Below are 227,652 nucleotides of genomic sequence, written 5' to 3' on the forward strand. Positions count from 1 at the left end.
ATCCACTCGGCGTCCGGGTTGGCCGCCAGCCAGGCGCCGATCCGTGCGTGGATGTCGGCCAATGTGCGCGCCCCCGCGAGCTGTACGCAGGCGTCGTCCGAGCCGAGCCGGACGTGGTTGTGCGCGTCGATGAAGCCGGGCAATACCCGCCGCCCGGCGCCGTCGAGCACGGTGGTCTCCGGACCGATCCAGGCCGCCGCGCCGGAGTCCTCGCCCACCCACATGATCCGCCCGTCCCGGACGGCCATCGCCTCGGCCTCGGGCAGCTCGGGATCGACGGTGTGGATGAGCGCGTTGCGCAGGACCAGGTCGGCGGTGCGGGACACGGTGACAACTCCAGGGGGGTGGCGGTGCGATGGGGGTCGGGTGGGAGCGGATCAGTGCTTGGCGAACTGCGGTTCGCGGCGGGCGAGGGCCCAGTAGAGAAGTCCGGAGACGACCGCGCCCAGCAGCGTGAAGTCGCCGTCGAAGGTCTCCACGAGCGCGCCGGTCCACAGCGCGGACTCGGCGGTCAGCGCGGCGAAGACGATGCCGGCGCCGAGCGCGATCATCCCGGCGGGATGGAAGCCGCGGGTGTACCAGTAGGCGCCGCCGCGCATGTCGTGCAGGCCGTCGGCGTCGTAGCGGCAGCGGCGCATCAGCGTGTCGGCGATGAACACGCCGCCCCACGGCGCGAAGACCACCACGAGCACGGACAGGAAGCTGGTCAGGTTGTCGGTGAAGTCGCCGTTGAACAGCGCCCACAACGAGCCGACCAGGATGAACGCGGTGCTGACCAGGATGCCCTTGGAGCGCGACCACGGGATGCCGAGGACCTGGAGGTTCAGGCTGGAGGAGTACAGGGTCAGGATCGAGTTGGTGATCGAGCCGCCCACCACGAGCAGCAGGAACGGCGCCTCGAACCAGCCGGGCACCAGGTCGGCCACGCCCGTCACCGGGTCGCTCATATCGGCCTGGGTGGCGGCGGCCACGCCGAGTACGCCGAGCAGCACCGAGGAGAGCATCCCGCCGGCCGCGCCCCACAGGGTGATCGAGCGCAGCGAGGTGTCCCGGGGCAGGTAGCGGGTGTAGTCCGAGGGCATCGGCAGGTAGGAGATCGGGCCGGCGACCATGACGAGCACGGCGAGCGAGATCGCGTGGAACGTGTTCGAGGTCTCGGGCGCGTCGCCGGTCTTCAGGCCGGGGACCACAAACAGGATCAGCAGGCCGAAGCCGATGCCCAGGACGTAGGCCATCCAGCGCTCCGCGGCCTGCACGGTGGCATGCCCCCACATCGCCACCGCGAAGGTGAGCGAGAGGGTGATCGCCAGCGCGACCACCCGGGCGAGGTCGCCGCCGGCCCAGCCGAGCTTGGCGAACAGTCCTTCGAGGGCGAAGGTGCCGACCACGGTGTTGAGGATCGTGTATCCGATGCCGACGACCCAGTTGAGCAGGCCGGCCGGGAAGTTGCCGTGTACGCCGAACGCGGCGCGCGAGATGACCAGGGTCGCGGTGCCGGTGCGGACGCCGGCGAGGCCGAGGGCGCCGACCGCGAAGAAGGACAGGCCGGTGATCACGACGACGGCGATCGCCGCCCGGAACGACAACCCGAACATCACCGCGAGGGTGCCGTTGATCACGAAGGTGAAGGAGAGGTTCGAGCCGAACCAGAGCCAGAAGACGTCCCTGGCGCTGCCGTGGCGCTCGTGGTCCGGGATCGGGTCGATCCCGTGTGTCTCCACCTGGAACAGTTCGTCGGAGGCGACGCCGGTGCCGGGCGGGGTGGTGTGCGGAGCGTCGCGGGGGAGGGCGCTTCGGGCGGCGCTTCCGGCGGCGTTCGCGGAGTCCGTGTGGGGCAGGGACACCGGACCTCCTCCTCGTGGTGTGCGGCTCGGTCGTTCGTGCTGCGCGGCCCGGCCGAAAGCTTGAATGGCGTTCAAGGACTTTGAACGTCACTCAAGGTGCGCCGAGGTGGGGGAGGGTGTCAAGAGTTCGTGCCGAAGAGGGGGAGAATTTGACCGTCGTTCAAGGTTCACGGCGTCGGGGGAGTAGGGTCGAGCCCTTGCGCGGGCGGGGTGGTCGCGCGGTCGAGAGGCGGTATCGGTGGTGGCCACGAGGCGGCGCGACGGTCGGATCGCGCAGGACCGGATGCTGGAGGAGGCCGTCGCGGCGATCGCCGAGAACGGCCTGGCCGCGCTGACCATGTCCGGTCTGGCCGAGCGCCTGGGCACCAGCGGCGGACACATCCTGTACTACTTCGGCAGCAAGGATCAGCTGCTCCTGGCCGCGCTGCGCTGGAGCGAGGACCGGCTGGCCGAGGAGCGCGCCCGGCTGCTCGCCCGCCGGGTCGCCGCCGATCGTAAGTTGGACCTGTTCCTGGACCTGTACCTGCCGGTCGGCCCGCGCGATCCGCGCTGGATGCTCTGGGTGGAGCTGTGGGCCCGGACGGCGGGCAACGCGGAACTCCTGGCCGCGCAGGACGAGATCGACCTCGGGTGGCAGCGAGACTTGGCGACGGTGCTGGCCCGGGGGGCGGCCAAGGGGGTGCTCGCCGTCGACGATCCGGTGGTGGCGGCGTCCGAGTTGTTGGCGCTGCTCGAGGGGCTGAGTACGCGAACGGTCCTGGGGCTGGGTGGGACCACGCGCGAAGGGGCGCTGGTGTTGGCGCGGCGGGCGACGGGGCGATTGCTCGGCTGAGCCGGCGGGTGCCGATGGTTGGTTTCGGGGTGGTGTGGTGTGTTCCGAGTGCCGGCCGGACGGTTGGTCGCGGTCGATATGTGCCGGCCGGCCGCAGCTCGGGGCACTAACATGAGCCCTGGTCGGCCTCGGGGCATCGTCGCGAAGGCCGGTCGTACGCGGCCGTGGCGCAATTGGTTGACGCAGCAGGTTTAGGTCCTGCCGTCCGAGAGGATATGAGGGTTCGAGTCCCTTCGGCCGCACAACGGTGTTTTTCCTCGGCGTTCCGTCCCCGGTGATTGCCCCCGGCGTTGTTCCCGACGTTCTTGCCCGGCGTGTGCGCCCGATGTGTACCCGGCATTCGTTTCGGTGGGTTTTCGCTGGGTTTCGGCCGGTCTTGTGCTGGTGGCGTCGACCCCGCCCACGCTAGCTTTCGGCGTGTCGTCTTTGGGGAGGCGCCATGCACTGCGAGTACTGTCCGAAGGTTGCCGGCGGCCGCACGCAGATGCCGCCCGCGGACATGATCGTGCCGAAGATCGCCGGCGAGTGGGTCGGGTGGGTGCGGACCGCCGCCGAGCGAGTCGAGTCGTCCGGACGGGGACTGCCGGCGCGGGGCGAGGCCGACTGTGTGATGAGCTTCGGTCGGCGGATCTTCGAGGGCTCGGCCAAGCGTGGACTACACGCCGAGATGGACTGCCTGCATCAGGCCCGGATGCTCGGACTGCCGCTGGAGACGGGCGAGTTCAAGAACGCCGCCAACGCGTGTTGTCTGATCTGCGCATCGGCGCTCGCGGCCGTGGGCATCCGGCACGTGCCGGCCGTGGACCCCGATCCGGACGCGTGCATGAGCTGGCACGCCCCCGGGTTTTTGTTCGAGGATCCGCTGCTGTGCGTGGGGTTGATGGGCGATCGGGCGGCGCACCTGTGGCTGCGCCATCTGCCGCCGCCGGTGCGGCGGCAGTTGCGCGGGTCGTTGACGGGCGCGATGACGCGGTTGTTGGCGGGGCGTTGGGAGTGAGGATTTCCGGCGGGGACGGGGTGGGCGCCCCCGCCGGGTTCGCCGACCTCGGTCAGACCGCGTGTTCCGTGCGGTCGCGGGACCACTCGATGTGGAAGGAGCCGTCGCGGTCCACCCGGCGGTAGGTGTGCGCGCCGAAGAAGTCGCGCTGGGCCTGGATCAGCGCGGCGGGCAGACGCGGCGAGCGCAGGCCGTCGTAGTAGGCGAGGGCGGCGGCGAACCCCGGTGCGGGGATGCCCAGTTCGGCGGACGCGGCGACCACGCGGCGCCACGCGTCCTGGGCACCGGCGAGCGCGTCGCGGAAGTAGTCGGCGCTCAGCAGCGAATCGGGCCGCTGCGGGGAGTCGTACGCCTCGCGGATCCGGTCCAGGAAGCGGGCCCGGATGATGCAGCCGCCGCGCCAGATCTCGGCGACCTTGCCCGGGTCGATCGCCCAGTCGTACTCGGTGCTGCCCGCCTCGATCTGGTGGATGCCCTGGGCATACGCCACGATCTTGGACGCGTACAGCGCCTGCTCGACGTCGTCGGCGAAGCGCGCCGCGGCCTGCGCGTCGAGCGTGGTGGGCGTCGGTCCGGGCAGGCCCCGGCCCGCCGCGCGGATGTCGGTGTGGCCGGACAGCGAGCGGGCGAACACCGCCTCGGCGATGCCGCTGACCGGAACCCCCAGGTCCAGCGCGGTCTGTACGGTCCAGCGCCCGGTGCCCTTCTGCTCGGCGCGGTCCTGGACCACGTCGACGAACGGCAGGCCGGTGTCCGCGTCGGTATGGGCGAGTACGTCGGCGGTGATCTCGATCAGGTACGACTCCAGGCGGCCGGAGTTCCAGCCCTTGAACACCTCGGCGATCTCGGCCGGCCGCAACCCGGCGGCGCGGCCGAGCAGGTCGTATGCCTCGGCGATCAGCTGCATGTCGGCGTACTCGATGCCGTTGTGCACCATCTTGACGAAGTGACCGGCGCCGTCCGGGCCGATGTGCGTGCAACAGGGGACGCCGTCGACCTTCGCGGCGATGTCCTCCAGGATCGGGCCGAGCGCCGCGTACGACTCGGGGGAGCCGCCCGGCATGATGCTCGGGCCGAGCAGCGCGCCCTCCTCGCCGCCGGAGATGCCGGTGCCGACGAAGTGGATCCCGCGCTCGCGCAGCGCGGCCTCACGGCGGCGGGTGTCCGCGAAGTGCGCGTTGCCGCCGTCGACGATCATGTCGCCGGGTTCGAGGAGCGCGGCGAACTCCTCGATCACCGCGTCGGTGGGGGCACCGGCCTTGACCATGATCACCAGGCGGCGGGGCGGTTCGAGGAGGGCGACGAACTCCTCGGCGGTGTCGGCGGGTAGGAAGTCGCCCTCGTGGCCGAACTCGTCGACCAGGGCCCGGGTCTTGGCCGAGGTCCGGTTGTGCACGGCGACGGTGTGCCCGTGTCGGGCGAAGTTGCGGGCCAGGTTGCGGCCCATCACGGCCAGTCCGGTGACACCGATGTGTGCGCGCTCCGCCATGTCGTCAGCTCCTGTCGGCGATGGTGGTGATCATTCGTGATCACTCGGACAACATCGTGTGCGGGAAGGGTTAATCCCTTCCGGCCGCAACACGCCGGCGTGCGGGTGGGCGGTGGTGCGGGGCCGCGGCGCTGCGGGCATCGGGGGCCGCGGTGGCGGTTCGGACGGTGCGGGCGTCGGTGGCGGTGGGCAGGATCCGTGGATGAGCCGGAATCGCGAAGTCGTGCTGTCCGTGGTGGCGGCGGCCTACGGGGTGTCCGCGATGGGGGACCAGATGGCGATGGTCGTCCTGATTCTGCGATTACACGATCAGGGGCGGTCGGGCGCGGTGATCTCGGCCCTGGTGGTGGCGAGCGTGTTGCCGATCGTGGTGGTGGGACCGTTGGCCGCGCCGCTGGTGGACCGGGTGGAGAGCGGTCGTTTGGTGGTCGTTGTGACCGGGCTTCAGGCGGTGGTGGCGCTGGGGTTGGTGGTCACCACGAATGTGGTGGGCGTCATCGTGCTGCTGGCCTTGCTCGGGGCCGGGTTGGCGGTGGTGTCGCCGACGTTGCAACTGCTCGTGCCGGAGATCGTGGGGGACGAGGGCGCGGCGCGGGGCTATGCGCGGATGGAGACGTTTCGCTCGGTCGGCAATGTGGCGGGTCCGGCGGCGGCCGGGCTTGCGGTCGCCGGGGTCGGTGATCGGGTGGTCCTGCTCGGGAACGTCGTGTCCTACGCGGTCATGTCGGCGGCGTTTGTGGCGCTGCGGATCCGGCGCGAGCCGGTGTCGGGCGTGCGGGACCGGCCGGGGTGGCCGGCGCAGGTGCGTGAGGGGATCGGTGTGCTCGGCGGTGATCGGGTGTTGCGGGTGGCGATCCCGACCCTTGCGGTGGCGGTCGTGTTCACCGCCATCCTGAATGTGGCGCGGGTGTTCTTCGTGCGGGACGACCTGGGCGCCGACGACACGGGCTACGGCTGGTTGGTCAGCGCGCACATGGTCGGGATGTTGCTGGCTGCGGCGTTGTTGGCCGGGCGAATCCCGGTGGGGCGGCAGCCGGCGGTGCTGATCGGTGCCGGGATGTTGTCCGGCGGGTGCCTGCTGATCAGCGCCACGGCGGCGATGTTCGCGGTCGCCGTGGCCATGTTCGTCCTGATGGGCGTGGCCAACGTGCTGGCCAACCTGGCCATTCGCAACCTGATCCACGCCCGCGTCCCACCCGAGACCCGGGGCCGGGCCTTCGCCACGTCCAGTGCCGGCCTGAACGCCGCCAACCTGACGGGCGCCGCGTTGGGCGGTCCTGCGGCGACCGCCCTGGGCGGTACGGGAGCCCTGCAACTGGCGGGCGCCGGGACCCTGGCGGTGTCCCTGGCGGCGATCCCCCTTCTCTCCCACCACTTTGCGGCCGAGTCGGCGGCGGAGTGATCCGGCGGCGAAATCCGGTTGTCCGAGGGTCGGGGGCGGCGGTACCCATGGGGCCATGAAGCCATCGATCCGACGTACCCGACACGCCCTGCCGCGCGGTGAGGCCGAGGTCTGGGCACCGGCCTCCGCGCGCTACGGGATATCGCCCTACGCCTGCAAGTACCTCCACACCGCCGGCGTCCTGCGCGAATTCGTGTCGGCGGCCGGGTCGTTGGTGGCGCAGGCCCAGTACCTCGCCGCCGCGCACCTGGCCCTCAACGGCGCCGAACTCGTCGGCCGCTGCGTCTCGGAGCGCACGGAGCAGGGCGTCACCCAGCGGCTGCGCAACGGCCTGGCCTACCTGGAAGCCCTCGAACCCCCGGAGGAGGGCCGCTTCGTCCCGGAGCCCGACGCCCTGGTCAAACTCCGCGGCTTCACCGCCCATCCCACGCTGGAACCGCCGGCGGGCTCGGAACTCCAGTTCTCCCACGCGACGTTCGAGTACGTCCTCACCCGCCTGGCCCTGGCCACGGACCGCCTGTGGACCGCCGCCGACGCAAGCACGATCCGCAAATTCGCCGCCGCGAAGATCGCCCCGATGCGCACGGACGGCCAAAGCCACTACATCGAATCCGTCCTGACCCACCTCGAAGCCGGCCACACCCCCGGCACGGAAATCCCCCACGAGCAAGCCTGGCAAGCGGTTCCTTCCGTCATGGCCATTCGCTGAGTTCCGGTGCCCGCGTCAGCGCCGGATTCCGGCGACGAGCGCCGCCCAAGCGCCGTGGTCCGCGCGGACGATACCCGCTGCGCGGTCTTTGCTGTCTCTGACCGCCGCCCCACTCACCGTGGGAGCGACCTCGACGCACTCACCATTGCCCTGGCTGTGGCTGGAGGTTCGCCATGCATCCAGACCCTTTGCCGATGCTCTGTGGTGCCGCTGCGCGCTCATAGTTCCCTCGATAGTTTCCGGATCAGGTCCTGCGTCTTCGCAACGCTCAACGTGGCAGCCCTCAGATGGTCGAACATCACTCTGTAGTGCTCAACCTCGCCCGTACGGTCCGGATAGGGATCTCCGGTGTTCCCTTCGACGTAGACGATGTCGGGGTCGGAGGGGTGCGAGTAGCTCAAGATGACGAACGGCCCGACCAGTGTCCCAAAGTGGGCGCCCGCTGAGAACGGGATGACCTGCATGATGACGTTCTCCAGGTCTGCGACGTCAAGCAATCGCCGAAGCTGCTCCCGCATCACGTCACGGCCGCCCACCTCGCGGCGGATCGCGGCTTCGTCCAATACGGCACGAACCTCCAGCGGTGCCGGTCGCGTCAGGATTCGCTGGCGGGTCAGGCGCACTTCGAGCCGCTGTTCAAGCATCTCCTCGGTCAACCCGATCGTGGTGGCGCGGTTGATCGCCTCGGCATAGTGCTCGGTTTGGAAGAGGCCCGGGATTACGTGCTGATACGTATGCATCTGCGCGGCCTCGGCTTCCAAGCCGATGTAGGTCGAGTAGGGCACCTCGCTGTAGAGCTGCCACCACCCCTTCTTTCGGGCTTCGCGGGTGAGCACCGCCAACTCTTCGCGCCGGGCGGTGTCCGTGACGTCGTAGAGGTCGAGCAGCTTCGTCACATCTGCCGCCGTCGGCGTGGTCCGCCCCGTCTCGATGCGGGACAGCTTGGAGTTCGACCAGGTCAGACGCTTCGCTGCTTCCTCGCCCTTGAGGCCGACGGACTCACGGATAGCGCGCAGTTCGAGTCCGAGGCGTCGGCGGCGGACCACAGGGCTTGATGTCTTCACGGCGCAAGTGTGGCGACAGGGTCACTGTCTGTCGAGCAGAGATGCAATTGCATTCTGTGAGTAGATTGCATCTGACCGTGACGAAGGTGCACACTCGTGCAACCGGGGTGTATCTGGTGCGGAAGGGATGTAGACAGGCATGTCCGAAACGCGATTCACCACTGTCAAAGCCGGCTGTCGGCCGGTGCGGGACCAGGGGAGTGGCCTGATCACGGTGCCGCTGGTGCTGCGGGAGGGGGCTCGGGGCGAGGCCGTCGGGGAGACCGCGTTGCGGCTCGACGGCGTGGGGGCGGAGCTGTTGCACGCCTATCTGACCCGGGCCTTGGACGGCGTCGACGGCTCGGCGGAGCGGCGGCGATGAGCGAGATCGCCATTGCCAAGCCCGTACCCGTCGCGCCGGAATCGGCTCGCGAGGTGCGGGCGACCGTCGGGCGGGTGAGCGACGAGCTTCGACTGCTCGACGAATCACGCGAGAGCCTGGTGCTGATGGCCTCCGAGCTGGTCGCGGACGCTGCGCTGCGCTCGGAGGCGGAGTGGCTGATCGTCGGGATCAAAGCCCAGTTGGTGCAAATCGACGGCGGCGAGTGGGAGTTCGCCCCCGTCGTCTACATCGGGATCCGCGAGGTGGTCCCGCGCCCGACTTGGACGCCATATGGCTACGGGCCTCAACTCGCCCCACCTCGCCGCTTCGACCACGGCCGGGGCCTCGGCCTGGTCGCCGAACTGGTCCACCACGACTGGGCATCCGGCTGCTGCGGCTGGTCCCCGGGCACCGCCGGCCCCACCTCGTGGTTCCTGGCCACCGACCTGGACCCCCAACATGTCACCGGCTCGATCGGCAGCACGATGGTGGTCGCCCGAGGCATCCGCGACGAATGCGTCCTGACCCCGGAGATGCTGCTCCCCCAGCCGGACGAACCGGCCCCCGCCCCCGCGCCGCCCTCGACGACAGCGGGCGAGTCCCCATGACCGGAGCTTCCCGGAGGCAGGCGCCGGGCTACCGCCGGTTGTTCTCTTTGTGGCTCGTCTCCGGCCTATGGGGTGGTCGAACCCGGGGTTCCTCCGGGGAAGGGTTCGACTCCGACCACGCGGCGGACTTTGGTGGGTTCGATCAGGATGAGCACCCGTTCTTCGCCGGGGACTCGCCATTCGTAGTGGTCGGTGCCCACGTAGGCGTGAGCCAGCCTGTCCATGTTTTGGTCTGCCTTGGGGCCCTGGATGAAGTGCGCGGCGTGGCCGCGGATTTGTACGCGGTCGTAAGGGTTCGCCGGGTCTGCCAGGGAAAGGCATATGCGCGGGTCGCGGCGCAGGTTTTGTTCCTTGATGCGGCCGATCGCGGTGTTGATCAGGGGCAGGTCGCCGTCGAGGCCCAGCCACATCGGGCTGACGTGGGGGGATCCGTCCTTGTTGATCGTTGCCACATACCAGATGTGTGGCGTTTCGATCATTCGGCGGGTGTCCGCGGGTAGTTCCACCATGAGGCGATTCCTTCCCGGGGGCGGGTCTTCGGACACTCAGCGGGTCGGGGTTCGGGTTGTTGATTCGGCCAGGTGGAGGACGCCCTCGCGGACGCGGGTCGGGCCGAGTTCCGGGAGTAGGGCCGTTACGTGTTCGGCGGACAGTGGGGCCAATAGGGCGTGGGACGTGTAGTCCGGGTCGGGGGTTTTCGGGGGAAGCAGGATTGCCACGTGGCGGTGCCAGAAGCGGTAGGCGCCGATTCGGTAGCGGGCGCCCGGGGTCGAGGTCTCCGACATGCGGATCAGGTCGAGGTGTTCCAGGAGGTAGTCCAGATAGGCGTTGAGGAATGCCGTGAGGCGTTGCTCCGCCGGGGCTCCTGGGCCCAGTGGGGGTGGGCCGCTGAGGATGGCCTCCTGTAGAGCGCGTTCCCTTGCGTCCAGGAGGGCTGTGGCCAGGCCCGACTTGTCGCCGAAGCGGCGGAACAGGGTGCCCTTGCCTACGCCGGCTTCCGTGGCGATCTGGTCCATCGAGACCGCGGCCACGCCGTGTTCGGCGAAGAGCTTCGCGGCGGCTTCCAGGATGGCGGCGCGGTTGCGGGCCGCGTCGGCGCGTTCCTTGGGGGGTGGAGTGCGGAGCAGGTCCAGGTCCACCGTGATTGCAGAAGCGGACTGCGGTCCGTTAATGTCTTCAGGCATAAGCGGACTCTAGTCCGATTCTCTGTGAGGTGGAGGCATCGCCATGACCGCACTCATCACCCGGGACGAACTGCGCGCCGAGATCGCCGGCGGCGGCGTGACCGTCGTCGACGCGCTCGGTGGGGAGTACTGGGCCAAGCAACACCTGCCGGGGGCCGTTGCCCTGGTTCGGGACGACGTGGATGCCCTTGCGCCGACGCTGCTGCCGGACCGCGACGCCGCGATCGTCACCTACTGCTCGAACCCGGCCTGCCCGAACAGCGGCCAGGTGGCCGATCGGCTGACGCACCTCGGGTACACGAACGTGCGCAAGTACGCCGAGGGCATCGAGGACTGGGTCGGCGCCGGGCTGCCCACCGAGTCCGCCTGAGCGGTAAAGGGGGAGGGAGGGCCGAGACACCGCCTCGGCCCTCCCCGCGTGTTGTGAATCGGCTCTCGCCTACTGCGGTGCATCCTTCAGGTCCGAGATGCGGCTGCCGTCGAGCGGGACCTGGTACCAGACGTCGATGGTCGAGCCGTCGCCGAAGTGCTCGGTGACGATGACCGTCGCGTGGCCGGCGCCGCTGCCCTCGTAGCGCACGTCGCGGCTCTCCGGGGTGTTCTGGGCGCGGAAGACCGGGTCGGCCATGTTCTGCTCGGCCCAGGCGTCCAGGCGGGCGTTGAGTTCGGGGGTGAGGAATTCGTTGCGGACCTCGGTCGGGTCCATGTTGGGGTTGGTGCCGTTGATCGCGTCCAGATACTGGTCGTAGAAGGCTGTCACCTTCTCCACGACGCCGATTTGACGGGCCGCCTGATGGCTGCCGGGCGGCGATGCCTCCGCGGCGAGTGCCGGGGCCGCGAGGCCGCCGGTGAGCAGGAGTCCTGCGGTTACCGCGACGACGGCAGTACGGCGAATGCTGGTGGTCATCTCGACCTCCACGTGCTGGGGGATGTGCCCTTGCATCGGCTGAGACGTCCAACCGGTGGGGCGGGTTGCAGGACTTTGCCCTGCTTTACCCTCCGGAAATCGATTCGTTTCCGTCGGCCCGCCGGGCTCAGCCGCCGTCGGTGCTGCTCGCCAGGGTCTCCTCCGCGTCGTCCAGGACGGACTGCGGCAGGCGGGTGTACGAGAGCAATCGGCCGCCCGAATCGCGGATCCGGGTTGCCACCTCGCGGGCCCAGATGTTCTCCACGAACAGCACCACGACCAGCGAATCCGGCGGCATCACCTGCCCGATCTGCTCGGCGTCCTCGGCGCCGGCCAAGCCCAGCAGCTCGCGCGCGGCCAGCTCCGCCGCCATGTCGCGCAGCCCCTCGAACTCGCTGACCTCGTGGCTGCTCACCACCCCCGCGACGTCCTTGACCACGATCAGCGCGTCGATCAACCGGACATCGCCGCGCTCCTCGACCGACTCGAACGCGTCGAGTACGGCCGACGTCAGCCGCTGACCCGGAAAACCCAACACGATCGCGTCGACGGGTCCCAACTCGGCCATGCTTCCTCGTCTCGGGGAGTAGGGGTGTTTGTCGCGAAACCCCGGGCACCCGATACGGAGCAGCCGACGCCCACGACCCGCGGCCACCGGAAGCCGGGGACCGGAGGCGGGAGTCGGCGGCCGAACGGCCGACCGGATACCGCAACCGGCCTTCCCGTTCCCGCTGCGCGCCCAATCATGTGTCCACGCGCACGCGCCTGCCGGCGACGGGGGATTCGCTCGCGGGCCGCCTGCGGCGGACGGGGTGTGTTGCGCTGGGTCGTGCGTTTGCCGACCGGGGTGCCGATCCGGGGCCGGCTCGGTGCTACTGCTCGTACGCGATTACCGAGGCGTTCGGGTTGCCCTCGTCCGGTCGGAGCCACTGGGCGATGTATACGTTGCCCTTTGCTGCCACCGGGCGGGATGAGACCGGGGAGGGGAGGGGGGCCTTCCAGGCGATCTTGCCTGATTTCGTGTGCAGGGCCAGCAACTGGGCCGCGTCGTTGCCTGGGGCGTCCCGCTTGGCGGCGTCCATCGCCACGTAGACCTTGTCGCCCGCGACGACGGGGGCCTCCAGCGCACCGTACGAGGGCATCTCGGCCGACCACCGCACCACGCCCGTACTCGCCTCCACCGCGTAGACCATGCCCTTGTACACCGACGTGGCCGGCGGGTTCGTGGGCGTCGGGCCTGCGGTCGTGGTCGCGCTCGGCGTCACGCCCGCCTGCGGCTTGGACGGGTGACACGCGACGTAGACCACGTCGCCCACCCGGGTGATCTCGCTCGCGTTCCGGGCCTCCATCTCGAACTTCCACACCTGCGAACCCGTGAGTGGGTCCACCGCCACCACACCCGACTTGGCCTCGTCGGTGGCTCCGTCGTAGACCAGGAAGACGTGGTCGCCGGCCACGGTGAGCGAACAGGACTGACCACCGCCGACCGGGATGGGCCCCCACAACACCGCCCCGGTGCCCGCGTCGAGCGCGTATCGCTGCCAGGTGTACACGCCCGCGCTGGAACTGTCGGTCACCACCGTGATCACCCGGTCGCCGACGATCACCGGATCGCGCCCCCACGGCCGGCTCTTGAACGGGACCTCCCACTTCGGCTTGCCGGACCGGTCGAAGGCGCGGACCGCCGAGGGGTTGTAGGACGCCTTGGGCTGGGCGAAGGCGACCACCATGTCGCTCCCGAACGTCGGCGTCCCCGGCAAGCCGGAATCCGCCGTCAGCCCCGCCCTCCACACCTCACGGTGGGTGGCCGCGTCGATCGCGACGATCATCCCGGGTCCGCTGCTGTAGGAGTTCTCCTCGGCGACACCCAGGTACAGCAGGCCCCGGTCCAGGGCGGCCGGCAGGTTCACCCAGCGGGCCTTGTACTCCAGGCTCCACCGCGGTTCGCCCTTGACCGGGTCGAACGCGTGCACCGTGCACAGGGCCGGCTGGGACTGCTCCACCACCGAGGCCGCGCGGTCCACCGTCCAGGAGACGACGAACAGGTGGTCCTTGGTCGCCAGCGGCGCGGACACCGAGTTGCCCGCGGTGGCCCTGCGCCAGACCTTTTGCCCGGATTCCGCGTCGATCGCGGTGACCTGGCCCTTGCCACCGCCCGCGCCATCGGCGACGTGGTACACCAGATCGCCCTGCACGCACAGCGACGAACCGCCGCCGGCGCCCGCCGGATACGACCACACCCGCCGGCCCGGATCCGCGTCGTCGCCCATCAACAACCAGCCCGCGCCGCCGCCCACCGCGGTCACGGCCACCGCGCCGCCGCCGATCAGGAACGCACGCCGGACCAACCCCCGCTTGCCGGGCGCCGGTTCGGGTACGCCGACGGTCGGCGGCAGGTCCGGTGGCGGCGGCGCGACGGGCCGTTCGCCCGGCAGCTCGGACACCGCCACGGCGACCGTCGTCGGCGTACCCGCGTCCATGCCCAACCCCACCGCGCGGGTGGGAGGTTCGCCCGTGGAGACGCCCACCACCGGACCCGGCACCCCCGGATCGCCCAGATGCCGCCGCTCCAACTCGGCCGCGAGCGCCGCCGGCAACCACGAAGTGCCCATCGGCGGTTCGGAGTCGCCCATGAAGCGGGCCAGGATCTCGGCCGGCGCCGGTCGCGCCTCGGGTTCCTTGTCCAGGCAGTGCCGGATCAAGTCCCGCAGTCCGTCAGGCACTTCCGCCAGCGCGGGCGCGTCGCGCAACACCCGCATCATCATCTGCAGTTGCGCCACCGGAGGTTCCACGTGAAACGGACCCCGCCCGGTGGCCGCGAAGACCAGCACCGAACCCAGCGAGAACACGTCGCTCTCCGGCCCGAGCCGCCGCCCGCCCGCCTGTTCCGGCGACATGAACGACGGCGACCCGACCACCCGACCCGTCCCGGTCAGCCCCTGGCCGCCCTCGTCCGCCGCCCGGGATATGCCGAAGTCGATCACCCGCAGCCGATCCCGCCCGAGGATCACGTTGGACGGCTTGAGATCGCGATGGATCAGGCCCGCGCGGTGGATCGCCATCAGCGCCTCGGCCAACTGCGCGCCCATGATGCGCAACGCGCCCTCGGGCAGCGGGCCGTACGTCTTGATCGCCTCGGACAACGAGAGCCCGGTCAGGTATTCGGTGGCCAACCACGGCGGTTGCGCGTCCGGATCGGCCTCGGCGATCGGCGCGGTCCAGGCGCTGTCCACCCGCCGCGCCAGGTCTATCTCGCGCCGGAACCGATCCCGGAAACCGTGGTCCATCGCGAACTCCGGACGCACGGTCTTGACCGCCACCCGGACGCCGCTCGGAGACGTGCCGAGGAAGACCTCGCCCATCCCGCCCTCGCCCAGCCGGCCGCGCAGCCGATACGGCCCCAGCCGCGTCGGATCCCCGTCGCGCAGTGCTTCCATGACTACCGTGTCCCCGTTCCGGTCGTGTCGGCCGGCCACTTTAGTCGACGGCCCCCCACCGGATTCAGCCGTTTCCCCCTCGGAAATATCGCTGCCAGGTCTGGGTCTGGCGGGTTTCCGGATGGTCCGGGCCCAACACCCGGGCGAAGTCGGCGACCAGTGGGTCGTACAGGGCCAGTGCCTCGCCGCGGTGGCCGGCCAGGCCGCGGTTGACGGCGTGGCCCGCCCGGGCGACCAGCGACTCCAGGCAGTCGGCGCCCAGGATTCGGATCGAGTCGATCGCGAGCGCGCCGTACATCTCCGCCGCGCGGAGCGGAGCCCCGCACTCCCCGGTGAAGCGGGCCAGGTAGCTGCGCGCGGTCAGCGTGCTCTCCGCCTCGGCGCCCAGCGCGCGGGTCATGTCCGCGACCAACTGGGTGAACAACGTCGTCGCGCGTGGCGGCTCGCCGCCCTCGCCGATGAACCGGGCGTGGCACAGCCGCATGTCGAGGGTGACCCAGTCGCCGGGACCGAGCGCCTGTCCCGCCACCGGGATCAGCCCGGCCAACAAATGGGCGGCGCGCCGCGGATCGCCGTCGATCCCGACGAAGTGCGCGTATGCGCGGCGCACGTTGAGCGTGTCCCGGTCGGTGCCGCCGAGCACCCGGGCGGCGACGTCGCCGAGTTGGTGGTAGAGCCGGACGGCCGCGGCGGGATCCTCGCGCATCCCCCATTCCCAGACGGCGCCGACCTGTTCGTTGATCCGGGCACGGGAGGGATACGGCTCTTCGAGCGGACGAGGGGGCCGCACGATGCGGAAAGGCGAATCCATGCTCACCTCCGAAGATGTCGCATCCGAGTCTGCGACCTGCCCCCGGTCCACCGGTAGAGGTATGCACCTGTGGACCATTCGGGTTCATTCGGCGGGCATATTCCGCTGTTCGCACACCAGTTCGAGATATCGTGTTCGAACGGATCGGGTGCACTTTCGATGCGGTTCGCTTCGGAATACGCGGATAAAGATCTCAAATAGCGTCAGAAGCCGCACTGGGTACGCCCGTTCGAGGTCGGTTGGATGATCTGTCCGTTTATAGGCGCGTCGTTCGACGCGCCGGACCCGGCACTCGCATACAGTTCGGTCGAGTGGAGGATGACGAGATAACCCGGACGGGGCCGGGACGACCGGACGCGGAGGTGCCCATGGGCGCATTGCGCAAGGCCGGCTCGTGGCTCGGGATCGGTTCGGGGGACGTGGACGACGACCTTTACCGCACCGGCGCGGGTGCCTACGAGACCGGGACATACGACGCGGACGACGACGACACGGGGTCGCGCTGGGTCTACGACGACGAGCCCGAGGAGTCGCGTTCGCGCGCCCTGGAGGGCAGCGTGGTGCCGGCGTCCGAAGTGTTCGCCGCGCGCGCGGCCGCTTCGGAGGCGCCGGCGCAGCCGAGCACCCGGATCGCCGTCGTGCACCCGAAGAGCTACCACGAGGCAAGAGCGATAGGCGAGTACTTCCGGCAGGACATCCCGGTCGTGATCGACCTGACCGCGATGGACGAGTCCGACGCCAAGCGTGTCGTCGACTTCGCGTCGGGGCTGACCTTCGGCCGCCGCGGGGCGATCGAGCGGTTGGCGAAGCGGGTCTTCCTGCTGATGCCGGCCGACGCGCGGCTGCTCACGGGCGACCCGACGCAGCAGAACCAGGACGGGTTCTTCAACCAGGCGTAACCGGCGTGGTCGGGAGCGATCCCGGCGGTCGGTGGTACGGGAATCCCGCCGGCGGCATGGACCGAGGCCCGCGCGTGCGGTCGGACGCGCGTCGCGGGCGCGCGGGTATCAAGAGCACGCGAGGACCCGAGCCCCCGGCGGCTCGGGTCCTTCGTCGATCAGGGTCAGGGGTCCAGCCGGGCCAGGTCGGCGGGCGTGTCGATGTCGAACGGGTCGGCGATGTCGGCGCACTCGATCAGCCGAACCCGATCCCGCTGCTCGGCGAGCAGCGCCCGGGCACCGGCGTCCCCCTCGGCCCCGGCCGCCAACTCGGCCCACCAGGCGCGCCCGAACAGGACGGGATGGCCGCGCCGACCCGCGTAGGCCGCCGCGATCAGGTCCTCCGGCGCGGCGTGCGCGGCGATCAACCGGGCCACCGCCGCCGCGCCCACGCCGGGCATGTCCACGAGGGTGACCACGACGGCGTCGGCGTCGCCGGGCAGCGCGGCGACCCCGGCGGCGAGCGAGGAGCCCATCCCGCTCGCCCAGTCGTCGTTGCGCACCACGACACAGCCGGTCAACTCGGCCTCGGCGAGCACCGCGTCGGCCTCCGCGCCGAGTACCACCACGACCCGGTCGCACCCGCCGCGGCGCGACTCGGCGACCGCGAACTCCACCAGCGGTCGCCCCCGATGCACCAACCGGGCCTTGGCCCGCCCCCCGAGCCGCCGCCCACCCCCGGCCGCCAACACCAATCCGACCACATCACCCACGAGGCACCCCTTTCTTCATCGACCGGGCCGGACCGGAACCCGTCACTCACCCCGCCGCCGACGCCCCCGAAGGCAGCGTGAGTTCGGCCATCGCGCCGCCCGCCTCCGGATTGCTCAGCGTCAGGGACGCCCCCAGCACCGCCGCCTGGCCCATCGCGATGGTCAGGCCCAGACCGTGCCCGCCGGCCGCCCGGTCGTCGGTGCCCTTCCGAAAGCGGCTGGGCCCCTCCCGCAACAGCGTCGCCGGAAAGCCCGGCCCCGCGTCCACGACCCGGATCCGCGGCCCGTCCACCTCCACCACCACCGGCGCGAGCCCGTGCTTGGTCGCGTTGGTCAGCAGGTTGGCCAGGATCCGCTCCAGCCGCCTCGGGTCGGTGACCACCACCTCGTCCCCGATCACCCGCAACTCGGCGGCGGGCGCGAGCGCGGCCACCCGCCGGGCGGCGAACGCGCCCAGCGGTACCTCGGTCAGGTCGGCCCGCTGGGTCGCGGTGTCCAGCCGGGCCACCTCCAGCACGTCCTCCACCAGCGACCGCAGCGCCCGGACCCGATCGCGGACCAGCTCGCCCGGCCGATCCGCGGGCAACAGATCGGCCGCGGCGCTCAGTCCGGTCAGCGGCGTGCGCAACTCGTGCGCGATGTCGGCGGTGACCCGGCGCTCCGCGTCGAGCCGCGCCTGCAACGCATCGGCCATCGCGTCCACCGCCGTGGCCAACTCCGCCGCCTCGTCCCGACCGCTGCCGCCGATCGCCGCCCGCACCCGGATCGACCGCTCGCCCGCGGTGACCCGCCGAGCCGCGTCGGCGGCCCGCCGCAGCCGACGCGACAGCCGCGCCCCGATCAGCACGCCCACTCCGGACCCGCACACCACCACACCGGCCGCGCCGATGATCAGCACCCGGTCGAGCGAGGCCAGGTCGCTGGTCCGGTCCCGATAGCTGGAGCGCAGCGACAGGATGTGCCCGTCCACCCCGACCGCCGCCCAGATCCGGCCCTCGGACAACTCGGTGGCCCGGTCGCCGTCGCGCACCGCCTGGCGCAGCGCCGCCGGTACCCGCGGGTCGTCCAACCGGCTGCCGAAGGTCGGCTGTCCGGTCCGGACGTACTCGCGCAGGGCCAGGTCGATCCGGTCGATCTGCAGTTTGCGCGCCTCGTCCGCCTGCTTGTAGGCGAAGGCGAAGTGCACGGTCAGACTCAGCGCGACGGCGACCGCCACGCTGACCACCGTGACCACCGCCGAGATCCGCCAGCGCAGACTCACCCGACGGGTCCCGGACGCAGCTTGTAGCCGAAGCCGCGAACCGTCTCGATCCGGCCCGGGCCCACCTTGTTGCGCAGCCGCTGGACGTGCACGTCCACGACCCGGGTATCCCCACCCCAGGCGTACTCCCAGACCCCTTCGAGCAGGGTGTCCCGACTGAGCACCGTGCCCGGCGACTCGGCGAAGCGCAGCAGCAGCTTCATCTCGGTCGGGGTCAGCGCGAGCAACTCGCCGGACCGGCGCACCTGCACGCCGTCCGGGTCGATCTCCAGGTCGCCGAAGCGCAGCGGCCCCGGCTCCTCGCCCGGACCGGCGGTGCGCTGCGCGCGGCGCAGCAGCGCCCGGATCCGGGCGAGCAGCACCACGGTGTCGAACGGCTTGGTCACGTAGTCGTCGGCGCCCGCCTCCAGACCGACCACGATGTCGATCGGGTCGTCGCGCGCGGACACCATGATCACCGGGATCAGGCTCTCCGCCCGGATCCGCCGGCACAGGCTGATCCCGTTCATCAGCGGCAACATCACGTCGAGCAGCGCCACGTCCGGCCGCTCGGCGCGAAACGCGGCGAGCCCGGCCTCGCCGTCGGCGGCGGTGCTCACCCGGAACCCGTCCCGTTCCAGGTTGAGTTGCGTCGCCTCGCGGATGACCTCGTCGTCCTCCACGACGAGCACGTGCGGTTTGCTCACGACACACCCTTTCCGACCTCGTTCTCGACGAACTGCGCACCATCCCACCGCAATCCGACCCCGTGCTCGCCGAAGGGGCAGATCGCCGGCTCGTTGGCCCGGTACGCCGGCAGTTGGAGGATCAACATCTGCTTTGCGACCTCGATCCGACTCCCCGGCTCCTCCGAGGCGAACACCCGTTCGGTGTGCCCGTCCTCGAAGAGCCGGTACACGTACGCGGCGACGTCCCGGCGCATCGTGCAGGTCTCGGGCCCGCAGTGGAACACCGACACCACCGCGATGGGCAGAGGTGTCCCGGGCACTCCCGGCGCGTTCAGATACTGCGCGTTCACCGGGTAGGACGTGCCACAGGACGGGGTGAGCACCGCCTTGATCTTGACGCCGATCCCCGCGTCCTCCCGCAGCACCCGGACCGGATCGATGCTCAGGCCCGCCCCGGAGGGCGGCGGTGCGAGCGGGATCCCCACCGGTTCCGGCTTGCCCGCGACGCGCACACCGGAGTCCACCGCGCACCCCGTGATCAGGGCAAACAGCAACAGAATCAGTGGAAAGCCACGTTTCACCGACATCCGACCGATCCTACCCGTCGAGGGTTGTTACATGATCTACGGACGACCGACGGTCGGCCGCAACGACGACGCGATCAACCGGATGGGCGCCGCCGCATACCGTCCCTGACATGACCTTCGCCAACGATCCCGGCACTCCGGGTACTCCGGGCACTTCGGACAACCGCGATGCCTTCGGCCCGTTCGGACCCCTCGACACCCCCGAGAGCCGGCGCGACCGCACCCTGCGGCGGAGCGCGTTCCTGGCCGTGCCGCTGCTCGTCGCGATGGCCGTGACCACCTTCGTCGCCACCGAGGCGGACCCGCTGACGCAGAAGTCGCCGCAGGCCGCCAAGGTCGCGCCGCCGACCGCGCAGATCGCCGCCAAGCCGATCCCCGCGCACGAGTCGGCGCCGATCAAGCCGCTGTACCGGGTCCCGACACAGGACAGGGTTGCCTTCCTGACCATCGACGACGGCGCGTACAAGGACCCGGAGATGATCCGGCTGCTGCGCGAGGCGGGCATCAAACCGACGTTGTTCCTGACCGACGAGTATGTGAAGCAGGACCCGGGCTTCTTCCGGAAACTGCGCGACGAGACGGGCGGCGTGATCGAGAACCACACCCTCGACCACCCCGACCTGAAGGGCAAGCCGTACGACGTGCAGAAGAATCAGATCTGCGCGACGTCCGACGACTACGCCCGCGAATTCGGCCGCCGGCCCACGCTGTTGCGTCCGCCGTACGGAAACCACGACGAGAACACCATGCGGGCGGCGGGGGATTGCGGCATCGGGCGGGTCGTGCACTGGAGCGCGGAAATCCGCAACGGCGACATGCGATTCGCCGTCGGCGACGAACTCCGTCCGGGCGACATCGTGTTGATGCACTTCCGCAAGGAATTCCGGGCCGACATCCGGTCGTTCGTCGACGAGACGCGTGCGGCGGGGCTGACCCCGGCGCTGCTGGAGGACTACCTGGGGCGGTGATGGGTCGAGCGCCGACGCGGGCGGCCGGCTCGGGGCGTCGAGCCGAGTTGCCGGGTGTTGTACCGAGCCGGGGATCCGAGCCGGGGCGCCGGGCTCGGCACACGCGAGAAGGACCCGCCGGAAACCGGTGGGTCCTTCTCGGTGTTGCCGCTGTGCGCCGCCAGGGACTCGAACCCCGGACCCGCTGATTAAGAGTCAGCTGCTCTAACCAACTGAGCTAGCGGCGCTTGCTGCGAGAGAAATACTACCCGATGTTCGGGGTCGCTCTCACCCGGGTTTGGCTGGGCCGTGGTCTCACCATCGGTGACGATCACGTTACGAGGACGGGTTCGCCCGGTGTCCTCCCTGGGCCGGTGCGGCCGGGTACCGTGCTGCTTGTACGTCGGCTGCTTGTACGTCGTCACGACCGGCGCAGTCGGGTGGTCGTGTTCGCGGGGGAGACGCCATGTCGGATGCCGGGGCGGTGCGGGCGTTCCGGATGGCCACGCATCGGGAGGGCGAGGTGGAGCCTCGACTCGTCGCGATGCGGGACTTCCTGGCCAACGCCTCCGACGCCGAGGTGGTCCGCAACCGGGGACTGATCGAGAGCCAGATCCAGGCCGTGGCCACCCAGCAGCCGGAGACCGCCGCGCGCATGCTCGCCGACGTGCTCGGGCGCGACCCCCGGGGCCACTACGCCCGCGCGATCGACGCGGTGCTGCGCTGGTGGGTGGTCCAGCCCGGCAGCGACTTCGCGGAGACCTGGACCACGCTGGAGAAGGCGCTGGAGGCCGGACCGCGCCCGCTGGAGCGCGCGCTGCTCGACGTGCTCGGCGGTCTGGACCCGCGCGCGCCCGTCCGGCGCTGGCGGGTCGCCGCCACCAACCGGGTCCTGGACTGTCTGGAGGAGCGCTTCGAGCAGCCGGCCCGGCACCCCGACCACGACCTGTGGCGGCTGCTGCCGGTGGTCGCGCCGCCCGGTGCGCCGGGTACGCGGGCCGAATGGGTGTGCGTGATCGGCGACCGGGCCGCGGCGCGCGGTGCCGAGGCCGCGGCGCGCACGTGCTTCCGGCTCGCCTTCGAGCAGGGCTGTGCCGCCGCCGCGCCGCGCCTGGCCCATCGGCTCGCCGTCGAGGGGCATCGGGAGCTGACCGGCGGCGACCCGGAACGGGCGGTCCGGTATCTGTACGAGGCCGCGATGCTCGATCCGGACCACGCCGAGTATCGCGAGCTGCACCGGGCCGCCGTCGCGGCGCGGGACGGCGGGGCGGCGGCCGGGACGCGGCCCGGGACGGCGGCGGCCCTGGTGGTCGCGGCGGCGGATCTGCTGGAGCGCGGCGACGACGCGGGCGCGGTGCGGCTGCTGCGGCGGGGGCTGTCGGGCGCGGGCGGGGCCTCGGAGCCCGGTGGGACTTCGGGCGGCGACGCGACGGGCGGCGCCGGCCCCGACGACGCCGGGCACGGGCCGCACGTGGTCGACGAGCCCTACGCCGACACCTGGCCCGCGCGGCTGCTGCTCGGCACGCTGGAGGGCGACGACTCGATGGTGTGCGGCGCCGCGCGCGACCTGCTCCGGCGCTACGGCGCGGGCTGGGTGCGCCGTACGCCGCTGGGCCCGGGCCTGGTGCTGCACCGGGTCACCCGCGCCGACCCGGAACTGGCCGCCGCGCTGCTCGAGGCGTCGCCGGCGGAACTGCGCGAGGGACGACTCGGCCGGGCGATCGCGACGACCGCCGCGTACCGAATACTGGCCTTGGGCGTACGGGACCTGGGCGCGGGACGGCCCGAGGCGGCCCGGGCCCGGGCGGACCTGGCCGAGCGGCTGCTCGCCGGCGACGAGGCGTGATCCGACCGGGTGCGATCGAAACGGCGAGGCGGGGGAGAAGGCGACGTGGACACGGACATCCTCGGGGTGCCGGAGCAGGTGTTCGACAGCGGGCTGCTGGTGGCCACCCGCCGGTTCGAGACCGCCTCGGCGGTGGCCCGCGAGCTCGGCGCGCACACGATCGAGGTCGCCCACACGCTGATCGCCCTGGCCCGGATCGACGGCGGGCGCGCCTGCGGCCTGTTCGCCCGCCAGGGCATCCCGCCGGACGTGCTCGCGGCCGGCCTGCTCGGCGGCGGCGGACCGGCCGCCGGAGCGAGCGGCAACGGCCGGGGCGGCGCGGGCGCGCTCGGCGGCCTGCCGGTCACCGCCGACCTGCGGGCCGGCTTCGCCGCCGCGGCGGACACCGGCTACGTCGACGAACGTGCGCTGCTCGCGGAGTTGTTGCCGCGCCTGGAACCGGGCGCGGTGGACCTGCTCGTCGGCTACGGCCGGGTGGACCTCGACGCCTGGCGGGCCGAGGTGGCCGCGGCACGCCCGGCGGCGGAGGTGTGCCGGGCCGACGGGTCGATCGACGAGGCCGCGTTCGCCCCGGGCGCCCGGCGGGTGCTGGCGATGATGGTCGCCGAGGCGAGCGGGCTCGGCCGGCGACAGTGCGGCATCGCGATGCTGCTGCACGCGCTGGCCACCACCCCGGGCGGACTCCTGGAACAGGCCTTCCTGTTCCTGCGCCGGGACGTACGGGCGCTGCGCGAACAGACCATCGCGCTGACCGGCGCCCGGGTCCGCGGCCCGGCGGGCACCGGCCCGATCACCCCCGACGAGCCGCTGCGGCAGACCCTGCGCCGCGCGGCGACGTTCGCCGCGAGCGGCCCCGACCCCGACCCGGACACCGGCGCCCGGATCACCGAACGCGACCTGCTCGCCGCGCTCCTGGACACCCCCAGCGGCCTGGCGGCCGGATTCTTCCGCGACATCGGCCTGGACCTGGACCGGCTGCGCCGCTTCGCCGACACCTACTACCGCGAGCCCGCCGAGCCCGAACCGGACCGGGCCGGCACCCCGATGTCCCCCGAGGAGGCGGTACGCCGGCTGCGCGCGGGCCTGATCGGCCAGGAGAGCGTGGTCGAGCGGCTCGCCTTCCACGTCGAACTCATCAAACGTTCGCTCACCCGCGGCTTCCGCCCGGACGACCGGCCGCGCGCGGCACTGCTCCTGTGCGGCCCCAGCGGCTCCGGCAAGACGATGACCGCCCGGCTGCTCGCCGAGGTCGTCTACGGGTCCGAGGACGACGTCCTGGTCTTCGAGATGGGCCAGTTCAGCGCGCGCGAGTCGATCAACAACTTCATCGGCGCCCCGCCCGGCTACGTCGGCTTCGGCGAGGGCAAGCTCACCAACGGCCTGCGCGACAATCCGCGCCGGGTGTTCCTGTTCGACGAGGTGGAAAAGGCCGACGCGCGGGTGCTCGACGCGCTCCTTCGCCTGCTCGACGAGGGCCGGATCGGCGATCCGGCGGGCCCGGTGCGCGAGGCGCACGACGCGGTGGTGATCCTGACCACCAACCTCGGCGCGACCCACTCCGCCGCCGAAGCGGTCGAGGACGACGTGGACAGCGTGGACAACCTGATCGGCTCGATCCTGGCCGAGGGCGCCACCGGGCACACCGCCGCGAGCGCCCGGCTGCGCCGCACGATGGAGGGGTTCTTCCGGCCCGAATTCCTCAACCGGGTCGACGAGGTGATCCTCTACTCGCCGTTCGGCCCCACCGAACTGCGCGGGATCGCGGAGAACGGCCTGACCCGACTCGCCGCGCGGCTGCGCGAGCAACTCGGCGTCGCGCTGACCTGGACCGACGAGGCCGCCGACCACATCGCCACCGTCGCCTGGCGCGGCCGGCCGGAGGAGGCGGCACGCGGCGTCAACCGCTGCGTGACCGCCGTGGTGCCGGGCGTGCTGCGCCTGCTCGACGAAGCCGACGCGGCCGGCCGGCCGATCGGCGCGGTCCGGGTGCGGGTGGTGGCCGGTGCGCTCGTGGTGGGGGGCGCCGATGACTGACCGCGCGGAACTGCGCGCGTTCGCCGCCCGGCTGCGCGAACACGGCGCGGGCGACGGGCCGTTGGACGGCGAGGCGTACGCGAGCCTGGGCACCGGCGCCGACGCGCAGCCGTGGAGCGCGCGGGCCGAGCAGTTGTGGACCACCGGCGGCGGGCCGTGGCGCACCCACCACCTCGCGGTCGCGCTGCACGCGCGCGCCTACGACCTGGAGCTGGCGGGCGAGAGCGAGGCGGCCCACCCGTACTGGAAGAAGGCGTTGGCGCACTGGGCCGAGCTGTACCACGACAGCGCCTTCTGGGACCGGATGCACGAGCACCTGGAGGCGGTGGCCGGGAGTCAGGTGCCGGCGGCGACCGTCCAGGAGGTCCGAGAGCGGCTGCCGCGCGACCTGCTCGCCCCGCACCTGACCCTGGCCGCCGATCGGCGCCTGCGCGACCCGCTTTCCGCGCGCGAACACCTGGACCTGGTCCGCGAGTCCGGCTTCCCGCCGTCGGTGATCGCCAACGCCCGGGCCGACCTGGTCCGCGAGGCGCTGGCCCAGGCGTCGCGCGACGTCGAGGAGGGCCGCTACGACGACGTGGTCGAACTGCTCGCCTCCTGGCTCACGGTGGATCCCGGCAACGCGGGGGCGGCCCGGGCCCTGCTGTACGCGACCCGGCGCCACATCGAGATCGTGGTGGCCGCGCCCGGGTGGGCGCACAAGATCGAGCCGCTGGTCGAGCGGGTGGCTCGGCTCGTGCTGCCCGCCTGGGACGAAGTGGGCACACCGGAGGGCTCGTTCGCGGTCGAGCTGGCCCGGCACGAATACTGGCGCGGCATCGTGGTGCGCGAGTTGGAGTCCGGCCCGGCCACCGAACCCGCCGTACTGGAACAGGCCACGCTGCGCTCGGGCCGACACCTGCTGCGCGCCCTCGAACTCGACCGCGACCTGGCGCTCAAGAGCATGTACCGCGACGTCGAGCAACTGGCCGCCGAGGAATGGGCGTTGGCCGCCACCGCCCGACAACGCCAGGGGCTGCCGGACGGACACGTGCGGGACGCGCTGCGCCGGGCGCTGGCGATGTCCGCGCCCGGGCCGTGGGGACGGCTGTTCATGGCCCGCGTACTGATCAACCTGCACGCGCCGCAGCCGGAGGACCTGGCCACCGCCCGCCGGCTCGCCGACGAGGTGGCCGCCGACCCGGACGCGGACAAACCCGAGATCGTCAACGCGCTGCGCGGCGTCGTGTTGTCCCTGGCCACGGGGCACGGCCCCGCATGGAGTTGAGTGCCGATGGAACCCACCGCGAGCGAGGGCGCCCGGGAGAACCCCTGGGCCTGGCAGGCCGGCCGGAACCCCTACCGGGGCACCGCCTTCCAGATCCTGGATCTGGATCCGGATCTGACCGGCCGGGCGGCGATCAAGGCACAGGTGCGCAAGCGGCGACAGCGGATCACCCGCAGCGCCGACCGATTCCCGGTGCACGGGAGGGTGCTCGCGCCGGCCGAGGTGAACGCGGCCGAGGAGGCGCTGACCGACCCGGCCGGGCGGCTGGCGGCCGAACTGCTCACCCACCGACCCGAGCGGCCCGGGCCCGATCCGGCCGAGTTGGCGGAGGAGTTCGCCGAGACCGAACCCCCGGAGTCGGCCGGGCCGCCGAGGATCGGGATCGACCGACGTGTGCTCGCGGGCCTGGTGCCGCCGCCCGCGCCGCGCGAGTTCGTACCGTTGTGGACGGAAGAAGGGGCGCACTGATGGCAGCGACACCCGAGCGGGGCCCCCTCGGGGCGGACCCATCGGCGGATGCGACGGGTTCGTCCGATCGGGCCGGCTCGCCCGCGTCGAGGGCGTCGACATCGACCCCGTCGACCGGACCCGTCGATCCGGCCGAGTCGGCCGCTCTCGCCGCGGACCACGCCGACCCGATGGCGATCACCGAGAGCGAGCGCGCGGTGCCGGAGCACGCGCTCGACCCGCCGTTCGCGCTGGTCTACGACGTGGTGCGGCGAACCGCGCGCGAACGCGAGGCCGGGCGCGAGGAGATGCGCAAACGCCTGGAGTCCACCCACGAGCGGTACACCGGCCTGGCCGCCGACGCCGCGGTCGCGCTGCACGAGTTGCGCGGCTGCCTGGACGGTGAGCCCGCGCCGGCCGTACTGGCCTCGATTGCCCGGCGGTTCGCCACGGCGCTCGACCGCGCGGGCGTACGCTTCGACGATCCCGTGGGTGAGGCGTACGCCGCGGTCGGCCGCCGCGTGGACGTCGCGCACGCCCCCGACAGCGGCGACGAGGCGGCGATGATCGTGGCCAGGACGCTGCGGCCCGGAGTACTCCTCGACGACGGCGAGGTGATCCGCCGCGCACAGGTCGTGCTCGGCTTCGTACCCACCCCGGCCGAACGCGAGGCCGCCCCCGGGCGGACCGACGACCGGGAAAACCCCGCGGCACCGCGCCCCGAACCCTCGAACGAGCCGAACTCCGAAGGCGGTAGCACCAGATGAGCATCGTGGTCGGTATCGACCTCGGCACGACCAACTCGTGCATCGCGATTCCCGCCGACGCCGAGGTGCCCGACAAGGAGGCGCTGATCGCCGCCCGTCGGCTGCGCCCGGTCGGCGACTCGCTGATCGTGGCCAACCCCGACCGCTCGCCGACCACCCCGTCGGCGGTGTGGATCGATCCGATCGGCACCCCGATCGTCGGGCAACTGGCCAAGAACAAGGCCCGGTTGCCCGGCGCGCCGCCCGCGATGTTCTTCAAGCGCAACATGGGCACCGACCAGCTGGTCACCGCCGGACACGCGCGGCTGACCCCGCTGGAGGCGTCCACGCACATCCTGCGCCACCTCAAGCAGGTGGCCGAGGAGGTGCTGGGCGTGCCGGTGGAGCGGGCCGTGGTGACCGTCCCGGCGTTCTTCGAGACCCGGGCCAAGAACGAGACCACGCGCGCGGGCCAGGCGGCCGGCCTGGAGGTGGTCGAGACGCTGATCGAGCCGGTGGCCGCGGCGCTGGCGTACACGCACGAGCGGGCCCGCGAGCTGACCGAGCCGCAGACGTTCCTGGTCTACGACCTCGGCGGCGGCACCTTCGACACCTCCGTGGTCACCTGGGATCCCGAAGTCGGCTTCGAGAACCGCTCGTTCAGCGGCGACCGCTACCTGGGCGGATTCGACTTCGACCGGCGGATCGTGTCCTGGATCGCGGCCCAACTGCCCGAGTACGACCTGGCGATCGACTCGGAGAACCCCGCCGACGGCAAGGTGGAGGCGCAGTTGCTCTCGGTCGCCGAGGGCGCCAAGCACGACCTGTCGCGCTACCCCGAGACCGAGATCGTCAGCCAGTACTGCGAGGACCGGCGCGGCACCCCGATGAACATCGGACTGCCCATGCGCCGCGAGGAGTTCGAGGAGATGATCGCGGATCGGATCCGCGGCACCCTGGACGACTGCGATCGCGCGCTGGCCCGCGCCGGGATGACCGCCGCCGACCTGGACGAGATCGTCATGGTCGGCGGCTCGTCCCGGATCCCGCTGGTGGCCTCCATGCTCACCGAACACTTCGGGCGCGGTCCCCGGCTGCTCAACCCGGACCTGTGCGTCGCGCTGGGCGCCGCGCTCAAGGCGGCGAACGTACCGAGTCGCAGCGGCCATCTGGAACTGGACCGCCCCGAGGCGCTGCCGCCGGAGACGGACATCGGCGGCCGGGTCCTGGCCGGCCCCGACCTCGGCTCGCCGGCCGCCGCGCAGTTGGTGCTGACCTCGGACGACGGCCTGGTGTACCTGACCGAGACGGCCGACGGGGAGGGCCGATTCCTGTTCGCCGACGTGCCGTTGCGCGAGGGCGAGAACGGCTTCACCGTGCAGGTGTCGGTGCACGGCCGGGAGATCGAGAGCCGCCGTCTGGAGGTGACCACCGACGACAAGCCGCGCTCCGACGCGACCGGCGACGTGCTCGCGCACGACTTCTCGGTCGAGCTGGTGGACGGGCTGCACGCGGTGGTGCGGGCCGGGACGATGGTGCCGTACCGCACCGATTTCCGCCTGGAGACCGCGTCCCACGGGTCCAGCCTGCGGGTCGGCCTGGTCGAGGGCCTGGTGCCGATCGGCGAGGTCTCGATCCGGGACCTGCCGACCGACGTGCCGGTGGGCTCGACCGTCGAGGTGACGCTGGAGTTCGAGACCGGCTGGACGATCCGGGCCGAGGCGCGGCTGCCGCAGGTGGGCGCGGAGGGCAGCGCGATGATCGACATCCCGCAGCGGGCCGTGCCGGGGTGGCCGGAGCTGACCGAGCGGCACCGGCAGGTGGTGACCGGATGGGCGGAGAAGCGCGACGCGATCCCGCCGGCCGACGCCATCCGGGTTGGCCCGGCGCTGGATCGTCTCCTCGCCGAACTCGCGGAGCTGGTCCGGGAGCGGATCGACCCGAGCAAGACCCACCACAAGCTCCTGGAGGCGGAGACGCTGGTCCAGGGCCTGCGAGTGGCCACCACCGCGGGCAGCGCGCTGAACCCGGTGATCGGCGAGTTCGAGGACAACCTGGCCTTCCTGGCCCGGCTCGCCGACCGGCTGGTGGACCACGACCCGGTCGAGGCGGAGCGCTTCCGAAGCGCGATCCCCGGCCTGCGCGCCACCGGCCGGGCGGCCTACGCGGCGGGCAACAAGATGGACTGGCACCTGGCCAACGAGGCGGTACGGGACCGGATCAACGCGGCCGAGCGCATGCTGCACGGCGGCCGTGCCCCGCAGCAGTTCACCGCCGCCGAGTTCCAGGTCGCGGTGCTCCAGGAGGTGGAGTATCTGCGGCGCTCGATCCAGGAGATGGACCAGGCGTCCGGTGGCCTGCACCGGCTCGACGCGGACGCGTTCCTGCGCGAATTGGACACGATCGCCGAGGACGCGGCGGAGGTGGATGTCCGGGACGAGGCGGCGGGCAACCGACGGCTCGTGGAGATCTATCGGGGTCGGATCATGCCGCTGCGGGCCCGGGCGGACCGCTGGATGGAACAGATCCGGGAGGGCTCCCCGCACATCGGGTTGCGGCTCCCGAAGAACTCCCTGGAGAAGTGACATGGCGTTCGCGATCACCTGCCCCCTGTGCCGCCGCCGGATCGCCGACCTGACCGGACGCTGCCCGGCCTGCGGCGGCGACCTCGGCGCGCTCGCCGGCCTCGTCGAACTGGCCGACCGCCACTTCAACGACGCGGTACGGGCGGCCCGACGCGCCCGCTGGAACACCGCCGCCGAACACCTGGCGGTGACCCTCGCCCTCAACCCGGCCGACGCGGAGGCCCGCCAACTCCTCACCAAGGTCCGCTACCACCAGGACCCCAAAACCCTCCCCGACCGCCTGTGGCGCAAGGCCCGAACCCACCTCCCCTACGGCGACCGCCTCCCCCGAACCCTCCCGAAACAAGCCACGGTTCACCACCTCCTGGAGCAAGCAACCCGCCGCTGGTCGACAACCCGAAAGTCGCCCTGACCACCACGGCACACGGAGCCGGCGAGCCACATCCACCCGCGCGGGAGTCCGGAGCCACCTTCGCAACGCCGGATGAAAACCGGCGGGACAAATCCACCCGCCGGTGTCCGAACCTGTCTCCGCAACGTCGGACGAAACGCCCGCGACCCAAATCCACCCCGCCGGTACCCGGAGCCTCCGCAACGCCGAACGAACCCCCGGCGACCCAAATCCACCCCGCCGGTGCCCGAGGCCATTTCCGCAACGTCGGACGAAACGCCGGCGGGCCAAATCCACCCCGTCGGTATCCGAAGCCACCTCCGCAACGTCGGTCGAACGCCGGCCGGGCAAAACTCCAGCCCGGCCGGCGTTTGAGGCCATCTCGGCCGAAGGCCGGCCCATCAAGCCCGTCCGGCGTTTGAGGACGGCGAGCCGACGGGGCCGACCGAAGCCGACCGGGTCCCGCCGACCTCTCAGCCCGTCCGGCGTTTGAGGACGGCAAGCCGACCATGGCCAACCGTCGACCACCGCCCGCCGATCAAGCCACCGACTCGCCGACAGGCCGGCTGCGCCGACCGTCCACCCCCACCGGAACGTCCCCGTCGATCGTCACCCGGTGCAACAACCGCCGCGACCCGTCGAAGTCCGTGATCACCCGATGCTGGGTCGCCCGGTTGTCCCAGATCGCCACGTCACCCGCCCGCCACCGCCACCGCACGGTGTTCTCGGGCCGAGTGACGTGCTTGTGCAACAGCGCGATCAACGCCGCCGAGTCCTCGGCGTCGAAGCCCACCAGCCGCTGAGCGAACGCCCCCAGAAGCAGCGCGCGTTCACCGGTGACCGGATGCACCCGCACGACCGGATGCTCGGTCTCGTACACGGTCGACTCGAACAACTCCCGATAGTCCTTCCGCGCCTGGCTGAGCCCATCCGCGTCCGAAGCCACGTAGTCGTACCGATTGCTGTGCACCGCCCGCAGCGAATCGGCCAACGCCGCAAGCGGGCCGGGCAGTTCCGCATAGGCGCTCGCGGTATCGGCCCACAACGTGTCTCCGCCCACGTCCGGCAGGCGTACCGCGCGCAGGATGGAGGCGAGCGGATAGGCGGGCACGAACGTGACATCGGTGTGCCAACGGTCGGCGACCACCCCGTGATCGTTGTCGATCGGCACGATCAACTCGCCCTCGGCGGACGCGGTCGGGTGCCCGATCGGATCGCCGAGCAGCCGGGCGAAGGCGAGGTGGCCCGCGTCGTCCAGGTGGTGCTGGTCGCGGAAGAAGATCACCCGGTGCCGATGCAGTGCGTCCCGGACGGTGTCCACCGTGATCGAGTCCAGTTCGCCGCCCAGGCGAACTCCCTCGACCACGGCCCCGATTCGGGCGGCGACGGGTGATACGGAAACGGTTGCAGCGGTCATGAGCGTGGTGTCCCTTTCGGCCTTCGCATGGAGAAAACGTCATCCGAAGCGGGCGCACGCGGGCGCGGACCGCCGAATCCCGCGCATCCACGAGAGAGACATGACGACCCATCAACAAACCGAAGCCGGCGCGCGCCCTACCGACAGCGCATACCGGGCGGAACAGGAAGATGCGCGATCCGATGCCGCCGCATCACAGACGCGACAACACGCCCGCCGATACCGGCGGCCCGCGCAGTCCCCATGGTCCCCACTCCGGGATTCTCGCCGTGCCCCTCACGAGAGGTCAACCACATACGGTCATCCGGTCCAGCCGAGGTGAACAGACCCGGTCCCACCCCATTCGAGTGACACAGGGTCGTCAGCGATCGCATTCTGTCCTAGACTATGTACATGAGCATGCCCATAATTCTGCCCATCGCAGAAGTTCGCAGTCGTTTCTCCGAACTGGTCTCGCTGGTCGAAAGCAGTGGCCGACGTGTGGCCGTGACCCGCAATGGCAGGGGTGCCGTTGCATTGGTGTCGCTCGGCGAACTGGAGGCATTGGAGGATCGCATCGAGTCGCTCGAAGAGACCCTCGCCGTGTTGCGTGAGCCGGGCATCCTGGCGGAGTTGGCCGAGGAGGAAGCCGAGTTCGAGGCAGGCGGAGGCGTCACGGGCGAGGAACTGGACGCCATGTTGGCCGAACGCGCGCGTCGCGAACAGCCGGGTTCACAGGATGTGGCGTGACCTCGACGCCCACCCCTGAGCCCTACCGTCTCAAAGTAAGCCCGGGAGCCGCCCGAGCCCTGGCCGAGAGGATTCCCATGGCCGAGAGCTTGGCGATTCGTGGCATGTTGCACGGGGATCTGCTTCTGCACCCATTTCGGGTGGGCAAGCCTTTGGAGGAGCCGCTACGGGGCTACTACTCGGCGCGTGTTCACCCGTACCGCATCCTCTATCGCGTCGATCGTGAGCGACGAGTGGTGCACGTCCATCGCATCGTTCATCGCTCGGACGCGTATCGCACGCACTGACGCCGCAACATGTGGTCGGCAGCAGGGGCCGTCGGTGGACCAGCGGGGCGGGCGTGGCTAGGAGCCGCCCTCCTCCAGCAGGCGACGCAGCAGTGCCTCGTCGTCGGTGGACAGGTCGGAGACGAATCGGGCGAGCACCGCCTGCCGGTCGCCCTCCTTGTCCAGCACCTGGCGCATCCGCCGCGCGGCGAGCCCGGCCTCGTCGTACACCGGCGCGTACACGTAGGACCGGCCCGACCTGGTGCGCTGGAGCACACCCTTGTCGTGCAGGCGGGACAGGATCGTCACCACCGTCGTGTACGCCAGCTCGCCGGAGACCCGTGCCTGCACCGCGGCCGCGCCCATCGCCGTGGGCGACGTCCACAGCAGGGACAGGATCTCGGACTCCAACTCGCCGGGGCCACGTCGCGCGGGCGCTCCGCCTGCTCTGCTCTCGGTCACTTCGGCCTCCGGTCAATGGGCACAACGCCCCGGAAGCCTAGTCGCGCGCCGAATACGGTCAACAGGGTCGCCGAATTCGGCCAGGCGCTCGTCAGGCGGCGGTGACCAGCGGGTCGCGCACCGGCGGGGGAGGCGCGGGGGCCGCGGCCCGGGCCACGAGCACGGCGCAACCTTCCGCGCGCAGCGCCTCGACCAGGACGTCGTGCCGCCGGCCGTGCACCCGGGCCGGATCGGCGGCGGCCGGCACCAACACGGCCACCCGGCGCTCCGGCAGACCCCGGACGAACGTCGCCAGCGCCTCGACGAGCCGGTCCCGCTCGTCGAAGACCACGCTCAGCGGCGCATCCACCCCGGCCGCGTCCCACGCGTCCACCAGCGCGTCGCGAACGGCCCGTTCGCCGGGGCGCGTCACATGCACCGCGATCGCCCGTCCGCCCAGGTCCCGCGTGGCGCAGAGCGCGGCGAGCGCGGCGGCGTCGATGCGTACGATCGGCACCACCACGGCCCGCGGAGCGCCCTCGGCGCCCCGGCCACCGGTCCGGCGGAGCGCGACGGTACGACGAATTCCGGTGACCCGACGCAGCACGGTGAACATGACGGCCTCCTCTCGACCGTCTTCAGCCTCGCCCCGAATCGGCCCGCCGGCGCCCGCGTTGACGCGCTCTTGGCGTTGCCCACGCCGATCCGAGCGCGTTCCTTACCCTCGGCGTCACCGGATCGGGCGCGGACCTCACCCCAGGGGCAGCAGGTTGGCGCGGACGAAGCCAGCCAGCCGGGACTGGTCCAGACCGCCCTTGTCGGCGCGCACGACGAGGGTCGGATGATTGCGCGAACGCGGGTTGCCCAGGGTCACGATCGCGACCGGCTCGCGCCAACGCCGTACCGAGTTGGTCGCCTCGTAGTACTCCTGGGTGAACAACACCGCCTCGCCCAGCGGAGTCTGCACCGTCTGAGTCACCGCGCCGGGCGGGACGTCGGCCGCCGTGCGGTACAGGCCGTGCCACCCGTTGCCGGGCGGGCCGCCCGGCGCCTTGCAGGTCACCTCGTTGGACTCGATCGTGACGTCGTCGAGCGCGAGCAGGACCCGATCGCACGGGGTGGTCACGGTCTGCGCGCCCGCATCGGTGCCCCCGGCGGCGCGGACCTCGAAGGCGACCGTGCCGGTGTCCACCCTGGTCGCGTGCACCCGCACCGGCGGCGCCGTGGACGGGGCCGCCGTGGACGGGGGCGCCGTCGACGAGGGCGCCGACACCACGAACGGATCATCCCCGGATCCACCACACCCCGACACCCCGAGCATCACCCCGGCCGCGACCACCGCCCCCACACTCCACCGCCGCACCGTCATCGCCCTGCCCCCTCGTCGTCGGTCGCACGCACCCGCGCAGTCGTACGCGCCCGCAGAGTGGACGCGACAGCCCACCGAGGGGTTCCACCCGCGAAGCCGGCGGTACGTTCTCGGGATGAGCACTTCTTCCGCGATCGCATCGGCCGAGGAGTGGCCGCGGACCGCCGCCGAGGCGCTGGCCGTACAGGATCGGCTGCGGCCGACGGTGGACACGATCGGGCCCGGGCCGCAGCCGGGCGAGGTGCGGCGGGTGGCCGGCCTCGACGTGGCCTACGCCGAGGACTCGGACGAACTGGCCGCCGCCGTCGTGGTGTTGGACGCCCGCACGCACGCCGTCCTGGAACACTCCGTGGTGCACGGCGTGGCGACCTTCCCGTACGTCCCGGGCCTGTTCGCCTTCCGGGAGATCCCGGCGCTGCTGGCCGCGCTCGAACGCCTCGACGCCGCACCGGACCTGCTGCTCTGCGACGGCCAGGGACTGGCCCATCCGCGCCGCTTCGGCCTGGCCTGCCACCTCGGCGTGCTCACCGGCATCCCGGCCATCGGGGTCGGCAAGACGCAGTTCGTCGGGACGTACGAGCCGCTCGGGCAGGCTCGCGGCGAGGCCGCCGACCTGGTGGACGAGGGTGATGTGGTCGGGCGCGCGCTGCGCACCCGCGACGCGGTCAAGCCGGTCTTCGTGTCGATCGGCCACGGCGTCGACCTGGACACGGCCTGCGCGCACGTACTGGCCCTGACCCCGCGCTACCGCCTCCCGGAGACCACCCGCCAGGCCGACCAACTCTGCCGCCGGGCACTGAAGTCCCACCCCGAGGCCCGCTCCTGACCCCCGCCTCGCCGACGCGAAAAGAGCCCCCCGCACCGCCTGCGCAAGGCGGTGCGGGGGGCTCTTCGGTCACCGGCTCCCCAAGGGGGGAGGATGGGGAGCCGGCTGCCTGTCGGGAGGGTTGCCCCTCCGGGTCAGTCCGTCGCGATGGCGCGCAGGACGTTCATCCGTGCCGCCCGGAAGGCCGGCATCACCGCGGCCAGCAGGCCGACGATCGCCGCGGCGATCACGATCCCGACGACCGTGCCCCACGGGACCTTGAGCACGTCCAGGCCCTGGTTGGCCAGCAGGCGCTGGGCGCCGATGCCCCACGCCATGCCGAGCGCGAGCCCGACCAGGGCGCCGAACACCGCGATCACCATGGACTCCAGGCGGATCATCCGGCGGATCTGCCGACGCGAGGCGCCGATCGCCCGCATCAGACCGATCTCCCTGGTGCGCTCGACCACCGACAGCGCCAGCGTGTTGATCACACCCAGGATCGAGATGATGATCGCCAGGCCGAGCAGACCGTAGATCAGGTACAGGAACGTGTCGATCTGCTTGCCGATCAGTTCCTTGTAGTCGCTCTGGTCACGCGCCTTGACCTGCGGGAAGGGTTCGAGCGCGGTCTTGAGCGCGGCGCCGACCTTCGTCGCGTCCTGACCACTGGCCGCGTTGATGCTGACGCTCTGGTACTGCACGTTCGGGACGAACTTCTTCATGATCGTGTTCGGGATCACGATCGTCTCGCCCATGCCGATGACGTCGTCGGACTTCTTGCGGATCGCGCCGACCTCGACCGTGGTCTTCTGCCCGTTCGGGAAGGCGAGTTCGATTTTGCCGCCCAGGCCCAGGTGGTGGTCCTTGGCGAAGTCCTCGCCGATCGCCGCCTTGCCCGCCGACATGGCCGCGTCGCCGGTGCCCTGGAGATAGGTGGTCTTGATCGTGCCGTCGATGCCCGGGTCCGAGCCGAGGACGAAGTCCTTCTTGGACTTGCCGTCCGCGGTGATGACCGCGTTGGACAGGGTCGAGGCGACCACCTCGCCGACGCCGGGGGTCTTGCGGGCCGCGTCGACGATGTTCCCGGGGAAGGTCCCGGTCAGCGACTGGATGGTGTAGTCCGAGCCCAGCGACTTGTCGATCTGCTTGTCGAAGGAAGCCGACATCGACGAGGCCGCGACCGCCATACCGCTGACGAGGGCGACACCGATCATGATCGCCGACGCGGTGGCGCCGGTACGCCGCGGGTTGCGCAGCGCGTTCTCCCGGCTGAGCCGGCCCATCGAGCCGAACAGCTTCGGGTACCAGGCGGCCAGCGCCGGGACCACGGTGCGGGCCAGGAGCGGCGCCAGCACGATGAAGCCGAGCAGCGTGAACAGCACGCCCAGGCCCACGAATCCGCCACCCTGGCCACCGCTGGACGAGGTGGCTCCGGCGACCAGCGCGAGTGCGCCCAGACCGAACAGGACCGCGCCGATCACCGAGCGGGTCTTGATCGACTTCTGCGGCGGCGCGCCGGCCTCGCGCAGGGCCGCCATCGGGGCGACCTTGCCCGCGCGGCGGGCCGGGACGTACGCGGCGATCACGGTGACGATCACGCCGACCAGGTAGGCCACGATCGGGGTGGCGGTCTTGATCACCAGGGACGTGCCCTTGAGGTTGATCCCGACCGCGCTGATCAGCGCCTTGAGACCGACGGCCAGACCCAGGCCCGCCGCCAGGCCGAGCGTGGAGCCGACCACGCCGAGCAGGACCGCCTCCAGGAGTACCGAGCGGTTCACGTCCGCCCGACTCGCCCCGATCGCCCGCATCAGACCCAGCTCACGGGTGCGCTGGGCGACCAGCATGGAGAAGGTGTTGAAGATCAGGAAGACGCCGACGAGGACGGCGACACCGGCGAAGCCGAGCATCGCGTACTTCATCACGTTCAGGAAGCCGCCGAGCTGGTCGTTGGACTCCTTGGCCGTCTCCGCGGCCGTCTTGACCTCGAAGTTCTTCGGGTCGTTGAGCAGCTGCTCCACCCGCTGCTTGAGGTCCTTGTCGGCGACTCCGCCGACGGCCGAGACCGATACCGAGGTGACGGCGTTCGGGTCGCCGAGCAGGCGTTGCGAGGCGATGGCGTCGTCGAACGAGAGCAGCGCGGCGCCGGGGTTGGTGGCGGTGAAGGTCAGGATGCCGCTGACCTTGAACGTGAACTCGCCGTTGGCCCCGATCGCCCGCAGCTGGTCACCGATCTTGACGTGCTTCTTCTTCGCCGTGTCGGCGTCGATCAGCGCCTCGTCCGGACCCTTGGGCGCGGCACCGCTGGTGATCTTGACCGGCGTGCGGTCGGTCTCGAACCAGTTGGTGACGATGGTCGGCGCGCCGGAGGACGGCCCCACCGACTTGTTGTTCTTGTCGACGATCGTGAACGACTCGAGGCTGATGCTGCCGTGAGCCTCCTTGACGCCGTCGACCTTCTTGATCTTGTCGATCAGCGACCGCTGGACGACGGGCGTCTCACCGGTGAGCGCGAGGTCGTCCTTGCTGAACTCGGACTTGGGCTTGACCGAGACGTCCGACGCGGTGGACTTGAACAGCTCGTCGAAGGTCTTGGTGATCGTGTCGGTGAAGACCAGGGTGCCGGAGACGAACGCGACCGACAGCAGGACTGCCAGGGCGGACAGCACCATTCGGCCCTTGTGGGCCAGGAAGCTGCGGAACGTGGCTTTCAACATGGTGGGGGACTCTCCGCCTGTTTCAGCTGGTCCGGGCGCCGTCGAAGCGCTTCATGCGCTCCAACACGGCGTCGGACGTGGGACGCAGCATCTCGTCGACGATTCGACCGTCTGCCAGGAACAGGACCCGGTCCGCGTAGGACGCCGCGTTGGGGTCGTGGGTGACCATCACGATGGTCTGACCGAGCTCGTTGACGCTGCGCCGCAGGAAGCCCAGCACCTCGGCGCCGGAGCGCGAGTCCAGGTTGCCGGTCGGCTCGTCCCCGAAGATGATCTCGGGCCGGCTGGCCAGCGCCCGGGCACAGGCGACACGCTGCTGCTGACCGCCGGACAGCTCGGTCGGCCGGTGCTTGAGCCGGTCGCGCAGGCCGACGGTCTCGATCACGTTGTCCAGCCAGGCCCGGTCGGGCTTGCGGCCGGCGATGTCCATCGGCAGCGTGATGTTCTCCAGCGCGGTCAGCGTCGGAAGCAGGTTGAACGCCTGGAAGATGAAGCCGATGTTGTCGCGGCGGAGCTTGGTGAGCGCCTTGTCCTTCAGGCTCGTGATCTCCGTGTCGCCGATCCAGCTCTTGCCGCTGGTCGCGGTGTCGAGGCCGGCGAGGCAGTGCATCAGGGTCGACTTGCCGGAGCCCGAGGGGCCCATGATCGCGGTGAACTGGCCGCGACCGATCTGGACGTCCACGCTGTCGAGAGCGACGACTCGGGTCTCGCCTTCGCCGTACGCCTTGGTGAGCTGCTGCGCGCGGGCGGCGATGGTGCCCCTGGAGTCCGCGTCGGTCATGGCAGCCGTGGCCGTGGTCACGAGTCTGTCCCCCATGTTGAGGTGAAGGGTGGCGCGCTCCGCTCTTGCAGTGCACTCGATCACCGTAGGGGGGAGGGCGCCGCGGCGAATCCTCTCCAAGGACAGACCTGCTGGTCCTACGCAGGGAGGACCCGGGGTCCGCCAAGCGACCCTTGCCCCTAGGGGAGCCCCGTACCGGTGGGGTAGTTACCGTACGTGTGTACGCGCGTGATCACGTTGCGTTGATTCTTGCGGTACCAGCGATCCACATACGGCACGAAGTTCCCCGAATGTCCCATTCGCCACGACGCGCGCCCGAAGACGGGGCGCGTCAACCTTACGGGGGACCCGTGGGTAGGCCGTGGCGCGTGGCGATGCTCGCGCCCACGGCGGCCACCGCCCGGCGCAGACTCGGCGGCGACACCGCCTCCATCTCGACTCCCAGCATGACCAGTTGACCGGTCGCGACCTCCTCGGACTCGGCCCACAGGCGCAGCTCGCGCCACCCTTGCGGATCGGGCGGCCCGGCCGTGGCGAACGCGTCCGCGGCGACGGCCGGGCCGAACACCCGGGGCAACTGCGCGAAGCCGCACGGCGATACCCGGATCATGCAGGCGAACCGCATCAGCGAGCGGGCGAAGTCGTCGTTGTGGTGCGTCCACCACGTGCTCAGATCGAAGTCGTCGGGCCGCTCGAAGCGTTCCGGCCGGATGCTCGCGGCCACCACGCGCGAGATCCGATAGCTGCGGATGTCGACGCGATGGCGGGCGACCAGATACCAGACACCGGCCTTGAGCACGAGGCCGAGCGGGTCGAGCCGGCGGGCCACCTCGCGGTCGCGGCGGGCGTAGCGCACGTCGATCCGCCGGCCGGTCCACACCGCGCCGGCAACCGCGGCCAGGTGCGGGACGTCCTCGTCCCGGGCGAACCACCCCGGGGCATCCAGGTGGAACCGCTGCCGCACCCGGCCCGCCCGGGTGCGCAGGTCGGCGGGCAGGGTGGCCATCACCTTGGTCTGTGCCGCCACCAGGACCGTGTCCAGGCCCAGCGCGTCGGCGGCGTGCGGCGCGCCGGACAGGAACAGCGCGGCGGCCTCGTCGCCGGTGAGCCCGTCCAGCCGGGTCCGCCACCCCTCGACCAGCCGGATCCCGCCGTGCGGACCGGTCTCGGTCCACAGCGGCACGCCGGACGACTGGAGTGCGGCGACGTCGCGGTAGACGGTGCGTACCGACACTTCCAGCTCGGCGGCCAGCTCGGCGGCGGTCGCCCCGCCGGGTCGGTTCTGCAGGTGCAGCAGCAGTGCCACCAGTCGACCGGATCGCATGACACGAAAACTAACCCGGAATCCCTGCCAACGGTTGTCAGGGATGGGGCGCCACGATGGGTGTCATGACGAGTTGGGCGGAGTTCGAGAAGGCCGAACCGGAGTTCGCGGCGACGGTGCGTGAGCGGTTCGGGATGTACAAACACCACGTGCTGGGCACGCTGCGCCGGGACGGCTCGCCCCGGCTGACCGGTCTGGAGGCCGACTTCCGGTTCGAGCAGATGTGGCTCGGCATGATGCCGGGCTCGCTCAAGGCGCGCGACCTGCTGCGCGATTCGAGGTTCGCGCTGTTCGCCAACCCGGGGGAGGGGGCCGAGATGACGCACGGCGACGTCCGGGTGAGCGGGCGCGCGATCGAGGAGACCGACGAGGCGCTGAAGAAGCGCTACGTCGCGGAGACCAACGCGCCCACCCCGTTCCACCTGTTCCGGGTCGAACTCGGCGAGGTGAGCGCGGTCGGGCTCGACGGGCAGGAGATCGTGGTTCGGACCTGGCGCCCGGGCGCGCCGGTGCGTGGGGTGCGGCGGGGCAACGACCAGGAGTCGGCGCGCGCGGAGGGGTGAGTGGTGGGCCCCGGCCGCGCGCGCCGGCCGGGGCTATTGCATCGGCTCGTCCTCCGGGGTCTCGGCGTCGCCCTCCGGGGCGGGGACGGCGAAGCCCTCGCCGCGGCGCAGGGTCAGCTCCCGGGTGATCCCGATCCCGTCCAGGAACGGGCGGTCGTGGCTGACCACGACCAGTGCGCCGCGATAGGCGCCCAGGGCCTGTTCGAGTTGGCGCACCGATGCCAGGTCCAGGTTGTTCGTCGGCTCGTCGAGGATCAGCAGGTGCGGCGGCGGGTCGGCGGACAGCAGGGCGGCCAGGACGGCGCGAAACCGTTCGCCGCCGGACAGTGTGCCCACCCGCTGCTCCGGGCGGTTGCCCCGGAAGAGGAAGCGGGCCAGCCGGCCGCGCAGTTCCGCGTCGGTGGCCTCGGGCGCGAAGCGGCGCACGTTGGCCAGGACGGTGGCGTCCTCGTCGAGGATGTCCAGCCGCTGGGGCAGGTGGCGCACCCCCTCGACGTTGATCCGGACCGTGCCCGCGGCGGGTTGCTCCGCGCCGGTGAGCAGGCGGAGCAGGGTGGTCTTGCCCGAACCGTTGTCGCCGACCAGGGCGATGCGTTCCGGGCCGCGCACGATCAGGTCCACGCCGTGCGGGCCGTAGAGCGCGTCCGCGGTGTTCAGGCCCTCGGCGGTGAGCACCGTGCGGCCGGCCGGCACCTCGGTCTCGGGCAGTTCGATCCGGATCTCCTTGTCCTCGCGGACCGCGTCCCTGGCCTCGGACAACCGGCTCCTGGCGTCGTCGAGGCGGCCCTCGTGGGTGCCCCTGAGCTTGCCGGCGGAGACCTCCGCGCCGCGTTTGAGGTTGCCGGCCACGATCTTGGGGATGCCGCCCTCCAGTTGGGCCTTGCGGCCGGTGCGCTGTCGGCGGGCCAGCCGGATCTGGGCCTCGGCCAACTCGCGCTTTTGCTTGCGCACGTCGGTCTGGGCGACCCGGACCAGCCGCTCGGCGGTCTCCCGCTCCTGCTCCAGGATGTCCAGGTAGGAGCTGAGGTTGCCGCTGTGGGTACGGGCCCGGTCCGGCAACACCTCGACGATCCGGTCGACCAGATCGAGCAGCACCCGGTCGTGGCTGACCACGACGAGCACCCCCGGGTACCGGCTCACCGCGTCGTACAGCCGCTCGCGCGCGGACGCGTCGAGGTTGTTGGTCGGCTCGTCCAGGAGCAGGATCTCCGGTCGGCGCAGCAGCAGCGCGGCCAGCCCGAGCAGCACCGACTCGCCGCCGGACAGGGTGCCGACGGTGCGGTCGAGGTCGACGTGTGGCAGCCCGAGCCGGTCGAGTTGGGCCCGCGCGCGTTCCTCGACGTCCCAGTCGTCGCCGATGGTGTCGAAGTGCCGGATGTCGGCGTCGCCGGCCTCGATCGCGTGCAGCGCGGCCCGCGTGTCGGCGATGCCGAGCACGTCGTCGACGCGCCGGTCGGCGTCCAGCGGGAGGTGTTGCGGCAGGTAGCCGAGGTCGCCGGCGAGGGCGATCGATCCGGCGGTGGGGCGCAGTTCGCCCGCGATCAGCTTGAGCAGGGTGGATTTGCCCGCGCCGTTGACGCCGACCAGGCCGGTGCGCCCGCCGCCGATGGACAGATCCAGGTCGGTGCACACGGGGGTGCCGTCGGGCCAGGCGAAGGACAGGGCGGAGCAGACGATCGCGGGTGCGGTCGGAATGGACATGCGGATTCTCCCGGGACGCGGTGATGTACGGATCGCGTGGGACACCGCGCGGCGGGATCGGGAAGCACCGGGACGAGACGGTCGACAACGAAAGAGTCGACGAAAAAGTCGTCCGGGACGGCCACACCGAGGTCGAGAACGCGACCGCGAGCACGAAAGGGCTCAAGCGGCGCGATGTCCTGACCTCAGATGCGCAACGGACCATCCAGACGGACGACAATGTGACCCGGCAAGGCTACCTCGGGTGCGTCGCGGACCTCAAACGATTTCGTCGGCATTTCGGTCGCGCCGTTCCCGCAGGTCGAACCGGTAGGCGACGGCGGCGGTGCCGATCAGCAGGGCGAGCGGCGCGGCGAACGCGATCAGTACGTGCACGCGCAGGACGAGTATCGCGCCGGTGAACGCGCCCAGTGCCATCGCGATCGCGGAGAGCAGCCGGCGGCCGGCCCGGGATCCGGTGCCGCCGAGCCGGCGGATGTCGGCGGCCAGGCCGGTCAGTGTCTGGGACAACACGGTCGTGGTCAGGTCCGGGACGGCCAGCCGGCGGGCCACCGCGTTCTGTAGGCCCATGGCCAGGCCGAGCAGCAGGATCAGGGTGTAGCGCTCGCCGGTGCCCAGGCCGTGCACCGCGGCGGCGACGATCAGGGCCGCGGCGAGCAGGGCGGCCTGTACCGAGGCGCCCACCCACAGCAGGCGCACGCGGCGCGCGCCGAAGACCACGCCGAGTCGGCCGCCGCCGGCCGCACCGACCAGGAACGCGCCGAGCGCGGCGAGCGAGGCGGCCACCGACAGGCCGGGGGCGCCGGCCAGGGCGAAGCCGGTGAAGACCACGTTGCCGGTCATGTTCGCGACGAACACCCGACCCAGTTCGAGATAGCTGAGCGCGTCCACCAGGCCGGTGACCACGGTGAGCACGATCAGCAGCGGCGGCAGCGGGGCGTGTGGGTCGTCGTGCGGCGGCAGCAGCGTGTGTTTGGCGTCCCGAAGCGTCTCGCGCATCGATGTCCCCTCCGGGATGGGCCGGTTCTCGGTTCGGGCCCGGCGACCGGACCCCGGGCGGCCCCGCCCCATGCCGAGGCGAACCACCGGCCCGAGGCTATCCATTGCCGGTTCGGGACCCGTGACACCTTCGGCTGCCGTGCGGCCGCTCACACTGCGGCCGAGTGGCCGTACCCGTTCATTCCATGTGGTGGTGCCGGCCGGCCGCTCGGTGGGGCGAGTCGACGAACCGGTCGGCGGTCGATCTAGCCTGCTGTCGATTTCCCTATATTTCCAATCATTTGGGGCATTCGTGCGATCATCCCGCCACATGGCCGTCCTCGTCCTTGTCGTCGCGGTGGTCGCCGCCATCGGCTTCGTCGTCTTCGCCCGCGACCACGGGAGCGATCCCGAACAGAAGGCCGCCGCACCCGCCAAACCTCCCCAGGGATCGGCCGCCCAGGCCCCGGCGACCCTGATCGGCGACGGCTCGACCTCGAACACCGGCGAGCAGCCCAACCGGCCCAGGCCGGGGAAGCTGGCCCCCGGCGCGATCCCGCCGCAGTTCGTGGTCTTCTCCTGGGACGGCGCCGGCGAGGACGACAAGAAGTTGTTCTCCCGCTTCCGCCAGGTGGCCAAGGAGAGCAACGCCAGGATGACGCTGTTCCTGTCCGGGGTGTACGTGCTGCCCGAGGCGAAGAAGGCCAGGTATCAGCCGCCGCACAAGCCGATCGGCGCCTCCGACATCGGCTACCTCGACGACGCCCACCTGCGGATGACGCTGGAGCAACTCGGCGCCGCGTGGCGGGAGGGCCACGAGATCGGCACCCACTTCAACGGACACTTCTGTGGTCCCACCGGCGGCGGTTCGTGGTCGGCCGAGGACTGGCGCGCCGAAACGGAGCAGTCGCGCGCGTTCGTGAAGAACTGGAAGACCAACACCGGCTGGAACGACCTGCCGGCGCTGCCGTTCGACTACGACAAGGAACTCATCGGCGGCCGGGCGCCGTGCCTGGAGGGACAGAAGGCGCTGCTCGCGGCGGCGCCCTCGCTCGGCTTCCGCTACGACGCCAGTTCGCCCGGCGGGCGGCAGGTGTGGCCGGCCAAGGTGAACGGGGTGTGGGATCTGCCGCTCCAGCAGATCCCGCTGCCGGGGCGCAAGTTCGAGGTCCTGTCGATGGACTACAACGTGATGTTCAACCAGTCGCGCACGGTCAAGGGCGACCCGGCGAAGTTCGGCGAGTGGGAGGACCAGGCGTACGCGAGCTACATGGCGGGCTTCGACCGCGCGTACACCGGCAACCGGGCGCCGCTGCTGATCGGCAACCACTTCGAGGGCTGGAACGGCGGCATCTACATGAAGGCCGTCGAACGCGCGATGCGCACGGCCTGCGCCCGCCCCGAGACCAGGTGCGTGAGCTTCCACGACCTGGTGGACTGGCTCGACGCGCAGGATCCGGCGGTGCTGGCGAAGTTGCGCACCTTCGACGTCGGCGCCAAGCCGGACTGGGCGGCGCTCGGGGCGCCCCCGGTGCCCGCGGCCCCGGCCGCGCCGGGTGCGGCCGGCGCGCGAAAGGCCGCGGTGGTGCGCGACCGCTACTGACGACCGACCGACCGCCGGCCGGGCCTGGGTGTCACCCCGCCCGGTCGGCGTCAGCCGTGGGGGTGGCGCCGGTCCTCGCGCAGCAGCTCCGGCAGGGTCACCGCGCCGGAGCCGTAGCGGGCGGCCTGGTCGTCGGGGTTGGAGATCCGGCAGCGCTTCATCGACAGGCAACCGCAGCCGATGCACTGCTCCAGGCCGTCGCGCAGCCGTACCAGGGCCTCGATCTCCTCCTCCAGACGACCGCGCCAGGCTCGGCTGATCTTGGCCCAGTCGGCGGGGGTGGGGGTGCGGCCCTCCGGGAGATTGCTCAGCGCCGACCGGATCTCCTCCAGCGACAGGCCGATGTTCTGCGCCGCGCGAATGAACGCCAGCCGGCGCAGGATGTGCCGCTCGTACCGGCGTTGCCCGCCCGTCGTGCGGCTCGCGGTGATCAGGCCCTCGGCCTCGTAGTAGCGCAGCGCGGATGCCGCGAATCCGCTGCGCGCGGTCATCTGCCCGACCGTCAACAGGTCCGTTCCGGTGAGCACACCGTCTCCCAGGTCTCGTCCGAAGTTTCCGTGCGATGCGCCTCCCGGTCGCTTGACCTGAAGTGCACTTGAACTTGCAGTGTAGAGGCGCAGCCCATCACCGGGTGGGGTGTGGAATTCCCCTGGAGAACACCATGCCTGTCGCACTCGTCACCGGCGCCTCGCGCGGCCTCGGCCTGGCCCTGGCCCGCGCGCTCGCCATCCGCTCCTGGACGCTGATCCTGGACGCCCGCGGGCCCGCCGACCTGGATCGGGCCGCCCGCGAACTGCGCGCTCTGGGCGACGCCGACGTGATCGCCGTCGCCGGCGACGTGACCGATCCCGCGCACCGTCGCGAACTGCGCGACCTGGTCCGCGAGTCCGGTCGACTCGACCTGCTCGTCAACAACGCGAGCGTGCTCGGGCCCAGCCCGCTGCCGCCGCTCGCCGCCCATCCACCGGCCGACCTGGTCCGGGTGTACGAGGTGAACGTGTTCGCGCCGCTGGCGCTGACCCGACTCGCCCTTCCCTTCCTGCTCGACGGCGACCGCGGCGCGGTGGTGAACATCAGCTCGGACGCCGCCGTCAACGCCTACCCCGGCTGGGGCGGCTACGGCTCGGCCAAGGCTGCCCTCGACCACATCGGCGCGACGCTGGCCGCCGAGAACCCGGACCTGGACGTCTACGCGTTCGACCCCGGGGACATGAACACCGACCTGCATCAACAGGCGTTCCCCGGCGAGGACGTCTCGGATCGCCCGAACCCCGAGACCGTGGTGCCGGCCCTGCTGCGGTTGTTCGACGAACGTCCCGCGAGCGGGCGGTACACGGTCGCCGAGTTCGCCCCGGCGGTGATCTCGTGACCACCGCGACCGTGCATGAGGCCACCGAACCCGCCGAGGCACGGGGGCTCGCGCGGGACGGGGTCCGGCTGCTCGTGCACGCGGGGGAGCGGGTCGAGCACACCATCTTCCGTGACCTCGGACGGCACCTGGGACCCGGCGACCTGCTCGTGGTGAACACCTCCGCGACGCTGCCCGCCGCGGTGGACGGCTACCGCGCCGACGGCTCGCCGGTCACCGTGCACTTCGCCACCCGCCTCGACGAGGAGACCTGGATCGTCGAACTGCGGCACACCGACGGCACGCCCGGGCCGGTGGCGGGGGTGCGCCGCTTCGAGGCGGTGCGTTTCCCCGGCACCCGGTGCGGCATGGCGCTGCTCCTGGACCCGTATCCGCACGAGCACACCCCCCAGCGGTTGTGGAAGGCCCGGATCACCGTGCCGCACGCGCGGGTGGAGACCTTCCTGGCCGACCGCGGCCGGCCGATCAGCTACGCCCACGTGCGCGAGCGCTGGCCGCTGACGGCGTATCAGACGATCTTCGCCCGGGACGAGGGCAGCGCCGAGATGCCCAGCGCCGGGCGGCCGTTCACCCACGAGCTGGTGGTCGACCTGATCACCCGCGGGGTCACCGTCGCGCCGATCGTGCTGCACACCGGGGTGTCCTCCCAGGAGGTCGGCGAGCCGCCGCTGCGCGAGTGGTTCGCCGTGCCGGAGAGCACCGCGCACCTGGTGCGCCGGGCCCGCCGAGTGATCGCGGTGGGCACCACGGTGACCCGGGCCCTGGAGTCGGCGGTGGGCCCCGACGGCGAGATCGCCGCCGCGAGCGGCTGGACCGACCTGATGCTCGGCCCGGACCGGCCGGCCCGGGTGGTCGACGGCGTGATCAGCGGCCTGCACGCGCCCGAGGCCACCCACCTGCTGCTCCTGGAAGCGGTGGTGGGCCGGGCGGCGGTGCGCAGGGCCTACGACGCGGCGCTGGCCGAGGACTACCTGTGGCACGAGTTCGGGGACAGTTCGCTGCTGCTGCCCTGAGCCGCGGCGGCCCGGAGCCGCCTTCGGGCCGTCGGCTCACCGCACCAACTCGGACACGGGCCCGGGCGAGGAGCCCGCGCTCCCCGGTGGGGCCGGGCGCCGGGAGCGTACCCACCACAGCACGATCACGCTCGCCGCCGCCGCGACCGCACACCACGTCGACGCGAACGCGTGGAACCACAGACGCATGGTGACCGCCGCGCCGACGGCGCAGACCACGCCCAGGAACCGCAACAGTCGGTCCCGGGCCAACAACAACGAGCCCAGGGTGGCGACCAGATAGCCGGCGATCACCCACGGGGCGGCGGGAATGCCCACCGAATAGCGCACGGTGTTCCCGCAGATCTCGGCGTCGACCGGACGCGAGACGAGCGCGTGCCCGAGGGCGCCCGCGACCATCAGGCCGAGCACGATGAAGAACGTGGCCCGGACCCGCTCCCGACCCCTGGCGAGCGGCCACTGGGCGGCCAGCACCGCGAGCGGGACGAAGGCGGGCAACAGCGGGAAGGCGATCACCGCCCAGGCCTCGCGCGCGATCTCGGCGGTACCGGCCGACACGTCACCCGTCTCGCCCTGCCACACCAACGCCTCGACGAGTTGATGGGCGCCCAGGATGACCGGCAACAACGCCATCGGCAGATCGTTGATCCGTCGCACGGAGGCGACGCTCGCTATGCCGACCACCGTGATGGCACTGCCCATCACGAGGTCCGCACCGGCGCTCCAACACACGGCTGCCTCGATTCACCGGGAGGGGTGGGGTGGTCCCGTGGCAGGCGTACCCACATGGTTGGTGTGTTCAACAGTTCATACGCTCATTCGGCCCCGGGAATCGACGTGGGATGGGTCACGCCCGGGTGTAGGGCACACGTACCGCCGACCGCCCGGCACGGTTGGCGCGGACACGGTGGGCGCCGGCGGCGCCGGCGCGACGGGACCGGGTGCGGCCGGACCCGGTGTCGGGTCCGGCCACACCGTGCGTCAGTTGCCGGCCGTCCACTGCTCCCAGGTCAGGTTCCACGCGCCGTAGCCGTTGTCGGCCGCCACCGGCTTCTCCTCGTTGCCCTTGACCTGCACGATGTCCCCGCGGATCGAACGCTCGTACATCCACTTGGCGTTCTCCAGCGTCATCGAGACGCAGCCGTGGCTGGTGTTGGCGTTGCCGAACGGGTTGACCGTGGTCCACGTGTTGGCGTGCAGGAACGTGCCCGACTCGGTGATCCGCATCGCGTACGGCACGGCCTTTTGGTCGTACTCGTTGCCCAGGCCGACGGTCTGCGAGTTCATGTCGAGCGTGGGGTAGCGCTCCTCCATCACCATGATCCCGTTCCACGTCGTGTACTTGGGGTCCTCGCCCGCGGTGATCGGGATCGTCTTGACCACCTGGTCGTTCTCGGAGACGGTCATCGTGTGCGCGTTGGCGTCCACCACGGCGATGCGCTTGGTGTCCGCGATCTTGAAGCCGAAGCTCTTGAACTGCTTGGACATCACCCCGCCGCCGAGGTCCACGCCGCGCAGGTTCAGGTCCACCTTCACCTGGGTGCCGGTCGGCCAGTACTCCTTCGGCCGCCAGTCCACCCGCGAGTTGCCGAACCAGTGCCAGGCGCCCTCGACGGCGGGCGTGGCGGTGACCTTGATCGCCTCCTGGACCGCCTTGCGGTTCTTCACCGGCTGGTCGAAGGTGATCGACACCGGCTGGCCCACGCCGACCGTGGCGTCCGCGTCCGGCATGAAGGTGGCGGTGGCCGCCTGCGTCGGATTGAGCACGGTGAACGCCGCGTTGGCGGTGGTCGGCTTGTTCTCCGCGTTGACGGCGGTGGCGGTGACCGTGTACTTGCCGCCGTACATGAACGGCACCTTCGGCTTCCAGGAGTCGCCGTTCAGCGCGCCGTCGACCGCCTCGCCGCTCGCGTTGGTCACCTTGACCTCGGACACCTTGCCGCCGCCGACCGCGATCTTCACCGGGGTGCCCGGGTCGACGCCGGTGGCCTTGTCCACGGGGGTCAGGGTGACCACGGCGGGCTCGGCCGGGCCGGCGCGGTTCTCGCCGGCCGCCTTCGCCGGGTCCGCCGACTTCTTCGCGTCGTCCTTGCTACAGGCTCCGGTCAACAACAGGGTCGCCGCGACGAACGCCGCGACCCCGACACGCTGGGTGATACCGGTCATGAAAAGGGCCCCCCGGGCTAAGCCGTCCGATCAGGTGGATTCACCTGAGGGACGCCGCCGGCCGCGTGGCCGTTGCACGAGGGGCCCTGTGATCGAGGTCTCAATCGTCGTCGGGTGCGTCGCGCCCGGGGGTCACTCCTTGGTCGCGCTGCCGGCCAACCACTGGGACCAGCTCAGGTTCCACGCGCCGTAGCCGTTGTCGGCCGCGACCGCGCGCTCCTTGGAGTTGACCACCTTGACCACGTCGCCGCGATCGGCGTGGTCGTAGAACCACTTGGCGTCCTCGGGCGTCATGCTCACGCAGCCGTGGCTGGTGTTGGCCCGGCCGAACGGCGGATTGGCCTTGTCGTACCAGTAGTTGCCGTGTACGAACGTGCCCGAGGTGGTGATTCGGACCGCCCACGGGACGTCCGCGATGTCGTACTCCTTGCCCAGACCCACGGTCGCCGAGTTCATCCGGGTCTTCTCGTACTTCTCCATCACCACCATCACGCCGCCCCAGGTGTCGTACTTGGGGGACTCGCCGGTGGTGACCTTGGTGGTCTTGACCACCTTGCCGTTCTCGGTGGTGGTCATCGTCTTGCTCGCCACATCGACGGTGGAGATCCGCGCGACGTTGCTGATCGCGAAGTTGAAGCTCTTGTACTGCTTGGAGCCCGCGCCGCCGCCGAGGTCGGCGCCGCGCAGGTTGAGGTCGACCTTGACCTTGGTGCCGGCCTTCCAATAGTCCTTGGGCCGCCACTCCACCCGGGTGTTGCCGAACCAGTGCCACGCGCCGGACACCGCGGGCGTCGCGGTGACCTTCATCGCCTTCTCCGCCTCGGCCTTGTTGGTGATCGGCCGGTCGAAGCGCACCGAGACGGGCTGACCGACGCCGACGGTCCCGCCGTCGGGGAAGATCGAGGCGGTCACCTCCTTGCCCAGCGTCTGGGTGGTGAACCTGGTGGAGATCGTGGTCGGCTGGTTGTCCGTGTTGGTGGCGGTGGTGCTCACCGTGTACTGGCCGCCGGGGGTGAACGGGACCTTCGGCTTCCAGGACTTGCCGTCGGGCGACAGGGTGCCGTCGACCTGTTCGCCCCGGGCGTTGGTCACCTTGACCGCGGAGACCTTGCCGCCCTCGATCGCGAAGGTCAGCGGATCGGCGAGGTCGACGCCGGTGGCGCCGTCCTCGGGCGTCATGGTCACCTGCGGCGCGGCCCCCTTGGCCGGCTCGGGGGGTTTGCCGGACTCGGTACCCGGGGTGCCGCCGGACGCGCCGGGCGCGATCTTGGATTCGCTGCCCGCGTTGCTCGTCTTGTCGCCCTTGTCGTCGCCGCCCAGCAGCCCGCAGGCCCCCGTGAACAGGATCGCGCCGGCGATCAGAACGGCCGGAACGGTGCGCCGTCGCATCGCTTTACCTGCCACGTTTCGGGATTCCCTTCACAACGGGTCGAAAAGACGGAGGCCGCGCGATGCGAGTCTCCGCATCATTGACTTCCGGAGGGGGTCTCAGGTTGCTCTCCGAGGGATGTGATGTACGTCTCGTTTTGGCGAGCGGATAGTGAGTGAGTCCTCGATTCGACGGTCCGCGTGGCCCGGCGGTGGTCGTCGCCGACGACGGTGGTGCGTCGGTTGTGCGGTGGATTGCGGGTCGACGAGTCGGCGGATCGACCGACGTCGGAGTGCTCGCGGCGACCGTGCGTGCGGCGTGGCCGGCACGGAGCCCGCGTTCGTTGTACTTGCGTGGGCGTGGTCGGGGACGGTATAGGCGTCGCGCCGCGATCCGCTCCCTTGTTTCTCCCCTATATACGGGTGGCGCTCGCGGCCGGCCGCGAGCGCTCGTGGGTCTTCCGCGGGCCGGTCGCACGGCACCTTTTCGGGCGCTTGGTACGTGAGACTGATCACCGCCGCCGGGGCTTCGCGCGGTGTCGCGGCCCGTCGGGCGCGGGTGGGTGGGGGTCGGCGAGCGCGGGTGCCAAAACCGTTCGGACGTGGCCGGATTCGTTCTCGGCGAGGGTTTGCGCCGGCTCGATCGGCCGCTGGAGAGATGGGTAACTCACGGACAAATCAGCCCAGTTGACGACACGTCAGGCTACGCATGCGTCCGGAAGGTCGGTGTTGGGCACGTCCGGATCCGGCCCGGTAGGCTCACGCCCGACCAGCCCCCGGCAACGAGGATCCGCTTGATGTCAGCAGTAGACATGCCCCCTCGCGCCCGGTCCGAACGACCCCCGATGGGGCGGCCACTGCTCGCCTTCGCGGTCGTGTCGATCTGTACCGCAGGCGCGGTCGTGTGGGCGGTGTCGGCCGTCGGCTCGAAGCATCGCACCACCGTCGCGGTGGGCGGCGTGGCGGTCGCCTTGGCGTTGGCCATCGCGGTCGCGGCCACCGTCTACGCGATCGGCACCGCGGACCTGTTGCGCGCCCGAGTCGCCACGTTGGAGGGTGACGCGGCCCGCTGGAACGACGCCAACCGGGACCGGATGTCCGCGTTCCAGGCCGAGGCGACCCGGGTCGCCGACCAGACGTTGCCCGCGTTGGTGGCGCTGCTGCGCGACGGCGCGTCGGTGGAGACCGCCCTGGCCGGTGTACCCACGCCGCAACACGAGGCGCTGGCGCGGATGTTGACCACCGTCGCGCGCGAGGTGGGCCAGGGCGAACGGATGCGTGCCGCCGCGATGTCGGCGTGCGCGAACGCCGCCGGTCGGGTACAGGCGTTGTCCACCAGCATGCTCGCCGACCTGCGCGAGATGGAGGGCCGGCACGGCGAGGAGGTCTTCGGCGACCTGCTCCGGCTCGACCACAGCACCGCCCAGGCGGGCCGGCTCGCGGACAGCATCGCGGTGCTCACCGGCGCACGTTCGGGGCGGCGTTGGACCAAGCCGATCGTGATGGAGAGCATCCTGCGCGGCGCGGTCGGCCGGATCAGCGCCTACCAGCGGGTGCGGGTGCACTCCACCAGCGAGGCGGCGGTGGCCGGCTACGCGGCCGAGGGCGTGATGCACGCGCTGGCCGAACTGATGGACAACGCGACCAAGTTCTCGCCGCCGTCCGAGCAGGTGCACGTCTACGTCGAGGACGTGCCGGCGGGCGTCGTGGTCACGGTGGAGGACGGCGGCCTGGTGATGGGCGAGTTCGCCCTGCGGCGGGCCGAACAGGCGGTCTCGGCCGACGCGTTGGACCTGACCACGCTGTCCGGGACGCGGCTGGGGCTGGCCGTGGTGGGTTGTCTGGCCCGCAAGCACGGGCTGACCGTGTCCTTCCGGCCGTCCTCGCGCGGTGGTACGGGCGTCGTGGTGATGATTCCGCGGCAGCTGGTCGGCGAGATCCGGCCCGAGCCGCGCAAGCGGGCCGCGCCCGAGGTGCGTTCGGGGCGGGCGCATCCCGTGGAGACGGCGCCGGCGACCCGGGCGATCGCAGAGGCGCCCGCAGCGCCCGCAGTGCCCGCGGCACCCGTGACTCCTGCGGCCCCCTCCGCCGAGCCGGCGCCCGCACCCACGCTCTCCGGGTTGGCCAAGCGCCGCCCCGGACAGACCCTGGCCGCCGCGGCCAGGGCGGCCGAGCGGGCCGAGTCGCGCTCGGACGCCGGCTCCCGCGAGAGCAAACCGCGCCCCGCGCCCGGGGCCCGCTTCGGCGCGTTCCGCCAGGCGGTACAGGGCGAACGACCGGGTCGGGACGTGACGGCGTCCCCCGACGACAAGTCCTGATCGCCCCTTCGCCGGGTGGTACGCAACGAGAGAACGGAGGCGGGGGCGGGCATCCGCGCGATGTCCACCCCGGAAGCCCTATGAGCGCAACAGCACACGGCACCGAAGCGCAGCGGACCGACCCGCAACGGCGGTCCGAGCGTGATCTCGACTGGCTCCTGGAGAACCTGATCGAGCGCACCCCGGGCACGCGGCACTCGCTGGTGTTGTCCAAGGACGGCCTGAAGTTGTGCCGTACCGGCGGGCTGACGATCGACCAGGCCGACCAGCTCGCCGCCATCGCGTCCGGCATCCAGAGCCTGTCGCACGGCGCGTCGATCGAGTTCGGCGACGGCAGCGGCGGTGTGCGCCAGTCGATGACCGAGTTCCACGGCGGCATCCTGTTCATCGTCGAGGCGGGCGAGGGCGCCCACCTCGCGGTGATCGCGGACGACGACGCGGACGCCGGGGTGGTGGGACACAACATGAACGAATTGGTCGAGCAGATCGGCGAGTATCTGAGCACACCGGCTCGGAACTTCGACGAAGGCGGCCGATCGGCATGATCCGGCGGCCAGTCGACAGCGGCGATCCGGATCGGCTGTACACGGTCACCAACGGTCGAACGCGCGCCGACGAGGACGCGTTCGACCTGGTCACCCTGATCGTCAGCGAGTGCGAACCCACGCCGGGCATGCAGTCCGAGCACGTGCGGATCCTGCGGATGTGCGATCGACCGACCGCCGTGGTGGAGATCGCCGCCGAACTGGGCCTGCCCGTGGGCGTGGTGAAGATCCTGCTCTGCGACCTGCTCGACACGGGGCGAATCACCGCGCGGCACCCGCGCCTGTCCCCGCGCCGGGCGCAACTACCCGATACCGAGATCCTGAAGCAGGTGCTCGTTGGACTCCACAACCTCTGAGCTCGCCACGTCCGAGCCGGCCGTGCGTACCCCCCTGGCGAGCACCGCGAGCGACGGGCTCAAGATCGCCATCGTGGGCGGGTTCGGCGTCGGCAAGACGACGATGGTGCGCTCGGTGAGCGAGATACGTCCGCTCAACACCGAGGAGACGATGACCCGGGCGGGTGTGGGCATCGACGACGCGCGCGGCGCGGATGGCAAGACCACCACCACGGTCGCCTTCGACTTCGGTCGGATCTCGCTCAACGACGAGATGGTGCTGTACCTGTTCGGCGCTCCCGGGCAGGAGCGCTTCTGGTTCCTGTGGGACCGGTTGTTCTCGGGCACGCTCGGCGCGGTCGTGCTGGTCGACCCCAGGCGGCTCGAGGACTCGTGGTACGCAATCGACCGGCTGGAGCACCACGGCATGCCGTTCGTCCTGGCCCGCAACAACTTCGGGCCGCCCGAGCACACGCTGGAGGAGGTGCGCGACGCGCTGTCCCTGCCCGCGGAGATCCCGATGGTCGACTGCGACGCGCGCAGCCGGGAGTCCAGCAAGGCCGTGCTGATCGCGCTGGTGAACCACCTCTACACGTTGTCCTTCGCCCGGGAGCACGCCCTGTGACCACGCCTTCGGACCTCAACGACCCGAACGCCCCCGCGCCGCCGCAGGGTTGCCCCGCGCACGCGGGCGGCGGGCCGGCCCTCGACCCCTCGCACGAGGGCGCCGCGCGGTTGTCCGGCCCGGGGTTGTGGCAGGACCCGCACGGGATGTATCGCAAATTGCGCCAGGAACACGGCTCGGTGGCGCCGATCCTGCTCGACGGCGACATCCCCGCGTGGTTCGTGCTCGGCTACCGCGAGGTGCACCATGTCACGGCGAACGACCAGATGTTCGCCCGCGACTCGCGGCGCTGGCACGCGTGGGACCGGATCGCGCCGGACTGGCCGCTGATGCCGTTCGTCGGCTACCAGCCGTCGGTGATGTTCACCGAGGGGCCCGAACACCGGCGCCGGGCCGGGGCGATCAGCGACGCGCTCTCGGCGGTGGACCAGTTCGAACTGCGCGCCCAGGCCGAGCGGATCGCGGATCGGCTGGTCGACGAGTTCGCCGGGGTGGGCGAGGCCGAGTTGATGGCGGACTACGCGCACCGGCTGCCCTCGCTGGTGGTGGCGCGGCTGTTCGGGTTGCCCGAGGAGGAGACCCCGGATCTGGTCCGGGACCTGGCCGGTTCGTTGGACGGCGGCGAGGGCGCGGTGGACGCGCACCTGCGGGTACGGGCCACGATGGCCCGGTTGTTGGAGCGCAAGCGCGAACGCCCCGGCGCCGACGTGCCGTCGCGGCTGCTGGTGCACCCGGCCGAGTTGGCCGAGGAGGAACTGATCCAGGACATGCTCGTGGTGATGGCCGCCGCCCAGCAGCCCACCGCGAACTGGATCGGCAACACGCTGCGGCTGATGCTGACCGACGACCGTTTCGCGCTGACCCTGTCCGGCGGTCGGCGCAGCGTCGGGCAGGCGCTGAACGAGGTGTTGTGGGAGGACACCCCGACGCAGAACTTCATCGGCCGCTGGGCGGTGCGCTCGACGGTGCTCGGCGGGCAGAAGATCAAGGCGGGCGATCTGCTGGTGCTCGGGCTGTCCGCGGCCAACACCGACCCGCAGGTGCGGCCCGACTCGCACGCCGGCGCGGCGGGGAACAGCGCGCACATGTCGTTCAGCCACGGCGAGCACCGCTGCCCGTACCCGGCGCCGGAGTTGGCCGAGGTGATCGCGCGGGCGGCGATCGAGGTGTTGCTCGACCGGTTGCCCGACGTCAACCTGTCGGTGCCCACCCGGGAGCTGGTCTGGCGCGACTCGGTATGGATGCGCGGTCTGGAGAACCTTCCGGTCGAGTTCACCCCGGCGTACGTGGGGTGAATCCGGGTCGGCGCGGGGACGGGCGCGTGGCCCGTCCCCGGGCGTCTCTCGGCGTTTCTCGCGGGACGCGGGACGGCGCGGCTCAGGCCGTGGGGGTGAAGGTGACCGGCAGTGCGACCGGGCCGCGGGTGAACACGCCCTTCTCGACGGGTGCGAAGCCCGGCGCGAAGGCCAGGTCGGGCATCGCGTCCAGGAGTTGGTTGGTGCCCACCTCGACCTCGGCCACCGCGAGCAGCGCGCCGACGCAGAAGTGCCGGCCGAGCGCGAAGGAAAGATGGTCGGCCGCCGCGGAGAACGCGGTCTTGGCGGTCAGGTCCTCGCGGAAGATGTCGAACCGGTCGGGGTGCGCGTAGCGTCGGTCGTCCCGGTTCGCGGCGCCGATCAGGCAGGTGAGCGTGCTGCCTGCGGGCACCACGCCGCCGGCGAGTTCGACGTCCTCGGCGGGTTGGCGCATGATCATGTGCACCGGCGGCGAGTAGCGCAGCGTCTCGGCGAACGCGCGCGGGATCAGCGAGCGGTCGGCGCGCACCGCGGCGAGTTGGTCGGGGTGTTCGAGCAGGTTCTTGAACAGGCTCGCGATCGCCTTGTCCGTCGTCTCGCCACCGGCGGCGAGCAGCAGGCTGCAGAAGGCCTTGATGTCCTCGTCGCTCATCCGGGTGCCGTCGATCTCGGCCAGGCACAGTGTGGACAGCAGGTCCTCGCCCGGGTTCGCCCGCCGCTCGGCGATCAGCGGCAACATGTACGCGGCGAACTCGTCCCGGGTGCGCAGCCCGGCGGCGGCCACACCGGGGTCCTGGCTCAGGTTGCCCAGGAACGCGATGACCGCGGTGTACCAGCCCTGGAACCGCTCGTGGTCGGCCTGGTCCAGGCCGAGCATGTCGGCGATCACGTTGACCGGGAAGCGCTGGGCGAACTCCGGTACCAGGTCCACCGATCCGCGCGTGCGGAAGGTGTCCACCAGTTGCCGGGCGTTGCGCTCGATCACCGGCATGAACGTTTCCTGAAGGGTGTTTCCGCGAAACGCCGGTGCCACCAGCGCGCGCCGCACCGCGTGTTCGCGCCCGCTCATCTGCAGGATGGTCCGCCCGTGCACGGGCTCCAGCTGCCAGTCGTAGTTGTCGGTGGTGAACACCGGTTCCTTGAAGGCCCGTTCGAGGTCCGCGTAGCGCGAGATGACCCAACTCTGCATACCTTCGTGCCACAGCAGCGGGTGTTCGTCCCGCATGCTCCGGTAGAGGGGATACGGATCGGCCGCGAACTCGGGCGAAAGTATGTCGGGCACGTCCAGAGCGGTCATCGAATCGAATCCCCTTGTCCCGCAACGCGATCGAAGATCATCAACCAACCGCCCCAGGCTATGGACCCAACCACCTCGGGGTCCACCCCGCCCGCGGGGCCGACCTCACCCTCCCGCGGTCAGTCGCTCCGCGAGTTCGCGGGCGTCGGCCGGCATTCCCGGGATGGGTGCGCCGTACCGCGCCAGGGGCTGGTCCACCGCGAGGAGGTGGTTCGGGGCGCGTTGCGCGGGCGCACGCTCCAGGACCGTGGTGCCGGTCTCGGCCTCCAGGGCCGGTGCGTAACCCGCACCGCGCAGCGCGGTCAGCGTCTCCTCGGGCGGTGCGGTCGAGATCAGTACGGTCGGGGCGATGCGGCGCAGGCCCAGTTTGGCCGGCGCGCGGGCGCCGGCGACCTCGGCGATCAGTGCCGGGTCGTCGCAGCGGATGCAGCAGGCCGAGCGAACCACCCGCAGCCGCCCGTGGGTTCGCGCGGTGTCCTTGATGGTGTACGCCAGTGGCTGGGGCAGCGGAAGCCCGTTCGAGGAGGCCGCGGCCAGGCGTTCGGCGACTTCGTCCGCGCTGTGGCCCGCGTCGTAGGCGCGCCGCAGGGACGCCGGGGCGATCCGCCAGACCACGGCGTGGCCCTCGGATTCGATGTCGCCGACGGCGGAGAGCAGTTCGGCGAGTGCGGGGGCCGGCGCGCCGGTCACGGTGGCGGTCAGGTCGGATTGGAACCGGGCGGTGGTACTCGGCGCGGGCAGCGTCGTACGCAAGGTGTCGCGCAACGCGGCGACGGCGCGCGCGAGCGCGGGGCGTCGGGTGACGTCGATGCCGAGGCCGTCCAGTTCGGATGCCTCCGGATCGGCGTCGGCGCCGGGGACGGCGGGGAAGTGGTCGGCGGCGCGCGCGTCGAGGAACGCGCCGACCGCGCGGCCGATCCCGGTGAGCGCGCCGCCGGCCACCAGCCCGAGCAGTTCCGCCTCGGCCAGTGTCGCGGTCACCCGCCCGTCGAACTGCGCGTGCTCCTCGGATGTGGCGGAGACGTCGCCCAGGAGGGAGGTGCCGAGGAGGGGTTGGAACCACGCTGCACGCTCGAACAGTTCGGCCCTCGCCTCGGGGCCCGGCGCGAGACCACGCCCTTCCGGGAGGGTCGCGAGGGCGCGCAACACACCATGGCGCAGCGGTACCGCGAAACCGTCCTGCGGACTGACCAGGGCCACGGGTGTCTCGCCCGCGTCCTCGGGCCAACACGTGAACACCTCCGGCACCACAGCCCACGTGGCGATCAGCGGCAACAACTTGCCCGCGGGCGAGGCGGCCGCCCAGTCGTCGTAGCGCTCCGTGGGCAGCAGTCGCGCCGCCGCGGGTGGCGTCGAGGCCGCGCGCCTGCCTTGCCGTTTGCCCTGCTTGGACTCCGGCGCTTCCACGTGCGGTCCGGCCAGGCCGGCGTTCACCGCCAAGTCGAGCCACAGGCGGGTGTGTTCCTCGCTCGCGCCGGCGGCCTTGGCCAGCCGACGGGTGTCGCGCACCGCGATGCCGCCGGCCTTGCGCACGGCGACCGGGTGGGCGGCCAACTCCCGCAGGACCAGCTCCGCGCGCCAGGCGGCGGCCGCCGCCGCCCCGGCGCCGTGTTCGTCGGTGCCGCGGGGGAGCGGTGTGGTGCGGGTCAACGGCTCGGGAGTCAAGGCGATCGGCAGGGCCGCGTCGTCGACGCGCAGGGCGCGCGCCACCTCGTACGGCATCTCGACCAGGTCCTGATCGACGGGGACGACCATGCCCCGCGTGGCCAGCCAGTCGGTACCCGGATCGCCGGAACCACCTTCGCGGAACGTGTACTTGGTGCCGGCACCGTAGTAGCGGCCACCGATCGCCACGAAACAGTGCGTGCGCAACAGCGGCGGGCCCGGAACCAGGTGCTCCAACAGGTCCAAGGCGTCCCGCGGCGCGTCGGCGACCATGGCGCGTACCCGTTCGGGATCGGAGAGCACCGCCACGATCCCACGCTGCGCGTCCGCGCGGGTCCGCACGTCGCCGAGGCCGAGCCCCGAGGCGACGCGCTTGACCTCGGACGCGTTGAACGCGGTGGTCAACAGCCGTTCGGCGGGCGCCCCGAATCCGGCCAGGTCCGCCGCGAGCGTGTGCAACAGCGACGGCACCGCCAGCCGGCCGCTCGGCGCGGGCAACAACAGTGCCCGCTCACGCAATCCGGTGACGGTCTCGGCCACGCGCTCTTGGGGTATCCCGGCAGCGGCCAGTCGGTCCAGCAACTCGGGTTCGGACACCAGGCGGTCGTACGGCTCGACCGATGGGGGCACCGCCGCCGTCGACCACGCGGACACGGGCGGGCGAGCGTTCGGTACCGGGCCGTACTCCTCCGATGCCCGCGACGCCACCGCCGCCAACAGCGCGACTTCACCGGCGCTCACCCGCGACAGCCCCACCATCACGGACTCGTCCGCCACCAGGAACCGCGCCAACTCGCGGAAGCCGGCAACCCGCGTGTATCCGGCCGAGCGGGGCAACGCCCGCTCCTCCAACAGAGCCGTCAACCGCTCGACCGACAACCCGGCAAGCCACCGCTCCAACGAAGCAACACAATCCACACAACGAGGGTAGGCCACGCGAGGCCGGCCGCCGCCGGGGCTCAACGTCGGTCCGGCCGGCGCCCGCGCGCAAGCAGCCCGGCCGGCGTTTGAGGGCACTCGGCCCGGCGATATTCGAGGCCTCCCGGCCGGATGCCGGGTGAGGGAGGCGGCGAGCCTACCCCGGCTGCGTGCCGCCGCCCGGCTGCGATCCGCCGCCTGTGCGTAGGCGGTCGTCGACGTCGCGGACGAAGGGTTCGCGGGACCACGGGGCCAGGGATGCGCGTACCGTGCGGACGCGGTCCACCGCCGTTGCGTATCCCTGTACGCCGACCAGGTCGAGGGCCTCCTCCAGGAGCCGGCACGCGTCCTGTGGCTCGCGGGCGCCGACCGCCGTCGCGGCCAGTTCGGCCAGGGTCATCGCGCGCTGCTTGTGGCTGTGCGCCGGCAGCCCCGCCAGGGTGCGCTCCAGCGTTGCCCGCGCCTCCGCCGAGCGGCCGGCGGCCACCTCCGCCGCGCCCCGGAAACCCTCCAGGCGGGCCGCCGAGAACCAGTCCAGCCAGGCCGGCGGGCCGTCCGCCGTCCACGACCCGGGCGTGTCCGGCGGCGCGAACGTGTCGGCGGCCCGGTCCAGCAGCGGAAAGGCCGCGTCGGGCGTACCCAGCCGCACCTCCGCCTCCGCCGCGATCGCGTCCAACCAGGCCCGCAGCGTCGGACCCGCGTCGCCGCTCGTGGTCCGCTCCCGCGCCGCGGCCAGCGTGTCCCGGGCCTCGGTGCCGCGCCCGGTCCAGGCCGGGGCGAAGGCCATGTGCCCGAGCACGGCCGCGGCCAGCGAGCCGTCCCGGCCCCGGTCCGCCGCCTCCAACGCGAGGTCCTGCCAGCGCCGCACGTGCGGTCCGCGCAGGCTCAGGTCGAAGAAGGCGATCCGGGACGCGAGCAGCGCGGTCTCCGCGATCGCGGAGTAGTGCGCCCCCTCGGGCCCCTCGGCCAACAGCCGGGCGCCGTGGCGGGCGTGTTCGGCCACCACCGGGAGCAGCCGCCCCGGTTCCTCGATCCAGTAGCGGGACCGCAGGCGGGCGGTGGTGGCCACATAGGCGGCGGGGTCGGGGAGGGCGGGTGCCGGCGCCGAGGAGGCGTACGCGGCGGATGTCTTCGCCGTGAGGCCGGCGACGGCGGCGCCGGCCAGAAAGGTACGTCGTTGCACCGCGTCCTCCATACGCGTCGGTTGACGGACATGACTGGAGGACCCGCTCACGTAATACACCGGGTCCGGAAGATCCGTGCTGGATCTCGATCGTGACCCCGTCCCACCTGCGGCGTCATGCCTCTAGCCCGTTAGGGCGGCAAGAGTCCTCAGCGCGTCCTTCAGGAGTCCCACCGCGGGCCTCGTCACACCGTGTGCCGGCCTGGTTGCATCTAAGGGCAGGGCGGACGACGCACAACTCGGACGCCTCTGGCACGTGCAGGACACAGAGGACGCTTCGAGGACCTCCCGGCCCCCGGGGACGATTCCGTTTCCATGACTTCCATGACGAAACGAGAGGACCGCCTCACCGATGGACGCCGACGTGAACCGAACGACGCTGGCAGCGCTGCCGCAGGACGCGCTTCGGAACCCGTACGCACCTCGCCTGGTCGCCGCCGGCGAGACGTTCGACGTGATCGAGGTGGAGGACCGGCTCGGTCGGGCGGCCCTGGAGACCCTGCACGCACACCGCGTGCCGGTCGGACCGGTCATCTTCGACCGCCGCTACCGCCGGATCGGATTCCTCGTACCGCCGACCGCCGTGATGCCGATGCGCCCGCGCGAGCGCCGGCTCGGCCCACGCCACCACGGACGCGGCGCGTGGATCACCTTCCCGCCGCCGCCGGAGCAGAACGACGGCCCGCTGGTCTGGCTGGTGCCGCCCACGCCCGACAACCGCCTGACCACGCTGCGGCACGTGCGCGCGGCGATCGCGGAGGCGGCCCGCGCGCTCGCCGAGCGCCACCAGCAGGCGATCTGAGGTCGCCCAGGACGTACCGGTCGGAGACCTGACATCACGAGCGGCTCCCCCAATACCTGCTCGACCCGACCGGTATCGGCAAGACGCGACGCGCCCCTCGGCCTCTCGGCCGGGGGGCGCGTCCGTGCGTGGGCCCCGATCGGGGCGGTCCGACACGGGACCGAAGCCGGTCCGCAGCCGGACACAGGCCGGACCGAACCCCGGTCGAAGCCGAGCCAAGCCCCGAAATCGGCCCCCGGCCCCGCCCGATTCGGGGTTTATCCAGGCGGCGCCCGCACCGGCGTCCCTCTTTCGGGCAAGGGTCTTTCGCATGGCGCCCGGTTGGCGACAATGGCAAGGGCACGGGATCTTGCCGATCTTCTCGAATCGGCCGATTCCCGCTGCTTCCCCCCGTCCGTTTTCGTCGTCAGCACGTCTGCCCTGTCGGAAGGAATCCGCGCATGCCGTCCGAGTCGCGCAAGCCCCGCATGCGGCCTGTGCCGCTGTTGTTCGAGCCCTCGGTCCCCGAGCCGCCCGACGAACGCTTCTTCGACCTGGACGATCTGACCGATCCCCAGGAGGTGCTGACCCGCTCGACCGACCTGGCCGAGGCGTTCCGGGCGGCGGCCGACCGGGCGGTGGACTACCAGGCGATGGCCGCGGCGCGGATGGCGGACCCGAATCGGTTCGACCATCTGACGACGGCTCAGGTCGCGGCGCGCGCGGGGTGGGGCGAGGAATACACGGCGAAGATGATCGAGCACGGCCGACGGCTGCTGCTGGAGCGCGGCGAGTAGCGGACGATCGGGAACGCCGGCCGGAGGGGGCGGCCGGCGCTCGCGCGGGACGGCGCAGACCCGCACACCGCGGGTGTCGTACCCGTGCTCAGGGCGTCAGCGGCACCCGATGCCTGCCGAGTTCGGCCAGCACCGCCTGGTTCGCCTCCCAGCCGTCCGGGAACGACACCGGCACGCCGAGGTGCACCGGGTTCGCGGTCGGGTGCGCGTCGAGCAGTTCGGGGATCCCCGCCCGGGCCACCACCAGGCACGCGTGTCGATGCCGGGAGGCCAGTACGCACAGCCGGCCCGTCTCCAGGTGGAATTCGGTCGCGTCGCGCCGTCCGGACAGCGGATGCAGCACCACGGTCACGTCGAACTCGCGGCCCTGGAGCCGGTTCGCGGTGTCCACCACGATCTCCGTCGCGCCGAGGTCGCGCAGCGCCGACTCGACCCGGGCCCGCTGCTCGCGATGGCTGACCCCGATCGCGATCCGGGACGCGTCCAGCGGCACCCCGTCGGGAGTACGCTCGCCGACCGCCGTCCCGCCGCGCGCGAGCAGCCGCGCGGCCAGCGTGGCCACCGCCCGTACCGCCTCCTCGTCGGCCGCCCCGGTGAATCGCGCGGGCAACTCCAGCAGCCCCCACCCGGACCCGGCCGCGACATCGACCACCGTGTCGTACGCGTCGTGCTCCCGCGCCGCCTCGAAGCGCAACGAACGCTCGCCGGGGCCGGTCCCCGAGCGGAACGGGGTGAACGGATAGAACGCGTCCGACACCAGCGGCGCCGCGCTCGCGGGCAGCCGCCAGGACACCGGCAGCCGGTGCACCGGCAGGTCCGGGTTGTGCCGACGGAGCACCACCACCGCGCTCTGCGACGGGTCGTAGCTCAGGCTGTGCCAGCGCGAGGTGTCCACGGTGGCGAACGGGTCGAGTTGGCCGGGATCGCCCACGAACAGCGCCCGGTCGAACAGCCGCGCCACCAGGAGCAGCGCGTCGGAGCGCATCTGGTACGCCTCGTCCACGATCGCCCACGGCCAGCGCCGGTCCTGGACCAGCGCCCATTTGGCGGCCGTGGCCACCACCACCGCGCAGGCGTCCAGTGCCTCGGCCTTCTCCGCGTTCGACACCGAGGTGCCCACCAGGGCGGGCGGCAGCCGGTAGCCGGTGGCGGACAGCCGGCCCACGGCCAGCCGCGGGTGCTCCTCGACGAGCCGGACCAGCAGGTCGTCGACCTGGTTGTTGGTCTGCGCGACGATCATCAACCGCTCGCCGGACGCGGCCAGTTCGCCGGCGGCGCGCACCACCAGCGTGGACTTGCCCGCGCCGGGCGGCGAGTCGACCACGACGCCGCGATGCGCCCCCGAGCCGAGGTCGGCGAGCACTGCGGCGGTCGCGGCGGCGGCGAGCGCGGCCGGGTCGCCCTGCGGGGCGCGAGTGTGCGCGGTCGTCACGACCACTCCTCCAACGCGTCGTCGTCCGGCTCGGATCCGATCGCGGTCTCCGAGCCCGACTCCGATTCCGGCTCGGGCGGCGGGCCGCCGTGCGTCCAGGGGGTGTCCTCGACGGCGGGCCAGTCGGGGCTGCGCCGGAACTCGGCGATCAGCGAGGTCCAGCACAACACCTCGCCCCGCTCGGGCACGCTGCCCGGCTTGGGCGCCTTGCCGCCGCCCATCCCGCCGAACAACTCCAGCTCCATCCGGCCGGGTTCGTTGACCAGCACCCGGGCCTTCGCGTCGGGGCGCTCCACGCAGGCGAGTTCGGTACCGGGCCCGAACAGCGGCTCGTCCTCGGTGCGAAAGACGAGCAGCGGCCGGGGTCGGGCGGTTTTCTTGCCCGGTTCGGTGACCAGGCGCTCCGCGTCCACCGCGATCAGCTCGCCCCGGAAGGCCTCGCCGGCCAGCCGCACGGCGGCCATCAACAGCGGGTCGTCGCGCACCTGTTCGGCGTCGAGCCGGGCCTGGGCTCGTTCCCTGCTCGCGAGTTGCGCGGCGGCCGAGATCGCGCCGGGGATCCTGGGCTGCGGACGCGACTCGGGGTCGGCCAGGTCGGCGGCGAAAAAGCTGTACGAGGCCCGGTCGGCCTCCCAGCGCCCGGCCACCGAGGCGCCCGCCGGCAGGGCGGCGAGCAGGTCCACGCCGCGCCACATACGATCCCAGGTGGGCATCAACTCGGCGGCCAGCACGTCGCGGATCGCCTGTTCGGCCCGCCGCTCGCGCTCGCGACAGGCGGCGTCCTCGTCCGACTCCCGCTCGGCGGCAACCGCCTCGTCGAACGCGGTGATCAGCGGCACGAGCCGTTCGTCGAACGCCGGATCGGTCGCCGGGCCCGCCGTCGGACCACCCTCCGCCTCCCGCGCCGCCTCGTCCCCGCGTCGACCGGCGGGCGGGGCGATCCAGGCCAACAGCGAGGCCAGATCGCCGTCCTCCATCGCGCTCTGCCCGGTCGCCCACGCCTGGGTGAGCAGGTCGGTCATCGCGAGCAGCACACTCGACCCGGGTACACCGGCCCGATCCGCGAGCCAGGTACTCCACCGGCCGAGCAGCGGCACCCCGGCCGGCACCGCGAACTCGCCGTCGGTGCGCCGGAATCGGGTGGAGCGGCCGAGCAGTCGCAGATACTCGATCCCGCCCGTGGTGGGCACCAGCACCTGCGGCGCGTCCAGGCTGCGCTCGTAGGGATCGTCGCCGCGACGCTCGATGGTCTCGGTCTCGGCGGCGAACGCGCCCAGGTAGGGCAGCAGTTGCCCGGCCAGCTCGGCCGCGTGCGCGAACCGGCGGTCGCGGTCGCGCGGTTGCGGTACGGCGAGCAGGCGCGGCCGGTCGCGGTCGGTGCCGACCAGCGCGGCGAGCGGCGCGAACGCCTCGCCCGCGAGCACATACGGCACCAGCACCACCGGACGCGCGGACAGGTGCCGATGGCGCACCGTCGCCGCCGGCTGCGCGTGTCCGGTCGCGGCGGCGCGCAACCGGCCCAGCGCGGCGATCGTGCTCACCCGACACCGCCCAGCGCCTCGTGCCGCAGCGCCTGGGCGCGGCGGAGCAGCCGGGCCACGTCCTCCTGGCCGGGCTCGGGGGCGCGGGTGCCGTCGGCGAGCGCCAGCGCGGTGCCGATGTCGTCGATGCCGCCGAGCGCGCCGCGTACCGAGGTGCCCAGCGTGCCCACGCCGCCGCCGGTGCCGCAGCCGCGGGCCTCGTCCCGGCAGAACAAGGCGAGTTCGCAGGCGGACAGGCAGTCGGGCAGGTAGGCGGCGGGTACCCGGGCGACGGCCGCGCCGACCCGCTCCTCGGCGACGTCGAAGGTCAGCCCCTCAGGAAGCTCGGCGAACAGTTCCTCGACCCCGGACAGCCGGGCCAACCGCCGCCGGGTGGTGGCCAGTTCGCGGCGTACGTCGAGCACCACGGCGATCGGGCGGTTGGCGAAGTCCTGGGCGCACACCAGCACGATGTCGGTGGACACCGACTCGGGGTCCAGGCCCAGTTCCTGGGCGAGCCCGCGCAGGGCGTGTACGTATACCGCCGCCTGTCGGGTGGCGGAGGCCAGCTTGCCCGGGTCGGCGGAGCCGTCGATGATTGCGAAGGACTTGATCTCCACCACGTGCAGTCGACCGGCCACCCGGCAGGCCATCGCGTCGGGTTCCAGGTAGGCGCGCCGGCCGGCCACGTCGAGTGGGAGCAGCGGGTGGTCCAGGATCGCGCAGGCGTCCGGGTCGCCGCTCGCCGCGCGCAGGAGCGCCTCGCGGGTGCGGGCGACCCGCTCCTCGCGGCCGGGTCGGTCGGGTCGGCCGGTGGGGTCGGCGGGACCCGTGGGAACCGTGGGACCGTCCACGTCCACCAGCGCGCCGTCGTCGGGATCGGCGCCCAGGACCTCGGCGAGGAGGCGGCGCAACTCCCGCCCGTCGTCCGCCTTGACCCGGGCCTCGAACACATTGCCGCGCCCGATGGCGAACGGGGAGCGGCCGTAGCGGGCGGGGAAGCCGAGGCGTTCGGCCAGTACGGTCTTCTCGATGCCGGCCGCGTCCAACACGCCGCGGCGGGCGCAGCCCGGGTTGGCCGCGAGGGCGGCCACCGTGCGGGCGTTGTGATTGCGGGTGGGCAGTTCGCCGCGCAACTGCTCCAGCCTGCCGGCGATCGCGCCGGTCGTACCCGTCGTGCGCATGTCTCGTGTACGGCTTTCGTCGTCGAACCGTCCGGTCCCGGGTCAGTGTGGACCATGTGACCGACAGGCGGAACTCAGCGCAGATCGCCGCGCCGATCACCGCGCCGCTCGTCGCGCTGTTCCTCGGCCGAGGGTAGGGCCACGAAGCCGGTCTCGTCGGTGGGCGCGAGTTCGGAGAACGACGCCAGCGCCTCGTCGAGTTGCCGCACCGCGACCGAACTCTTGTACGGCTCCAGCTGTTTGCGGGTTTCCCTGACCCGGTCCATGCCCATCGAATACCAGTGCATCCGCAACATGTCGATGGACTGGAACAGCCGGCCGCACGCCTCGTCCACCTCGCCCGCCTGGAAGGCCGCCTCGGCGAGGTCGGCGTACATCACCGCGCGCTGCTTGTCGCCGTTGGGGGGCAGGTTCTGCAAAGCGTCGTTGAGCGAGCCCTGGGCCTGGTCCATCCGGCGCGCGGTGAGTTCGGCCTTGCCGCGAAAGCCCCACAGCCGGGAGGCGTCGAAGAAGTCGAGCCAGGGCGGGGTGGGGGTGTTGTCGGGGTGGCACAGCAGGTCCTCGGCCCGGTCGAGCAGGTGCAGCCCGCGCTCGGGGGTGCCGCGCAGCGACTCGAACTCGGACTGCACCGCGTCGAACCAGGCGCGCATCACCGTCGGCGCACCGCGCGTAGCCGTCTTGCGGGCGAAGTCGAGGATGTCCGCCGCGGCCGTGGGCGCGGCGTCGAAGGCGGGGATGAAGGCGGTGTGCGCGAGTACGGCGGCGGCGAGCAGGGAGTCGTCCGCCTCGTTGGCGGCCCGGTAGGCGACCAGGTAGTGGTCCTGCGCGTCGTGCGGGCGGTTCAGGTCGAAGAAGGCCATCCGGCCGGCCAACATCGCGGTCTCGGCGAGCGATGCGCCCAGGATCCGCCGGGCCCGGGCCGGGCCGGGGGCGGCGAGCAGCTGGGTGCCCAGGCGCACGTGGGCGATCACCGAGGGGTAGGCGATGGCGGCGGGGGCGACCCAGTACATCTGCCGGTAGGTCCGGGTGAGCATCGCGTACTGGTCGGCGCCGACCACGGTCAGCTGGCCGGCCCGCGAGTGCATCGGCACGGCCAGCGGGCCCGGGTCGGGGGTGTCGCGCAGGAGCTGGCGCAGTACGGCGGGAGTGGCGATCTCCAGGGACCGGGTCGGCGGCTCGACGGAGCGGGGGCCGATCACCCGCAGCGGTGGCCGAACCGGCAGGTCGCGGGGCCGGTCGCCCTCCAGCCGCCGACCGTCGACCACGGTGGGGCCGTCCTCGAACGGCGGCGCCTGGGCCGGGACGGGCGGCGGCGCGAGACCGGGCGGGGGCACCGGGCCGGGTGGGGGCGCGAGTCCGGGGGGCGGTACGGGCCCCGGCGGCGGCACCGGGCCGGATCGCGGCGGCGGCACGTGGCGGCCGGGCGGGAGCGGCGGCGTGCGGCCGGGCGGCGACGGGGGCGCGGTGCGGGCAGGCAGCGCCATCGCCCCCCCGAGCGGGCTGCCGCCGGGTGGTGGCGGTTGTCGGCGCACCCGGGCCTCGCCGTAGCCGGTCGGCTCCGAAAGCTCCGACGCCCACCCGGCTTCGCGGGCGGGCGCGGACAGGCTCGGCGGCGCCGATTGCTCGAGCACGGGCTGCGACTCGGGGTAGCCGTCGGCATAGCCCTCGCCGTACTCCGCCGTCAGCTCCGCCTGCCACGGCGGCGTGAACCCGAGATCGGTCAGCGGCCGCTCGAACAAAGCCTGCAGGACCTGCTGATAATCGGGGGTCGGCCAAGGCGGCTCGGCGCTTTCCCACCGGCGCACCTGCCGCACACTGACCCCGAGGCGGAGGCCGCATTCGAGCGCCTTCTTCTCGAACGCGTCGGCCAATTGTTGCTGGGAAACCCAGCCATGCGAGTGCCGCAGGGCCTTGAGCCGGACATTCCCGGACGAAGGACCGGCCCCCTGCCGCATGGCCATCGGCCCTCCCGGTTCACGCGTGCGGTGTGCTGTGCAGGCTGTGATGCCGACGGTACCCGCCGTGAGTGGGGCCGGGGGACCTCTTTGCGGATGTCCGGAAAGCGGCGTCCTCCCCGTGTCCTCAAAGAAGTCCTTCGAGGGACCTTGCGCGCCCTCGATACGCTCCCCGCGCGCCCCCGGACACGGTCGAGCCCGGTCCCCGGGTGTCGATTTTCGATCACCGCCGACCCCTGCTAATGTTTCCCACGCAACGCAAGCGCCGCTAGCTCAGTTGGTTAGAGCAGCTGACTCTTAATCAGCGGGTCCGGGGTTCGAGTCCCTGGCGGCGCACCACAGAAACACCCTTGACTTGGGCGTTCTCGATTCGTCGAGAACGCCTTCGTCGTTGTCCGGAGTAGCGGTTTCCACATAGATGGTCGCCGCAGCGGTGAGATCGCGGGACCGGTACAAGCCTGCGCCGTTGGCACCGAGAATGACTCGGATGCTGTGGCCTGCCAACTGCGCGTGTTGTCGCCCGTGATTGTGATCCGCCGACGCCCGGGTCCGTAGTGTCCGAGGTCGACGTTGCCGATGCCGTCGAACGGTCCACGTCCCTCACGGAGCTTGCCGCCTTGGCGCTGTTCGGAGACTCGACGCGCGCCGGCGAAGTTTACGGCGAACTGCGTCGCCGCCGGCGGGCCCAATGCCATCGACGACCTGAAGCGCTTCCAGGAGGGGGCGCATGGACATGTCGCGGCCGTGTCGCTCCTGCAGCAGTTCGTCACGGCGATCGCCCGCATGGTCGAGATCGTTCGCAAGCCCAAGGATCGCTGTGAACCCCGTAGTGAAGCAGTGGCTCGCGACCGTAGAGCAGTTCATCCACGACGATGCTTCGAGCACGCCGGCCACCCTCCGCTTCTGCGGGGCGTCTTCGGGCTCCGAGCGGCACTCGAAGCCGCGGTCGCGGCAACCCTGTCCGCCGCGGCGGTCGAGGTGACGGTGGTGGGTCCCCGGCGCGATTCCCGTGCCTTGGTGGCTCCGCTGAGTTGCTTGAACACATAGCCCACAGCGTCAGGCGCACCTATAGTTCCGTTGCCTGCGAGTAGTCGACATCGTATCTGTGGGGAACGATGAATCGTCGCACTTTCGGCAGCTTTGACAACCGCAAGGTCCAAACTGCCGTCATCGGCAGCGGGGGATCGGACAAGCCCGCGCTGCTGCCTCAAGAACGTGACTCTGCCCTGCAGTTCCGGCGAAGGCACGGACACCACACCTTCTGGTGCGGGGAACTTCTCGGTGGGTGCGGCGCACAGTTGTCGGCCCGAATACCTGGGGACAGGGTCGCGCACTTCATGCACCATCCGGATGCGAACGGGCGCCGGCGCCCGTGCTCGCGTACCCACATCGACGAGCACAGTGCGGACCACCTCTATGTGCGTCATGCGTTGGTGCGCTGGCTCTCCGACTTGGGCTTGGCCAGCGACACGCGCTATGGCGACCCGGCCGCAACGGGTGCCGACATCTTCATTCCCGTGCTGCGAGTTGTCCTCGCCGTCCGTCTCAGCGGCCACGATCCCGCAGAGTGGGAGCTACAGAACGCCCGTCTCCGCCAAGGCGGGTGGCATGCGGACTGGATTCTGGGTCCGCACTGCGGGCTGGCATCGGCCGTACGTGGACACAGTGAGACGGTCTGGAGGTCACGCTGCTCGGGCACAGGCATCGATCGTGTGACCGAGATCGGCACGGCTGACTCCACCGGAACGGTCCGATGGTCTCCGTTCTCAGAGTTGTCGGTGGGATCCGAGGGGATCTGCCGAGAGGGGACTGCGGGCCCGCACGCGGGACGCCGCGAAGTGTCGGGCGCGGCGACGACGGTCTCGCTGCGTTACCGCGACCCTGTGCTTGACGCATTGGAGGCCGCATACCAACTCGACGACATCGCCGAGATGCGCCGCCACTACATGGCCGCCGTCTGGCGAATGTTCCGCGGCGACCTTCACGAAGCCGTGCAACTGCGCACCAAGCTCGCCCGATACGACGACCGGCTGAGCCGAGCCTGGCGTGTCGAGATCGGCTACATAGTGGCGTGAATGCGGGGCCTGGGCGCATCGAAACTCCCAGCCGGTTGGAGAACAGACCGAAGCCGACCACACAGACGTATTCGTGCTGTGCCTTCTCAGTTCCGCCGCTGCGCGCGCAGTACCCGTGCCACCGAACGGTTGTACCGCTCCCTCAACCCCGCCGACCGAGCACCGCGTCCCCACTGAACACAGTCGAACCGGAGATCACCCATGAGCACATACGCCACCCCGATAGTCGAGGGTACGACTCCGATGAGCGCCTACGAGGGGCAGGTATGGGAAGTGCTCAACGAGCATTGGCAGCACCGCAACAACCGCCGAGGCCTGCCGAATTGGGCGAACACAGCGCTCAGCCGCACCGGCGAGGTCACCGGCAACGCCGTCGGCCGGGTCAGAGGCGCAGTGCCTCGAGCAGTCAAGGAACCGATCCGGCGGGCGGGCGATGCGGTGGCGGCGAAGGCAGCGCGTCCGACCATCGAAGCCGCGATAGGACTGCTCGACCTGGTCAACGACTGGGCCTTGGACCTGAATGACCCGACGAGCGTCGAGACTCTCGCCCGAAGGCGCGGTGTCGAACTCGACAGCTTCACCGAACTTCGGCAACACGACCTCAAGGTCTGCGACAGGCTGCTGACCCGCAACACACTCAAGTGGCGGACGGCCGGCATGCTCGAAGGCGCCACCATGGGCGCCCTTGCCCTGGTTCCCGTTGCGGGGATCCCGATTGCGCTCACCGCGGATATCGCAATCATCCAGGTCCTGAGCGCGTCGATCGCCGCGCGGATCGCCTACTCATACGGCTACGACGCCAAAGACCCCGCCGAGCAGGAGTTCATCCAACGGCTGGTCCGCCGCTCGTTTATGGCCCAAGCCGCGAAAGCCGAGCCGCTGCGCGAGACCTCACTGGCCTACAACGCGATCAAGGGACGGGTCAGGTGGTCGGAGAAACTCCGCACCGACCACGGTCTCCTAGCCGCCCTTGAGAAGCTACTCCAGCAACTCGGCCCAGCCGGCACCAGAGTGCCCGTCAAAGACGTCGCCAAAGTCGTACCGGTCGTGGGCGTCGTGATCGGAGCCGGTGTGAACGCCACAGTGCTCGGTCGCGTGGCCGCGGACACTCAGCGGTACTGCCAGACCCGATTCTTGTGTGACAAGTATGGGCTCCCGCTGCCGGAAGCACTGGCTCCCGACCGAGATGAGGACCCGCTGTTCGACGCCTCGTAGGCCATCGACACACGTGTAGTTGCCGCAGAGTTCGCCGCGAGGCCACGACGAACAACGGCCTCGAATGTGGTGGGAGCCGCTAAAGGAGTTGGGTCAGTGAGCAGCGACGGCACGATAGACGTGCAGTGGCGCAAGAGCAGCCGCAGCAATGGTCAGGGCAACTGCGTCGAGACCGCCGTCACGAACGACGGAGGGCGCGCGGTTCGGGACAGCAAGAACCGGAGCGGCCCCACCCTGCGCTTTACCGGCGATGACTGGCGCGCGTTCATCGAGGGTGCCAAGCGCGGCGGGTTCGAGGCGCCCTGACAGCGGGGGTGGCCTGCGGATCGAACAGCCCCGATCGTGTGCCGGGTCGGGGCTGCTCGCCGTCTACGAGCGCTCGATGGTCGGCCTTTGGCCGGGTGGCCTCGGGCGCCGGCCGGGCTGACTGGTGTGTGCTCGGCCAGTGTTCGGCCCTCAAACCCGGCTATCGCTCCGTTGTGTTGTTGATTCGGGCTATGGCTGTGGGGAGTTCGTTGAGGGATTGCAGGCGTAGGTCGGTTACCGCGATCAGTTCCGGGTCGTCGGCGATCAGGTAGCCCCAGGGGCCTCGGCGGATGTGGGCGGTGCGCAGGCCCGCCTGGTGGGCCGGGCGGACGTCGTTGTCGAGGCGGTCGCCGACGTACAGGATTTCCTCGGCCGGGCACGGGCACTCGGCGACCAGGCGTTCGAAGAAGGCCGGCTCGGGTTTGCTGATGCCCCAGTCGTCGGAGGTGGCGAGCAGGTCCACGCCCAGTTCCAGGTCGCGCAGGATGATGCCCGCGTTCACCGTCTGGTTGCCGACCACGCCCAGCCACAGGCGCTGGTCGCGCAGCGCCTTGAGGCAGGGGCGGGTGTCGTTGTAGAGGTCTTCCTCGCCGAACCATTCGGGGAAGCCCGCCTCGGCGCGCGCGGCGCGCTCGACGGTCAGGTCGAAGCCGGGCCGAAAGCGCTGGAACACCTCGCGATAGTCGAGGCCCCGCGCGATCACCGCCCCGAAGGTGGCCGCGAAGGTGTGTCGGGGTACCCCGAGCCAGTCGGCCCACGTGCCGTATTCGCGCGATTCGTCGACCAGGGTCTCGCCCACGTCGAACACCACGGCGCTGATCCGCATTACCGCTCCCGCTGTTGTCGCCTGCCGGCCCCGTGTCCTGTGCCCGTGCGTCGAACCCCTTCGTCCGCCAGGCGAGAAATGGGCCTGTCAGGCCGAGCCCGATCGGATTCGTCCGCCGTTGTGGCGACTTGTCCGATCGGCGTGCGCCCGATGGCGGAATCCTTGCCGTGTGCTCGGGCGTGGGGCCATCCAGAAGGTACCGCCTGCCCGCAGGCCCGGCGTCGTTCCGAGGTTGGATCCGGTAGATCTCGACCGAAATCGTTTTGTCCGTTACCTGACGATGGCGTCAGGCAGCGTCTTTGTGGCCGGAATCGATCGCCGGGACAGCGGAATCCGACCCGGGCCGGCGCATCGCCACCCCACCCCGCAACCCGTCGAGCCCGCGCACCACCCACGGCGAGGCCAGCGCGCCCAGACCCATCACGGCCAGGCCCGCGACCACGTCGGCGAGGTAGTGGTTCCCGGTGCCGAGCACCACCACGATCACGAACAAGGGGTAGAGCACCGCCAGCCCGCGCACCACCCGGCCGCGCCCGTGCCGCCACACCTGCCACCCGCACCACGCGGCCCAGCCCACGTGCAGCGACGGCATCGCCGCGTACTCGTTGGTCATGTGCTCCATCCCGCGCGGCGCACTGGCCCCGCCGCCCCACCAGCCCCAGGACGCGAAGTGCGCCATGGTGTCGGTGAAGCCCTCGATCATCCGGGGCGGCGCGGTCGGGAAGAGCATGAAACCGGCCAGCGAGACCACCGTCGCCACGGCCAGCGTGGTGCGCGCGCCCCGGTACCGCTCGGGGCGACTGCGCCACAGCCAGACCAGGACCAGCGGCGTCACCACGTAGTGCAGCGTGGCGTACGCGTAGTCGCAGACCACGCCGATGAACACATGGTTCGAGACGACCTGGTTGAGCATGCGCTCGGGGTCCAGGTGGCTCAGCGACTCCACGTGCAGTATTCGCTCGGCGTTGCGCACCGCGGCGTCGGCGTCGCCGCGGACCACGAGCCGGCTCAGCGAGTACACCTCGTACAGCACCGCGATCAGCAGCAACTCGGTCCACCAGCGCGGACGCAGGCGGACCTTGGCGGGGATTGACGACATCCACCCAGTTTGCAACACGCTCCGGTGCGCTACGGCACCGCGTCGGCGGAGCCCGGCCGGCGCCCACGGACGGGGGCCGACGCCCGCCGCGCCACGGGCTCGGGACCGCCCTCTCACGCGCCGGATCGGCGCGCGCGGCCATTGATGACACGTGTCACACATGATAGAACGTGTTTCACTTTTCTGTCGGGCGGACGCCGCCGACAGGGCGGGGACCGGGCGTCGGCAGGGACGTCCGGCGCCGCCGGTCGCAGCTCGCGACGTGGATACCGGAGGTTGTCGTGGCCGACTCCGACGAGGTCACCCGTCCGCAGACCAGCACGCGGGACCTGGCGACGGTGCACGATCAACTGCTGGTCTGGTTGGCCGGCCGCCTGCCGGAGGGGGCCGAACCGGAGGTCTCCGAGCTGCGCGCCCCGTCGGGCAACGGGATGTCGAGCGAGACGCTGCTGTTCGACGCGACGTGGACCGAGGACGGCGAGCGCCGCACCGAACGCTGCGTGGTGCGGATGCGGCCGGCGATGGACGCCAAGCCGGTCTTCCCCAGCTACGACATGGACAAGCAGTTCGCGGTGATGACGCTGGTCGCCGAGCGCTGCTCGATCCCGGTGCCCGCGCTGCTGTGGAACGAGCCGGACGAGGGGCCGCTCGGCGCCCCGTTCTTCGTGATGCGCCGGGCCGAGGGCGCCGCGCCGCCCGACGTGATGCCGTACACGATCGACGGCTGGATGCTCGCGGCCACGCCCGAGCAGCGCCGCCGGCTCCAAGAGGAGTCGGTGGCCGTGGTGGCCGCGATCCACGGGATCGAGACCACACCCGAGGAGATCGCGTTCCTCCAGTACGACGGCGCCGGCGAGATCGCGCTGCGCCGGCACCTGGACGACCTGCGCGCGTTCTACGAGTGGGGCATCGAGGGGCAGCGGGTGCCGCTCCTGGATCGGGCCTTCCAATGGCTGGAGGACAACTTCCCGGCCGAGGTGGGCCCGGACGTGATCAGCTGGGGCGACGCCCGGATCGGCAACATCCTGTACGTGGACTTCGTGCCGACCGCGGTCCTGGACTGGGAGATGGCCGCGGTCGGTCCGCGCGAGCTGGACCTGGCCTGGATGATCTTCATCCACGCGTTCTTCCAGGACATCGCCACCCGCTACGGCCTGCCCGGCCTGCCCGACTTCATGCGCACCGAGGACGTGTGCGCGCAGTACGAGAAGCTGACCGGCCACACGCCGCGTGACATGCGCTACTTCGAGATGTACGCGGCGGTGCGGCACGGCGCGGTGATGGCCCGCATCGCGCACCGCCAGTGGCACTTCGGCGAGCGCGAGCAGCCGGCCGACCTCGACGAGACGGTGCTGCACCGGGGGTTGATCGAGGCGATGCTGGCCGGCACGTACTGGGAGCGTGCGGAAGATAACTGACGCCCCGTCATCACCACCCGCGCGCCCGTCCCGCGGCGGGCGCGCTCCCCGGGCCCGGCGGGTGTGCGCTCGGACAAGATCCCGAGGGGTTAGGCTGGACTCTTCACATCATCCGCGGCGGGCACATCTGACCCGTGCGGGTGATCGTGTGTGACGGGCGACATCACGCGGACACCGTCCGTGTTGTTGTCGGTAGCATGAATCACCGGGGGCGACTCCGGGGGTAGCTGCCGGAGGTGCCGCATGACGATCGGGGGACTCGACCCGCCGGCCGGGGCCGGTGTGCCCAAGGGTGCGCCGCGGGCCGAGGGTGACGTTCCGAGCCGGAGCATGTCCGACCGCGTCGGACGACTGTCCCGCCGGCCTGTCCAACAACCGATCCAGCGACTGGGTCTGGCCGCGGTCACGTTCCTCACCGGAAGCCGTCGACGCACTCCGGACGCGGTCGAACCGCTGCTCCAAGTGCATCGTGTGCACCACCCGAAGGCCGATGTGACGGCCATTCAGGAGGCGTATGCGGTCGCCGAGTTGTCCCATCGCGGGCAGATGCGCAAGAGCGGCGAGCCGTACATCACGCACCCCCTCGCGGTGGCCACGATCCTGGCCGAGCTGGGCGCCGACACCACCACGCTGGTGGCCGCGCTGCTGCACGACACGGTCGAGGACACCGACCTGACCCTCGAAGAGGTGCGCGCGGCGTTCGGCGACGACGTCACCCACCTGGTCGACGGGGTGACCAAGCTGGAGCGGGTCGACCTGGGCGACCGGGCCGAGGCCGAGACGATGCGCAAGATCATCGTGGCCACCGGTCGGGACCTGCGGGTGACCGTGATCAAGCTGGCCGACCGGCTGCACAACATGCGCACGATCCGATATCGCCGCCGGGCCAGCCAGATCCGCACCGCCGAGGCCACGCAGGAGGTGTTCATCCCGCTCGCCGAGCGGTTGGGCATCCACGTGCTCAAGTCGGAGCTGGAGGACATCGTCTTCGCCACGCTCCGACCCGAGGAGCACGCCGCCACGGCCCGCACGGTCAGCGCCAGCCAGGCGGTCACCGACGAGGCCGTGTCGAAGCTGTGTACGACGGTCAAACGCGCGCTGCGCGAGGCCGGGATCGAGGCGGAGGTATCGCCGCGTGCGCGGCACCACGTATCCGTGCGCCGCGTACAAAAGCGGCGCGGACGCGAGGATCTGAGCCCGTTCGACCTCTCCCGGCTGATGATCGTGGTCGACGCCGACACCGACTGTTACGGCGCGCTCGGCGTACTGCACACCTGCTGGTCGCCGATCGCGGGCGAGTTCAAGGACTACATCGCGACCCCCAAGTTCAACCTGTACCAATCGCTGCACACCGCGATCACGCTGCCCGAGGGCGACAAGGTCGAGGTATTGATCCGCACCCGTCGTATGCATCGCCTGGCCGAGTTCGGCGTCGTGGCGCACACCGGCAAAGCGGACGCCGGACCGGACGCCCCCGAGCAGCTCGCGTGGCTGCACCGGTTGCTCGCCTGGCAGGGCGGCATCCCCGACGCGCACGTCTTCTGGAGCTCGCTGACCGCCGACCTGTCGGCGGACCGCGAGCTCCTGGTCTTCACCCCCGGGGGACGTCCGCTCACCCTGCCGGCGGGCTCCACGTGTGTGGACGCGGCCTACGCGATCGACGAGCAGACCGGCCACCGATGTATCGGCGCGCAGATCAACGGCCGCCTGGTGGCGCTGAGTTCGGTCCTGGCGGACGGCGAGACGGTGTCCATCATCACCGCTCCGCCCGGTGCGGCGGCACCATCGAAGGAATGGCTCTCGTTCGTCCGCAGCCCGCTGGCCCGGGTGGCGATCGAGGCCTGGCTGGCCAAGTATCCGAACGGCATCGAGGGCCGGATGGATCCGCTGCTCGCCCCGCCGCTCGGCAATCTGGCCGCCGCGGGCGAGGCCGCGCCGACCCTCCCGGCGAGCCGCACGGCGCCGGTCGGCGCGCCCGACGAGGCCGCCGCCCAGGCCCCCGCCCGGACCCGACGGGCCCCCTCCGACCCCGGCGAGGCCGTGGTCAGCGTGCCGGGCTCGCCCGGAGCACCGGTCCGCCTGGCCCGCTGTTGCACCCCGGTCCCGCCGGACGAGCTGGCGGGCTTCGTGATCCGCGGCGGCACGGTCGCGGTACACCGGGCCGACTGCACCAACGTCCAGCAGATGCGCCGCGCCGGCCGCGACGTGGTCGCCGCGTCCTGGCTGCCGCACCAGGCCGACCAGGGTTACCGGGTCACCCTGCAACTGGAGGCCCTGGACCGCCCCCGCCTCCTCGCCGACGTCACCGCCGCGATCGACGCGGAGGGCGCCGACATCACCTCGGCCTCGATCGCGCCGCCGCAGCAGATGCGCGTTCGGCAGACCTACACGATCCGCCTGGCCGACCTGGCCACCCTCCCGAAGCTGCTCCGGGCACTGCGCCGGGTGCAGGGCGTCTACGACGTCTACCGAGCGAGGCCGCGCGTACACCCGAGGGTGGCGGACCGACCCTAGGGTCGGTCCGATCCGCCGGACGGGTCCTGGGACCGGTCCGATCCGCCGGACAGGCCCTGGCTCGGCCGGTTGCGTTCGGGCTCGGCGCCGGCCTCCGCCACGTCGCCGCGCAGGACGTCGTTGAAGCGGGCCAAGTGGTCCGCGAGTGCGCCCAGTTCCTCCTTGGGCCAGGAGGCGAACCGTTCCGCCATCACCGCGAGGCTGCGCCGGCGCGCGTCGGCGAGCCGCACCCGGCCGGCCTCGGTGACGGTGATCAGGTGCGATCGGCGATTGGTCGGATCGGTGGCCCTGGCGATCAGCAGGGCCTCCTCCAGGGAGGTCAACTGCCGACTGATCGTGGTCTTGTCCAGGCTCAGCAGGCAGGCGAGTTCCTTGCCGGTCGAGGTGCCGCGCTCCTCCAGGAGGGCGAGCAGATGGAACTCCGCCTGGGTGATCCCCGCGGCCTGGAGCGGAGGAGCCATCAACAGCCGAATCAACCGGGTGGCGGCACCGACCTCACGGACCACTCGCCGCTCAACGCTGTCCGACATCGCCTTGCTCCTCATCACCGCGCACCCTGAATGTGCGCCAAGCGTGCCGGAAACGGTTGCAAAACACAACAAGCTGCGCCGGTCGGGGGAACCGCCGCCGGTCCGGGCGTCGGCTCACCGCGGTGAGCCGGTCGCGTCGGGCCCGGCTCACCGCGTCGAGCCGGGCCCGACGCGACCGACCTCACCCGAGCGCCGGCAACTCGGGAAGGTCCTCACCGACCCGCATCGCAAACTTCGGGGGCCGCTTCTCCAGGAAGGCGGCGACGGCCTCGCGGGCGTCGGGGGAGCCGCCGGTCCAGTGCAGGGCCCGGGACTCGTGCCGGTGGGCGGTCTCCGGGTCGGGGGCGGACTGCATCGTCCACAGGAGATGCCGAGTCAGCGCGATCGCGACCGGCGGGGTGTGGTCGGCGATCGAGCGGGCCAGATCGCGGGCGCGGGGGAGCAGCTCGTCCGGGGCCACGAGTTCGCGGACCAGGCCGGACTCCCGGGCCTCCGCCGCATCGAAGACGCGGCCCGTGAAGCACCATTCGAGGGCCCGGTCCAGGCCCACGACCCGGGGCAGGAACCACGTGGAGCAGCCGTCGGGGGTGATCCCGCGCCGGGCGAAGACGAAGCCGAAGCGCGCCTCGGTGGAGGCGATCCGGATGTCCATCGGCAGCGTCATGGTCGCCCCCACGCCCACCGCCGGACCGTTGATCGCCGCGATCAGCGGCTTCTTCGAGCGGTACAGGCGCAACACCAGCCGACCGCCGTCGTCCCGGAACGCCTCGGGGTCGCCGGCCCCCGGATCGAACGTGTCGCCGCCCGCCGCCAGATCGGCCCCCGCGCAAAACGCCCGCCCGCTCCCGGTGAACACCACGACCCGGACCCGGTCGTCCGCGTCCGCGACGTCCAACGCGTGTTCGATCTCCTCCCGCATCCGGAAGGTGTACGCGTTCAGCCGCTCCGGCCGATCCAGCGTCACGGTCAGCACGTCGTGTTCCAGCGAGGTCGAGATCTGTCGATATTCCACACAAGCTCCCCGGTCGGATGAACACGCGCCCGCCACGACACCGGTACCCGTCGCGGCCACCCTGCCCGGTGATCATGTCGATTGCCAGGGTTCCCGCGATGCGATCTCCGCATTAGCGTTGATGCGCTCCCAACCCCCGGTACCAGTCGCTCGCAGTGTGCAGGAGGTGGACCCACCGGATGCTGGATCGGACACAGGCCCTGGCCGAACTGACCGGACCCGAATCGGCCTACGCGATCGAGGAGGTCGTCCACGACGGCATTCCCTGGCGGGTGCTGAGCAAGGCCCCGCCGACGCTGCGCGCGGTCTTCGAGGGTCTGATCGGCCACGGCGACCGGGACGCGCTGGTTTACCAGGGCGAGCGGATCTCCTACGCCGAACAACACCGACTCGTCGCCCACCTGGCCCGACATCTGGCCGACGAGTACGGCGTGCGGCGCGGCGACCGGGTGGCCGTCGCGATGCGCAACCGGATCGAATGGCCGCTCGCGTTCTGGGCGATCCAGGTGCTCGGCGCGATCGCGGTACCGCTGAACGCGTGGTGGACCGTCGACGAACTCCGCTTCGCCCTGGAGGACTCCGGCACCACGGTATTGATCTGCGACGACGAGCGGGCCGAGTTGATCCGGGGGAGGACGAACGGCGCGCTGCCCACCCTGGTGGCCGGCCTCGACGAGCCGCCGGCGGTCGGCGAGGCGGACCTGACGGCACTGTTGCGCGGGTTCACCGGCGAGTGCGCGCTGCCGGACGGCGGTCCGGAGCCGTTCGACGACGCGACCGTCATCTACACCTCCGGCACCACCGGGCGCCCCAAGGGCGCGGTCGCCACCCACCACAACCACACCACCAACCTGCACACGATGGAGCTGACCAGGGCCGTCGCACTGGCCCGCGCCGGCCTGCCCACGGCCGAGCTGGCCAAGGGCCCGGCCGTGCCCGACGGGTCCCCGACCGGCCCGCCCGCGCCGGGCAGCCTGCAGGTCTACCCGTTCTTCCACATCGCCGGCCTGTCCGGCCTGTACATCGGCGCCGCCCAGGGCGCCAAGTTGTGCCTGATGCACCACTGGGACACCGCCACCGCGCTCGAACTGATCGAGACCGAGCGGCTGTCCACCGCCAACATGGTGCCCACGCTGCTGCGCCGGCTGGTCGAGTCGCCGCTGCGCGCCGGGCGTGACCTGTCCAGCCTGACCAGCCTGGGCATGGGCGGCTCGCCGGTGCCGCCGGACCTGGTCGCCCTGGTGGGCGGCATGTCCGGCAATACGATCGTGCCGCTGAACGCTTATGGGATGACCGAGACGACCTGCGTGGTGGTGGTCAACTCGGGCGACGACTACTACGAACACCCGGACAGCGTCGGGCATCCGGTGCCGGTCGCGGATCTGCGGGTGGCCGACCCGCTGACCGGGGAGGAGTTGCCGATCGGCCGCACGGGCGAGATCCGGGTGCGCGGCCCGCACGTGGTCCGGGGTTATTGGAATCGGCCCGGGGAGAGCGAGGAGGCATTCCCCGACGGGTGGTTCCGTACCGGCGACCTCGGCTACGTCGACACCGACGGGCGGCTGTACGTGGTCGACCGGCTCAAGGACGTGATCATCCGAGGCGGCGAGAACGTGTACTCGGCCGAGGTCGAGGCGATCCTGTTCGAGCACCCGGCGATCTCCGAGGTGGCCGTGGTCGGGGTGCCGCACCACGACCTGGGCGAGGAGGTCGCGGCGGTGGTGAGGCTGCACGTGCCCGGCGCGGCGAGCGCGGCCGAACTGCGCGGGCACGTGGCGCGTCGGCTCGCCGCGTTCAAGGTGCCCACGCTGGTCCGTTTCACCGAACGGGCACTGCCGCGCAACGCGGTCGGGAAGGTGCTGAAGCGCGAACTGCGGGACATGCTGGCGCTGTGACGGACGACGGCCGCGGGCGACCAGGGAAGGCCCGCGCCGGGTCACCGGCGGCGGGGGAGAAGCCGCGCCCCGGCCTCCGCCGGCCGGTCAGGACCCGTCGCGGGCCAGGGCCGCGCCCTGGTCGCCGTGGCCGTCGAGGCGGTGCTCCCAGAAGGTGAGTTCGTCCCACAGCTCGATCACCAGCTGGTGCTCGGCGCCCAGCACCCGGATCACGTCGGAGATCAGCGTGCGCAGCTGATGCACCGCGGTCATGAAGTTGCCCGCCTCGCCCTCGCGGCGGGCCCGTTCGTGCCGGATCTGCAGGGTCTCGATGTGGTCGGTGCCCATCACCCGCACCTGGTCCGGCAGCAGGTTCCGAAGCAGCTTGGCCGCCTCCGCCGGCCGCCCAGCCGCCGCGGTCCAGTGCGCCCGCCGCCGCCGCGCCCGCAGCGTGCGCGGGTCGAGCGCGCCGCGCAGCGGGCCGCTGTCCGAGATCACCTCGCGCAGCAGCCGCATCGCCGCCGTCGGATCGCCGTCCCGGCCGAGCCGGTCCGCCAACTGCTCGCGCATCCGCAGGGTCTCCGGGTGGTCGTGGCCGAACGCCCGGACCTGCCGCCCGATCTCGTCCCGCAGCGCCTGGATCGAATCGTTCGCCCGCACCGGCCGCGGCCCGGTCGGCGGCGGCGGCACCAGTCGTACCGGCTGGTCCACGGTCGGCTGCGGGTCGATCGTCGCGACCGACTCCGGCGCCGGCACCCCCCACGGCTGCGGTGCGAGGTTGCGCGGCGGCTTGACGGACAGGTCGTCCAGTCGATCCCGCACCTCCGCCGCGTTCGCCGGCCGATTCTCCGGCCGCTTGCTGAGCAGCGCCAGGACCAGGGTGGCCAGGTCCTCGGGCACCTCCAACCGGGAGTTGCGCACCGACTCGGGCGGCTTCTCCAGGTGGGCGTGCATCGTCGAGTGCGGGTGGTCCAGACCGAACGGCGGCGCGCCGGTGAGCATTTCGTGCAGCACACAGCCCACGCCGTACAGGTCGGTGCGGCCGTCGACCGTCTCGCCGCGGATCTGCTCGGGCGCCATGTACGCCGGGGTGCCGATCATGCTGCCGGGCAGCGTGATGCCCGCGCGCGAGGACTCCTTCTGCATGTAGCGCGCTATGCCGAAGTCGAGCACCTTGACCACCCCGCGCGAGGTGACCATGACGTTCGCGGGCTTGATGTCGCGGTGCAGTACGTCGCCCGAGTGGGCGACGTCGAGCGCGTCGCACAGCTGGATCGCCCAGCCGATCACGTGGCCGATCGGCAACCACGCGCCGTCCGCGACGAGTTGGGCCAGGGTGCGGCCGGTGATCAGCTCCATCGCCAGGTACATGACCTTGCCGTCGGTCTCCCGCATGTCGGCGGATCCGGCGCCGAGCGCGGAGGTCACCTGCGCGTCGTGCAGCGTCTCGGCGTCGTGGTCGAACACTCGCGTCGCGATGTCGCCCGGCCGCTGCGCGATCGTCGGCGCGGCGTTCTCCGGGCCGGCGGGGGGTGGCTTCCTCGGGTGGGCGCGGTTCGGTTCGCCGGGGTGCCGGATCACCTGCTTGAGGCCGCGGTCGTGCACCACGATGATGTTGGGCGAGGAGAGCCGGCCGAGGATCAGCGCCTCCTGGCCGAAGCGGTCCATGCTGTTGGATCCGCCGAAGGACTCCTTGAGCACCTTGACCGCGACGAAGCGCTGCATCTTGCGATCCCAGGCCCGCCATACGGTTGCGTTGCCGCCCGAGCCGAGCTTTTCGTCCAGCCGATACCGGCTGCCGAGCCACAACCGAGCCACCGCAAACGCCTCCCCGTACGCGCCCTGTGGATGTGATTGTTTCGTAGCAGCGTCCGTGGGGGGAACCGTATGCGACATCGCCTCGGGGACGGGGCCCGGGGCCCGCCGGGTTCCGCGTGGTCGTCGCCGGTCGGGGTGGGGCGCGGGCGGGCCCGCGTTCGATCGTACGGGCCCACTACCGTCGGTGGCATGACCGAGATCGTTGTCGTGAACTCGCCCGACGAGGCGCCACGGGAGTGGGACGCGAGCGTCTTTTTGGCCGGACCCACGCCGCGTGCCGCGCACGTCGCCTCCTGGCGCCCGGCCGCGTTGAAGCTGATCCGCGAGCGGTGGCGCGGGCCGGGCCGGCTGGTGGTGTTCGTGCCCGAACCCGCGGACGGGCACTCGTGGCCCTCGCACCGGGTGCAGCGGGACTGGGAGTTGCGCAACCTCGACCGCAGCGACCGGGTGCTGTTCTGGATCCCGCGCGATCTGCGCGACCTGCCGGGGCTGACCACCAACGACGAGTGGGGCTGGCTCAAGGACTCGGGCCGCGCGGTCCTGGGCACTCCGCCCGACGCGCCGCAGGTGCGCTATCAGCGGGCCTACGCGCTCGGCCACGACGTGCCGCTACGGGACACCCTGGCCGCGACGATCGACACCGTGCTCGACGCGCTCGGCACCGGTGCGGCGCGGGCGGACGGCGAACGGGACATCCCGTTGAACGTGTGGCGGACCCGGGCCTTCGCCGACTGGTACGCGGCCCAGCGGGCGGCCGGCAACACGCTGCTCGGTGGCCGGATCGTGTGGGTGTGGCGGCACGGCGGACAGACGTGGTTGTGGGCGGCGCACGTGCGGGTCGCGATCGCCGCCGAGGCGGGCCGGGTCAAGGACAACGAGGTCGTGCTGGGTCGCCCGGACGTGGCGGCGGTGGTGCTGTACCGGCGGGCCGAGCCGGTCACGGCGAGCACCGTGGTGCTGGTGCGCGAGTTCCGCTCGGCGGCGCGCACTGAGGACGGCTTCGTCCACGAGGTGCCCGGCGGCGGCGGATACACGGCCGAGGACGGCTGCGCCGAGGTCGGCCAGGAAACCGGTCTGGTACTGGCGCCCGAGCGGTTGCGCGCGCACGGCTCGCGGCAGCTCGCCGCGACACTGGCCGCGCATCACGCGCACGTGTGGTCGGCCGAGCTGACCGAGGCGGAACTGGCCCGGCTGCGCGACGTCCCCGGTCCACATGGTGTGGCCGGGGACGGGGAGCGCACCGAGGTCGAGATCACGACGTACGGCGAACTGCTGCGTGACGGGCGCGTCGACTGGTCGACGCTGGGGATGTTGGCGGCCGTGCTGGCAGCAGTGCCGGCCGCCGCCGAGGATCAGCGGTAGTTGCCGAGACCCGTGCAGGGGGCGTGTCGCTCGACGAGGCAGACGGTGTCGTCGATCGTCATCAACCGGCCGCCGACGATCTCCGGGGTGCGGAACACCGGAGTCTGCAGGGTGACGAGCGAGCGCGGGCTGAGCGCCGCGACATACGGCTCGCCACAACGGGTGCACATGGCGGGGGCGGTGAGGGTCTTCAGCATGGTGCTTCCTCCGTGACTGGTGACGTTAACCTTCCGTTCACCTTCGGTTCGGTCTCCAGTTTCCTTCCTGGATCCGTAAATGTCAACTGTGTTGGCCTACGGGGGTGGCCGCACATATGGCATCCTGACGGTGTGGATCACAAGGATGTCGACGGCGCGGACCCCGAAGCCGCCGAAGAGGGCCTGGTCAGGGCCGCGAAGGCCTACCGAAGGACCGAGAAGGCGCACGAAGAGGCGCGTCAAGAACTCAAGCGGGCGGCGATCCGGGCGATAGGCGCGGGCGTCAAGCAGTCCGAGGTGGCCAAGGTCACCGGCTGGACACGTGAATACCTGCGACGGTTGAAGAAGGACCGCTAGGACCGCTGGGACCGCGACGACGAGTGAGGCCGGGCCCCGGACGGGGAACCGGCCTCTTCGGTGTGCGCCGGCGTCGGGCGTGCCGTGCGATCAGGCGTTGTCGAGGTCGGCCGGGTTCTCGAAGCCGGGCAGGCCGGCCGGGTCGGTCGCGCCCCCGAACGCGCACAACACGTGGCGCTCGACGATGTACGTGGTGCCCGACGCGTTGAACACCTGCCCCGACACGGGGGCGTCGATCCGGGAGAGGTAGCGCCGCTGGGTGGGGATCAGCTGGGCGATGTACGGCTCGTTGCAGCGGGTGCAGGTGGCCGGCGTCGCGGTCGGCGAGGCCGAGGCGTAGCGGTCCAGGGCGATGACGAGCCGGTCGGCCAGGTGCGCGGCGGTGCGCTGGGTGGTGGCGACCCGCTCCGGATCGCCCGCCTCGCGGGACTCGGCGCAGGCCCGGAGCGCGTCGCCGATCCGGCGCAGCGCCACCTTGTGGAACGGCGGTGCCTGCACGGACAGCGCGTCCGCGCGGTCGGCGATCGAACCGGCGGAACCGGCGAACGCGGGGTGCCGCTGGGCACCCTCGGCGCCGAGGGCCGAGACATCGGCGGCGAGGCCGCGCAGCGCGGCCACGTGCTCGGGCGTCAGGCTCATGGTGTGCCGTTCCTTTCTGCCGTCCGACGGGGAGGCAACTCCGTTCGATGGGAGGCAACCCGTCCATAGTGGACAGACTCGACCGATAAACGCCATGGAATGTGACGATCGGCACGTTGATGACCGGTTTGTCAGAGTTTGCCGAGCGGTAAACCCGGCCGGCGCCGACGTGCGCTGTGGCGATCCGAAGACGAAACCGTTATGCAATGGCCGAAAAGAACCCCTTGTTGGCGGCCGAGCGAGGGGAGGAGAGTCACGATCACACGTTTTTTGGGGGAATGTATGCGCACTGTGAAAGTCGGGTTGCTCGTGGTGATGCTGACGTGCGCCGTCGGCGCCTGCGGGAGCGGGGACGACGGTTTCGGCGGCCTGGGGGTGAACAAGACGCAGAGCGCGAGCGGCCCGAGCCCGTCGGGGGAGGAGAGCTCCACCGCGCGCGCCACGGACGACACCTCGCCGACGCCCACCGCCGGCCGACCCACCACGACGCGTCCGCGCACCACCGCGCCGGGCACCCCGACGTCCGCGGGCACCTCCGCGGGCAGCGGCGGTGACTGGTCGTCGTCGTATTCGACGAGTTTCCTCAACGGTTGCCTCAGCACCTCGAACAACAACACCCGCTACTGCCAGTGCACGCTGACCGAGCTGCGGGGCAAGTACAGCCAGGCGCAGATGAACGCGTTCGACCAGGAGTACGCGCGCACCAACAAGCTGCCCGACGAGTTGCAGAGCACCGTGCAGAAGTGCCTGAGCACCGGGTGAGCCCGGCCCGTCACCGCCGCCCGACGGGCGGCGGTGACGCTCTCGTCAGTGCGGGATCTCGTCGATGAGGGTGCGGGCGCCCATGGCGAGCAGCTCGCCGGCGACCGCGCCGCCGAGCTTGTCCGGCTCCGAGCCGTGGTCGGTGGCCTCCAGGAGGTGCGTACCGTCCGTGGAATACACCGCGGCGTGCAGGGTCAGGCCGGTGTCGGAGTCGGTGCAGTGGGCCGCGATCGGGCTGTGGCAGTGGCCGCGCAGCTCGCGCAGCAGGGCTCGCTCGGCGGTGACGCAGGCCCGGGTGCCCGCGTCGTCCAGGGCCCGCGCGGCGGCCACGGTCGCCGCGTCGTCGACCCGGCACTGCAGCGCCAGCACCCCCGCGCCGATCGCCGGCAACATCTGAGTGGTGGTCAGGATCTGGGCCACACGCCGCTGTTCGCCGATCCGCTCCAGGCCCGCGACGGCCAGGATCAGCGCGTCGAACTCGCCCGCGTCCAGCTTGGCCAGCCGACCGTTGGCCGAGCCGCGGATCGGTACCGGGGTCAGCCCCGGGTGCCGGCGCCGCAGTTGCGCCGCGCGGCGCACCGAGCTGGTGCCCACCCGGGCGCCGGACGGCAGGTCGGCCAAGCGCGCGCCGACGACACAGTCGTGTACGTCGTCGCGGGGCAGGTAGGCGGCGATGGTGAGCCCGTCGGGCAGCGGCACGTCGCCCGGGATGTCCTTGAGGCAGTGCACGACCAGGTCCACCTCGCCGTCGAGCTGTGCGCGGTCGAGTTCCTTGACGAACGCGCCCTTGCCGCCGAGTCGGGCCAGGCTGCCGCCCCAGCGGTCGCCGCTGGTGGACAGCGGGACGATCGTGGGTTCGCGCGGTTGTCCGGACAGCAGGGCGGCGACGAGCCGGGCCTGCGCGAGGGCCATGGGGGAGGACCGGGTTCCGATGCGGAGCTGCATACGCGACACGCTAGAGCCGTAGCGGCCGCGCGGCCGAATTTCGGCGAAGTCCGGTACCTCACAGGGGGGATGTGCGACTGCGGGGTCGGCCCGCCAGTCGTTCGGCCCAGTCGCCGTGTCCTTCGGGCGGGGTGCGGCGTTGGGCAGGCACGGCTCGTCGGCGTTCGACGGACACCGGCCCTGGAGACAAGGAAACCGCCCCATGCAGCGCATCGTTCGCGGCCTTCTGGTCAGTACGGCCGTCATCGCGGCCCCCGTCGTCGGCGCGACCGTGGCGGTGGCCGTGCCGGCCGGTGCCGAGACACACACCGTCCGGGCCGACACGATCGAAACGGTGAGCGGGCTCTGTGGCAACGAGGCCGGCGCGCTCGCGTTCATCAACCCGACCTTCGGCCAGCGCTGCTGAGGCGGGCCCCGGCCCCGACCGCGCGGCGCCGGCGGTGTCCCGGTCCGATCCGGTGGTCGGATCGGGACACCGCCGTGCGCCGGGTCAGAGGCTGATGTCGGTGCTCAGGCGCAGGTCGCCGAGGGAGCGGCCGACGCGCAGGGTGTAGGTGCCGGGGGCGGTGGCCCAGGCCGCCTCCGCCTCGTTCCAGCGGGCCAGGGTGCGGGCGTCGATGTCGATGGTGGTGGTCACTCGCGCGCCGGGCTCGACGTCCAGGGCGGCGAAGCCGACCAGGCGGATCGGCTCCGGGCGCCCCCACAGCGTGCCGTCGGCGGTCTCCAGGTACACCTGCACCACCTCGCGGCCGGCGCGCTCGCCGATGTTGGCGACGGTGACCTCGACGGTGACGCCGGCCGCGTCGCCCTTGGCCGCGACCGCCTCGTAGGCCCAGCTCGTGTAGCCCAGGCCGTGGCCGAACGGGTAGGCGGGGGCGGCCTCGCCCAGCGCCCAGGCGCGGTAGCCGATGTTGCTGGACCGCTGCGCGTAGTGGTGCTCGCCGTCGATCCGGGCGGTGGAGTACACCGGGACGTCGGTGTCGGCGGCCGGGTAGGTCGTGGGCAGCCGCCCGCCCGGCTCGGCCGCGCCGGTCAGCACGTCGCCGAGGGCCGCGCCGCCCTCCTGGCCGGGCAGCCAGGCCCACACCACGGCGGCGACCTCGTCGCGCCAGGGCATCAGCACCGGGGAGCCCGCGTTGACCACCACGACGGTCCTCGGGTTGGCCGCGGCGACCCGGCGCACCAGTTCGTCGGAGCGCCCCGGGAGAGCCAGGTCCGCCCGGTCGAAGCCCTCCGACTCGATGTCGTCGGTGGTGCCGACCACGACCACGGCCACGTCCGCCGCCCGGGCGGCCTCGACCGCGGCGGTCAGTTCGTCCTCCTCGGAGCGGCGCGGGTTCGCCCAGCCCAGACCGAGCGCGGCCATGAAGAACCGCTCGCCCTGGCTGAAGTCGACCCGGATCGCCACCTCCGTGCCGGCCGTCGCCTCGATGTCGATGCGAGTGGCCTCCGGGCGCATGATCGTCTCGATCACGTCGGTGCCCTCGGGGGCGGTCATGTCGATCGTGCGGGTCGTGCCGTCGATGTCCACCTCGAACCGGCCCGCGCCGCGGACGTCCAGGATGTTCGTGCCGGACACGGTCGGGGTCACGGTCACCCGCAGTCGGATCACGACCGCTCCGGCCGGGATGTTGTCCGGCCAGAACATCAGGCTGGAGCCCAGGCGGTGTTCGGAGGAGAGCAGGTTGCCGTCAACGTCCAGGAACTCCGCGCGCAGGCCCGGTTCGCCGGTCTGAGGGTCGACGGCCGTGTCCAGGGCCAGGTCGGCCAGCGCGCGGTGGGTGAACGCGCCCTCGGTGAGCGTCAGTTCGACGCCGTCGCCGAGCGCGGCGCGCAGGCCCTCGGGGATCGAGACCACGTGCGAGGGGTTCACATGCGCGCTGCCGCCGCCCTGGGCGGACAGGCGCAGGGCGTTCGGGCCGATCAGCGCGACGCGCGAGAGCGCGCTCGGGTCGAGCGGGAGGGTGCCGTCGTTGGCGAGCAGCACCATGGCCCGGGCGGCGATCTCGCGCAGCGTGGCGGTCGCATCGTCGGGGGTGGTGGTCGCGGCCGGGGTGCGGTCGCCGAGCACACCGACGCGGGCGGCCAGGCGCAGGACCCGGATCACCCGCTCGTCGATCAGCGACTCGGCGACCCGGCCCTCGCGCACGGCGGCGAGCAGCGGTTCGCCCCACACCTCGGACGGGCCGGGCATCGCGACATCGGTGCCGCCCGCGGCCGCGGCCTCGGTGGAGCGCACCGCCATCCAGTCCGAGACCACCACGCCGTCGAAGCCCCACTCGTCCTTGAGGACGTCGTTCACCAGGCGCGAGTTCTCGGTCATCGTCTCGCCGTTGACCCGGTTGTACGCGCTCATCACCAACCACACCCGGCCGGTGCGCACGGCCTCCTCGAACGGCAGCAGGTAGACCTCGCGCAGCGAGCGCTCGTCGATCCGCGAGTCGTAGGACATGCGCTCGTCCTCGGTCTCGTTGCCGACGAAGTGCTTGATCGTGGCCCCGACCCCGGCGGACTGCACCCCCTCGATGAAGGCGGTCGCGATCCGCGCGGTGAGCAGCGGGTCCTCGGAGTAGCACTCGAAGTGCCGGCCGCCGAGCGGGCTGCGGTGCAGGTTCACGGTCGGCGCGAGCAGGACGTGGATGTCCTTGTCGCGGGTCTGCGCGCCCATCACGAAACCGGCCCGGCGGGTGACCTCCGGGTCCCACGCGGCGGCGAGCGCGGTGGGGCTGGGGAACAGCAGCGAGGTGTCGCGCTCGTCCCAGGTGACGCCGCGGACGCCGACCGGGCCGTCGGAGACGCGCAGCTTGCGCAGGCCGATGCGCGGGATCTCGGGGAGGGACCAGAAGTCCTCGCCGACGATCAGGGACAACTTCTCCTCGAGGGTGAGGCGGGTCACCAGCTCGTGCAGCTCGTCGTCCGTGGCTTCGGTGGGGGTGGGGTCGGACATCGTCGTCTGCCTTCCGCTCGCGTTCCCGATCGATCCGGATCGCGCCGGACGGGTCGGTGGGGGACCTCCTCGTACCGTAATCGGAAAACTTTGTGGTCGGTAGTTTTGTTACCTCGACGTGATCTACACCTCGACGGCCCTCCGTCGGGACACGGCAGGATGGGGCCATGGACGTACGATCCGACGATCTCTCCGACGCCCCGCCGACCCGGGCCGGGCGGGCCAGACCGCGTGGGCGGGGGTATGCGTCGGGGGACGCGCGGCGTACGCGCATCCTCAACATCGCGCTTCAGGAATTCGCCGAGAACGGCTACCGGGGCACCTCGCTCGCGCGCATCGCCGAGCGCGCCGAACTCACCCAGGCCGGACTGCTGCACCACTTCCGCAGCAAGCAGGAATTGCTCGTCGCGGTGCTCGACCTGCGCGACCGCATGGACATGGCACACCTGGACCTGGCCGAACTCCCGCCCGGTGGCGCGGCGGTGCTGGCCAAGTTCACCGAACTCGCCGGGCACAACCAGGCCATCCCCGGCCTGGTCCAGCTCTTCACCGTGCTCACCGGCGAGGCGGTCACCACCGACCACCCCGCGCACGGGTGGGCCCGGGACCGCTACGCGCTCCTGCGGGCGAGCGTCACCGCGTCCCTGGAGGCCGGTGTGGCGTCGGGCGAACTGCGCGCGGACGTGGACCCGGCCGCGGTCGCCGCGCAGGTCTTCGCGATGATGGACGGGCTCCAGCTGCAATGGCTGCTCGACCCCGAACACGTGGACATGGCGGCGCTGTTCCGCGACTACGTGGAGCACCTGCTGCGCCGCATCCGGGCCGCCTGACCCGGACCGCCCCTATGCCTTGTCCGGCGCGTCCTCGCCCGCGGTCAGCTCGCGCAATACCGCGCCCAGGTCCCAGTTGGACAACCCCGCCAGCGCCTCGCGGAAGACGGTGAGTCCGAACAGGTCGCCCCGGGCGGTCATCCGGCCGGCGGCCAGCGCCTCCCGCGGTGCGTGCCGGTCGTTGAGCAGGATCACCCGGCGGGCGGTGTCGTAGTCCATGTGCACGATCAGGTCCGGCCCCGGCAGCAGGCCCGGGCGGACCAGGACGCGGCCCTGGAAGACGTCCAGATGCAGTTCGGCCGGGTCCTCGCGGCCCGGGACGTCGCTGACCACGATGTCCACGATCGCCGGATGCGGCGTGCGCTTCTCCGGATCCGGGGTGATCAACCTGCTCAGCCGGGACACCGCCGCAATCCACGCGTCGGACATGAACGCGTGCCGATCCAGGGCCGGCTCCGCGGCGTCGGCCGGCACCGGCTCGGTCCGGGTGCGCTCGGGCTCCTCGCGCAGCACCTTCCCCAGCTCCTCGCCGAGCCGGCGGGCGGCCGTACGGCGCATCGCCCGGGCGAGTTCGGCCTCCACTGCGCGCAGCGCCAGCGGACGCATCCGACGGATCATCTCCGCCGTCTCGTCCGCGTCGCCGTCGGCGGGCAGCAGGTGCGTCTCCATCAACCGCCCGAAGCCCTCGGCCACGTGCTCCATCGCCGCGCGCAACATCCGCAGCTGCTCGGTGACCGCGCCCACCGGGACGCCGGCCGCGTGCAGCTCGGCGCCGACCGCCAGCTCGCGCGGACTGGGCACCCGAAACACGGTCAGCGAGTCGTCCTCGGGTTCGAGCAGACCCAGGCGCACCGCCCCTGCGAGCGCGACCGGATCGGACAGTCCGCCGAACATCGCGATCAACTCGGCGCGGGTCATCCGCTCCGGGGTCTCCTCGCTCCACGGACCGCTCGCCTCGGCGACCAGGCCGAGCACGCCGCCGAGGCTGCGTCCGCCGTCCCAGGCGTCGAGCAGCTCCTTGATGCTGACCAGGCTGTAGCCGCGCTCCAGGAGTTGGCCGATCAGGCGCAGCCGGCCCAGATGGGCGTCCTCGTACAGCGACACCCGGCCCTGGCGCCTGGGCCGCGGCAACAGTCCGCGATCCTGGTATGCCCGTACGTTGCGTACGGTGGTGCCCCCCTCGCGGGCGAGGTCTTCGATCCGATAATCCGCCAACCTCGTGCCTCGCGATCCTCGTGCCCCGTGTCCGCGGCCAACGTAATGCAGATACGTTCGAGGTTCGATCACGCGGTGATCGCAATGGGCGCGGGAACGCTCCCGAAGCAGGTCCCGGAACACCGGCCCGGCGGATCCCGGAACCGGGAAAGCGCGGGCGCGGGACTCAGGGAATGACCACGACCGGGCGTTTGGCGTGTTTGACCAGACGGCACGCGACCGATCCGAAGATCCGACTGGCCAGCCCGGTGGATCCGCCGACCACGATCGCGTCGGCGGTGAATTCGCGTGCGACGTCCTCGATCTCGTGGCAGATGTCACCCCCGCGCTCGACCAGGATCCACGGCACGTCGCTGAGGTGGTCCGCGCAGGCCAGTTCCAGGCCCAGGGCCTCGGAACGACTGTCCGGCACATCGATGAAGACCGGCGGCTCGCAGCCGGCCCACACGGTGGCCGGAATCCGGTTGGCCACGTGCACGATCACCAGCCCGCCGCCGAGTCTGCGCGCCATGCCCGACGCGTACGCGAGGGCTCGCTCGCTGGACTCGGACCCGTCGAAACCGACCACGACGGGATGCTGGAACGCGGGATCGCGCTGATGGGGGGAATCGGGACGGAGCAACGGAGTGCCGTCCGGGAAGTCACTGAACTCGAAAGCAGCCATGGGAATCGGGCGTCTTTGCTGTGGAGGGGCGCCTCGGGGCTTTCTGTACCAGATTACTGCGCCGACCCGCACATTCGACAGTGTCGGTCGGGGTTCTCCCGGACAAAAAAGACACTGGGCCGTGTACCGGTCTGGGCATGGTGCGGTCCGCCGGACCACGCGCGGGGATGGATCCCCCGGGCAAAGCCTCGGCGAGACACGCACATTAGCCGGACAAGGCCGTGAATGGGGAGACCCGGGCGGCCGTGTGGGTGATTGCGTTCCGGGCGCGGCCGTCTCGGGCCCGGTCGCCGGGGCGCCGCACGGGCCGGTTCGAGCCGGCCCCGGGGAGGACCGTTCGGGGGTGCGGACCGACGCCGCCGGGGGAACGGGCGTTACCCCGGACCCCGCCCGAGCGTTGGTCAGGGCGACACCGTGCGTCCGGGCGACCGCGTAGTCACGGGCGGCGATCCGCTGGTCGGACGCCGACCCACCCGCGCGCCCACCCGCGCCGCGGCGCCGACGTCGAACCTGTCCGACGGCCCGACACGCGCCGGGCCGTCGGCGGGTTCGACGCTTTTCCGGACCCGGCCGGCGTCGGTCTCGCGCGGGCTCACATCGTGAGCAGCACCCCGCCGTAGGCCGCGCCGGCGATCAACACCCAGGAGGCGAAGCCGAGCAACAGCGCGCGCCACCCGGTGCGGATCAGCCGACCGAGCCGGACCATGCTTCCCAGCCCGAACAGCGCGGCGGCGAGCAACAGATCCTGCACGGTGCCGGCCACCTCCAGCCCGCCGGCGGTCACCAGGCCGGTGCTGCGGACGGCGACCATGGCCAGGAAGCCGAGCACGAACAGCGGGATCAGCGGCGGCCGCCGGGACCCGGCCCGCCCGGTGTCGCCGGCCCGCGCGGCCCGACGGCGCAGCGTGTACGCGGTGCCCGCCACGATCGGCGCGAGCAGCAGCACCCGCATCAGCTTGACCACGACCGCGGTGTGCAGCGCGACCGGCCCGGCCACCCCGCCCGCCGCGACCACCTGGCCGACGTCGTGCACGCTCGCGCCGACCCAGCCGCCGTAGTGGGTCGGGTCGAGGCCGAGTGGCGCCCGCAGCAGCGGCAGCACACCGATCGCCAGGCTCCCGCACAGGGTGACCAGCGCGACCGAGGTGACCACGTCCTCCTCGTCGCTGTCGCTGACCCCGTTCATCGCCGCGACGGCGGAGGCGCCGCAGATGGAGAAGCCGGTCGCGATCAGCAGCGGCTGATCGCCGGGCAGCCCCATGCGCCGACCGAGCCACCGGGTGGCGAAGAAGGTGAACATCACCACCACGATCACCATCGCCACGGTCGGCAGCCCGAGTCCGACGATGTCGCCGAGTGCGAGCTTGAGCCCGAGCAGCACCACGCCGGCGCGCATCAGCCGCCGCCCCGCGAAGCCGAGCCCCGGCGCGGTGGCGACGGGCAGCACCCGCACGTTGGCGGCGAGCACGCCCAGCGCCACCGCGACCGTGAGCATCGGTACGTGCGGCCAGATCCGGTGCGCGCCCCAACTCGCGGCCACCGCGAGCGTCGCCGCGAGCAGCCCCGGCCACAGTCGGGCCCTCGCCGTCCCGGCGGGAGCCGTGGACTGCCGGTGGTGGGCGCTCCGCGCGATCGTCAGGGTCATGATCACCACCCTCGGGCCGCCGTCCCCGCGCGGGTAGCGGTCGATTGCCTGGTAGGTCATAGGGTTTGGCTATGACCTCGAACGCGCGCCCGGCGGACCGGTTGCCGGATCTGTACACGCTGGAACTGCTCGTGGCGGTGACCGAGAACGGCAGCCTGGGCGCCGCCGCCCGCCGGTTCGGGATCAGCCAGCCGTCGGCCAGCGCACGGATGCGCACCCTGGAGCGGCGGCTCGGCGTACGGCTCCTGGAGCGCAGCACCACCGGCTCGGTGCCCACCGCGGCGGGCCTGGTGATCACCGACTGGGCGCGCGGGGTGCTCGACCAGGCGCACGCGCTGGTGGAGGGCGCCGCCGCGCTCAAGGCCCGACAGGAGGACCGGCTGCGGGTGGCGGCGAGCCTGACCGTGGCCGAGCACCTGGTGCCCGGCTGGCTGACCGCGCTGCGCGAGGCGGTGCCCGGGCTGCACGTCGGCCTCCAGGTGACCAACAGCCTGCACGTGATCGAGGCGCTGCGGGCGGGCGAGGCCGACATCGGCTTCGTCGAGGGGCCCTGGGTCCCGCGCGACATGCAGTCGGCGGCGGTGGGCCGGGACCGGCTGGTGGTGGTGGTCGCGCCGACCCACCCGTGGGCCCGGCGGCGACGCCCGATCGCGGCGGCCGAGTTGGCGAACACGCCGCTGCTGCTGCGCGAGGCGGGCTCGGGCACCCGGGAGACGCTGGAGCGGGCGCTGGCGGCCTACGACGGAGTCGCCGTGCCCGCCCTGGAGTTGGGCGCGACGGCGCCGCTGCGCTCGGCCGCGATCGCCGGATCCGCGCCCGCCGTGTTGTCCGATCTGGCGGTGCGCGAGGACCTGGCCGAGGGGCGTCTGGTGGCCGTCCCGGTGGCCGATCTGCCCGCCCTGGATCGCGTCCTGCGCGCGGTGTGGCCGCGCGGTCGGGAGCTGCCGGAAGGTGCCCTGCACCTGCTGCACGCGGCCCGACGGCGCCCCGGGGCCTGACAGCCCGCGCAATTGTCGATAAGTTCCGCGATGTGACCACCGTCACAAACACGCATATCTACATAACGTCACGTAGAGAACACCATGCATAGACAAGGTAAGAGAGAGTAAGTTCCGATCTTGGGTTACGCGAGTGACGCCTGTGAACTACTGGGGCGGGACAGCCTGCGCGATCCGGACCGCCGGCACGACCGGGGCCGTGCAGGTCACAGAGGGGTGAAGGGGGCGATCGGGGCCATGAGCAGGATCGACAGCCGCAAGGACCGGCGACGGGGCCGAGCACGCGTGGTCGATGCCGATCACCCGGCCGAGTCCGGCGCGATCGACGCGACGGGCGCGACGGGCGCGATCGACGTCGGTTCGGGCGGCGACGAGGACGCGGCGGTGATCGTCGCGGCGTCCACCGTGCTCTCCGAGGCCCCGCCCGAACACGACTCGGTCGACGACGACGGCGAGTACGCCGACGACATCGACCTCGACGGTGAGTACGACCCCGACGGCGAGGGTGTCCTGGCCCCGGGGCGGGAGCGCCCGCTGCTCGGCCGGCGGCGGCCGGACACCATCGCGGTGCTGCTGTTCGCCAACTCGCCGATCCTGGAGAGTTCGATCCCGATATCGGTGTTCGGGGTCGATCGACGCGACGCCGGCGTGCCGAACTACCGATTACTGGTATGTGCGGCCGAACCCGGACCGCTCCGCACCACCGGCGGCGTCGAGCTGATAGCGCCGTACGGCCTCGACGCGCTGGCCCGGGCCGGCACGGTGATCGTGCCCGCGTGGCACTCGCCGTCGCGGATGCCGCCGCCGCCCGTCCTGGAGGCGCTGCGTCGGGCGCACCGTGAGGGGGCCCGGATCGTCGGCCTGTGCGGCGGCGCCTTCGTGCTGGCCGCGGCCGGTCTGCTCGACGACCGTCCGGCGACCACGCACTGGATGTACGCGCCCGCCCTGGCCAAGCGCTATCCGAAGGTCCGGGTGGACCCGCGCGAGTTGTACGTGGACGACGGCGACATCCTCACCAGCGCCGGCACCGCGGCCGGGATCGACCTGTGCCTGCACCTGGTCCGGCTCGACCACGGTCCGGACGCGGCCAACGCGCTCGCCCGGCGCCTGGTCGTACCCGCGCATCGGATCGGCGGCCAGGCCCAGTACATGGACCTGACCCTGCCCGAGGAGATCAGTGGCGACCCGCTGGCCACGGTGATCTCGTGGGCGCTGGAGAACCTCGCCGAGCGCTTCGACATCGAGCAGTTGGCGACCCGCGCGTACATGAGTCGGCGCACCTTCGACCGGCGCTTTCGCACGCTCACCGGCAGCGCCCCGCTGCAGTGGCTGCTGACCCAGCGGGTGCTTCAGGCGCAGCGGCTCCTGGAGACCACCGATCTCCAGGTCGAGGAGATCGCCCGGCGCTGTGGATTCCGCTCGCCGGTGGCGCTGCGGGGGCACTTCCGCAAACAACTGGGCGTGCCGCCGGCCTCGTACCGCGAGACGTTCCGCACCCGCGGCCCGGAGGAGACCGGGGACGAGGAGGTATGTGCACGGGCCGTAGGGTGACCCCATGAACGACCGCTTGGTCTGGATCGACTGTGAGATGACGGGACTCGACCTGTCCCGGGACGCGTTGGTGGAGGTGGCGGCTCTCGTCACCGACTCCGAGCTCAACATTCTGGGCGACGGGGTCGATGTCGTGATCCGCCCGCCCGCCGAGGCGCTCGCCGGCATGCCCGATGTGGTGCGCAAAATGCACACCGCTTCAGGTCTGCTGGACGAGCTGGAGGCGGGCGTGAGCCTGGCCGAGGCCGAGGCAGAGGTGCTGCGCTACATCAAGGCGCACGTGCCCGACGGCCGCAAGGCACCACTGTGCGGGAACTCGATCGGCACCGACCGGGGCTTTTTGGCGCGGGACATGCTCGATCTCGACGCCTACCTGCACTACCGGGTGATCGACGTCTCCTCGATCAAGGAGCTGGCCCGCCGCTGGTATCCGCGGGTCTACTTCCAGAGCCCGCCGAAGGCCGGCAACCACCGCGCGCTGGCCGACATCCACGAGAGCATCGAGGAACTGCGCTACTACCGCGAGGCGATCTTCGTCCCGGAGCCGGGACCGGACAGCGACACCGCCAAGGCGATCGCCGCCCGGTACGGCCACAAGCCGGCCGAACGCGCCTGAGATCGAGCTCGCACCCGCTCGCGCGCGCTTCGCGTCAGGCTCGCGCGTCCCGTGAAACCACCGCGGGCACCCCTTGAAATCACCACGCGGAAACCCTGCGGCGAGCAGCCTCCGGGAGCCTGTACACTTTTCCTCGCCGGGACGGAAACGCCACGGCGATGGTGGGTGTAGCTCAGCTGGTAGAGCACCTGGTTGTGGTCCAGGAAGTCGCGGGTTCAAGTCCCGTCACTCACCCCGAGAAGGCCCCGAGACATGCAAGTGTCTCGGGGCCTTGTGCGTTTTCGGGTGATTGCCGCCGGATCGCGCCCGATGTCGGCGTTCGCGTTGTGTGCGGCGGCGCGCGCGGCGTAGCGTGCCGTCACCTGAGGGTTACGTACGTGTCATCGGGAGGGTTTCGATCATGAGCATCGGCGAGTCGGGGCAGCCTTCGCGGCAACAGCTCGACGACGAGAAGGCCGCGCTGTACGCCATGGACATCAGTGGTGTCACGTGGATCGGCTACGGCGAGGACACCACCGGCGAGGGGATCGTGGAGACCGCCGAACTGCCCGGCGGGGGCATGGCGATGCGCAACTCGATCCACCCGGAGGGGCCGATCCTGCGGTTCACCGAGGGCGAGTGGACCGCCTTCGTACTGGGCGTGCGCGACGGCGAGTTCGACCTGGACCGGCTGGCCGAGCCGCTGCCGGAGCAGCACGGCTGACACCGCGTCGGATGGACCGGTCGGCTCGACCCGACGGGTCAATCATCCATTTCGCCCGTTTGGTGAATCGTGTACCGGTTACTCCTCGGTGGACGTGCCACCGACGGAGGGAAATCCGTGTCCACAGCCACCTCCGGGGTGGAGATCAGTGCGGTCGGCCTGGCGGCGGAGGGCCCGGACGGCGTCATTTTTCGCGACGTGCGCGTGACCGCGCCCGCGGCCGGCCTGACCGTGCTCGCCGGACCCGCCGGCGCCGGCCGGACGTCGTTGCTCCTCGCGCTCGGCGGCCGATTCCGGACCGTCGCCGGCACCGTGACCGTGGCCGGCAGCGGTCGAGCCGCCGACGCCCGCGCCCACACCGCGCTGGCCCGGGCCCGCCCGGGCCTGGACCTGGAACCGCACCTGTTCGTCGCCGAGACCGTCGCCGAACGACAGGCCGTCGACGGCGGCCGGCCCAGCGGGACCGCGCTCGCGCGGATGTACGACCTGCTGCGCATCGACCCGCCGGGCCACGTCCTGGTCGAGCACCTGTCCGCGGTCGAACACCTGCTCTTCGCGGTCGCGCTGGCCGCCGCCGACCGACCCGGCGCGGTCCTGGTCGACGACGTGGACAGCGGCATCGCGGGCGCCGACCTCTCCCGCGCCTGGCGGGCGTTGCGCGACCTGGCCGACACCGGCACCACCGTGGTGGCCACCGCGACCGCCGCGCCGCGCGGCGCCGACGTGGTGGTCGATCTGCCCGGACACCATCTGTACCCGAGAGGCGGTACCGCCTGATGGGTGTGCTGCGCCTGGCCTGGTTCGAACTGCGGCGCTTCCGGGGCCCGTTGCCCCGGCTGGTCCCGGTCATGCTGATGCTGGTGCCGACCCTGTACGGGGCTCTGTACCTGTGGTCCAACTGGGATCCGTACGGCCGACTGCACCAGGTGCCGGTCGCGTTCGTGAACGAGGACCGGCCGGTGGACGCGCGCGGGCAGCACATCGACGCGGGTGGTCGGCTGACCGAGGTGATCCGCCACGACCGGAACTTCAAGTGGACGGTCACCGACGCCAAGGCCGCCCGCGACGGTCTGGACGACGGCGACTACCACTTCGTGGTCACCGTGCCGCCCGACTTCAGCGCCACGCTGGCCACCACCGCCTCCGCCGAGCCGCGTCAGGCCAAGCTGCTGATGACGCTCGACGACGCCAACGGCTTCATCATCGGCAAGATGGCCGAGATCGCCAAGACGCAGCTCCAGCAGCAGATTTCGGCGACCACGCAGAGCACGCTGGTGCAGCAGTTGTACGGGGAGACCGGCACGCTCAAGGCGCAATTGGCCCAGTCGGCCGACGGCGCGCGGCAACTCGCGGCGAACGCGGGCGGCGTGCCCCCGGAGCAGACCCGTCAGGGTGCCGCACAACTGGCCGACGGGCTGGCGAAACTGGACGCGGCGGTACCGGCGCCGCCGCCGGCGCAGGCCGCCGGAGCGGACGCGCGGGTGCTCGGCGCGCCGGTGGTGATCGAGGTGCACAACCTGCATCCGGCGGTGCTGTACGGGCGCGGGCTCGCGCCGTTCTTCTTCGGGATCGCGCTGTGGGTGTTCGGCTTGGTCGGCTACCTGCTGCTGCGGCCGTACAACCCGCGCGCGCTCGCCGGGCGGGCCGGCGCGGTCAAGGTGGCGATCGCGGGGTGGTTGCCCGCCGCCGCGCTCGGCGTGCTGGGCGCGTTCGTCCTGTACGCGGTGGTCCAGCTGGGACTGGGCCTGGACGCCGACGATCCGGATCTGAGTCTGCTGCTGATCGCGCTGGCGGCGGTGACCTTCGTGGCCATCGCGCAGTTCCTGCGGGCCGCGCTCGGCGCGGTGGGCGACGTGCTGATCCTGGTCCTGCTGATGCTCCAGCTCACCTCGTGCGGCGGGCTGTATCCGGTCACCACCACCCCCGAGCCGTTCCAGGCGCTGCATCCGGTGTTACCGATGACCTACCTGGTGAACGGGTTGCGCATCACCCTCACAGGTGGTCAGGGCGAGCGTTTGGGGGTCGCCTTCGCGGTGCTCGGCGCGTACCTCGTGGTGGCGCTGATCGCGACCGTTTTCGTGGTCCGGCACAAGCGGATGTGGACCATGGCCGGGCTGAAACCGTCCGTGGAGTTGTGATCACCCGGATTTCCATGGGGCCGACCCGCTCCCCCGTACGGTTGTACTCGGGGGAGCGCAACCACGTCCGCTCCGGACACGTCGCCCACAATCAGGGGGTACCGCGGGTTTGCCACCTGTGGTGGAGGAGGGAGAATCAGCGGCGATGAACGAGCAGGAGATACAGAAACTGAGGGCCGAGGCCGAGACCCGGATGCGGGAACTCGGGCCCGATCACCCCGGTTCGCTCGACGCGCGCGCCGCGTGGGCCCGGGTCGTCGGCGACGAGGGCCGACCCGCGGAGGCCGCCCGGATGTTCGGGGAGCTGGCGGGCGACTACGCGCGCGTGCTCGGCCCGCAACATCCCGACACGCTCCTGGCCCGGCACAACCACGCCTACTGCCTGGGTCTGTCCGGCAACGCGGTCACCGCCGAGTCGCTGGCGCGCGACGTCGCCGCCGACTGTGTCCTGGTGCTCGGTCAGGACGACCCCGAGACGTTGAACGTGCGTGCCGGGTGGGCTCGTTGGATCGGCGAGGCGGGTGATGCCGCGGGCGCGGCCCGGATGTTGCGACCGATCGTCGAGGAGGCGACCGACGCGCTGGGGCCGGTACACCCCGACACGCTGACCATCCGACACCAGCACGCGCACTGGGTGGGCCGCTCGGGCGAGACGATCCAGGCGGCCCGCTTGATGGCGGCCATCGCGGACGAGCGCGCCGAGGTGCACGAGCCGGACGACCCGGCGGCGCTGACCGCCCGGCACGACCGCGCGATGTGGGCGGGCGAGGCCGGTGACGTCTCGGTGGCCCGGGACGCGATGATGCGGCTGGTGGAGGACGCCACGCGCGTGCTCGGCCCGGACCACCACGACACGCTGGTGATCCGGCACAACCACGCGCACTGGACCGGCGAGTCCGGCGATCCGCTGGGCGCGCGCACGCTGCTCACCCAGTTGGTCGCGGACTGCTCGCGGGTGCTCGGCGAACAGCACCCGGACACCGAGAACGCCCGACGCGGGCTGATGTGGTGGACGTACGGGCCCAAGGCCACCGGCCCGGCGCCGGTGTTCGCCACCCCGGTGGGGAACAGCTCGGTCGAGGCGGGGAAGCCGGCGAAGGAGCCGAAGCCGGCCAAGCCCGCGCGGGTGAAGCAGCCGAAGCAGCCGAAGCCGCCGAAGCCGTCCCGGGAGTCGCGGAAGGCGGCGGCCCGGCCGGCGGCGGCCGACGTGGCGTCGGCGGTCGCGGCGGAGGCGGCGGGTGCTCCGGTGGGTGCCTCGCCGGCTGCCTCGGCCGTCGCTGCGGCGGCGCCCACGGAGGTGGTGTCGGTCGGCGCCGCGGACCCGGTGTCGCGGTCGGTCGGGCCGGACGAGGAGGTCACCGCGTTCGCCCCGGTCGCCGGGCTCACCCCCGACACCGAGCAGAACGCGGCGGTGTCGGCCGCGCCGACCGCGCGGGTCGGTTTGGACAAGGAGCCGGAGCCGGCCGCCGAGCCCGAGGCCGCCGCCGTACCCGACCGGGACGAGGCGCCGGAGGACCTGGCGACCCGGGTGACGAGCGTGGCGCCCGACGACGAGCCGACCCACGTGAGCGTGCCGCCGCGCCCGGCCGTACCGCCGGCGACGGGCAAGCCGAAGGGGAAGGCGAAGGACGTCGAGCCGGCCGACGACGTTGACCCGGTCGATGTCGCCGAAGCGCCGGATGCGCCGGATACCTCCGATACATCCGACGCGAAGAAGTAGGCACACCACGAGCGGGGCGTCGTCGGGCATCCGATGGCGCCCCGCTCGTGCGTTCGGGGGCCGACGGTGCCTGATCATGTGGTGTCGTCATATGTACGCAACATGCTCGAAACGGGAAAGGTTCAGGATTCAAGACAGGTCGATGGAGGAGGTGTCGCGTGTTGTACCGACTGAGGGTGTCGCTGCCCGATCGACCGGGATCGCTCGCGCGGGTCACGCAGCTGCTCGGCGCGGCGGGGGCCGATGTGATGCAGATGACCGTGCTCGAACAGCTCGGCGGCCGGGCGGTGGACGAGTTCACCGTCTCCTGGGCGGGCGAGCGGGACGTCGCCGGCTTGGTCGCCGCCCTGGAGCGGTCGGCCGGCGTCCGGATCGAGGGGTGCTGGGCGGCCGGTGAGGTGCCCGGTTCCGCGCCCGAGCTGGACGTGCTGGGCCAGGTGGCGCGCGACCCCGGCCGGGCGGTGGCCACATTGATCGACGCGGCGCCGACGCTCTTCCACGCCGACTGGGCGGTGGCCACGCGCGGCGGGCGTGGTCGACAGCGGGTGTACGCGAGCTGGCGGGCCCCGCAGACTCCGGTGTTCCCCGCGCTCACCCCGATGCGGCCGCTGGGCTTCGCCTACGAGGGCGAGGCCACCGGCCACGGGGCGGCGGCGCCGATCGGGGCGTCCTGGCTGACGATGTACGTGGTCCGGCACGAGGGCCCCGCGTTCCACCGCACCGAACTGGACCGCCTGGGCCGCATCGTCGACGTGGCGCTCGGCGTCCTGGGCGAGCGCGGCGCGGCCAAGGCGACGGGCGCCGGCGCGGGCCCGGGGCCGGCCTGATCGGGGCTTCGGCGCCGGCCGAATGTACCGATTTGCTCGATATGCGATTCGGTTTCGACCGGGACGGGAACCATTTACCGCTATTCGGCGTGTAACGATCGGAACAACGTATGATTGCGTAATTGTGCGCGCACTTCGGGCCGTGAGCCGGGCGCACATCGAGCGCGGGGGCCCGACGAAGGCGACGACGACGTGCAGGACAGGGATGAGACGTCCCCGGGGGCCGCGGCCGTTCCGGGGGCGTCGGCCGAGGAGCCGGGGTCGGAGAACCCCAGCCGCATAGAACGGCGCGCCCACGACCGCCGGCGCCGCCGGCGGCGCATCCTCACGTGGATCGGCGGCGGCCTCGTTGCCGTCCTGCTCGCCGCGGGCGGTTTCGGCTGGTGGTTGTACGACCGCCTGAACGGCAACATCCGCACCCAGGACTTCGCCGACCAGCTGACCGATCGCCCGGCGCCCACGGGCGCGCTGAACGTGCTGTTGGTGGGGTCCGACTCGCGGGCCGGCGACAACTCCGAGTACGGCCGCGACGACGGCGGCAGCCAGCGCTCGGACACCACGATCCTGCTGCACGTACCCCAGGGGCGAAAGAGCGCGACCGCGGTCAGCTTCCCGCGTGACCTGATGGTCGACGTGCCGTCGTGCCGGACCACCTCCGGCGGCACCCAGCGGGCCTACTTCGGCCAGTTCAACAGCGCGATGGAGGTCGGCGGGGTGCCGTGCGTGGCGGCCACCGTGGAGCGGCTGACCGGCGCCCGGATCGACCACCAGATCACCATCGACTTCGTCGGCTTCAAGAAGGTCGTGGACGCGCTCGGCGGAGTGCCGATGCACATCGCCCAACCGATCGACGACAGGGCCGCGCACCTGCAACTGCCCGCCGGCGACATCACCCTGAACGGCGAGCAGGCGCTCGGCTTCGTCCGGGTGCGCAAGAGCCTGGGCGACGGCAGCGACATACAGCGCATCGAACGGCAGCAGGAATTCCTCAAGGCGCTGATCAAAAAGGTGCAGGGGGAGAACCTGCTGACCAACCCGGCGAAGGCGTACAACGTGATGGACGCCGCGACCAAGGCGATCACCACCGACTCCGGGATCAACACCCTGGCCGGCCTGTACGACTTCGCCAACGGCCTGCGCGGGATCCCGCTGGAGAAGATCGACTTCGTCACCACGCCGCTGATCGACTACGCCCCCGACCCGAACCGGGTGGCGCTCAAGCAGCCCGACGCGGCGCAACTGTTCACCGCGCTGCGCGACGGGGCGCCGGCGCCCACGCCGACCGGGACGGCCCGCCCGACCGACGGCACGGGGGGCGCCGACGCCTTCGGCGGGAACGGCACGGGATCCGGGACGAGCGGCGCGGGGTCGACCGGAACCGGTCGCTCCGGCGCGGGTTCGACCGGATCCGGCCGAAGCGGGTCGACCGGCGGTACGGGCGCGGGCACGAATCAGGGCACTGCGGGACGTTAACCGTCGCCGGTCCGTGACCCCTGGTCGTTGAACTGTACGGTGCAGGGGTTCGCCGACGACGCGGCCGATCGCCCCCGGGGGCAGACCCGGTCATGGGGCCGCCCGCGACGCCTTACGGTGGACTCGCGAGGGTGCTGGGTGCGGACCGAGGGGCTGGTGGCAGGGGCGCCATGACGGGTCGGGTTCTTCAGGTGGTGCAGGGCACTCGTTGGCGACGCCGCGCGGGCGAATACGCCTCGATCGGGGCCGCGGTGGGCGCGGCGGCGGCGGGCGACTCGATCCTGGTCGCGGCGGGGACGTACCGCGAGGATGTGGCGATCTCCGTGCCGGTGACGGTGGTCGGCTCGGACGGGCCGGGGACGGTGATCCTGACCGCGGCCGACGGGGTCGCGCTCACCATCACCGCCGACGCGGCGGTACACGGCCTGGTCGTCGACGGCGGCGCGGGCGTGTTGTCGCCGGCCATCGTGATCGAGGGCTGCGCGCCGATACTGGAGGAGTGTGTGGTCCGGGCCGCCTCGGTGGTCGCGGTCGAACTGCGCGCGGGCGCCGACCCGATGGTGCGCCGCTGCCGGGTGGGCAACCCGAAGGGCGTGGGCATCGGGGTGACCGGACGCTCGCGCGGCACGTTCGAGGACTGCGAGATCGGCGACACCGGGCGCGAGGGCTTCGACGTGCGCGAGGGCAGCGCACCGATCCTGCGCCGGGGCCGGGTGCGCGACGCCTCCGGGCACGGACTGCGCTTCACCGGACCCGGCACCACCGGCAGCGTCCAGGAGTGCGAGATCCAGGACGGCTCGGACGCGGAACCCGCGGTGTTCGTCGGCGACCAGGCCTCGCCGCATCTGACCGGTCTGCACATCCACGACGTGGGCGGCGGCGGGATCTGCGTCGCGGGCGGCGCCGCGCCGATCATCGCCGACTCGCGGATCGAACGGGTCGGCTGGGCGGGCATCTCCGTCGGCGGTCAGGGCAGCGCCGGGTCGTTGTCGCGGACCGAGATCAGCGCGGTCAAGGGCACCGGCGTCCAGGCCGACGACCTGGCCACGTTCTCGCTCGACGACTGCACGATCCGCGACGCCGAGGGCAACGGCGTTTCCGTCGACCGGGGCGCCAACCTGACCCTGGTCGGCTGCCGACTGCGCGACATGGGCCGCAACGGCGTCGACGTGCACGGCCACTCCGAGGTCACCCTCAGCGGTTGTACGATCCGCAGCTTCGGCCGCAACGGGCTCGCGCTGGCCGACCACGGGGCCCGTGCGTCGGCGATCGACTGCGAATTCCACGACTCCACCGGCGGCAAGCCGGCCGTGTGGGTGGCCGACGGCGCGGACGCCGCGCTCGGCGAGTGCCGCATTCACGACGTGCTCGACGGGGTCAAGGTGGCCGGTTCCGGCACCGGCTTGTCGATGCACGACTGCGAGATCCACGACGTGGACGAGACCGGCATCGGCGTGGGTGCCGGCGCGGTGGTCTCGGTCAAGTCCTGCAAGGTGCGCAAGGCCACCACCGGCGTGTGGTTCATGGAGTCGGACTGCGGCGGCATCATCGCCGACTGCACGATCGAGGACACCACCGACGGCGTCTCGGTCACCGGCGCGGCCGGGCCCACGGTGCGCCGGGTCCGGGTGGATCGGGCCACCGGCGAGGGCATCCGGATCGCCGGCGGCGGGCGCGGCGACTTCGAGGACTGCGAGGTGCTCGGCGGGCGCGGCTACGGGGTGCACGTACGCGAGGGCTGCCATCCGGTGTTCACCCGCTGCACCACGCGCGACAACGCCAAGGGCGGCTTCGAGTTCGCCGGTCCGGGGCCGGTCGCGGTCGAGTGCACCTCGCAGGGCGACGGGACGAGCGGCACGGAGCCGGCGGCGGGCGGGATCCTGGGGACGCCGAGCCCGATCGCGGCGGCCGGCGCACAACCCCAGGGAGTGGCCCGGCTGACCGCCACGCTGCCCATCCCCGGGGCGCGCGACGGCGCGGCCGTGGACGAGGCGGCGGCCACGTCCGGGCGCGGAGTGGACGAACTGCTGGCCGAGTTGGACGGTCTGGTCGGCCTCGCCGGGGTCAAGGCCGAGGTGCGCAACCTGATCGACCTGATCTCGGTGGGCCGCCGGCGCGAGGAGGCCGGGCTCAAGGCGCCCACGCTGCGCCGGCACCTGGTCTTCACCGGCTCCCCGGGCACCGGCAAGACCACCGTGGCCCGGCTGTACGGGGAGATCGCCCAGGCGCTCGGCGTATTGCGGGTGGGTCACCTGGTCGAGGTCTCCCGGGTCGACCTGGTCGGCGAGCACATCGGCTCCACCGCGCCGCGCACCAAGGAGGTCTTCGACCGGGCCCGGGGCGGGGTGCTGTTCATCGACGAGGCGTACAGCCTGGCCCCGCCGGACCCCTCGCGCGACTTCGGCCGCGAGGCGATCGACACGCTGGTGAAGATGATGGAGGACCACCGCGACGACGTGGTGGTGATCGTGGCCGGCTACACCGACGAGATGGAGCGTTTCCTCGGCGCGAACCCCGGCTTCGGGTCCCGGTTCTCCCGCACCATCACCTTCCAGGACTACTCGGCCGACGACCTGGTCGAGATCACCCTCATGCAGGTGCGCGAGCACGAGTACGTGCTCACCGACGAGGCGTGCGAGGCGCTGCTCGGCTACTTCCGCCGACTGCCGCGCGGTGCCGCGTTCGGCAACGCGCGCGAGGCGCGGCGCACGTTCGAGGCGATGATCGAGCGGCACGCGACCCGGTTGGCCCAGCTGCCGGGGGCGGGCATGGAGGAGTTGCGGACGCTGCATCCGGAGGATCTGCCCGACCTGCGGTGAATCGGTCCGCGCCGGCGGGGTAACGGCCGGGGGACGCGGGCCGCCCGCCGGGAGCCGGCCGGGTGGTGCGCGGGTGGGTTCGAGGGCGAATTCGAGGGCTAAGGAGCCGTACGTGCCGGTCATGGGCATCGACATCGGCGGGACCGGGATCAAGGGCGCGCCGGTGGATACCGACGCCGGGCGGCTGACCCGGGAGCGGGTCCGGCTGCTCACTCCCGAACCGTCCGCACCGCAGGCGGTGATCGGCGTGGTCCGCGACGTGCTCGCGGAGTTCGCGGACACCGAGGGGCCGGTGGGGATCACCTTCCCCGGCGTGGTCCGCGACGGCATCGTGCGCACCGCCGCGAATGTGGACAAGTCCTGGATCGACCTGGACGCCGACGCGCTGTTCACCGCGACGCTCGGCCGGCCGGTGACGATGGTCAACGACGCGGACGCGGCAGGTGTGGCCGAGATGCGCTTCGGCGCGGGCGCCGGGCAGCGCGGCACGGTGTTGATGTTGACGTTCGGTACGGGCATCGGCAGCGCGCTGTTCGTGGACGGTCGGCTGGTGCCGAACACCGAGCTGGGCCACCTGGAACTGGACGGGCACGAGGCCGAGCGGCGGGCCTCGGCGGTGGCGCGCGAGACGCACGACCTGTCCTGGGAAAAGTGGGCCGTGCGGGTGCAGGACTACCTGCGGCACGTGGAGATGTTGTTCTCGCCGTCGCTGATCATCATCGGTGGCGGGATCAGCAAGAAGCCGGAGAAGTTCCTGCCGTTCATCAAGATCCGGGCCGATCTGGTGCCGGCGAAGCTGCACAACGACGCGGGGATCGTGGGCGCGGCGATGCTGGTGACGGGCGACTGAGGTCGGGTCGGCTCAGGCGGACGCTCGACCGTCGCGGGACGCGCGCAGGACGCCGCCGAGGAGGGCGGCGATGTTCCACGCGTCGTCGACGCCCCGGTGGTGGGTGCCATCGAGGGGGAGGCCGGCGTGGGCCAGGGCGCCGGCCATGCCGAGTTCGCGGTCCAGGCCGTGGGCGAGCGAGTACAGCGTCTTGGCGTTGAGGTGGCGGGTGCCGAACGGGTAGGGCACACCCTCGGCCGCGCACTGCCGCTCGAACGCCTGCCGGTCGTATTCGCCCCAGCTCGCCCACACCCGCTGGTGCGCCTTGAACTCGGTGCGCAGCAGCGCGCAGGCGTCGGCGAAGGTGTGGCCGGTGTCGACGTCGGCCTGGGTGAGGGTGGTCAGTTCGGTACAGAACGCGCTCACCGTGGAGTGGGTGGGGCGGACCAGGAGGCCGTGTCGGTCGATCCGCTCGCCGGTGGTGACGTCGAGTGTGGCGATGCCGATCTCGATGATCTCCGAGTGCTGACCGTCGGGGATCGGACCGTTCCAGCAGGTCGCCTCGACGTCGATGACCAGGAGCAGGTCCAGGAGTCGTTTCGCCATGCCGGTGAGTAGACCATCGTGGCCGGCGTGCTACCACTGGTTTTGTTCTGACGGTACGTCAGATGCTTGGGTCCACCCGTCCACGGAGGAGTACGAAATGGGTACGCACAAGACATCACCCGGCACCGGCGTCGTGATCACCGGCGGCGCCTCCGGGATCGGTCGGGCGACCGCGCGGGCGCTGGCCGCGACGGGTCGGCCGGTCGCGCTGTGGGACATCGCGGCGGGCCCGGTGGAGGAGGCAGCGAAGGAGATCGCGGCCGAACACGGGGTGGCCGCGCTCGGGCTCGCGCTGGACGTGACCGACACCGAGGGTTACCCGGACGCGATCCACGCCTCGGTCGAGGCGCTGGGCACGATCGGCGGCTTCGTGCACGCGGCGGGCGTGGTCGACTCGACCCCGATCACCGAGGTCACGGCAAAGAACTGGGACCGGGTCCTGGACGTCAACCTGCGCTCGTTCGCACTCCTGGTCCAGGCGCTGACCCCGCACCTGCGCGAACACGCCGGCTCCGCGATCGTGGGCATCGCCTCGCTGAACGCGATCGTCGGCAACGCGCTCAACCCGTCCTACTGCGCGTCGAAGTCGGGCATGCTCGGGCTCAACCGCTCGATCGCCGCCAAGCTCGCCGAACACGGCATCCGCAGCAACGTGGTCTGCCCCGGCTACATCGAAACCCCGATGCTGGCCGCCTCCTTCGCCCGCCCGGGCACCCGGGAGCGCATGGAGAACAGCTCCCCGCTGCGCAGGCTCGGCCGCCCGGAAGAAATCGCCTCCGCGGTCCGCTTCCTCCTCGGCGACGACGCCTCCTTCGTCACGGGCACACACTTGATGGTGGACGGCGGCATGACGGAGACGGTCTGACCCACCCCACGCGGTTGCGGCCCGGATCCGGAGCCGGCCCGCAACCGCGCAACGCCTGCGGTGATGCCCGCAACGCCGGCACAATCACGGCAAGTCCGGACGTGGCCGACATCCCTTGGAGTACGCGCATGCAGGCCGGCTTCGATCGCGAATGGACCGCCGGCGATGTGCTCGCTGCCCAGCAGACCTCGCTGTTCAGGGTCGAACTCCTGGACGGCATCCCGCTGATGTCACCGCTGCCGACCTTGCGCCACCAACATGTGTCCGGCGTGTTGGCCGACATCCTGCGCCGGGCGGTGGACGACTCCGGCGTCGGCGCCGTGCCGTTCAAGAGCGTGAACGTGCGTCGTGGACACCGGGACGTCCTGCGCCCGGACATCGCGGTGGTCACGTCGACGGCGGCGATCGGCGCACTGGAATCGGACGCCGTCGCCTTCGCCCCCGAAGACGTGCTCCTGGCGGCGGAGATCCTGTCCCCCGGCCACGAGGGCGCCGACCGCATCGACAAACCCGCCCGCTACGCCGAGTGGAACATTCCGTCCTACTGGATCGTCGACCCGAAGACCCTCAGCATCGACACCTACACCCTCGACGGCGACGTGTATGTGGCCTCCGGCTCCGCCGCGCCGGGTGCCGTCGCCACGTTGCCCGCGCTGACTCCGATCACCCTCGACCCGGGCACGTTGCTGCGACTGTGGTGACGGGCTGGGGCGTTACTTCGGGTGGAGTTCGACGATGGTGACCTCCGGGGGTGCGCCTACTCGGACCGGGGGGCCCCAGAAGCCGGCGCCTCTGGTGACGTAGAGCATGGTGTCGTCGACCTTGTGGAGGCCGGCCACCGCTGGTTGGTCGAGTTTGACCAGGAGTTGGACCGGGAACATCTGGCCGCCGTGGGTGTGGCCGGAGAGTTGTACGTCCACGTCGTAGCGGGAGGCGTCCTTCACCTGGACCGGTTGGTGGGCCAGGAGCACGACCGGGCGGGACGGATCGCGGTTGCCGAGGGCCTTGGCGAAGTCGGGGCCGTCGTGGTGGGACTTGCCGGTGACGTCGTTGACGCCCGCAAGGTCGAACGCGGCGCCGCCCCGGGCGATTTCGAGGCGGTCGTTGGCCAGGGTGCGCACGTTGAGTTCGGCCAATTCGGCGATCCAGTCGGTCGCGCCCGACATGTAGTCGTGGTTGCCGGTGACGAAGAACGCGCCGTGGCGGGCGGACAGCCGGCGCAACGGGGCCGCGTCGCCGCCGAGTTGGGCCGCCGTGCCGTCGGCGAGGTCGCCGACGATGGCGACCAGGTCCGGGCTGGTGCGGTTGATCGTCTCCACGACCCGCGTGGTGTGCGCGTGGCCGAGCAGCGGGCCGAGGTGGATGTCGCCCACCACCGCGATCCGAAATCCCGCCAGGCGCGGATCGAGCCGGGCCACCGGTATCCGCACCCGCACCGTGCGCGGCGCGCCCAGGGCCTGGTTCATCCCGTAGCCGACGGTGCCCAGCGAGGTGCCGGCCGCAAGCAGCGCGACCGAGCGGGTCAGCACAAGCCGCCGATCCGGGCCGAGCGGCGTGCCGGAGGGGCCGGCCGCCGGCTCCGGATCGGGCTCGATCGTCTTTGTCGCCTCTGTCGCCTCCGCCCCCACGGGCACCGGCACCGGCGCGACCGTGGGCGACACCTCGCCTCCGCGCCGGCGCAGCGCCCGCAACGCGAACAGGCGCGGCAGCTCCAACACCCCGAGCGCGAGCACCACATACAGCAGCAGGGCCATCCACACGAAGCCCGGCCACGCGATCCACTCCGTGCCGCGCGGGCCGAACACCTTCGGCACCACCAGCGCGCCCACCATCGACACCCCGAGCGCGACCACCACCCCCGCGCCGACCCGCCGCACCACCCCCGGCCGCGTGGTGTCGCGCACCAGCCGCCGCCACACGTAAAGGTGCACGCCGACCAGCAGCGCGAGCGCGACGACCGCCACGACGATCCCCAGGACAACGGTCAAGGCCAGGCTCCCGGACGCAGGAATGTTTCACGGGAAGCGTGTCACGCCCGCCTCGGCCCCGGCATCCGGCACGCGGAGTATCCGAGCCTGCTCCCGGGGGCGATACCGGCCGACCCTCGGCGCATCCCCCGGCAGTACGCACTGCGACGGCGCCCCTGCCGGGCCCTGTGCGGTATCTCCCACCGCGACGATGCCCCGGCCGGGCCGCCGACCGGCCCCATATGCTCGATGCCATGGTGCGTGTACGGACGTCGCTGGGTGAGCTGATCGGTGCGGAGTCGGACGGGGTTCGGGTCTTCCGAGGCGTTCCCTTCGCCGCGCCACCCGTGGGCCCCGCGCGGTTCCGCCCGGCCCGCCCCGCGCCCGCCTGGCACGGGGCGCGCGACGCCCGCGAGTTCGCCCGGGCCGCGCCGCAGCCGATCGGGCAGTACGGCGCCGCGCCGGTGGAGATCGACGAGGATTGCCTGTACCTGAACGTCTTCGCCCCCGCCGAGCCCGGCCCGCATCCGGTGCTGGTCTGGGTGCACGGCGGCGGCTACACGAGCGGCGCGTCGTTCGAGGCCGTCTACGACGGCTCCGAACTGGCCCGGCACGGCGTGGTCGTGGTCACCGTCGCCTACCGGCTCGGCGTCCTCGGGCTGCTGCACCTGCGGCACCTGCTCGGCGACTCCTACGCCGACTCCTCGGCCAACTCCCTCCTGGACGTGGTGCGGGCGCTGCACTGGGTGCGCGAACACATCGCCGCGTTCGACGGCGACCCCGGCCGGGTCACCCTCGGCGGGGTCTCGGCGGGCGGCAAGGTCACCGCGAACCTGCTCGCGCTGCCCGCCGCCCGCGGCCTCTTCCACCGCGCGATCGTGCAGAGCGGCGGGGCGCAGACCGTGCGCACGATGCCCGAGGCCGAAGAGGCGACCGGCCACGTGTTGGCCGCGCTCGGTCTGGGACCGGACCGGGCCGCGGAACTGGTCGACGTGCCCGTGCCCGACCTGCTCGCCGCCCAGGCCGAGGCGATCGGGCGCGGTACCGCGAGGTTCGTGTTCCGACCGGTGGTCGATCCCGACGGGCCGCTGCCGGCGGTGCCGCTGCACACGATTCGGGGCGACGTACCGCTCCTGCTCGGGTCGAATCAGGACGAGGAGGAGATGTTCGTCGTGACCGAGCGGTCGGGCGGGCGCGAACCCGCGGCCGCCGATCTGGCCAACCTGCGCCGACCGGACCGACTGGCCGAGCTGGTGCGCGGATACGCGGAGCTGTACCCCGAACTGAACGGACGCTCGCGGCGGATCCGGCTGCTCACCGCCGAGTCGTACGGGATACCGACGGTGCGGCTCGCCGAGGCGCAGCACGCGGCCGGCGGGCAGGCGTACATGTACCGCTTCCGCTGGGCGCCCAAGGCGCATCCGCAGCGCCTGGGTTCGCCGCACGCGATCGACATCCCGTTCGTGTTCGGCACCCTGGACACCCCGCTCGGCCGCTGGCTGACCGGCGGCGTGCCGGCCGAGGCGCGGGCGTTGTCCGGCCGGATCCGGCAGGCGTGGGCGGCGTTCGTCGCGGGCGGGCCGCCGGTCGCCGACGGGCTGCCCGACTGGCCCTTGTACGACCCGACCGAGCGGCGCACGATGCTGCTCGACGTGCCGGCGACGGTGGTCGGCGACCCGGACCGGGAGGAGCGGCGGGTGTGGGACCACGCGATGTGAGCCGGGACGGGCCGGTCGCGCTGACCGACCTGATGCCGTGGGGCACGGCCGGGATCGCCACCGGGCGGAGTTGGGTGTACGCACCCGAGCGGGAGACGCTGCGTCGGCGCTGGGCCCGGCTGGCCGCGGCGGAGGATCGCGACACCCTGCTGCGGCCCACCCGTTCCCGGACGGCGATGTCGTTTCCCGCGCCGCTGCCCGGATGTGACGCCCCGTCCGGTCCGCTGGCGCGCGAGGTGGGGCCGACGCCCCGGCTGGTGCGGATCGCACGGCACCCGTTCGATCGGCAGTGGCTGCTCGCGGACCACCGGGTACTGGACGCCGCCCGGCCCGAGTTGTGGCGGGTGCGCGGAGACCGGCAGGTATACCTGTCGATCCGTCGGGCGGGGGAGCCCTGGCCGCTGTTGTGCAGCGCGCTGATCCCGGACGGGACGCACCACGGTGGGCGCGGCGGGCGGGTCGCGCCGCTGTACCGGGACCCGGCGGGCCTGGATCCGAACCTGGCGCCGGGCCTGGTCGACCTGCTTGCGGACCGGCTAGGCGTCCCCGTCGACGCGGAGGACCTGTTCGCCTGGATCGTCGCGGTGACGGTGGACCCCGAGCGGGTGCCGCTCACCGCCGATCCGGACGTCTGGGCGACGGGCGTCGACCTCGGCCGCCGGCTGGTCGGGCTGCACACCTTCGGCGCGCGGTTCGGCCGCCCCGGCGACGGCAAGCCCCGACTGCCGGGCGGGCGCCGCCCGTTCGTCCGCGAGCCGGTGCCGGCGCGGCCGGCGGGCGCGCACTACGACGACGAGTCCCGATCGCTCCTGCTCGGCTCCGGCCGGATCGGTCCGGTGGCGGGCGAGGCGTGGGAGTCGGGCGTCCTCGAACCGTGGATCGCGGCCCGCGTCGAGCCCCCGGGCGAGGGCCTGGAACGGATCCGCGAACGCACCTGGTCCACCGACCTGACCAGCGAACTGATCGACCTGCTCCATGTCCTGGGCCTGCTCGCCGATCTGGCCGAACCCCGCGCCAAGCTGCACGCGCGCACCGCCGAGGCCCCCGTGCTCGACCCGACGCCGGTCCTGCCCCCGCCCCCGTCCAGTCGCCGCCCGCCGACGGTCCTCGACATCACCGAGGAGGGCCCGGGCGGCCAGGCCGTGCTGCTCTGAGCGCGGACCAGGGGAGGGAGCCCGGTCGCGGCGGATCGGGCCGGTCGGTGACGTTGGGCCGAACGAGCGAATGGTATGCGCGGTGGCGGCAGAGTAACCATGTGGTGACTTAGCGTGGTCTGGTGTGCAGAGGTGGAAACGGGCGGGTGAGGCGGGCGGCGGTTGTCGTCGGCGCGGTCGTGTTCGGCGCGGTCGCCGTTCCGAGCACCGCCGCGACGCCGCGGGTCGGTCCGGGATCCGGGTCCGGCGGCGCTTGGGCCGGGGCCGTACACCTGCCGCCGGCCGCCGTGCGCCACCCGCTTTCGCCGCTGCCGAGCCCTCCCGGCGGGGCCGCCCCGCGCCCCGGCGTCCGCCCCCCGGACGCCGGGGCGCCCGCCGTGGATCGGTGTCCGGACGAGACGCCGCGAGCGGTCGGCGCCACCGCCCCGGATCCGACGCGGGACGCCGCGGCCTGCTGCCGGGATCACCTCCGGGCCAGTGCGCCGGGCGTCGACCCGGCCCGCTTCGACTGCCCGGGGCTCCTCGGCCCGGCCCGGCGGCACGAGCCCGCCCCCGGCGCGCGTACCGGATCGGCCGCGGCCTCTTCGGCCCCCGCTCCGGTTTCGGCGGGGCCCGAGGCCGACCCGATCGGCGACCTCCCGCCCGGGCGCCCGGCATCGCGTCGGGGCGCCGCGCCCCAGGTCGCGCCCTCGCGTCGGGCCAAGCCCCCGGGCGCCCGGGACGGCGACGACAAGGATCGCGGCGACGCCGCCAAGCGGGCCGTGCACGACGGCCCGGCCGTACTGGCCCGCCGGGCCATCACCGACCACGTGGCGGGCACCGGATCCGGGGCGGTGCTCCCCCTGGGCCTGGCCGCCGGCGCGCTGCTCCTGGTCGGCGGCGCACTGGTCGCCGGTTCCCGCCGCCGAGGCAACCGTCCGCCCCGCCGGCCCCGTTCGACCGGAGCCCGCCGCCCGGCCGGCTGACCCCGAGCGCGCCCTAGGGCGTGTCTTCAGACCCCCGTCGGGCTCCGCGGCGTGAGCGCAGCGAGGAGCCCGAAGGGCGGATGCCGTGCATCGGCGTGCCGGAGAAGCAGGTGCATAGTGGTTCTATTCGCCTGTTTCTCCGGGGCGGCGAGGTGCGGTGCCGGGCGTCGTGGAGCTCGGCGGGGGTCTGAAGACACGCCCTACCGCCCCAGGCACTCCCGGACCGCCTCGATCAGGCCGAGGGCCCGGACGTCCGTGTTCAGCGGGGACTGACCGTTCGTCACATACGCGAAGGCGAGACCCGTGGCCGGGTCGGCGAAGGCCAGGGGGCCGCCACTGCCCGGGTGGCCGAACGCGGCGGGGTCGGGGGAGACCCCGAAGAACGTGGTCTCCGGCTTCATGAAGCCGAGGCTGAACGCGGTGTGGTCGCCGAGGATGCGGTCCGGCCCCGCGACCACCGTCGACGTCACATCGGCGACCGTTTCGGGGGACAGCAGGCGCACCCCGTCGAGCGTGCCGCCCGCGCCGAGCATCGCGTATACCCGGGCCAGCGCACGCGCGTTGGTGACGCCCAGGCCCGAGGGCACCTCCCACGTGAGCACGCTCGGGTCGTGATCCGCGCCGGGCACGGCCAGTTCGGGCAGCGCCAGCATCGTGCGGCCCAGCTCGGAGCCGAGGTCGAGCAGGGCGGGATCGCTCGGGGCGATCGTGGTCAGATGCGCGAGCCGGGGCAACTCCGCGGCGGGCAACCCGATATGCGCGTCCAAGCCCAGTGGTCCGGCCACCTCCTCGGCCAGGAACGCGCCGACCGTGCGCCCGTCCACCCGCCGGATCAGCTCGCTCGCGTAGAAGCCCCAGGTCACCGCGTGATAGCCGTGCGCCGTCCCCGGTTCCCAGACGGGACGCTGTGCGGCGAGCGCGTCGGCCAGCGCGTCGGGCATGGCCACCTGGTCGAGCGTGATCGGCTCGTCGAGGAAGGGCAACCCGGCTTGATGGGAGAGCAGTTGGGCCACCGTCACGGTCTGCTTGCCGGCCGCTGCGAACTCGGGCCAGTAGCGACACACCGGCAGCGCGGGGTCGAGCCGACCCCGGTCGATCAGGATCGCCAGACAGGTCGCGACCAGGCCCTTGGTGACCGACCAGACCACCTGTACGGTGTCGTGCTCCCAGCTTCGGCCCGAGATCGGTTCGGCCAGTCCGCCCCACAGGTCCACCACGGGCGCGCCGCGCAGTCGTACCGCGAGCGCCGCGCCGACCTCGCCCTGAATCGCGAAGTTCTCCTCGAACGCCGCCTGTACGGGCGCGAATCCGGGCGCGATGAAACCGTCGACGTGCATGGTGTGGTCCTTTCGCGAACGCTCGGGACACCTCACCGGCGCCGGCGCGGTCGGTGACCGGGACGCTTCGTCAGTTCCTCGGGGTGACGCCTTCGAGTACCAGCGCCGTGAATTGGGTTTCCAGTTCGGACAGGGTCCGGTCGATCGTCGACTTCCACCCGGCCGTGAGCCACAGCGGGTAGGCGAGATAGCGGTAGGCCAGCTCCGGGTCCAGGTCCGCGCGGAACTCTCCGGAATCGATGCCTTCCTGAAGGGTGTTCAGCCACAGATCGCGGACCCGCATGCCGTCCGCCGCCAGGTGCGCGAAGCGCGGCAGCGTGGCCAGGTAGGCGTAGTCGCGGACGTACATCACGGCCGCGTCGGGGTGGTGCTCGATGGTCCGGAACGCGGCGTGCACGAGTCCGCGCAGCCGATCGGACGAGGTGCGCGCGTCGGCGAACGCCTCGTCATACCACGTCGCGAGGTCGCGCATCGCGGCGGTGAGGATTTCGTCGATCAAGTCCTCTTTCGAACCGAACCAGTGGTAGATGCTGCCCGCGAGAATGCCCGACGCGTCGGCTATCTCACGAACCGTCGACGCGACGACGCCCTTGCGGGCGAACAGTGCGGCGGCCTCGGACAGGATCACCTCCCGGCGCGGAAGTGCTTCGGGTTCCGTCTTCCTGCGTGCCATGAGCGCCCGTTCTCGGTCCGGCGGGTTGACTGCTGCCGCGTACTGCCAGGTGCCGTGCAGCCTAACCGCAGGTGGAGCGGTTGCCGTTGATTCAGTGGGGGATGCCTTCAGGGAGATCCGAACTACCTATCTAACATTTGTTAGATTGTGCTGAACCTTTTACGCCAGATCCCGATTCCCTGTCAAGGGCCTTGCGGGGCACGGGGGTTGCGGTCTAGCTTGTGCCGCATCCGGGAGTCCGTGGGGGATGGCCGGGCGGGGAGACGACGCGAAAGGCGTTGGCTCCCATGGCTCGTACGACGGCACCGCACAGAGCACACATCGCAACCCATGTCGCACCACCGGCCCGCGTCACAGACACGACGCGAGCGGTGGCACCACGTCCGGGCCCGGCCGGGGGATCGTCCTCGACCGACGGCGGCGGCATACCCGCGCACACCGAGCTGGTGGCCACCGGGTGGGCCGGTTGGATCGGCGAATCCCGTCCCGTTCGCGCACCCCGCACGGGTGCGTCCTGACCATGGGCACCTCAGTCGCGCCGTCCCGCGCCGGCGAGTTCGGCCGAACGGCCGTGTCCGTCGGCGAGTTCGGCGATTCCGTGGGCGCGGCACCCGGCCGCGTCGCCACGTGGGTGAATCAACTCCCGTTCGATGAGCACCGGTTACCGGGCCAGGTGGGCGTAATCCCTTACCCCACACGGCTGTCGGCGATCGTGCCGCGCCCGAGCGGGGTGAGGGGAGCCGGTAGGTATACAACCGGCAACACCGAATACGTGTCGTGGCCGGGAGGTGACGCCGGGTCAGGAGGGGAGTCGGCGTCCCCCGGCCGGGGCGCGGGAGTCGTCCCGGGTGTCCCCGGGTCGGGGCCGGACGGGGCGGGGGAGCCCTGTTCGACCGTCGACCCGAGCCCGGGTACGGCTCCCGATACGGGTGGCGCGCGGGTGGGGGGTGACGCCGTGTCAGGTATGGCGTTCGATCCCGCGCGCCGCCCGTGGCGAGGGTCCGATGCCGAGGCGCGTAGACCGACGCGCCTCGGCTCGGACCCGGGATGTGCCCGGCGGGCGCGTTCGGCCCGGGGGCGGGTTCGGGCGCTGCGCTCGCCGGTCGACGGCGAGATCCCGGATCCCGTACCGCTGTTCGCCTCGGGACCGGAACCGATTCTGGCGATCGGCCTCGACCCGGTCCGGCGGCCCGTGTTGCGGGCCCGGGACCTGCGGGTGGAGTTCGCCGGGATGCCCGCCGTGGACGGGGTGTCCATGTGGGTCGAGCGCGGTGAGGTGGTCGGCGTGGTCGGCCCCGCGGGCAGCGGCAAGACGACGCTGCTGAACGCGCTCACCGGGGTGGTGCCGGCCACCGGCGCGCTGTTCGTGGACGGCCTGCCGGTACGGCTGGGCAGCCCCGAACGCTCGCGTCGCGCCGGTCTGGTCCGGATGTTCCAGACCCCGCAACCGGTTCGCGCGCTGTCCGGCGCGGACAACTTCGTGCTCACCCGCTCCGACACCCGGCATCGGGGTCTGCTCGCGGCGTGGTTGTTGCACCCGCTGCTGGCGCGGGTGGACCTGGAACGGGGCATCGGGACGGACCGGGCCGGGCCGGGGGGACGGCCGCAGCGGGGCGCGGACGTGCTGACGTACGGGGAACGTCGGCTGCTCGATATCGCCCGGGGCATCGCGGCGGTGCCCAGGGTGCTGATGTTGGACGAGCCGAGCGCGGGGCTGAACGCCCGCGAGACGGACGCGCTGCTGGTACTGCTGCGGGGGGTCGCGGCGGACGGCGTGGGCCTGATCGTGGTGGATCGAAGGATCGACTTCGTCGAGGCGCTGTGCGATCGCGTCACCGTCCTGGACACCGGCCGCGTGGTTGCGGAGGGCACGCCGGCCGAGATCCGACGCAATCGTCGCGCGATGGACGCCTGCCTGGGGGCGGGGGCCGGGTACGACGCCTGAGCCTCGGCGTCGACGGTCCACCGGGTCCCGGGGCGGGGTCGGCGGGCGCGTTCGGGGGCGCCCGACCCGGGGTCACCGGCCCGTCCGGCGACCCCGGTGACCCGCCCACCACCATCCCCCGCCGGCCCGAAACGCTCCCCGGGCCGGCGGTTTCACCGCCTCGCGCGCGCAGGGTCCCCGGGGCTCGATTCACCCGGACCCGCCCGGTGGGCCTACAGGCCCGGCGCGCCCGGCGGGTACTTGATCGCGTTCTTCACCATCTTGTCCCGCAGCGCCTGGGCCGGGTCGATGCCGAGTCGGTTCGCCAGGCTCAGCAGATAGGACAGGACGTCGGCGATCTCCTCGCGGACGTGTTCGCCCCGCTCCGGATCCGACATCACGTCGTCGGCCTGTTCGGGGGTCAGCCACTGGAAGATCTCCACCAGCTCCGAGGCCTCCACGCTGAGTGCCATCACCAGGTTCTTCGGGGTGTGGAAGGGCTGCCAGTGCCGCTCGGCGGAGAACGCGGCGATCGCGGCGGTCAGTTCGGCGATGTCGGAGCCGGCCGGAGGAGTGGTGTCCATACCCCCATGCCTACCGCACCCGCCGCGCCGCCGGCCGCCGGGCCCTGTCACCCCGGCGAGGGAGAATGGCCGAGGGCAGGCCCGGACTCGTCCGGGCGGCCCCGATCGCCGTCGTCCGCCCTGGAAGGTTCACATGAGGGTCGCCACCTGGAACATCAACTCGATCGGGGCCCGGCTGCCCAAGCTGCTCGAGTGGCTGGAGCGGGCCGCGCCCGACGCGGTGTGCCTGCAGGAGCTGAAGTCCACGCCCGAGGCGTATCCGCTGAAGGAGCTGGAGGAGGCCGGCTACACCTCCGCCGTCAACGCGGGCGGGCGCTGGAACGGTGTCGCGATCCTGTCCAAGGTCGGCCTCGACGACGTCACCGTCGGCCTGACGCCCGGCCCCGGCTTCCCCGAGGTCGACGGCCCGCACGAGGCCCGGGCGATCTCCGCGACGTGCGGCGGCGTGCGGCTCTGGTCGGTGTACGTGCCCAACGGCCGCGAGGTGGACAACCCGCACTACGCCTACAAGCTGGAATGGCTGGGCGCGCTGCGGGCCGCGGTCGCCGCCGACGCGGCCGGCCCGCTGCCGTTCGCCGTCCTCGGCGACTTCAACGTCGCGCCCACCGACAAGGACGTCTGGGACATCTCGCTGTTCGGCGAGAACTCGACGCACGTCACGCAGGCCGAGCGGGACGCGGTCACCGCGCTGGAGGGTGTGGGGCTGCGCGAGGTGATGCCCCGGGCGCTCAAGTACGACGTGCCGTTCACCTACTGGGACTACCGCGAGCTGGGGTTCCCGAAGAACAAGGGCATGCGGATCGACCTCGTCTACGGCAACGCGCCGTTCGCCGCCGCGGTCACCGACTCCTACGTCGACCGCGAGGCCCGCAAGGGCAAGGGCACCAGCGACCACGCGCCGGTCGTGGTGGACCTCGACGTGTAGCCGGTCGCTACCGCGCGGGCCTGCGAGTCGGCGCTCCCCGCACGGTCCCCGAGCCGACCGATCGGCTCGGGGACCGTGCGCGGCGCTACAGATACAACCCTTCGCCCCCGTGCCGGGGCCGTTCGATCTCCACCGGTGCCGCCCCGTTGCGCAGCGCGTACAACTCGGCGAGCGTCGCGTGTGTACCGATGCCGTCGGCGGTGCCCAGCCACTCGCGCGCCTCGGCGAATTCCAGCGGGCCGACGTCGATCTGGGCCAGACAACGACCGGGGCGCACCACTGCCGGGTGCAGCCGGCCCAGGCTCTCGTTGGTGGTGATCGCGACCATCACGTTGCGCCCCTGGCCGAGCAGGCCGTCGGTGAGGTTGAGCAGCCGGGACAGCGCCTGACCCGCCGAGCGTTTGGCCTCGCCGCGGATCAACTCGTCGCAGTCCTCCAGAACCAGCAGCCGCCACTTCTGCTTCTTCGACTTGTCGTGCGACTCCTCGTCCTCGTCGCCGCGCCCGATCGCGACGTCCATCAGGTAGCCGGTGTCGCCGAACAGCGCCTCGGGGTCCAGGACGCAGTCCATCCGACACCAGTCCTGCCACGCGCGGGCCAGCGCGCGCAGCGCCGTGGTCTTGCCGGTGCCGGGCGGCCCGTGCAGCAGGATCAACCGCCCCGACACGTCGTCGGAGGTGATCTTCATCAGCCGGTCGAACGCGCCGGCGGTCGGCCCGGTGTAGTTGCGGCGGATGTCCTCCCAGGGCGCGGCGGTGATCGCCCGGGTGGTGCGGTACGGGCCGCGCCGGGCGGAGAAGTACCAAAAGCCCATCGCCACGGCCTCGTCCTTGGGCGGCGGGTCGGCCGCCGCGCCCTTGACCGCCTTCTTCAACACCGCGCGGCCGACCTTCTCGTCGACGGCGGTCACGGTCACCTCGCCGCCGCCGCTGCGCCAGCGCACCGACCGCAGGGTCCAGCCGTCACCGACGGCGAGTTGGGAGGAACGGTCGTCCTCCTCCACGGCGCGGACCACTCTGGCGCCGCGCGGGACGAGTCGGGCGCCGGGCTTGACCCGGTCCAGTCGGGTGGTCCTGGCCCACGGCTGGGCGCCGGTCAGGAAGGCGGCGAGGGCGAGTCCGTCCACGGCGTCGTACGGGGTGTCCGCGTCGTCGAGTCCGAACACGAAGGGCAACAGCGTTGATGGGTCGTCACCGGCTGAATTCGGCGCCCCATCCGATGGGCGGGGCGTCTGGCGAGGCATCGACATGATTTCGATGATCCGGTGCCCCGGGCCGTCCGTACAGGGGTTTACCCATAGCGGTGCGGTTTCCGGGCGGCCGGACAAGGGCTCGGGGAGCCCTCGGCGGGGGTTTGAAGACACGCGCTAGCTTGGATAGGCCGCCTCGACCGCGCCCAGTGCGGCGCTGATCGCCTCGTCGCGGGTCAGGCCGAGTCGGTGTGCACGGTGCGCGTATTCGAGCGCGGCCTCGCTCGCGGCCCGGTGCGCGCTGTCCCCGACCGCGGCGACGAAGCTGCCCGAGCGGCCCCGGGTCTCGATCACGCCGTCGGCCTCCAGTTCGCGGTAGGCGCGCGCGACCGTGTTGGGCGCCAAGCCGAGTTCGCCGGCCAAGCCGCGGACGGTCGGCAGTCTGGTGCCGGCGGGCAGCGTGCCGGCTCGGGCCTGATCGGCGAGTTGCCCCCGAATCTGCTCGAACGGTGCGACGGACGAGGCCGGATCGATGGTGATCACCATACGAGCGAGCCTAGACCCGCCCGGGTCGCGGGCCCGGCAACCGGGTGCGATTCGGCGGTGGCCGGCGGTGACGGGCCACGTTCGGTCGCCGGCGACGATTCGTCAGTGAAGATAGCGAATTGCGCGGCCGTGATGTCACGAACCGTCGTCCCGAATTCGAACGGAGCCCGCAAGAACGCCACGGCTGCGGCACGGTGGACCCGACGAACCCAGCGTGGCCACACGCTCACCGAAGGGGGAATCCGTGTCCGACCTCCCGCCGACCCGGTCGTCGTCCGCCGTGGACGCCGAGCCGTTCGACCACCACCGGCACGCGCCCGCGCCCGCAGAGGCCCCGCGCTCGGCCCGCGACGACCGGGACCCGGACGACGATCCGCACGTCGCCGCCCCGGCCCGGGGTGTCTGAGATGACCCACCCCGAGGAGCGACCGCTCGACCCGGTCGACTCGCTCGATCCGTTCGACGCGCTTGATCCGTTCGACTCGCTCGACCCGTTCGCCCCCGAGGGCGTCGACGCACCGAGCGAACCCCGCGGCGGGGCCCGCACGCCGGTGTCGCAGGCCGACCCCGGGCCGGCCGACGGGGCGTGGTCCGACGAGGAGTTCGGGCCTGCCGAGTCGGCCGCGACGGTGATCGTCACCCCCGACGAAACCGGCCGGCACCACTTCGGCGCGGGCTCGCCCCCCGCCGCGCCGCACCGGCCGCGCCAGGCCCGCGAGGGACCGATCTGGGCGGAGGAGAGCGACCTGGTCCGGCGTACGTTCGTGCCGCCCAAGGGCTATCTGCGCGCCCAGGGCATGATGTCCCGGCAGCTGATCCTGCTCACCGGCGAGGCCCGATCCGGAAAACGCACACTGGCCCTGCACCTGATGCAGGATCAGCACGTGGAGAGCGTGATCGCGCTCGACCCCGAGGAAGACCTGACCACCCGTCGGATCCAGCGCGGCCGGGGCTATGTGGTCGACTCCATCGGCGCCGACGCGCTCGCCGGCTACACCCGCGACGACCTGGAACTGCTGCGCCGCCGCCTGGTCGAACGCGGCAGCGTCCTGGTCGCCACGGCGGTCGTCGGCGCACCGATGCTCGGCGTCTGGGCGCCCTGGCACGTACCGTGCGCGCGACCCGATCCGGTCCAGGTGCTGCACAGCCACCTCACCGACCGCCTGGGGCCGGGCTGGGAGCGCCGGCATCTGGACCTGGTGGACGAGGACATCGCCGAACTGGTGCGCGCCGACGGCGGCCGGCCCGCACGGGCCGCGAGGATCGCCGCCGAACTGGCCGGCTTCGCCGACGGCAGGTTCACCAGGACGCAGGTGCTGAACGCGCTGCGCGATTGTGAGCACGCGGCGGTGGCCGGCTGGTTGCGGGCCCATCCGGCCTGTGCCGACTGGGCGTTGATGATCGCCGCCGCGGTGTTCGAGGGGCACGACTACGGCATCGTCGCCGAGCGGGCCGCAGCGCTGCGCGCGATGCTGGCCGAGCATCTGCCGACCGCCGCCGCCGCGTCGGCCGACGGGTGGCCGCCGCAGTCCCGGTCCGCGCGCCTGGACCTGATCGACGCGACCGCGGTCGCTGCCGACGCCACCCGGGACGGGGCCCGCTACCGGCTGGACGTGGTGCGCTTCAACCGGCCGCGCTGGGCGGCGTCGGTCCGCGAGCACGTCTGGGACGTCTACCCCGACCTGCGCGACCCGCTGGTCGAGTGGTTGGCCGCCACCCCCCGGCAGCCGGCCGACGTCCACCGGGTCGCGGCCCGGGCCGCGGGCGCGTTCATGGCCGGGGGTCGGGGGCATCGGCCGCTGGCTCCGATCCACCGCTGGGCCCGAACCGGCGCCCGGCGCACGATGGCGGTGTCGGCCCTGAAGGCGGCGGCCCAGGACGCGGTGGTGGCCACCCAGGTACGGCACCTGGTGGAGGCGTGGAGCCGGGACACCACCCACCCGGGGCTGCGCCTGATGGCCGCCCGCGCCTACCCCGGCCTCGCCTCCGTCTATCCCGGCCCGACCCTGACCGGTCTGCTGCGCCTGGCCCGGACCGGGGACCGGGCGGTGGCCGAGGCGGCCCGGGACGGCATCGCGGCGCTGTGTCGGGAGGGCATCCGCGCCGAATCGGTGCTGGAGCGGGTGGAGGACTGGGAAGAGGCCGCCGCCGCGGCCGAGTTGGCCGCGCACCTCGTGCTCGACGAGGGGGCGGGCGGGTCGCCGGCCGACGACCGGTTCCTGGCGGTGGTCCGGAACGCGGTCACGGATCGGGACGGATATGCCGTCGTGGCCCGGTTGTTCACGCGGCTGCTCGGGGCCGGGGCGGGTGATCCGACCCGCGCCTCGGTGCTGCGGGAGGGCCTGACGCGGCTGTTCGGTCCGGGGCGCGACCACGGGTTGGAACGACTCGCCTTCGACCTGACCCGGCTCGCCTACGAGGGGTTGCCGAACGGCGAGGTGATCGACATCGGGGTGCTCGAACCGGCGATCCGGGCGTTCGAGGAGCCGATCCTCGGGCCGAACGGGGGTACTCGCGCATGATCGACGAACCCGTGTCCCTGGTCCGCCCCGTCGGCGGATCGCGCCTGGGCGCCTACCTCCGGTATCGCCTGGGCCGGCGTGCGCGGCGGGTGCTTGCGGTGCCGGCGAGCGCGGGGCCGGCGCCGACCTTCGCGGAGATACGCGGGGCGGCCGAGCTGTGGTGGGTCACCGTCCGCGAGTTCGCCGAGGTGCGTACGTTCGAGGTGCGGGTCGGTGCGACGGAGGAACGGGCCGGGCGGGTCGAGGTACAGCTGCGCTGGTGGGTGCACGATCCGAGGGCGGTCGCCCGGCATCGGGCGGTGGATGCCGGGGCGTTCGTGTATCGCGATGTGGAGAAGCGGATTCGCGGGGCGCTGGCGGGTGCGGGCGGTGCGGATGGTGCGGATGGTGCGGCCGATGTGGATGAGGCGCGGTGGCAGGACGCGGTCGATGTCGCGTTGTCGCACACGATCGTGCTCGCGGAATACGGGCTCGGTTATCGACCGGTGGGGGCGCTCCTGCAGGCGGACCCGATATCGGCCGATGTTCGCGGGGAGTTGGACCGGGCGCGGGCGGCGATTTCGCTGGAAAAGGAGCGGCAGCGGCTGACCCTGATGCGGATGGAGTTTCACCGGGGGCTGATTCGGGAGGGGCCGGAGGCGTTGATCGCTTATTGGTTGACCCGATTCCCCGATCAGATCAAGGCCGTGGTGGACCATTTGGACGATCGGGGGATGATGCGGGGTGTCAATGGTGCGCCCGGGGCACCTGGTGTGTCCGGTGCGCCCGGTACGTCTGCCGGTTCGGCCGCGCCCCGCACGCCGGCCGGCGAACTGCTCGCGCTGCTCGGGGACGCCGACGACTTCGAGCGGAATCAGCTGCGCAAGGCGCTCGTATCCGGCCTCGCCGCGTCCGGGCCGCGCGGGATGGCGGTGCTGCGCGAACTCGGCTGGTGGCACGACCTGGTGGGGGACGACGCGGACGAGTTGCCTGCGTAGGGGGTGGTCGAATGGGGGCGGTCGAAGGGCCACCCGCTCGATACGAGTGGGTGGCCCTTTCGATTTCGGCCCGAAATCCGGGTGCTTATCGCTCTTCGCGGAACAGCACGTGCTTTCCGGCGGCCGGGTCGTACTTGCGCAGCGTCATCCGGTCCGGATCGTTGCGCCGGTTCTTTCGGGTCACGTAGGTGAATCCGGTCCCGGCGGTGGACCGAAGCTTCACGATCGGACGAAGCTCACTGCGAGCCATGGACGCCTCCCGGAGTTTTCGAAGTTTGTCCCGACGGGTGCTTCAATGCGGACGGGCACCCGGTTATTCCACGACCCGATGCCCGGTCGGCCCAATGCGGGTGACCTCGGTATTCCCCGGCGCTCGTCGGGCGGCCCGGCGGTCCGGCGGCCGGGCGCGGCGGGGTGGCGGGGGGTGCCGGGGAGGGTGCCGGGGGTGCTCGGAAACCACGGGCGCGGTGGGTGTCGGCGGTGCGATGCTTGCCCGGTGAACCGATCGGACGTGCTGCTTCAGATCCCCGCCGAATTGCAACAGTTCCTGCCGCCGCGCCTGCGCGGACTGCCGGTGACCGCCCCCGCCGACGGGGATTCGACGCTCGGACACCTGGTCGAATCGGTCGGCCCGCCGCTGCCCGAGGTGGGCGGACTGCTCGTGGACGGCCGCGAGGTGGCGTCGGGATATCGGCCAGTGGGCGGTGAGGTGGTCGACGTGCTGCCGATCCGGCGCCCGCAGGCGATTCCGGAATTCGCCGACGAGGCACCGCGCTTCCTGCTCGACGTGCATCTGGGCGCGCTGGCCCGCCGGATGCGGCTGGTCGGGATCGACACCGCGTACCACAACGACTGCGACGACCCGACCCTGGTGATCCAGGCCAACGCCGAACGCCGGGTGCTGCTCACCCAGGACCGCGGGCTGCTGCGGCGCAAGAACCTGTGGTTCGGGGCGTACGTGTACGGGATCCGCGCCGACGCCCAACTCGACGACCTGCTCCGCCGGTTCGCGTTGCCGCTCGCGCCCTGGACACGCTGTACGGCGTGCAACGGCGAGCTGCGTGCGGCCACCCGCGAGGAGGTCGAGTCCGAGGTCGAGGCGGGCACGCTGGACAAGGTCGACGCGTTCGCCCGGTGCCGGGCGTGCGACCGGGTGTACTGGCACGGGGCGCACGGCGGCCACCTGGACGAGATCGTGGAGGCGGCGCGGCGGACGGCGGCGGGTATTCGCTGAGTGGCGCCGTTGCCGACCGGGCCGAGAGTCGGCCCGGTCGGCGTACGGCCGGCCCACGGTGCGGTGCAGCGTGGGCCGGCCGGTCGTGATCGATACCGCTAGCGCACGCGTCCCCGGGCCCGCAGCGGTACGGACGGCAGCTCCGGTGCGTGCATCCGGGGCGCCGCGTAGCCGGTGACGGTGCCGAAGTCCGAGCCGTTCTCCCAGGCGGTGCGCGCCGTCGCGATCTCCTCGCCGGTGCGCGCCACGAAGTTCCACCACATCACGATCTCCTCGGCGAACGGCTCGCCGCCGAGCAACATCAGGTCCGCGCCGTTGGTGGAGCGGATGGCCAACGAGGTGCGCCCGCAGCCGAGGTACAGCAGCCCGCCGGGCGTCAGCGGCACGCCGTCCACCTCGGCCTCGCCCGACATGGACATCACCGCGTACTCGAAGTCCGGCTCCAGCGGCGGCCGTACGTCCGTGCCCGGCGCCAGCGTCAGATCCGCCCCGACCAGCGGGGTGTAGGCGGTGCCGGGCGAGGTCGCGCCGTCCAGCGTACCCATGATCACCGTGGCGGTCAGGCCGCCGCCGGTGGCCTGCGGGAGTTCGGTGTGGTGCTCGAAGCTCGGGTCCACGTGCCGGTGCGCGTCCGGCAGCGCGACCCACAGCTGGGCCCCGTGCAGCAGTCGGGCGTGCTCCTTCGGCGACTCCTCGGAGTGCGAGATGGCCCGTCCGGACGTCATCAGCCCCAATTCGCCGGGCCGTACGGTGGCCAGACTGCCCAGGCTGTCCCGGTGCAGCACGGTGCCCTCGCGCAGCCAGCTCACCGTCTGCAGGCCCAGGTGCGGGTGCGGCGGGACCTGCATGCCGGGCTGATCGGCGATGTCGTCGGGCCCGTAGTGGTCCACGAAGCACCAGGCGCCGATCATCCGCCGACCCAGGCTCGGCAGCAGGCGACGGACCATGTGGTTCTCGCCCAGCAGTACATCGCGCGACTTCAGCAGTTCGCGCACGGGTTCGCCCGACACGTCGGCCCGGCCACCGCACGTGGTCAGGGTCGGTCGGGTATCGAGGTTGCTCATGCCGTCACGGTACGCGGCGGCGGAAGAGGACGGGGCGCGTGGGCAACCGTTCGGTCCGGGCCCGGCGGAAAACGGATGATCCCGCCGGCTCGCGCAGGCGGTTGCGGCGGTCACGACGGAGCACTCACTCCGGCTCGCCGGGGAAGCCGCCGCACCGGGCACGCTCGGCGGCGGCCCGCTCGAACTTGCCCTCGGCCCGTGCTCCGTCCGGCACACCCTCGACGCCGCCGGCATCGGGTAGGGCCGGCTCCCCGCCGATTTCACGCCGGCCGACTACGTGGCAATCGGCAACATGTACACCGGTACCCCGCACACCGCGGCCCGAGCCTGCCCATGCGCCGCACAGCTGGGAATCTCGGCCCCTGCTCGCGGCCCGACGAAGCCGCCGATGTGTCGTCACCGCCCGGCGTCCGGGCGGCCTGGCGTTGGGTCGGTCCTGAGCAGGCGGCGCACACTGCGGGTCGATACGCCCAGGAGGTGGGCGAGTTCGACGTCGGTGACGCCGGCTTGCCATGCGGTGTGGAGGGCGTGGGTTACGCGGGTGTCGGCTTCTTCGTATATCTCCCGGGCGAGGGCGTGTGCGGCGGTGCGGGGTTCGAGGCGGTCCTGAATGCCGCGATGGGCGGCGCGGATGCGGAGCGCGCGGGTCAGGCGGTCGCGGGCGCGCCTGTCCGGTTGGGGGTTGTCATTCATGCGGTCGGCCGTCGGTCGTGAGGGCAAAGACGCGGCGGCGGACGAGGCGGTCCGCGAAGGCTGCGCGGATTCCTTCGCTGTCGAGCCATCGGCCGATGCGTTCGTGCAGTCGGGTGGCCTGATCGAGGGTGAGTCCAGTGTCCGGGAGGGGGTCGAGGCACAGGCGCGGCTCGGGCGGTGTCGTGGTCGGGATCAGATCGGGCCGCGTCCGCGCGATGTCGTCCAGCAGTCCGACGCGGTGATGCTCCTGGACATGCGCGATCAGCCCGGCCTCGTCCCGGACCGGCGCGACCAGCAACCGCAGCAACAACCCGAACCCGTCCCGCACCAGCCGAGCCCGCCCCCGAGCCGGCTCCTCCGCATGCGGCGGCCGCAGCAAGGTCACGGCGAGAGCGGACACGTCGGCATCCGCGAGGTGACAGACCGCCCGATCCGGCCACCCGTCGGAAGCGTGGTAGCCGGAGGCAAACACATCGAGCCGCCAGGGCCCGGACCCACCGACCCGTTCGAGGGTGACCGACCAGGCGGGAAGAGTGACGACCACAGCGGCCGGCTCGACTTCGGACACAAGACGCTCCGTGAGGTAGGTGGACAGAGGTGGGGTCGGTGCGGAACGAGAACGACGCCGCCGTCGGGACACCACACCGGGGGATGGAACGCGACGGAGTTACGTCGATGCGCCGCTCGCGTCGGACGCCGCCTCCAGCAGGTCCAGCAGGTTGGCGGTGTCGTCGATCAACTGCTGCGCCTCGGTGCGGGTGAGCCTGATGACCGGGGTCGCCTGGTCGATCGGCCGCAACAGGACGGGCCGAGGCGACCCGGGTTCGCAGTCGACGATCAGGGCCGTGCGCTCGCGGTGAAGCACCACAATTCCTCCCGTGATCCGGGTGCTGTCGGCAGTACTCAGCGTGGCGCACGAAACGAGGGGCAATGCACACAAAATGTGCGCATTGCCCCTCGCCGAGGATGGGTCAGATGGCTACGCCCGCCCAGCGGGCGAACCCCAAACGACTTTCGTCGTCGGCCCGTTCCAGACGGAGCAGGGTGCCGACGGTGTCCCGGGTGCGCGGGTGCTTGCGCGTGTGCAGCGGTGCGATCCGGCGAGCGGTACGGAGCGATTCCCAGGCGCCGCCTCGGTCGCCCGCCACCAGTCGGGCATGCGCCTGGTCGATGTGGTGATGCGACGACCGCTCGGCGGGCATGTCGTCGGGCAGCACGAGCGCGCTGCCGTCGCGAACCGCCGTGTCGTAATCGCCGATCTCGATCGCCGCCGCAGCCCGGTAGATGCCAACCTGAGCTGTCCCGAACGCCGTCTCGTAGAACACCGCGTCCCCACCGCCGAGCCGAGCGGCAACCTCGGCGGCTTGGTCCAGGTCGGACCTCATCGCCGAGACGTCGCCGCTGCGGGCCTGGACCATGACCCGCTTCAGCAGCACCGCGCCGAACAGGCCCCGAGCGTCCCGGCTCTCGATGTCGACCAAGTCGCGCTCCAGTTGTTCGAGCACTCGCCGTGCCGGAGCGTACGCGCCTTCGCGAAGCATCGCGCCCGCGAGCAAGTAGCGTGCGGTGGCCACCAGTAGCGGGTCGTCGGAGAGACGAGCGGCCCACTCGACGCGTTCGAGGGCAGCCGTCGAGAGGTCGAGATACCCGAGCTTGTGGGCAAGCGAGTTCACGCCTCGATACACCTGAGCCAGCAGCCCGTACGCCTCGCGCGACGCCAACGATCCCGGCGTTTCCGCCAGGGCGAGCGCCCCGAGTTCGGTCAGGAGCCCCGGGAGCGCCGGTGCGACCCGGGCGTAACTCGCGGCCCGGCGATGGCGATTGACCTCTTCCACCGCGACATACAGCTCTTCGAACTCGCGCGCAGGCAGCAGCGGCGACGGCGACGGATCCCGGTAGCAGAGCATCACCCGTCGCAGCTCGGGAATGACCCCGTGCACCAGTTGATCTTCGGGCCCCGGGTCGGTGTCGTAGGGCTGGCCGGTCAGCCGGGAGACCTCGACACGCATCGTGCGGGCGAGCTTGACGAGCACGGAGTGCGATGTCGGCCGGGAGCCGGTCTCCAACTTCTGGAGGTAACTCCGCGAGATCCCCGCCTTGTCGGCGAGTTCCTGCTGCGTCAGACGCCGCACACGGCGAGCGGTGATGATGCGCTGACCGACGCTGTCGTCCATGTGCCTGCTCCCCGGATCGTCGTCCTCCGCAGAGTACGTCCGGAACGTGTCCACGAGGCACACAATCTGTGCACATCGCCGCTTCGCCAACGTTCCGACGGCACCCGACGCTCCCCTCAAAGCCCGCGAACCCCCGCCTCGCGCGCAGCTTTTGCCCGCCCGTGCCCGATCGGGTACACCCCGTACCAAGAGCCACGACCGCGGCCTCGCCGCTCGTCTCGCCCTGGTCCCGTCGAGGCCGGCGGGTAGGCCGTGTCGGTCCGGGGATCGTCAGGCGGCCGGGCCGTTTTGGCATAGGAGGAAGCCGGTGGCCTGGAGGGCGATGGCCAGCAGGGCCAACGGGATTCCCACCGCGTAGCGGCGGCGGGGGTGGGGTGGGAGGACCAGGGCGAGGAAGGCGACGATGAAGGACAGTACGAACATGCCGAAGACCCAGGGCAGCCTCGTGTCGTACCAGTCACGGCAGGCCTGGTCGCCGCAGGATTCGGTGCCGCCGCCCAGTCCGAGCAGCACGAACAGGTCGGTCATCGCGACCACGACGAACGCGAACAGGCCGCCGACGAACGTCATCGCGCGAGCGAATCCGTGCTCGCCACCGTCGGGGGCGGGAGGCATGTAGGTCATGCGGCTCACGCTAGGTGGCGGGGTCGGGTCGAACATCCGTACAGATACTCACTTCGGCGACGGCCGCACGGACGACACATCGGCCGCGCGGGCGACGACCAAGCGCGAAGTCGGGCGTGGCCGTGAGGAGTTCCCCCAGCGACGGCTGACCCGCCCCTACTCCGCCACCAAGATCTCCAGCCCCGCATCACGCAACGCGTCGAGCGCGTCCGGGTCCGCCGGGCCGCTCGTGATCAGCAGGTCGATGTCCGCCAGCGGGCACACCTCGGCGAGTTCGGTCCGGCCCAGCTTCGAGCCGTCGGCGACCACGACCCGGCGCCCCGCCGCCCGCAACATCGCGCGTTTCGCCTCGGCCTCGGGCAGGTTCACATTGGTGATGCCGCCCGTCGGGTGCACGCCGTTGCAGCCGAGGAAGACCGTGTCGGCGTGGATCCGCTCCAGGATGTGGTCGCCGAGCGGGTTGATCAGCGAGTGCTGGAGCGGTCGCAGCGTGCCGCCGGTGACCACGACGGAGAATCGCGGGATCGCCCGCTCCAACTCCAGCGCGATGGTCAGCCCGTTGGTGAAGACCACCAGGTCGCGCAGGTCCTCGCGGTCCACCAGGGCGCGTGCCACGAAGGTGGTGGTGGTGCCGACGTCCAGCACCACGCTTTCCGACGGCGACACCAGCGCCGCCGCCGCCCGTCCGATCAGCGTCTTCGCGGGCGAGGCCGAGGTCAGCGCCTCCTCGAAGGACGGCTCGACGCGCGGATCGCGACCGGTGAACATCGCCCCGCCGCGCACCCGGCGTACCCGACCCTGGCGCTCCAGTACCTCCAGATCGGCCCGGACCGTGACGCGCGAGATGCCGAACGCCTCGGCCAGGTCGGTGACCTTGGCGAAGCCGCGATCCGCGATCGTGGCGGCCATCCGGGCGCGGCGGCCTTCGGCGGGCAGACCGTCGGTGTCGTCGTCAGGCATGGGCAGCATCTTGCGGACACCTTCCGAAACTTGTCAAACCGCAGGTGAGGGCGGGTTCGACCGGCTATCGGCAAGCATCAAGCCTGCCAAAGCTTTCTAATTGACAAGATTTGGAAAGCTTCGCAAAATGAAGGCATGAAGAAGACGCAGGCCGTCCTGGCCGACGGTCGCGAGATCGTCTACTACGACACGCGGGACGAGGGGGTTCGCGCCGCCGTCGACACGCGCGACCTCGCCCCCGTGGTCAGCGGCTCCGAGATGCGCTACGACCGACTCCTCGACGAGTGGGTCGTGGTCGCCTCGCACCGGCAGACCCGGACCCACCTGCCCGCCGCCGACGCGTGTCCGCTGTGTCCGTCCACGCCCGAGCGGGCCACCGAGGTGCCCGAGGCCGATTACGAGGTCGTGGTCTTCGAGAACCGCTTCCCGTCGATGTCCGGCGGCGGCGCCGAGCGCGAACCGCTCGCGCCGGGGTGGGCCGACGACCCGTTCCCGCGCCGGCCGTCGGGCGGGCGCTGCGAGGTGATGTGCTTCACCCCCGAGCACGACGCCTCGTTCAAGGACCTCACCCCCGAGCGGGCCCGCCTGGTGCTCGACGCGTGGACCGACCGCACCGCCGAGTTGTCCGCGCTGCCCGGCGTGGAGCAGGTGTACTGCTTCGAGAACCGGGGCCGGGAGATCGGCGTCACGCTGCCGCACTCGCACGGACAGATCTACGCCTACCCGTTCGTCACCCCGCGTACGGCCGCCATGATCGCCTCCACCGCCGCGCATCGGCACCGCACCGGCCGCAACCTGTTCGAGGACGTGGTCGCCGCCGAGCGCGCCGACGGGGCCCGGATCGTCGCGGAGAACGTGCACTGGACGGCGTTCGTCCCGGCCGCCGCGCGCTGGCCGTACGAGGTGCACCTGTACCCGAACCGGCGCGTGCCCGACCTGCTCGCCCTGGACGAGGACGCGCGCGCCGCGTTCGGCGGGATGTACCTGGACCTGCTGCGCCGCTTCGACCGCCTCTTCGACGGCGAGCCCGCGCCGTACATCGCCGCGTGGCAGCAGGCGCCGGTGCGCTCCGGGCGGGTCGACTTCGCGCTGCACCTGGAGCTTTTCTCGATCCGCCGGGCGCCGGGCAAGCTGAAGTACCTTGCCGGAAGCGAATCGGGGATGGGCGTGTTCATCAGCGACGTACCGCCGGAGACGGCGGCGGCGCGACTGCGGGAGGTCGGCGAATGAGGCTCATGGTCACCGGCGGCGCGGGCTACGTGGGCAGCGTGGTCGCCGCCCACCTGGTCGAGGCCGGGCACGACGTGGTGGTGCTCGACGACCTGTCCACGGGGCATCGCGACGCGGTGCCGGAGAAGGCGGAGTTCGTCCGGGGCCGGGTCCAGGACGCCGCCGGGCACCTCGACGCCTCCTTCGACGCGGTCCTGCACTTCGCCGCCTCGTCCCTGGTCGGCGAGTCGGTCACGCACCCGGGGAAGTATTGGCACAACAACGTCGGCGGCTCGCTCGCGCTGCTCGACGCGCTGCGCACGCACGGGATCGACCGCTTCGTGTTCTCCTCCACCGCGGCGGTCTACGGCGCCCCGGAGGTGTCGCCGATCACCGAGGACGCGCCGAGTGCGCCGACGAACCCCTACGGCGCCTCGAAGGCGGCGGTCGATCAGCTGATCGCGTCGTATTGCGGCGCCTACGGCCTGCGCGCGGTGAGCCTGCGCTACTTCAACGTGGCGGGCGCGTACGGGCGTTACGGGGAGCGGCACACCACCGAAACCCACCTGATCCCGCTGGCGCTCCAGGTACCGCACGGCACGCGCGGCTCGGTCGCGCTGTACGGCACCGACTACCCGACGCCCGACGGTACTTGTGTGCGCGACTACATCCACGTCGCCGACCTGGCCGACGCGCACCTGCTCGCGCTGGACGCCACCGCCGAGGGCGGCGCGGCGAGCGGACACCTGGTGTGCAACCTCGGGAACGGAACCGGCTTCTCGGTCCGCGACGTGGTGGACGCGGTACGGGTGGTCACCGGCTGCGCGGTGCCCACGCACGAAGCGCCGCGCCGGGCGGGCGATCCGCCGGTACTGGTCGCCTCCGCCGACCGGGCGCGCGAACTGCTCGGCTGGCGGCCCACACGCACCTCCCTGGAGGACATCGTGGCGGACGCGTGGTCCTTCCTGCGCGAGGGTGAGGCCGGTCGGTGAGCGAGTTCGTCGTCGAGGGGGTCTGGGCGGCCCCGGGTCGGGTCAATGTGATCGGCGAACACACCGACTACAACAACGGGTTCGTGCTGCCGATCGCGATCCCGCACACCGCGCGCGCGTTCGTCGGCCGGCGTGCCGACGGCCGGCTGCGACTCGCGTCCACCCACGCCGGGAGCGAATCGGTCGACCTCGCGGTCGCCGACCTGGCACCCGGCGCGCTGTCCGGGTGGACGGCGTATCCGGCGGGCGTGGTGTGGGCGATGCGGGCGGCCGGGTACGACATCGGCGGCGCGGACATCCGGATCGACAGCGACGTGCCGGTGGGGGCGGGCCTGTCCTCGTCGGCGGCGCTGTCCTGCGCGGTCGCGCTCGCCTTCGACGACCTGTACGAACTGGGACTGGACCGGGTCGAGTTGGCCCGGATCGCGCAGCGCGTGGAGACCGACTTCGTCGGCGTGCCGGTGGGCATGCTGGACCAGATGGCCTCGCTCGGCTGCGTCGAGGGCCACGCGTACTTCCTGGACTGCCGCGACCTGACGGGCACCCACGTCCCGTTCGACTGCGCGGGCGCGGGCCTGCGCCTGCTCGTCGTCGACACCCGGGCCCGGCACGCGCTGGTGGACGGCGGGTACGCGGAGCGCCGCGCCTCGTGCGAGGAGGCGGCGGCGCTGCTCGGCGTGCCGTCGCTGCGCGAGGTGACCGACCCGGACGCGGCCCTCGCCGCACTGCCCGACGGCCCGCTGCGCCGCCGGGTGCGCCACGTGCTCACCGAGAACGAGCGCGTGCTGCGTGTGGTCGAGGCCCTGCGCAACGGCGATGTCCGGGCGATCGGCCCGGAGTTGACCGCGTCGCATGCGTCGATGCGCGACGACTACACGATCTCGTGCCCCGAACTGGACACGGCGGTCGACACCGCCCTCGCCGAAGGTGCCCTCGGCGCCAGGCTGGTCGGCGGCGGCTTCGGCGGCTCGGCGATCGCCCTGGTCGACGAGACCCGCTGCGCCGAGGTGACAACGGCGATCGAGAAGGCCTTCGCGGCCCACTCTTTCACGCCCCCACGCTTCTTCCAGGCAGTCCCCTCGGCAGGAGCCCGCCGAGAACGCTGACCAACGGCTACACGGCGCGGGCGGCCATCCGACCTCGGTCGAGTGGCCGCCGGCCGTCGGTGACGCCATCCCACCGACGGAAACGCCGCCCACCGGGCGCACCCGCCGGCGCACGTTCTGTCACCGCACGCCGACTACCGGTCGCCCGTAGCGCGGTGCGAACCTGGGCGGCTCTCCGTCCCCGCTGAGCGAGCCAGGCGACGAAGTCGTGGGTGCCGCCCGCAGAGTCGGTCCGGATCAGCGTCCGGCGCCCACGCCGGTACTTCTTCGGCAGCTGGGCCAAGGCCAGTTGAGCGGCGGTGATGTGGTCGGTGGCCGTGTTCGATCCCGCGTTGCCTGGTCTGAGCAGGGCCGCGACCGGTTCACCCGTGCCGCCCGGTCCGTGGTCGACGAATCCCATCAGCGGGTGGTGGCCGTAGGTTCGCTTCCACGTGGGGGCGGTGTCCTATCGTTCCAAGACTCCGCACCGCACCGACCGCTTCAGGTGACACGAAAGATTGGCCAGCCGATCTCGGTGCGCCATGCAGCGGGATCGCTTGTGTCACGAGGGCCGACAACGTACACCTCCCGCACCGGCCCGGCCACCGACATCGCGTTCTCCACCACCCAGGTCCCGAGTTCGCCGTACGTGACCTCGATGTCGTCGTGCTCGCCGATGTGGGTGGTGACGGCCAGTTCCGCGGCCGGCAGAGTCATGGGGTGCACGCGTCCGGTGCGAGGTGGTGCAGCGGTCGGCAGGTAGACGACCGCGTGACCGCGCTCCTGCTCGAAAAGGGCGTTGTCGTAGCTGCCGCCCGGCGGTCCGGTCACGGTGGCGCCGACGGCCGCCTCCAATTCGGCCATCGCGCCTGCGTACCAGGTCGCGATGTCGCCATGCCCGACTACGGCCTCTACGGCCGCGACCGTCCGGGCGGGCTCTGCACGCAGCTCGACGTCGATCGGCGCGGGGTCGGGCCGGAGCAGGCGGCGCAGCGACACGACCGCGGCCCGGGTGCGGTCGAGTGCGTCCTCGAGGCGTTGCAGGTGGTCTGTGACCAGGGCCGCGCGGACACCGGGGTCGGGGGTCCGCAGGATCTGCTGCACATCGCTCAGGGGGACGTCGAGCTCGCGGAGCCGGTGGATGACCTGCGCGGTCGGGATCTGGTCGACGCGGTAGTAGCGGTAACCGGTGGTCTCGTCCACCACGGCAGGTTCCAGCAGGGCCGCCTCGTGATACCGGCGCAGGGTCCGGACGCTCAAGTGGGTCAGCCGCGAGAACTCCCCGATGGTCAACATCCCGTCACTCTAAACACTCCCCCTGGGGGAGAGTCCAAGGCTTGACCCTCCCGCGCCGTGAGGTCACACGGTGGGCTCATGACACAGCACACCGATCTCCCGTCCGATCTGCTCCCGGCCACCGTGCGCGAGTTCTTCGCCGCCCACGTCGTCCGCGACGCCGACACCGCCTCGTCGCTCCTCGCCGAGGATGCGGTGATCGTCGACCAGGACGAGACCTTCCGCGGCCGAGAGGAGACCTACGCGTTCCTGCGGGACGCCGGGTCCGAGTTCGAGTACACGACCGAGCAGATCGGCGCTCACCGCGTCGATGACGCCCACTGGGTGGTGACCGTGCGGCTCGAGGGCACCTTCCCGGGGGGCGTCGCCGAGCTCGACTACCGGTTCGCGTTGCGGAACGGCCTCGTCGCCGAGCTCGTCATCGCCAACCACCCAGCTTGACCGAATCCGCACCACCTCGATCTTCAGTGGAGAGAAGAATGTCTGGTTCGGATCGCGATCGTCTCGACGGTCGACGGGCGCTGGTCACGGGCGGTTCGAAGGGCTCGGGCAAGGCCGTCGTAGCGAGACTGCGAGAGATGGGTGCCGACGTGTGGACCACGGCGCGCACGATGCCCGGCGGCTACGAGCGCCCCGACCGATTCATCGAGGCGGACACTTCCACGGTGGGCGGTGTAGAAGTTGTGGTGTCCAAGATCTCTGAGAAAGGTGCGCTGGACATCCTGGTGCACGTTGTCGGAGGGTCGTCAACCCCGCCTGGCGGGTTCGCGGCAGCGACTGAGGAGCATTGGCTGGCGGAACTCAACCTGAACTTCTTGGGAGCTGTCCGACTGGATCGAGCGCTGCTGCCGGCAATGGCGGAGGCCGGATCAGGAGTAGTTGTCCACGTCACGTCGATCCAGCGTCAGATGCCGTTGCACGACGCGACGTTGCCGTACGCGTCAGCGAAGGGTGCGTTGCGTACGTACAGCAAGGGTCTTGCGAACGAAATGGCGCCACGAGGAGTGCGAGTAAACGCTGTCAGCCCCGGGGGGATTCGGACCGGAGCGTATGAGGGCTTCATCGACCAGCTCGCCGAGGGCAACGGACTGACCCGCGAGCAGGCGAAGCAGAAGCTGATGGATTCCCTCGGAGGGGTTCCACTCGGAAGGTTCGCAACGACGGAAGAGGTTGCGGACCTGGTCGGCTTCCTTGTCTCGGACCGAGCCTCATCCATTGTGGGCGCGGAGTACGTCATTGACGGCGGCACTGTCCGAACCGTCTGAGCAAGGCACCGGCTCCGAATAGCCACTCGCGAACAGCTCGATCCGACGGCGGAACCCCCTCCTTCGCAAGGAGAACTCTCAGACGCTGCTGAAACCCCGAGAAGCGCGTCGATGACGCCATCTCCGCGCTTCGGACGCTTGCCCGGTCGCCAAGATGGCGCCGCGCGGCTTGAAACGGACCGGACGCTACCAGTTCACGTGTCGAGCGCTCTGACTGGCGAGCAGACCGATGGCGCACTCGCCTTCATGGACGGTCTCATCGAGCCCGACCACGGCAACGTCCCGCACATCCACACCAAAGAGGATGAGGCCTTCTACTGTCTCGCCGAGTGGCTGAATGCAGGGGGTGCCGCCCGCGCAGGTGGCGGCGGGGGCAGGGGACAGCATTGCTGTTCTGCTCGCCGTCTACGCTCTGTGCATCTCTGGACACGAAACGGATCTGCATAAGCGAATCGAGGCGGCGCTCACGCTGCCCTGACGGACTTCGTCGCGTATTCAACGTGGCTACCCGTAGAAAGCCGGTGACAGACGGAGACAGGTGGAGACAGGCGGAGAGAGCCGGACCTCCGCCGATTCACTCGGTGGGCGTCCGGCCCTTCGTCATGTCTGGGCGAGACGTGCTGTGACCTGCACGGACGCCGCCCGGGGGTGCGGGCGGCGGACGGCGGCGTGGCTGTGCCCCCGGCAGGACTCGAACCTGCGACCAAGTGCTTAGAAGGCACCTGCTCTGTCCACTGAGCTACGAGGGCTGGGCGAATCAGGATCTTGCACCGGATCCGGTCGCGGCACAACAGAATAGGGCCGTGTGCATGCCTCACCGGCGTTCCGGCGGTCACCGTTACCTGATCAGACGCAGTTGGCGGCCAGAATGTGATCAGGGAAGGGCCGAAACGGACAGCGGGAGGCGCAGTGGGTCCCATCAGGACTGTACTTGTCGGATACGGCGTGGGGGGTTCGGCCTTCCACGCGCCGGTCCTGGCGGCCGTCGAGGGGCTGGAACTCGCCGCCGTGGTGACCGGGAATCCGGCTCGGCAGGACGAGGTGCGGGCGCGGTATCCGCGGGCCGAGGTGATCGGGACGACCGACGAGATGTTCGCTCGCGCGGGTGACTTCGACCTCGTGGTGATCACCGTGCCGAACCGGTTCCATGCGCCGCTGGCCACCCGGGCGCTGGAGGCCGGGTTGCACGTGGTCGTCGACAAGCCGTTCGCGGGCACCTTCGCGGAGGGGCAGGCGCTGTGCGAGACCGCGGTGCGGTGCGAGCGGCGGCTCGGGGTGTACCAGAACCGGCGGTTCGACGGTGATTTCCGGACCGTGCGGCGCCTCGTCGAAGAGGGGCGGCTCGGCGACGTGTACCGGTTCGAGTCGCGGTTCGAGCGGTGGCGGCCGCAGGTGCGTACCTCGGGCTGGAAGGAGCAGGCCGACCCGGCGGCGCTCGGCGGGATCCTGTACGACCTCGGCACCCACCTGATCGACCAGGCCGTGTCGCTGTTCGGGCGGCCCACGCACGTGTACGCCGAACTGGACACGCGGCGGGACGGGGCGGTCGTGGACGACGACAGCTTCGTGGCGCTCACCCACGAGGGTGGGGTGCGCTCGCACCTGTGGATGAGCGCGGCGGCGGCCGATCTCGGGCCGCGATTTCGGGTGCTCGGGTCGAAGGCGTCGTATGTGAAGTTCGGGATGGATCCGCAGGAGGAGTTGTTGCGGGGCGGGAGTGCGGCGGTGGGTACGCCCGGGTGGGGGACAGAGCCGGAGAGTGCGTGGGGCAGGCTCGGTACGCCCGGCGACACCGTGCCGGTGGAGACCGAACCGGGCGCCTACCAGGACTACTACGCCATGTTCGCGGCGACGGTGCGTGAGGAGAGCGGGCCGCCGGTGCCGCTGTCGGAGGCGCTCACCGTGATCGAGGTGATCGAGGCGGCGCAGCGGTCCTCCGCCGATGGGGCGACCGTGGTGTTGCCGACCAAGTGAGCGTCGCGATGCCGACTGCGTGGCGGTGTGGTGCCGGTGGAGGAGCGACGTGACGCCGACGGATGGCCGGTGTCATGCCGACCACGTGGCCGGCGTGGTGTCGACGGGCCGCCGGCGTGACGCCGGCGGACGGCCCGCGTGATGCCGACCGGGTGACCCCTGTGGGGTAGTGCCGACCGCACGTTGGGAATGTGGATAATTCGGGCATTGGGCGCCCGTGGTGATCATGGGAAGCGACACCCTGTCCGCAGCCATCGCCGACCTGCGCGATCGGGTTGTGGCGACGTGCTTCCCACTCGACCTGCCCGGTGCCGTGCAGGCGCGGCTGGCCCGTCGCGAGTTGATCGAACAGCTCGACGACTACGTGCTGCCGCGCCTCGCGGTGCCGCGTGCGCCGTTGCTCGCGGTGGTCGGCGGTTCCACCGGGGCGGGCCGGTCCACGCTGGTGAACGCGCTGGTCGGGCGGGCGCTCACGGAGGTCGGTTCGGTACGGCCGACCACGCGCGTGCCGGTCCTGGTCTGCCGATCCCGGGACCGGCACTGGTTCGCCGCGGACACCGCCATCGAACTGCGCCTGGACGAGCGGGTGCCGCCCGGGCTGGCGCTGCTCGACGTGCCCGACATCGACTCGGTATCCGCCGACAACCGCCGGGTCGCGGTGCGCCTGCTCGGCGCCGCCGACCTGTGGGTGTTCGTCACGTCCGCGGCGCGGTACGCGGACGCCGCGCCGTGGCATCTGCTTCGGCTCGCGCGGGATCGGAACACGCGACTTGCGATCGTGCTGAACCGGGTGCCGGCGGAGCCGGCGGACCTGCTCCGGGCCGACTTCGTGCGGTTGTTGCGGCAGGCCGGGCTCGGCGATGTACCGCTGTACCCGGTCGTCGAGGTCGAGCCGGGGGCCGGGCTGCCCGAGCGCAATGTGGTGCCGATTCGTACCTGGCTCGCCGAGCGCGGCGCCGATCCGGACGCGCGGGCCGCCGTGGTGCGGCGCACGCTCGGCGGGTTGTTGCACAGCCTGGACCGGCGGGTGCCGCCGTTGGCGCAGGCTGTGGAGCGGCAGTACGAGGCGGCGGGACGTACGCGCGACTGTGTGGATCGGGCCTATGCGGCGACGGCGCGGTGGGCGTTGCGGGCGCTGGACGACGGCTCGTTGGTGCGCGGGGCGGCGGGCGTTCGGTGGCATGAGGGGGACGCGGACGGGGCGGCGGGAGCGGTTCGGGAGGGCCTGGACGCGCTGTTGGCGGACGCGTTCGCGCGGGGGGCCGAGCGTGCGTCGGGGTGTGTGCCGTACGACGGGGCGCCTCGGCTTCGGCCCGGCCCCGTGGTCTGGCCCGGTGCGGGGGAACAGCTCGCGCTGATCGCGGCGGTGGGCGGTCCGGGGATGGGGCCGGGCATCGGGCGCGATGCGGCGGGGCTGCTCGGGACCCGGATCGGGGCCGAGTCGGCGGCGCGGTTGATCCTGGACGTCCGTCGGGGCCTGCGCGCCGAGCTCGCGGCGGCGCTGGACGCGGAACGGGGACGGCGGGTGGCGGCGGTGGCGGTGGTGCCGGGACGGGCCGACGTCGGGTTGATCGAGGCGCTGGATCTGGTGCGGAGGAGCGCGTGAGGGGCGGCGCCGCGGCGTCGATCGGGGCGGCTGGGCGTGGGCGCCGGGTCGGGCGAGCCGCCGGCGTGGTTCGGCCGGGCCGATGACGGCGGGTGGGGAGTACCTCGATCGGTTCGCCGTGCGCCGGGCCCGGCACGTGAGCGAGACGGAGGAATCGGCCCGGCCGGCGGCGCGGTCGGCCGCGTTGGACCGGGCGGTGCGGCTGGCCCGGGACCGGCTTCCCGGAGCCGAACTCGCCGCCGCCGAGGACCTGCTCGGGCATGCCGAGACGCGGCTCGCCACGGCCGGGCGGCACACCGTGGTGGCGCTCGCGGGGGCCACCGGTGGGGGGAAGTCGTCGCTGTTCAATGTGCTTACGGGGTTGCGCCTGGCGGATACCGGGGTGCGTCGGCCGACGACCCGGACCACGCTCGCGTGCGCGTGGGATCCCGACGGGGCGGCGCCGCTGCTCGATCTGCTCGGGATCGAGCCGGGGTGTCGGGTGGCGCGGCACGGGGTGTTGGACGCGTGGCACGGTGGTGGGGCGGAGCCCGCGCACGGCCGCCACGGCTCGCAGGGCGCTCGGCGCGGCGGCGGGATGCCCGCCGGGTTGATTCTGCTCGACCTGCCGGACCACGACTCGATCGACCTCGCGCACCGGGCGGAGGTGGACGCGTTGGTGGCGGTCGCGGATTACATCGTGTGGGTACTCGATCCGCAGAAGTATGCCGACGCGCTCCTGCACGACCGCTATCTCCGGGTGCTCCGACACCACGCGCACTGCATGACGGTCGTGCTCAACCACGCGGACCGGTTGCCCGTCGGGGATCTCGCGGCGTGTCTGACCGATGTCCGGGCGTTGCTCGCGGCCGACGGGCTCGCCGAGGTGCGGGTGTTGGCGACCTCGCCGGAGACCGGGCTTGGGATCGCCGAGCTGCGCCGGGTGGTGGCCGGTGTGTCGGGGAGCGGCGAGGCGTCGGTGGCTCGGCTGAGCGCGGATCTGGACGCGTTGACCGAGCGGCTGGAGCCGTACTTCGCCGGCGTGGTGCCGGGCGTGGAGGTGTTCGCCGCGGCGGATCGGGACGTGCTGGTGGGCGATTTGTGCGATGCGGCCGGGGTGGGCGTGGTGGCGGCGGCCGAGGGGGAGCGGGTACGGACCGCGCGGGCGTCGTTGTGGCGTCGGGCGCGGCGGCCGGTGGCGCGGGTCGAGCCGGTGCAGGTACATCGGGCCGAGCAGGCGATCCGGCGGGCCGGGGCGACGCTGAGTCGGGGGATGCCGGCGGTGTGGGTGGGCGGGGTGCATCGGGCGTTGGCCGAGGGGTTGCGGGTGTTGCCGGACGAGGTGGACGCGGCGCTGGTCGGGGCCGTGCCGAAGGCGCCGCCGCCGACTCGGGGGGCGCGGGTGGCGGCGGGTGCGTGGTGGGTCGGGGTGGTCGCGATGATCGCCGGGCTGCTCGGGATCGGGTTGGCGGCGACGGGGGTGCCGGTGGCGCGGTGGCTCGGGCTTCCGGTGGCGGCGTGGGCGGCGTTCGCGGGACTGGTGGTGGGGGCCTCGGGGGCGTGGTGCGGGTGGCGGGTGGCGGTGGGTGCGGCGGGGCGGCGGGTGGCGGCGGTGGAGGCCGCGTTGCGGGCGCGGGTGGCGGATGTGGCGGATCGGGTGGTGGTGGGGCCGGGGGAGGCGGAGGTGGTGCGGTATCGGGAGGCGTGCGCGGAGTTCGTGGCTGCGCGGGAGGGGGTCGGGCGGGTGGGTGGTCACCCACGTGAGTGACGCGTCGTTGTCCACAGGCGCCGAGTTGTCCACACCCCGTCCTGGTCCCCGGCCTCCCCACCGCCGCATGCCGCATCGTCGAGTGCGGACGGCGATGTCGCGGTGCACGCCGGTGACCCAGGGAGGCAAGCGTGGACACGTACGTGACGGTGGTCGGCAATGCCGCGAGCGAGGTCCGGGTGCAGATGACCCAGGCCGGTGTGCCGCTCGCGCGGTTTCGGATGGCGGTGTCGCCGCGGCGCTTCGACCGGGACAGCGGCCAGTGGGTGTCGGGGGACGCGTCCTTCTACACGATCGCGTGCTTTCGTGCGCTGGCCGAGAACGTGACGAGTTCGATCGACAAGGGCGACCCGCTCGTGGTCACCGGGCGGCTGCGGGTGCGCGAGTGGGAGCGGGAGGGACGGTGGTTGACGGTCACCGAGATCGACGCCTCCTCGGTGGGACACGACCTCGCCCGAGGGGTCGCGGAGTTCCGCCGGGTGGCCCGACCGGCCCGACTGGCGCTCGTGGCGGATGACGTCGCGGCCGGAGCGACGGTCGACCAGGGCGTCCTCGCGATCGGGATGGGGAGCAGTCCCGAACGCGAAGAGGAGGCGGCATGAATTGATGCACGACATGGCCGCATGTTCGGGAAAGCCATTCATTGGCGATAGCCGAGATAATTCCGGTCGGTTTTCGGGACGAATCTGAAACAGAATTGTGACGACCGCGCCGTCGGTACAATGCATATCGAAACGGGCCAATCGCCGCAATCGAGGCAACCGACACGGCGGTGAGGTCGGAAAGCGTCGGAACGTGGGGGTGAATACGCCCGAGGCAAGGTATTGATCACCAAAAGACCGTTTCGCACGGTTGTGCACCTTGAAAAATCAATAGTGAGCAAGATCGCCCTGATCAGCGGCTATGCGGCTTGCCGACCGCAATGAGCTGCTATTCCCGCCGAGGACTTGTCGACTCGGCGATATTCGAATTACCTTCCTCGAGTCGGATCTTCTCCCGAGGTAAAGAACGTGAAACAAATTGCTACCCCGGGTCGCGGGGGGTGGCCCACCGGCTCATACCATTCAACGGTTCTTTACTCGCGCCGTGCTCGGGGGAACGATGCGCCGCGCGAGATTCGGCATACATTTTTCGAGGGGACCACCACATGTTCCGTACACCGGGACGGACGGCCACCCGCCTGTCGGCCATGGTCGTGGCGACGGGCCTGGCGGCGGCCGGCGTGATCGGTTTCGCGGGTGCGGCCAACGCGGAGGGCGCCAAGGGCGTCTATCAGGGCGGCGATGTCGGTGCGGACATCTTCCTGAAGGGCAAGGATGGCGCCCAGCGAGCGTCGATCCTGAAGCTCCAGGTGGACGGAAAGATCCTCCGCACCTACTGCATCGACTTCCACACCAAGGTGTACGACGGCGCGAAGTACGACGAGTCGAACTGGAAGGAGACGTCCTTCGGGACCAAGGCCGACAAGGCCAAGGTCAAGTGGGTCCTGCTCAACTCCTTCCCGACCGTCGACCTGGCCAACGTTCGTACGACGATCAAGAGCCCGGAGCTGACCGAGGGTGAGGCCGCGGCTGCCACGCAGGCCGCCATCTGGCACTTCACCGACGGCCAGAACCTGGACGAGGGCAACAAGAAGAACGACGCCGACGTCGTCAAGCTGTACAAGTACCTGGTCGGCGACGCCAACAAGGGCGACGTCACCGAACCGCCCGTCTCGCTCTCGCTCAACCCGGGCGAGAAGACCGGCAAGATCACCGACAAGCCCGGCATCGGCCCGTTCGAGGTCAAGACCAACGCCGAGGGCAAGTCGATCAACGCGAAGCTCACCGCGGGTGACACCGACGGCAAGCCCGTACTGGTGGACGCCGACGGCAAGCCGGTCACCAAGGTCGGCAACGGCGACAAGCTCTACGTGAACCCCGCGGGTGCCACCAAGGAAGGCAGCCAGACCTTCGAGGTCTCCGGCGAGTCGACCGTGCAGGCCGGTCGGGTCTTCCAGGGCGTCAACACCAACGGGACGACCAGCCAGCTGCTGATCGTCGCGGACAAGCAGAAGGTGCAGGCCTCGGACCACGCGGTCGCCAAGTGGGGCAAGCCCGGCAAGGGCCCGCTCCCGGAGATCAACGCCACCAAGGACTGCGTGGCGGGCGGCGTGAAGGTCACCGTGAAGAACAACGGTGACGAGTCGTACAAGTTCAAGCTCGACGGCAAGGAAACCACCGTCGAGGCGGGCAAGTCGTACGACCAGGTCGTGAAGGTCCAGGAGGACCAGGCGTACAAGATCACGATCGTGGGCCCCGACGGCAAGACCGCCAAGGAGTTCACCGGCACCCTCGACTGCGAGACCGCCGGCACCACGGGCGGCGGCACCACCGGTGGCACCACCGGCGGAACCCCGGCCCCGGTGAACCCGAAGGGCCCGGACCTCGCCGAGACCGGTAGCGACGGCAGCAACACCCCCGCGATCCTGGGCGGCGCCGGTGCGCTCGTCCTCGCGGGTGGCGGCCTCGTCTTCTTCATGCGTCGTCGCAAGGGCTCGACCGGCGCCACCGCCTGACAGCCGAACCGCCACACATAACACCACCCCCAAGGACCGGGCCCCGCCGCACCCAACCGCGCCGGGGCCCGCCCCCTTGCCACACCCCGACCACCGACCCGCACACACACCAAGCCCAAGCCCCCAGGGCCACCCGCAGATCCGAGCCGGCCCCAAGCCGCCACCGCACACCAAGCCGCTCGCAGCGGGGCGGGTCCAAGAGCCGGCCGGGATCGGGCACGGACCCGAGCCGGCCCCGAACGCCAAGCGGCCGTAGCCCGCCGGCGGGTGGCGGCCCGAAGTCGACTGCCAAGCCGCCGGCAGCGGGGCGGGGTCGAGAGCCGGCCGGGATCGGGCACGGACCCGAGCCGGCCCCGAACGCCAAGCGGCCCAGGTCGGTCGCCGACCCGAGCGGCAGCCAAGCAGCCAGCGGTCGGAGCCAGGCCCGAGGCCACGAAGCGCGGACCGATCGTGGCGGCCTGACACGGAACCGGGCCGAAGCCGAGCACCCACCGCCAGGGAAGCCCGGCATCGGCCGGTTCGTTCCGAGCACGAGGTCGAGCCAAAGCCAAACATCGAGCAGGTCACAGCCCGAAGCCGCGTATCGGGCGGGCAGAGTCCGTTGCGGAGCCGACCCCGAGCGCCGAGTCGGTCGCGGCCGTGTCGGCCCGGGTTGGGCACGGCGTCGGGCCGACCGCCGAGCCGGTCGTTGTCGGGCGGCGCCGAGCCGAGGCCGAGGGTCGAGCGGGTTGGGGTCGGGATCGGAGTCGAGTCTGCGCCGGGCATCGGATCGGTCCAAGCCGCGCGTCGAGCCGCGTCGAAGGTAGGTGCCGAGCCAGGTCCCGATCCGACGCCCGTCGAGGCCGAACCGCGCGCTCGGCCAAGTCGAAGCCGACAGCGCCAAGCACGGCCCGCTACAAGTCCGGTTGAGCCACTGCACATGCGGCACCTGAACCAAGCAACCAGCCCGTCCGGCGCTTGAGGACAAGCGGGCCGCAGGCCGGTCCACCCTCGGTCGGCCCGGGGCTGCCCGACGTGCCCGGCCCGGACAGGACCGGGATCCGGCCCCCTTGGGCATCCGTGCGTTCGAGGGCCGGGGGTGCCGCGGGCCGGGTAACTCTCGCCGGGCCGTGTGCGGCCGGCATGTCCGACTCGGGAGTGCCTCGATCCGCGCCCATCGGGCACGGGTGCGGGCCGCCGGCCCTCGGTGGGCCGGGCTTGCCCTGGATGCCCGGGTCGGGCAGGCTGCCGGTGCCGTGCCCACCGGGGAGGGCGCGCCGGGCCGCCCGGGCCGGGCGGCCCATATCCCGCGCCCACCGGGCACCCATGCACGGGCACTGTCCGCCAGACCATAGGCTTGGACGCATGGCTGAGTACATCTACACCATGCGCAAGGCGCGTAAAGCGCACGGCGACAAGGTGATCCTCGACGACGTGACGCTCAGCTTCCTGCCGGGAGCCAAGATCGGCGTCGTCGGCCCGAACGGCGCGGGTAAGTCGACCGTTCTGAAGATCATGGCCGGGCTGGAACAGCCCTCCAACGGCGACGCGTTTCTGTCCCCCGGCTACACCGTCGGAATCCTGCTCCAAGAGCCTCCGCTCGACGAGACCAAGACCGTTCTGGAGAACGTCCAGGACGGCGTCAAGGAGATCAAGGGCAAGCTGGACCGGTTCAACGCCATCGCCGAGGAGATGGCCACGAACTACACCGACGAGCTGATGGCGGAGATGGGCGAGCTGCAGGACCAGCTCGACCACGCGAACGCCTGGGAACTCGACTCGCAGCTCGAACAGGCCATGGACGCGCTGGGCTGCCCGCCCGGCGACTGGCCGATCGTGAACCTCTCCGGTGGCGAGAAGCGCCGCGTGGCGCTGTGCAAGCTGCTCCTCGAAGCCCCCGACCTGCTGCTCCTCGACGAGCCGACCAACCACCTCGACGCGGAGAGCGTCCAGTGGCTGGAACAGCACCTGGAGAAGTACGCGGGCACCGTCGTCGCGGTCACCCACGACCGGTACTTCCTGAACAACGTCGCCCAGTGGATCTGCGAGGTCGACCGCGGTCGCCTGCACCCCTACGAGGGCAACTACTCCACCTACCTGGACACCAAGGCCACCCGCCTGAAGGTCGAAGGGCAGAAGGACGCCAAGCGGCAGAAGCGGCTCAAGGACGAGCTCGAGTGGGTCCGCTCCAACGCGAAGGGCCGGCAGGCCAAGAGCAAGGCGCGACTGGCCCGCTACGAGGAGATGGCCGCCGAGGCGGACAAGATGCGGAAGCTGGACTTCGAGGAGATCCAGATCCCGCCGGGTCCGCGCCTGGGCAGCGTCGTCATCGAGGTCGAGCACCTCAGCAAGGCGTTCGACGAGAAGCTGCTGATGGACGACCTGTCCTTCACGCTGCCGCGCAACGGCATCGTCGGCATCATCGGTCCGAACGGCGCGGGCAAGACCACGCTGTTCAAGATGCTGATCGACGCCGAGACGCCCGACACCGGCAACATCAAGGTCGGCGAGACCGTCAAGGTCTCCTACGTCGACCAGTCGCGCGGCGGCCTGGACCCGAAGAAGAACCTGTGGGAGGTCGTCTCCGACGGCCTGGACTACATCAAGGTCGGCAACGTCGAGGTCCCGTCCCGGGCCTACGTCAGCGCCTTCGGCTTCAAGGGTCCGGACCAGCAGAAGCCCACCGGGGTGCTCTCCGGCGGTGAGCGCAACCGGCTCAACCTGGCGCTGACGCTCAAGCAGGGCGGCAACCTGCTGCTGCTCGACGAACCGACCAACGACCTCGACGTCGAGACCCTGTCCAGCCTGGAGAACGCGCTCCTGGAGTTCCCGGGCTGCGCCGTGGTCGTCTCGCACGACCGCTGGTTCCTGGACCGGGTCGCCACGCACATCCTCGCCTACGAGGGTGATTCGAAGTGGTTCTGGTTCGAGGGCAACTTCGAGTCGTACGAGAAGAACAAGGTCGAGCGCCTGGGCGCCGACGCGGCCCGGCCGCATCGCGCGACCTACAAGAAGCTCAAGCGCAACTGATCCACCCGATCGGTTCGGGCGGCCGACGGCCTGTCGCATGTCCCCATGCGGCAGGCCGTCGGCGACACCGGGCCGGACCGGTCGGTCGGCAATCACAGAGAAGAGGCTGGGCACGTGGCCAGGCACATCTATCACGCGGCGGTTCGGTGGTCCGACATGGACGCCTACCGGCACGTCAACAATGTGCAATACCTCCGCTATCTGGAGGAGGCGCGCGTGGACATGATGTTCACCCTCGGGCAGCGCGAGGGGGCCAAGACGCTCTCCGAGGGCGTGGTGATCGCCCGCCACGAGATCGACTACAAACGCCCGCTGGTGTGGCGCGCCGAACCGGTGCGGGTGGAGACCTGGGTGACCCGGATCGGGGCCGCCCGATTCACCCTGGCCTACGAGATCAGGGACGACGAGCAGGTGTACGCCACGGCGCTGTCCGTGCTCGTGCCCTATTCGCTGGTCGAGCAGCGTCCCCGGCGGCTGACCGAGGAGGAACGGGCCTACCTGGACCGCTTCCTCGAACCGCAGGACGAGTCGGCGGGGCGGTCGGCCCGCGCATGACCGTGCTGCGACTCGCCGACCCGGCCGCCGCTGCGGACCTGGGCGGCTACCTGAGCCGACTGCTGCGCTACGACCGCGGCGCGGTGGTGCGGATACGGGCCGAGGCGATGGTGCTCGGTACGTTCGGGCATCCGCCGTTCGGCGCCGCCTCCTCGGGCGTGATCACGCTGCGGGCGAGCGAATTGGCCGAACCCGCGACGGTGGACGCGACCGTGTCCGCCGGACAACTCCTCGACGCGATCGCGGACGACGCGAGTGTGTCGCTTCCCCCGTCGGTGACCGGCCCGGGGTGGGCCGGCCTGCTGCCGCCGCGCACCGGGTGGGAACACGTCGCCGACCTCGCGGTGCCCGACCTGGCCCGCGAAGTGGCCGCCGGCGTCGCCGAGTTCCGGGCCAGGACCGAGCCGGGCATGCCGCGTGCCGAGTTCGAGCGGGTCGCGGCCGGGATCTGGACCCGACCGATGGCCGGCCGACTGCCGCTGCGGGCCGCGCACGCCGCGCAGTCCTTCGGCTTCCTGGGCCCGCCGGATGCCGACGCCCGGGCCGCGGTGTTGCGCACCGGCGCCTGGCTGCGCCTGGAGGCCCGCTACGGCTCGGTATCGGTCCGGCGCGAGGACGCCCCGGGCCTGCTGTTCACCCGCTGACCGCCCCCGAGACAACGCCGCCCGCGTCGAGCCGCCGAGGTCGACTCGTCGGAGGCGAGGTTGTGGTCAGGCGAGGGCCGACCACCACACCGCGGTGTTCGGCGGGAGGGTCAGGTCGCCGGTCCCGGTGTGCTCCACCGGTCCCGAGGCCAGCAGCAGCGGGCCGGTCACGGGGACGCGGGCCGGGGCCTTGCCCATGTTCACCGCGCAGCCGAAGCCGGGGACGCGGGTGAAGGCCAGTATGTCCGGCGGGAGTTCGTCCTCGGCCCAGGTCAGGCCGCGGCCGGCCGCGCGGGCGCCGAGGGCCGGGTGGGTCCGGCGGATGCGCAGCGCGGTGCGGCACAGCGCGAGGGTGGAGTCCGGGTCGTGCCGCTGGGCCGCGACGGTCAGCTCCGCCCAGGAGGCGGGCTGGGGCAACCAGGCGGTCTCCCCCGAGGTGAAGTCGAACGGCGCCGCCTCGCCCGCCCACGGGAGCGGCACCCGGCACCCGTCCCGGCCCGGCACCCGACCGCCCGAGTGCGCGAACACCGGGTCCCGACGCAGCTCGTCGGGCAGGTCCTCGACCTCGGGCAGGCCCAACTCGTCGCCCTGGTACAGGTAGGCCGCGCCGGGCAGGGCGAGTTCGAGCAGCAACGCCGCCCGGGCCCGGGCAAGGCCGAGGGCTCCGCCGCCGAATCGGGTCACCGGCCGCACCACGTCGTGGTTGGCCAGTACCCACGCCGGCGCCGCGCCCACCGCGGCGGTGGCGGCCAGCGCGTCGTCGATCGCCGCGCGCAGCCGGACCGGGTCCCAACCGGCGAGGAGGAAGGGGAAGTCGAACGCCTGGTGCAGCTCGCCGGGTCGCAGGTAGGCGGCCGACCGCTGGGCCCGGGGCAGCCACACCTCGGCCACCGCGATCCGCCCGCGCCGCCCGCCGCCGGTGTCCACGTCGGCGTACGAGTCGAGCAGCCGACGCCACGTGCGGTAGACGTCGTGCACCTCGGGCTGGTCCCAGTACGGCAGCCGATGCCGCAGCCGACCCTCCCACCCCTGCGGCACGCCCGGCGGCACGTCCGGCAGGCCGAGTGCCTTGACCAGACCGTGCGCGACGTCGATCCGGAAGCCGTCCACGCCGCGGTCCAGCCAGAAGCGCAGGATTGACAGATACTCGCAACGCACTTCGAGGTTGCGCCAGTTCAGGTCGGGCTGCGCCGGTGAGTACAGGTGCAGATACCACTGGCCCGGACGGCCGTCGGCCTCGGTGATCCGGGTCCACGCGGGGCCGCCGAACTGGGACAGCCAGTTGTTCGGCGGCTCGTCCCCGCCCGTGCCCCGGCCGTCGCGGAAGAGGTAGCGGGAGCGCTCGACCGAACCCGGGGGCGAGGCGAGTGCGGTGGCGAACCACGCGCTGTCCCGAGAGGTGTGGTTCGGGACCACGTCCACCAGGACCGCCAGCCCGAGTTCGTGTGCCCGCGCGAACACCCGGTCCGCGTCGGCGAGGGTGCCGAACAGGGGGTCCACGTCGCGCGGATCGGCGACGTCGTAGCCGGCGTCGACCATCGGCGACCGATAGAAGGGGCTCAGCCAGATCGCGTCGACACCCAGGTCCCGGAGGTACGGCAGGCGGGCGAAGAGCCCGGGCAGATCGCCGACCCCGTCCCCGTCGCCGTCCGCGAAGCTGCGCGGATAGACCTGGTAGAAGACCGCGTCGTGCCACCACCCACGTACCATCGGCCGCCTCCGTCGGATCGCTCCCGGTGTGGCTGTCGCCCCGTCCCGCCCGCCGTCGGTCGCCGGGTCAGTCGAGCCGGTTGACCATCGACTGCGCGGCGTAGACCAGGTATTCCCAGAGGGTGTTCTCCTGCGCGGTCGGCAGCGCGATCTCGTCGACCGCCGCGCGCATGTGCCGCAACCACGCGTCGCGCGCCTCCTCGGTCACGGCGAACGGCGCGTGTCGCATCCGCAGCCGCGGGTGGCCGCGTTGTTCGCTGTAGGTGCGCGGGCCGCCCCAGTATTGGACGAGGAACATCCGCAGCCGGTCCTCGGCTCCGTCCAGGTCCTCCTCCGGATACATCGGACGCAGCAGGGGATCCTCGCGCACACCCTGATAGAAGCGGTGCACGAGTTTGGCGAACGTCTCCTCGCCGCCCACGGCTTCGTAGAGACTCGGTTCCGGCGCCGGCATCTGGGTCACCGCTCCATCCTCTCAGATGGGCCCGCGAGCCGGAGGCCCCCGGACGGGACCTAACGCTCCGCGGCGCGGGCGATGCCCCGGCGCATGCCGCCGAAGACGATGCCGTGGAAAGGGAACACGGCCCACCAGTACGCGTGCCCGAGCAGTCCCCGGGGATGGAACAGCGCACGCTGGCGGTAGTGCGTGGTGCCGTCGTGGTCCGTGACGCTGAACTCCAGCCAGGCCAGGCCCGGCAGACGCATCTCGGCGCGCAGGCGGAGCAGCCGGCCCGGCACCACCTCCTCCACCCGCCAGAAGTCGAGCGAGTCGCCGACCCGGAGCCGGTGCGGATCACGGCGTCCCCGGCGCAGTCCGACGCCGCCCACGATCCGGTCCAGGGCGCCGCGCACCGACCAGGCGAGCGGCCACGAGTACCAGCCGTTGCCGCCGCCGATGCCCTCGATCACCCGCCATACCGCCGCCGGGGACGCGGCCGGCTCCGCCTCGCGGACGTCCTCGTACAGCGAGCCGCCGGACCAGTCCGGATCGGTGGGCAGCGGATCGCTGGGCGCCCCGGCGGTGGCCGCCGAGGACCAGCGGGTGGCCACGTCGGCGTCGCGGATCCGGGCCAGCGCCAGTTCGAGGGCCCGGTCGAAGCCGATCAGGCCCTCCGGCGGGTCGGGGACGTAGCGGGCGATGTCGTGCTCGTGGCAGACCACCTCGCTGCGCAGCGACTCCACCAGCGGTCGGGCCAGGGCGCCGGGTACGGGGGTGATCAGGCCCACCCAATGGCTGGACAACCAGGGCGAGAGCATCGGCACCGGCAACACCCGGCGGCGGCGCAGTCCGGCCACGGCCGCGTAGCGCTGCATCATCTGCTCGTAGGTGAGCACGTCCGGGCCGCCGATGTCGAAGGCGCGGTTCACGTCCGGGGGCAGCGTGGCGCAGCCGACCAGGTAGCGCAGTACGTCGCGAACGGCGATCGGCTGGATCCGGGAGGTGACCCAGCGCGGGGTGACCATCACCGGCAGCCGCTCGGTCAGGTAGCGCAACATCTCGAAGGACGCCGAGCCCGAGCCGATGATCACCGCCGCGCGCAGCACGACGGTAGGCACCGCGCCGGCGAGCAGGATCTCGCCCACCTCGGCGCGCGAACGCAGGTGCGGAGAGGAGTCGCGGGCCGCGGAACCGGCGGCCGGGCCCAGGCCGCCGAGGTAGACGAGCCGGCCCACGCCCGCGTCCTCGGCCGCCTCGGCGAACACGCGCGCGCTGTCGCGGTCGGTGTCGGCGAAGCGCGGTCCGCTGCCGAGCGCGTGGATCAGGTAGTAGGCCACGTCCACGCCGTCGAGGGCGCGGCGCACCGCGGCCGGGTCGAGCGCGTCGGCGCGCACGATCTCCACCCGGTCCGCCCACGGGTGGTCGCGCAGCTTGGCCGGGGTCCGGGCCATGCAGCGCACCCGATGACCGGCGGCGAGCAGCTCGGTCACCAGCCGGCCGCCCAGATAGCCGGTGGATCCGGTGACCAGGCACAGGGGAGCGTTCACCCGACCCAGTCTCGGCGACGCGGCAGCCACAACGGCCGGAGACGCGCCACGGGTAGCCCGAATGGTCCCGCGCGCCCGCACCCCGCGAGCCGCAGACGCCCGGCCCGCCCCTGCCCCCGCCGGCGCGGCGGCAAGCTCTCCGGCGACGCCCGGCACGAGAACGCCCGGCCCGACCCGAGGCAACCCAGACCAAGCGGCGTCGCGGGCATGGGGGCGGAGCCCGCCCAGGACACGGGTGGGGTCGGGCACGCGGCGCCGGGACCAGGGCGCCCCAGGCGCCTGCGGCGTCGGCGGCACGGGCGGCCGGGTTCACTCACACGGGGGCCAGGGCACGCGGCGCCGGGATCAGGGCGCCCCGGGGGTCTGCGGCGTCGCCGGCACGGGTGGCGGTCCCGCCCACAACCTGGGTGGGACCCGGGCAGGCGGGGCCAGGATCGGAGGCGGCCCGGGGCCTGCGCCGGCGCCGGTACGGGCGGCCGGGTTCACCCACGACACGGGTGGTGGACCCGAGCCGGCGAGGCCAGGATCAGGGCGCCCCGGAGCCCGCAATGTCGGCGGCACGGGTGGGCGGCCGGGTTCACCCACGACACGGGTGGTGGACCCGGGCCGGCGGGGTCGGGGTCAGGGTGCCCCCGGGGCCTGCGGCGTGGGGGGTGTGGGCGGCGGGTTGACCGGGACCGGGGCCGGTTCGGCCTGGGGGGCCGGGGCGCCCGGGTCCTCGGTGGGGGGTGTGGCGCTGGCGATCGGTTCGCTGATGCGGATGCCCGCGTCGTCGAACGCGCGCTTGACCCGACCCCGCAACTCGCGCGCGACCGGCAGTTCCTGGCCCGGCATGGTCTTGATCTGCACCTGGAGCACCACCGCGTCGGCCGTCACCGCCTCCATCCCGACCACCGTCGCCGAGCCCCAGACCCGCTCGTTCCACGGCTCCACGTCGGCCAGCGCCTCTGCGGTGGAGGTGATCACCGCGCGGACCTTGTCCACGTCCTCGTGGTAGCCGACCTGCACGTCCACCTTGGCGGTGCCCCAACCCTGGCTCTTGTTGCCGATCCGCTTGATCTCGCCGTTGCGGATGTACCAGACGGTGCCGTCCACGTCGCGCAGCTTGGTGATTCGCAGGCCCACCTCCACCACCGTGCCGGTGGCCGGACCGGCGTCGACCAGGTCGCCCACGCCGTACTGGTCCTCCAGGATCATGAACATCCCGGACAGGAAGTCGGTCACCAGGTTGCGCGCACCGAAGCCGAGCGCGATGCCGGCGATGCCCGCGCTGGCGAGGAGCGGCGCGAGGTTGACCTTGAACTCGCCGAGCACCATCAGCCCGGCGATGCCCAGGATCACGAACGACGCGGTGCTGCGCAGCACCGAGCCCACCGTCTCGGCGCGCTGGCGGCGGCGCTCGGCGTTGAGCAGGAAGCCGGTGACCGGCCGCCCGCTGCTGTCCGTACCGCTGTTGGCCATCCGGCCGACCAGCTGGGTGATCAGCTTTCGGGTCACCGCCCGCAGGATCAGCGCGACCAGGATGATCACGAGGATCCGGATCGGCGTCACCACGAGGGACTCGCCGTGCCGATCGAACCACGACGACACCTTGCCGTTGCCTGCGGCGGCGTCGAGGGACAACTGGACTCCGGGGACGAGCGCGGACACGTACGAGACCTTTCGGACGACGAGCGGGGGACGATCTCCCCGCGACCGGGGACCCGCGTCCCACAGTAGTCACGAGGCCGAGGGCACTCGTGCGTTACCTCTCCTTCGCGCCTTTCGTCGTTGATCACCGTTATGTCACCGATCCCCACCTTCGTCGATCTTGTACCCGAGGCCGTGCCCGAGCCCGGACCCGGCCGGCACGGACCCGGCGGCCGACGCGGACCCGGGCCCGTCCGGGTGGAGGCCGGTGTGCGCGGCCAGGAAGGAGAGTGTGTCCGCGGTCAGTTCGACCGTGCGGGTGACCGAGCGGGCCGCGTGACCCACCTCGGCCTCGGCCCGCAGCAGCACCGGGCGCCCGCTCGTGGTCGCGTGTTGCAGGGCCGCGCACATCTTGCGCGCGTGCAGCGGATCCACCCGGCTGTCCCCGTCGAACACGGTGAACAGCACCGCCGGATACGCCACGCCCGGACGCACGTGGTGATAGGGCGAGTAGCCCAGCAGCCAGTGCAGTTCCTCCGCCACCTCGGCGGTGCCGTACTCGTCGGACCACAACCGTCCCAGGCCGAAGCGCTCGTAGCGGACCATGTCGAGCAGCGGCATCGAGCAGGCCACGGCCGCGTACAACTCGGGCCGCTGGGTGAGCGCGGCGCCGACGAGCAGGCCGCCGTTGGAGCCGCCGGACGCGGCGAGCCGGTCGGGCGTCGTCCACCCGCGGGCGACCAGGTGCTCCGCGGCGGCGTGGAAGTCGTCGAACACGTGTTGCTTGTGCCCCCGCATGCCCGCTCGATGCCACTGCTCGCCCTCCTCGCCGCCGCCGCGCAGGTTGGCGATCGCGTACACCCCGCCCGCCTCCACCCAGGCGAGCACACCCGCCGAGTAGGCGGGGCCGAGCGAGATGCCGAAGCCGCCGTACCCGTAGAGCACGGTGGGCCGGGGGCGGTCCGGTTCGGCGGTCGGCGCGATCACGAACATGCGCACGGTGGTGCCGTCGGCCGAGCAGTACGTCTCCTGGCGCACGTGTACATCGGGCAGCGTCGCGGTACCGGGCGCGGTGGCCCAGGTGTCGATCGCCCCGGTACGCGCGTCGTAGCGCAACACCGCCGACGGGGCGGTGTAGTCCGACCAGCCGAACCACGCCTCGTGTCCGCCCTCGGGGTGTTCGGCGAGGCCGCCGATGGATCCGGGTGAGCCGCCGGGCATGCTCGGGCGGGCCGACAATTGCCCGTCCGCCAGGTCGTACGCGGCCAGTTCGCCCACCGCGTGCCGGGTCCGACCGACCAGCAGGGTCGGTCGGGGCGCCTGCGGTCCGTCCAGGATCGCGAAGCCCGTCAGCACCGCGTCCGGCTCCTCGGCGACCAGATCGCGCCAGCCCTCGGGCCCGGGCGCCGCCGGATCGGCCACGCACAGCCGGCCGCGCGGCGCGTCCAGGTCGGTGAGCACGTACAGCCGCCCGTCGCGACCCACCCGCACCCCGGTGAGCGCGTCCAGTCCCACGGTCACCGGCCGCAGTACCGGCCGCTCCGGCGGACCCGCGTGCAGATCGGCCAGCCACAGGTCGTTGCGCGGCGCGGTGCCCGATGAGGAGGACACGCTCAGCCAGCGGCCGTCCCGGCTGACCCCGACGCCGAAGTAGGTGCCCGGATCGGTGCCCGCGCCGAACACCTCCACATCCTCGGCCGGTTCCGTGCCGATCCGGTGCAGGTACACCCGGCGGTGGTGCTGCTCCTCACCCTCGGGCACCGCCTCCGGCGGCAGTCGGCGTACCAGGTAACACGCCTCGCCGCCGGGGAGCCAGGCGATCGAGGTGTCCCGCATCCGGTCGATCGGGCCCTCGATCCGGGTGCCGTCGGCGACGTCGAGCACGTACAGGCGCGACTCCTCGTCCCCGCCCGTGGAGAGCAGATACGCCAGCCGGTCGCCCTCGTCGGAGGGCACCCATTGGTCGAGCGTGGTGGTGCCGCCCGGGTCGATCGCGATCGGATCCACCAGCTCCCGCTCGCTCCCGTCCGGCTCGACCACGAACAACACGCCGTGCTCGCGCCCCGGGTCGCGGCGGACCAGGAAGTGCCGCCCGCCGCGCCAACAGGGCAGCCCCATCGACCCGGTGGCGAGCAGTTCGTCCAGGCGCGCCCGCAGCCGATCGCGTCCGGCCAGATGGTCCACATGGGCGTGGAACCACTCGTCCTGCGCGGCCGACCAGGCGCGGGTGGCCGGCGCGTCCGGGTCCTCCAGGGCACGATAGGGATCCGGCACGGGGCGGCCGAACAGCACGTCGACCGTGTCGCCACGGGCGGCGGCGGGCGCGCGGGGGGTCTCGTGGGGGGCGTGTTCCGCGGGCTGCACAGAGCGCGTCATGGGCGCACCCTAGACGCCCGAGCCCGTCGCGCGTTCGGGCGATGCGGACGGTCACCGAGCCACCACGCGCGGCCACTCGTGCAGGTGAACGCTATGTGACCTTGTCGATTCCTGGTAGCGCGTGGGGTATCCCGCCATGGACACTGGAGGCCGATCGTCCCCGGCGCGAGCCACGCGCTGTCGGCGTCACAGGGAGGCATACGTGCCGCATTCGCTGGTCCTCAACGCGTCGTACGAGCCCCTGTGCGTGGTGCCCGTTCGCCGCGCACTGATCCTCGTGCTGAACGACAAGGCAATGTGCCTGGAAGAGACAGGCACCATCCTGCACAGCGCCACCACCGAGATTCCCGTACCCAGTGTCATCAGACTGACCCGTTTCGTCCGAATCCCCTTTCGGGGCCAGGTACCGCTCACCCGCCGCGCGCTGTTCGCCCGCGACGGAGGGCGTTGTGTCTATTGCGGAAGCGCCGCCACCAGCGTCGACCACGTCGTCCCCCGCAGCCGCGGCGGCCGGCACACGTGGGACAACGTGGTCTCGGCGTGTCGTCGCTGCAATCACGTCAAAAGCGATCGCTACATCGCCGAACTGGGCTGGCGAATGCCGCGCCCGCCGGCCCAACCCACCGGCCTGGCGTGGCGGATCCTCGGGACCGGGTTCCGCGATCCACGCTGGGAGCCCTACCTGGCGCCGTACGGTGCGCAGGAAGCGGGCTTCGACCATTTCGACCAGGTCGCGAGCGCCTAGACGGCGGCGGATTTCCTCAGGGGAGCCCGTCGCCGTTTGCGTTGGGGTGGGGCGCCGCGTTTCGCGGCGGTGCTGCGCTTCGACGGGTTCCCCACCGCGTTTCGACGTGTCCGCGCGCCGCGGTCGGGTCCCGACACACCCGTTCGTGTCCGCGGCGAACACGCCGACAGCCGGGCCGTTCGGGTGCGATGCTCGCGGGCATGGAGGAACCACGCGTATCGCAGTTGTCTCCCGAATTGGTCCGGCTCGCCTCCGCGTTCGGGGTGGCCACGGAGTACGAGGGGTGGCGCGGCGAGGCCGTGCACGCCGCTCCCGCGACGGTGATAGCGGTGCTCGGCGCACTGGGGGTGGACGCGTCGACGCCCGAGGCGGCCCGGGCCGCGCTGGCGGCACAGGACGAGTCGCGCCGGACCCGGCTGCTGCCTCCGGTGCTGGTGCTGCGCGCGGGCCGCACGGCCGGCTTCACGGTCAACGTGCCGGCGGGACATCGGGTCGAGTTGTGGATCGAACTGGAGGACGGCGGGGTCCGGCGCGACGTCGGCCCCGGCCCGGGGCCCGGCCCGCTGGGTGACCCGGTCGGGGCCCACCGCGTCCCCGCCGACCTGCCGCTGGGCTGGCACACCCTGCACGCGCGCTGCTCGCCCGAGCCGGAGGAGTCGTTGGGCTCGGGCGGCGTGCCGAGCGCGACCGGCGAGGGGGTGTACGCGTCGTGCGCGATCGCGATCACCCCGACCGTGCTGCCCGTGCCGGCGGAGCGGGCGTGGGGCTACATGGTCCAGCTCTACTCACTGCCCTCGCGCCGCTCGTGGGGCATCGGCGACCTCGCCGATCTGGCCGATCTGGCCACGTGGTCGGCGCGGGCGCAGGGGGCCGGGTTCGTACTGGTCAATCCGCTGCACGCGGCCTCGCCGGTGCCGCCGGTGGAGGCCTCGCCGTATCTGCCGGTGAGCCGTCGTTTTCCGGATCCGATGTACGTGCGGGTCGAGGCGGTGCCCGAGTTCGCCTATCTGAGCCCCGTCGAGCGGGCGGTCGCCGAGGAGTTGCGGGCCTCGGCGGGCGACGGGTCGGACGGCGCGGATCGGCTGGACCGGGACGCGGTCCGCACGGCCAAGCGGGCCGCGCTCGCGCTGGTGCACAAGGTGCCGCGGAGCCTGGGGCGCGACGCCGACTACCGGGCGTTCATCGCGCGTGAAGGCCAGTGGTTGACCGACTTCGCCACCTGGTGTGCGCTGGTCGAGGAGTACGGCCCGACCTGGCGCGACTGGCCCGAGGAACTGCACGACCCGGACTCGGGCGAGGTTGCCGCGGCGCGCGAACGGCTGGCCGGCACGGTCGACTTCCACCGCTGGACCCAGTGGGTGCTGGCCGATCAGCTGCGCGCCGCGCAGGAGGCCGCGACCCGGGCGGGCATGCCGGTGGGCGTGGTGCACGACCTCGCGGTGGGCGTGCACCCCGACGGGGCGGACGCGTGGGTGCTCGGCGCGGCCCGGGGCGGTGGGGTGCTGGCGCTCGGGGCGACGGGCGGGGCGCCGCCGGACGCGATGAACCAGATCGGGCAGGACTGGAACCAGCCGCCGTGGCATCCGCAGCGGTTGGCCGAGGCGGGCTATGCGCCGTACCGGGAACTGCTGCGGGCGGTCTTTCGGCACGCGGGCGCGGTGCGGGTGGACCACGTGCTCGGGCTGTTCCGGTTCTGGTGGGTGCCGAAGGGCAACAGCCCCGCCGAGGGCGCCTATGTGCGCTACGACCACGAGGCGATGGTCGGCATCCTGGCCCTGGAGGCGCATCGGGCGGGCGCGGTGGTGATCGGCGAGGACCTGGGCACGGTGGAGCCGTGGGTGCGCACGTATCTCGCCGAGCGCGGGATCCTGGGCACCTCGGTGTTGTGGTTCGAGCGCGACGACAAGGGCCGGCCGCTGTCGCCCGAGCAGTGGCGGGCGAGTTCGCTGGCGACGGTGACCACGCACGATCTGCCGCCCACCGCGGCCCGGCTCGCGGGGGAGCACATCGACCTGTGGGAGCGGCTGCACCTGCTGGTGCGGGACGTGGAGGTGGAGCGGGCCGAGGACCTGGCCGACCGTGAGCAGTGGCTCGAACTGTTGCGCCGGCGCGGGTATCTGCGGCCGGGCGCGGGCGAGCGGGAGACGGTCGAGGCGCTGCATCGGTTGCTCGCGGCCACGCCGTGCCGGCTGCTGGGGGTGTGGCTGCCGGACGGGGTGGGCGATCGGCGGCCGCAGAACCTGCCGGGCACCTCGAACGAGTATCCGAACTGGCTGCTGCCGGTCGCCGACGGCGAGGGGCGGCGGGTCTGCCTGGAGGACCTGCCGGTGGATCCGCGGGCGGTGTCGCTGGCGCGGGCGTTGCGGGGACGCTAGGCCCCGTTCGGGCGGGCGGGGGATGGGCCGCCGCCGTACGTGCGGAAGCCGCCGAGTGGGCGTTGGCCCGGTCGGCGGCTTCGGCGGAGGGTCAGCGCTTCTTTTTGATGATGTCCGGAAGCATCACGAGGCCCGCGATGACCACGAACGCCAGGATCGGGATGCCGACGAAGACGGCCAGCGTCGTGCCGAGGCCCATGCTTGCGCCCGGCTCGTCGCCGTCGTCGCGGATGTTCGCGAAGGCGGGCGCCGAGATCAGCGACATGAGCGTGACTACGGCCGACACGGCCCCGGCGCGAAGTGCGTTCCTGTTCACCACGGGGGTTACGGTACCGGGTCGGTGCGGTGGGGTGCGCACCGGGTTGACCCTTTCGGGGTGGGCCGACCTCCGGTCCGGTGGCCTCAGGCGCCGGCCGGGCTGTTTGGCCTCAAGCGCCGGCCAGGCTGGGTGGCCTCAGGCGCCGGCCGGGCTGTTTGGCCTCAGGCGCCGGCCGGGCTGTTTGGCCTCAAGCGCCGGCCAGGCTGGGTGGCCTCAAACGCCGGCCAGGCTGGGTGGCCTCAAGCGCCGGCCAGGCTGGGTGGCCTCAAGCGCCGGCCAGGCTGGGTGGCCTCAAGCGCCGGCCAGGCTGTTTGGCCTCAGACGCCGGCCAGGCTGGGTGGCCTCAAGCGCCGGCCGGGCTGTTTGGCCTCAAGCGCCGGCCGGGCTGTTTGTGACTGGCGGGCTGGGTTTCGGCTCGGCCGGCGTTTGAGGATGGTGGGTTGCAGGTTGGTGGGGTGTGGGGCGGGCCGGTGGGTTGCCGGGATGCGTGCTTTTTGTTACTGGGTGTCTCGGGCTTGGGCTCGGAGGCTTCGGGCTACGCCGTCTCGGCTTTCGAGGACCAGGCGGCGGAGGCCGGCCGGGTGGTCTCCGGAGGCGAGCCAGGCGTCTGTGCGGTTGAGGGTGTCCTCCGTGACCTGGAGGGTCGGGTAGAGGCCGACGACGATTTGTTGGGCGATTTCGTTGGTGCGGGTGGCCCAGACGTTGGCGATCGCGTCGAAGTAGCGTTCCGTGTAGCCCGCGAGCAGGTCTCGTTGGGCGGGTTGGACGAAGCCGCCGATCACCGCCGCCTGCGTGGCGTTCGGGAGGGTGTCGGATTCGACCACCGCCGCCCATGCCGCGTCCTTGGCCTCGGTGGTCGGGCGGGCCGCGCGCGCCGCTTCCGCGTAGCGCCGGCCGGCCGCGGTGGAGTCGCGCTCCAGTTCGGCCAGTACGTCGGCCTCGCTCGCCCCGCCGGTCGCCGACAGCCGCAGCAGCAGCGTCCAGCGCAGGTCCGGGTCGATCGCCAGGCCCTCGATCGTCTCGGTGCCGTCGAGCAGGCCGCGCAGGATCGCCAGGTGGTCCGGTCGTGCGGCCACCGTCGCCAGGCAGCGGGTCCAGGCCAGCTGGTGGTCGCTGCCCGGCTCGGCCGCCCGCAGGAACCGCTCGGCGGCGACCGCGAGTTCGGCCAGCGAGCGCTCGCGGTGGGCCGGGTCGACGTACAGCTCCAACGCGCTGGTGACCTGGCGCTGGAGCGACTGGACGATGTTGATGTCCCGCTCGCCGCCCGCGCCGGCCAGGACCAGCTTGAGGTAGTCGCTCGCCGCCATCTCCGCGTCGCGCGTCATGTCCCACGCCGCGGCCCAGCACAACGCGCGCGGCAGCGGCTCGACGAACTCGCCGATCGCCTCGGTGACGCAGGCCAGCGACTGCTCGTCGAGCCGGATCTTGGTGTAGGTCAGGTCGTCGTCGTTGAGCAGCACCACGTCCGGCCGGGCGCGCCCGACCAGTTCCGCGACCTCGGTGCGCGCGCCGGCGATGTCCAACTCCAGCCGGTGGGTGCGCACCAGGCCCGCGTCGGTGCGGTCGTAGAAACCGATCGCGATGCGGTGCGAGCGCAGCGTCGGCCACGCCTCCGGGGCCTCTTGGAGCACCGCGAAGGAGGTGATCACGCCATCCTGGTCGAGCGAGATCTCGGGCCGCAGCGTGTTCACGCCCGCGGTCTCCAGCCACTCGCGCGACCACGCCTTCAGGTCCCGGCCGGAGGTCTCCTCCAGCGCGCCGAGCAGGTCGGCCAGCCGGCTGTTGCCCCACGCGTGCTTCCTGAAGTAGGCCCGCACACCGGCGAAGAAGTTCTCGCTGCCGACGTAGGCGACCAACTGCTTGAGCACCGAGGCGCCCTTGGCGTAGGTGATGCCGTCGAAGTTGACCTCGACGTCCTCCAGGTCCCGGATGTCGGCGAAGATCGGGTGGGTGGACGGCAGTTGGTCCTGCCGGTAGGCCCACGTCTTCATCTTGTTGCCGAACGTGGCCCACGCGTGCGACCAGCGCGTCACCTCGGCCTGGCAGCGCACCGACGCGTAGGTGGCGAACGACTCGTTCAGCCACAGGTCGTCCCACCACTGCATGGTGACCAGGTCGCCGAACCACATGTGCGCCAGCTCGTGCAGGATGGTCTCGGCTCGCGTCTCGTAGGACGCGTCGGTGACCTTGGAGCGGAAGACGTAGTCCTCCAGGATCGTCACGCAGCCCGCGTTCTCCATCGCGCCCGCGTTGTACTCCGGCACGAAGAGCTGGTCGTACTTCCCGAACGGGTACGGGAAGTCGAACTGGCCCAGGAAGTAGTCGAAGCCCTGCTTGGTGACGTCGAAGATGGCGTCCGCGTCCAGGTGCGGCGCGAGCGAGGAGCGGCAGTACACGCCGAGCGGCACCACGGTGCCGTCGGCGGCGGTGTAGCTGTCGTGGACCGCGTGGTAGTGGCCCGCGACCAGCGCGGTGATGTACGTGGAGATCCGCGGGGTCGGCTCGAACGCCCACACCGAGGCACCGTCGCTGCCCGCCGTCGGCTCGGGGGTGGGCGAGCAGGAGACCACCCGCCACTCGCTCGGCGCGGTGATGGTGAACGCGAACGTGGCCTTGAGGTCGGGCTGTTCGAAGTTGGCGAACACCCGGCGGGCGTCGGCCACCTCGAACTGGGTGTAGAGGTAGGTCTTGCCGTCGACCGGGTCGACGAAGCGGTGCAGGCCCTCGCCGGTGTTCATGTAGGCGCAGGACGCCACCACACGCAGCTCGTTGCTCTCGGCCAGGTCGGCGAGCGCGATCCGGCTGTCCGCGAACACCGCGTCGACGTCGAGCGCCTTGCCGTTGAGGGTGATCTCGTGCACCTCGGGGGCGATCAGATCGACGAAGGTCGCCGCGCCGGGCTCGGTACACCCGAACCGCACCACGGTCGTGGACGGGAACGTCGCCCCCGTGCCGGTCAGGTCGAGGGTGACATCGTACGAGTCGACGGTGAGGATCCGGGCCCGCTCGCGGGCCTCGTCACGCGTCAGGTTGGTACCGGGCACGCTGCGCTCCTTGTGGGATGGGCGCCGCCGGGATGGGCGGCAGACGGATCGGACCCCGCCGCGGTCGGCGGCGGGGTCCGGGAGGGACTTCAGTTGCGCCGGTCGCGCCCGCGCGCTCGAAGGGCGCGGGCCACGTCGTCGCGGCATTCCAGGACCAGGCGGCGCAGGGCTGGCACCGGTTCGGCGGCGGCCAGCCAGTCGTCGGTGCGGCGCAACGTGTCGGGGTCGATCCGGCCCGACGGGTACAGGCCGACCACGATGCGCCGCGCGATCTCGATCGAGCGGTCCCGCCAGACCGGCGCCAGGGCGGCGAAGTAGCGGTCGACGTACGGCTCGGTCAGCTCCTCCTGGCCGGCGGTGGCGAAGCCGGCGATCACCGCGCCGAGTGTGGCGTTGGGCAACTCGTCGGTCTCCACCGCCAGGTGCCACGCCTCGGCCTTGGCCTCGGCGGTGGGCCGTGCGGCGCGGCACTCGATCGCATGCCGCCGGCCCGCGGCGGTGCCGTCGCGCTCGAGCTCGGCGGCGATCTCGGGCTCGTCGGCGGCGCCGCCCGCGCACAGCGCGCGCAACATCGCCCAGCGCAGCTCGGTGTCCATGGCCAGCCCGGGGATCTCCTGTGCGCCGGACAACAGCTCGCGCAGGAAGGCGAGTTCGTCGGGCGTCGCGGAGGCCGCGGCCAGGCAGCGGGCCCAGGCCAGCTGGTGGTCGCCGCCGGCCGGCGCGGCCCGCAGCTCGTCGGCGGCGCCGCTCGCGAGCCGGTGCAGCGCCTCGGCCCGAAGCGCCGGGTCGGTGTAGTGGTCCAGGCCGGTCTTGACCTGGGTGTGCAGCTTCTGCACCACGCCCACGTCGCTCTCCCGACCCGCGTGCCGCAGCACCAGGTCCAGGTAGTCGCGGGCGGACAGCTCGCCGTCGCGGGTCATGTCCCACGCCGCGCCCCAGCACAGGGCCCGGGCCAGCGAGGACTCGATCGTGCCGAGCGAGTCGAGCAGCGCCCGCCACGACTCGGCGTCGAAGCGCACCTTTGCGTAGGTGAGGTCGTCGTCGTTGAGCAGGATCAGCGGGGTACGGACGCGGCCGACCAGTGCCGGTACCTCGGTGCGCTCGCCGACCACGTCCACCTCGACCCGGGCGACGCGCTCGGCGCCGTCGTACAGGCCGATCGCGATCCGGTGCGGGCGCAGCGTCGGGAAGCCCGGCGCGGCCTCCTGGAGCACGGCGAATGAGGTGATCACCCCGGCGGCGTCGGTCTCGATCGCCGGCCGCAGCGTATTGACGCCGGAGGTCTCCAGCCAGTCCGCCGACCACGACTTCAGGTCCCGGCCGGAGGTCTCCTCCAGGGCGGTGAGGAAGTCGGCGAGGGTGGTGTTGCCCCAGGCGTGGGTGCGGAAGTAGGACCGGGCGCCCGCGAAGAACTCGTCCTCGCCGACGTAGGCGACCAGCTGCTTGAGCACCGAGGCGCCCTTGGCGTAGGTGATCCCGTCGAAGTTGAGCTTGGCGTCCTCCAGGTCGTTGATCACCGCCACGATCGGGTGGGTGGTGGGCAACTGGTCCTGGCGATATGCCCAGTCCTTGCGGCGGGCGGCGAAGCTGGTCCAGGCGTCGGTCCAGCGGGTCGCCGCGCCCTGCGAGTAGGAGCCCATGAAGTCCGCGAAGGACTCCTTCAGCCACAGGTCGTCCCACCAGCGCGGGGTGACCAGGTCGCCGAACCACATGTGCGCCATCTCGTGCAGGAGCACGTTGGCCCGGCCCTCGTACGCGGAGTCGGTGACCTTGGAGCGGAAGACGTATTCCTCGGTGAAGGTGACCGCGCCCGGGTTCTCCATCGCGCCGAGGTTGTACTCGGGTACGAAGAGCTGGTCGTACTTCCCGAACGGGTAGGGGAAGTCGAACCGGTCGTGGAACAGGTCCAGGCCCTGCTTGGTGACCGCGAAGATCTCCTCGTGGTCGAACGACTCGGCCAGCGACGCGCGGCAGAAGCCGCCGAGCGGGACGACCAGGCCGGCGTCGCTCGTGTAGGTGTCGAAGACCGCATGGTATGGACCGGCGACTATCGCCGTCAGGTAGGTGGAGATCCGCGGCGTCGGGGCGAAGTCCCAGCGGGCCACCCCCTCGCGGACCGGCTCCGGCTCCGGGGTGGTCGAGTTCGACACCACCCGCCAGTCGGCCGGCGCGGTGATCGAGAACCGGAACGAGGCCTTGAGGTCGGGCTGCTCGAAGTTGGCGAACACCCGGCGCGAGTCGGCCGGTTCGTACTGGGTGTAGAGGTAGACCCGGTCGTCGACCGGGTCGACGAAGCGGTGCAGACCCTCGCCGGTGCGGCTGTAGGCGCAGGAGGCGAGTACGCGCAGTTCGTTGGCGCCCTCGACGAGGTCGGTCAGCAGCACGCGGGTGCCGTCGAAGACCTCGGCGGGATCGAGTACCCGGCCGTTGAGCACGACCTCGTGTACTTCCGGGGCGAGCAGGTCCACGAACGTGGCCGCACCCGCCTCTCGGCATCCGAAACGGAGCACCGTCTCGGAGTGGAACGTCTCCGTGCTGTCGGTGCTGACGTCGAGCCTGACGTCGTAGTCCTCGACGCTCAGGATCCGGGCCCGCTCGCGGGCCTCCTCGCGGGTCAGGTTCCTGCCGGGCACTGGATCACTCCCTGGTTGGCTGCGGTCCCGGCGATCCTTTCACGGCGCGGGGGCGCCTGTCGGCCCGGTTGTTCGGGAATGGCGGACCGCGGTCGCCCGTTGCACAGTCGACGCCGGCGGTGCGGACGCCGGTATGCCCGAACCGCGCTTCGTCGTCGGCCGGGCGTACGGCATCGCGAGCCAGGCGGCACCAGGCGGCACAGGCGGTATCAGGCAGGACTTCGCACGACCAGAGACTTTGCTCGACCAGAGATCAGGACCGAGAGGAACACCGCAGTGACCACCAAGGACAACGGCTCCGCCCGCGACGTCGCGCACTTCTGGTTCGACCCGCTGTGTCCGTGGGCGTGGATGACCTCGCGCTGGATGCTCGAGGTGGAGAAGATCCGCCCCGTGGACGTGCAGTGGCACGTGATGAGCCTGTCGGTGCTCAACAGCGGTCGGGAGGACATACCCGAGGCGTACAAGGAGATGCTGGAGCGCGGCTGGGGCCCGGTGCGGGTGTGCATCGCCGCCGAGCAGCGGTTCGGCAACGAGGTGCTGCTGCCGCTGTACACGGCGCTGGGCACCCGTCGGCACCCGGGCGGCGAGGAGTTCTCGCGCGAGATGATCGAGGCGGCGCTGACCGAGGCCGGGCTGCCCACCGATCTCGCCGACGCGGCCGACTCGACCGAGTACGACGAGGCGCTGATCAAGTCGCACCACGACGGCATGGACCGGGTGGGCATGGACGTCGGCACCCCGGTGATCAGCGTCAACGGCGTGTCCTTCTTCGGCCCGGTGGTGACCCCGGCGCCCAAGGGCGAGGACGCGGGCCGGCTGTGGGACGGTGTGGTGCTGGTCGCGGGCACCCCCGGCTTCTTCGAGATCAAGCGCACCCGGGACCAGGGGCCGATCTTCGACTGACGATCGGACCGGGCCGGGATCGGCGGTTCGTACCGGCCGCCGGCGGTTTCGACTGACCGGATGAAACCCGTCGATTCCGGCTCGCCATCGACAACAAAGTAAAACAAAGCTAACTAATCTGGATAAATGACGGCTCCGGAACGCCAGAGCAGTGTGATCCACACCTCCCGAACCGGGCGGCCGGATCCGCGCACACCCAACGGCAACGCCCCCTACGCGTCGCGCATGCCCCGGTGGCGCGACCGCGCGCTGGCCGTGGGGCTGCGTGCGCTGGTCCCGCTGTGGCGGTTGGTGGGGCTGCGGACCGGCGCCGCCTCGTTGCGGCACTACCTGGTCGGCCGCGGCGCGCCGTTCGTGATCGACCCGGCCCAGCCGCTGCGGGCCAAGCCGTTTCGCCGCGCGGCGCTCACCCACTTCGAGGAGTGGTGGGCGCTCGCGGCGATCCGCTGGCACGACAGCGAGGGCACGGAGAGCGTCTTCGAGACCACCACGCACTGGCACGGGGTGCTCATTCGCCGCGCGGACGACACCGACTGGTGGCTGGCGATGCGCGGTCTGCAGTATCGGATCACCGGGCGGATCGAGGTGTTGCCCGGGACGACCGCGCTCCCCGGCTCGCCGGTGTTGCCCGACGTGCGGCTGGTGTACCGGGTCGAGGTGTACAAGGACTGGGGTTTCGACAAGGACAAGGACGAGTACGGGATGTCGTTCACCCCGCTCGCCCGCCTGCACGAGGTGGGCCTGGCTCGGGAGTTCCCGGTCACCGGACACAGCGGGGAACTGGTGTGGACCTCGAACGGCCCGACGGGCTGACCGGCGCGGCCGGTGGCGCGGGCCCGCTCGGGCCGGTCGCGGGGCGCTCGGGTCGGCGCTGGGGATCGTATCCGTGTCGCCGTACGCTCGGGGGAGGTCACCAGCGGCGAACGGCGAGGAGTCCGGCGGCATGAGCAAGGCTTACGACACGATCTACATCGACGGCGCATGGACGACGCCCTCGTCCACCGAAACCATCGACGTCGTCGACCCCAACACCGAACAGGTCGTGGCGACGGTGCCGCAGTGCACACCCGCCGACGTGGACCTGGCCGTGGCCGCGGCCAGGCGTGCCTTCCCCGGCTGGGCCGCCACCGCCCCGGCCGAGCGGGCCGCGCTGCTGACCAAGGCCCGGGACCTGCTCGCCGAGCGCACGGACGCGATGGCCGAGGTGATCACCGCGGACATGGGCGCGCCGGCGTGGCTGGCCTCGCGGGTGCAGGTCGGCCTGCCGCTGACGGTGCTCGCGAGCTACATCGCGCTCGCCGAGGAGTTCCCCTGGGAGGAGCAGGCCGGGACCTCGCTGGTGGTGCGCGAACCGGTCGGCGTGGTCGGCGCGATCACCCCGTGGAACTACCCGCTGCACCAGATCACCAACAAGCTCGCCCCGGCGCTGATCGCGGGCTGCACCGTGGTGGTCAAGGCCAGCGAGGTGGCGCCGCAGGCCGCGCACCTGTTCTTCGAGATCCTGCACGACGCGGGCTTCCCGCCGGGTGTGGTGAACCTGGTCTCCGGCACCGGTCCGGTGGTGGGCGAGGCGATCGCGTCCCACCCGGACGTGGACATGGTCTCGTTCACCGGCTCGACCCGGGCCGGCACCCGGGTGTCGGAGCTGGCGTCGGCGACGGTCAAGCGGGTCGCGCTCGAACTCGGCGGCAAGTCCGCCAACGTGATCCTGCCGGGCGCCGACCTGGACAAGGCGGTCCGGGCGGGCGTCGACGGCGCGTACCGCAACAGCGGTCAGACGTGCAGCGCGCTGACCCGGATGCTGGTGCACCGCGACGACCTGCCGCGCGCGGTCGAGCTGGCCACCGCCGCCGCCGAGGCCTCGGCACAGCGGCTCGGCCCGCTGGTCAACGCGACCCAGTTCGAGCGGGTGCGCGGCTACATCGCCAAGGGGCTGGCCGAGGGGGCGACGCTGGCCACGGGCGGCGCGGAGCTGCCCGAGGGGGTCGAGGTCGGCTACCACGTGCGGCCCACCGTGTTCACCGACGTGACCCCCGAGATGACGATCGCGCGCGAGGAGATCTTCGGGCCGGTGTTGTCGATCATGGCCTACGACACCGAGGAGGAGGCCGAGCGGATCGCCAACGACACCCCGTACGGCCTGTCCGGCGCGGTGTGGGCGCCGACCCGGGAGGCGGCGGTGGCGTTCGCGCGCCGGTTGCGTACCGGGCAGGTGGAGATCAACGGTGGCGCGTTCAACCCGATCGCGCCGTTCGGCGGGTACAAGCAGTCGGGCAACGGGCGCGAACTGGGGCGCCACGGCCTGGAGGAGTACCTGGAGGTCAAGGCGCTGCAGTTCTAGTTCTGAGGCGCCGTCGCTCCGAGGCGTTGCGGTAGCGGTGGGTTGTCGGTGGTGTTCGACAAAGTGCGGATCCGTACGTTGTCGGGCACCACTGTGACCGCTCGATGTCCGATTGGTTAAGTTCACAGGGTCCCGCAACACAAGAGTGTGGAGTCCGCTGTGAGCACTGCCCTTCTCGATGCGCGCCGCCCCGTTCTGGCCGACCTCGTCCCGGCCCGCGTCTTTCGCGGCGCGGCCGTTCGTGACGCCGCGCTGATCGTCGGCGCGTCCGCGTTCGTCGGCCTCGCCGCCCAGATCTCCGTCCCGGTGCCCGGCTCGCCGGTGCCGGTGACCGGCCAGACCTTCGCCGTCCTGCTCGCCGGCAGCGCGCTCGGCGCCTGGCGCGGGCTCGCCGCGATGGTGCTCTACCTGGGCCTGGGTGCGGCCGGGATGCCCTGGTTCGCGGAGGGCACCTCCGGGACCGGATTCCCGACCCTGGGCTACGTGTTCGGCATGGTGCTCGCAGCGGCCGTGGCCGGCTTCCTGGCCCAGCGCGGCACCGACCGCAGCCCACTGCGCACCGCGGGCACGATGCTCCTCGGCAACGCGGTGATCTACGCGGCGGGCCTCACCTACCTCGCGCACGACCTGGGCATCTCGATGTCGCAGGCGTACGAGATCGGCATGCGCAACTACCTCTTCGGCGACGCGGTCAAGATCGCGCTGGCGATGGCGCTGCTGCCCAGCGCCTGGAAGCTGGTCGGCCGGCGCGGCTGACGCCTCGTCACGCCTGCGGGATGCGAAATCCCGATCACCCGTGCCCCGTCCCCCCGTTCGTGGGAGGCGGGGTACGGATTTTTCGGCGAAGGTCGTGCGAAGGCGCCTAACCTCGTCTCATGAGAGCCGGGGCAACCAAACGCATCACCGTCAGCGGGACGATCGTGGCCTTCCTCCTCGTGGCCGGCCTGGGCAACCAGTGGGTCTTCAAGGAGGTGTGGACGCAGGGCCGTGACGAGAACAAGTGGTACCTCACGCTGCTGCGCATCATCGGCTATCCGGTGTGGATCGTGGATCGCAACGACCTGGGCGACGAGTTCCACGAGGTGTTCACCACACGCTACGTCACCGCCGGATTCGTCGGCTTCGCGCTGTTGCTTCTGGTGGTCGCCGCCCTGCTCGCGCTCGGCGCGCGCGGTCTGGGCGAACGGTCCGGTGGGTTCACCGCATTCGTCGTCGGCTGGTTCTCGCTGGTGATCGGCGGTGCGGTGTACGGGCTGACCGTGGTGGCCATCGCCTACGACGACGACCCGCTCATCCGCAGGGGACCCGGTTTCGACCGGACCATGGCACACGCACAGTCCGGGGCCTACTTCGGCGTCCTCGTCGGCTGGCTGGTCGGCCTGGCGGCGGTGGCCGCCTACCGGTCGGCGACGACCTACGGGCCGCCCGCCTCGCCCCTGTCGCCGGGCGGATACGGCCCGCCCTTCGGCTATGGCCCGCCGTCCGCCTCCGCCGGTCCCGGCTACGGCGCGCCGTCCCCCTACGACGCACCGACCACCATCCGCCCGGCCGGGCCGCCGCCCACCGCGCCGCCGCGGCCGACCGGTGCGCCGGACACGCCACCCGGTGGATACCGGCCCTGAGGGGACGTTCGGGACCGGGCCTGAGAGACTGCGCCCCATGCGCGTTTACCTCGGCTCCGACCATGCCGGCTACGACCTCAAGCAGCACCTCATCGCGTGGCTCGACGCCAACGGCCACGAGGCCGTCGACTGCGGCCCGGCCGTCCAGGCCGACTCCTACGACTACCCCGTGTACTGTCTGCGCGCCGGCGAGCGCGTCGCGGCCGACCCCGGCAGCCTGGGCGTGGTCCTCGGCGGCTCCGGCAACGGCGAGGCGATCGCGGCGAACAAGGTCAAGGGGGTGCGCTGCGCCCTGGTGTGGAGCGAGGAGACCGCGTCGCTGGCCCGCGAGCACAACAACGCGAACGTGATCTCCATGGGCGCGCGCATGCACACCCTCGACGACGCGACCAAGTTCCTCGAGGTCTTCGTGAACACCCCGTACAGCGAGGCCGAGCGGCACACCCGGCGGATCTCCATGCTGACCAAGTACGAGAACACCGGCGAGCTGCCGGCCCTGCCGTAGCCCACGCCCCGTACCCCGCATCTCCCACCGCCCCCGATCGGTCCGTCCGGTCGGGGGCGGTGGCGTGTCGGTGCGGGTCGGTAGCGTGGAGGGCGACACACCGCCCGTGTCCCCACCCGTCGCAGCGCTGGAGGCCGCGTGCCCGAGGGCCACACCATTCACCGTCTCGCCGCCGAGCACCGGGAGCGCTTCGCCGACGTACCGCTGCGGCTGAGCAGTCCGCAGGGGCGCTTCGCGGAGAGCGCCGCGCTGCTCGACGGGGAGCGTCTGGTGGATACCGACGCACACGGGAAACACCTGTTCCTGGAGTTCCCCGGCGAGCGCTTCGTACATGTGCACCTGGGCCTTTACGGACAGTTCTCCTTCGGCGAGGGCGAGAAGCTGCCGGAGCCGGTCGGCCAGGTCCGGCTGCGGATGGCCGCGAAGGTGCCCGGCGGGGCGAGCTGGGCCGATCTGCGCGGACCGACCGCGTGCCGGCTCCTGGAGCGGGCCGAGAAGGACGCGGTGCACGCCCGGCTCGGTCCCGATCCGCTGCGCGACGACGCCGACCCGGCCGCGGCCTGGCGGCGCATCGAGCGCAGCGCGAAGCCGATCGGTGCGCTGCTGATGGAGCAGGACGTGCTCGCGGGTGTGGGCAACGTCTACCGCGCCGAGGTGCTGTTCCGCTTCGGGGTGGACCCCAAGCTGCCGGGCAAACGGCTGGCGCGGGCCACCTGGGACGCGATGTGGGCCGATCTGGTGCTGCTGATGCACGAGGGTGTGCGGCTGGGTCGGATCGACACGGTGCGGCCCGAGCACACGCCCGAGGCGATGGGTCGCGAGCCGCGCAAGGACGACCACGGCGGCGAGGTGTACGTCTACCGGCGCACCGACGCGCCCTGCCTGATCTGTGAAACCCCGGTGCGGACCGCCGAGTTGGTCGGACGGAATCTGTTCTGGTGTCCCACCTGCCAACCGTCGGCGTAACCTCCGGTTGGTTCCCGTTCGGTAGTGTCGCGGGGTGGCCGCGCCGACGAGCAGGATGAACCGGGCAAGCCGGACGGGGAGGCGGGCGGCGCTGGCTCGCCGGGGCCGCCGGTTCGTGGCCTGGCTGCGGCATCGGGTATTCCCCTCCGACCGCTTCGCGCTGGCCGGTCTGCTGGTCGCGGTCACCGCGTGCGGGCTGCTCTCCGATCTAAACGGCGACTGGTTCCCGGCGACCGCACCGGTGCTACCGATCCTGGTCGGCGGCCTGGTGCTGCGCATGCCCAGCCTGCTGCTGCTCTACGCGGCGACCGCCGGGGTGCTGGTCGCGGAGGATCGGGTGCACGACCCCGACGAGGTCACCGCCGGCTCCGTCCTGGTGGTCGCTGCGGTCGCCGGCATCGTGTTGCTGATGGCCCGGATGCGAACCCGGCTGGGCGTGCAGTGGACGCGCGGCGAGTCGATGTTGTTCGACCTGCGCGACCGGTTGCGGGCACAGGGCGAGATGCCGGTGTTGCCGCCGCAGTGGCACACCGAGGTGGTGTTGCGACCGGCCGGCGGGCAGTCGTTCTCCGGCGACTTCCTGGTCGCCGCCCGCAGTTCGACCGGTGGGCGGGTGCTCGAAGTGGTGCTCGTCGACGTCTCCGGCAAGGGGCTGGCGGCGGGGACGCGGGCGCTGATGCTCTCCGGCGCGTTCGGCGGGCTGCTCGGGTCGTTGCCGCCGCACAAATTCCTGCCGGCCGCCAACGACTACCTGCTCCGCCAGGAATGGGCCGAGGGCTTCGCGACGGCGGTGCACGTGGTGCTCGACCTGGAGTCGGGCGAGTATGAGTTGTTGTCGGCGGGCCACCCGCCGGGCGTGCACTGGATCGCCGGGACCGGACGGTGGCGGGTGGTCGAGGCGGTCGGTCCGCTCCTGGGCGTGCTCGACGACGCCACGTTCGAGGGGGTGCGCGGCCGACTGGACCACGGCGACGCGCTGCTGTTGTTCACCGACGGCATGGTGGAACTGCCCGGCGAGGACATCGCCACCGGCATCGACCGCTTCCTGGGCGAGGCGGAGCGGTTGGTCCGGGACGACTTCCACGACGCGGCGCGGCGAATCGTGGCGGCGGCCGGGCGCAACGTGGGCGACGACCGCGCGGTGGTGCTGCTGCGCCGACGCTGAGCCCGGCCGCGGTCAGTGCGTACGTGGCCGCGCGGGCGGCGCCAGGGCGCTCAGTTCGGCCGGGGTCCGGGGCAGCGTGCCGGGCGGGGCCACCCCGTGCGCGATCAGTACCGCGGCCACCGCGTGCGCCCAGGTCGGCCGCAGGCTCGCCGCGGCCAGCAGCGTGGTGTCCGCGAGCAGCTCCGCGGCCGGCCCGGTGTGCAGCCGCCCGTCGGCGAGCACGGCCGCGTCGTCGGCCCAGCGCAGCGCCAGGTCCACGTCGTGGGTGGCCATCACCACCGTCGTCCCGGCCGCACGCAGCTCGGCGAGCGTGTCGAGCAGCGCCTCCTGACCGGCCGGATCCAGGCCCGCCGTCGGCTCGTCCAGGACCAGCACCTGCGGCCGCATGGCGATCGCGCCGGCGATCGCGACCCGCTTGCGCTGCCCGAAGGACAGCAGGTGCACCGGCCGCGCGGCCAGGCCGGCGATGCCCAGCGCGGCCAACGCCTCGGCCACCCGCGAGCGCACCTCCTCCGGCGCGAGCCCGAGGTTCAGCGGCCCGAACGAGACGTCCTGGGCCACCGACGCGGAGAACAGCTGGTCGTCGGGATCCTGCACGACCAGCTGCACCGCCCGGCGCAGTTCGGCAAGTCCCTTGCGGTCGTGCCGAATCGGCGTGCCGTGCAGCTCCACCCGACCCGAACCCGGCACCAGGCCACCGGTCAACAGCCGCAGCAGCGTGGTCTTGCCGCTGCCGTTCGGCCCGAGCAGGGCCAGCGCCCGGCCCGCCGGAACGGCCAGGGACAACCCGCTCAGCACCGGCGGCCCGTCCTCGTAGGTGTAGCCGACCTCTCGTACCCGCAGCGGAATCACGGCATCACCGATCCCAGAAGAAGAGTGGCGACGACGACCGCCGCCACGAGGAGCACGGACCGGGCGATGAAGCCGCGCGAGACGGGCACCTCGTCCACGAGCACCCGCAACCGCCCGTCGTAGCCGCGCCCGGCCAGCCCTTCCTCCAGCCGCCGGGCCCGCGCGAAGGCGTGGACGAACACCGCCGACCCGAGCCCGGCGACCGAGCGCCACCGGGCCCGCCGGGTGCGATGCCCGAGCCGCCCGGCCTGGGCCTGGTTGATCCGGGCGGTGGTGTCGTAGAGCAGGAACAACATCCGGTACATCACCGCCGCCACGTCCACCACGGCCGCCGGCACACCCACCCGAGTCAGCCGGGGCAGGACGTCCGACAGCGGCGTGGTGAACGCGAACAACAACATCGCCAACCCGGCCGCACCGGAGCGGGCCACCAACTCGCCCGCGTGGCGCGGCCCGTCCGGCGCCCAGCCGACGCCGTCCGCGCGGATCGACACGAGCAGGGTCAGCGCGCCGGTCACCGCGAATCCCAGCGGCGCACGGGCCGCCCGCCACAGTCGTTGGGCGGGCACCTCGGCGAAGCCGAGCGCGATGGTCAGCACGGTGACCGCGACCAGCACCGCGCCGGGCCACGGCGGCAGCGCCACCGCGCACCCGAGCAGCCCGAAGGAGAGCACGGCCTTGTCGGCCGGATGGCGACGGCGCCAGGCACTGGCGTGCGCCGCCGCGTCGATCGGCAACACGGGTCAGCGACCCGGGACCGATACCGGGTCCTGCGCGGCGGTCGGATCGGGGCCCGGGCCCGACTCGTCGGGGGTGTCGCTCGCCTCGGGCGCGAGCTTTCGGCGGGTGCGCTTGACGCCGAACATGTACCCGACCACACCCGCGCCGAGCGCGGCTTGGAGTGCGAACAGGCCGGACTCGATCTCGCCGGACGGCGGCTCGTACAGCGGGCTGAACCACGGCTTGTAGTCGGGGTCGTTTTCGGTGATCGCGGTCTCGGCCCGGGTGTCGGAGCCGGTGAACGGCTCGTCCTTGTCGTCGCCCATGCCGAACACCACGGGCAGCGCCGCGAGCAGCACCACGGCCAGCACGATCAGCAGGTTGATCTTCGTCGAGCGCTTCACTTGCTCTTCTCCTCCTCGCGCACGGGCCGCGCGTCGCTCAGCACGCCGAGGCGGACCAGGTCACCGCGACTCGACTGGCGCAGCAGGCGCACGACCAGGACGGTCAGCAGGCCCTCGCTGATCGCCAGCGGGATCTGGGTGAGCGAGAAGATGCCGCCGAACTTGGCCAGCGCGCCCGGGAATCCGCTGTCCGGGTCGGGGAAGGCGAGGGCGAGCTGCACGCTGGTGACGCAGTAGGTGCTCAGGTCCGCGACGAACGCGCCGGCGAACACCGCGACGTCCAGCGGCATGGTGCCGCCGCGCCGGTCCAGGAGCGAGCGGGCGAGCCGGTATGCGCCGTAGCCGGCCCAGGGACCGACGATCGCCATCGAGAACACGTTCGCGCCGAGCGTGGTCAACCCGCCGTGGGCGAGCAACAGCGCCTGGAAGAGCAGGGTGATCGTGCCGAGCACCGCCATGATCGGCGGCCGGAACAGGATGGCGCCCAGGCCGGTGCCGGTGGGATGCGAGCAACTACCGGTGACGGATGGGATCTTCAGCGCGGACAGTACGAACGAGAAGGCGCCGGACGCACCGAGCAGCAGGGTGTTCTCGGGCCGGTCGCGCACCTCACGGGTGAGCGCGCGGGCGCCGTGGACGACGAACGGGGTCGACGCGACGCCCCAGGCGGCGGCGTGTTCCCAGGGCAGATAACCCTCGGCGATATGCATGAGGAAGGGTCCCTCTCCAACACCTCGTGGACGGACGATCGCCGTGGCCGGTCTCCTGGCTGACGGGTCGTGCGTTCACGTGCTCCGCCTTCCCGGGTCCGCGACAGCGGTCCCAGTGGCTTCCCGAGGCGACGAATCAACGTTTCCGCGGGGGTGGAGGAGAACTTCCCGATCACAGTGGCGAGGGCCGCGCCGGCATCGAACCGGCTTCCCGAGCACCACGGCGAGCCGACACTAGTGGTCGAGTGGACATGGCGACAAGGTGGCATCTGCAAACCGTGCGCAAGACCACAAGGCGGGCGGAGCGGCGGAGCAATAGCCGCATTCCGGGGCGGCGCGCGACGACCCGTCGGGGCGGGGCACGCTCGCGATCGTGGGACCGGGCGCCCCTGCCCGAGAGGGAAGCGGGGCCTCAGCCCAGTCCGGGGCCGCGCCCACGGACCACCAGGGTGCCGGCGACCCGGTCGCCGACCCGCTGGCCCCGCTCGCTGGTGAGCACCGCGACCAACCCGATCACACCGAGCGCGAACGCGTCGACGCACAACAGCACCCAGCGGATCGCCAGTTGGCGCCGCCCGGCCCGACCGCCGGACACGTCGACCACACGGATCCCGAACACCTGCATGCCCCAGGTGCGCCCGTCGTGCTCGGCGGGCCGCAGCACCCAGTACCAGAACAGGATCGCCACCGCGACCACGAGCACACCGGCGGTGATCGTCGCGGTGAGCGGACCGCTGCGGATCGAACCGTCGGGGTGGGTGGGCAGCAGCACGAACAGGAACATCGCCGCGCCGGGCAGCAGCGCGGAGGCGATCACGTCCACCACGAACTGGCCGATCCGCCGGTACAGCACCGACGGGCCGACCCGATGTTCGATCGTCGGCAGCCACACCCGGGCGCGCGGCCCGACGGGATGGGCCGAGCGCGCGAACCGCTGCGGAAGGCTCCGTTCGTACATGCTGTTGTACTTTCCGCAACCGGGCGGGTTGACTCCCGGCACGGCCGATCTCGCCGAGATTGCGCCCGGTCGGCGGACAGCGGGCCCGACCGGGCGGCGGCGAAATGATCATCGATCGGCGGGATCGACCGAAAACGATCAGATCGTCATCGGGCCGTCGATTCCGAACAGGTCCGGCTCGGAGCGGCTGATCACGTCGTACAACGGCTTGTAGTTGATCCACGCCACCGTGTCGTTGCCGAGCTGCTCCCGGGTCAGCCGCGCGTTCTCCGGCGAGATCGGTCGCAGTTCGCCGGCCGCCTGGGCCAACAGCTGGACCTGGCATGAGCGCTCCATGGTGATGAACCACCACGCCGCCGCGTCCACCGACTGTCCGACGGTGAGCAGACCGTGGTTGCGCAGGATCAGCGCCTTGCGCGAGCCGAGCGTCTTGGCGATCCGCCGTCCCTCCTCGGCGTCGAGCACCACGCCCGCGTAGTCGTCGAAGAGTTCGTGGTCCTCGTAGAACGGACACACGTCCTGGGTGATCGGCTCGAGCCGGATCCCGAGCGCGGACAATGCGCGTCCGTGCGTGGAGTGGCTGTGCGCCGCGGCGACCACGTCCGGGCGGGCCGCGTGGATCTGCGAGTGGATCGCGAACGCGGCCTGGTTGACGTGGAATCGGCCCTCGACGACCTGCCCCTCGTGGTTGACCAGGATCAGATCGTCCACGGTGATGTGCTTGAACGACATCCCGAACGGGTTGACCCAGAAGTGGTCGACGAACTCGGGGTCGCGCGCGGTGATGTGCCCGGCCACCCCCTCCTCGAAGCCGAACCGGCCGAACAGCCGCAGCGCCGCGGTCAGTCGCTCCTTGCGGTGCCGGCGCTCCTGCTCGACGGTTTCGAACGTGGGCGGCAGCGCGAAGCTCAGGTCGGTGGGCGAGACCGGTCGCGGCGGCGCCGACCGCCCGGTGCCCGGCGGGCCGTCCTGGGGGCGGGGCGCATCGGTGGCGGACATGTCCATCTCCTCGGACTCGGGGCGCGCAGGGGTGCCGCCGACGCTACCCGCGAGTCACATCCGGGGACAGCCTTGCGCGGGCGCCGGATCGCGCGGGGTCGGGGGCGGCGAGCCGGTGCGCGCGGGCCGAGGCGGTGCACGCGGGCCCGGGAGCACGAGGACCGGGATTCTAGCGCGCGAGCGTCGTGCGGATCGGGTTTCCGGCAATTAATCGAATATTGCCCACGACCGCCTTCGGGCCGCTCCTACGCTGCCGTTCAGCGAGTCCGGGAGGTCGAGTCCGAAGCAGTCGAGCTCGAATTCCCGGACCCGCTCGAAGGCGACGGGAAAAGTACGCGCGGACGTATACAGGGGGAAGGGGCGCGTGAGGTGAGCGGCGGGGGAGTGCATTCCACGGAGGTCGCGAATATCGGCGTACGGCCACCTGCGGGGGCGCCCGGATCCGGCCGGGGCGACGGGGTGGGGTCGCGGGCCAGGACCGAGGCGGGCCGCCGGGGCACGCCCGCGCGAGCGCCCGCGTCCAGGAGCCCGATCGCGAGGAGTTGGGCGGAGATGGCACCACCCCCACGCCGATCCAGACCGTCCCGGCGCAGATCAGCCGACCCGCCGACCGGATCCGATCCCGGGCGGGCCCCATCGATCGAGGTGGATGTCATCGAAGCAGTCGAGGCCGATCCCCCCGCGCCGACCGAGGTCGAATCGATCGCAGCGATCGAGGCGACCGCGGTCGGCGGGCCGCTCCCGAGCGATCCGGACCCGGGACCGGCCGGGTCCGGCGACGAGCCCGTCGGAGTCCACCGGAAAGCCGCACCGCCGATCGCCCCGGAGGCAATCATGGCCAATATGGAAACGGCCCTCAAGGAAGCAATGACGATCGAGGGTGCCGTGGGAGTGGCCCTGGTCGACTACACCAGCGGAATGGCGCTCGGAATTCTCGGCGGCAGCAAGGAACTCGATCTCAATGTGGCCGCCGCCGGGAATACCGACGTGATGCGCGCGAAGCTGCGCACGATGGAGATGTTGCACCTCGGCGACCAGATCGAGGACATCCTGATCACGCTCGGCAAGCAATACCACCTGATCCGACCGCTGTCCGGTCGGGCCGGGAAGGGGCTGTTCCTGTACCTCGTGCTGGTGAAGGATCGCGCCAACCTCGCGCTGGCCCGACACAGCCTCAAGCGTGTCGAGGAGGAGATCGAGGTCTGAGCCCGGACGCGCCGGCGAGCCCAGGCCACCGGCGCCGGCGCCGGCCCAGACCCATCCTCGACACCCTCGGCGCCCCCGCCACCCCCGTGCGCCGGGCGCCGGCGGGGTGTCCGGGGACACGTACGGCGGCCCTGGTCTCCCCGCTCCGTCTCGGATATGACGGTACGTCAGATGTACCGTCGAGCCTCGACGTACCTCGCGCGGGCGATCATCCACCCGATCGTGCGCGGATCGTGTCCCCCGAGTCCTCCGAGGAGCCGCATGTTGTCGGGCGAGAAGATCCTGATCACCGGTCCCGCGGGCCAGATCGCCTATCCGCTGACCGAATACCTGGCCCGGGACAACGAGGTGTGGGGCATCGCCCGCTTCTCGAACGCCGAGGACCGGGCGCGGGTGGACGCCCTCGGGGTGACCACGCGCGCCGTCGACCTGGGCTCGGGGGCGTTCGACGACCTGCCCGAGGACTTCACCCACGTCCTGCACCTGGCCACCTTCCAGGGCCCCGGACTCGACTACGACGAGGCGCTGCGGGTCAACGCGGAGGGCACGGGACTACTGCTCCAGCACTGTCGCCGGGCCAAGGCCGCGCTGGTGATGTCCACCGCGTCGGTACTCAAGCCGCATCCGGACCCGATGCACGTCTTCCACGAGAGCGACCCGCTCGGCGACGCCAACGTCACGCACGCGCCGACCTACTCGGTGTCCAAGACCGCCGAGGAGGCGGTCGCCCGCTACTGCGCCCGCGCCTTCGACCTGCCCGTGGTGATCGCCCGGATGAACGCCTCCTACGGCCCCGGCGGCGGACTGCCGACGATGCACATGGACGCGGTGCTGGCCGGCCGGCCGATCACGACCCGCTGGGACCCGTGCATGTACAGCCCGATCCACCAGGACGACATCAACAGCCAGGCGGCGGCGCTCCTGGACGCGGCGTCCACCCCCGCGACGGTGGTCAACTGGGGCGGCGACGAGCCGGTGAGCGTGCAGGAGTGGGCGGCGTACACGGCCGAGCTGAGCGGCCTGCCCGCCGAGGTGGTGGTGCGCGAGCAGCCCGGCACGCTGCGCGGGCAGATCCAGGACACCACGAAGCGGGCGGCGATCACCGGGCCGTGCGCGGTCGACTGGCGCGCGGGGCTGGCCCGGGTATACGCCTCCCGGCGCGACGATTCGGCCCGACCGGGTCGGGCGGCTTCGGGTCGCGCTCGATAGCGTCGAGTCGTCACGTCTTACTCGCGCCGTCGCGGAGCGCTCCACGTCCTCGGATCGGGTGGCTGCGGCGGCACCACGCAGGAGGGACAACGATCATGGGCATCCTCGATACCCCCATCGCCACGCTGGCGGGGGAGAGCACGACCCTGGGCGAGGTGACCGGGGGGAAGGTGGCACTCGTCGTCAATGTCGCGTCCAAGTGCGGCCTGACCCCGCAGTACACCGGCCTGGAGGAGTTGCAGAAGGAGCTGGGCCCGCGCGGCTTCACCGTGGTGGGCGTGCCGTGCAACCAGTTCATGGGCCAGGAGCCGGGCAGCGCGGAGGAGATTCAGGAGTTCTGCTCGACCACCTACGGGGTGACCTTCCCGCTCACCGAGAAGATCGACGTCAACGGCGCCGACCGGCACCCGCTCTACGACGTGCTCACCGCGGCCTCCGACGCCGAGGGCGGCGCGGGTGACGTGCAGTGGAACTTCGAGAAGTTCCTGCTCTCCGCCGACGGCGCCATCGTCGGCCGGTTCCGCCCCAAGACCGACCCGCACGACCCGAACCTGATCGCTGCGATCGAGAGCGTCCTACCCAAATAGCCCGCGCGTCCGCCTCGTTCCCGAACCCCGCGTCGACACCGACCGGGGTTCGCGGACGAGGCGGGGCGCGGGTGTCGCACGAGGCGCTTCGCGGGACGGATCCCGGATCGACCGGGTCAGATCAGCGCCCAGACCGCGGTCGCGTCGTCGCAGACCTTGCCGCGCGGCCAGCGCACGCCGTCCGCGTCGGAGGCCTCCGCGGCCCGTACCCGCGCCAGCAGTTCCGCCGGGCCGAAGTGGCGCAGCGTGGTCATCAGCCCGTCCCAGTCGCCGATCCCGAACCGGTCCACCAGCCGACTGGCCCCGTCGGTGAGCGCGGCGAACGCGTGCACCTCGCCGAGTGCCAGACCACCCGTCAGCGCCTCGCCGGCAGCCGCCGGATCGGCCGCCGCGACCCAGTGGCCGCCGGGCACGTTGCGCGTGGCCCGCACCGTGTCGGCGTACTCCTGATGCGCCGTCAAGTAGTCCGGACTGCCCGGCGGATGGGCGTCGCGTCGGCGTCGTGCCGCCGCGCCGACCACGCCCAGTCGATCGTCGGTGACCACGGTGAGGTCGTCGTCCCGCTCGATCAGCAGCGTCGAATCGGACAGCACCAGGTATTCCAGCCGGTCCTCGACCACCCGCACCACCACGGCGGTCGCGGCCGGCGCGTCGGGCCGGGCCAGGTCGCACCCGTCCACGTGCAGCGCCGAGGTGTCCTCGATCGCGTCGTGCAGGCACTCGGCGAGAGAGCGGTCCGGGCGCCCGCCGCTGTGGGTGAACAACGCGGTGCCCAACCGCGCGACGAACCAGGGCACACCGTGCTTGCAGCCGTTGTCCGAACTCGACGTCACACCGTCGAGGAGCACCAGCGTCGTCGGTCCCGCGACGACGAAATCCTCGTTCGGCCCGCCCGGATGACCCGGTTCGGTCGCGAATTCCACGCGCATCGCGGACATCCCTCCCTTATAGGTGCCACGCCGTACGGCTGCCCCGAGCCCGAGGCCGGGAAACGGCCGGTGATCATGCCCCCTGCCTGGGACGCTCGGAAAGTTCACAGCGGTTTCACGAAACGGTTTCGCGTGAGGTCTCGTGTGGGCCGGGGAACTGCCCCTACTCTCTGGCTTCGAGACACCTTCAGGCCCCACTTCTACGCGCGTCACCATCCGGCGCGCCCTCCGAAGGGATCCCATGTTCGGGATTGGACGACGCCGCGGTCGCCTCGCTCTCACCGGCCTGGTCGCCGCGAGCCTGCTCACCATGGGCGGCACCGCGACGGCCGGCACGGACGCCGACCGCGGCCGGCCCTCCGGCACGACGGACCTCGAATTCCTGGCGCTCAACGACCTGCACGGCAACCTGGAGGAACCGCAGGGTTCCGCCGGAAACGTCACCGAGATCGGTCCCGACGGCAAACCCGTCTCGATCCCGGCCGGCGGCATCGAGCACCTGGCCACCCAACTGCGCGCCGAGCGGGCGAAGAACCCCAACTCGCTGACCATCGCGGCCGGCGACATGATCGGCGCGAGCCCGCTGCTCTCCGGGCTCTTCCACGACGAGCCGACGATCGAGGCGCTGAACAAGGTCGGCCTCGACGTCACCTCCGTGGGCAACCACGAGTTCGACGAGGGCAAGAAGGAACTGCAGCGCATGCAGTACGGCGGCTGCCACCCCAAGGAGGGCTGCTACACGCCCGGCCGCACCTTCGAGGGCGCCGACTTCCAGTACCTCGCCGCGAACGTGCTCGACGAGCGCACCGGGCTGCCGATCCTGGCGCCGGTGAGCATCAAGAACGTGGGCGGCGCACGCGTCGGCTTCATCGGCATGACCCTGGAGGGCACGCCGAACATCGTCACCGCCGAGGGCGTCAAGGGCCTGACCTTCAAGAACGAGGTCAAGACCGCCAACGCCATCGTGCCGTGGCTGCGGCTGTTCGGCGTCGAGTCGATCGTGGTGCTGCTGCACGAGGGCGGCCTGCCGACGAGCAACGCGTACAACTACGACTGCAACGCGGGCGGCAACCTGGGCCTGTCCGGCCCGGTCGTGGACATCGCCAAGAACCTGGACCCGGCGATCGACCTCGTGGTCACCGGCCACACCCACCAGGCGTACGCGTGCAACATCCCGGACCCGGCGGGCAAGCCGCGCATGGTCACCAGCGCGTCGTCCTACGGGAAGATGTACACCAAGATCGACCTGACCTACGACAAGCGCACCCGCGACATCGTGCGCACCTCGGTCAAGGCACAGAACACGGTCGTGCGCCGGGACACCCCGAAGGCCCCGGACCTGACGCAACTGCTCGCCGACTGGCAAAAGCTCGCCGCACCGGTGGCGAACCGCTCGATCGGCTACATCAGCGCCGACATCCGCGGCCGCGGCGCCACCACGCCCGAGACCCCGCTGGGCGACGTGATCGCCGACGCGCAACTGGAGGCGACCGCGCCGGCCGACCAGGGCGGCGCGCAGATCGCCTTCATGAACCCGGGCGGCATCCGATCCGACCTGCAATACGCCGCCGCCGGAGCCGAGGGCAACGGCGTGGTCACCTACGCCGAGGCGTTCACGGTGCAGCCGTTCACCAACATGATGCAGACCCTCGACCTCAAGGGTCAGGCGGTGCTCGACATCCTGGCGCAGCAGTACTCCGGCGCCAACGCGGCCAACCCGAAGGTGCTGCAGATCTCGAAGGGCCTGACCTACACGACCGACCGGTCCAGGACGGGTGCCGAGAAGATCGTGCCGGGCAGCGTCAAGCTGAACGGTGTGCCGATCGACCCGGCCGCGACCTACAAGGTCAGTGCGAACGAGTTCCTGGCCGGTGGCGGCGACGGCTTCGCCGCCTTCAAGACCGGTACGAACAAGCTGGTCGGCGGATCCGACCTGGAGGCGCTGCTGGCCTACTTCGCCGCCCACTCGTCGGCGAGCGCGCCGCTCGCGCCGCCGGCGGCGGACCGGATCACCTTCATCGGGTGACCCGCGGTTGATCGCCCGGAAGGGCCCGGTCCCGCGCGGGCCGGGCCCTTCCGACGTATCGGCGCGCCGGTGCGGCACGCCCCCGGCGGGCGTGCCGACACGGGGGTGATCGGGCGGCCCGGATGCCCGGTTCGCCCCGCGACTGGGCCACAATCGCCCCATGAGCACACCGAGACGCCCCCCGACCGGGGCCGATGTGGCCCGTGCCGCAGGCGTTTCGCGCGCCACCGTGTCGTACGCGATGAACGACGTGCAGGACGCGCGCATCCCCGAGGAGACCCGACGGCGGGTGCGGGAGGTGGCCGCCGAGCTGGGCTACGAGCCGCGCTCGGACGCGCGTTCGCTCCGGCGCGGGCGCACCGACCTGGTGATCGTGCCCACCTACGTGGTGCCGTTCGGCCAACTCATCCAGCGGTTCCTCGACGGCCTGGCCCGCGAGTTGCACGGGATCGGCCACACCCTGGTGATCCACGGCAATCCCGCCGCGCACGGCATCGAGGCGGCCAAGGCGTGGGGCGCGCTGAACCCCACCGTGGTCCTGGTGCTGCCCGAGCGCATGTCCGCCGAGGGCGTGGAATACCTCACCGCGCGCGGAACCGCCGTGGTGGCCCTGGGGCACAGCGCGGTGCCGGTCGCGCTCACCCTGAGGATCGACCACGCGGCGGCCGGCGCGTGCGCCGCGGAACACCTGATCGCGGGCGGGCGACGCGATTTCGCCGTGGTGGTGCCGCGCGAGCCGGGGTTGGTCGAGATCGGGCGGGAACGGCTGGCGGGCTTTCGGGCCTGCGCCGAGGCGGCCGGCGGCACGGTCCGCGTGGTGGAGATGGCGGAGAACACGGCCGAGGCGGCGCGGATCGTGGAGCAGTGGCGCGCCGGGGACTGCCCCGACGGGGTGTACGGCTACAACGACGAGTACGCGGCGCTGCTCCTGGGCGCGCTGGCCGACGCCGGCCTCGATGTGCCGGGGCGGCTCGCGGTGGTCGGCACCGACGATCTGACGCTGTGTGAGATGGTCCGGCCGCGGCTGACCTCGGTGGCCTTCGAGGAGGTCATCCCGATGCGCGCGGTGGCGGCGGCCATCGTCGCGGCGGGCGAGGGCGCGGTGGCGGGCGAGCTGACGTTGTGGCGCATGGCGATGCGGGCGCGCGAGTCGGGCTGAATCGCCCGCCCGTCGGGGCTGTTCGCGCCGTGCCCCGACGGCGGGCGAGGAACCCGTCAGCCGCCGGCGGTCCTCAGCTTGGCGATCTGACGGGCCACCAGGTCGTCGGCCGGCAGGGCGGGGGCGGCCGCGGCCAGGTCGGCGTTGCTCACCACGACGATCGTCGGGCCGACGCGCACCACGATCACGCCGAGCGCGCCGCCCGCACCGGGGCTCATCCCGACCGCGAGCGATTCGTCGCCGAGCGCGGCGTGCGGGATCTCGGCGTACGTGTCGGTCTCGGTCGCGCCGTCGGCGTCGATCGAGGTGATCGACGGGCAACCGCGCAGCGCCTGGCGGCCCTGCGCGAACAGGTCCCGGGCGCCGGTGTCGGTGAAGGCGAACAACTCGACGACGGTGAACCCGGTCGGGTTCGGAGCGCCCCTGGTCACCGACGCCTGGGCGGACGCGATGGGGGCGGTGGCCGCCTGTCCGGGACGCAGCAGGTCGATCACCGGTTGGCAGGAGGGCTGTTGGGCCCGCTCCGGGGTCTCGGGGTCGCCGCGCGAGCCGTCGTAGCCGCCCGCGGGCATCTCGCCGGCGGTCAACAGCGCGGCGTCGAGCCGGGATTGCGCGGTCGGATCGGATCCGGTCCCGGCCCCGGTCGGCGTGGAGGACTCCTCGATGGGCGGCAGCGCCGGCGGCGGCTCCCCCGGCGCGGTGGTCGCGGCCGGCGGAGCCACGCTCGGCGCGGCCTTGGCGGCCGGACCCGTGGCAGGTGTCGTGCCGGCCGGCGTCGACGGTACGCCGGCCCCGCTCACGGCCGGCGCGGTCGCCCGGCCGGCCTCGTACTCGCGCGCCAGTGCCTCCTCGTCCCGACCACACGCGGTGGCGGCCAGAAGCAGGGCCCCGGCAACCGCCGCCGTGCCCACCCGGATCACGATCCTGCGCATACGCGCCTTCCTCCGAAGCAACGGGCCCCGACCCCGCCGCGGGGGCCTGGACGATCCGGACGACCGGAATCACACGAACAAGCGGAACGGAAACCGCCACCGCCGGCCACACGCCACGAGGCGGCGCGGCGCGCCCCACCCCGGCGCGGACAGGGCTCGGTCGGCGACGCGAGGGGCCTCATCATCGCGGACGCCCCTCGCCTTTGCCAACCGTGCGGCGCCACCCGCATCGAGGCCTGACCAACCGTCAAAAAGCCCGTACGCTCCCCGGATTCGCTCCCGGACGACAGCGAGGGCGGTGAGCCGGTCCAAGACCGACCCACCGGCCACGGATCAGCCCTTGGCCGCCGCCACGACCTTCTCGACCTGCCTGGTCACCGTCGCGATGTCCGGCAGCTTGGGAGTGGTGCCGGTGAACTCGACGATCCTGACGACCACCAACGTGCCGCCGACGCGGACCACGACCTGCCCGCCGCTGCCGCCGTCCTCCGGCGTGCTGTGGATCGCGAGCGTCTCGTCGCCCAGTTTGGGGTGGGCCGCCTCGGCGTGTTTGACCGTCGAGGTCTCGCCCTCGGCGTCCTTCGTGGTGAGCGAACCGCACTTCGCGAGCGCGGTACGCGCCTTGCCCAGGATCGTTTCCGCGTCGGTGCCCGCGAACGAGAACAACTCGGTCGTGATCCCCGTCGACGGCATCGGAGCGCCGCCGATCGTCACGATGGCCTGTGCCACGGCGACCGGCTTGACGGCACCCTGTCGCGGTGCCAAGAGGTCGGTGACCGGCTGGCAGTCGGCCATCACCGCCGTCACCCGCTCGCCGGCCGCCTTCGGCTCCCGGGTGAGGTAGGTGCCCTGCGGCAGCTCGGTCGCCGTGAGGACCGCCTTCTCCAACTGTGCGGCGGTCAGCGGGGTTCCGCCAGGGGCACCCGAGGCGACCGGTGCGCTCGGTGCCCCCGCGCTCGGCGCCCCCGCGGCGGGCGGGGGCGCGGTGACCGGGGTCGTGGTGGTCACGCTGCTCGCGGCGGGCTTCCCCTCGGTCTTCTTGTCGTCGTCGGAGCCGCACGCGGTCGCCGCGAACACCACCGAACCGATGATCACCAGCGAACTCGACCGAAACAGGGACTTGCGCATGAAGACGGAATCCTCCGGGGAAGGTCGGCCGTGTCCCGGGCCGCACCGCGTTGTCACGAGGGAGCGGACGAGGCGGTGCGGACCGGCGGGATGTGATCGGCCGTCAGGAAGGCGGTGGCAGCGACCGTGCGCCGATCGACGTCCCCCCACGAGACGTGCATGCGACGGCGAACGGGCCGAGGGCTCCCGTGCGATGCGACGCGAACCACCCCGCACAGCAGGGGAGTCCGGGCCCGGATGACGAGAGCGCGCTCATCATGGTGCAGCGCTCTCGCCTTTGCCAACTATTTAAGCCGATCGGCCTCGATCACCTCGCGCCACCACGTCGGCAGCGTCTCCACATTCGCGACCCACCCGGCCGGCAACTCGGCCCGAACGCCGACGATTCCCCCGACGATCGCGCACGTCGTGTCCACGTCCCCGCCCGCGCTCGCGGTCGACCAGAACGCCGCCGCGTAGTCGTCGAGATGCCGGGCCGCCGACCAGATCGCGAACGGCACGGTGTCGGGGGCGCTCACCAGGCGGCCGTTGCCGAGCGTGCGACCCACCGCTCGGGAGTCCGTCCGGCCCACCAACTCCAGTGCCGCTCCCAGGCGTTCACGGACCAGTCCGGCGGGGGTGCGGTCCCGGACGAAGGCGATGAAGTCGGCCGGCTCCGGCTGCTCCAGTGTGGCCGCGCCCGCCGCCGCCACGGCCACCGCCACCGCGCCCGCGACGCCCCCGGGGTGGGTGTGCGTCACCTCGGCCGAACGCGCCGCCTGCTCCACCACCGCGTCGAGGTCGGCCGCGAACCACGCGCCCAGCGGCGCCACCCGCATCGCGGCCCCGTTGCCCCACGAGCCCTGCCCATCGAACGGTTCGGCGGCCAACGTCCGCCAGTCGCCGCCCTGGCGCACCAGGCGCAACATCCGGTTCGTCGAGGGCCCGTAGCCCCGATCGAAGTCGTGCCGCACCGCGAACGCCCGGGCCAACGCGTCCTGATCGACCCGCCCGCGCAGGGTCAGTTCGGCGTGCAGAACGCAGGCCATTTCGGTGTCGTCGGTCCACGGCCACTCGCCGGCCGGAAGGCGACGGTCGGCCAGGTGGGGGAGGTTGTCGGGGACGAAGAACTGGGCGCCCAGGGCGTCGCCGAGCGCGAGGCCGCGCAGCGAGGCGAGGGCGGAGGAGTGATGGGTCATGGAGGAGTGATGGGTCATATGGACGGCCATTATCGTGCCCGCCGTGCTTGGATGATCCGAATGACGTGTCATCAGCTACCCGCGTCCGGCTGCGAGTTCCCCCTCCCGGGCGCCATATCCGGGGTCGACCGCCGGCTCGCGGTTCGCGCGTGACCCCGGCGGTCACCGCCGCCGTACTCGGCTCGGCCGGGCTGCACGCCGCCTGGAACGCGCTCGCGCACGGCCTCAAGGACCGACTCGCGACCATGCTCATGATCCAGGTGGCGAGCCTGGGCATCGGGCTGGTCTGCCTGCCGTTCGTCGGCGTCCCGGCGGCCGGTGCCTGGCCCTGGCTGCTCGGCTCGGCCGCCCTGCACACGGTGTACAACCTGCTGCTGCTGGAGACCTATCGGCTCGGCGACTTCGGTCAGGTGTACCCGATCGCCCGGGGCACCTCCCCGTGGGTCACCGCGCTGATCGGGGTGACCCTGCTGCACGAATACCTCACCGTGACGCAGACCGTCGGCGTGGTGGTGATCTCGATCGGGATGCTCGTGCTCGCCCTGGCCGGCGGGATACCGCGCCGGGCCGAGGCCGCCGCCGTCGCGGCTGCGTTCGCCACCGGCTGCGCGATCGCGCTGTACACCGTCCTGGACGGCGTCGGCGCCCGCTCCTCCGGCTCGGCGATGTCGTACGCGGCCTGGCTCTTCGTCCTCGAATCGGCCCCGACCATCGTGGTCCTGCGACTGCGCCTGCGCCGCGACCCCACCCGCGAGCGCAACCCGCAACGCGCCTGGGGCCTGCTCGGCGGCGCCATGTCGATCGCCGCATACACCCTGGTCATCTGGGCCCAGACCCGAGGCACCCTGGCCACCATCGCCGCCCTGCGGGAAACCTCGGTGGTGATCGGCGCCGTGATCGGCACGGTCGTCTTCCACGAGACCTACGGCCGCCACCGTCTCGCCGCCACGATCCTGGTCCTGCTCGGCATCACCGCGATCAACATCGCGTAGCCCACCGGAGCAAACCCGCCAACCGGGACAAAAAGTGAGATTGGCGACTTTTCTTATCGAGCCCACCGACCGATCGGGCCCGCAAGAGATCGGGAAATCCACTCCGGGTGACCGGCGACAACCCGAAGAAGTCGGGACCAAGGTCCACCGGGTCGGGACCGAAGCCCCCACGAGCCGCAGCCGGGTACGACAAAGGCCCAGTCCGGAGAAACAGCCTCCGACCTGGGCCTTTGCCTCTGGAGCGGGTGACGAGGATCGAACTCGCACCACTAGCTTGGAAGGCTAGGGCTCTACCATTGAGCTACACCCGCAGCTGGTGTGGCGTGCACGTGGCGCCTAGGTTAGCGGATTGGTGCGCGGCCAGTGCAGACTCTAGCGTGTCGTCCTCTAGACTTCATCGGGCGCCACGGGGCGTAGCGTAGTGGCTAGCGCGCCTGCTTTGGGAGCAGGAGATCGGGAGTTCGAGTCTCCCCGCCCCGACCACCACATCGAGAATTCGCTGCAGGATGGATCGGTACCACCGGTTCTGAACCTTCAGTGTGCCGTCAGGCAAGATGCACAGGCCCGGAAGAACAGCCCGCAGCAAGGAGACCCTTACCGTGAAGAGCGCCGTCGAGACGTTGAACCCGACCCGGGTTCGGCTCACCGTCGAGGTTCCCTCCGAGGAGCTGAAGCCCAGCCTCGACGCGGCGTACAAGAAGATCGGCAAGCAGGTGACGGTCCCGGGCTTCCGCAAGGGCAAGATCCCGGCGCGCATCATCGACCAGCGCTTCGGTCGCGAGGCCGTCTTCGTCGAGGCGTTCGACGACATCCTGTCCTCGTCGTACGGCAAGGCCGTCGAGGAGAACGAGCTGCGCGTGCTGGGCCAGCCCGAGGTCACCGAGGTCACCGACGTGACCGAGCTGGCCGGCGGCGCCGATCTGAAGTTCACCGCAGAGGTCGACACCCGTCCCGAGATCGAGCTGCCGGACTACTCCGGCATCGAGGTCGAGGTCGATGACATCACCGTCACCGACGAGGACGTCGCCGAGAAGATCGAGGAGCTGCGCGACCGCTTCGGTGCGCTGAACACCGTCGAGCGGGCCGCGGCCGAGGGCGACACCGTCGTCATCGACATCGAGGCCAAGGTCGACGGCGAGGTCCTGGAGGACGGCGTCGCTAAGGCGATGTCGTACCAGATCGGCGGCGACACGATGCTGGACGGCCTCGACGCCGCCGTCATCGGCGCGTCGGCCGGCGAGACCAAGACCTTCGAGACCGAGCTCCAGGGTGGCAGCGCCGCCGGGCAGACCGCCGAGGTCTCGGTCGTGGTGACCACCGTCAAGGCCAAGGAGCTCCCCGAGCTCGACGACGACTTCGCGCAGCTGGCCAGCGAGTTCGACACGCTGGAGGAGCTGAAGGCGGACCTGCGCGAGAAGCTGGGCCACCAGAAGCTGCACGACCAGCAGAACGAGGGCCGGGACAAGGTCCTCGAAGCTCTGCTGGAGCAGATCGAGGTGCCGCTGCCGGAGAGCATCGTCACCGAGGAGATCGAGCAGCGCCGCGGTCAGCTGGAGCAGCAGCTCGGCATGATGGGCATGGACCTGGCCAAGTGGCTGGAGATCCAGGGCCAGACCGCCGAGGAGTACGAGGAAGAGCTCCAGGACAGCGTGCGCAAGGGCATGCGCGCCCAGTTCGTGCTCGACGAGGTCGTCAAGAAGGAGCAGCTCTCCGTCAACCAGGAAGAGCTGACCCAGCACCTCATCCAGCGGGCGCAGCAGTCCGGCATGAGCCCCGACCAGTTCGCCCAGCAGGTCATGCAGTCCGGCTACGTGCCGGTCCTGGTCGGCGAGGTCGCCCGCGGCAAGGCCCTGGAGGTCATCGCCAAGGGCGCCAAGGCCAAGGACGCCTCGGGCAACGAGGTCGGCCTCGGTGTCGACCTGCACGCGGACGACCACGAGGGCCACGACCACGCCGAGACCGAAGAGGCCGCGGCGACGGACGAGACCGGCACGGACGAGACCGCGACGGACAAGGCCGAGGCCTGATCCACCCTCCCGCGTCGGCCACGACCGGCGCGGCACGCGACACCCGGGCCCGGTCCCCGCTTCGGCGGGGGCCGGGCCCGTCGGCATGCTCCGAAGGCCCGTGGAAGCGCGCACACGCCTTCGTGGAGGCATCCGGGGCCCGGTGGTCGACCCGGGGTGCGATCCGCGCGCGACTACCCCGTCACCGGCCGGATATCGCCCTGCTGCGCTCTGGGCGAACAGTCCTGAGTCTGGGATGGCCTGCGACGATCCGCGCGTTAGGGTCGCTGTACGAAGGGGGTCACCCGCCACAAAAGCAGGTGCCTCCCAAGGTCGACTTCGTGACGGCTCGGGATTGCCGTCGGAAACGAGCAGGTGGATACGTGACGAATCCGCAGATCGTGACTCCGGGGCTCGCGGTGCCCACTTCGCGTGCATCTCAGCCGGGTGGGATGGGGCTCGACGACCAGGTCTACAACCGGTTGCTGCGCGAGCGGATCATCTTCCTCGGCTCGGTCGTCGAGGACCAGATCGCCAACGCGATCTCCGCCCAGCTTTTGCTGCTGAACGCGGAGGACCCGGAAAAGGACATCTGGCTCTACGTCAACTCGCCCGGTGGCTCCATCACCGCCGGTATGGCGATCTACGACACGATGCAGTGGATCAGCAACGATGTCGCGACCGTCGCGATGGGCCTGGCCGCCTCCATGGGCCAGTTCCTGTTGACCGCCGGAGCCCCCGGCAAGCGCATCGCGCTGGCCAACTCCGAGATCCTGATGCACCAGCCGTCCGCCGGCCTCGGCGGCTCGGCGTCCGACATCAAGATCCAGGCCGAGCAGCTGCTGCGCACCAAGCGCAAGATGACTCACCTGATCGCACACCATTCCGGGCAGACCCCCGAGAAGATCGAGCACGACTCGGACCGCGACCGCTGGTTCTCCGCCGAAGAGGCCAAGGAATACGGCCTGGTGGACCACGTGGTTCGCAGTGCGGCCGAGGTTCCCAACACCGGCAGCACCAGCTGATCCCGGCGTCCGTACCGACCGACCGCACAGCCGACAAGCGCTGACGGCGGTCACCGGTCGCCCGGCAACCGAGTCGAGTCCGCAGTCCCGGAGGGCTGAGATTTCATGAACGACAATCTGTTCCACCGGCCCGAGGGCCTGGCACCCCTGGCCTCGCGCAGCGCCGAGAGCCGCTACGTCCTGCCGCGCTTCATCGAGCGCACGTCGCAGGGCTACCGCGAGCAGGACCCGTACACCAAGCTGTTCGAAGAGCGGATCATCTTCCTCGGCGTCCAGGTCGACGACGCGTCGGCCAACGACGTGATGGCGCAGCTCCTGACGCTCGAGTCGATGGACCCCGATCGGGACATCTCGATGTACATCAACTCGCCCGGCGGGTCCTTCACGGCGCTCACCGCGATCTACGACACGATGCAGTTCGTGCGCCCCGACATCCAGACGGTGTGCATGGGCCAGGCGGCCTCCGCCGCGGCCGTTCTGCTCGCCGCGGGAACTCCGGGCAAGCGAATGGCGCTGCCGAACTCCCGCATCCTCATCCACCAGCCGTACAGTGAAACCGGGCGCGCGCAAGTCAGCGACCTGGAGATCCAGGCTCGTGAGATCCAGCGCATGCGCACCATGCTGGAGACGATGCTCGCCAAGCACACGACCAAGCCGATCGAGCAGATTCGCGACGACATCGAGCGCGACAAGATTCTGACGGCCGAAGAGGCGCTCGCGTACGGCCTCATCGACGAGATCACCGCACCTCGGAAGGTCGTCGGCTAGTTGTCCCCGCCCGGTCGGCGGCTTGCCGCCGACCGGACAACGGTGACCGGTTGATGGTCAAAACCGGGGGAAACCGGGGGAGCGGAGATTCCGGCGGGGTACCGTCGAAAGACCAGGCACCAGGTCCGGTACACATCCGGGGCCCAGGCGAAGGAGATGCACCTCGTGGCACGCATCGGTGACGGTGGCGACCTGCTCAAGTGCTCGTTCTGTGGAAAGAGCCAGAAGCAGGTGAAGAAGCTCATTGCCGGTCCGGGTGTCTACATCTGCGACGAGTGCATCGACCTGTGCAACGAGATCATCGAGGAGGAGCTCTCCGAGTCCTCCGAGTTGAAGTTCGAGGAGCTTCCCAAGCCGCGGGAGATCTACGAATTCCTCGACGGCTACGTGGTCGGGCAGGAAGTCGCCAAGAAGGCGCTCTCGGTTGCGGTGTACAACCACTACAAGCGGGTCCAGGCCGGCGAGGCGGGCAAGGCCTCGCGCGACGACGGCGTGGAGCTGGCCAAGTCGAACATCCTGCTGCTCGGGCCGACCGGCTGCGGCAAGACGCTCCTGGCGCAGACCCTGGCCCGGATGCTCAACGTGCCGTTCGCCATCGCCGACGCCACCGCGCTCACCGAGGCGGGCTACGTCGGCGAGGACGTGGAGAACATCCTCCTCAAGCTGATCCAGGCGGCCGACTACGACGTCAAGAAGGCCGAGACCGGGATCATCTACATCGACGAGGTGGACAAGATCGCTCGCAAGAGCGAGAACCCCTCGATCACCCGCGACGTGTCCGGCGAGGGTGTCCAGCAGGCGCTGCTGAAGATCATCGAGGGCACCACCGCGAGTGTGCCGCCGCAGGGCGGGCGCAAGCACCCGCACCAGGAGTTCATCCAGATCGACACGACGAACGTGCTGTTCATCGTGGGCGGCGCGTTCGCCGGCCTGGAGAAGATCATCGAGGGCCGGGTCGGCCGCAAGGGCATCGGCTTCGGCGCGCAGATCCGCTCCAAGCGCGATGTGGAGAGCGCCGACTCGTTCGCCGACGTGATGCCCGAGGACCTGCTCAAGTTCGGCATGATCCCCGAGTTCATCGGCCGGCTCCCGGTGCTCACCTCGGTGCACAACCTGGACCGCGAGGCGCTGATCCAGATCCTGACCGAGCCCAAGAACGCGCTGGTGAAGCAATACCGCCGGCTGTTCGAACTCGACGGCGTCGAGCTGGACTTCGAGATGGAGGCGCTGGAGGCGATCGCCGATCAGGCGATCATGCGCGGCACCGGTGCCCGCGGCCTGCGCGCGATCCTCGAAGAGGTGCTCCAGTCGGTGATGTACGAGGTCCCGTCCCGCAAGGACGTGGCCCGCGTGGTGGTCACCGACCAGGTGGTGCTCAAGCACGTCAACCCCACGCTCGTGCCGCGCGACGTGGTCAAGCGCGAGCGGCGCGACAAGAGCGCCTGAGTCAGGCCGGGTCGGGGTGGCGTGCCAGCGCGTGTCTTCAGACCCCCGTCGGGCTCCGCGGCGTGAGCGCAGCGAGGAGCCCGAAGGGCGGATGCCGTGCATCGGCGTGCCGGAGAAGCAGGTGCATAGTGGTTCTATTCGCCTGTTTCTCCGGGGCGGCGAGGTGCGGTGCCGGGCGTCGTGGAGCTCGGCGGGGGTCTGAAGACACGCGCTAGCCCCGACCCCGATGCCCGGCTCAGCGGGCGGTGCCCGCGTACACGTTGGCGATCACCAGGCGGGCGTGGTCGGTGCCCGCGCCGTCGCTGACGTAGATCAGGTCGTGCTCGTCGCCCCACAGGCACATCGCCGTGGTGGGGTTGTGCCAGCAGCGGAGCAGCCCCGGCGGACCGCCGGGCACCGGCGTCTCCTCGGGCGTCGCGACCGCCGGTACGAAATCCCGGACGTAGGCCACCGGCTCCGTCTCGCGCCTGCTCGCCAAGGTCAGCAACACCGTCTCCCGGGTCTGTGCGCCGCCGAAGACCTCGGTGCGCACGTCGGCGAAGGTGCGGGCCATCGTCGCGGTCAACTCGGTCACCGCGGGCGGAAGTTCGGTACGGGCCACCGGTCCGCGGCCCTCGATCGCGGAAGGCATCGCGAGCGGCCCCGACATCCGCGCGGCGGCCGGCGCGACGGGCAGGCCGGGCGGCGTGCGGGCCGGCTCGCCGCCGGTCTCCAGGAGCAGGAGCACGGTCACCACGGCGACCGTCACCACGACCACGCTGCCGATCACGCCCGCCAGGAGCGTGAACCGGTCCCGCGACCGGCTCGCGCCCCCCGGGTCCGGGTCGCCCGGCGGGCCGAACGGATACCCCGCCCCGCCCGTCCCGGGCCCCTGCCCGCCGCCGTATCCGTCGCCCATCGCCCCCACCGCCCCGTGGTCCGGCCGTACGTCATCGGTACCCGGTACAACGACGGCGGCGCCGCGAGGCGACGCGCGAACCGGCGTTCGACCGGCCGGCCCCGCGCGTCGCCGACGGGCGCTACTTCTCCAGATCCGCGCGCATCGCCTTGAACTTCACCGCGGCCTGGTCCGCCGACAACCGGTCGAAGTAGGCCACGGCCGTGGTGTACTTGTCCGCCCACCCGCAGATCGCCGCCGGCCGGGCGTCCTGGGCGGGTACACACTCCAGGGTGCCGCCCAGCGGGCCCGGGTCGTAGCCCTTCATGGCGAGCCCCGACGGAACGCCGCCCTCGGTGGCGTCCACGTAGTCCACCATGCCGCGGACCATGTGCTCCAGACGCTTCCCGTCGATCCCGGTCATCCCGTCCACCCCGACGAACAACACCGAGCGCGGGCCGGACCCGGCCGCGCCGTAGGCCGCGACCAGCACGTTGTTCGCGGGCGAGCGCACCTCGCCCGGATCGACCGGGACGTCGCTCGGCCCGTCGAGCAGCCGGGCCAGGCCACCGGCCTGGGCGGACGGCCGGAGCCGCAGGACACCGTCCGAGCCGGCCGGCCGGGCCGACGTCGACGGCCCGTTCGACACGTCCTTGCCGGGCGGCAGGGTCGGCGGCTTCGTGACGGCCGCGGTCGACGTGGCCTTGTCCGGCAGGGCCGTCGCGGCCTGTGCCGGGCCGCTGCGGTCGGCCTTGTCGTCCTTGTCGTCCTTGGCCTGGCAGCCCGTCAGCACGGTCGCCCCGAGCAGCGAGACGGTGACGGCGGTGAGCAGTGTCATGGTGCGAGTACGCACGAAAATCCCCCCGGATTCGAGAACTCACGGATATCGGGCCGCTCCCGACGCTGCGACCGACGCGTGATCGGCGAAACCGGAACGGCTCGTACCGCAAGCTAGCGGTGCCCGCCGACCGGCGGGGTCGCGGTGACAGCACGGTGACAAGCGCGGGACGCCGTCGACGCGAAACCGGCCCGCGCCCGCCGCGCCGTCGCGCTCTCCCCGCCGCGTCGAAGGCGCCCACGCGCCTTCCGTAGACTGGGGCGGTGACCGAGAACACCACTCCCGCAGCCGCTGCCGCCGAGCAGCCGCAGGCCCTTCCCTCCCAGTACACCCCCGCCGAGGTAGAGGGGAAGCTGTACGAGCGCTGGGTAGCCGCGGGTTGGTTCGAGGCCGACGCCAAGAGCGACAAGCCGCCATACACGATCGTCATCCCGCCGCCGAACGTGACCGGGCAGCTGCACCTCGGTCACGCGTTCCAGCACACGCTCATGGACGCGCTCACCCGCCGCAAGCGCATGCAGGGCTTCGAGGCGCTGTGGTTGCCCGGCATGGACCACGCCGGCATCGCCACCCAGAACGTGGTCGAGCGCGAGCTGGCCAAGGAGGGCAAGTCGCGGCACGACCTGGGCCGTGAGGCGTTCGTGGACCGGGTCTGGCAGTGGAAGGAAGAGTACGGCGGGAAGATCCTCGGCCAGATGCGCCGACTCGGCGACGGCGTCGACTGGTCGCGTGAGCGCTTCACCATGGACGAGGGCCTGTCCCGGGCCGTGCAGACCATCTTCAAGCGGCTCTACGACGACGAGCTGATCTACCGCGCCGAGCGCATCATCAACTGGTGTCCGCGTTGTCTGACCGCGATCTCCGACATCGAGGTCGAGCACCAGGACGACGAGGGCGAGCTGGTCTCGATCCGCTACGGCGACGGCGACGCCTCGATCGTGGTGGCCACCACCCGCGCCGAGACCATGCTCGGCGACACGGCCGTCGCGGTGCACCCGAGCGACGAGCGCTACGCGCACTTGGTCGGCACCGAGATCGAACTGCCGCTCACCGGTCGGCGGATCCCGATCGTGGCCGACGAGCACGTGGACCCCGAGTTCGGCACCGGCGCGGTCAAGGTGACCCCGGCGCACGACCCGAACGACTTCGAGATCGGCCGCCGGCACGACCTGCCGATGCCGACGATCATGGACGAGCGCGCGATCGTCACGGCGCATGGCCCGTTCCAGGGCCTGGACCGCTACGAGGCGCGCTTCGCGATCGTGGCCGCGCTGCGCGAGCAGGGCCGGATCGTCGCCGAGAAGCGCCCGTACACCCACGCCGTGGGGCACTGCTCGCGCTGCAAGACCACCGTCGAGCCGCGCCTGTCCATGCAGTGGTGGGTCAGGGTCGAGCCGCTGGCCAAGGCCGCCGGCGACGCGGTGCGCGACGGCCGGGTGGCCATCCACCCGCAGGAGCTGGCCGGGCGCTACTTCGCCTGGGTCGACAACATGCACGACTGGTGCATCTCGCGGCAGCTGTGGTGGGGCCACCGCATCCCGGTCTGGTACGGCCCGAACGGCGAGACGGTCTGCGTGGGCCCGAACGACGAGGCGCCCACCGGCGAGGGCTGGACGCAGGACACCGACGTGCTGGACACGTGGTTCTCCTCCGGCCTGTGGCCCTTCTCCACCCTCGGCTGGCCCGAACAAACCGCCGACCTGGCCAAGTTCTATCCGACCGACGTGCTGCTCACCGGCCACGACATCATCTTCTTCTGGGTCGCCCGGATGATGATGTTCGGCCTGTACGCGATGGACGGCCAGGCGCCGTTCCACACCATCACGCTCACCGGCCTGGTCCGCGACCAGTTCGGCAAGAAGATGTCCAAGTCGTTCGGGAACGTGGTCGACCCGATCGACTGGATGGACGCGTACGGCACCGACGCGCTGCGCTTCACCCTGGCCCGCGGCGCCAACCCGGGCACCGACGTGCCGATCGGCGAGGACTGGGTCCAGGGCTCGCGCAACTTCTGCAACAAGATCTGGAACGCCACCCGGTTCGCGCTGATGAACGGCGCCACCGTCGAGGGCCCGATGCCGGCCGCCGAGCACCTGTCGGCGACCGATCGCTGGATCCTGTCCCGCCTGGACGCGGTGGTGGCGGAGGTGGACGCCTACTACGAGGACTACCAGTTCGCGAAGTTGTCCGACACGCTGTTCCACTTCGCCTGGGACGAGGTCTTCGACTGGTATGTCGAGCTGGCCAAACTCCCGCTCAACGGCGACGACGAGGCCGCGGCCCGGGCCACCCGGCGCGTGCTCGGCCACGTGCTCGACGTGACGCTGCGGCTGCTGCACCCGGTCGTGCCGTTCGTCACCGAGGAGTTGTGGACCACGCTCACCGGCGGCGAGTCGCTGGTGGTCGCCGAATGGCCGGCGCCGAGCGGGTTCGCCGACCCGGCCGCCGAGGCCGAGATCACCACCCTCCAGCAGGTGGTCACCGAGGTCCGCCGGTTCCGCTCGGACCAGGGCCTCAAGCCCGGCCAGCGGGTGCCGGCCAACATCTCGCTCGCGGGCACCGCGATCGCCGCGCACGAGGCGGCGCTGCGGCAACTCGCCCGCTGCACGCCGGCCGGCGAGGGCTTCTCGGCGACCACGTCCTTCCCGGTCGCGGGCGCGTTGATCGAGCTGGACCTGTCCGGCGCGATCGACTTCGCCGCCGAGCGCAAGCGGCTGTCCAAGGACCTGGCCGAGGCGCAGAAGGTCCGCGACGTGAACACCAAGAAGCTCGGCAACGCGGGCTTCCTGGCCAAGGCCGCCCCCGACGTGGTGGACAAGGTCCGGGAGAAGCTGGCCGGCGCCGAGGCCGACATCGCACGCATCGAGGGCCAGCTGGACCGGCTGCCCTCGGCCTGACCCGTACGGCCGCGCGGCCCGGGCACCCCCGGGCCGCGCGCACGGCCGGCACTCGACCAGCTCCCGAAGAACTCGATCAGAACCGGTGACACCTGTGACAGACCCCGCCGAGGCCCTGGCCGCCCAGCGCGCCGTCGAGGCCGAACTGGTCGGGCGCTGGCCCGAGACCAAGCTCGACCCCTCCACCGAACGTGTCGTCGCGCTGATGGACGTGCTCGGCCAACCCCAGCGGGCCTACCCGGTCATCCACATCACCGGCACCAACGGCAAGACCAGCACGGCCCGGATGATCGAGAGCCTGCTGGGCGCGCTGCGCCTGCGCACCGGCCGCTACACCAGCCCGCACGTCGAGTCGATGACCGAGCGGATCAGCCTGGACGGCGAGCCGATCAGCGCGGAACGCTTCGTCGAGACCTACCACGACATTCAGCCCTACATCGACATCGTCGACGGCGCGCAGCCGCACCGGTTGTCCTTCTTCGAGGTGATCACCGCCATGGCGTACGCGGCGTTCGCCGACGCGCCGGTGGACGTCGCGGTGGTCGAGGTCGGCATGGGCGGCACGTGGGACGCGACCAACGTGGTCGACGGCACGGTCGCGGTGGTCACCCCGATCGCGGTCGACCACGCCAACCGGCTCGGCTCCACGCCCGGCGAGATCGCGGTGGAAAAGGCCGGGATCATCAAGAAGGACAGCCTGGTCGTACTGGCCCGCCAGCCCGCCGACGCCGCCGAGTCGCTGCTGCGGCGCGCGGTCGAGGTGGACGCGACGGTGGCCCGCGAGGGCATGGAGTTCGGCGTGGTCCGGCGCGACCTCGCAGTCGGCGGCCAGTTGCTCACCCTGCGCGGACTGGCGGGGGAGTACGAGGACGTCTTCCTGCCGCTGCACGGCATGCACCAGGCGGAGAACGCCGCGGTGGCGCTGGCCGCCGTGGAGGCGTTCCTGGGCGTCGGCACGGCCGATCGACCCGGGCTCACCGGCGCCGGTGCGCTGGACGCCGACCTGGTCCGCGAGGCGTTCGCGTCGGTCACCTCGCCGGGTCGGCTCGAAGTGGTCCGACGCAGCCCCACCGTGTTGATCGACGCCGCGCACAACCCCGCCGGCGCCCTGGCCACGGCCCGCGCGATGAGCGACTCGTTCGACTTCCGGCACCTGGTCGGGGTGGTCGCGGTGATGGCCGACAAGGACGTCAGGGGCGTCCTGGAGGCATTGGAGCCGGTGCTCGCGGAGGTCGTGGTCACGCAGAACTCGCAGCCGCGTGCGATGCCCGTCGACGAACTCGCCGCGCTCGCCGTCGAGGTCTTCGGCGCCGACCGGGTGGACGTACAGCCCGCCCTGCCCGACGCGATCGAGGCCGCGGTCACCCTGGCCGAGGAGGAGGGCGACCTCGGCGGCGCCGGCGTCCTGATCACCGGCTCGGTGGTCACCGTCGGCGAGGCGCGGGTGTTGCTCAAGGGCGGCGCACGCGAGGGCGGAACCGGCCGGACCGACGGAAGGGACGCCTGAGGATGCGCGCGCTGTGCTCGACCCACCTGATCGGCCAGGCCCTGGTGATCTGCCTGGCCGCGCTGGTCGCCATGCAGCTCACCGACATCTCCACCGGGGTGTTGTGGGCGGTCGCGGGGCCCTCGGCGCTGGTGTGCGTGTGGTTGTGCGCCAAGCTCAAGGAGCCGTGGGCGATCACCGCGGGCTGGGTGCTCCAGGCCGGCTTGTTCCTGACCGGTTTCGTGGTCCCGATGATGTTCCTGATCGGCGTGCTGTTCGGCCTCATCTGGTACGGCTGCATCCGGGTCGGGCGGATCATCGACGCCGCCAAGGCGGCCCGCGAGGCCACGGCCGAGTGATCCGGGATACGGCCGAATGGTCCGGGCGTTACCCCGGATAGGCTCTGGGCGTTGACCCATTCGCAGGGTCGCGACACCCGTACGTCGCAACATCCGTACGGTGCGATACCCGTACGGCGCAACACCCGTACCGAGCCCCCCTCTCCGATCAAGCAAGGAGCCCCATGTCCGAGCGCACGCTCGTCCTGGTCAAGCCGGACGGAGTCCGGCGCGGTCTCGTCGGCGAGGTCATCGGCCGCATCGAGCGCAAGGGCTTCACCCTGACCGCGCTCGATCTGCGCGTGATGGACCGCGAGACGATCGAGCGGCACTACGCCGAGCACGAGGGCAAGCCGTTCTACGCCCCGCTCGTGGAGTTCATGACCTCGGCGCCGTCGGTGGCGATGATCGTCGAGGGCGAGCGCGTGATCGAGTCGTTCCGCACGCTCGCGGGCGTCACCGACCCGATCAAGGCCCTGCCGGGCACGATTCGCGGCGACTTCGCCACCATCACCCGGGAGAACATCGTGCACGGCTCCGACTCGGTGGAGTCGGCCGAGCGCGAGATCAAGAACTTCTTCCCCGAGCACGCCTGACGGTTCGGCCGCGACGCCCGGGCGGATCCCGCGATCGCGCCCCGCGCATCGGGCCGGACTTCGTGCCGGCACGATCCCCGGAGTCGCGCGACGCGCGCGGGCCGCACCGGGCGTGGAATTTTTTCACGAACACGCCGGGTGCGTCCGCGCGTGAGCGCGGGAGGTGCCGATCGGGCGCCGTGCGTGCGCTGTTAGAGGGAAATCCCTCCATTCGCCGCGCGTGGCACGCAACCCCTCACCCGGTGATCACGTCATGGTGGATGGAGGGTGCAGCCGTGCCCCGGAACATCGTGTTTCTACCGCCGTTACACCGTGCCTACGATTGTGGTCGGCCGGTTCGGCGTCGCGACGTCCCCCGGCCGGCTCATGTCCTCATGGCTACGAGCTCGGGAAGGCCCTAGGTTCTTTTTATGGCGAACAACTTGTCGTTCATCGGTCGTGACATGGCGGTCGACCTCGGTACGGCCAACACGCTGGTGTACGTCAGAGGCCGCGGCATCGTATTGAACGAGCCGTCGGTGGTCGCCAAGAACACCACGACCGGGGGCATCCTGGCGGTCGGCGCCGAGGCGAAGAAGATGATCGGGCGCACGCCCGGCAACATCGTGGCGATCCGACCGCTCAAGGACGGGGTGATCGCCGACTTCGAGATCACCGAGCGGATGTTGCGCTACTTCATCCTCAAGGTGCACCGCCGCCGCTACCTGGCCCGTCCGCGCGTGGTGATCTGCGTGCCCTCCGGCATCACCGGCGTCGAACGCCGCGCGGTGGTCGAGGCGTCCAGCCAGGCCGGCGCGCGCAGCGTGCACATCATCGAGGAACCCATGGCCGCCGCGATCGGCGCCGGCCTGCCGGTGCACGAGGCGACCGGCAACATGGTCGTCGACATCGGCGGCGGCACCACCGAGGTGGCGGTGATCTCGCTCGGCGGGATCGTCACCGCGCAGTCGATCCGGGTGGCCGGCGACGAGCTGGACAACGCGATCATCGCCTACGTCAAGAAGGAATACTCGCTGCTGTTGGGCGAGCGCAGTGCCGAGGAAATCAAGATGTCGATCGGCTCGGCCTTCGACCTCGGCGAGGACGAGCACAGCGAGATCCGCGGCCGCGACCTGGTCAGCGGGCTGCCGAAGACGATCGTGATCTCCACCTCCGAGGTCCGCAAGGCCATCGAGGAACCGGTCAACACCGTCGTGGACGCGGTCAAGAGCACCCTGGACCAGTGTCCGCCCGAACTCGCCGGCGACGTGATGGATCGCGGCATCGTGCTCACCGGTGGCGGCGCCCTGCTGCGCGGCCTCGACGAGCGGCTGCGGACCGAGACCGGCATGCCGATCCACATCGCCGACAACCCGCTGGACTCGGTGGCTCTGGGCGCGGGCAAGTGCGTCGAGGAGTACGAGAAACTTCAGCAGGTACTGGACGCCCAACCGCGCCGCTGACCGAGCAGACGGAGGCGGCCGGCCGTACGCGCCGCCCTCCGTGCCCGATCCGACGCGGCCACACACCACAACTGCCCACCAGCGCCGCAATGTACGAAAGGGGCGGGCGCGCATCGTGAGGGACTCCCGGCATGGTCGGCTGGTCCTCGTGCTGCTGCTGGCGATCTCTTTCGCCCTCATCACCGTGGACATCCGCGGTGGCCGGAACTCGCCCATCGCGAACGTGCGCGACTGGGCCTCGGCCGTGTTCGGTCCCGCCGAACGCGGCGTGTCCGCGGCCGTGGACCCCGTCGGCCGGGCCGTGAACGCGGTCAAGGACGCGGGTTCCCACGAGGGCGAGAAGAAGCGCCTCCAGGACGAGAACGCCAAACTCCGGCAACAGGTGGACAACATCCAGTTCGACCGCAACCGCGCGGCCGAACTCGACAAACTGCTCAAGGTCTCGGCGGCCGGCCAGTATCGGATCAAGCCCGCGCGCGTGGTCGCCATCGGCCCCGCCCAGGGCTTCTCCTGGACGGTCACCATCGACGCGGGCGCCGGCGACGGCATCAAGCCCGACATGACCGTGATCAACGGCGACGGTCTGGTCGGGCGGGTGACCCAGGTCGGCCCGATGACCTCGACCGTGCTGCTCGCCACCGACCCCGGCTTCTCGGTCGGCTCGCGCCTGGCGGGGTCGATGGAAATAGGGATCACTTCCGGCCGCGGCAGCAAGCCGTTGAACCTCAAGCTGCTCAACGGACAGGCCCAGGTCAAGAAGGGCGACCGGTTGGTGACGTTCGGCTCGCAGGGCGGCAAGCCGTTCGTGCCGGGCGTGCCGGTGGGCGAGGTCGCCGAGGTGCGCAACACCCCGGGCGAGTTGACCCGCAGCGTCGAGGTGAAGTCCTACGTGCACTTCTCCAGCCTGGACACGGTGGGCGTGGTGATCGAGCCGCCGCGCACCGATCCGCGCGACTCGATACTGCCGCCCGCGCCGACCCCGGAGACACCCGCGCCGCCGCCCGCGCAGCAGGCGCCGCCCGCGCCGCCGGCGAGCACCGAGCCGCCGCGCGGCGCCACGCCCGCCAAGCCGGCCACGGCGGGCAACCGCAGCACCAACGCCAAGCCGCCGGCGGGCGGCACGACCCCACCGACCGGAAGGGACTGAGACGGTGCGGATCTCCCGCGTGTTCTACGCCGCGTTGCTGATCGTCGTCGCGCTCGTGGTCCAGGTGAGCGTGCTCGCCCGGCTCGGTCTGCCCGGCGCGGTGCCGGACCTGTTGCTGCTGGTGGTGGTCGGACTCGCGCTGACGTACGGGCCGACCCCGGGGTGTGTGATCGGCTTCGCGGCGGGCCTGTGCGCGGACCTGGCGCCGCCGGCGGACCACGCGGCCGGGCGGTACGCGTTCGTGTTGTGCCTGACCGGCTACGTGGCGGGCATGTTCGCCTCCCGCAACCCCCGGCGCTCGGTGCTCACCCCGATCGCGGTGGTCGCGATGGCCGCAGCGGGCACCACCGTGCTGTACGCGGCGGTCGGCGCGCTGGTCGGCGACGGAGCGGTGCGGGAAGTGGGGCTGACCAAGCTGCTGCTGACCGCGGTGCTCTACGACGCGATCCTGGCCCCGTTCGTGGTCCCGTGGGTGATGGCGCTGGCCCGCAAGGTGGATCCGAAAACGCTGCTCTCGGGCCTGGCCCGGTAGGGGGTGACCGAACCGGATGCGCAAACGTATGCCCAGCCTGCTCAACGCCGGACGATCGCGAGGCGACGGCGCGCACACCGTGCGCGCCCGGATGGTGATCCTGCTGATCCTGGTCCTGTCACTGATGATCACCCTCTTCGGCCGGCTCTGGTACCTCCAGATCCGCGAGGGCGACCACTACGCGGCGGCGGCCTCGCAGAACGCGGTCCGCGACGTGGTGACGCCCGCGGTCCGCGGCCGGATCCTCGACGACAAGGGCCGGCCGCTGGTGAACAACCGCACCGCGCTGGTGGTGTCGGTCAGCCGTACCGAGCTGATGCGCATGCCGGACCTGGGCACGGCCGTGCTGACCCGGCTGGCCAAGGTGTTGGAACTGCCGGTCGACGAGGTCAAGGCGCGCACCCGGCTGTGTGAGCGCAACGTGCCCAAGCCGTGCTGGAACGGCTCGCCGTACCAGCCGATCCCGGTCACGGACAACGCCACCACCGAGCAGGCGCTGACCATCATGGAGCACCGCGAGGAGTTCCCCGGGGTGACCGCCGAGCCCACCGCCGTGCGCCAGTATCCGGCGCCCGAGGGGGCCAACGGCGCGCACGTGGTCGGCTACCTCTCGCCGGTCTCCGACGACGAGTTGAGCAAGCAGAAGGCGGAGGGCAAGAAGGACCTCCAGCGCGCCGACGAGGTCGGCCGCAGCGGTCTGGAGCGCACCTACGACGCCGACCTGCGCGGCAAGTCCGGGGTCACCGGGCTGTCCGTGGACCACCTGGGCCGGGTCACCGGCACCGTCTCGGAGACGCCGCCGGTGGCCGGGAACCACCTGGTCACCAGCATCGACGCGAAGATCCAGGCGATCACCGAGCAGCAGTTGGACGAGGCGATGAAGCGGGCGCGCGCGACCTACGACGCGGGCAACACGCACAAGAACTTCATCGCCGACGCGGGCGCCGCGGTGGTGATGGACGTCAAGACCGGGCGGGTGATCGCGATGGCGAGCGCGCCCAACTACGACCCGTCGGTGTGGGTGGGCGGCATCTCGCCGCAGGACTACAAGGCACTCACCGACGAGAAGGCCGGCGTGCCGCTGGTGTCGCGGGCCATACAGGGTCAGTTCGCGCCGGGCTCGATCTTCAAGGTGGTCTCCACCTCTGCGGCGGCCGAGTCGGGCTACTCCACCAAGGCCAACTACGACTGCTCGCCCAGCATCTCGGTCGGCGGCACGACCTTCAACAATCTGGAGTCCAGGGGCTACGGCCCGATCTCGCTGCAGCGCGCGCTGGAGGTCTCCTGCAACACCGTCTTCTATGGCATCGGCTACGACATGTGGCTCAAGGACGGCGGGATCTTCGGGAAGGCCCCCAAGGACCCGATGGTGACCATGGCCAAGAACTACGGCCTGGGCGCCCCCACCGGCATCGACCTGCCCGGCGAGTCGGGCGGGCGGATCGCCGACCGGGCCTGGAAGAAGCGCAACTGGGAGCAGAACAAGGACGCGTGGTGCAAGCAGGGCAACACCGGCAACGAGTACGTGGACAAGATCGCCAAGGAGAACTGCGTCGACGGCTGGCAGTTCCGCGCCGGTGACGCGATCAACTTCGCGATCGGCCAGGGCGACACCACGGTCACCCCGCTGCAGATGACCCGGGTGTACGCGGCGATCGCCAACGGCGGCACGTTGTGGAAGCCGACCATCGGCAAGGCCGTGGTCAGCCCCGACGGCAAACTGGTGCGCGAGATCCAGCCACAGGCCGCGGGCAAGGTGCCGGTCGGCGAGGCCACCATGAAGTACCTGCAGAACGCGCTGATCGGCGTCGAGATGAACGGCACCGCGGCCGGCGTGTTCGCCAACTGGCCGAACGCGCAGATGCCGATAGCGGCCAAGACCGGCACCGGCTCGGTGTACGGCAAGCAGAGCACGTCGTGGTTCGCCACCTACGGCGGGTCCAAGGACGGTCCGCAGTACGCCGTGGTGATGATGGTCAGCCAGGGCGGTACCGGCTCCGGCACCTCGGGTCCGTCGGTGCGCAAGATCTACGAGGCGCTGCTCGGCGTGGACGAGAAGGGCGCGATCGACCCGAGCAAGGCGCTGTTGCCCAGCCCGCCCGCGGACCTGCCGCACATCCAGGCGGACGGGACGGTGACGCCGGTCTCTTTCCGGGCACCGTCCCTCCTGTCTCCGCCGCATCCGTTCGGCGACGGTGACGGGCGCACGGTGGATGTGGCCGCTTTCGGGCCCGGGGCACTGCCGCCCGAGCGGGTGACCTACCGGACCGGGAGAGGGACATGAACCTGAACCTGCGACTGCGGCCCGCCTCGCGGGTGGCCGGATTCGGGACACCGGACCTGGGCCGCCTGGCACCGGTGTTCACCCCGCGCCGGTCGATCACCCGGCAGATCGTCCAGCGCGACGCGCCGGTGCGCCGGTTGGACTGGCTGCTGCTCGGCCCGGCGCTGGTGTTGTCGGGGGTGGGCTCGCTGCTGGTCTGGTCGGCGACCCGCAATCGGCGCGGACTCACCGGCGGCGATCCGCAGTTCTTCTTCAAGCGGCACCTGCTCAACCTGGTGATCGGGCTGGTGCTGGCCACGGCGGTGGCGATAATCGGTCACCGCCGGATCCGGGCGTTCTCCCCGATAGTGGCGATCGTGGCGCTGTTCGGGCTGTTCGCGGCGCTGAGCCCGCTGGGCAGCACGGTCAACGGAGCACGGGCGTGGATCCAGATCGGTGGCGGCTTCTCGCTGCAACCGGCCGAGCTGGTCAAGATCGGGATCATCCTGTGCATGGGCATGATCCTGTCCGAGCGGGTGGACACCGGGGACCTGGCCAGACCGGGCGACAAGGCGGTGTTCTGGGCGCTGGTGGTGGCCGCGCTGCCGATGGCGGTGATCATGCTGATGCCCGACATGGGGTCGGTCATGGTGATCGCGATGATCGTGCTGTGCGTGCTGCTCGCCTCCGGCGCGCGGGCGCGGTGGATGGTGCTGATGTTCGCTCTCGCCGGGGCCGGCGCGGCGGCGGTGGTGCACTTCGGGCTGCTCAGCGAGTACCAGATCGACCGGTTCCGGGCCTTCGCCGACCCGAGCTTCGACCCCGGGGGCGTCGGCTACAACACGGCCATGGCGCGCCTGGCGATCGGCTCGGGCGGGCTGACCGGGCAGGGGCTGTTCCAGGGCGAGCAGACGAGTGGTTCGTATGTACCCGAACAGCAGACCGACTTCGTCTTCTCGGTGGCCGGCGAGGAACTGGGCTTCGTCGGCAGCGCGGTGATCATCGGGTTGTTCGCACTGCTGCTGTGGCGCGGTATCCGGATCGCGCTGCACGCCGACGACCTGTTCGGCACGATCGTGGCGGCGGGTGTGGTCGGCTGGTTTGCGTTCCAGGCGTTCGAGAACATGGGGATGAACCTCGGCATCATGCCGGTGGCGGGGCTGCCGCTGCCGTTCGTCTCCTACGGCGGATCGTCGATGTTCGCCGTGTGGATGGGGATAGGGCTGTTGCAGTCGGTGCACATGAGACACGCCGGCGCCTTCAAATCCGCCTGATCGTACTGGTCGCACCCCTGATCGCACCCCTGATCGCATCCTGTGCGGGCGGGCTCTCGCCGACATCTCGGTAGGGGGTCCGCCCGTGTCGCGTTAGGCTGGGAGGTCGATCACCCTTCCCGCACCGAGGTGGTCGATCCCCTCCCCGCACTCCCGGAAGGACCGCCATGCCCGTCGAGTCCCTGTTCCCGCGTCTGGAGCCGCTTCTGCCCCAGGTGCAGAAGCCCATCCAGTACGTCGGTGGCGAACTCAACTCGACCGTCAAGGACTGGGACGCGTGCGCGGTCCGCTGGGCCCTGATGTACCCCGACGCGTACGAGGTCGGGCTGCCCAACCAGGGCGTGATGATCCTGTACGAGGTCCTCAACGAGGTCGCCGACGTGCTTGCGGAGCGCACCTACGCGGTGTGGGGCGACCTGGAAAAGCTGATGCGCGAGCACGAGGTGCCGCAGTTCACGGTGGACGCACACCGGCCCGTCGGCGCGTTCGACGTGTTCGGACTCAGCTTCTCCACCGAGCTGGGCTACACGAACATGCTCAACGCGCTCGACCTCGCCGGTATCCCGATCGAGGCCAAGGACCGCACCGAGGACCACCCGATCGTGCTCGCCGGCGGACACGCCGCGTTCAACCCCGAGCCGATCGCGGACTTCATCGACTGCGCGGTGGTGGGTGACGGCGAGCAGGCCGTGCTCCAGATCACCGACATCATCCGGGCCTGGAAGGCCGAGGGTCGGCCGGGCGGTCGGGACGAGCTGCTGTTCCGCCTCGCGGTCACGGGCAGTGTGTACGTGCCGCGCTTCTACGACGTGGACTACCTGGAGGACGGCCGGATCCAGCGGGTCGCGCCGAACCGCTCGGGCGTGCCGTGGCGGGTGTCCAAGCACACCGTGATGGACCTGGACGAGTGGCCCTACCCCAAGCAGCCGCTGGTCCCGCTCGCCGAGACGGTGCACGAGCGCATGTCCGTGGAGATCTTCCGCGGCTGCACCCGGGGCTGCCGGTTCTGCCAGGCCGGCATGATCACCCGGCCGGTGCGCGAGCGCAGCATCGAGGGCATCGGCGCGATGGTGGACAAGGGCCTGAAGGCGACCGGCTTCGAGGAGGTCGGCCTGCTGTCGTTGTCCTCCGCGGACCACACCGAGATCGCCGAGGTGGCCAAGGGCCTGGCCGACCGGTACACCGACGACAAGATCGGCCTGTCGCTGCCGTCCACCCGGGTCGACGCGTTCAACATCGACCTGGCCAACGAGCTGACCCGCAACGGGCGCCGCTCGGGCCTGACGTTCGCCCCCGAGGGCGGTAGCGAACGGCTGCGCAAGGTGATCAACAAGATGGTGTCGGAGGAGGACCTGATCCGCACCGTCGCCACCGCCTACGGCAACGGCTGGCGCCAGGTCAAGCTCTACTTCATGGTCGGCCTGCCCACCGAGACCGACGAGGACGTGCTGCAGATCGCGGACATGGCCAAGAAGGTCATCCAAAAGGGCCGCGAGGTCTCGGGCAGCCGCGACATCCGCTGCACGGTGTCGATCGGCGGGTTCGTGCCCAAGCCGCACACCCCGTTCCAGTGGGCCCCGCAGCTGGACCCGGCGGCCACCGACGCGCGGCTGCACAAGCTGCGCGACGCGATCCGCGCGGACCGGCAGTACGGCAAGTCGATCGGCTTCCGCTACCACGACGGCAAGCCGGGCGCGATCGAGGGCCTGCTCTCGCGCGGCGACCGCCGGGTGGGCCGGATCATCCGCGCGGTGTGGGAGGACGGCGGGCGCTTCGACGGGTGGAGCGAACACTTCAGCTACGACCGCTGGGTGCGCTGCGCGGGCGAGGCGCTGGCCGACGAGCCGGTCGACCTGGACTGGTACACCACACGCGAGCGCGAGTGGAACGAGGTGCTCCCGTGGGACCACCTGGACTCCGGTCTGGACAAGGACTGGCTCTGGGAGGACTGGCAGGACGCCCTCGACGAGACCGAGGTCGACGACTGCCGCTGGAGCCCGTGCTTCGACTGCGGCGTATGCCCGCAGATGGGCACGGAGATCCAAATCGGCCCCACGGGCAGGAAGCTGCTGCCGCTGTCGGTCGTCAAGTAGCGCGTGAAGTAGCGGGTCGCCGACCGGGGTTGGGACGGCTCAGACGGAAAAGCTGTTCACCCTGGTCGGCGTCACGCGGACCATCACGCGGGCGATCGTGTCGGGCTCCGGAGGCGGGGCCTCGCCGAGGTACTTGAGCGAGAGCGCGAGCGGAAGGTCCTTCATCGGGTCCGGGACGATCTCGGCGGTGCCGCGCAACTCGACCGAGTGGTAGGGGTTTTCCAGGTCGAAGACGGTGATGCTGACGCGCGGGTCGCGGCGGAGGTTGCGGACCTTCGCCCGGCCGTCGGTCGCGGAGAACACGACGGTGTCGCCGTCGCGTTGGAACCAGACGACCGAGGACTGCGGGCCGCCGTCGGCGTTGAGCGTCGAGACGGTGGCGAAGTTCTTGGCGTCGAGGAGCTTGCGGGTCGCGTCGTCGAGCGGGGTGGACATGGGGGTGCTCCCGATTCCGTGCGCTTGGGTGTTCGTTGGCTTGGTGCACTTCTTGTTACGGGACACATCCTCCGTGACCATGGAGGCCGACGAAAGAAGGCACTTTCATGTCACAGCGGAACATCTGTGTAACGGAGCCGGCCGAGGTCACCCAGGCCTGTCGCGTGCTGGACGTGCTCAACCGGGTGGCGGGCAAGTGGAGCATCAGCGTCCTGATGGAGGCCCGCAACGGCCCCGTGCGCTTCACCGAGTTGGAACGGGCCATCCATGGGATCAGCCGCCGCATGCTCACGCTGACGCTCCGCAGCCTGGAACGCGATGGCCTGCTGACGCGCACGGTGTACCCGACGGTGCCGCCGAAGGTCGAGTACGAGGCGACCGTGATGGCGAGGGAGCTCTTCGAGTACCTGTCCGGCCTCACCGCCTGGGCCGAACGCCACGAACCGGCGGTGACGGCGTCGCGGGAGGCGTACGACCGCGCGGAGGGGTGAGCGCGGGGCGGGCGCGGGGGAGTCACTTGGATTCGATGCGTCCCATGGGGGTGCCGTTCTCTGCTTCCGCCCAATCGGTGTCGTCGATGCCGAGGGCGTGGCGGAGGTAGGCGAGGGTGACGCGTTGGATCAGGGCCACGCGCTCGGGGTTCTCGTCCGTCGTCTCCCGGACCTCGTAGCCGGCGATACCGCCGAGGGAGTGCTCCGCTCCGAAGAGGGTGAGCAGGCTCTTGGGCGCGGGGCTGAGGTGGTATGGGTCGGCGAGCCACTCCGGGCCTCGGACGGACAGCGGCGACTTGTCGTGGTCTCCCGCGACGACGAGGGCCGGCGCGGTCATGTGGGCGAAGTCCGGCCCCTTCAGCCACGGGAGGTTCTCGGTGGCGAAGGGCGTCAGGTCGTCGCCGCCTCGTCCGGCCGTGGCGAGCAGCACGCCGGCCTTGATCCGCGAGTCGGACAGGTCCTCGGCGTTGCCGGTCACGGGGTCGAGGACACGCAGACCCAACAAAATGCCCGCCGTCTGCCCACCGAAGGAGTGCCCGACGGCGGCGATGCGGCTTCGATCGAGGCGCCCGCCGAGCCCGGGAACGGCCGCCTCCAGCAGGTCGAGCCGGTCGAGGATGAGCCGCATGTCCCCGACCCGGGTGCGCCAGAGTTGCGGCCTGCGGGGGTCGTCCTGGGGAAGGCCAACGGTCCTGGAGTCGAGGTGGGTGGGCTGAATCACCACGAAGCCGTGGGCGGCCCAGAAGTCGGCGAGCGGCCCGTAGCCGTGCAACGACGACCCGAAACCGTGCGAGAAGACGACGATCGGTAGCCCACTCCCACCAACCGGCGCGGAAACCCGCACCCGCAGATCCATACCCCGGTCCGGCGCCGCCAGGACGACGGGCTGTACCGAGACGACGGGGATGGCCACGTCCGAGATGAGCATGAGCGAACTTCCTTAGCGGAGCGGGTAGGCAGTCGCGAGCTACGCTAAAACCTGACGTCAACGTCAGAGGCAAGCAGCGGAGAGACGTAATGCGCATCGGCGAGCTGGCCACCAGCACAGGCGTCAGCGTCCGAGCGCTGCGCTACTACGAGGAACAAAACCTGCTCACTTCGGAACGCACCCCCAGCGGCCAACGCCAATACCCGGACAGCGCGGTGGACCGAGTCCTACTGATCCAACAGCTCTACGCCGCCGGCATCCCCAGCAAGTCGATCGCAGCCCTGCTCCCGTGCGTCATGAACGGCGAGGCCACCCCGGAACTCCTGACCCGCCTGACAGCAGAACGCGACCACATCGACACCCGAATCGCCGACCTGGTAACCGCCCGAACCAGACTCAACGCCGTCATAACCGCCGCAACGGCGAACCTACAAACAGGCCAACCCTGCCAGCGCCCCTGACCGACAAGCCGGGCGGCGCTAGACGTCGCCCCACCCGTCGACAGCGACCTCGGGGTAGTCACCGGCGAGGTACCGCTGCAACGCATATCGAGTCGACGGCACGAACCCGCTCGGCAGGTCGTCGGTATCGACCCAGGCCATAGCCGAGTGCTTGCCGGGCTCCGCATTGACAGGATCGCCGTCCCACTCCCTCGCGGCGAACACCAGCACGACAAACCCCTCCGGCGCATCCGGACTGTGCGCGCTATGCGTCACATGCACAAGTCGCAACGCCTCGGGCTCGACCTTTATCCCAGTTTCTTCGTGGAGTTCACGAACGGCCGTGTGCGTAATCGGCTCTCCCGGCGCCCCTTTGCCACTCGGCAGGCTCCACATGCCAGGTTCGAACGCCTTGTTCTCACCCCGCCGCAGCAGCACGACCCGCCCGTTCGTCTGATCATGAACGATGACGGAAACAGCGAGCATGACCATCAAACGCTCATCCCGACGGACCTGCTCGGACACGCAGACATTCCTTCCTTTCGGGCCGGCGGCGACCCGCCCGACGACCCTGACCGGTCCAGCACCGGCACTCGCGACCGAAGTGCACTCTCGCCGGAAACCCCTGCTCGGTGGTGCAAGACGGCCAAAGCGACAGCGGGCCCGCCGATCGCAGGCCCGCGGTCATGCCTACGAGGCTACCGAGCGGCGGGTCACGCCTTGATCGAGTCGAGCAGGGTCAACCACGACTCGGGCGTGATGGTGATGTGACCGACGCTCGGGTCCTTGGAGTCGCGGGTGCCGATGGCATCGTGGAGCGTGCCGACCTCGACGCATTCTTGGGCGTTCTGGCCGCTGTGGCTCGACTTGCGCCAACTGAGGAACTCCGTGCGCTTCTTGGTCATTTGATCTCCAAAAGGTCCAGCAGAAGCCGACGCGAACGCGAGGGGGAAAGGGCCTCAGCTCGCAAGAGATCGTATCGACGCTGTTTCTCCGCAACTACGTGTCCCTCGGTGACCATTTGCCCCTCGATCATGCTGTCGACGTAGGCGCATTCGCCACGGCCGGGGATCGTGAGCAGGACGAACGGGCCGTCCATGCAGGGGTGCAGGCCGCAGTCCATCGGGACTACTTCGAGCACGACATTCGACAGTTCGCTCATCTTCAGCAGGTGCAGAAGCTGGGGCTCGGCTACCTGCGGATCGTGCTTGAGCCTGATGAGTGCGGCTTCATCGACGGCAGCCCAGTACTCCGGCGCCTCCTTCTTGGTGAGCAAGCGCTGTCGCCCGAGTCGTCGTGCGACCCAGGATTCGATGGTTGCCGGCGAGAACCTGGCATGGTGCAGGAGCGCCCGAACATAGTCCTCGCACTGGAGTAGCCCGGGGATCGTCTGGGGCTGGAAGGTACGGATGCGGGTTGCTTGGCGCTCGGACTCCGTGAAGTTCTCGAACCAGCCGGGCTGCCCATCCGCCAGGCGGTATGCGTGGAAAGCAGTGGCGACCAGCAGACCGGTTTGACCAAGAACGCGATCGAGGTCTGCCGCGAACTCGGGACTCGGCCGCCGGTCGGCGGTCTCGATCTGTCCAACAAACGACCCTGTTGAATGCAACTCGCTCCCGAGGTCCTGCTGTGTCATGCCTGCGAGCTTGCGAAGGAATCGCAGGTGAGCACCGAAGAGGTCCCACAGGGATGCCTCTGGATCAAGTTCTTTCGCTGCCGGCATCGCGCGCCTATTCGTCAGATTCAGATGCTGAATCCCGCCCCGTGCCAAACGTAGTCGCCATGGTGTTCGCTCAGTAGCGGTTCGGTTACGGATCACCGTCGTGAGGAGAACTCCATGGGCGTGCGAGAGGGCGTGAGCCGGATGACGCTGAGCGTCTACCGGCTCCTCCCGAATGGTGAACGCGAGGACGTCAAGCCCGCTGCGGACTACGAACTGGGGGACGCGTCGCGGTGGTTGCCACGGCGCGCGACCGTTTCGCAGGGTGAAGTGCCGGCCTCGGCGGAGGCCGAGCAGTGCCGTCCCGGTTGAGGTGGGCGATGGGCGAGAGCGGGACGGGAGTCCGGTTCGGGCGCGGGCAATACGTGGTCGCGCGTGGCGGGTGGGCGCGGACCTTCGTGGGCGACGACCCCGAGCCGGTCCATCAACAGGTGCCGCGTTGCCGGGTGTTGGACGTGATCGAGCGACCGGACGGGGTCCACTACCGGGTGCGCGGTTGGTGGGTGGTGCCGTTCCGATGCGTGGTGTCCGGCGATCAGCTCGTGCTGCATCCCGACCAGAGAGAGGCCGGGGGACCCGATGGACGTGCGCGATCGAATCGCCGGTCCCGCGCCGGCGCGTGGTAGCGCGCCCCGCACGTTCGCGGGCCCAAGCGGCTCCGGTGGGGCCGAGTTGCTTCCGGCGGTGGTCCGCAGATGTGAACGAGTCGACGGACCGGGGCCGCCACTGGCTCCGCAGGTCGGCCCACTTGCAGTCGGCGATTGGGTGCGGATCAACGCGGACGGTGAGCGCAGCACGCAACCCGACGGCAAGGTCGTCGCAGTCGACGTCTTCCCGCCCGGCCGATCCATGATCGTCCAGCCTCCCGGCCAGGCAATGCCATGGGTTCGATGGGAGCACGAAATCCACCGAATCCCGATCCCGCAGGAATACCCAATAGAAAGGAATATCGATGCAGAGGTCCACGACAGCACCGGCGCACGTGCCGGCACCTGATGCCCCCAAACGGGAAGGAGCCGTCGACGTGACGTCGACAAGCACCGCGTGCGAGCCGTTCGGCATGCGGTATGCCGCCGGCCAGACCAGCGCGCCGATCGACAGCGCGGGTGTGACCTATGACCGGGAGTTGCAGATCGCGGTAGCCGCAGACGGCAATCCGTGGGCGTTCAGCGCGCCCAACGACACGAGCAGCGCCACCAACTCCGACAGCCGCAACGACGAGGGCACGGACCTCTGGTAGGGAGCGAGCGCCTAATGGCGGAACACTCGGGCGGGACGGTGCTGGTCCTCACGAACCGGCTCGATCCCACCGCAGACCTGGTCGTCGATCACCTCAATCACCGAGGCGTTCCCGTATTTCGCTGTGACACCGCCGAGTTCCCCACCGAGATCACCCTCTCGGCGACACTCGCGAACGGCTGGGCAGGTACTGCCGCGCTGGTGGAAGTCCGCGCGCGGTTGCTGCGCGAACGCCTCGTCGAGGAACTGGAACAGGACGGTTCGCTGCGTACGGAGCCGTGGCGGAAGGCGCTTCGGGCCGTACCGCGACACGCGTTTCTGCCGACCTTCCTTGCGGATGCGCTTGATGAGCGTGGTGTGACGACCTACAGGGTGGTGAGCCACGAGGCGTCGCCCGAGGAGTGGCTGCGCCTGGCCTATGCGAACAGGACGTGGGTTACGCAGCTCGACTACGGGGCGACGCTGCCGACTGATGGCGCGCCGGTCACGGGCACGCCTACCAGTTCGTCCACGCTTCCCTCCACTGTGGTGCGGATGCTGGAAGACCTGGATGTCCAGGACGGGCACAGCGTGCTTGAAGTGGGGACGGGCACGGGGTACTCGACGGCACTGCTTTGTGCTCGGCTCGGCGATCGACGCGTGACGAGCGTCGAGTACGATGCGGGCCTTTCTGCGGCCGACGCCAAGCGGCTGGGGACTTTGGGCTTTCGTCCTGCCCTGGTGGTGGGCGACGGCGCGCTGGGGCATCCGGACCGGGCGCCGTATCAGCGCATCATTGCCACCTACTCGCCGGACACCGTGTCGCCGGCCTGGTTGGCGCAGGCGGATCACGACGCCGTGCTCCTGCTCTCGCTCACCGGGGCGTTGGGTGCCTACGGGTACGTCAAGTTGCGCATGTTCGGGGATGGGCGTGCCGAAGGGCGGTTCGTTGACTCCGTTGTGTCCTTTATGCCCTCGCGCGAGAGTTCGCCGCCGGAGATCGGGCCCATGATGCGGGCGGCGATCGCCGGCAGGGCGGCGACGACGGGACGCGCCACTCGGGTTGCTGCCGAAGTGCTCGATGATCCGGCTTTCCTGTGGGCGGCGCAGCTTGCCCTCCCGGGCATGATTCGCCTTCGCTACTCTGCCGCGAGTGAGGTGACGGGGCGCTGGTTCCTTCACCCGGACGGGTCGTGGGCGGTCGTGGAGGCCGACGCCGCAGGCACGGGCAGGCTGTACGAGGGCGGAACTCGGCCGCTTGGGAGCAACCTCGAAGCGGTGATGGCTTCTTGGTTGTCGAATGGCCAACCGGGCCTGGGGCGCTACGGGCTTACGGTTACGCCGCAGGCCAACGTGGTGTGGCTGGATGACCCGGCCGGCGACTCTTGGACCCTCTGACGCGGCGGGAAGGCCCCGGCCACGGGTGAGCCGCGCTCACCTCACCCGTGCCAGGACCGCCACAGCGCCGCGTACGCCCCGTCGGCCGCGATCAGCTCCCGGTGGCTGCCCAGCTCCGTGATGCGGCCGTCCTCGACCACCGCGACCCGGTCCGCGTCGTGCGCCGTGTACAGGCGGTGGGCGATCGCGATCACCGTTCGGCCCTCGATCACCGCGCCCAACGACCGCTCCAGGTGCCGGGCCGCCCGAGGGTCGATCAGCGACGTCGCCTCGTCCAGCACCAGCGTGTGCGGGTCGGCCAGCACCAACCGGGCCAGCGCCAGCTGTTGCGCCTGAGGTGCCGACAACTCGTAGCCCTTGGGGCCGACTTCGGTATCCACCCCGGCGGGAAGCCCGGCCACCCAGTCCGCGTCGACCGCGCGCAACGCCGCCAACACCGCGTCGTCGTCGGCGTCCTCGCGCGCCAGCAGCAGGTTGTCCCGCAACGTGCCCCGGAACACATGATGTTCCTGGGTCACCAGCGCGACCCGACCGCGCAGTTCGTCGAGCGGCAAGCCGACGAGCGGTACCCCGCCCACCTCCACCCTGCCCGACGTCGGCCCGTTGACCCCGGCCAACAGCCGCCCCAGCGTGGACTTTCCGGCCCCGCTCGGCCCCACCATCGCGATCCGCTCACCCGGTCGCACGGTCAGGTCGATGCCGTGCAGCACCTCGCGCCCCGAGTCGTACGCGAACCGCACATCGCGCACGGTCAGCGTCTCGTCCACCGGCTTGGCGTCGGTGGGTTCGCGGTCGGACGGCACGTCGGCCACGCCCAGGAGTCGGGCCAGCGAGGCCGCCGAGATCTGCACCTCGTCCAGCCAGTTGAGCAGTTCGTCCATCGGTCCGATGATCAACTGCACGTACAACACCGCGGTCGCCACCTCGCCCAGCGTGGCCCAGCCGTGCAGGTACGCCCAGCCGCCGAAGGCCGTGGTCGCCACCACCGGCAACATGTAGCCGAAGTCGACCGTCGGGTACCAGATGGTGCGCAGCCACAGCGTGTAGCGCTCGGCCGCGTACGCCTTGCCGACGTCGTCGTCACCGCGCCGCCGACGCCGATCGGCGAGCCGCAGCGCCTCGACCGTACGCGCGCCCTCGACCGTCTCCGCGAGCGAGTCGGTCACCTGCGCCCAGGCGGCGTTCTCGCGCAGATAGCCCGCGGGCGCCCGGCGCAGGTACCACCAGGTGACCGGGATCAGCAGCGGCACCGTGATCAGCAGCGGCAGCGCCAGCAGCGGGTTGAGCAGCAGCAGCCCGGTGAAGGTCAGCACGATCGTCACGGCCGCGACCAGCACCGAGGGCACCGCGCGGCGGGCCGAGCGGGACATCGCCGCCACGTCGCGATTCGCCCGGCCGAGCAGGTCGCCGGAGCCGGCCCGCTCGACGGTGGACAGCGGCAGGTCCAGGATGCGCTCCACGAACTCCTCGCGGACCTGCGCGAGCAGGCCCTCGCCGAGCCGCGCCGCAGCCACCGCCGCCTGACGCACGATCAGCGCCTGGAGCAGCAGCGCGCCGGCGATGCCCAGGCCGAGCAGGTCGATCGTCCGGGTCGGGGCGTCGTCGCGGACCTTCTCGATCAATACGCCGAGCAGGCGCGGCGCGACCAGTCCGGCCACTGCGGCGAGTGCGTAGAACAGCACGGTCAGGATCAGGTCGCGCTGCCGCTCGCGCAGCAGCCGTACGGCGTGCCGGCCGACCTCGGCGGCCGGGGCCACCGGCAACAGGCGGCGCGCGCTCACGCGTTCCCCTCCTCGTCGTCGTCGACACGGGTGACCAGTGCCGCGTATCCCGGTTCGTTCGCGAGTAGTTCGCGGTGCGGTCCGACCGCCATGACCTTGCCGTCCTGGACGTAGGCGACCTCGTCCATGGTGTCCAGGACGAGCGGGCTGGTGGTGGCGACCACCGTGGTACGCCCGCGCCGGTGCGCGGCGAGCCGGCCGGCGATCCGGGCCTCGGTGTGCGCGTCCACCGCGCTGGTCGGCTCGATGAGCACCAGCGTCTGCGGGTCGGCGACCAACACCCGTACCAGGCGCAGGCGTTGTACCTGGCCGCCGGAGAACTCCCGGCCGCGGGCCGCGATCTCGGTGTCCAGGCCCTCGTCCAGCGCGTCGATCACGTCTGCGGCGCAGGCCACCTCGACCGCCTCGTCGAGGTCGACGCCGCCCCCGCCCCCGCCGCCTGGGGTCAGTTCGCGGCGCAGCGGCCCGGAGAACAGCCCGGCGTCGTGGTGCGCGACCAGGATCCGCTCGCGCACGTCGGCCACCGCGAGGTCGGCCAGCGGCACGTCGTGGTAGAAGACGTCGGCGTCCTCGTAGCGGCCGAGCCGATCGGCCAGCGCGGGCGCGTCCTGCGGGTCCTCGCAGGCGATGCCGAGTTGCACGCCGGGCCGGACCACCAGGCCGGAGCGCCGGTCCACCAGGTCGCCGGGCGCCGGCCAGGCGAGCGGGTCGGGGCGGTCCTCGACGCCCGGCGCGAGGCCGAGCACGCGCACCACACGGCGGGCCGCGACGTGGCCGCGGACGACGCGGTCGGCGAACTCGGTGAGGGTGGAGAGCGGGACGGTCAGGAACGCCGCGTAGCCGTAGAAGGACACCATCTGACCGACCGTCAGGCGGCCGTCCAGGGCGAACCGGGCGGCCAGCCACGTACCGAACGCGACGAAGAAGCCGGGCACCAGGAACTGCGCGGCCTCCAACATCGATTCGATTTTGGCGGTGCGTACGCCCGCCACCCGCAACTCCTGCGATTCGCGCCGGTAGCGGGCCCCGAAGCTGCGCTCACCGCCGATGCCGCGCAGCACCCGCAGCCCGGACGCGATGTCGACGGCCCGATCGGCCAGCCCGGACTGCAGTTCGCGGTAGGCGTTCTGGCGCCGGTGCAGCGGCCGCAGCAGCAGCGAGACCAGACCCATCAGCAGCGGCACACCGATCAGGACCAGCAACCCGAGCGGTACCGACATCTGCAACAGCACGACGGCGACCACGGCGAGCGTGACCACCGAGGCGCAGCCGCGCGCGGTGATGTCCAGGGTCGAGCCGATCGCGTCCACGTCGGAGGTGCCGACGCCGACCACCTCGCCGGAGGCGATCCGGCGTTGCAGCACCGCACCGAGCCGGGCGGCGTGCCGGGTGACGAGCTGGATGGTACGAAAGGCCGAGTCGAGGAAGTTGGCGACGGCGTTGCGGTGGCGCATGATGCCCGTGAAGCCGATCAGCACGGCGATCCCGAGCAACACGCCGGACCAGGCGTACAGCCGACCCTCGTCCCGCGCCTCGACAGCGTCGATCGCCCGGCCGACGGCGGCGGGCATGAGGGCTTGGGCCACCATCCACACCGACGCCCAGACGATGCCCATGACAATCGTCCGCCGGGTGCGAGCGGCGAGCCAGAGCAGGTAGCGGCCCGCCGACCGGATATCGGGATCGCCGGGGTCGGCGACGGGAAACGTTCGCATTGTCCAGCGACGCTAACCCGCGACCCGGGTCACGTTCCACGCATTATTCCCGGCCTCCATTTGGGAAGCGGGTGTGTTGCTTGGCGAAAAAGCGGGCTGCGGCGGGTGGTTGGGTGGGGGTCGGGTCGGGTTCCGCCGGTTGTGCGTTTCCGGGTGGGTCGGGTTTGTTTCGGCGTGTGTTGTGCTTGGGGTTGCGGGCCGGCCGGTGCGGGGCTGGTCCGGGTCGTGGGGTGGGTCGCCGGGCGGTGTGGGGCTTCGGGTGTGGGCTTGCGTCGGGGCGGGGGCCCGGGTCGGGGTGAAAGGCGACCAGCGGCGGGTGGCAGAGGAGGGGGTCGGGTTGGGTTCCGCCGGGCTTGCGTTCCCGGGTGGGTCGGGTTGTTTCGGCGTGCGTGGTGCTTGGGGTTGCGGGCCGGCTGGCGCGGGGCCGGTGCGGGTCGTGGGGTTGCCGGCGGCGGTGCGGGGCTTCGGGTGTGGGCTTGCGTCGGGGCGGGGGCCCGGGTCGGGGTGAAAGGCGACCAGCGGCGGGTGGCGGGGTGGGGGGTCGGGTTGGGTTCCGCCGGTCGTGCGTTCGCTGGTGGGTCGGGTTTGTTTCGGCGTGCGTTGCGCTTGGGGTTGCGGGCCGGCCGGTGCGGGGTTGGTTCGGGTCGGTGGGGGCCGCCGCCGGCGTGCGGGGCTCCGAGGCTCCGGCTTCTGGCGAGGCGGGTGTGTTGCTTGACGAAACCGGCCGGCAGCGCGGGGGAGCGGGCGGGGGGTTGGGTCGGGTTCTTCGAGGGGCCTCCCGAGTGGGCCGGGCGTTTTCCGGCGGGCGGTGGGCATGTGGGTGACGAAGGTTCACGAACCCGGATCGTGCGGGGTGCTGTTGCCTCGGCGTGAGAGAAAACCGCAGGTCAGTGAAGGCAGGGGACATTTCAGGTGCCTCGGGATCCGGGTTTGGCTCCTGCGGGCACTTTCGGTCTCTTCGACGGCCTCTGTGGGGTCGCAGCTCCCGAAGCCGGTTCCGACTGTGCGGTTTCGGTCTCCACGCCGGCGCCGAGGGGGCCGGAACACACGAAACCAGCACTCGGCGCCCGACTTTCCATCCCAACCGCGCAAAACCGCAGGTCACGGAAGCTCAAAGCCCACAACCACCCTTTGCGATCCGGTTCCGAACCCCAACGACCCACTCGGAAAGGCACCCCGGAGGACTCGACAGGACCGCCCTTCCTGCCCCGCCGCCGGCCGCTTTTTCGTCGAGCAGTACACCTGTCCCGCAGGAAACCCCGGGTCTCGGAGCCCCGCACGCCGGTGGCAACTCACCCCACGACCCGGACCAGCCCCGCATCAGCCGGCCCGCAACTCCAAGCGCAAGGCAGGCCGAAACAAACCCGGCCCACCAGCGAACGCACGACCGGCGGAACCCAACTCGACCCCCTTCTCTGCCACCCGCCGCTGGTCGCTTTTCACCCCGACCCGGGCCCCCGCCCCGACGCAAGCCCACACCCGAAGCCCCGCACCGCCCGGCGGCCCACCCCACGACCCGAACCAGCCCCGCACCGGCCGGCCCGCAACCCCAAGCACAACACACGCCGAAACAAACCCGACCCACCAGCGAACGCACGCCCGGCGGAACCCGACCCGATCTGCCCGGCCTTGGATGCCGGCGCGCTACTCGGAAGCCAGCTTCGCGTGCTGGTCCCGGAGTTGGCGTTTGAGGATTTTGCCGCTGGGGTTCTTCGGGAGCGACTCGGCGATCACCACATACTTGGGGACCTTGAAGCCCGCCAGGCGGGTTTTGCAGTGTTCGACGACCTCCTCCTCCGTGATCCGCTCGCCCGGCCGCGGGACGACCACCGCCGTGACCGCCTCGATCCAGTACGGGTGGGGGACGCCGAAGACCGCCGCCTCCGCTACCGCCGGGTGGGCGTGGATGGCCTCCTCGACCTCTCGGCCGGCCACGTTTTCGCCGCCGGTCTTGACCATGTCCTTCTTGCGGTCGACCACCGTGAGGTAGCCCTCCGCGTCCAGTACGCCGAGGTCGCCGCTGTGGAACCAGCCGTTGCGGAAGGCCTCGGCGGTGCGGTCCGGGTCGTTCCAGTAGCCGAGCATCGTGTGGGGGCCGCGGTGCACGATCTCGCCGACCTCGCCGGCCGGTACCGGGCGGTCCTCGTCGTCGACCACGGCCGTTTGGACGTTGAGCCCCGCGCGGCCCGCCGAACCCGCCTTCCGCTCCTGGTCGTCCGGGCCCAGGATGGTGGCCACCGGCGACATCTCGGTCTGGCCGTAGAAGTTGTACAGCCGCAACCGCGGCAACCGGCGCCGCAGTTCGCCCAGCACCTCGACCGGCATCGCTGCCGCGCCGTAGTAGCCCTTGCGCAGCCCGGACAGGTCCCGCGTGTCGAAGTCGGGGTGGCGCAGCAGCGCGATCCACACCGTCGGCGGGCAGAACAGCTTGCTCACCCGCTCGCGTTCGATCGTGGCGAGCAGCGTGGCCGGGTCCGGCGCGGGCAGGATGATCGACGTCGCGCCCAGGTACACGTCCGGGGTGAGGAAGCAGTGCAACTGCGCGCAGTGGTAGAGCGGCAGGGCGTGGATCTCCACGTCGTCGGCGGCCATCCCGCCGTCGATGATCGCGGTCGCGTACTGGGCGATCAGGTTGCGGCTGGTCATCACCGCGCCCTTGGGGCGGGACTCGGTGCCCGAGGTGTACATGATCTGAACCGGGTCGTCGTCGAGGAGCGCCACATCCGGCACCGGGCCGCCCTCGGCGATCAGCTCGGCGAACGGCTCCCACCCCGAAACCGCCGGCCCGAGTACCACGCGCAGCGCCTCGCGGCCGGCCAGGGCGGCGTCGGCGGTGGCGGTCAGCTCGGGGCCGGCCAGCACCGCGATCGCGCCCGCGTGCTCCAGGACGTAGCCGACCTCGGGCGCGGTGAGCATGAAGTTGACCGGGACCGAGATCGCGCCGAGCCGGGCCAGCGCGAAGTAGGCCACCACGAAGCCGTGCGAGTTGCGGGCGAGCAGCACCACCCGGTCGCCCTTGCCGATTCCGCGTGCTGCCAGTGCCCCGGCGGCGCGCGAGACCGTGTCGTCGAGTTGGGCGAAGGTCTGCCGCAGCTCGCCGTCCACCACGGCGAGCCGGTTCGGCAGCCGGGCGGCGGTACGCGTGAGCAGGTCGGCGATGCCGTGCCGGCGGGCCTGGACAGCGGTCACGGATGGCTCCTCGCCTCGGTGAAGGGTGGAGGCGTCATTGTGTCCGGCCCACCCGCCGGGCGGAAGCGTCTCGCCCGCTGAAATCGTCGTGTTGATCACCGACCCGGATAGGTAGGCTTGCGGGCATGACCAGCAGCGCAGCGTCCGCAGTCCTCGACACCGCCCGTCGCGCCCGGGAGGCCGCCGCCGTCCTCGCGCCACTGACCCGGCGGGTCAAGGACGACGCGCTGCTCGCGCTCGCCGACGCGCTCGTGGCCCGCTCGGCGGAGATCGTCGCGGCCAACACCGAGGACGTGGAGCGCGCCCGGGCCAACGGCACCGGCGAGGCGATGATCGACCGGCTCACCCTGACCGACGAGCGGATCGCCGCGATCGCCTCCGACGTACGCGACGTGGTCGGCCTGCCCGACCCGGTCGGCGAGGTGCTGCGCGGCTCGACCCTGCCCAACGGCCTGGAGCTGCGCCAGGTGCGGGTGCCGCTCGGCGTGGTCGGGATCATCTACGAGGCCCGCCCCAACGTCACCGTCGACGGCGCCGCGCTGTGCCTGAAGTCGGGCAACGCGGTGCTGCTCCGCGGCTCCTCGTCCGCCTACCGCTCGAACACCGCCATCGTCGCGGTGATGCGCGACGCGGTCGTCGCGGCCGGCCTGCCCGCCGACGCCATCCAGCTGGTGCCGGGCGAGACGCACGACTCGGTGAAGGAGCTGATGACCGCGCGCGGCCTGGTCGACGTACTGATCCCGCGCGGCGGGGCGAGCCTGATCCGCACCGTGGTCGAGGGCTCGACCGTGCCGGTGATCGAGACCGGCGTGGGCAACTGCCACGTCTACGTCGACGCGCAGACCGACCTGGAGATGGCCGTGAACATCCTGGTCAACTCCAAGGCGCACCGGGTCAGCGTGTGCAACTCGGCGGAGACGCTGCTCGTGCACCGCGACGTGGCCGACGCCTTCGTCCCGCTCGCGCTCGCGGCCCTGAAGGACGCGGGCGTGACCGTACACGGCGACGCCGCGGTACAGACCTACTCGGCCGACGTGGTGCCCGCCACCGACGCCGACTGGGACACCGAATACCTGTCCTACGACATCGCCGCCGCCGTGGTGCCCTCGCTGCACGACGCGGTCGCGCACATCCGCCGGCACTCCTCCGGCCACACCGAGGCGATCGTCACCACCTCGCAGGCCGCGGCCCGCGAGTTCGTGGCCCTGGTCGACTCGACGGCCGTGATGGTCAACGCCTCGACCCGGTTCACCGACGGCGGCCAGTTCGGCTTCGGCGCGGAGATCGGCATCTCCACGCAGAAGCTGCACGCGCGCGGCCCGATGGGGCTGCCCGAGCTGACCAGCACGAAGTACGTGGTCACCGGCGACGGCCACGTGCGTTCCTGATCGACTCCGGAACCACCCGTCCGGGCCCGGCGCGCCGAGCCGGGTCCCGGAGCGGCGCGGCGAAGGGCGCCAGACCGGTGCCTTGAATCGGTATCCATCGGAGTGCCTGCGGTAATACTGTCTAGGAGTGCCCGATTCACCAGGGCCAGAGTTCCCGGACGGCCCAGACTTTCCCGAGTTCTCGGAGGACGAGCTCTCCTCCGTCGTCTTCGACGAGTCCTTCGTGCGCGCGGCCCGCGTACACGAACCCTCGGCGAACGAGCGTGGCGCGGCGATCGACGCTGCGCCCACCCCCACCGCGGCCGCGCCCGAGCGGACCGACCGGACGGCCGAACAGGCCGACCGCTCCGACTGGTTCGACGACGGGACGTATCCACCCGACGGCGAGGACCCGTGGCGGGCCCGGACCGTACCCGGACACGACACCGAGCCGATGTTGCCGCACGTGCCGGCCTGGTTCGCGGGCGAGCCGTGGGCCAAGGCCGCGCGCACCACACGCTGGCGGCGC

The 227,652-nt window shown here is 71.5% G+C and carries 203 protein-coding genes, 7 tRNA genes, 2 pseudogenes and 1 riboswitch (2 of these 213 running past the window's edge); of the genes and pseudogenes, 117 read left to right on the plus strand and 95 right to left on the minus strand.

Annotated features, from left to right (window positions below):
- Window positions 1-326, minus strand: the beginning of a protein-coding gene (locus ACFXKZ_RS22740; RefSeq protein ID WP_380002750.1) for an amidohydrolase. It extends 1,318 nt beyond the left edge of the window; 326 of the gene's 1,644 nt are visible here — the first part of the coding sequence; the start codon lies at window positions 324-326; its stop codon lies beyond the left edge, outside the window.
- 51 nt (window positions 327-377) lie between these two features.
- On the minus strand, window positions 378-1,844 hold the full coding sequence (locus tag ACFXKZ_RS22745) for a purine-cytosine permease family protein (RefSeq protein WP_380002751.1): 1,467 nt from the start codon (window positions 1,842-1,844) through the stop codon (window positions 378-380).
- A 238-nt stretch (window positions 1,845-2,082) separates the two neighbouring features.
- Here ACFXKZ_RS22745 and ACFXKZ_RS22750 point away from each other — a divergent pair, with 238 nt between their 5' ends.
- The 3 genes from ACFXKZ_RS22750 to ACFXKZ_RS22760 all read left to right on the plus strand — a co-directional run bounded on the left by ACFXKZ_RS22750 (window position 2,083) and on the right by ACFXKZ_RS22760 (window position 3,673).
- On the plus strand, window positions 2,083-2,676 hold the full coding sequence (locus tag ACFXKZ_RS22750) for a TetR/AcrR family transcriptional regulator (RefSeq protein ID WP_380002752.1): 594 nt from the start codon (window positions 2,083-2,085) through the stop codon (window positions 2,674-2,676).
- Window positions 2,677-2,834: 158 nt separating this feature from the next.
- Window positions 2,835-2,918 (plus strand) — tRNA-Leu (locus ACFXKZ_RS22755).
- 197 nt (window positions 2,919-3,115) lie between these two features.
- Window positions 3,116-3,673, plus strand: coding sequence for a hypothetical protein (locus tag ACFXKZ_RS22760; RefSeq protein WP_380002753.1), 558 nt, complete (start codon window positions 3,116-3,118; stop codon window positions 3,671-3,673).
- Between the two features lie 52 nt (window positions 3,674-3,725).
- On the opposite strand, the gene gndA is transcribed toward ACFXKZ_RS22760, so the two are convergent.
- On the minus strand, window positions 3,726-5,162 hold the full coding sequence (gene gndA, locus ACFXKZ_RS22765; RefSeq protein WP_380002754.1) for an NADP-dependent phosphogluconate dehydrogenase: 1,437 nt from the start codon (window positions 5,160-5,162) through the stop codon (window positions 3,726-3,728).
- Window positions 5,163-5,364: 202 nt separating this feature from the next.
- On the opposite strand from gndA, the gene ACFXKZ_RS22770 reads away from it, so the two are divergent.
- Window positions 5,365-6,564, plus strand: a complete 1,200-nt coding sequence (locus ACFXKZ_RS22770) for an MFS transporter (RefSeq protein ID WP_380002756.1) — start codon at window positions 5,365-5,367, stop codon at window positions 6,562-6,564.
- A 55-nt stretch (window positions 6,565-6,619) separates the two neighbouring features.
- Window positions 6,620-7,273 (plus strand): hypothetical protein, encoded by a 654-nt coding sequence (locus tag ACFXKZ_RS22775; protein ID WP_380002757.1) that lies wholly within the window; start codon window positions 6,620-6,622, stop codon window positions 7,271-7,273.
- A 15-nt stretch (window positions 7,274-7,288) separates the two neighbouring features.
- Here ACFXKZ_RS22775 and ACFXKZ_RS22780 read toward each other — a convergent pair whose 3' ends face one another.
- Entirely contained in the window at window positions 7,289-7,495 is a 207-nt protein-coding gene (locus ACFXKZ_RS22780; protein ID WP_380002758.1) for a DUF397 domain-containing protein, read from the minus strand.
- A complete protein-coding gene (locus ACFXKZ_RS22785) occupies window positions 7,492-8,337 on the minus strand; it encodes a helix-turn-helix domain-containing protein (RefSeq protein ID WP_380002759.1) in 846 nt (281 codons plus the stop codon). Before ACFXKZ_RS22785 ends, ACFXKZ_RS22780 begins: the two co-directional genes overlap by 4 nt.
- 139 nt (window positions 8,338-8,476) lie before the next feature.
- Here ACFXKZ_RS22785 and ACFXKZ_RS22790 point away from each other — a divergent pair, with 139 nt between their 5' ends.
- The gene (locus tag ACFXKZ_RS22790; protein WP_380002760.1) at window positions 8,477-8,698 is read left to right on the plus strand and encodes a hypothetical protein; all 222 of its coding nucleotides are present in this window, start codon (window positions 8,477-8,479) and stop codon (window positions 8,696-8,698) included.
- On the plus strand, window positions 8,695-9,306 hold the full coding sequence (locus ACFXKZ_RS22795) for a hypothetical protein (protein ID WP_380002761.1): 612 nt from the start codon (window positions 8,695-8,697) through the stop codon (window positions 9,304-9,306). The genes ACFXKZ_RS22790 and ACFXKZ_RS22795 overlap by 4 nt, the downstream gene beginning before the upstream one ends.
- Window positions 9,307-9,371: 65 nt before the next feature.
- On the opposite strand, the gene ACFXKZ_RS22800 is transcribed toward ACFXKZ_RS22795, so the two are convergent.
- Window positions 9,372-9,815, minus strand: a complete 444-nt coding sequence (locus tag ACFXKZ_RS22800) for a PPOX class F420-dependent oxidoreductase (RefSeq protein WP_380002762.1) — start codon at window positions 9,813-9,815, stop codon at window positions 9,372-9,374.
- A 36-nt stretch (window positions 9,816-9,851) separates the two neighbouring features.
- Window positions 9,852-10,490: a TetR/AcrR family transcriptional regulator gene (locus ACFXKZ_RS22805; protein WP_380002763.1), complete on the minus strand. Its 639-nt coding sequence runs from the start codon at window positions 10,488-10,490 to the stop codon at window positions 9,852-9,854.
- A 43-nt stretch (window positions 10,491-10,533) separates the two neighbouring features.
- Here ACFXKZ_RS22805 and ACFXKZ_RS22810 point away from each other — a divergent pair, with 43 nt between their 5' ends.
- Complete coding sequence (locus ACFXKZ_RS22810) at window positions 10,534-10,860, plus strand: rhodanese-like domain-containing protein (RefSeq protein WP_380002764.1); 327 nt, start codon at window positions 10,534-10,536, stop codon at window positions 10,858-10,860.
- Between the two features lie 69 nt (window positions 10,861-10,929).
- On the opposite strand, the gene ACFXKZ_RS22815 is transcribed toward ACFXKZ_RS22810, so the two are convergent.
- The 4 genes from ACFXKZ_RS22815 to ACFXKZ_RS22830 all read right to left on the minus strand — a co-directional run bounded on the left by ACFXKZ_RS22815 (window position 10,930) and on the right by ACFXKZ_RS22830 (window position 15,645).
- Window positions 10,930-11,397, minus strand: a complete 468-nt coding sequence (locus ACFXKZ_RS22815; protein WP_380002765.1) for a hypothetical protein — start codon at window positions 11,395-11,397, stop codon at window positions 10,930-10,932.
- Window positions 11,398-11,524: 127 nt separating this feature from the next.
- Window positions 11,525-11,965 carry a DUF6325 family protein gene (locus tag ACFXKZ_RS22820; protein WP_380002766.1) on the minus strand — a complete coding sequence of 147 codons (441 nt, stop codon included), beginning with the start codon at window positions 11,963-11,965 and terminating at the stop codon, window positions 11,525-11,527.
- 304 nt (window positions 11,966-12,269) lie between these two features.
- On the minus strand, window positions 12,270-14,834 hold the full coding sequence (locus tag ACFXKZ_RS22825) for a serine/threonine-protein kinase (RefSeq protein ID WP_380002767.1): 2,565 nt from the start codon (window positions 14,832-14,834) through the stop codon (window positions 12,270-12,272).
- A gap of 64 nt (window positions 14,835-14,898) precedes the next feature.
- Window positions 14,899-15,645 carry a hypothetical protein gene (locus ACFXKZ_RS22830; RefSeq protein WP_380002768.1) on the minus strand — a complete coding sequence of 249 codons (747 nt, stop codon included), beginning with the start codon at window positions 15,643-15,645 and terminating at the stop codon, window positions 14,899-14,901.
- A 368-nt stretch (window positions 15,646-16,013) separates the two neighbouring features.
- Here ACFXKZ_RS22830 and ACFXKZ_RS22835 point away from each other — a divergent pair, with 368 nt between their 5' ends.
- Window positions 16,014-16,544 carry a cell division protein SepF gene (locus ACFXKZ_RS22835; protein WP_380002769.1) on the plus strand — a complete coding sequence of 177 codons (531 nt, stop codon included), beginning with the start codon at window positions 16,014-16,016 and terminating at the stop codon, window positions 16,542-16,544.
- A gap of 164 nt (window positions 16,545-16,708) precedes the next feature.
- Here ACFXKZ_RS22835 and ACFXKZ_RS22840 read toward each other — a convergent pair whose 3' ends face one another.
- The 4 genes from ACFXKZ_RS22840 to ACFXKZ_RS22855 are packed head-to-tail and all read right to left on the minus strand — an operon-like array spanning window position 16,709 to window position 19,812.
- On the minus strand, window positions 16,709-17,296 hold the full coding sequence (locus tag ACFXKZ_RS22840; protein ID WP_380002770.1) for an NTP transferase domain-containing protein: 588 nt from the start codon (window positions 17,294-17,296) through the stop codon (window positions 16,709-16,711).
- A gap of 46 nt (window positions 17,297-17,342) precedes the next feature.
- Window positions 17,343-18,557 (minus strand): sensor histidine kinase, encoded by a 1,215-nt coding sequence (locus ACFXKZ_RS22845; protein ID WP_380002771.1) that lies wholly within the window; start codon window positions 18,555-18,557, stop codon window positions 17,343-17,345.
- Window positions 18,554-19,243, minus strand: a complete 690-nt coding sequence (gene cseB / locus ACFXKZ_RS22850; RefSeq protein WP_078977097.1) for a two-component system response regulator CseB — start codon at window positions 19,241-19,243, stop codon at window positions 18,554-18,556. The genes ACFXKZ_RS22845 and cseB overlap by 4 nt, the downstream gene beginning before the upstream one ends.
- Complete coding sequence (locus ACFXKZ_RS22855) at window positions 19,240-19,812, minus strand: hypothetical protein (protein WP_380002772.1); 573 nt, start codon at window positions 19,810-19,812, stop codon at window positions 19,240-19,242. Before ACFXKZ_RS22855 ends, cseB begins: the two co-directional genes overlap by 4 nt.
- Window positions 19,813-19,922: 110 nt before the next feature.
- Between ACFXKZ_RS22855 and ACFXKZ_RS22860 the strand changes: the two genes are divergently transcribed.
- On the plus strand, window positions 19,923-20,780 hold the full coding sequence (locus ACFXKZ_RS22860; RefSeq protein WP_380002773.1) for a polysaccharide deacetylase family protein: 858 nt from the start codon (window positions 19,923-19,925) through the stop codon (window positions 20,778-20,780).
- 153 nt (window positions 20,781-20,933) lie between these two features.
- On the opposite strand, the gene ACFXKZ_RS22865 is transcribed toward ACFXKZ_RS22860, so the two are convergent.
- A tRNA-Lys gene (locus ACFXKZ_RS22865) sits at window positions 20,934-21,007 on the minus strand.
- A gap of 218 nt (window positions 21,008-21,225) precedes the next feature.
- On the opposite strand from ACFXKZ_RS22865, the gene ACFXKZ_RS22870 reads away from it, so the two are divergent.
- The 7 genes from ACFXKZ_RS22870 to ACFXKZ_RS22900 all read left to right on the plus strand — a co-directional run bounded on the left by ACFXKZ_RS22870 (window position 21,226) and on the right by ACFXKZ_RS22900 (window position 30,096).
- A complete protein-coding gene (locus ACFXKZ_RS22870; RefSeq protein ID WP_380002774.1) occupies window positions 21,226-22,605 on the plus strand; it encodes a hypothetical protein in 1,380 nt (459 codons plus the stop codon).
- A gap of 45 nt (window positions 22,606-22,650) precedes the next feature.
- A complete protein-coding gene (locus ACFXKZ_RS22875; RefSeq protein ID WP_380002775.1) occupies window positions 22,651-24,639 on the plus strand; it encodes an AAA family ATPase in 1,989 nt (662 codons plus the stop codon).
- Entirely contained in the window at window positions 24,632-25,906 is a 1,275-nt protein-coding gene (locus ACFXKZ_RS22880; protein WP_380002776.1) for a hypothetical protein, read from the plus strand. The genes ACFXKZ_RS22875 and ACFXKZ_RS22880 overlap by 8 nt, the downstream gene beginning before the upstream one ends.
- A 6-nt stretch (window positions 25,907-25,912) precedes the next feature.
- Window positions 25,913-26,374: a hypothetical protein gene (locus tag ACFXKZ_RS22885; RefSeq protein ID WP_380002777.1), complete on the plus strand. Its 462-nt coding sequence runs from the start codon at window positions 25,913-25,915 to the stop codon at window positions 26,372-26,374.
- Between the two features lie 170 nt (window positions 26,375-26,544).
- On the plus strand, window positions 26,545-27,120 hold the full coding sequence (locus tag ACFXKZ_RS22890; protein ID WP_380002778.1) for a hypothetical protein: 576 nt from the start codon (window positions 26,545-26,547) through the stop codon (window positions 27,118-27,120).
- Window positions 27,117-29,684: an Hsp70 family protein gene (locus ACFXKZ_RS22895; protein ID WP_380002779.1), complete on the plus strand. Its 2,568-nt coding sequence runs from the start codon at window positions 27,117-27,119 to the stop codon at window positions 29,682-29,684. Before ACFXKZ_RS22890 ends, ACFXKZ_RS22895 begins: the two co-directional genes overlap by 4 nt.
- A gap of 1 nt (window position 29,685) precedes the next feature.
- A complete protein-coding gene (locus ACFXKZ_RS22900) occupies window positions 29,686-30,096 on the plus strand; it encodes a hypothetical protein (protein ID WP_380002780.1) in 411 nt (136 codons plus the stop codon).
- Window positions 30,097-30,613: 517 nt separating this feature from the next.
- Here ACFXKZ_RS22900 and ACFXKZ_RS22905 read toward each other — a convergent pair.
- A complete protein-coding gene (locus tag ACFXKZ_RS22905; RefSeq protein ID WP_380002781.1) occupies window positions 30,614-31,492 on the minus strand; it encodes a TauD/TfdA dioxygenase family protein in 879 nt (292 codons plus the stop codon).
- A gap of 393 nt (window positions 31,493-31,885) precedes the next feature.
- On the opposite strand from ACFXKZ_RS22905, the gene ACFXKZ_RS22910 reads away from it, so the two are divergent.
- Both ACFXKZ_RS22910 and ACFXKZ_RS22915 read left to right on the plus strand, forming a co-directional pair.
- Entirely contained in the window at window positions 31,886-32,221 is a 336-nt protein-coding gene (locus ACFXKZ_RS22910; RefSeq protein WP_380002782.1) for a type II toxin-antitoxin system Phd/YefM family antitoxin, read from the plus strand.
- 77 nt (window positions 32,222-32,298) lie between these two features.
- Window positions 32,299-32,508: a type II toxin-antitoxin system RelE/ParE family toxin gene (locus ACFXKZ_RS22915; protein WP_380002783.1), complete on the plus strand. Its 210-nt coding sequence runs from the start codon at window positions 32,299-32,301 to the stop codon at window positions 32,506-32,508.
- A 57-nt stretch (window positions 32,509-32,565) separates the two neighbouring features.
- Here the strand turns inward: ACFXKZ_RS22915 and ACFXKZ_RS22920 are convergent, their stop codons facing one another.
- From ACFXKZ_RS22920 to ACFXKZ_RS22930, 3 genes are all read right to left on the minus strand, one after another.
- Window positions 32,566-32,949, minus strand: a complete 384-nt coding sequence (locus ACFXKZ_RS22920) for a BlaI/MecI/CopY family transcriptional regulator (RefSeq protein WP_201260864.1) — start codon at window positions 32,947-32,949, stop codon at window positions 32,566-32,568.
- 91 nt (window positions 32,950-33,040) lie between these two features.
- Entirely contained in the window at window positions 33,041-33,544 is a 504-nt protein-coding gene (locus ACFXKZ_RS22925; protein WP_380002784.1) for a hypothetical protein, read from the minus strand.
- Window positions 33,545-33,679: 135 nt separating this feature from the next.
- Complete coding sequence (locus ACFXKZ_RS22930) at window positions 33,680-34,297, minus strand: hypothetical protein (RefSeq protein WP_380002785.1); 618 nt, start codon at window positions 34,295-34,297, stop codon at window positions 33,680-33,682.
- Window positions 34,298-34,412: 115 nt separating this feature from the next.
- Between ACFXKZ_RS22930 and nfi the strand changes: the two genes are divergently transcribed.
- Window positions 34,413-35,123 carry a deoxyribonuclease V gene (gene nfi, locus ACFXKZ_RS22935; RefSeq protein ID WP_380002786.1) on the plus strand — a complete coding sequence of 237 codons (711 nt, stop codon included), beginning with the start codon at window positions 34,413-34,415 and terminating at the stop codon, window positions 35,121-35,123.
- 134 nt (window positions 35,124-35,257) lie between these two features.
- Here nfi and ACFXKZ_RS22940 read toward each other — a convergent pair whose 3' ends face one another.
- The 3 genes from ACFXKZ_RS22940 to ACFXKZ_RS22950 all read right to left on the minus strand — a co-directional run bounded on the left by ACFXKZ_RS22940 (window position 35,258) and on the right by ACFXKZ_RS22950 (window position 39,927).
- A complete protein-coding gene (locus ACFXKZ_RS22940; RefSeq protein WP_380002788.1) occupies window positions 35,258-37,822 on the minus strand; it encodes an ABC transporter permease in 2,565 nt (854 codons plus the stop codon).
- A gap of 22 nt (window positions 37,823-37,844) precedes the next feature.
- Complete coding sequence (locus ACFXKZ_RS22945) at window positions 37,845-38,603, minus strand: ABC transporter ATP-binding protein (RefSeq protein WP_078977113.1); 759 nt, start codon at window positions 38,601-38,603, stop codon at window positions 37,845-37,847.
- Between the two features lie 337 nt (window positions 38,604-38,940).
- The gene (locus ACFXKZ_RS22950; protein WP_380002789.1) at window positions 38,941-39,927 is read right to left on the minus strand and encodes a helix-turn-helix transcriptional regulator; all 987 of its coding nucleotides are present in this window, start codon (window positions 39,925-39,927) and stop codon (window positions 38,941-38,943) included.
- Between the two features lie 65 nt (window positions 39,928-39,992).
- Between ACFXKZ_RS22950 and ACFXKZ_RS22955 the strand changes: the two genes are divergently transcribed.
- On the plus strand, window positions 39,993-40,490 hold the full coding sequence (locus tag ACFXKZ_RS22955) for a pyridoxamine 5'-phosphate oxidase family protein (protein ID WP_380002790.1): 498 nt from the start codon (window positions 39,993-39,995) through the stop codon (window positions 40,488-40,490).
- Window positions 40,491-40,523: 33 nt separating this feature from the next.
- Here ACFXKZ_RS22955 and ACFXKZ_RS22960 read toward each other — a convergent pair whose 3' ends face one another.
- Both ACFXKZ_RS22960 and ACFXKZ_RS22965 read right to left on the minus strand, forming a co-directional pair.
- On the minus strand, window positions 40,524-42,191 hold the full coding sequence (locus tag ACFXKZ_RS22960; RefSeq protein WP_380002791.1) for an ABC-F family ATP-binding cassette domain-containing protein: 1,668 nt from the start codon (window positions 42,189-42,191) through the stop codon (window positions 40,524-40,526).
- Between the two features lie 258 nt (window positions 42,192-42,449).
- Window positions 42,450-43,190, minus strand: coding sequence for a YoaK family protein (locus ACFXKZ_RS22965; protein ID WP_380002792.1), 741 nt, complete (start codon window positions 43,188-43,190; stop codon window positions 42,450-42,452).
- Window positions 43,191-43,500: 310 nt separating this feature from the next.
- On the opposite strand from ACFXKZ_RS22965, the gene ACFXKZ_RS22970 reads away from it, so the two are divergent.
- Window positions 43,501-44,772, plus strand: a complete 1,272-nt coding sequence (locus tag ACFXKZ_RS22970; RefSeq protein ID WP_380002794.1) for a hypothetical protein — start codon at window positions 43,501-43,503, stop codon at window positions 44,770-44,772.
- 50 nt (window positions 44,773-44,822) lie between these two features.
- Here ACFXKZ_RS22970 and soxR read toward each other — a convergent pair whose 3' ends face one another.
- Entirely contained in the window at window positions 44,823-45,299 is a 477-nt protein-coding gene (gene soxR / locus ACFXKZ_RS22975) for a redox-sensitive transcriptional activator SoxR (RefSeq protein WP_201260865.1), read from the minus strand.
- A 134-nt stretch (window positions 45,300-45,433) separates the two neighbouring features.
- Here soxR and ACFXKZ_RS22980 point away from each other — a divergent pair, with 134 nt between their 5' ends.
- Together ACFXKZ_RS22980 and ACFXKZ_RS22985 are read left to right on the plus strand one after the other, a co-directional pair.
- Window positions 45,434-46,141 (plus strand): SDR family NAD(P)-dependent oxidoreductase, encoded by a 708-nt coding sequence (locus tag ACFXKZ_RS22980; RefSeq protein ID WP_380002795.1) that lies wholly within the window; start codon window positions 45,434-45,436, stop codon window positions 46,139-46,141.
- Complete coding sequence (locus tag ACFXKZ_RS22985) at window positions 46,138-47,154, plus strand: S-adenosylmethionine:tRNA ribosyltransferase-isomerase (protein WP_380002796.1); 1,017 nt, start codon at window positions 46,138-46,140, stop codon at window positions 47,152-47,154. Before ACFXKZ_RS22980 ends, ACFXKZ_RS22985 begins: the two co-directional genes overlap by 4 nt.
- 36 nt (window positions 47,155-47,190) lie before the next feature.
- Here ACFXKZ_RS22985 and ACFXKZ_RS22990 read toward each other — a convergent pair whose 3' ends face one another.
- From ACFXKZ_RS22990 to ACFXKZ_RS23000, 3 genes are all read right to left on the minus strand, one after another.
- Window positions 47,191-47,886 carry a DUF6629 family protein gene (locus ACFXKZ_RS22990; protein WP_380002798.1) on the minus strand — a complete coding sequence of 232 codons (696 nt, stop codon included), beginning with the start codon at window positions 47,884-47,886 and terminating at the stop codon, window positions 47,191-47,193.
- A gap of 249 nt (window positions 47,887-48,135) precedes the next feature.
- Complete coding sequence (locus tag ACFXKZ_RS22995) at window positions 48,136-49,320, minus strand: Ig-like domain-containing protein (protein ID WP_380002799.1); 1,185 nt, start codon at window positions 49,318-49,320, stop codon at window positions 48,136-48,138.
- Window positions 49,321-49,452: 132 nt separating this feature from the next.
- On the minus strand, window positions 49,453-50,709 hold the full coding sequence (locus ACFXKZ_RS23000; protein WP_380002800.1) for an Ig-like domain-containing protein: 1,257 nt from the start codon (window positions 50,707-50,709) through the stop codon (window positions 49,453-49,455).
- Window positions 50,710-51,485: 776 nt separating this feature from the next.
- Between ACFXKZ_RS23000 and ACFXKZ_RS23005 the strand changes: the two genes are divergently transcribed.
- The 5 genes from ACFXKZ_RS23005 (at window position 51,486) to ACFXKZ_RS23025 (ending at window position 55,806) form a co-directional block, all read left to right on the plus strand.
- Entirely contained in the window at window positions 51,486-53,006 is a 1,521-nt protein-coding gene (locus tag ACFXKZ_RS23005; protein ID WP_380002801.1) for a sensor histidine kinase, read from the plus strand.
- Between the two features lie 80 nt (window positions 53,007-53,086).
- Window positions 53,087-53,551 carry a roadblock/LC7 domain-containing protein gene (locus tag ACFXKZ_RS23010; RefSeq protein WP_126643224.1) on the plus strand — a complete coding sequence of 155 codons (465 nt, stop codon included), beginning with the start codon at window positions 53,087-53,089 and terminating at the stop codon, window positions 53,549-53,551.
- Complete coding sequence (locus tag ACFXKZ_RS23015) at window positions 53,548-53,907, plus strand: DUF742 domain-containing protein (protein WP_078977125.1); 360 nt, start codon at window positions 53,548-53,550, stop codon at window positions 53,905-53,907. The genes ACFXKZ_RS23010 and ACFXKZ_RS23015 overlap by 4 nt, the downstream gene beginning before the upstream one ends.
- Complete coding sequence (locus tag ACFXKZ_RS23020; RefSeq protein ID WP_126643223.1) at window positions 53,888-54,511, plus strand: ATP/GTP-binding protein; 624 nt, start codon at window positions 53,888-53,890, stop codon at window positions 54,509-54,511. Before ACFXKZ_RS23015 ends, ACFXKZ_RS23020 begins: the two co-directional genes overlap by 20 nt.
- Window positions 54,508-55,806 carry a cytochrome P450 gene (locus ACFXKZ_RS23025; RefSeq protein WP_380002802.1) on the plus strand — a complete coding sequence of 433 codons (1,299 nt, stop codon included), beginning with the start codon at window positions 54,508-54,510 and terminating at the stop codon, window positions 55,804-55,806. Before ACFXKZ_RS23020 ends, ACFXKZ_RS23025 begins: the two co-directional genes overlap by 4 nt.
- Before the next feature lie 82 nt (window positions 55,807-55,888).
- On the opposite strand, the gene ACFXKZ_RS23030 is transcribed toward ACFXKZ_RS23025, so the two are convergent.
- The 3 genes from ACFXKZ_RS23030 to ACFXKZ_RS23040 all read right to left on the minus strand — a co-directional run bounded on the left by ACFXKZ_RS23030 (window position 55,889) and on the right by ACFXKZ_RS23040 (window position 60,869).
- Window positions 55,889-57,103 carry a cytochrome P450 gene (locus ACFXKZ_RS23030; RefSeq protein WP_380002804.1) on the minus strand — a complete coding sequence of 405 codons (1,215 nt, stop codon included), beginning with the start codon at window positions 57,101-57,103 and terminating at the stop codon, window positions 55,889-55,891.
- Between the two features lie 105 nt (window positions 57,104-57,208).
- Window positions 57,209-59,686 carry a helicase-associated domain-containing protein gene (locus tag ACFXKZ_RS23035; RefSeq protein ID WP_380002806.1) on the minus strand — a complete coding sequence of 826 codons (2,478 nt, stop codon included), beginning with the start codon at window positions 59,684-59,686 and terminating at the stop codon, window positions 57,209-57,211.
- Between the two features lie 157 nt (window positions 59,687-59,843).
- Window positions 59,844-60,869, minus strand: a complete 1,026-nt coding sequence (locus ACFXKZ_RS23040) for a transcriptional regulator (RefSeq protein WP_380002808.1) — start codon at window positions 60,867-60,869, stop codon at window positions 59,844-59,846.
- A 352-nt stretch (window positions 60,870-61,221) separates the two neighbouring features.
- Here ACFXKZ_RS23040 and ACFXKZ_RS23045 point away from each other — a divergent pair, with 352 nt between their 5' ends.
- Window positions 61,222-61,671, plus strand: coding sequence for a hypothetical protein (locus ACFXKZ_RS23045; protein ID WP_380002809.1), 450 nt, complete (start codon window positions 61,222-61,224; stop codon window positions 61,669-61,671).
- Between the two features lie 440 nt (window positions 61,672-62,111).
- The gene (locus ACFXKZ_RS23050; protein ID WP_380002810.1) at window positions 62,112-62,447 is read left to right on the plus strand and encodes a hypothetical protein; all 336 of its coding nucleotides are present in this window, start codon (window positions 62,112-62,114) and stop codon (window positions 62,445-62,447) included.
- An 88-nt stretch (window positions 62,448-62,535) separates the two neighbouring features.
- Here ACFXKZ_RS23050 and ACFXKZ_RS23055 read toward each other — a convergent pair whose 3' ends face one another.
- The 4 genes from ACFXKZ_RS23055 to ACFXKZ_RS23070 all read right to left on the minus strand — a co-directional run bounded on the left by ACFXKZ_RS23055 (window position 62,536) and on the right by ACFXKZ_RS23070 (window position 68,544).
- On the minus strand, window positions 62,536-63,885 hold the full coding sequence (locus ACFXKZ_RS23055; protein WP_380002811.1) for a helicase: 1,350 nt from the start codon (window positions 63,883-63,885) through the stop codon (window positions 62,536-62,538).
- Window positions 63,876-65,420 (minus strand): hypothetical protein, encoded by a 1,545-nt coding sequence (locus ACFXKZ_RS23060; RefSeq protein WP_380002813.1) that lies wholly within the window; start codon window positions 65,418-65,420, stop codon window positions 63,876-63,878. The genes ACFXKZ_RS23055 and ACFXKZ_RS23060 overlap by 10 nt, the downstream gene beginning before the upstream one ends.
- The gene (locus tag ACFXKZ_RS23065; protein ID WP_380002814.1) at window positions 65,417-66,583 is read right to left on the minus strand and encodes a hypothetical protein; all 1,167 of its coding nucleotides are present in this window, start codon (window positions 66,581-66,583) and stop codon (window positions 65,417-65,419) included. Before ACFXKZ_RS23065 ends, ACFXKZ_RS23060 begins: the two co-directional genes overlap by 4 nt.
- Window positions 66,584-66,657: 74 nt before the next feature.
- Window positions 66,658-68,544: a hypothetical protein gene (locus ACFXKZ_RS23070; protein WP_380002815.1), complete on the minus strand. Its 1,887-nt coding sequence runs from the start codon at window positions 68,542-68,544 to the stop codon at window positions 66,658-66,660.
- Window positions 68,545-68,800: 256 nt separating this feature from the next.
- On the opposite strand from ACFXKZ_RS23070, the gene ACFXKZ_RS23075 reads away from it, so the two are divergent.
- From ACFXKZ_RS23075 to ACFXKZ_RS23090, 4 genes are all read left to right on the plus strand, one after another.
- Window positions 68,801-68,877 (plus strand) — tRNA-Lys (locus ACFXKZ_RS23075).
- A gap of 776 nt (window positions 68,878-69,653) precedes the next feature.
- The gene (locus ACFXKZ_RS23080) at window positions 69,654-70,613 is read left to right on the plus strand and encodes a hypothetical protein (protein ID WP_380002817.1); all 960 of its coding nucleotides are present in this window, start codon (window positions 69,654-69,656) and stop codon (window positions 70,611-70,613) included.
- Window positions 70,614-70,856: 243 nt separating this feature from the next.
- Entirely contained in the window at window positions 70,857-71,828 is a 972-nt protein-coding gene (locus ACFXKZ_RS23085) for an EcsC family protein (protein ID WP_380002819.1), read from the plus strand.
- A 96-nt stretch (window positions 71,829-71,924) separates the two neighbouring features.
- Complete coding sequence (locus ACFXKZ_RS23090) at window positions 71,925-72,134, plus strand: DUF397 domain-containing protein (protein ID WP_380002820.1); 210 nt, start codon at window positions 71,925-71,927, stop codon at window positions 72,132-72,134.
- Window positions 72,135-72,294: 160 nt separating this feature from the next.
- Here the strand turns inward: ACFXKZ_RS23090 and ACFXKZ_RS23095 are convergent, their stop codons facing one another.
- Window positions 72,295-72,960 carry an HAD family hydrolase gene (locus ACFXKZ_RS23095; RefSeq protein ID WP_380002822.1) on the minus strand — a complete coding sequence of 222 codons (666 nt, stop codon included), beginning with the start codon at window positions 72,958-72,960 and terminating at the stop codon, window positions 72,295-72,297.
- A gap of 286 nt (window positions 72,961-73,246) precedes the next feature.
- Window positions 73,247-74,059 carry a phosphatase PAP2 family protein gene (locus tag ACFXKZ_RS23100; protein WP_380002823.1) on the minus strand — a complete coding sequence of 271 codons (813 nt, stop codon included), beginning with the start codon at window positions 74,057-74,059 and terminating at the stop codon, window positions 73,247-73,249.
- A gap of 281 nt (window positions 74,060-74,340) precedes the next feature.
- Between ACFXKZ_RS23100 and ACFXKZ_RS23105 the strand changes: the two genes are divergently transcribed.
- Together ACFXKZ_RS23105 and ACFXKZ_RS23110 are read left to right on the plus strand one after the other, a co-directional pair.
- On the plus strand, window positions 74,341-75,477 hold the full coding sequence (locus tag ACFXKZ_RS23105) for a phosphotransferase family protein (RefSeq protein ID WP_380002825.1): 1,137 nt from the start codon (window positions 74,341-74,343) through the stop codon (window positions 75,475-75,477).
- Between the two features lie 243 nt (window positions 75,478-75,720).
- Window positions 75,721-77,991 carry a RelA/SpoT family protein gene (locus tag ACFXKZ_RS23110; RefSeq protein WP_380002827.1) on the plus strand — a complete coding sequence of 757 codons (2,271 nt, stop codon included), beginning with the start codon at window positions 75,721-75,723 and terminating at the stop codon, window positions 77,989-77,991.
- Here ACFXKZ_RS23110 and ACFXKZ_RS23115 read toward each other — a convergent pair.
- Both ACFXKZ_RS23115 and ACFXKZ_RS23120 read right to left on the minus strand, forming a co-directional pair.
- Complete coding sequence (locus ACFXKZ_RS23115) at window positions 77,988-78,521, minus strand: MarR family winged helix-turn-helix transcriptional regulator (protein ID WP_380002829.1); 534 nt, start codon at window positions 78,519-78,521, stop codon at window positions 77,988-77,990. The two genes, ACFXKZ_RS23110 and ACFXKZ_RS23115, sit on opposite strands and share 4 nt — an antisense overlap.
- A gap of 181 nt (window positions 78,522-78,702) precedes the next feature.
- On the minus strand, window positions 78,703-79,533 hold the full coding sequence (locus tag ACFXKZ_RS23120) for a crotonase/enoyl-CoA hydratase family protein (RefSeq protein ID WP_380002831.1): 831 nt from the start codon (window positions 79,531-79,533) through the stop codon (window positions 78,703-78,705).
- 179 nt (window positions 79,534-79,712) lie between these two features.
- Between ACFXKZ_RS23120 and ACFXKZ_RS23125 the strand changes: the two genes are divergently transcribed.
- The gene (locus tag ACFXKZ_RS23125; RefSeq protein WP_380002832.1) at window positions 79,713-81,428 is read left to right on the plus strand and encodes a class I adenylate-forming enzyme family protein; all 1,716 of its coding nucleotides are present in this window, start codon (window positions 79,713-79,715) and stop codon (window positions 81,426-81,428) included.
- Window positions 81,429-81,515: 87 nt separating this feature from the next.
- Here ACFXKZ_RS23125 and ACFXKZ_RS23130 read toward each other — a convergent pair whose 3' ends face one another.
- Window positions 81,516-83,225: a protein kinase gene (locus tag ACFXKZ_RS23130; protein WP_380002833.1), complete on the minus strand. Its 1,710-nt coding sequence runs from the start codon at window positions 83,223-83,225 to the stop codon at window positions 81,516-81,518.
- Window positions 83,226-83,414: 189 nt separating this feature from the next.
- On the opposite strand from ACFXKZ_RS23130, the gene ACFXKZ_RS23135 reads away from it, so the two are divergent.
- Window positions 83,415-84,587 carry a nucleoside 2-deoxyribosyltransferase domain-containing protein gene (locus tag ACFXKZ_RS23135; protein WP_380002834.1) on the plus strand — a complete coding sequence of 391 codons (1,173 nt, stop codon included), beginning with the start codon at window positions 83,415-83,417 and terminating at the stop codon, window positions 84,585-84,587.
- On the opposite strand, the gene ACFXKZ_RS23140 is transcribed toward ACFXKZ_RS23135, so the two are convergent.
- Window positions 84,578-84,784, minus strand: a complete 207-nt coding sequence (locus ACFXKZ_RS23140; RefSeq protein ID WP_126642557.1) for a hypothetical protein — start codon at window positions 84,782-84,784, stop codon at window positions 84,578-84,580. The genes ACFXKZ_RS23135 and ACFXKZ_RS23140 overlap by 10 nt on opposite strands.
- 132 nt (window positions 84,785-84,916) lie before the next feature.
- Here ACFXKZ_RS23140 and ACFXKZ_RS23145 point away from each other — a divergent pair, with 132 nt between their 5' ends.
- Window positions 84,917-85,141, plus strand: a complete 225-nt coding sequence (locus ACFXKZ_RS23145; protein WP_380002835.1) for a hypothetical protein — start codon at window positions 84,917-84,919, stop codon at window positions 85,139-85,141.
- Between the two features lie 90 nt (window positions 85,142-85,231).
- On the opposite strand, the gene ACFXKZ_RS23150 is transcribed toward ACFXKZ_RS23145, so the two are convergent.
- Window positions 85,232-85,780 carry a hypothetical protein gene (locus ACFXKZ_RS23150; protein WP_380002836.1) on the minus strand — a complete coding sequence of 183 codons (549 nt, stop codon included), beginning with the start codon at window positions 85,778-85,780 and terminating at the stop codon, window positions 85,232-85,234.
- A gap of 282 nt (window positions 85,781-86,062) precedes the next feature.
- On the opposite strand from ACFXKZ_RS23150, the gene ACFXKZ_RS23155 reads away from it, so the two are divergent.
- Window positions 86,063-86,542, plus strand: coding sequence for a hypothetical protein (locus ACFXKZ_RS23155; RefSeq protein ID WP_380002837.1), 480 nt, complete (start codon window positions 86,063-86,065; stop codon window positions 86,540-86,542).
- Between the two features lie 45 nt (window positions 86,543-86,587).
- On the opposite strand, the gene hemC is transcribed toward ACFXKZ_RS23155, so the two are convergent.
- Window positions 86,588-87,487 (minus strand): hydroxymethylbilane synthase, encoded by a 900-nt coding sequence (hemC, locus tag ACFXKZ_RS23160; RefSeq protein ID WP_380002838.1) that lies wholly within the window; start codon window positions 87,485-87,487, stop codon window positions 86,588-86,590.
- Between the two features lie 202 nt (window positions 87,488-87,689).
- On the opposite strand from hemC, the gene ACFXKZ_RS23165 reads away from it, so the two are divergent.
- Entirely contained in the window at window positions 87,690-87,893 is a 204-nt protein-coding gene (locus ACFXKZ_RS23165) for a hypothetical protein (protein ID WP_380002839.1), read from the plus strand.
- An 84-nt stretch (window positions 87,894-87,977) separates the two neighbouring features.
- Here the strand turns inward: ACFXKZ_RS23165 and ACFXKZ_RS23170 are convergent, their stop codons facing one another.
- Entirely contained in the window at window positions 87,978-90,434 is a 2,457-nt protein-coding gene (locus ACFXKZ_RS23170; RefSeq protein ID WP_380002840.1) for a glycoside hydrolase family 3 C-terminal domain-containing protein, read from the minus strand.
- 167 nt (window positions 90,435-90,601) lie between these two features.
- On the opposite strand from ACFXKZ_RS23170, the gene ACFXKZ_RS23175 reads away from it, so the two are divergent.
- Window positions 90,602-91,264, plus strand: a complete 663-nt coding sequence (locus tag ACFXKZ_RS23175; RefSeq protein WP_380002841.1) for a TetR/AcrR family transcriptional regulator — start codon at window positions 90,602-90,604, stop codon at window positions 91,262-91,264.
- Window positions 91,265-91,276: 12 nt separating this feature from the next.
- On the opposite strand, the gene ACFXKZ_RS23180 is transcribed toward ACFXKZ_RS23175, so the two are convergent.
- From ACFXKZ_RS23180 to ACFXKZ_RS23190, 3 genes are all read right to left on the minus strand, one after another.
- The gene (locus ACFXKZ_RS23180; RefSeq protein ID WP_380002843.1) at window positions 91,277-92,479 is read right to left on the minus strand and encodes a MerR family transcriptional regulator; all 1,203 of its coding nucleotides are present in this window, start codon (window positions 92,477-92,479) and stop codon (window positions 91,277-91,279) included.
- 166 nt (window positions 92,480-92,645) lie between these two features.
- A complete protein-coding gene (locus tag ACFXKZ_RS23185) occupies window positions 92,646-93,143 on the minus strand; it encodes a universal stress protein (protein WP_126642565.1) in 498 nt (165 codons plus the stop codon).
- A gap of 592 nt (window positions 93,144-93,735) precedes the next feature.
- Window positions 93,736-94,848 (minus strand): YeiH family protein, encoded by a 1,113-nt coding sequence (locus ACFXKZ_RS23190; protein ID WP_380002844.1) that lies wholly within the window; start codon window positions 94,846-94,848, stop codon window positions 93,736-93,738.
- A gap of 11 nt (window positions 94,849-94,859) precedes the next feature.
- On the opposite strand from ACFXKZ_RS23190, the gene ACFXKZ_RS23195 reads away from it, so the two are divergent.
- The 12 genes from ACFXKZ_RS23195 (at window position 94,860) to ppgK (ending at window position 108,483) form a co-directional block, all read left to right on the plus strand.
- Window positions 94,860-95,786: a LysR substrate-binding domain-containing protein gene (locus ACFXKZ_RS23195; protein ID WP_380002845.1), complete on the plus strand. Its 927-nt coding sequence runs from the start codon at window positions 94,860-94,862 to the stop codon at window positions 95,784-95,786.
- A 237-nt stretch (window positions 95,787-96,023) separates the two neighbouring features.
- Window positions 96,024-97,337, plus strand: a complete 1,314-nt coding sequence (locus tag ACFXKZ_RS23200) for a GlxA family transcriptional regulator (protein ID WP_380002846.1) — start codon at window positions 96,024-96,026, stop codon at window positions 97,335-97,337.
- Between the two features lie 4 nt (window positions 97,338-97,341).
- Window positions 97,342-97,953 (plus strand): oligoribonuclease, encoded by a 612-nt coding sequence (gene orn, locus ACFXKZ_RS23205; protein WP_380002847.1) that lies wholly within the window; start codon window positions 97,342-97,344, stop codon window positions 97,951-97,953.
- A 161-nt stretch (window positions 97,954-98,114) separates the two neighbouring features.
- A tRNA-His gene (locus ACFXKZ_RS23210) sits at window positions 98,115-98,187 on the plus strand.
- A gap of 166 nt (window positions 98,188-98,353) precedes the next feature.
- Window positions 98,354-98,656, plus strand: coding sequence for a DUF397 domain-containing protein (locus ACFXKZ_RS23215; protein ID WP_126642569.1), 303 nt, complete (start codon window positions 98,354-98,356; stop codon window positions 98,654-98,656).
- Window positions 98,657-98,773: 117 nt separating this feature from the next.
- Entirely contained in the window at window positions 98,774-99,433 is a 660-nt protein-coding gene (locus tag ACFXKZ_RS23220) for an ATP-binding cassette domain-containing protein (protein WP_380002848.1), read from the plus strand.
- Window positions 99,433-100,794, plus strand: coding sequence for a YhgE/Pip domain-containing protein (locus ACFXKZ_RS23225; protein ID WP_380002849.1), 1,362 nt, complete (start codon window positions 99,433-99,435; stop codon window positions 100,792-100,794). The genes ACFXKZ_RS23220 and ACFXKZ_RS23225 overlap by 1 nt, the downstream gene beginning before the upstream one ends.
- A gap of 145 nt (window positions 100,795-100,939) precedes the next feature.
- Window positions 100,940-102,514 carry a hypothetical protein gene (locus tag ACFXKZ_RS23230; RefSeq protein ID WP_380002850.1) on the plus strand — a complete coding sequence of 525 codons (1,575 nt, stop codon included), beginning with the start codon at window positions 100,940-100,942 and terminating at the stop codon, window positions 102,512-102,514.
- 158 nt (window positions 102,515-102,672) lie between these two features.
- Window positions 102,673-103,341 (plus strand): ACT domain-containing protein, encoded by a 669-nt coding sequence (locus ACFXKZ_RS23235; protein WP_380002852.1) that lies wholly within the window; start codon window positions 102,673-102,675, stop codon window positions 103,339-103,341.
- Between the two features lie 192 nt (window positions 103,342-103,533).
- Window positions 103,534-104,814 (plus strand): LCP family protein, encoded by a 1,281-nt coding sequence (locus ACFXKZ_RS23240; protein ID WP_380002853.1) that lies wholly within the window; start codon window positions 103,534-103,536, stop codon window positions 104,812-104,814.
- Between the two features lie 170 nt (window positions 104,815-104,984).
- The gene (locus tag ACFXKZ_RS23245) at window positions 104,985-107,633 is read left to right on the plus strand and encodes a right-handed parallel beta-helix repeat-containing protein (RefSeq protein ID WP_380002854.1); all 2,649 of its coding nucleotides are present in this window, start codon (window positions 104,985-104,987) and stop codon (window positions 107,631-107,633) included.
- Window positions 107,634-107,754: 121 nt separating this feature from the next.
- The gene (gene ppgK, locus ACFXKZ_RS23250; protein WP_380003146.1) at window positions 107,755-108,483 is read left to right on the plus strand and encodes a polyphosphate--glucose phosphotransferase; all 729 of its coding nucleotides are present in this window, start codon (window positions 107,755-107,757) and stop codon (window positions 108,481-108,483) included.
- A 12-nt stretch (window positions 108,484-108,495) separates the two neighbouring features.
- Here the strand turns inward: ppgK and ACFXKZ_RS23255 are convergent, their stop codons facing one another.
- Window positions 108,496-109,068, minus strand: a complete 573-nt coding sequence (locus ACFXKZ_RS23255) for an exonuclease domain-containing protein (RefSeq protein ID WP_380002855.1) — start codon at window positions 109,066-109,068, stop codon at window positions 108,496-108,498.
- Between the two features lie 97 nt (window positions 109,069-109,165).
- Between ACFXKZ_RS23255 and ACFXKZ_RS23260 the strand changes: the two genes are divergently transcribed.
- A complete protein-coding gene (locus ACFXKZ_RS23260) occupies window positions 109,166-109,933 on the plus strand; it encodes an SDR family NAD(P)-dependent oxidoreductase (RefSeq protein ID WP_380002857.1) in 768 nt (255 codons plus the stop codon).
- Window positions 109,934-110,034: 101 nt separating this feature from the next.
- Window positions 110,035-110,634: a Uma2 family endonuclease gene (locus ACFXKZ_RS23265; protein WP_380002858.1), complete on the plus strand. Its 600-nt coding sequence runs from the start codon at window positions 110,035-110,037 to the stop codon at window positions 110,632-110,634.
- Window positions 110,635-110,646: 12 nt separating this feature from the next.
- On the opposite strand, the gene ACFXKZ_RS23270 is transcribed toward ACFXKZ_RS23265, so the two are convergent.
- Window positions 110,647-111,921: a metallophosphoesterase gene (locus ACFXKZ_RS23270; RefSeq protein WP_380002859.1), complete on the minus strand. Its 1,275-nt coding sequence runs from the start codon at window positions 111,919-111,921 to the stop codon at window positions 110,647-110,649.
- A gap of 233 nt (window positions 111,922-112,154) precedes the next feature.
- Between ACFXKZ_RS23270 and ACFXKZ_RS23275 the strand changes: the two genes are divergently transcribed.
- The 3 genes from ACFXKZ_RS23275 (at window position 112,155) to ACFXKZ_RS23285 (ending at window position 115,737) form a co-directional block, all read left to right on the plus strand.
- On the plus strand, window positions 112,155-113,618 hold the full coding sequence (locus ACFXKZ_RS23275; RefSeq protein WP_380002860.1) for a carboxylesterase/lipase family protein: 1,464 nt from the start codon (window positions 112,155-112,157) through the stop codon (window positions 113,616-113,618).
- Entirely contained in the window at window positions 113,600-114,772 is a 1,173-nt protein-coding gene (locus ACFXKZ_RS23280; protein ID WP_380002861.1) for a type ISP restriction/modification enzyme, read from the plus strand. The genes ACFXKZ_RS23275 and ACFXKZ_RS23280 overlap by 19 nt, the downstream gene beginning before the upstream one ends.
- Before the next feature lie 377 nt (window positions 114,773-115,149).
- Window positions 115,150-115,737, plus strand: a complete 588-nt coding sequence (locus ACFXKZ_RS23285) for a hypothetical protein (protein WP_380002862.1) — start codon at window positions 115,150-115,152, stop codon at window positions 115,735-115,737.
- Window positions 115,738-115,937: 200 nt separating this feature from the next.
- On the opposite strand, the gene ACFXKZ_RS23290 is transcribed toward ACFXKZ_RS23285, so the two are convergent.
- Entirely contained in the window at window positions 115,938-117,074 is a 1,137-nt protein-coding gene (locus tag ACFXKZ_RS23290; RefSeq protein ID WP_380002863.1) for a serine hydrolase domain-containing protein, read from the minus strand.
- 70 nt (window positions 117,075-117,144) lie between these two features.
- Window positions 117,145-117,747 (minus strand): TetR/AcrR family transcriptional regulator, encoded by a 603-nt coding sequence (locus ACFXKZ_RS23295; RefSeq protein ID WP_380002864.1) that lies wholly within the window; start codon window positions 117,745-117,747, stop codon window positions 117,145-117,147.
- Window positions 117,748-118,711: 964 nt separating this feature from the next.
- Between ACFXKZ_RS23295 and ACFXKZ_RS23300 the strand changes: the two genes are divergently transcribed.
- Window positions 118,712-119,692: an ATP-binding cassette domain-containing protein gene (locus tag ACFXKZ_RS23300; RefSeq protein WP_380002865.1), complete on the plus strand. Its 981-nt coding sequence runs from the start codon at window positions 118,712-118,714 to the stop codon at window positions 119,690-119,692.
- Between the two features lie 212 nt (window positions 119,693-119,904).
- Here the strand turns inward: ACFXKZ_RS23300 and ACFXKZ_RS23305 are convergent, their stop codons facing one another.
- Window positions 119,905-120,255: a nucleotide pyrophosphohydrolase gene (locus ACFXKZ_RS23305; protein WP_380002866.1), complete on the minus strand. Its 351-nt coding sequence runs from the start codon at window positions 120,253-120,255 to the stop codon at window positions 119,905-119,907.
- Window positions 120,256-120,388: 133 nt separating this feature from the next.
- Between ACFXKZ_RS23305 and ACFXKZ_RS23310 the strand changes: the two genes are divergently transcribed.
- Window positions 120,389-121,180: an exodeoxyribonuclease III gene (locus ACFXKZ_RS23310; RefSeq protein ID WP_380002867.1), complete on the plus strand. Its 792-nt coding sequence runs from the start codon at window positions 120,389-120,391 to the stop codon at window positions 121,178-121,180.
- 85 nt (window positions 121,181-121,265) lie between these two features.
- Here ACFXKZ_RS23310 and ACFXKZ_RS23315 read toward each other — a convergent pair whose 3' ends face one another.
- Window positions 121,266-122,423: a DUF5925 domain-containing protein gene (locus ACFXKZ_RS23315; protein WP_380003147.1), complete on the minus strand. Its 1,158-nt coding sequence runs from the start codon at window positions 122,421-122,423 to the stop codon at window positions 121,266-121,268.
- Window positions 122,424-122,546: 123 nt separating this feature from the next.
- Window positions 122,547-122,915 (minus strand): GntR family transcriptional regulator, encoded by a 369-nt coding sequence (locus ACFXKZ_RS23320; protein WP_380002868.1) that lies wholly within the window; start codon window positions 122,913-122,915, stop codon window positions 122,547-122,549.
- A 244-nt stretch (window positions 122,916-123,159) separates the two neighbouring features.
- Between ACFXKZ_RS23320 and ACFXKZ_RS23325 the strand changes: the two genes are divergently transcribed.
- The 3 genes from ACFXKZ_RS23325 to ACFXKZ_RS23335 are packed head-to-tail and all read left to right on the plus strand — an operon-like array spanning window position 123,160 to window position 126,414.
- Entirely contained in the window at window positions 123,160-123,321 is a 162-nt protein-coding gene (locus ACFXKZ_RS23325) for a hypothetical protein (protein WP_380002869.1), read from the plus strand.
- A 1-nt stretch (window position 123,322) separates the two neighbouring features.
- Window positions 123,323-125,437, plus strand: a complete 2,115-nt coding sequence (locus tag ACFXKZ_RS23330; RefSeq protein ID WP_380002870.1) for a hypothetical protein — start codon at window positions 123,323-123,325, stop codon at window positions 125,435-125,437.
- Complete coding sequence (locus ACFXKZ_RS23335; protein ID WP_380002871.1) at window positions 125,434-126,414, plus strand: hypothetical protein; 981 nt, start codon at window positions 125,434-125,436, stop codon at window positions 126,412-126,414. Before ACFXKZ_RS23330 ends, ACFXKZ_RS23335 begins: the two co-directional genes overlap by 4 nt.
- A gap of 85 nt (window positions 126,415-126,499) precedes the next feature.
- On the opposite strand, the gene rpmG is transcribed toward ACFXKZ_RS23335, so the two are convergent.
- Window positions 126,500-126,664, minus strand: a complete 165-nt coding sequence (rpmG, locus tag ACFXKZ_RS23340) for a 50S ribosomal protein L33 (protein WP_078977190.1) — start codon at window positions 126,662-126,664, stop codon at window positions 126,500-126,502.
- A gap of 246 nt (window positions 126,665-126,910) precedes the next feature.
- Here rpmG and ACFXKZ_RS23345 point away from each other — a divergent pair, with 246 nt between their 5' ends.
- Complete coding sequence (locus ACFXKZ_RS23345; RefSeq protein ID WP_170222345.1) at window positions 126,911-127,648, plus strand: Mut7-C RNAse domain-containing protein; 738 nt, start codon at window positions 126,911-126,913, stop codon at window positions 127,646-127,648.
- A gap of 98 nt (window positions 127,649-127,746) precedes the next feature.
- On the opposite strand, the gene ACFXKZ_RS23350 is transcribed toward ACFXKZ_RS23345, so the two are convergent.
- The 7 genes from ACFXKZ_RS23350 to ACFXKZ_RS23380 all read right to left on the minus strand — a co-directional run bounded on the left by ACFXKZ_RS23350 (window position 127,747) and on the right by ACFXKZ_RS23380 (window position 133,163).
- Window positions 127,747-128,712 (minus strand): pirin family protein, encoded by a 966-nt coding sequence (locus ACFXKZ_RS23350; RefSeq protein ID WP_380002873.1) that lies wholly within the window; start codon window positions 128,710-128,712, stop codon window positions 127,747-127,749.
- 396 nt (window positions 128,713-129,108) lie between these two features.
- Window positions 129,109-129,405, minus strand: a complete 297-nt coding sequence (locus tag ACFXKZ_RS23355; protein WP_380002874.1) for a hypothetical protein — start codon at window positions 129,403-129,405, stop codon at window positions 129,109-129,111.
- Window positions 129,398-129,973, minus strand: a complete 576-nt coding sequence (locus ACFXKZ_RS23360; protein ID WP_380002875.1) for a hypothetical protein — start codon at window positions 129,971-129,973, stop codon at window positions 129,398-129,400. The genes ACFXKZ_RS23355 and ACFXKZ_RS23360 overlap by 8 nt, the downstream gene beginning before the upstream one ends.
- 99 nt (window positions 129,974-130,072) lie before the next feature.
- The gene (locus ACFXKZ_RS23365) at window positions 130,073-130,270 is read right to left on the minus strand and encodes a hypothetical protein (protein WP_380002876.1); all 198 of its coding nucleotides are present in this window, start codon (window positions 130,268-130,270) and stop codon (window positions 130,073-130,075) included.
- A gap of 106 nt (window positions 130,271-130,376) precedes the next feature.
- Window positions 130,377-131,579: a helix-turn-helix domain-containing protein gene (locus ACFXKZ_RS23370; RefSeq protein ID WP_380002877.1), complete on the minus strand. Its 1,203-nt coding sequence runs from the start codon at window positions 131,577-131,579 to the stop codon at window positions 130,377-130,379.
- A gap of 270 nt (window positions 131,580-131,849) precedes the next feature.
- On the minus strand, window positions 131,850-132,203 hold the full coding sequence (locus tag ACFXKZ_RS23375; protein WP_380002878.1) for a hypothetical protein: 354 nt from the start codon (window positions 132,201-132,203) through the stop codon (window positions 131,850-131,852).
- Window positions 132,204-132,359: 156 nt separating this feature from the next.
- Window positions 132,360-133,163 carry a DeoR/GlpR family DNA-binding transcription regulator gene (locus tag ACFXKZ_RS23380; protein WP_380002879.1) on the minus strand — a complete coding sequence of 268 codons (804 nt, stop codon included), beginning with the start codon at window positions 133,161-133,163 and terminating at the stop codon, window positions 132,360-132,362.
- A 135-nt stretch (window positions 133,164-133,298) separates the two neighbouring features.
- Between ACFXKZ_RS23380 and galT the strand changes: the two genes are divergently transcribed.
- The 3 genes from galT to galK are packed head-to-tail and all read left to right on the plus strand — an operon-like array spanning window position 133,299 to window position 136,470.
- Window positions 133,299-134,393, plus strand: coding sequence for a galactose-1-phosphate uridylyltransferase (galT, locus tag ACFXKZ_RS23385; protein ID WP_380002880.1), 1,095 nt, complete (start codon window positions 133,299-133,301; stop codon window positions 134,391-134,393).
- Window positions 134,394-134,398: 5 nt separating this feature from the next.
- On the plus strand, window positions 134,399-135,364 hold the full coding sequence (gene galE / locus ACFXKZ_RS23390; RefSeq protein ID WP_380003148.1) for a UDP-glucose 4-epimerase GalE: 966 nt from the start codon (window positions 134,399-134,401) through the stop codon (window positions 135,362-135,364).
- Complete coding sequence (gene galK / locus ACFXKZ_RS23395) at window positions 135,361-136,470, plus strand: galactokinase (RefSeq protein ID WP_380002881.1); 1,110 nt, start codon at window positions 135,361-135,363, stop codon at window positions 136,468-136,470. The genes galE and galK overlap by 4 nt, the downstream gene beginning before the upstream one ends.
- A 181-nt stretch (window positions 136,471-136,651) precedes the next feature.
- On the opposite strand, the pseudogene ACFXKZ_RS23400 reads toward galK, so the two are convergent.
- Window positions 136,652-136,915: pseudogene (locus ACFXKZ_RS23400) on the minus strand (transposase); the annotation flags it as partial.
- Window positions 136,916-136,950: 35 nt separating this feature from the next.
- Window positions 136,951-137,745 (minus strand): MerR family transcriptional regulator, encoded by a 795-nt coding sequence (locus tag ACFXKZ_RS23405; RefSeq protein ID WP_380002882.1) that lies wholly within the window; start codon window positions 137,743-137,745, stop codon window positions 136,951-136,953.
- A gap of 78 nt (window positions 137,746-137,823) precedes the next feature.
- Here ACFXKZ_RS23405 and ACFXKZ_RS23410 point away from each other — a divergent pair, with 78 nt between their 5' ends.
- Window positions 137,824-138,186 (plus strand): nuclear transport factor 2 family protein, encoded by a 363-nt coding sequence (locus ACFXKZ_RS23410; RefSeq protein ID WP_380002883.1) that lies wholly within the window; start codon window positions 137,824-137,826, stop codon window positions 138,184-138,186.
- Window positions 138,187-138,224: 38 nt separating this feature from the next.
- Entirely contained in the window at window positions 138,225-139,010 is a 786-nt protein-coding gene (locus ACFXKZ_RS23415) for an SDR family oxidoreductase (protein ID WP_380002884.1), read from the plus strand.
- A 676-nt stretch (window positions 139,011-139,686) separates the two neighbouring features.
- On the opposite strand, the gene ACFXKZ_RS23420 is transcribed toward ACFXKZ_RS23415, so the two are convergent.
- A tRNA-Arg gene (locus tag ACFXKZ_RS23420) sits at window positions 139,687-139,759 on the minus strand.
- A gap of 160 nt (window positions 139,760-139,919) precedes the next feature.
- Here ACFXKZ_RS23420 and ACFXKZ_RS23425 point away from each other — a divergent pair.
- The 8 genes from ACFXKZ_RS23425 (at window position 139,920) to ACFXKZ_RS23460 (ending at window position 151,102) form a co-directional block, all read left to right on the plus strand.
- On the plus strand, window positions 139,920-140,984 hold the full coding sequence (locus ACFXKZ_RS23425) for a Gfo/Idh/MocA family oxidoreductase (protein ID WP_380002885.1): 1,065 nt from the start codon (window positions 139,920-139,922) through the stop codon (window positions 140,982-140,984).
- A gap of 226 nt (window positions 140,985-141,210) precedes the next feature.
- Window positions 141,211-142,590, plus strand: coding sequence for a GTPase (locus ACFXKZ_RS23430; protein WP_380002886.1), 1,380 nt, complete (start codon window positions 141,211-141,213; stop codon window positions 142,588-142,590).
- A gap of 82 nt (window positions 142,591-142,672) precedes the next feature.
- Window positions 142,673-144,337 carry a GTPase gene (locus tag ACFXKZ_RS23435; protein WP_380002887.1) on the plus strand — a complete coding sequence of 555 codons (1,665 nt, stop codon included), beginning with the start codon at window positions 142,673-142,675 and terminating at the stop codon, window positions 144,335-144,337.
- Between the two features lie 131 nt (window positions 144,338-144,468).
- The gene (ssb, locus tag ACFXKZ_RS23440) at window positions 144,469-144,939 is read left to right on the plus strand and encodes a single-stranded DNA-binding protein (RefSeq protein ID WP_380002888.1); all 471 of its coding nucleotides are present in this window, start codon (window positions 144,469-144,471) and stop codon (window positions 144,937-144,939) included.
- A gap of 545 nt (window positions 144,940-145,484) precedes the next feature.
- Entirely contained in the window at window positions 145,485-146,894 is a 1,410-nt protein-coding gene (locus ACFXKZ_RS23445) for a Cys-Gln thioester bond-forming surface protein (protein ID WP_380002889.1), read from the plus strand.
- A 1,344-nt stretch (window positions 146,895-148,238) separates the two neighbouring features.
- A complete protein-coding gene (ettA, locus tag ACFXKZ_RS23450; protein ID WP_380002890.1) occupies window positions 148,239-149,903 on the plus strand; it encodes an energy-dependent translational throttle protein EttA in 1,665 nt (554 codons plus the stop codon).
- Between the two features lie 114 nt (window positions 149,904-150,017).
- The gene (locus ACFXKZ_RS23455) at window positions 150,018-150,458 is read left to right on the plus strand and encodes an acyl-CoA thioesterase (protein ID WP_380002891.1); all 441 of its coding nucleotides are present in this window, start codon (window positions 150,018-150,020) and stop codon (window positions 150,456-150,458) included.
- The gene (locus tag ACFXKZ_RS23460) at window positions 150,455-151,102 is read left to right on the plus strand and encodes a hypothetical protein (protein WP_380002892.1); all 648 of its coding nucleotides are present in this window, start codon (window positions 150,455-150,457) and stop codon (window positions 151,100-151,102) included. Before ACFXKZ_RS23455 ends, ACFXKZ_RS23460 begins: the two co-directional genes overlap by 4 nt.
- A 66-nt stretch (window positions 151,103-151,168) precedes the next feature.
- On the opposite strand, the gene ACFXKZ_RS23465 is transcribed toward ACFXKZ_RS23460, so the two are convergent.
- The 5 genes from ACFXKZ_RS23465 to ACFXKZ_RS23485 form a co-directional block, all read right to left on the minus strand.
- A complete protein-coding gene (locus tag ACFXKZ_RS23465; RefSeq protein WP_380002893.1) occupies window positions 151,169-152,812 on the minus strand; it encodes a glycoside hydrolase family 13 protein in 1,644 nt (547 codons plus the stop codon).
- Window positions 152,813-152,879: 67 nt separating this feature from the next.
- Window positions 152,880-153,266 carry a globin gene (locus ACFXKZ_RS23470; protein WP_380003149.1) on the minus strand — a complete coding sequence of 129 codons (387 nt, stop codon included), beginning with the start codon at window positions 153,264-153,266 and terminating at the stop codon, window positions 152,880-152,882.
- A 59-nt stretch (window positions 153,267-153,325) separates the two neighbouring features.
- A complete protein-coding gene (locus ACFXKZ_RS23475) occupies window positions 153,326-154,798 on the minus strand; it encodes an SDR family oxidoreductase (RefSeq protein WP_380002894.1) in 1,473 nt (490 codons plus the stop codon).
- 621 nt (window positions 154,799-155,419) lie between these two features.
- Window positions 155,420-156,448 (minus strand): mechanosensitive ion channel family protein, encoded by a 1,029-nt coding sequence (locus ACFXKZ_RS23480; RefSeq protein ID WP_380002895.1) that lies wholly within the window; start codon window positions 156,446-156,448, stop codon window positions 155,420-155,422.
- Window positions 156,449-156,583: 135 nt separating this feature from the next.
- Window positions 156,584-158,803, minus strand: a complete 2,220-nt coding sequence (locus ACFXKZ_RS23485) for a prolyl oligopeptidase family protein (RefSeq protein WP_380002896.1) — start codon at window positions 158,801-158,803, stop codon at window positions 156,584-156,586.
- 202 nt (window positions 158,804-159,005) lie between these two features.
- Between ACFXKZ_RS23485 and ACFXKZ_RS23490 the strand changes: the two genes are divergently transcribed.
- Window positions 159,006-159,548, plus strand: coding sequence for an HNH endonuclease (locus ACFXKZ_RS23490; protein WP_380002897.1), 543 nt, complete (start codon window positions 159,006-159,008; stop codon window positions 159,546-159,548).
- 200 nt (window positions 159,549-159,748) lie between these two features.
- Window positions 159,749-161,923 carry a 4-alpha-glucanotransferase gene (gene malQ / locus ACFXKZ_RS23495; protein WP_380002898.1) on the plus strand — a complete coding sequence of 725 codons (2,175 nt, stop codon included), beginning with the start codon at window positions 159,749-159,751 and terminating at the stop codon, window positions 161,921-161,923.
- Between the two features lie 91 nt (window positions 161,924-162,014).
- On the opposite strand, the gene ACFXKZ_RS23500 is transcribed toward malQ, so the two are convergent.
- From ACFXKZ_RS23500 to pepN (ACFXKZ_RS23510), 3 genes are all read right to left on the minus strand, one after another.
- Window positions 162,015-162,188, minus strand: coding sequence for a hypothetical protein (locus ACFXKZ_RS23500; RefSeq protein WP_380002899.1), 174 nt, complete (start codon window positions 162,186-162,188; stop codon window positions 162,015-162,017).
- 551 nt (window positions 162,189-162,739) lie between these two features.
- Complete coding sequence (gene pepN / locus ACFXKZ_RS23505) at window positions 162,740-165,286, minus strand: aminopeptidase N (RefSeq protein ID WP_380002900.1); 2,547 nt, start codon at window positions 165,284-165,286, stop codon at window positions 162,740-162,742.
- A gap of 89 nt (window positions 165,287-165,375) precedes the next feature.
- Window positions 165,376-167,919 (minus strand): aminopeptidase N, encoded by a 2,544-nt coding sequence (gene pepN / locus ACFXKZ_RS23510; RefSeq protein WP_380002901.1) that lies wholly within the window; start codon window positions 167,917-167,919, stop codon window positions 165,376-165,378.
- Window positions 167,920-168,195: 276 nt separating this feature from the next.
- Here pepN (ACFXKZ_RS23510) and ACFXKZ_RS23515 point away from each other — a divergent pair, with 276 nt between their 5' ends.
- From ACFXKZ_RS23515 to ACFXKZ_RS23550, 8 genes are all read left to right on the plus strand, one after another.
- Window positions 168,196-168,825 (plus strand): disulfide bond formation protein DsbA, encoded by a 630-nt coding sequence (locus ACFXKZ_RS23515; protein WP_380002902.1) that lies wholly within the window; start codon window positions 168,196-168,198, stop codon window positions 168,823-168,825.
- Window positions 168,826-168,951: 126 nt separating this feature from the next.
- On the plus strand, window positions 168,952-169,638 hold the full coding sequence (locus ACFXKZ_RS23520; protein WP_380002904.1) for a hypothetical protein: 687 nt from the start codon (window positions 168,952-168,954) through the stop codon (window positions 169,636-169,638).
- A gap of 130 nt (window positions 169,639-169,768) precedes the next feature.
- Window positions 169,769-171,166: an aldehyde dehydrogenase family protein gene (locus tag ACFXKZ_RS23525; protein WP_380002906.1), complete on the plus strand. Its 1,398-nt coding sequence runs from the start codon at window positions 169,769-169,771 to the stop codon at window positions 171,164-171,166.
- 159 nt (window positions 171,167-171,325) lie between these two features.
- Entirely contained in the window at window positions 171,326-171,922 is a 597-nt protein-coding gene (locus ACFXKZ_RS23530; RefSeq protein ID WP_380002908.1) for a biotin transporter BioY, read from the plus strand.
- Window positions 171,923-172,041: 119 nt separating this feature from the next.
- The gene (locus ACFXKZ_RS23535) at window positions 172,042-172,788 is read left to right on the plus strand and encodes a hypothetical protein (RefSeq protein WP_380002910.1); all 747 of its coding nucleotides are present in this window, start codon (window positions 172,042-172,044) and stop codon (window positions 172,786-172,788) included.
- A 37-nt stretch (window positions 172,789-172,825) separates the two neighbouring features.
- Window positions 172,826-173,293: a ribose-5-phosphate isomerase gene (locus ACFXKZ_RS23540; RefSeq protein ID WP_126642621.1), complete on the plus strand. Its 468-nt coding sequence runs from the start codon at window positions 172,826-172,828 to the stop codon at window positions 173,291-173,293.
- A 138-nt stretch (window positions 173,294-173,431) separates the two neighbouring features.
- Window positions 173,432-174,259, plus strand: coding sequence for an Fpg/Nei family DNA glycosylase (locus ACFXKZ_RS23545; protein ID WP_380002911.1), 828 nt, complete (start codon window positions 173,432-173,434; stop codon window positions 174,257-174,259).
- A gap of 55 nt (window positions 174,260-174,314) precedes the next feature.
- Window positions 174,315-175,424 (plus strand): PP2C family protein-serine/threonine phosphatase, encoded by a 1,110-nt coding sequence (locus ACFXKZ_RS23550; RefSeq protein ID WP_380003150.1) that lies wholly within the window; start codon window positions 174,315-174,317, stop codon window positions 175,422-175,424.
- 12 nt (window positions 175,425-175,436) lie between these two features.
- Here the strand turns inward: ACFXKZ_RS23550 and ACFXKZ_RS23555 are convergent, their stop codons facing one another.
- The 6 genes from ACFXKZ_RS23555 to ACFXKZ_RS23580 form a co-directional block, all read right to left on the minus strand.
- The gene (locus tag ACFXKZ_RS23555; RefSeq protein ID WP_380002913.1) at window positions 175,437-176,276 is read right to left on the minus strand and encodes an energy-coupling factor ABC transporter ATP-binding protein; all 840 of its coding nucleotides are present in this window, start codon (window positions 176,274-176,276) and stop codon (window positions 175,437-175,439) included.
- Window positions 176,273-177,016, minus strand: a complete 744-nt coding sequence (cbiQ, locus tag ACFXKZ_RS23560; protein ID WP_380002915.1) for a cobalt ECF transporter T component CbiQ — start codon at window positions 177,014-177,016, stop codon at window positions 176,273-176,275. The genes ACFXKZ_RS23555 and cbiQ overlap by 4 nt, the downstream gene beginning before the upstream one ends.
- Before the next feature lie 3 nt (window positions 177,017-177,019).
- Window positions 177,020-177,400, minus strand: a complete 381-nt coding sequence (locus ACFXKZ_RS23565; protein ID WP_380002916.1) for an energy-coupling factor ABC transporter substrate-binding protein — start codon at window positions 177,398-177,400, stop codon at window positions 177,020-177,022.
- Window positions 177,397-178,110: an energy-coupling factor ABC transporter permease gene (locus ACFXKZ_RS23570; protein ID WP_380002917.1), complete on the minus strand. Its 714-nt coding sequence runs from the start codon at window positions 178,108-178,110 to the stop codon at window positions 177,397-177,399. The genes ACFXKZ_RS23565 and ACFXKZ_RS23570 overlap by 4 nt, the downstream gene beginning before the upstream one ends.
- A gap of 27 nt (window positions 178,111-178,137) precedes the next feature.
- A riboswitch (cobalamin riboswitch) is annotated at window positions 178,138-178,348 on the minus strand.
- A 174-nt stretch (window positions 178,349-178,522) separates the two neighbouring features.
- Window positions 178,523-179,068: an RDD family protein gene (locus tag ACFXKZ_RS23575; RefSeq protein WP_380002918.1), complete on the minus strand. Its 546-nt coding sequence runs from the start codon at window positions 179,066-179,068 to the stop codon at window positions 178,523-178,525.
- Between the two features lie 138 nt (window positions 179,069-179,206).
- Window positions 179,207-180,067 carry a class II aldolase/adducin family protein gene (locus ACFXKZ_RS23580; RefSeq protein WP_380002919.1) on the minus strand — a complete coding sequence of 287 codons (861 nt, stop codon included), beginning with the start codon at window positions 180,065-180,067 and terminating at the stop codon, window positions 179,207-179,209.
- Between the two features lie 834 nt (window positions 180,068-180,901).
- Here ACFXKZ_RS23580 and ACFXKZ_RS23585 point away from each other — a divergent pair.
- The 3 genes from ACFXKZ_RS23585 to ACFXKZ_RS23595 all read left to right on the plus strand — a co-directional run bounded on the left by ACFXKZ_RS23585 (window position 180,902) and on the right by ACFXKZ_RS23595 (window position 183,069).
- A complete protein-coding gene (locus ACFXKZ_RS23585) occupies window positions 180,902-181,273 on the plus strand; it encodes a hypothetical protein (RefSeq protein ID WP_380002920.1) in 372 nt (123 codons plus the stop codon).
- A gap of 261 nt (window positions 181,274-181,534) precedes the next feature.
- Complete coding sequence (locus tag ACFXKZ_RS23590; RefSeq protein ID WP_380002921.1) at window positions 181,535-182,482, plus strand: NAD-dependent epimerase/dehydratase family protein; 948 nt, start codon at window positions 181,535-181,537, stop codon at window positions 182,480-182,482.
- A 95-nt stretch (window positions 182,483-182,577) separates the two neighbouring features.
- A complete protein-coding gene (locus ACFXKZ_RS23595; protein ID WP_380002922.1) occupies window positions 182,578-183,069 on the plus strand; it encodes a glutathione peroxidase in 492 nt (163 codons plus the stop codon).
- A gap of 116 nt (window positions 183,070-183,185) precedes the next feature.
- On the opposite strand, the gene ACFXKZ_RS23600 is transcribed toward ACFXKZ_RS23595, so the two are convergent.
- Window positions 183,186-183,998, minus strand: coding sequence for an integrase (locus ACFXKZ_RS23600; protein ID WP_380002923.1), 813 nt, complete (start codon window positions 183,996-183,998; stop codon window positions 183,186-183,188).
- 241 nt (window positions 183,999-184,239) lie between these two features.
- Here ACFXKZ_RS23600 and ACFXKZ_RS23605 point away from each other — a divergent pair, with 241 nt between their 5' ends.
- Both ACFXKZ_RS23605 and ACFXKZ_RS23610 read left to right on the plus strand, forming a co-directional pair.
- A complete protein-coding gene (locus ACFXKZ_RS23605; protein WP_380002924.1) occupies window positions 184,240-186,024 on the plus strand; it encodes a bifunctional metallophosphatase/5'-nucleotidase in 1,785 nt (594 codons plus the stop codon).
- A gap of 160 nt (window positions 186,025-186,184) precedes the next feature.
- Window positions 186,185-187,183 carry a LacI family DNA-binding transcriptional regulator gene (locus ACFXKZ_RS23610; protein ID WP_380002925.1) on the plus strand — a complete coding sequence of 333 codons (999 nt, stop codon included), beginning with the start codon at window positions 186,185-186,187 and terminating at the stop codon, window positions 187,181-187,183.
- Between the two features lie 56 nt (window positions 187,184-187,239).
- On the opposite strand, the gene ACFXKZ_RS23615 is transcribed toward ACFXKZ_RS23610, so the two are convergent.
- The 3 genes from ACFXKZ_RS23615 to ACFXKZ_RS23625 form a co-directional block, all read right to left on the minus strand.
- A complete protein-coding gene (locus ACFXKZ_RS23615) occupies window positions 187,240-188,115 on the minus strand; it encodes a hypothetical protein (RefSeq protein ID WP_380002926.1) in 876 nt (291 codons plus the stop codon).
- A gap of 333 nt (window positions 188,116-188,448) precedes the next feature.
- Entirely contained in the window at window positions 188,449-189,243 is a 795-nt protein-coding gene (locus ACFXKZ_RS23620) for a hypothetical protein (RefSeq protein ID WP_380002927.1), read from the minus strand.
- A 284-nt stretch (window positions 189,244-189,527) separates the two neighbouring features.
- The gene (locus ACFXKZ_RS23625) at window positions 189,528-190,421 is read right to left on the minus strand and encodes an ADP-ribosylglycohydrolase family protein (protein WP_380002928.1); all 894 of its coding nucleotides are present in this window, start codon (window positions 190,419-190,421) and stop codon (window positions 189,528-189,530) included.
- A gap of 149 nt (window positions 190,422-190,570) precedes the next feature.
- On the opposite strand from ACFXKZ_RS23625, the gene ACFXKZ_RS23630 reads away from it, so the two are divergent.
- Window positions 190,571-191,413, plus strand: a complete 843-nt coding sequence (locus ACFXKZ_RS23630) for an EamA family transporter (RefSeq protein ID WP_380002929.1) — start codon at window positions 190,571-190,573, stop codon at window positions 191,411-191,413.
- A gap of 237 nt (window positions 191,414-191,650) precedes the next feature.
- Here the strand turns inward: ACFXKZ_RS23630 and ACFXKZ_RS23635 are convergent.
- A tRNA-Gly gene (locus ACFXKZ_RS23635) sits at window positions 191,651-191,724 on the minus strand.
- 96 nt (window positions 191,725-191,820) lie between these two features.
- Between ACFXKZ_RS23635 and ACFXKZ_RS23640 the strand changes: the two genes are divergently transcribed.
- From ACFXKZ_RS23640 to clpX, 5 genes are all read left to right on the plus strand, one after another.
- Window positions 191,821-191,896 (plus strand) — tRNA-Pro (locus ACFXKZ_RS23640).
- 116 nt (window positions 191,897-192,012) lie between these two features.
- Window positions 192,013-193,440, plus strand: coding sequence for a trigger factor (tig, locus tag ACFXKZ_RS23645; protein ID WP_380002930.1), 1,428 nt, complete (start codon window positions 192,013-192,015; stop codon window positions 193,438-193,440).
- 362 nt (window positions 193,441-193,802) lie between these two features.
- Complete coding sequence (locus tag ACFXKZ_RS23650) at window positions 193,803-194,444, plus strand: ATP-dependent Clp protease proteolytic subunit (protein WP_380002931.1); 642 nt, start codon at window positions 193,803-193,805, stop codon at window positions 194,442-194,444.
- A 105-nt stretch (window positions 194,445-194,549) separates the two neighbouring features.
- Window positions 194,550-195,212 (plus strand): ATP-dependent Clp protease proteolytic subunit, encoded by a 663-nt coding sequence (locus tag ACFXKZ_RS23655; protein ID WP_078977234.1) that lies wholly within the window; start codon window positions 194,550-194,552, stop codon window positions 195,210-195,212.
- A 165-nt stretch (window positions 195,213-195,377) separates the two neighbouring features.
- Entirely contained in the window at window positions 195,378-196,658 is a 1,281-nt protein-coding gene (gene clpX, locus ACFXKZ_RS23660; protein WP_078979485.1) for an ATP-dependent Clp protease ATP-binding subunit ClpX, read from the plus strand.
- Window positions 196,659-196,893: 235 nt separating this feature from the next.
- Here clpX and ACFXKZ_RS23665 read toward each other — a convergent pair whose 3' ends face one another.
- The gene (locus ACFXKZ_RS23665; RefSeq protein ID WP_380002932.1) at window positions 196,894-197,556 is read right to left on the minus strand and encodes a hypothetical protein; all 663 of its coding nucleotides are present in this window, start codon (window positions 197,554-197,556) and stop codon (window positions 196,894-196,896) included.
- Window positions 197,557-197,677: 121 nt separating this feature from the next.
- On the minus strand, window positions 197,678-198,388 hold the full coding sequence (locus ACFXKZ_RS23670) for a hypothetical protein (protein WP_380002933.1): 711 nt from the start codon (window positions 198,386-198,388) through the stop codon (window positions 197,678-197,680).
- A 248-nt stretch (window positions 198,389-198,636) separates the two neighbouring features.
- Here ACFXKZ_RS23670 and ACFXKZ_RS23675 point away from each other — a divergent pair, with 248 nt between their 5' ends.
- The 10 genes and pseudogenes from ACFXKZ_RS23675 (at window position 198,637) to ACFXKZ_RS23720 (ending at window position 212,441) form a co-directional block, all read left to right on the plus strand.
- On the plus strand, window positions 198,637-201,270 hold the full coding sequence (locus tag ACFXKZ_RS23675) for a valine--tRNA ligase (protein WP_380002934.1): 2,634 nt from the start codon (window positions 198,637-198,639) through the stop codon (window positions 201,268-201,270).
- An 85-nt stretch (window positions 201,271-201,355) separates the two neighbouring features.
- On the plus strand, window positions 201,356-202,777 hold the full coding sequence (locus tag ACFXKZ_RS23680; RefSeq protein WP_380002935.1) for a bifunctional folylpolyglutamate synthase/dihydrofolate synthase: 1,422 nt from the start codon (window positions 201,356-201,358) through the stop codon (window positions 202,775-202,777).
- 2 nt (window positions 202,778-202,779) lie between these two features.
- Window positions 202,780-203,115, plus strand: a complete 336-nt coding sequence (locus tag ACFXKZ_RS23685; RefSeq protein WP_380002936.1) for a DUF4233 domain-containing protein — start codon at window positions 202,780-202,782, stop codon at window positions 203,113-203,115.
- 164 nt (window positions 203,116-203,279) lie between these two features.
- The gene (gene ndk, locus ACFXKZ_RS23690) at window positions 203,280-203,690 is read left to right on the plus strand and encodes a nucleoside-diphosphate kinase (RefSeq protein WP_126642646.1); all 411 of its coding nucleotides are present in this window, start codon (window positions 203,280-203,282) and stop codon (window positions 203,688-203,690) included.
- A 422-nt stretch (window positions 203,691-204,112) separates the two neighbouring features.
- Window positions 204,113-205,132, plus strand: a complete 1,020-nt coding sequence (locus ACFXKZ_RS23695) for a rod shape-determining protein (protein ID WP_078979486.1) — start codon at window positions 204,113-204,115, stop codon at window positions 205,130-205,132.
- A gap of 115 nt (window positions 205,133-205,247) precedes the next feature.
- A complete protein-coding gene (mreC, locus tag ACFXKZ_RS23700; protein ID WP_380002937.1) occupies window positions 205,248-206,279 on the plus strand; it encodes a rod shape-determining protein MreC in 1,032 nt (343 codons plus the stop codon).
- Window positions 206,280-206,283: 4 nt separating this feature from the next.
- Window positions 206,284-206,778, plus strand: a pseudogene (mreD, locus tag ACFXKZ_RS23705) (rod shape-determining protein MreD); the annotation flags it as partial.
- A gap of 61 nt (window positions 206,779-206,839) precedes the next feature.
- A complete protein-coding gene (mrdA, locus tag ACFXKZ_RS23710) occupies window positions 206,840-209,095 on the plus strand; it encodes a penicillin-binding protein 2 (protein WP_380003151.1) in 2,256 nt (751 codons plus the stop codon).
- A 74-nt stretch (window positions 209,096-209,169) separates the two neighbouring features.
- Window positions 209,170-210,348, plus strand: a complete 1,179-nt coding sequence (gene rodA / locus ACFXKZ_RS23715; RefSeq protein ID WP_380003152.1) for a rod shape-determining protein RodA — start codon at window positions 209,170-209,172, stop codon at window positions 210,346-210,348.
- Between the two features lie 167 nt (window positions 210,349-210,515).
- Window positions 210,516-212,441, plus strand: coding sequence for a TIGR03960 family B12-binding radical SAM protein (locus ACFXKZ_RS23720; RefSeq protein WP_380002938.1), 1,926 nt, complete (start codon window positions 210,516-210,518; stop codon window positions 212,439-212,441).
- Window positions 212,442-212,480: 39 nt separating this feature from the next.
- Here ACFXKZ_RS23720 and ACFXKZ_RS23725 read toward each other — a convergent pair whose 3' ends face one another.
- Entirely contained in the window at window positions 212,481-212,876 is a 396-nt protein-coding gene (locus ACFXKZ_RS23725) for a PPOX class F420-dependent oxidoreductase (RefSeq protein WP_380002939.1), read from the minus strand.
- 107 nt (window positions 212,877-212,983) lie between these two features.
- On the opposite strand from ACFXKZ_RS23725, the gene ACFXKZ_RS23730 reads away from it, so the two are divergent.
- Entirely contained in the window at window positions 212,984-213,367 is a 384-nt protein-coding gene (locus ACFXKZ_RS23730; RefSeq protein WP_380002940.1) for a winged helix-turn-helix transcriptional regulator, read from the plus strand.
- Between the two features lie 22 nt (window positions 213,368-213,389).
- Here the strand turns inward: ACFXKZ_RS23730 and ACFXKZ_RS23735 are convergent, their stop codons facing one another.
- Entirely contained in the window at window positions 213,390-214,295 is a 906-nt protein-coding gene (locus ACFXKZ_RS23735) for an alpha/beta hydrolase family protein (protein WP_380002941.1), read from the minus strand.
- Between the two features lie 89 nt (window positions 214,296-214,384).
- On the opposite strand from ACFXKZ_RS23735, the gene ACFXKZ_RS23740 reads away from it, so the two are divergent.
- Window positions 214,385-214,756 (plus strand): MerR family transcriptional regulator, encoded by a 372-nt coding sequence (locus ACFXKZ_RS23740; protein ID WP_380002942.1) that lies wholly within the window; start codon window positions 214,385-214,387, stop codon window positions 214,754-214,756.
- A gap of 18 nt (window positions 214,757-214,774) precedes the next feature.
- On the opposite strand, the gene ACFXKZ_RS23745 is transcribed toward ACFXKZ_RS23740, so the two are convergent.
- The 3 genes from ACFXKZ_RS23745 to ACFXKZ_RS23755 form a co-directional block, all read right to left on the minus strand.
- Window positions 214,775-215,260, minus strand: coding sequence for an NUDIX domain-containing protein (locus ACFXKZ_RS23745; RefSeq protein ID WP_380002943.1), 486 nt, complete (start codon window positions 215,258-215,260; stop codon window positions 214,775-214,777).
- Between the two features lie 188 nt (window positions 215,261-215,448).
- Window positions 215,449-215,640: a DUF397 domain-containing protein gene (locus tag ACFXKZ_RS23750; protein ID WP_380002944.1), complete on the minus strand. Its 192-nt coding sequence runs from the start codon at window positions 215,638-215,640 to the stop codon at window positions 215,449-215,451.
- Window positions 215,637-216,458, minus strand: coding sequence for a helix-turn-helix domain-containing protein (locus ACFXKZ_RS23755; protein WP_380002945.1), 822 nt, complete (start codon window positions 216,456-216,458; stop codon window positions 215,637-215,639). The genes ACFXKZ_RS23750 and ACFXKZ_RS23755 overlap by 4 nt, the downstream gene beginning before the upstream one ends.
- A 114-nt stretch (window positions 216,459-216,572) precedes the next feature.
- Here ACFXKZ_RS23755 and ACFXKZ_RS23760 point away from each other — a divergent pair, with 114 nt between their 5' ends.
- The 3 genes from ACFXKZ_RS23760 to ACFXKZ_RS23770 all read left to right on the plus strand — a co-directional run bounded on the left by ACFXKZ_RS23760 (window position 216,573) and on the right by ACFXKZ_RS23770 (window position 219,071).
- A complete protein-coding gene (locus ACFXKZ_RS23760; protein WP_380002946.1) occupies window positions 216,573-216,767 on the plus strand; it encodes a hypothetical protein in 195 nt (64 codons plus the stop codon).
- A gap of 712 nt (window positions 216,768-217,479) precedes the next feature.
- On the plus strand, window positions 217,480-217,695 hold the full coding sequence (gene tgmA, locus ACFXKZ_RS23765) for a putative ATP-grasp-modified RiPP (RefSeq protein ID WP_380002947.1): 216 nt from the start codon (window positions 217,480-217,482) through the stop codon (window positions 217,693-217,695).
- A gap of 14 nt (window positions 217,696-217,709) precedes the next feature.
- Entirely contained in the window at window positions 217,710-219,071 is a 1,362-nt protein-coding gene (locus ACFXKZ_RS23770) for a methyltransferase (protein ID WP_380002948.1), read from the plus strand.
- 41 nt (window positions 219,072-219,112) lie between these two features.
- On the opposite strand, the gene ACFXKZ_RS23775 is transcribed toward ACFXKZ_RS23770, so the two are convergent.
- The 3 genes from ACFXKZ_RS23775 to ACFXKZ_RS23785 form a co-directional block, all read right to left on the minus strand.
- Entirely contained in the window at window positions 219,113-220,852 is a 1,740-nt protein-coding gene (locus ACFXKZ_RS23775) for an ABC transporter ATP-binding protein (RefSeq protein ID WP_380002949.1), read from the minus strand.
- Complete coding sequence (locus tag ACFXKZ_RS23780) at window positions 220,849-222,567, minus strand: ABC transporter transmembrane domain-containing protein (protein ID WP_380002950.1); 1,719 nt, start codon at window positions 222,565-222,567, stop codon at window positions 220,849-220,851. The genes ACFXKZ_RS23775 and ACFXKZ_RS23780 overlap by 4 nt, the downstream gene beginning before the upstream one ends.
- Before the next feature lie 1,644 nt (window positions 222,568-224,211).
- Window positions 224,212-225,756: a fatty acyl-CoA synthetase gene (locus tag ACFXKZ_RS23785; RefSeq protein ID WP_380002951.1), complete on the minus strand. Its 1,545-nt coding sequence runs from the start codon at window positions 225,754-225,756 to the stop codon at window positions 224,212-224,214.
- A 125-nt stretch (window positions 225,757-225,881) separates the two neighbouring features.
- On the opposite strand from ACFXKZ_RS23785, the gene ACFXKZ_RS23790 reads away from it, so the two are divergent.
- Window positions 225,882-227,144, plus strand: coding sequence for a glutamate-5-semialdehyde dehydrogenase (locus ACFXKZ_RS23790; protein ID WP_380002953.1), 1,263 nt, complete (start codon window positions 225,882-225,884; stop codon window positions 227,142-227,144).
- A gap of 127 nt (window positions 227,145-227,271) precedes the next feature.
- Window positions 227,272-227,652 carry the 5' portion of a hypothetical protein gene (locus ACFXKZ_RS23795; RefSeq protein ID WP_380002954.1) on the plus strand. Its footprint extends 279 nt past the window's final position, so the window shows 381 of its 660 coding nt (coding positions 1-381); the start codon lies at window positions 227,272-227,274; its stop codon lies off the right edge, out of view.

The sequence above is a fragment of the Embleya sp. NPDC059237 genome (assembly GCF_042754105.1).
Lineage (GTDB): Bacteria > Actinomycetota > Actinomycetes > Streptomycetales > Streptomycetaceae > Embleya.

Coding starts and splice junctions, on each gene's coding strand:
- ACFXKZ_RS22790 (WP_380002760.1), top strand. CDS start 8,477: ATGTCCGAAACGCGATTCACCACTGTCAAAGCCGGCTGTCGGCCGGTG.
- ACFXKZ_RS23260 (WP_380002857.1), top strand. CDS start 109,166: ATGGGTACGCACAAGACATCACCCGGCACCGGCGTCGTGATCACCGGC.
- ACFXKZ_RS23430 (WP_380002886.1), top strand. CDS start 141,211: ATGGGAAGCGACACCCTGTCCGCAGCCATCGCCGACCTGCGCGATCGG.
- ACFXKZ_RS23655 (WP_078977234.1), top strand. CDS start 194,550: ATGAACGACAATCTGTTCCACCGGCCCGAGGGCCTGGCACCCCTGGCC.
- ACFXKZ_RS22945 (WP_078977113.1), bottom strand. CDS start 38,603: ATGACCGACGCGGACTCCAGGGGCACCATCGCCGCCCGCGCGCAGCAG.
- ACFXKZ_RS23015 (WP_078977125.1), top strand. CDS start 53,548: ATGATCCGGCGGCCAGTCGACAGCGGCGATCCGGATCGGCTGTACACG.
- ACFXKZ_RS23580 (WP_380002919.1), bottom strand. CDS start 180,067: ATGTCCGCCACCGATGCGCCCCGCCCCCAGGACGGCCCGCCGGGCACC.
- ACFXKZ_RS23225 (WP_380002849.1), top strand. CDS start 99,433: ATGGGTGTGCTGCGCCTGGCCTGGTTCGAACTGCGGCGCTTCCGGGGC.
- ACFXKZ_RS23730 (WP_380002940.1), top strand. CDS start 212,984: ATGTCACAGCGGAACATCTGTGTAACGGAGCCGGCCGAGGTCACCCAG.
- ndk (WP_126642646.1), top strand. CDS start 203,280: ATGTCCGAGCGCACGCTCGTCCTGGTCAAGCCGGACGGAGTCCGGCGC.
- ACFXKZ_RS23070 (WP_380002815.1), bottom strand. CDS start 68,544: ATGGCCATGCGGCAGGGGGCCGGTCCTTCGTCCGGGAATGTCCGGCTC.
- ACFXKZ_RS23790 (WP_380002953.1), top strand. CDS start 225,882: ATGACCAGCAGCGCAGCGTCCGCAGTCCTCGACACCGCCCGTCGCGCC.
- ACFXKZ_RS23665 (WP_380002932.1), bottom strand. CDS start 197,556: ATGGGCGACGGATACGGCGGCGGGCAGGGGCCCGGGACGGGCGGGGCG.
- ACFXKZ_RS23005 (WP_380002801.1), top strand. CDS start 51,486: ATGTCAGCAGTAGACATGCCCCCTCGCGCCCGGTCCGAACGACCCCCG.
- gndA (WP_380002754.1), bottom strand. CDS start 5,162: ATGGCGGAGCGCGCACACATCGGTGTCACCGGACTGGCCGTGATGGGC.
- ACFXKZ_RS23575 (WP_380002918.1), bottom strand. CDS start 179,068: ATGTACGAACGGAGCCTTCCGCAGCGGTTCGCGCGCTCGGCCCATCCC.
- ACFXKZ_RS23170 (WP_380002840.1), bottom strand. CDS start 90,434: ATGTCCGACCCCACCCCCACCGAAGCCACGGACGACGAGCTGCACGAG.
- ACFXKZ_RS23685 (WP_380002936.1), top strand. CDS start 202,780: ATGCGCGCGCTGTGCTCGACCCACCTGATCGGCCAGGCCCTGGTGATC.
- ACFXKZ_RS23600 (WP_380002923.1), bottom strand. CDS start 183,998: ATGCGCGTGGAATTCGCGACCGAACCGGGTCATCCGGGCGGGCCGAAC.
- ACFXKZ_RS22955 (WP_380002790.1), top strand. CDS start 39,993: ATGACGAGTTGGGCGGAGTTCGAGAAGGCCGAACCGGAGTTCGCGGCG.
- ACFXKZ_RS23620 (WP_380002927.1), bottom strand. CDS start 189,243: ATGCGCAAGTCCCTGTTTCGGTCGAGTTCGCTGGTGATCATCGGTTCG.
- ACFXKZ_RS23610 (WP_380002925.1), top strand. CDS start 186,185: ATGAGCACACCGAGACGCCCCCCGACCGGGGCCGATGTGGCCCGTGCC.
- malQ (WP_380002898.1), top strand. CDS start 159,749: ATGGAGGAACCACGCGTATCGCAGTTGTCTCCCGAATTGGTCCGGCTC.
- ACFXKZ_RS23195 (WP_380002845.1), top strand. CDS start 94,860: ATGACCTCGAACGCGCGCCCGGCGGACCGGTTGCCGGATCTGTACACG.
- ACFXKZ_RS23255 (WP_380002855.1), bottom strand. CDS start 109,068: ATGGCGAAACGACTCCTGGACCTGCTCCTGGTCATCGACGTCGAGGCG.
- ACFXKZ_RS23415 (WP_380002884.1), top strand. CDS start 138,225: ATGTCTGGTTCGGATCGCGATCGTCTCGACGGTCGACGGGCGCTGGTC.
- ACFXKZ_RS23725 (WP_380002939.1), bottom strand. CDS start 212,876: ATGTCCACCCCGCTCGACGACGCGACCCGCAAGCTCCTCGACGCCAAG.
- ACFXKZ_RS23370 (WP_380002877.1), bottom strand. CDS start 131,579: ATGGACGACAGCGTCGGTCAGCGCATCATCACCGCTCGCCGTGTGCGG.
- ACFXKZ_RS23110 (WP_380002827.1), top strand. CDS start 75,721: ATGACGATCGGGGGACTCGACCCGCCGGCCGGGGCCGGTGTGCCCAAG.
- ACFXKZ_RS23165 (WP_380002839.1), top strand. CDS start 87,690: ATGCAGCGCATCGTTCGCGGCCTTCTGGTCAGTACGGCCGTCATCGCG.
- ACFXKZ_RS23320 (WP_380002868.1), bottom strand. CDS start 122,915: ATGGTGATCACCATCGATCCGGCCTCGTCCGTCGCACCGTTCGAGCAG.
- ACFXKZ_RS22965 (WP_380002792.1), bottom strand. CDS start 43,190: ATGCGCGAGACGCTTCGGGACGCCAAACACACGCTGCTGCCGCCGCAC.
- ACFXKZ_RS22980 (WP_380002795.1), top strand. CDS start 45,434: ATGCCTGTCGCACTCGTCACCGGCGCCTCGCGCGGCCTCGGCCTGGCC.
- ACFXKZ_RS23740 (WP_380002942.1), top strand. CDS start 214,385: ATGCGCATCGGCGAGCTGGCCACCAGCACAGGCGTCAGCGTCCGAGCG.
- ACFXKZ_RS23115 (WP_380002829.1), bottom strand. CDS start 78,521: ATGTCGGACAGCGTTGAGCGGCGAGTGGTCCGTGAGGTCGGTGCCGCC.
- ACFXKZ_RS23230 (WP_380002850.1), top strand. CDS start 100,940: ATGAACGAGCAGGAGATACAGAAACTGAGGGCCGAGGCCGAGACCCGG.
- ACFXKZ_RS23295 (WP_380002864.1), bottom strand. CDS start 117,747: ATGGCACGCAGGAAGACGGAACCCGAAGCACTTCCGCGCCGGGAGGTG.
- ACFXKZ_RS23375 (WP_380002878.1), bottom strand. CDS start 132,203: ATGACCTACATGCCTCCCGCCCCCGACGGTGGCGAGCACGGATTCGCT.
- ACFXKZ_RS22925 (WP_380002784.1), bottom strand. CDS start 33,544: ATGTTCACCGTGCTGCGTCGGGTCACCGGAATTCGTCGTACCGTCGCG.
- ACFXKZ_RS23615 (WP_380002926.1), bottom strand. CDS start 188,115: ATGCGCAGGATCGTGATCCGGGTGGGCACGGCGGCGGTTGCCGGGGCC.
- ACFXKZ_RS22930 (WP_380002785.1), bottom strand. CDS start 34,297: ATGACGGTGCGGCGGTGGAGTGTGGGGGCGGTGGTCGCGGCCGGGGTG.
- ACFXKZ_RS23030 (WP_380002804.1), bottom strand. CDS start 57,103: ATGACCGCTCTGGACGTGCCCGACATACTTTCGCCCGAGTTCGCGGCC.
- ACFXKZ_RS23470 (WP_380003149.1), bottom strand. CDS start 153,266: ATGCCGGCGCCGGAACCGAGTCTCTACGAAGCCGTGGGCGGCGAGGAG.
- ACFXKZ_RS23150 (WP_380002836.1), bottom strand. CDS start 85,780: ATGAGCCTGACGCCCGAGCACGTGGCCGCGCTGCGCGGCCTCGCCGCC.
- nfi (WP_380002786.1), top strand. CDS start 34,413: ATGAGCACTTCTTCCGCGATCGCATCGGCCGAGGAGTGGCCGCGGACC.
- ACFXKZ_RS23755 (WP_380002945.1), bottom strand. CDS start 216,458: ATGCCGGCAGCGAAAGAACTTGATCCAGAGGCATCCCTGTGGGACCTC.
- hemC (WP_380002838.1), bottom strand. CDS start 87,487: ATGCAGCTCCGCATCGGAACCCGGTCCTCCCCCATGGCCCTCGCGCAG.
- ppgK (WP_380003146.1), top strand. CDS start 107,755: ATGGGCATCGACATCGGCGGGACCGGGATCAAGGGCGCGCCGGTGGAT.
- ACFXKZ_RS23625 (WP_380002928.1), bottom strand. CDS start 190,421: ATGACCCATCACTCCTCCGCCCTCGCCTCGCTGCGCGGCCTCGCGCTC.
- ACFXKZ_RS23300 (WP_380002865.1), top strand. CDS start 118,712: ATGGCGTTCGATCCCGCGCGCCGCCCGTGGCGAGGGTCCGATGCCGAG.
- ACFXKZ_RS22795 (WP_380002761.1), top strand. CDS start 8,695: ATGAGCGAGATCGCCATTGCCAAGCCCGTACCCGTCGCGCCGGAATCG.
- ACFXKZ_RS23735 (WP_380002941.1), bottom strand. CDS start 214,295: ATGCTCATCTCGGACGTGGCCATCCCCGTCGTCTCGGTACAGCCCGTC.
- ACFXKZ_RS23095 (WP_380002822.1), bottom strand. CDS start 72,960: ATGCGGATCAGCGCCGTGGTGTTCGACGTGGGCGAGACCCTGGTCGAC.
- ACFXKZ_RS22820 (WP_380002766.1), bottom strand. CDS start 11,965: ATGGCCGAGTTGGGACCCGTCGACGCGATCGTGTTGGGTTTTCCGGGT.
- ACFXKZ_RS23085 (WP_380002819.1), top strand. CDS start 70,857: ATGAGCGCCTACGAGGGGCAGGTATGGGAAGTGCTCAACGAGCATTGG.
- ACFXKZ_RS23125 (WP_380002832.1), top strand. CDS start 79,713: ATGCTGGATCGGACACAGGCCCTGGCCGAACTGACCGGACCCGAATCG.
- ACFXKZ_RS23185 (WP_126642565.1), bottom strand. CDS start 93,143: ATGGCTGCTTTCGAGTTCAGTGACTTCCCGGACGGCACTCCGTTGCTC.
- ACFXKZ_RS23310 (WP_380002867.1), top strand. CDS start 120,389: ATGAGGGTCGCCACCTGGAACATCAACTCGATCGGGGCCCGGCTGCCC.
- ettA (WP_380002890.1), top strand. CDS start 148,239: ATGGCTGAGTACATCTACACCATGCGCAAGGCGCGTAAAGCGCACGGC.
- ACFXKZ_RS22855 (WP_380002772.1), bottom strand. CDS start 19,812: ATGTCGGTGAAACGTGGCTTTCCACTGATTCTGTTGCTGTTTGCCCTG.
- ACFXKZ_RS23550 (WP_380003150.1), top strand. CDS start 174,315: ATGAACCGGGCAAGCCGGACGGGGAGGCGGGCGGCGCTGGCTCGCCGG.
- ACFXKZ_RS23065 (WP_380002814.1), bottom strand. CDS start 66,583: ATGCGCACGACGGGTACGACCGGCGCGATCGCCGGCAGGCTGGAGCAG.
- ACFXKZ_RS22910 (WP_380002782.1), top strand. CDS start 31,886: ATGAGCATGCCCATAATTCTGCCCATCGCAGAAGTTCGCAGTCGTTTC.
- ACFXKZ_RS23290 (WP_380002863.1), bottom strand. CDS start 117,074: ATGCACGTCGACGGTTTCATCGCGCCCGGATTCGCGCCCGTACAGGCG.
- ACFXKZ_RS22805 (WP_380002763.1), bottom strand. CDS start 10,490: ATGCCTGAAGACATTAACGGACCGCAGTCCGCTTCTGCAATCACGGTG.
- ACFXKZ_RS23460 (WP_380002892.1), top strand. CDS start 150,455: ATGACCGTGCTGCGACTCGCCGACCCGGCCGCCGCTGCGGACCTGGGC.
- ACFXKZ_RS22825 (WP_380002767.1), bottom strand. CDS start 14,834: ATGGAAGCACTGCGCGACGGGGATCCGACGCGGCTGGGGCCGTATCGG.
- ACFXKZ_RS22835 (WP_380002769.1), top strand. CDS start 16,014: ATGGGCGCATTGCGCAAGGCCGGCTCGTGGCTCGGGATCGGTTCGGGG.
- ACFXKZ_RS23585 (WP_380002920.1), top strand. CDS start 180,902: ATGGCCAATATGGAAACGGCCCTCAAGGAAGCAATGACGATCGAGGGT.
- ACFXKZ_RS22770 (WP_380002756.1), top strand. CDS start 5,365: ATGAGCCGGAATCGCGAAGTCGTGCTGTCCGTGGTGGCGGCGGCCTAC.
- ACFXKZ_RS23540 (WP_126642621.1), top strand. CDS start 172,826: ATGCGCGTTTACCTCGGCTCCGACCATGCCGGCTACGACCTCAAGCAG.
- galE (WP_380003148.1), top strand. CDS start 134,399: ATGGTCACCGGCGGCGCGGGCTACGTGGGCAGCGTGGTCGCCGCCCAC.
- galT (WP_380002880.1), top strand. CDS start 133,299: ATGAAGAAGACGCAGGCCGTCCTGGCCGACGGTCGCGAGATCGTCTAC.
- ACFXKZ_RS22810 (WP_380002764.1), top strand. CDS start 10,534: ATGACCGCACTCATCACCCGGGACGAACTGCGCGCCGAGATCGCCGGC.
- ACFXKZ_RS22940 (WP_380002788.1), bottom strand. CDS start 37,822: ATGTTGAAAGCCACGTTCCGCAGCTTCCTGGCCCACAAGGGCCGAATG.
- ACFXKZ_RS23275 (WP_380002860.1), top strand. CDS start 112,155: ATGGTGCGTGTACGGACGTCGCTGGGTGAGCTGATCGGTGCGGAGTCG.
- ACFXKZ_RS23135 (WP_380002834.1), top strand. CDS start 83,415: ATGACCGAGATCGTTGTCGTGAACTCGCCCGACGAGGCGCCACGGGAG.
- ACFXKZ_RS23570 (WP_380002917.1), bottom strand. CDS start 178,110: ATGCATATCGCCGAGGGTTATCTGCCCTGGGAACACGCCGCCGCCTGG.
- ACFXKZ_RS23485 (WP_380002896.1), bottom strand. CDS start 158,803: ATGACGCGCTCTGTGCAGCCCGCGGAACACGCCCCCCACGAGACCCCC.
- ACFXKZ_RS23190 (WP_380002844.1), bottom strand. CDS start 94,848: ATGACCTACCAGGCAATCGACCGCTACCCGCGCGGGGACGGCGGCCCG.
- ACFXKZ_RS23405 (WP_380002882.1), bottom strand. CDS start 137,745: ATGTTGACCATCGGGGAGTTCTCGCGGCTGACCCACTTGAGCGTCCGG.
- ACFXKZ_RS22780 (WP_380002758.1), bottom strand. CDS start 7,495: ATGAGCGCGCAGCGGCACCACAGAGCATCGGCAAAGGGTCTGGATGCA.
- ACFXKZ_RS23535 (WP_380002910.1), top strand. CDS start 172,042: ATGAGAGCCGGGGCAACCAAACGCATCACCGTCAGCGGGACGATCGTG.
- ACFXKZ_RS22870 (WP_380002774.1), top strand. CDS start 21,226: ATGTCGGATGCCGGGGCGGTGCGGGCGTTCCGGATGGCCACGCATCGG.
- ACFXKZ_RS23000 (WP_380002800.1), bottom strand. CDS start 50,709: ATGCGACGGCGCACCGTTCCGGCCGTTCTGATCGCCGGCGCGATCCTG.
- ACFXKZ_RS22815 (WP_380002765.1), bottom strand. CDS start 11,397: ATGACCACCAGCATTCGCCGTACTGCCGTCGTCGCGGTAACCGCAGGA.
- ACFXKZ_RS23355 (WP_380002874.1), bottom strand. CDS start 129,405: ATGAATGACAACCCCCAACCGGACAGGCGCGCCCGCGACCGCCTGACC.
- ACFXKZ_RS22995 (WP_380002799.1), bottom strand. CDS start 49,320: ATGACCGGTATCACCCAGCGTGTCGGGGTCGCGGCGTTCGTCGCGGCG.
- ACFXKZ_RS22890 (WP_380002778.1), top strand. CDS start 26,545: ATGGCGATCACCGAGAGCGAGCGCGCGGTGCCGGAGCACGCGCTCGAC.
- ACFXKZ_RS23010 (WP_126643224.1), top strand. CDS start 53,087: ATGAGCGCAACAGCACACGGCACCGAAGCGCAGCGGACCGACCCGCAA.
- ACFXKZ_RS23245 (WP_380002854.1), top strand. CDS start 104,985: ATGACGGGTCGGGTTCTTCAGGTGGTGCAGGGCACTCGTTGGCGACGC.
- ACFXKZ_RS23335 (WP_380002871.1), top strand. CDS start 125,434: ATGATCGACGAACCCGTGTCCCTGGTCCGCCCCGTCGGCGGATCGCGC.
- ACFXKZ_RS23595 (WP_380002922.1), top strand. CDS start 182,578: ATGGGCATCCTCGATACCCCCATCGCCACGCTGGCGGGGGAGAGCACG.
- ACFXKZ_RS22970 (WP_380002794.1), top strand. CDS start 43,501: ATGGCCGTCCTCGTCCTTGTCGTCGCGGTGGTCGCCGCCATCGGCTTC.
- ACFXKZ_RS23720 (WP_380002938.1), top strand. CDS start 210,516: ATGCCCGTCGAGTCCCTGTTCCCGCGTCTGGAGCCGCTTCTGCCCCAG.
- ACFXKZ_RS23100 (WP_380002823.1), bottom strand. CDS start 74,059: ATGTCGTCAATCCCCGCCAAGGTCCGCCTGCGTCCGCGCTGGTGGACC.
- ACFXKZ_RS22775 (WP_380002757.1), top strand. CDS start 6,620: ATGAAGCCATCGATCCGACGTACCCGACACGCCCTGCCGCGCGGTGAG.
- ACFXKZ_RS23465 (WP_380002893.1), bottom strand. CDS start 152,812: ATGGTACGTGGGTGGTGGCACGACGCGGTCTTCTACCAGGTCTATCCG.
- ACFXKZ_RS23140 (WP_126642557.1), bottom strand. CDS start 84,784: ATGCTGAAGACCCTCACCGCCCCCGCCATGTGCACCCGTTGTGGCGAG.
- ACFXKZ_RS22880 (WP_380002776.1), top strand. CDS start 24,632: ATGACTGACCGCGCGGAACTGCGCGCGTTCGCCGCCCGGCTGCGCGAA.
- ACFXKZ_RS23305 (WP_380002866.1), bottom strand. CDS start 120,255: ATGGACACCACTCCTCCGGCCGGCTCCGACATCGCCGAACTGACCGCC.
- ACFXKZ_RS23780 (WP_380002950.1), bottom strand. CDS start 222,567: ATGCGAACGTTTCCCGTCGCCGACCCCGGCGATCCCGATATCCGGTCG.
- ACFXKZ_RS22830 (WP_380002768.1), bottom strand. CDS start 15,645: ATGGATTCGCCTTTCCGCATCGTGCGGCCCCCTCGTCCGCTCGAAGAG.
- ACFXKZ_RS23215 (WP_126642569.1), top strand. CDS start 98,354: ATGAGCATCGGCGAGTCGGGGCAGCCTTCGCGGCAACAGCTCGACGAC.
- ACFXKZ_RS23435 (WP_380002887.1), top strand. CDS start 142,673: ATGACGGCGGGTGGGGAGTACCTCGATCGGTTCGCCGTGCGCCGGGCC.
- ACFXKZ_RS23605 (WP_380002924.1), top strand. CDS start 184,240: ATGTTCGGGATTGGACGACGCCGCGGTCGCCTCGCTCTCACCGGCCTG.
- ACFXKZ_RS22895 (WP_380002779.1), top strand. CDS start 27,117: ATGAGCATCGTGGTCGGTATCGACCTCGGCACGACCAACTCGTGCATC.
- ACFXKZ_RS23760 (WP_380002946.1), top strand. CDS start 216,573: ATGGGCGTGCGAGAGGGCGTGAGCCGGATGACGCTGAGCGTCTACCGG.
- ACFXKZ_RS23175 (WP_380002841.1), top strand. CDS start 90,602: ATGGACGTACGATCCGACGATCTCTCCGACGCCCCGCCGACCCGGGCC.
- ACFXKZ_RS23380 (WP_380002879.1), bottom strand. CDS start 133,163: ATGCCTGACGACGACACCGACGGTCTGCCCGCCGAAGGCCGCCGCGCC.
- ACFXKZ_RS22860 (WP_380002773.1), top strand. CDS start 19,923: ATGACCTTCGCCAACGATCCCGGCACTCCGGGTACTCCGGGCACTTCG.
- ACFXKZ_RS22800 (WP_380002762.1), bottom strand. CDS start 9,815: ATGGTGGAACTACCCGCGGACACCCGCCGAATGATCGAAACGCCACAC.
- ACFXKZ_RS23315 (WP_380003147.1), bottom strand. CDS start 122,423: ATGCCTCGCCAGACGCCCCGCCCATCGGATGGGGCGCCGAATTCAGCC.
- ACFXKZ_RS22760 (WP_380002753.1), top strand. CDS start 3,116: ATGCACTGCGAGTACTGTCCGAAGGTTGCCGGCGGCCGCACGCAGATG.
- ACFXKZ_RS23750 (WP_380002944.1), bottom strand. CDS start 215,640: ATGACCAAGAAGCGCACGGAGTTCCTCAGTTGGCGCAAGTCGAGCCAC.
- ACFXKZ_RS22885 (WP_380002777.1), top strand. CDS start 25,913: ATGGAACCCACCGCGAGCGAGGGCGCCCGGGAGAACCCCTGGGCCTGG.
- ACFXKZ_RS23445 (WP_380002889.1), top strand. CDS start 145,485: ATGTTCCGTACACCGGGACGGACGGCCACCCGCCTGTCGGCCATGGTC.
- ACFXKZ_RS23590 (WP_380002921.1), top strand. CDS start 181,535: ATGTTGTCGGGCGAGAAGATCCTGATCACCGGTCCCGCGGGCCAGATC.
- ACFXKZ_RS23770 (WP_380002948.1), top strand. CDS start 217,710: ATGGCGGAACACTCGGGCGGGACGGTGCTGGTCCTCACGAACCGGCTC.
- ACFXKZ_RS23410 (WP_380002883.1), top strand. CDS start 137,824: ATGACACAGCACACCGATCTCCCGTCCGATCTGCTCCCGGCCACCGTG.
- ACFXKZ_RS23045 (WP_380002809.1), top strand. CDS start 61,222: ATGGACGCCGACGTGAACCGAACGACGCTGGCAGCGCTGCCGCAGGAC.
- ACFXKZ_RS23520 (WP_380002904.1), top strand. CDS start 168,952: ATGACGGCTCCGGAACGCCAGAGCAGTGTGATCCACACCTCCCGAACC.
- ACFXKZ_RS23155 (WP_380002837.1), top strand. CDS start 86,063: ATGCGCACTGTGAAAGTCGGGTTGCTCGTGGTGATGCTGACGTGCGCC.
- ACFXKZ_RS23525 (WP_380002906.1), top strand. CDS start 169,769: ATGAGCAAGGCTTACGACACGATCTACATCGACGGCGCATGGACGACG.
- ACFXKZ_RS23330 (WP_380002870.1), top strand. CDS start 123,323: ATGACCCACCCCGAGGAGCGACCGCTCGACCCGGTCGACTCGCTCGAT.
- rpmG (WP_078977190.1), bottom strand. CDS start 126,664: ATGGCTCGCAGTGAGCTTCGTCCGATCGTGAAGCTTCGGTCCACCGCC.
- orn (WP_380002847.1), top strand. CDS start 97,342: ATGAACGACCGCTTGGTCTGGATCGACTGTGAGATGACGGGACTCGAC.
- mrdA (WP_380003151.1), top strand. CDS start 206,840: ATGCCCAGCCTGCTCAACGCCGGACGATCGCGAGGCGACGGCGCGCAC.
- ACFXKZ_RS23050 (WP_380002810.1), top strand. CDS start 62,112: ATGCCGTCCGAGTCGCGCAAGCCCCGCATGCGGCCTGTGCCGCTGTTG.
- ACFXKZ_RS22900 (WP_380002780.1), top strand. CDS start 29,686: ATGGCGTTCGCGATCACCTGCCCCCTGTGCCGCCGCCGGATCGCCGAC.
- ACFXKZ_RS23080 (WP_380002817.1), top strand. CDS start 69,654: ATGAATCGTCGCACTTTCGGCAGCTTTGACAACCGCAAGGTCCAAACT.
- ACFXKZ_RS22960 (WP_380002791.1), bottom strand. CDS start 42,191: ATGTCCATTCCGACCGCACCCGCGATCGTCTGCTCCGCCCTGTCCTTC.
- ACFXKZ_RS22905 (WP_380002781.1), bottom strand. CDS start 31,492: ATGACCGCTGCAACCGTTTCCGTATCACCCGTCGCCGCCCGAATCGGG.
- ACFXKZ_RS22915 (WP_380002783.1), top strand. CDS start 32,299: ATGGCCGAGAGCTTGGCGATTCGTGGCATGTTGCACGGGGATCTGCTT.
- ACFXKZ_RS23500 (WP_380002899.1), bottom strand. CDS start 162,188: ATGTCGCTGATCTCGGCGCCCGCCTTCGCGAACATCCGCGACGACGGC.
- ACFXKZ_RS23350 (WP_380002873.1), bottom strand. CDS start 128,712: ATGAGCAACCTCGATACCCGACCGACCCTGACCACGTGCGGTGGCCGG.
- ACFXKZ_RS23200 (WP_380002846.1), top strand. CDS start 96,024: ATGAGCAGGATCGACAGCCGCAAGGACCGGCGACGGGGCCGAGCACGC.
- ACFXKZ_RS22950 (WP_380002789.1), bottom strand. CDS start 39,927: ATGCGATCCGGTCGACTGGTGGCACTGCTGCTGCACCTGCAGAACCGA.